Source organism: Clostridioides sp. GD02367, assembly GCF_045900275.1.
In the GTDB taxonomy this organism is placed as follows: Bacteria; Bacillota; Clostridia; order Peptostreptococcales; family Peptostreptococcaceae; genus Clostridioides; species Clostridioides difficile_A.
In genome coordinates this window covers 173,014-387,762 of the sequence record NZ_JBJODK010000004.1, presented here as the reverse complement: position 1 = coordinate 387,762, position 214,749 = coordinate 173,014, and the positions used below count along the sequence as shown (strand labels likewise).

Genomic DNA, 214,749 nt, shown 5'->3' with positions numbered 1-214,749 from the left:
TTTGAATGATATTTCTCTTATCTTCTCCCCTTCTTTTTTAATGTCAAATTCACCTAAATTCACTATATCAACAGTTTCAAATCTTTTTTCTTTTTTTATAGATAAAGAGTCTTGTGGGTTAACTGGAAAATGGAAATCTATTTTTTCTTTTTCATTTTTTAGGTATATGTCTATTACCAAGTTACCACTTCCTTTCTAAAGTATTTTTTAACATTACACCGTAGTTTTCTTACCATATATTCACCTTCTTTGATTTTTTGTATAAAAAAACACCTACTTTTTAAGTAAGTGTTATTTATAAGCATTTATTTTTAATTACTATAAGATTTTTTCAGATGTACATAGTCATTATAAAACTAGGAAATTTGATGATAATGCTTGGAGGAATAGGCAAGTTTACACACTACATAGTCATTATAAAACTTTCTTATAAAGTTTATAAGTAGATTATTTAGCTCGTGTTTACACACTACATAGTCATTATAAAACGGTCAAGGAATTGGTATATTGTTATCCGATAAGAGTGTTTACACACTACATAGTCATTATAAAACGCTGTTAGTGATAAGATGTCAAGAACTATTGACTTGCTTTACATACCACATAGTTAATATAAAACTTTGGGCGTATCTATGAAAGACCTTTCATTAGCTACCTTTACATACCACATAGTTAATATAAAACAAAGTGGCAATAGATTACCATATATAAATTTATACTTCTTTACATACCACATAGTTAATATAAAACTTTAATAAAGTTATGAAAAGTTTTACTTAATGCTGACTTTACATACCACATAGTTAATATAAAACCAAGTAGACTATTTAATTGTGTTGTTGCTTGTGCCGCTTTACATACCACATAGTTAATATAAAACTAATACAAAATTAATTGTATTTTTCAATACAAAAGGCTTTACATACCACATAGTTAATATAAAACCTGATAACTATAAGTCTATATTAGAAGTATTCAAAACTTTACATACCACATAGTTAATATAAAACTTTACTGGGGTAAGACCTCATGAAAATAATAATAAATCTTTACATACCACATAGTTAATATAAAACAAAAGAAATTTATGAGGGTGATATTGTTTCATATGACTTTACATACCACATAGTTAATATAAAACACTCACACTCAATACAGACTATATCAGTCCATTCTTGACTTTACATACCACATAGTTAATATAAAACTAAGCTTCCTCAATACATTCTAGCAGGTGCAGATTTCTTTACATACCACATAGTTAATATAAAACCTGGTATAATATTATCTCTTGTATAATTTCCACCTTTAGATATCTTTACATACCACATAGTTAATATAAAACCTGCAAATAAAAAATAGCAATGGTTCACATTCTATGCTTTACATACCACATAGTTAATATAAAACAATTGTTAGTTTAGAAAACTATATCGTAAATGGAAACTTTACATACCACATAGTTAATATAAAACAAGATAGGTATAAACATCCCTAGAGTATCAAGAGACCACTTTACATACCACATAGTTAATATAAAACGCGTTAAAACGAATATTAGAAAAACAAACACCAATGACCTTTACATACCACATAGTTAATATAAAACCCCAAAATAAACTTAGCATTTACAATACTTACACATATATAACTTTCTCAAATTTGCAGTGAACCATGAGTAGTGCAGTTGATAACGCTTATCACATTCCCTCAACACCTTACATTGCAACTGTTAAAGCCTACTTTATCACAAATATCGCTCACTGCAAAATTTATATATTTTTATTATATCATAAAATTCAAACTATAAAATTAAAATGGAATAATCTATCAATTTAAGAGCACCTACATATTTGTAAGTGCTTACTATATTATCTATTCTAATAATGCCTTTTTCTTTTTATTATATTCTTCTTGTGTAATTGCACCTGAGTCTAGCAACTCTTTTAGTTTCTTTATTCTATCTAGTGGGTCAATTCCACTGTTTCGAATATAATTATTATCATTGTTTTTTTCTTGTCGTAGCTTTTCTTCTTCTTTAGTTTCAACCTCTTCTTCTCGAAAATATATATTTTCAACTTCATCTACATTATTTCGAATTTTGCTAAAATCTTGAATCTTAAAATGATTCAATATACCACCATCATCTTTTGAATAAAAATCAAAATAGACTGTATCTATTTTAAATTTTTTCACCTCATTAACTATTTTTTTGATAAATTTTTTACACTCACCTAAATCTTTAAATTTTTCGTTTTGCAAACTTAAATCAACAAGCATCCTCCCTCTACCTTTACTGACTTCTAACTCATAACGAGAACCTTTATATTCTTGAGGTATTAATGGTTCTAACTTGGCTTTCAAATCTTCTTCACTTATTTCTATACCATATTTTTCTTCTTTTTCTTTTTTCCTTCTTTCATCCTCTTCTCTATTTGCTCTTTGCCATTCTTCTTCTTTAGCTTTTTCCTCTTTCACTCTTTGCTCTTCTCTAATAGCCATCTTCTCTTCTGTATATGGGCTTATATCTTCCCAAACTGCATATAAATATATTGTAAAAATAAGAAACATATAAGATATAATACACATAACTCTTTGTTTTTTTTTAACAAAATAAATAATTATTAATGATGCCAAAAGTACTAAACTTCCTGGAATAAACCCTATAAAAATAACTATTCCTAATAACATTAATATTATTGCTACTATTATCATTGCCATAATAAAATCCCCCACAAATTACTCATCTAAAACAATATTATAGCATAATTTGGTAAAATAAAAGCACCTACATGTTTGTAAGTGCTTTCTGCCCTAATATTTTAATTTCTAGTAGTACATATAATATTATAGTTAATCCTAATCAATTTCTAAATTAAATACAGATTCTTTCCCTGTTTGTATATCTCTAAATTCATTATAAAAACTTATATAATGACACAAGTCATCGGTTTTGTCTGAATAAAAAGCAAATGATGGCTCAAAAATTTCGTAGTCCTTCAATTCTGTTGCTATTTTTCTTATAAATTTTTTGCACTCCTTTTCATCTTTAAATATTTCATTTTGTACACTTATATTAAATGTAGTATACATATCTCTAATAGAGTATACCTCTAACTTGTAATTAGCACCTCTATATTCTTGAGGTATTAATGGTTCTAATTTATTTTCTAAATCTTCTGCACTTATTTCTATACCATATTTTTCTTCTTTTTCCTTTTTCCTTCTCGCATCATCTTCTTCATTTGCTCTTTGCCATTCTTCTTTTTTAGTCTCTTCTTCCTGCATTCTTTGCTCTTTTCTAATAACTAGTTTTTCTTCTGTATATGAGATTATATCATCCCAAACTGACCATAGATATATTGTGAAAATAAGAAAAATACAAGATAAAATTCCCATAAATTTTTGTTTTTCTCCAATGAAATAAAGAAGTACAAGTAAAGCCAGTAACATTATACTCACTGGCATAAAATATATAAATATACTTATACCTAATAACATTAATATTATTGCTACTATTATCGCTGACATAATAAAATCCCCCACAAATTACTCATCTCACTCAATATTATAGCATAATTTGGTAAAACAAAAGCACCTACCATTTAAGTAAGTGCTTTCTTATTTACAGTTTTTACAATTAGATTTATTCATTAATTTAGATTCATTATCATTGTTTATAATAATTAATGTTAAAATTTTTTTATTGTGGTATAATAAAAGCAAGAAGAACTACAATCTATTTGCGGTAGAGTGAAGTTCTATAACTGAAAGTTATTTTTTACGATGATATTTAAAATTTATATCAATCTTTAAGTCACTCTTTGCGGTAGAGTGGCTTTTTACTTTTTTGATTAACTTGCTAATCAAGTAAACTATGTAACTAGCTGTTACACTAGCTAACACATTAAATAAAAAATTATCCATACATACTCACCTCCCCTATCAATGTTGGGAGGATAATCTTTTGTATGAACTCCACTCTATAAATTGTAGATTACATCTTCTTACTAAAAATATTATAACATATATATTTACATATTTTTCCCATATATTACTTTTTTCATTATAATCACATCCTTTCAATAAAAAAACACCTACTATTTAAGTAAGTGTTTTTAGTATTTTTAATTTTAAGCCCATATAGTTAATATAAAACTGCATCTTTTTATCTAAGTGATTTATTAAAACATTTCTTTACATACCACATAGTTAATATAAAACGAAGATGATTTGTTTCAAGAGGGTGCAATAGGGATGCTTTACATACCACATAGTTAATATAAAACCTGAAACAATTAATTGTTTTTCAAATTAATTTGTTGACTTTACATACCACATAGTTAATATAAAACTATCCAATCTGCTAATTGTCTGCTCATACCTGCATCTCTTTACATACCACATAGTTAATATAAAACAAGACAATCTTGTTGAAGGTGTTCATTATCGAAAAAGCTTTACATACCACATAGTTAATATAAAACGTGAAACAAAAACTGAATTGCATGTTTATGTTATTAACTTTACATACCACATAGTTAATATAAAACCGCGAAAACTTTATCTAGTTTTCTAAGAGGTATAGGCTTTACATACCACATAGTTAATATAAAACTCGAAACTAATATTAAGTTAATATTCTGCCACAATACTTTACATACCACATAGTTAATATAAAACTAAAATATTTCCTAATTGGTGTACTTTGTAAAAAGGCTTTACATACCACATAGTTAATATAAAACTCCTGCAAACCAATCAACCATACTTTTTAATATTTCCTTTACATACCACATAGTTAATATAAAACTCGTGTTGTTCAGAGTGAGTCTTCTGAATATCGTATCTTTACATACCACATAGTTAATATAAAACGATAGAACTTAATAGTTCTATCTCTTTTTTGTTTATCTCTTTACATACCACATAGTTAATATAAAACAATCAGAAGGAATACAAGCTTTAAAAGATAAAAATAACTTTACATACCACATAGTTAATATAAAACCCCAAAATAAACTTAGCATTTTCAATACTTACACATATACAACTCTCTTAAATTTGCAGTGAGCGGCTAGTAGTGCAATTGATAACACTTATCAAACCTTCTCGATGCCTTATATTTCAACTGTTAAAGCATACTTAAACAGAAAAATCGCACGCTGCAAAACTCTTATATTTTTATTATATCATAAATAGATTATTTTTGAATATTTGTAACAATTTATAATTTAATAAAAATAAATATTTTTTAATAAACTCTGAAAAATTTTTTCACTTGTTATAAAATATAATTAAGTAATTAATTCAAATTAACTCAAAGGGTGGTGCTCTTATGAATATTAAATCAGCCTTCATAAGAAAAAGAAATTAAAAATTTCATGTATATGTGGAGTATGTGGAAGAAGAAACTGGGAAAAAGAAACAAAAAAGTTATGGAAGTTATGAAAAGAAAAAGGATGCTGAAAAACATTTAATTGAAATAAAATCGACTATAAACAATAATAGGTTTGTTGCTCCAAGTGATGCAACACTTGTAGAAAGATGTTACAAATATATAAAAGATAGAGAATGTAGTTTTTCTCCTAATACTATTAGAAATAGAAAAAACATGATTAAAAATCAAATTGACGTTTTCTTTAAAGATATGAAATTAATAGATATAACTCCTTCTATTTTACAGTCTTATATAAATAGCATATATAATGAACACATGTTAAATTCAGCAAAAAACCAAGTCGGTTTTATAAAATCGGTATTGAAAGAATCTTATAGATTAAAAGAAATATCAGAAAATATTTGTGATTTTGTTACAACTCCAAGCAAAAAAAATAATTCAACTTCTAATTTTTATACAAAACAGGAAGCTCAATTATTATTAGAAAAATCAAAAAACACTCCTATAGGGATACCGATTTTTTTGATGCTAACTCTTGGATTACGTTTTGGTGAAGCTGTATCACTTAGATGGTCAGATGTAGACCTTGATAAAAAAATCATACATATAAATCAAACATTAGTTTATGTAGACAATAAAATAATCTTCAAAGACCCTAAAACCCCTAAATCAAAAAGAAAATTATTTGCTCCTGATGAACTTATAAGTTTACTTAAAGAGGAAAAATTAAAACAAAATAAGTTAAAATTACAAGGTATATTGAAAAATGAATTCGATTTGATATGCTTAAATAAAAGATTCAACCCATGGGTTCAACCAACTTTTGTTGCTCCTTTTAAAAAACTATTAATAGATAATAATCTTAGAGATATAAAAGTACATGAATTAAGACATACAAATGCAACTTTAATGTTACTCTCAGGTACTAACATAAAAGCTATTTCTGAAAGATTAGGACATGCAGATATAAAAATAACTATGAATAGATATTCTCACCTATTAGATGAAATGGAAAAAGAAGCATCTGAAAATATAAGCAAAATACTATTCAAATAATGGTCAGTTTTATGTCAGTTAAATGTCAGTTAAAGTACTTTTGTTCCTATTTGTCAGTTAAATGTCAGTAATATATATAATAGAATATACTTATAAAACGCTTAAAATCACTATCATTTAATAAAATCTATAATTATTTACTATTTGCTGTTGACATTAGTACTATACCATAGTTTATCATTTATACTAGAAATAAAATTATTAATTAATAGTTTAATATTTTTATAATAGATTTACAAGGAGTGGTAATAAATGGATACTAAAATATCTATAAACGAAAATATGAGCCTAGGTAAGAGGTTTTTTAAATACCTAGCACCATCTGTAGTTGCAATGTGGGTTTTCTCATTATATACAATGGTTGATGGAATATTTGTAAGTAAAGGAGTTGGTGAATTAGCTTTAGCCGCTGTAAACATATCAATGCCATTTATTAATTTTATATTTGCAGTTTCTCTGTTATTTTCAACTGGTGCATCTACTATAATTGCAATTTATCTTGGCAAGAAAGATATTAAGTCTGCAAATGAAGTCTTTTCATTCAACTTAGTATCAATAATTATATTATCTATAATTATTTTAGCTATAACTTTTTTTAATTTAGACAGATTAGCATTATTTTTAGGAGCCACAGAATCTACAATTGGTATGGTTAAAGATTATCTAGGAATAATAATATTTTTTAATGGCTTCTTTATAGTATCTTACTCTCTAGAAGTTATAATAAAAACTGATGGATTCCCAATATTAGCTACTGTTGGTGTAATAATATCTGCTCTTACAAACATCGTACTTGATTACTTATTTGTAATTGAATTTGGATGGGGTGTAAAAGGTGCTGGCATCGCAACAGGTCTATCTCAAGTCTTTTCTACTGTTTTTTTCTTGATACATTTTTTAAGAAAAAACTCAACTTTGAATTTTTCAAAATTTAAAGTCGATTTCAAAACACTTAGAAAAATTATATTTATAGGCTTCCCAGATTCGACTACTGAATTAAGTTGTGGTATAGTTGTCTTACTTTTTAACTTGAGTCTTACTAAATATATTGGTGAAAGTGCTCTTATCTATTACAGTGTTATAAATTATATAAATACATTGGTACTTATGACTATGATGGGTATAACTCAGGGTATGCAACCTCTTACTAGTTTTTATTACGGTGCAGGGAATATAGATAACGTAAAAAAATTATTAAAGATGGGGATAAAAGCCACAATAATAGCATCAATTGCTGTATTTGCAACTTGTATGGCTTTTTCAGGACCAATAGTTTCTTTATTCATACACCCAGAGGAAACCGTACTATTCAATGAAGGAATTCGTGTATTTAAAATATTCTCTATATCTTTCTTACTTGTAGGAATTAACGTAATAATTTCTGGATTCTTTGTTTCAGTAGAAAAACCATCAATTTCTACTGTTATATCCCTTGGTAGAGGACTTGTAATAGTTGTTCTAAGTCTAATTTCAATGATACTAATATTTGGCGGTCAAGGAATATGGATGACTACTATTGTTTCAGAATTTATATGCCTTATTTTATCAATAGTTTTCCTAAAAAAGAATTATTCTACATTAGACTCTAATCTAAATAAGGTTGCTTAAAGAATATTATGTAAAATATATAAAATAAAAAATACCTATTATACAATCTTGCAAAAACTAGGATTATATAATAGGTATTTTATTTATGTAATTATTTTATTTCTAAATATCCATAACCATCTTTTGTTGAAGTTCCTTTCACTTCATACTCTACAGGCTTTTTGAATATTGGACCATCCACTACAAATGTATGGTATTCACCATGTTCTCCACATGGATCAGCACCTGCATCTTTTATCTTTTTCACAAGCTCTCTAGTCAATTTTTCTCCTAAGAATTCCTCTCCTAGATACTTTAAGTTTACTTTTGTTACAACACTGCAAAATCCACTTTCTATAAATTCATATACTAAATTTTCTCTACTCTCTTGCCACAATGGTAAACTTACTTTCATACCAACTGCATCACATCTATCAGAATCCCATTTTCTATGACTTTCTATGTCTATATCTCCATATGCACATATTGTTGCTCCCATATTTTTAGCTTTTATTAAAGCTCTCTCAAAACTCTCTTCATATCCTTCTACTCCACACTCAGCAACTAATAAAGGTAATCCTATATTGCTACTTACCTGTTTAAGCATATTATATTCTAAATTATGTGTCCATGATTTCCCATGTTCTTCACTTATAGTTGTCAAGAGTGCTACAGGCTTATATCCTTTTTTCAACATTCGATTTAATGCTAATATACTATCTTTACCACCACTAAATGACATTACAAATTTTTCATCAGCCAATTCTAACACCTCTTTCATCTAACTTTGTTTTGTTACCATAATTATACCAAATATCTGAGTTGTATAGCAAATTATATAGTACTTTAAATTACTAATTTACTATAAAAAATGTTCCCAATATTAAAAGTATAACACCTATGTACTTGTATAAATGCATTGTTTCTTGTCCTAAAATCACGCTATCAATAAAAAAACCAACTAGAACTTGAGATACAAGAGTTAATATAAGTGTATTTGATACGCCTAAATTTGGAATTGCTTTTACTGTAAAATATATTATTAGCCCACCAAATACTCCCCCTAGTAATAACTTATAGTTAAAACCATTTATAGACACCAAACACTTTAAATCACCTGTAACTATTATACTTGCCAAAAAAAATATTGCCCCCACAGTTAAGCTTATAAATGTTGCAACTAACGCTGTTGTACTTTTACCTAGTTCTCCATTTATAAAGGCTTCAAGAGCAGTAGACCCACCTGCTAATAATGCAAATATTATTGCCCATAATTTTGTCATGGACAAACCTCCTCCTATATAATTCTATTAATAAAAGTTTATGATACAACCTATCAATTAATTACTAAGTACAGTTTAATTTTTATACTTGGTGACTTTATTTGAATATAAATTTCTGTTATAATTGTTCTATTGATTTTGGAGGTGATTTTATGTACACAAATTTTAATATCGATTTTAATAACTTTAATAAAAAAGAAAATGCTACTAAGTTTATGTTAATGGGAGTATTACTCATCGTATTAGGAGTATTATGCCTTACATTTAAGACATTAGGGATAAAACTAATTTCTTGGACTTTTGGTATTGCTCTTTTATTCTTTGCATATTTAAATCTAAAAAATATCAATGAATTAAAAAGATATGCTACTAAAGAAGAAATTAAGCCATCTACTAATGTTCAATGGATTCTAATAATTGCATGTATATTACTTTTTATATTTCCGCAAAAAATACAAAGTATATTTTCATTATTTTTAGGATTTTATTTAATATTTAATCAATTAGTAGCACTTGTAAATAGTAAAAACAATCCATATTCTAAATTTACAACTTGGAATATAATTAAGACTCTATTTGGCATATGTCTTATACTGTCTCCACTTTTTCTATCTAGATTTATAGTATCAATAATGTCCTTTTTCATAATATTATTTGGACTAATTCTATTCTTTTCTGGAAATAATGCAAGAAAATATTAAATATTTTCTTGCATTATTTTCATATAATTTAAAATAGAATTTGTTTAAGTTATATATTTATGGTAATATGTTTTTTGTACAAGTCCAGTGTACAATTTTATTAGAAATAGGTGATTACTTTGGATAAATTTAAATATGCTTTTGATAATAAAAGGTATCATACTTGGAATTATTATCTTAGAAATACTTTTGGTGAAAAAGTTTTTAAGGTATCAATAAATGCAGGATTTACTTGCCCAAACATTGATGGAAGTATTGGCTATGGTGGATGTACCTATTGTAGCAAGGAAGGTTCTGGTGACTTTGCTGGTAACCCTAAAGATAATCTTATTAGTCAATTTTATAATATAAGAGAAATGATGTTAAAAAAATGGCCTCATGCAAAATATATTGGTTACTTTCAAGCCTATACAAATACGTATGCTCCTCTTGAAATTTTAAAAGAAAAGTATGAAACCATATTAGAACTAGATGATGTCATAGGTCTTTCAATATCAACAAGACCTGACTGTTTGCCAGATGATGTTGTAGAATACTTATCTGAACTAAATAAAAGAACTAACTTATGGGTTGAGCTTGGCCTTCAAACGATTCATGATTCCACATCTAAAATTATAAATAGAGGTCATGATTATAAATCGTTTGTAGAAGGTGTTGAAAAACTAAAGGCTAAAAATATAAAGGTTGTTGTACACATTATAAATGGTCTTCCTGGCGAAGATTATAATATGATGATGGAAACTGCAAAAGCTGTTGGTAAAATGGGTGTAGATGGCATAAAAATCCATCTATTACATGTTATAAAAGACACTCCTATGGAAAAAATGCTACAAAATGGCATGCTAACTCTTATGGAACAAGATGAATATATAAATCTAGTATGTGACCAATTAGAAATACTTCCCGAAACTATGATAATCCATAGACTTACTGGTGATGGCAAAAGAGATGAACTAGTTGGCCCTTTATGGAGTCTAAAGAAATGGGAAATTTTAAATCAAATTGATGATACCTTGAAAGCTCGAAATTCTTATCAAGGTTGCAAGTTTTTTTAATTATGTATATGTATTGCACATAAAACAGTATCAAAATAATAATAACTATAGAAAGAGTTATGTAAACATGATTCTCTCTATAGTTATTTAGTATTTATAAAACAAGATATTAATTTGTATATTTTATAGTATATAATAAAAAATTTAATTTATATTTCTAAATTAACTACAATTACCTATAATTTTATGTAACATTATTAATTTCAATGTTTTTAAATCTCAATACCTTTAAACCTCTAATTCTAAATACTTTCTGTTTTTTCAATCTGCTTTAACTTGTTGGATTTACAAAACATTTTTATTCCATCATAAGAAAGATTAAGTGCTACTACTGCTGATATTAGCATCAGCATCACTCCAAATAACTTCCATAAAGAAAAATTTTCTCCTAATATAGTACAACCGATTATTACAGAACCAACTAGCTCTACTGATGCCACAACACCTGCAACAGATAACTCTACTCCCTTAGATATACCTGCTGCATAAAAAATATATGCCAGTGCAGCTGGCACAACACCTAACATTAACATACAAGATAAAATATTTAAATCTTTAGCATAATACAATATCTCCCAAGGTCTAGCAGATGGAATCATAAAGATAGCTCCAAATAAGAAACTGTATACTAATATTGTCGAACTTGAGAATTCTTTCAAGGCATTTTTACTAATAGTTGGCATAAGTGCATATGCTATTGCTGATAATATACCAAGTAAAAGTCCAAAAGCACTTAAATTTTGAAAATCTAAACTTCCACCAGTCACTGCCATAACTGCACCCATAAAGCAAAAAATAAGTGAAAGTACTTTACTTCTAGTAATGCTCTCTTTATAACAGATTTTTGAAAATACTGCTAAAAATAATGGTGAAGTATATAATAAAACTGCTGCTACTGATACACCTACAGTTTCAATTGCTTTAAAATAACATAAGTTAAACATAGCTTGACATATAATACCTATTATTATTGAATATATGATTCCCTTTTTACTTATTTTTAAAATATGTGGTGTTCTTATAGAAGAATATACTCCCAAAGCTATAAACCCAAAAAACAACCTTGTAAATGCTACCTGTTCTGATGTCAATCCATTTCCCATTAAAAACTTTCCAAATAAACCAAGTGTAGCCCATAATATTCCTGCTATCGCTATAAATACATACCCTTTACTTTTTTCTCCCATTTTAAAATCCCCTCTAATTTTATTTAAGTCAATGCACATCGTTTTTGTTAAGCAAAAATTATGCCACTTTAATCCAATATGTATCGACACCAAAAACCTAGTATTTTCAATAATACTGATAAATTTTCAATTTTTTCATATTTGTTTCATATACATTTTAAGTTGATTTAGACTTGTTTTAATTGTAAAATAAGTTATATATAACTTATTTAAAGTTAAAATAGACTGAAACTTATATATTATATAAATATTAAATTTTAATTATATTTAACAAATTAAACCTATTTTAATATATCATTAAAATTTTAGGAGGACAACGGAAAAATGAATTTTGAATTAGATTTGGAATTTTACCAAAAGATATTGGAGGCTTCTCATGACGAAATATGTGCCTCTGATAATAAAGGAATAATAATATATTGTAATAAAGCATTTGAGGAAAATTACGGTCTAAAAAAAGAAGCTATTTTAGGAAAAAACGTTTCTTTTTTAGAAGAATCTGGATATTCAACAAAAAGCCCCATACCAGTTGTATTAAAAACAAAGTCTAAATTTTCACTAGAACAAGATACTCAAACAGGAAAAAAACTCATTATAACTGCTACCCCTGTATTTGATGAAAATGGAAACTTAGAATTTACTGTTGAGAATTGTAGAGACATAACTGAACTTAATAATATAAAGAATAAACTTGAAGATACAAGAAAACAAGTAAAAAAATATAAGTCTGAAGTAGAAACATTATATAGAACTGCTCTTAGAATTGAAGATACTGTAATTATGGATGGTCTAGTTATGAGACCTATCATAAATACAGTAAATCATGTTTCTAAAACAGACGTAAGTGTTCTTCTCTTGGGAGAGTCAGGAACAGGAAAAAGTTCACTTGCTAGATATATACATCACAATAGCAATAGAGCTAATGGTCCATTTATAACCATAAATTGTGCTACTATATCTCCACAACTCCTTGAATCTGAACTTTTTGGATATACTTCAGGTGCTTTTACAGGTGCAAGTACCAGGGGTAAGGTTGGACTTGTAGAATTAGCTGATGGAGGTACTCTTTTCCTAGATGAAATAGGAGATATACCACAAAATTTACAAGCAAAATTTTTACAATTAATACAAGATAAAACTTTTACCCCAGTTGGAAGTTTAAAAAACAAAAAAGTTGATATAAGGATTATATCTGCTACAAATGCTGATTTAATTTCAAAAGTAAAGGAAAAAAAGTTTAGAGAAGATTTATATTATAGATTAAACGTTATAGAAATAAAATTACCCCCTCTTAGAGAAAGAAAAGATAATCTCGTAGAAATTATAAAATATTATTTTAATAGGTATTCAAGTGACTTTAATTTAAATAAAACTATTTCTAAGGAGGCTATAAATATTATTGCAAACTATAGATTCCCAGGTAATATAAGAGAATTACAAAATATAATTCAAAAAATCTTACTTACCTGCACAAATAATCATATAACAGTAAATGATTTACCAAATATACTTACAAAAAATGTAACTATTGACAATAATGAAAATAAATTGAATATATCTCAAATTAACGAAGATATAGTATCTGATTTAACATCCATTAATTGTAAGAATAAAAATCTTGACACACTAATTATGGAATATGAAAAAAATATAATTTTGGATAGTTATGAAAAATTTGGCAGCTCTTATAAAGTAGCCAAACACCTTGAAATTTCTCAATCTAAAGCTAGTAGGTTAATTAGAAAGTATACTAATACTTAATTTTAAATTTGATAAACAAAAACTTAACACTATTTACATATTGTAAATTTGGCCATTTACTGGTATTATGAATATGGTTGAAATTATTTAAATAAATATGATTGACTTAGTTTCATATATTTACCATTAAACTTTTATCATAAATATCATATCATAATAATATATTTAATAAGTCTAACAAACTATACGAGGTGTAAATATGTTAATGAATACTCATTTTATTATGGCAAAATCAATACTTGATAATATAGATGAAAATAAAACATTCTTTATAAGTGAAAAAAACTTTATATATGGTAATATAAAGCCAGATGCTTTTTCTAAATATAAATTAAAAAAACATTATTTAGATGAATCATTTAATATGGTTGTTTCCAAAATAAACTATTTGTGTAGTCTTACTATAGATAGTCTTTCTAAATATTTCTCAGTAAGCAGACTTAGCCAAGAGCTAGGAGTTATATGTCACTTTCTATGCGATTTTTTCTGTGTAGCTCATAGTGAACGTTGGGAATTTAAACATAGTCTAAATAAACATGTTACTTATGAAAGAGAACTTGGAGCATTTGCAAAAGATGTTGATTTGTCTAAAATTAAAGGTACTAGTATAAATAACGGTTTTGAAAAATTTTTTACTAAGCTTTACAATGAATATAAAAAGAAAACTGATTATATGAATGATTTAAAGTTTTCAGCTTATACTTGTAATAGTGTTATAAATTATATATTGGATGCTATTTTATCTAATACAATAAAATCATATCATATAGCAAATTGTGGTTAATTTAAGAACTTTTGAACTTATAATTAAGTATAATCAAAATGACTGCTCTATAGAATATAAAAGATAATTTTATAATTCTTTAGAACAGTCATTTTTTATATTAAGTAAACAAAATCTCTAAAATTAATTACTTAATATATTTGTAGGAAAATATATTCCATTAAATTTTTATTAACTATATAAATCTTGTATCTAACTATTTATCGCCATTATAACATCAATAGCATTTTTCACACTATCCACTATATAATTTGCACTTTGTTTTACTTCTTCCCTCGCTTTGGACATTGCAAAACTGTATTTAAATCCTTCCAACATGCAAATATCATTTGGAGAATCTCCAATAGTAGCAACCTCATCTGGACTTACATTTAAAGTTTTTATTACATGTTCTATACTTCCTCTTTTTGATACACTTTTAGGTACTATATTTAAAGTATAAGTTCCAGAAAAATATATTTCTAATACATCACTGAACTCACTTTTTAGATACAATTCTATTCTAGATAACTCTTCTAAATTTTCAGAGCATACCCCTATATTTCCTATAAGGTTATCAAAACTACTTCTTTTCTCAAAGTCAGGGTCAACTATGAAATCACTAGAATAGTGTCTAAAAGCAGTTGTATCACTACCCACGATTACATCACCCTTATACTTAAAGTACAATTGTGCATCACTTGACTCAAATCTATCAATAACTTTTCTCACTAAATTATCGTCTATAGTTCTTTTAAAAATTACATTATAATCTTTATCATATATAAATGAGCCATTTTCACATATATAATATCCATTCATATCTAAATTGTCTTTAATAATATTACGAGCCTGTTTAAATATTCTACCTGTAGCAACATTAAACTGCACACCCTTTTTTTCTACTTCTTCAATTGCTGATATATCCTCTTCTGTTATAGTTCCATTTTCGTATAGAGTTCCATCTAAATCACAAAATATATGTTTTATCATAAATTAAAAGCCTCCAAAAATGATTTTATATTATACCAATGCTTTAAATATATCCAATATAATAATAATTTAAAGCTTTTCTAATTGTATTCTCAATTCATTAAGCAAATCTCTAGTAGCTCTTAATCTTATCTTTCTTCTATCTCCATTAAATATATTTTTTTTCACTACTGTTTTCCCATTTATATATATTGCAGTATAAACTAATCCTACAGGCTTCTCTTCAGTTCCTCCGCCAGGTCCAGCTACTCCAGTTGTAGATATGCCTATATTAGCTCCTAGCCCTTTAGCAACGCCCTCAGCCATTTCTATTGCTGTTTGCTCGCTTACTGCTCCAAATTCTTCTAAAGTTTCTCTTTTTACTCCTAATCTTTTCATTTTAGCCTCATTAGAATATGTTACACACCCTTCAAGAAACACAGAAGATATTCCTGAATAATTTATAAGAGATGAAGAAACTAAACCTCCAGTACAAGATTCAGCTACTGCTATTGTTAAGTTTTTTTCTACAAGAAGTTTAGCAACAGCATCTTCTAATGCAGTCTCTCCTTCAGACACTGAAATATCACCTTCAGTATATATATATTTACCAACTCTATTTTTTATTTCTTCTTCCACTGGTTTTATTAATTCAAAAGCATCCTTTTCATTTTTAGCTTTTGCAGTTATTCTTATTGTAACTTCTAACTCCTTTGCATACAAAGCAACTGTTGGATTGGTTTGTTCATTGATTATATCGAGAATTTCTAATTCCAGATTTGACTCCCCTATTCCATATAGTCTTAAAGTCTTAGATACTAGCATTTCATTTGTGAATTGTTGTAAGTAAGGTTTGACACTCTCATTAAACATAGCTTTCATTTCTCTTGGTGGTCCAGGTAATACTATTATACTTTTATCATTTTTCTTTAGAATTGCTCCTGGAGCTGTACCATTATTATTTTTTAATACTATAGCATCTTTTGGAAAGTATACTTGTTTCATATTGTTTTCAGCCATTTTTCTTCCTGTTTTAACGAAGAAAGATTCCAAAACTTCTAATGATGGTTTATGTAATTCTAGTTCCTGACCAAAGTATTCTGCTGCAGTTTCTTTTGTCATATCATCACCAGTTGGTCCAAGACCACCTGTAGTAATTACTAAATCACTTCTCTTTAAACTTTCATCAAAACATTCTAAAAGTCTTTGCTTATTGTCTCCAACTGTACTCTGATGGTATACTTCTATTCCCAATGATGCAAGTTCTTTAGCCAAAAATTGAGAATTTGTATTTACTATATCACCTAATAATATTTCTGTTCCTACACTTATTATTTCAGCTTTCAAAATTTATCACTCCTTGATTTTATAGCCATTAAGACTAGTCTTAAGTTCATAACAATAATTTTAGCAAAAATAATAACATAAATAAAGTTAAAAAATCATTTAAATATATCTTTAAATTAGATTATTACTCCAAAACCACACATGATACAAACTTCATATATAGTGGTACTTTCATCATCAACTCTTAATTCATATAATTAAGTAAGTAAATAAAAAATTTAATTTAAAATAATAAAAATCAAAATAGGAGTGTATAATATGAAAATAGCAGTTATAATGGGTGGAATATCATCAGAGAGAGAAGTTTCTTTAAACTCAGGAAAAGAGATATATAATAATCTTGATAAAAATAAATATGATGTTGTAAAAGTAATAATAGATGATAAAAAAGATATATTTACAAAAATACCAGAAGATGTAGATTTTGCAATACTTGCCCTACATGGTAAGTTTGGAGAAGATGGATGTATTCAATCAATACTTGAAACTATGGATATACCATATTCTGGATGTGGACCTCTTTGCAGTGGAATGTGTATGGATAAAAATATAACTAAAAAAATGCTTAGAGATTCAAATCTTCCTACTGCTCCATGGGCTTTAGTAAAATCAGTTGATGAAATAGACTATGATGAAATAGATAAGATAGGTTATCCAGTATTTATAAAACCAAATTCAGGAGGTTCAAGTGTAGCCACATTCTTTATTCATTCTAAAGATGAAGTTGAGGATGCAGTTCGCAAAGGACTAGAAGTTGATGAATTTGTAATGATTGAAAAATATATACCAGGTGGAGAATATACTTCATTTATACTAAATGGAGAAGTATTCCCTACAATATCTATAAAATCCGATTCAGGTTTCTTTGATTATGAAGCTAAATATTCAGTTGAAAAAGGAGCAAAAGAAGAAGTTGTTTATTTAGAAGATGAACTTCAAAAAAGAGTAAATGAAATTTCTGAGACTTGTTGGAAAATTTTTAATTGCAAAGCATATGTAAGAGTTGATATGATTATAAGTGAAGGTATTCCATATGTTCTTGAGCTAAATACTCTTCCTGGCATGACTCAAACTAGTTTAATTCCTAGAAGTGCATCTGCTAGAGGTATTAAGTATAGTGAGCTATTAGATAAACTTATAGAATACTCTTTAAATTAGATAAAATAATTTGAGGTGGTAATTTGATATTTTCAAATCTAAAATTAAATGATAATGAACCAATTTATATACAAATTAAAAATTATATAAGTGATATGATATCAAAAGGATTAATTCCAGACAATAGTAAGCTCCCTTCTACAAGGGAGCTTAGTCAGCTTTTACAAGTTAGTCGAAATTCTATAGTCTTAACCTATGAAGAATTAAAATCTGAAGGACTAATCTACTCTATTTCTGGAAAAGGTACATTTGTTAAATCAAAGAATAAATCTTCAAATACTACATGGTCTTTGAACTGGGACTGTTTAGAGAATACATACTCCAAAAAAGCTAATGAATTGGATATTATAAAAAGTGAGATTCCTTGGAGCTCTGACTTAATCTCATTTAAAAGTATCTCTCCAGATGGAGATTTATTTGATATGGAAGAATTCAAAAAATCTTTTCTAAATAGAATATCGTTAGAAGGTCACAAATTGCTCAATTATGGATATGCACAGGGTTACAAACCCCTTATTGATTATTTACTAAAATACATGACAAACAAGGGTGTTGATATTAATAACAAAGACATACTAATAACAAATGGATTTACAGAAGGCTTTGACATTATTATGTCATCTTTTACTCAAGAAAAAGATTACATAATATGTGAAAATCCTACTCATAATACTGCTATAAAAATTATGAAATCGCATAATCTTAATATCTTAGGTGTAGACATACATGAAGATGGTTTGGATTTTAATATGCTAGAAAAACGCTTAATTGAGTACAAAAATAAAATAAAATTTGCATATATTACACCTTCTTATCACAATCCTACAGGGATTGTAATGACTCCTGAAAATAGATACAAATTCTATAATCTTATGAAAAAGTATAACATAGCAATTATAGAAGATGGTTTTAATGAAGAATTGCTCTACAATAGTTCTCATATATTTCCTATCTGCTCTCTTGACAATATGAATAATGGAGTTGTATATATTGGCAGTTTCTCAAAAATTTTATTTCCTGGAATGAGAATTGGATGGATATTTGCAGATAAAAAAGTAATCGATAAGTTAGAAAGTGTTAAAAGATGCAGAAATATACATGTATCATTTTTGGACCAAGGAATTTTATTTGATTATTTGAGCAATGGTGCTTTTGAAAAATATGTTAAAAAAATACGTAAATTCTATGGAGATAAATTTAACTTTGCATATGAATGTATAAAAAAATATATAAACACAGAATACATCTTAGGTGATGGTGGTTTGCATATATTTATAAAATTAAAAAACATAGATACTAGAAAACTATTGGAAAAATGTTATGAAAAAAATGTTATATTTATGCCTGGAGATTTATTCTTTACAGACGATTCTGGTTATGACACTCTAAGACTTGGATTTTCTAGGTTATCTTTCAAAGACATTGAAATTGGAATAAAAGTAATTGGAGAAACTATAGATGAAATGTCCTAGGTTAACTAAATATTGTTAGCCTAGTTTATTTTTATGATGTATAATATATATAGTTTATATGAATCTAACACTGGGGGATAATATGAGTAAAAAGTCAAAACGAAAAAAGATTAATAAATTAAAACTAACAATTGTAATAACTGTATTATTTCTTGCCTTATTATCTATATATGAGATACTTTTCTCTAATCCTAACAAAAAAGATAACATAAACAGCCAAGAAACTATGCAAAATAAAAACAATACAACAGATGATTCTAAAAATAATCAAAGCTCTAGTAAAAAGCAGGAAGACAACAATATCAAACCTACTTTTTCATATTCTTCAATACCAGATAATATAAAAAACAAGATGATTGGTAAATCTATGCCTTCTGATGAACCTATAAGCTTTGATAACCTATCTTATTTAAAACTTACATACTATGGATTTGATGAAAAGACTCATCAAGGAGAAATGATAGTAAATAGTGAACTAGCTCCAGAAATTGTGGATATTTTTAAGGAATTATACGAAAAAAAATATCCAATTGAAAAAATCAAACTAATAGATGATTATGATGCTGTAGATGAAAAATCTATGTCTGATAATAATACCTCATCATTTTGTTATAGAACTGTAGCTGGTACAAGTGTCGTTTCAAACCATGGTAAAGGACGTGCTATAGATATAAATCCATTACAGAATCCTCAAGTTTCTGGAGATAATGTTAGTCCTAAAGTAAGCACAGTCTATGCTGATAGGTCTACTTCGAAATTTGGAATGATAAAAAAAGGTGATGATTGTTATAATGCTTTTGTAAGCAGAGGTTGGAGTTGGGGTGGATATTGGAAAAACCCAGACTATCAACATTTTGAAAAATAATAGATTAGAAATAAAGGTGAATTATATGAATTTAATGACATTGGAAAACATAAGTAAAAGTTATTCCGAAAAAAAATTACTTGAAAGTATATCTCTTGGAATCAATGATGGTGAAAAAATAGGACTCATTGGTGTAAATGGAACTGGTAAATCTACTTTACTTAAGATTATTGCAGGAGTTGAAGAAAGCGAAACTGGTAATATAACAAAAACTAATGGTATTAGAATAGAGTATCTACCTCAAAACCCAACTTATAATGAAAATTCAACTGTACTTGAACAAGTATTTAATGGGACTTCAGAGGAATTAAAACTACTTGGTGAATATCAAGAAATTTTGGAAAGACTTAATTCGAACTTTACAGATGAATTGAATAAAAAATTATTATCAATACACGAAAAAATAGATGCTTTAAATCTTTGGGATTTGGAAAGTGAAGCCAAGTCAGTGCTTACGAAACTTGGTATAAATGATTTTAATCAAAAAATAGCAGAACTTTCTGGAGGTCAAAGAAAGAGAGTTTCTTTAGCATCAGCCCTTATTACTCCTTGTGAGCTTTTGATACTGGATGAGCCTACTAATCATCTAGATAATGATACTATAGATTGGCTTGAAGAATATCTCAATTCAAGAAAAGGTTCACTACTTATGATAACTCATGATAGATACTTTTTGGACCGTGTTACGAATAGAATCATTGAACTAGATAAAGGTAGATTATTTAGTTATGATGGTAATTATTCAATATTTCTAGAAAAGAAAATGGAAAGACTTGCACTAGAAGCAAGTATTGAAGATAAAAGACAAAATTTAATTAGAACAGAACTTGCTTGGGTTAGACGAGGAGCTCAAGCTCGTAGTACAAAACAAAAAGCTCGTTTACAAAGATTCGATGAACTTACAAACAGGGAAACTTTCAAGCTTGATGAAAATCTTGATATATCAGTTGCATCAAGTAGGCTTGGAAATAAAATAATAGAAATACACAATATATCCAAAGCTTTTGAAGGTAATACAGTTATAGATAACTTAGAATATACTTTAGCTCGTACTGATAGAATTGGTATAATAGGAAAAAATGGTATGGGTAAATCAACCCTTATAAACATACTTAATGGAGAAATAGAACCTGATAGTGGATATATTTCAATTGGAGAGACAGTTAAAATAGGTTGTTTTTCTCAAGATGACTCTCATATGAACATTGATATGAGAGCTATAGACTATGTAAAAGAAGCTAGTGATTATATAGAGACTTCAGATGGTACTAGAATTACAGCTTCTCAGATGTGTGAAAGATTCCTTTTTAATGGTACCATGCAGTATACTTTGATAGGTAAATTATCTGGTGGTGAAAGAAGAAGACTCCACCTTCTTAGAATCCTTATGACGGCTCCTAATGTCCTTCTGTTGGATGAGCCTACAAATGACTTAGATATTGAGACACTTAAAATCTTAGAAGAATATCTTGATGAATTTAGAGGTGTAGTAATTACAGTATCACATGATAGATATTTCTTAGATAGAATTTGTAATAAAATCTTTGCATATGAAGGAAATGGAAAAATCCATGTATATACAGGTAATTACAGTGATTATCTTATATATAGAGAGATTCAAGGAATTGAGTTTGAAGAGTCTAAAAAGGAGTCAATAAAAAAAGACGATTCTACTACTTCAAAAAAAGAAAAACCTAAAAATGATAAAAAACTCAAATTCTCATATAATGAACAAAGAGAATTTGAAAATATTGAATCTGATATAGAAAAACTTGAATCTAAAATTTCAACACTTGATGAAAGTACTTCAAAATTTTCAACTGACTTTACTAAGCTTCAAGAAATTTTAGATGAAAAGTCAAAACTAGAAAAGGAACTTGAACATAAATATGAGAGATGGGAATATTTAAATAATCTAGCTGATGAAATAGCTAATAATAAATAATTATATGTTAATATTAAGTTTAATAATTTCTAATTTAAATTTACAGGTTTTAAATATATTTTCATAATTTTAACACTAAAAAAGAGGCTTATCTCCACTTTGAGATAGCCTCTTTTATAATTATCTTCTAACTTTTACATTCCGATATATCCTATAATAAGCTTCCTTATATTTATATATCCAGTCTTTCAACATAGTGACAATTAACTTCAATATGATTTAAAAAAACTAACAATCTTTCATAAAGTGGATAAGATTCTTCTCCATATTTAGCTTCTAGGTTCTCGCCTATCGCTCTAACAGTCCTTTGACCATCAATCTGTAAAAATACGAAACTAGAATATTCATCTAGTTCTATTTTTTTATATTTAGGTATCCTAGCTTTTAACTTTCTAAAAAACTTTTGGATTTTATGGTCCTGTTTTTCAAGTATCGTTACAATACTATTTTCATCTACTTCATATTCAAGTCCACTAGTAATTTTAAATACAATATCTAAAACATCATTACTCTTGCTCATTATTTTTTACTTTAGATAAAACAATAGGTAATGCTGTAAGTACAACTAAAACTACCAATAAAGCAATTGCCATTGAATTTGTTGCGGCAAATCCACTTGGTACTTTTGGAGTTATAACTCCAGTTACTTGTAATATTATACCTATTAAACCAATGATAGAACCACCAGCAACAAGACCAGAAGATAAACTTATACCATTAGAAACTTTAACTTCTTTTTCTTTTTCAGTTTTAGATACCAATTCAACAAATAAACGGATTAATGCTCCAACTAATATTATAGAAGTAGTTGCTATTGGTAAATAGAATCCTATAGCTATAGTCATTATTGGTAAATTTAATGCATATAACACAATTGCCATAAATACTCCAACAATAATCATAACCCAAGGTAAACTACCTGACATAATACCAGAAGTTAATGTTGACATTAAGTTAGCTTGTGGTAATGCAAATTGAACATTATCACCAGTTGCTTTAAGTTGGTCAGAAAGTAATAAAATTACTCCAACAACAACTATAACACCAACTATACTTGCAATTGTAAAGTAACGTTGCATTTCATTTTTGCTACCACCAATGATATAAGTTACTTTTTGAGATTGAGTATAACCTCCAGCTATAGCAATAGCAACAACTATAAATGAACCAAATAAAAGTAATGATTTATTAGCTTCTAAATCAGTCCAGCCCATTACAACAAATACTAATGTTACAATAACTAGAGAAGCAATAGTCATACCAGAAACTGGAAGGTTTGATGTTCCTATTGTTCCTGTTAAACGTCCTGCTACTATAACAAATAATAAAGATAATAAAAGAGATATGATAGCTCCAATAATTGCCATAGCAATATTACCAGAAATTAAGAACGCTGCTAGGAATCCAACAACTACTCCACCTAATAAAAGTATCATTTGTATAGATGAACCTTCTTCTCCTTCTCCAGTACTTGATTTAGCTTTAAGTGTTTCTTTTATAGAAGCGATTATAGTTGGTATAAGTTTTATTGCACCAATAATACCACCACAAAGCATCATACCAGCACCTATATATTTTACATAACTACTAGATATAGCTCCAACATCCATTTGGTTAAGAGGCATTGCAGGATTATTCCATACCATAGCTCCATCTCTAGCCATATCTGTAAAGTATCCTATTAAAGGTGCGATACCAAAGTTTGATAATATACTTCCTGCAAACATTGTTAAAGAAACTTCAAGTCCTACTATAAATCCTATTCCTAAAAGTAGAGGATTTACTTCGATATCAAATTTCCATTTGTAGAACTTACTTCCTACAAGACTCATTACATTGTTTGCTACATTTAAGAATGAACCAGTTAATACAGTAATAAATCCACTTATTACAAATCCTATTCCCATGTACTTAATTGAATCTCCACCAGCTTCTGAAGCAACAAGTGTCTCAGATATAGCCATTGATTCTGGGTACATAAGTTTACCATGTTCTTCAACTATTAGATAGTTGTGAACTATAGCAGCAACTCCTATACCAAATAAAACTCCACCAACTCCAACAGCTAAGCCTTCTAAAAATGTAATTTGGCTTCCAATTAATATAACTGCTGGTAATACGAAAATGAATCCACTTGCAACAGATTCTCCACCACTTGACATACCTTGGATTAAGTTCTTACCAAGAATACCCTTTTGACGAGCAAATGCTCCAACAAAAGCAGAACCTATTATAGCTCCTGGAATACCAGCTGCAACAGTAAGACCAGCCTTCATTCCAGAATAAGTTGTAGATGCGGCAAAAATGGCAGCTAAAATGATACCGATAATCAGTACAGCTACATTTCCACCGGTTCTGGACTTATCTGTGATGTAAGGAACGTAATCTTTTCCACTAACCTCACCATAAGCACCCTTAGGTAATTTTTTGTTCATAAAATTTTCACCCCTTTTCAGTTTGTATATATTATAACATATATACATATAAAACTTAACTTTTTATTATTTTACAAATAGCGAGTTAAAGTTACTAAAATTTAACCCCATATTATTATTTTCTATTTTTAGATATTTTTATGCTAATATTCTTTTTATTTTTCAATTATACTAAAAAGCATTAAGATAAAAAATAAAAAAAATTTTTAATATAAAATTAAATTTGTTAAAAAAACACTTTAAAACACGCAAAAGTATAAAAAATACAATAATCATTCCCATAAACAAATTTTCATCACAGTAAAAATGTACAGAAAATTCTTTCTTTTGTGTAAATTGATCCATTCTAAAAAACAGGTGTCATAAAGAAATTTCTGCAATAACTTTACAACACCTGTCATAATAAAAAATCACTCTGGTAGTGCTTTTTTATTTACTTTTCCGATTGGTGTAACTGGTATTTTATCTATCCTCATTATTATTGTTGGAATCATATATGGAGGTAGATGCTCATTTAAATATTCTCTAACTGCTCTTTCATTTACCTTATCACTATCTTTATCATCAATAACATAATAGGCACATATATACATATCTCCATCATCATTTGTCCTTGATATACAAACAACACTTTTAATTTCTGCAATATTGTTTATTATATTTTCAATCTCATATAGCTCTATCCTAAACTCATCAATTTTTACTTGATTATCCATTCTTCCAATATAATCTAAATTTCCATCATCTAGCCATCTTACTAAGTCACCAGTCCTATACATTAACTTATTATATTCACAAGTTTTATAAGGATTTTCTACAAATACTTGCTCTGTTAACCCTTTTTTATTTAAATAACCTCTTGATATTTGAATCCCTGATAGACATAACTCTCCTGGAACTCCAATTGGACATAGTTTATTCTTTTTATCCAATACATACGCATAAGTATTAAATATAGGTTTACCTATTGGTATTTTTCCGTATTCCTTATCTACATGGAAAGAAGTTGATACAACAGTAAATTCTGTTGGCCCATATTCATTATACAACTCATAGTTACGTTTTCTATACCCTTTTAGTCTTTCTCCCCCAGTCTGTACAACTCTAAGTGAACTATTATTACAATTTTGTATAAACAATTTTGCAAATGCTGTTGGTAATGCTAAAATAGTTATATCATTTTCCTCACAATATTCATTTACTGTATATTCATCAAACTTAGCTTCTTCAGGCATAATATTTATTGATGCACCTATAAGCAAATATGGAAATAACTGTTTCATTACAGCATCAAAGCTAAAGCTTAAGTATATGCCACATATATCATCTTCTGTAGCATTTATTACTTTTACACTATAATAGCACATATTTACTAGACTTTTATGCTCTATGGCTATAGTCTTTGGTCTACCAGTTGAACCTGATGTAGATATCGTATATGCACAGTTTGATGGTGTTATTTCTGCAGTCAATTCATATCCTATTTTGAATATATTTTCATTATTTATATCAAGTACTATAGTATTTTCATTTACAACTTTGCATCTAAGTTCATCTGTAGTTATCACTACTTTTGCATTACTATCTTCAAGAAGATAATTTAATCTTTCCTCTGGATTGCTTGTATCTATTGGAAAAAAAGCTCCACCTGATTTCATAATCCCTATTGCTGTAATAATTATATTAATATCTCTTGGTAACATTACAGCTACTATATCTTCACTTTTTACTCCGATATGATTTAAATAACCTGCAAGTTTATCAGTTAACTCATCTAATTCTCTATATGTTAAATTTCTATTTTCATCTCTAACTGCTATATTATCAGGTGTTATTTTAGCTTGTTCTCTAAATAAATCAATGTAGTTTTTATCATATGGAACTTTATATTGATTATTATTGAAGTCTTCTAATAATACTTTTTCTTCTTTCTTACAGACAAATTCTAAATCCTCTATTAAAATATCGTTATCTTTTATTATTTGTTCTATTATATAATCAAATTGATTCAGTATTCTTCTAATAGTTTCTCTTTTGTATATAGATGGCTTATATTTTATTTTTATTTTAAGTGCCCTCTTTGTATATACTATTACAGATAAATCATATCCTTTTTTTTCTATGTCATAGTCATATGATAAGTCAAAACTTTTAGCTACAAATATGGTATTTATAAGTTTAGTATTTAGATGATTTTTATTCTCTATATCTGATAATAAATAATATCCATATTCTAAAGACCTACTCCATTGTCTTTTTAACTTTCGTACAACATCTATAAATTTCTCACTTTGTCTTACCTTAACTCTTATTGGAATTATATTTATTGTTTTTCCAAAGACTACATCATCTTCATATATATATTTTTGAAGTATAAGACCATATATAGTTTCTATGATAGAACTTATGCTGATATTATTATTTTTAGAATACCGAATTAATCTTTCATGTTTCTCAATATTCATCTTAAAAACTTCATCTACTACTTCATCAGAACAGTCTTTATAAAAAAAATCATTTGGAATTTTTGCTATATTTGTATAATCATCTAACAAATCCATCCAATAATTCATAGCTCGTTCTAAATTAACTTCATACATATCAAAATTCCCCCTTACTACTAAATCTATAGAAAAATTCTTTTGGAATTTTATTTTCGCGATACAGAAATATATCAATAATACATATGCAAGCTCTAAACACATGAGCTTGCATAAAATTATACTTATTATAACTGCTAAATTCTTAATATTTTCAATGTTTAAAATATATTATAACACATATATGATTTTATTTTTCTACATTTATATAATATATAAATTATAAATAGTTATTTAATTAATATATAACAATACCTTTTAGAATATGATATATTATATTAATTAAAATTTTTTAAGATAAGTTATATTTATTGGAAGGAGCTATATAAATGAATATTTACGCTCATAGAGGTTTTAGTGGAAAATATCCAGAAAATACTATTTTAGCTTTTAAAAAATGTTTGGATATGGACATATATGGAATAGAACTTGATGTTCATAAGACTAAAGATGGAAAAATTGTAGTTATTCATGATGAAAAAGTTGATAGAACTTTTAATGGACATGGATTTGTAAAAGACCTTACTTTAAAAAAACTAAAGACTCTAAATTCATCTTTTGAAGGATATCAATACAACAAAGAATGTAAAATTCCAACTTTAGAAGAAGTATTAATTTTAATTTCACCTACAGACCTTATTTTAAATATAGAACTAAAAACTGACAAGGTGAACTATCCTAATATAGAAAAAGATGTTTTGGGACTTATTTTAAAATACAATATGAAAAATCGAGTTCTTATATCTAGTTTTAATGGCAATAGCTTGAAAAACTTTCATAAATTAGACCCTAGTGTAAAAACGGCATTATTGTGTTATTTACCTATAAACAATGTAGTCAATTTTGCTAAATTTCTAGGTAATAGTTACCTTCATGCACCTTTAATTTTAGTAAATGAATCTCTTGTTGAACTTTGCCATACAAACTTACTTGGTATCAATGTATATACTGTAAATGAAGAGGATGATATGCTACATTGTCTAAAGCTCAATGTAGATGGCATTTTTACTAACTATCCAAATATAGCTTCAAATCTTTTAAGTTCAAAACAATATAGTTAACCTTACAATGTTTGTACTCCTTGACTTTTATATAATTAATATGTACAATTTTATTAAATTTATCTTGGAGGTATAGCTATGGATAACTTATTAAATGAACTTGAAGCTTTAAAAAGTAATTTAGATAATCTACCAATAGAAAAAATAGAAAATTATGATTTGAGTAAAACTGCTTTATTTATAATTGATGTCAATAATGGTTTTGCAAAACAAGGAGCTTTATACTCTCCTAGAGTAGAGTCTTTAATAAAACCAATTGAAGCATTTACAAAAAAAATAGCAAATAAATTAAATCGAATAATAGCATTTACTGACTCCCATACTTCTAAGTCTATAGAGCTTTTGAGTTATCCTGTTCACTGTTTGGAAAATGATATAGAAAGTGAATTGGTTGATGAGCTTAAGTCAATAAATAATCTACTAATTCTTCCTAAAAATTCTACTAATGGATTTTTTGCATTAGAACGTTTAGATTTTGATGATATAGACAACATAATTATAGTTGGTGATTGTACAGATATATGTATATATCAATTTGCAATAACTCTAAAAGCCTATTTTAATCAATATAATATTGAAAAAAATATAGTTGTACCTATGAATTTGGTAGATACTTATGATATCCCAAATGTTCACTCTGCAGAACTTTTAAACTTAGTATTCTTTAATAGTATGATTCAAAATGGTATCAAAGTATTAAAAGAAATACATTAATAATCCAATATTTTATACAGTATATTATGTAATTAATAAATGAGATATTTTCAATAAAAACTTTAATATAAGAATACAGTTTTAACAAAGACATCATTACTTATAAATATTATTTGCTACAACTAGCTTATACAATATAAAAAAATCGCAATTTACATATTCCTTACATGTTTTTGTAAAAAATATAAATTGCGATTTTTATTTTTAAGTTATATAACTAAATAATATTGCTTCAATAGTTAAATTTACTTTTTAATAATCATACTTGTTTGTAGTCTCACACATAACTACTTTTATCTTTTTGTTGAACATATTCTTATATTCTAATAAAAACTCATTTAATTCTGAGTCCATAAGATTTATTTTTTTATCACTACAAAGCATTATTTTTTCTTGGTCTATTATTACATTAATATCATTCAAGTCATTTTTTATGAATGTTGTTATACAACTTTTTGGCTGAATTTTTTCACCATATTTCTCATAAAAACCTGCACTCTTCTTAAACGATTCTAAATCTTCTGTAGATACTTTACTTGAAGTATTATCACTCATAAAACCTGCTGTAGAAGGGTCGATTCCAAAGTTTCTAAGTTGTTTTTCTACTTCTTCAGTGTCCATACCATATCTCTCCATAAATTGCTTTTGTATCTTCATAAACTTTTCTTGAGATATGTTGTTATCTCTCATATAATCAAATATTTTTCTTGAAAACTCAGCCATAGACATTTTTCCATCCATAACAGAAAAATATAAGTTATATATATATTGCTCAAATTTATCTACATCAGAATCTTTAACTTTGTTCTTCAGTTCGTTAAAGTCTATTATTCTATCATCAGACATTCTTCATCCTCCTAGCTAAATTTTTACTTGTATAAGATTATACCATATTTCCATTATATTTATATACACACTATTTTTTTAATTTAATCATTTTTTCTGTAGCATTTAATTCACACATTCTACCTAAAGGAATAGTTACCATTGGGATGCAATGTCCAGACTGAAGATTATATACAGCTGGCTTATTTACCTTCCTTGCAAATTCTTCTAATAATTCTATCAAATCCTTTTCTTCAATACAATCTTTGAAATCTCCAAAAATTATACCATTACATTCCTCAAGTTTTCCTGAAGAATATAGTTGGGTTAACATTCTATCTAGTTTATATTGAGATTCTCCAATCTCCTCAATAAATAAAATTTTATCCTTTGCATCTATTTCATACTTAGTTCCCATTGTAGCAATTATTAAGGATAAATTTCCTCCCATTATTATTCCCTCTGCTTTACCTTCACATACTGTGTAAATCTTTTCTTCTTTTGGGTTTTCTAAATAGAGTTCATCTTTAAATTCTAAAGCATTTATTAGAGATTTATAGGTAAACTCATCCCATTTGGCTACATTTGCTGCCATTATGCCATGATATGGTAAGAGACCACAATTTTTATAGAAAGCTAAGCTTAAACCTGTTATATCAGAAAAACCTATAAATGGTTTTGGATTTTGCTTTATTATATCATAATTTATTTTGTCCAATATCCTTGTTGTTCCATAACCTCCTCTTAAACACATAATAATATCTACATTTTTGTCTAAAAACATATCTTCTATATCTCTAGCTCTGACATCATCATTACCAGCTAAATACCCTTTATAATTTAAACTACAACTTTCGGAAAATTTAACTTCATAACCATACTTCTCTAAATTAGACTTTATTTCTTCTAAACTTGTATTTCTCAATGGCCCAGATGGCGCAATTATTCCTAACATTTAAACACCTCTTATTCTAAAATGATATATTTTTCCTCATGCTAAATCTATCTACTATAATTATAAGATATTTTATTTGTACTTGATACAGAATAATGATTTACATTAAATAATATAATTAATGAAGAAAAATAAATTTTTAATATAGTTAGGATGTGTTTTATGCTTAATATAAAAGCTCTTTGTAATGAAATAAATGATTGGGTTATAAATATCAGGAGAGATTTACATAAAACTCCAGAACTTGGATTAGAAGAGTTTCAAACTAAGAAAAAAATCATTAAATATTTAAATGAAATAGGTATAAATTACATTGAGTATAAAAATCATACTGGGATAACTGCATATATAAATATAAATCCAAATTTTGAAACAGTTGCAATAAGAGCCGATATAGATGCATTACCTATAATAGAAGAACTCAATTATTCTTATAAATCCATCAATCTTGGTAAAATGCATGCATGTGGTCATGATGCACATACTGCTATTTTACTTGGCACTTGTAATATACTATTTAAATTAAAGGATTATCTAAATGTAAATGTAAAATTCTTTTTTCAACCTGCTGAAGAAACTATTGGTGGTGCTAAACTTATGATAGAAGATGGTTGTCTGAAAAATCCAGATGTTAAATATATATTTGGCCTTCATGTAAATCCCAATATCGATAAAAATTTAATTGAATTAAAATATAACACTTTGAATGCCTCCACTGATACACTTCGATTGACTGTACATGGTTCAAAGTGCCATGGGGCTTATCCACACCAGGGTATTGATGCTATAGTTATATCTGCTCATATCATAACTGCTCTACAAACAATAGTCAGTCGAAATACAAATCCTACCGATTCTGTGGTTATTTCTCTAGGAAAAATTGAAGGCGGAATCAAAGAAAATATAGTTTGTGATAAAGTTATTATAAAAGGAACTTTAAGAACTTTAACTCAAGAAACTAGAAACTTTTCGAAAAAACGAATTAAAGAAATTTGTGATTTTACTTGTAAAACATTTGGAGGAAGTATTTCTGTTGAAATTGAGGAGGGTTATCCAGCACTTATAAATTCAAATCATCTGGTAGATTATGTTAAACAAAATGCTATAGATTTGTTTGGAAAAGAAAATATTATCATTAAAGATACACCCACTCTTGGAGCTGAAGACTTTTCATATTTTTTAAGGCACTGTGAAGGAGCTTTTTACCATCTTGGTTGTGCAAATAGCAAAAAAAATATTACCTCTCCTCTACATACATCTACCTTTGACATTGATGAAGATTGCCTTGTTACTGGTGTCATGCTTCATGTAAAAAATATATTAGCTTTTTAATTATTAATATTTATATCTAATAATTTTTTATATTGACTCTCACATGGTGTTAGGTACTATTCTAAAATTACAAATGACAAACCAAATAATTGGAGGTAATATTATGAAACAAATATCAGTAAATCCTATAGGAAAAATACGTGTTCAAGGTGAAGAAATCTTTATTGAATTGGATAAAAAATATATACCCGCACTAAAAGAACTTGATGACTTTGCTCACTTAAATGTACTTTGGTGGGCAGATGGATTTGATAATACCGAATTAAGAAATATTTTAGAAACTCCAAAACCATATAAAAATGCGCCAGATATTATGGGAATATTTGCAACAAGGTCACCTATTAGACCTAATCCAATAGCATTAACTACTGTACAAATTATTAATATAGACCATGAAAATGGTATAATAAAAATCCCATATATTGATGCTAATGACAATAGCCCTGTTATTGACTTAAAACCATATACTCCAAGTGTTGATAGAATTGAAAATCCATCAGTTCCTAAATGGTGCAATCATTGGCCTAAAAGCGTAGAAAAGTCAGGAGAATTTGATTGGGAAAATGAATTTGAATTTTAAAACTATATAATTCTTCCTTTTATTTGCTTTAATATTAGTAAATTATCTTGTATACTTAAATATAAATAAATATAAAGGAGAAAATACATGACAATATTTAGTCTACAAGCAGCAAATTTATTTGGATGGATAGCTATGGTTCTTGGTGTTATCATGTCAATTAATGATAACAAAAAACAACTTCCAAAATTCAAAAATTTAAACTACTTTTTCTTTGCTTTCATAGGCTTATTTTACGCATTTACTTTATTTGCACTTGCTCAAAATTTTATACCACATATATTTAGAATATTAAATTGTATCATTTATATAATAATCCTAATAGCATGTAATAAAATTTCTACAAAGAAAAACCTTAATAGTAGTTTCTGGACATTATTTGGATTTTCAATAAATCCTATTTTATCAATAATTATTGTTTTCTTTATTAAAAATAAAAAATACAATTAAAATAATACATTTCTTTTTGAGAGTTATTTAGCAACTATAAAGTACACTTTTGTACATTAATTATCAGCTTATTTCTTATAACTCTCTATTTTTTTACTTTTATTTCTTATAACTTTCTACTTTTTGCCTTCTCTAACTAATTAATTACAAATCTATATAATAGTTTCTATAAACAATTTAACTTAAAAATGATACTTAACTATGTTAAACTAGTAAATGTAACCACTTATATGTTACAATCTTATATAAATATTATACATAAAAAAATTATACAAATAGATGTACTTAGTATTATATTTTTAATACTAGTTCAGTAATTTTCCAGTTACAGATTTAATAATAATTAATAGTAAGACATAATATTTTTATGACCTTTATTGATTATATTTTTCTGTTATCTGTTATTATCATTAATAATAAATATAAGGGGGTCTATATTATGAAATTATATTTAAGTGCTGATATAGAAGGTACTTGTGGTATTGTAAATTGGGATGAGACAAAACTTGAATGCGAATTTTCACATCACTACAGAACACAAATGAGCAAAGAAATAGCAGCTGCATGTAATGGAGCTACTCAATCTGGCATGTATGAAATACTTGTTAAAGATGCACATGATAGTGGTAGAAATATTAATCCAGACATTTTACCTGAAAATGTAAAAATACTTAGAGGATGGACTAAAGACCCACTAGTTATGATGGCTGGAATTGATGAAAGCTTTGATGCATGTATATTTACTGGTTATCATTCTGGAGCTACTTGTAATGGTAATCCACTTTCTCATACCATGGATATTGATTACGACTATTTTAAAATAAATGATGAAATAGCGTCTGAATTTACTATAAATGCTTATATTGCTGCATATTATAATGTTCCTGTAGCATTTTTAAGTGGAGATGAAATGCTTTGTGAGAGTGCAAAAAAACTAAACCCAAATATAGTTACTATACCTGTATCAAAAGGAATTGGAAATGGTTCAATTTCAATACATCCAAATCTAGCACTAAAAGAAATAGAAAAAGGTGTTAAAAAAGCTTTATCTGGAGATTTATCTAGACACTTAATAAAATTACCTGATAAATTCAAGATAGAAATAAAGTTTAGAGAACATTACAAGGCTTTTAAAGCTTCTTTTTATCCAAATATGAAAAAAATAGATTCTCAAACAATATTATTTGAAACAGAAGACTATTATGAATTTTTAAGAATGTTATTATTTATATAAATTAAGGAGTTGATTAAGATAAGTAATAAAAGAAGAATTCCTTTAGGCGAATTTATTTCTGTATTTTTATTTTTTGCTGTTTTTTTTGGTATAACTTTTTGTATTTTCACGGTTATAGGAATTGGCTTCTTATCATTCTTAGGTTTTGAATATAAATCTCTTGGGTCTGTACTAATTTTCTTTTTAATATATTTTTGTATAACTACCCCAATTGATTTTTTATGCACTACTATTTTAGATATATTTAGATATGTAAACAAATTACCTTACTCATTATATAAATTTTGCGAATTTATAATTGATTTTATACTAACTTTTCTAGCTATGAACATAATTGATACATTTATGGATTCAATAACGATTCCTTTAAGTACAGAAATCTTATTCGCTTTACTCTCTTATCTTTTATCCGAATGTATGGATTTTTTTGATAGAGATAAGAAAAAGTCCTAATAAAAAAGATAGATTTTTTGATAGAACACATACATTAGTGTATCTATTATATAATCTATCTTTATTTTATTTAACAAGTTTTCTTAATTAAAATATAGTTTCTTCTATCTCTCTAGTCATTTGTTTCGCATTATCAAAAAAATCTTCTATATATACTACTTCATCACTCATTCTTGAATATTCAGCTGCAAATGCCATTACATGACTTTGTATAGCCTCTTTCGCTGCTACTCTACTCTTTTCTAATTCTTTATTTAAAACTAATTTAACAAACTCAGAAATAAGATTTCTGTCATATTCCTCTACCATATTCTGTTTATTTGATGGTTTTATAACTATTTCTTCATTTTTTCCAAATTCTTTAATTCTTATCTCATTTTTATTTAAGTCTCCGCCAACTTCACCATGGCTAAACATTAGCTTTATAGTTCTTCCGCTTTCTTTAGTAAATGCACATAAATTAAAAGTAGCTGTCACTCCATTTTCAAACTGCAATATATTTACCATATTATCTACAACATTATTATCACATCTATAGACACATCTTCCATATGGGCTAGTCTCAAGTATTTTTAAAATATTTTCTTCTGTCGGATTTATATGAACAGCTCTGTTTATGCTTCTATCTTTTTCTAGATAAATTTTCTTGGCTGAATATGGACATTTTTTTTCAACTAAACATTGAAGACAGTTCTGTGCCATTTCTCCACTAGCATGTTGGTTGTTAAGATGCTTCAAACTTCCAAATGCAGATATTTTTTTACATCTACTACCTACTAAATATAATAAGATGTCCATATCATGACAACTCTTAGCTAAAATTAAAGGACTTGTTTCATTACTATTTCTCCAATTTCCTCTAGTAAAACTATGTGCAAAATGCCAATATCCTATATTTTCATTGTACTGTATACTAACCAGTTCTCCTAATTTCTTACTTTCTGCAATTTCTTTTAATTTATTATAAAATGGAGAATATCTAAGTACATGACAAATCATAAAAATCTTATCTTTGTACTTATCACATAAATCATTTATATGCACCAAACCATCTAGACTGTTAGACATTGGCTTTTCTAATAATATGTGATAGCCTTTTTCAAAAGCTAGTTTTGCTACATCATAATGTCTATCATCATTTGTAGCTATTATGACTGCATCTGCCATTTTATCTTGTTCAAAAAAATCTTCTAAAGTTTCAAATACGTTTTTGCTATCTAAATTATATTTTTGTGTAAATAATTCTCTTCTTCCTTTTTTAGGTTCAGCTACAGCAACTATTTCACATACATCAGAATTTTCATAAATATATGGAGCATATGCATATGTTCCTCTATTACCTGCTCCAATTACAGCAATTTTCACCTTTTCCATACTTTAATTTATCCCCTTTATATTATTTATACTACTCTATTATAGTCTATTTTTACATACATTTGGATATTTTTAATAAAAGAAACAGCAGTTATAACTTTTCAATTTTAACTGCTGTTTTATACCAGTATATTAAATATTTTCAATCTATATATTATTTAACGTCAATACAAAATCTTAAGTATTAAATACAGACTCTAAACACAATTTTTATTTATCTTATTGCTTTATTATCTTCTATTTTCTTTGTCTAATTTATCTAACTTCTTATTATATAAAAACATATAAAATGCTGCTGAAAATACTATTAAATATCCAACAACACTTAGCATATCTGGATAAACATTGAACAAGAAGATACTTAAAATTGCTGAAAAAATTATATTACTATAGTCAAATATAGAAATTTCCTTAGCAGGTGCATACTTATATGCTAGAGTTATCCCAAATTGACCTAAACTTGCAAATACGCCTCCTAGTAATAAATATATAAGTTGCATAGGAGTCATTGGTTCATATACTGCAAAAGCAATTGGCCCTACAGTAATCAACGAAAATACTGAAAAGAAAAATACAATTGTATAATAATCTTCTCTATCTCCAAGAACCCTTAAACATGTATATGCCATTGCTGCAAATATAGCTCCAGCAATTCCTCCTAGATATGGAATCACTTCTACACTAAATGTTGGTTTTATTATGAATAAAGCCCCTATAAATGCAATTATAATAGCTCCTATCTGTTTTACATTTATTTTCTCTTTTAGAGCAATTGCACAAAATATAACTACAAGAAATGGACTCATTTTATTTAACATGTTAGCATCTGAAAGCATCAATCTGTCAATTGCATAGTAGTTAAATATAACTCCTAAAGTTCCAAATATTGACCTATATAAAAGCACTTTTAAATTTTCCTTTTTACCAGTTAGACTACCTCTATGTTTTATGATAAGCCAAAATGCTATTATGGCTGATACCAAGTTTCTAAAGAACACTTTTTGAAAACTTGGTAAATCCCCTGCTAGTTTTACAAATGCAGACATCATTGCAAAACCAAGAGCTGATAATATTATGAACATTATGCCCTTTATTCGATTTGATTTGATTGTACTACTCATACTTACCTCTTTTCTATATAAATATATAAAGTCATATTAATTAAAGACTTCTACTAATAGATTAAATAATAATTATCTAAATATTCCAATTTATACTATAATTAAAAGTATAAATTATGTCAAGCAACTAATAAAGCTTTTCAATTAATAACAATAATAATTATAATTAAAAAGTTGTATGTTTTTATAGATTATTATTACAATATATAATATAATTTTATATAGTATAGACTTTTTTTAATTTATTATTTAGATTTTTAATAGATTTTTTAATTATGGAGGTATTTAAAACATGGAAATAAAAAGATATGAAGGAACTGGAAGAATGAGTAGAGCTGTAGTTCATAACAACACAGTTTACTTATGTGGACAAACTCATGCTGAAGGTGGAGTAATTGAACAAACTACTGAAGTTTTAGCTAAAATAGAAGATTTATTAAACAAATATGACTCAGATAAACAACATTTATTATCTGTTACTATTTATTTAAGAGATATGAAAGACTTTGAAGCTATGAACTCTGTTTGGGATGCTTGGGTTGAAAAAGGATTTGAACCTGCTAGAGCTTGTGTTGAAGCTAGACTTGCTAGAGAGCATTTATTAGTTGAAATGAGCGTTGTAGCAGCTACAAAATAATTAATTTAACTAACAAGGAGATATAATATTGATATTATATCTCCTTACTATTTTATCCATATCAATTTAATTATTTTCTACAGGCAATATCAATCTGGATGGATATTTACCTCCATGATAAATGACATTTTTTGCTTCTATATACTCAATACTATTATAACCTTCTACAGTGTTGCTATTTTGAAAAATAAAGTTTTTAGCACTAGATGTTATATCTAGTCTAATTTTATGACCAACTTTAAATGTGTTTGATATTTTTGAAGTTATAATTGAGAACTTGTAAATCTCTCCTTCTTCCATAAACTCCGACTTATAAAAACCATTTCTAAATCTAGCACTAAGTATACCATCAGCTAATTTAATTGAATTCCCATCTAAATCTACATCCATGATTTTTATAACCCAGTCAGTATCTTTGGCAGAACTTGATGCAAAGAACTCTAACTTTATATCACCTGTTATAGTAAATTCTTCACTAAAAGCATCTGATGTATAACACAACATGTCACTTCTTTTTTCTAAATCCCTATAGTTATTTGGAACACCAACTTCATTTTCTGACATATCAATTAGTTGTATTGATGGGTCTTTAGGATTATATATATACTTATCACACTTTTCTTCTAAAGCACTATCAAATACTAATCTTCCATTTCCCAAAGATGTGTTAGCATTCCCATCACTTATTAGATATAAAGGCTTATCTATTTTGTTTCTTATTGGCCAATTTGTTTCTGTCTTCCACCTATTAGAACCAACAGAATAATACTCTACTGGAGCAGTCTTATCTATATTGTTTTCTATACCTTTTAAGTATTTATCGAACCATAGCAGATAATTATAATCCAAATCATATCTCAATGAATTATTTCCTAAAGAAATACCATTTATATCTCTTAAAGTATTTGAGTTATGCATCCATGGACCTAAGATAGCCTTTCTCTTTCCTTTTTCATAACCTTTTATTACATCTAAAGCTTCTGTAGTACCCATACCATTATCATCATACCATCCAGATACAACCAATGCTGGTACATTTATTTTACCTTTTTGTGAATGCCAATCCATCATATCCCAATACTCATCTTTTTCTACTCTTTTTAGCCATTCTTCTAGGAACTTAATCCTATACCCAAGAGCTTCAACAGGTATATTCTGTATTGGTCGTATGTTTAAAACATCATCCCAATCATCTCTTACCATTTTACTTCTATCAACTTTATTTCTTGATACCATAAATGCCCATGCAAGCATACCAGATACGAAGGCTCCTCCTTTTCTTGGTATGTCAATAAAAGGACTTCCTGATGTTACTATACTAACTAAAGCTTTAAGATGTTTATTACTTGAAGATGCAGCTGCCCACTGAACATAACCAAGATAAGATGCCCCTAACATGCCAACCATGCCATTTGACCATTTCTGTGATACTATCCAGTTTATAGTACTATCTCCATCTTCCCTTTCATGAATCATCGGCTCCCAATCACCTTCTGATTCATTTCTTCCTCTAACATCTTGTATGACAACAACATATCCTCTTTGTACATATTTATAATATATTTCTTTATCATTTTCTTTTCCATATGGAGTTCTCATAAGAATTGTTGGTGCTTTTTTAGTAGAATCTATAAAGTTAGGAAGATACACATCTGTAGAAAGTTTTATTCCATCTTTCATATCAACCATATAATTTCCACCAAATTTTATAGAATATATCTTTTCATTTTTATGAGTTTTATTCCATTCTTTTAATACAGTATAATCTTCATATCCATCCATAACTAATATAGTACAAGTTTCCCTAGATAAGCATATGAAACCAACTATTTTATTATCCACAATAATTATATCTAATGGAAATTTTTTATTTCTTTGAACCCATATGTATTCATTAAGCCTAGAATATGTCTCTCCTAACTTATTTATAATGACGCTTTTATTTGTATTTATTAAACTACTAGTGTATACATCAAAGTTATAAAATAAAGAGTTTAAATCCATTTTTGTAAGATTTAAATAGTATGCATTTTCTTCTTTACTTATTATTTTTAAACTTTCGATTTTATTTGTAAAAGGATTTAACTTTTCAATTAATAACTCATTATCAAAAACTACATTTCCACTATATAATCCAGATATATATAGCCTAAATTTTAGCAATTAAATCACCTCCTATAATCCCAAAGACATTTTTATAGCATATGCCACTGATATACCTGCATAATTTCCTAATACTCCACCAATTACTCCCATGACCACTGCCACACTTACAAGTGAATTCCATTTTGCAGATGCAGCTACTAAAGCTGAAGTTGGTCCATCAGCAATTGCTCCTACTATAGAAAGTATTACATATTGATACTTTATTTTTAAAAGTCTAGTTATACATAGATGGAAAACAAATGAAGCAAAAATTATGCTAAAACAGTAAAGTGTTATGGTGAAAGTTGAACCTAAAAACTCTTTTATATCTACTGAAAAACCTATAGTACATAAAAAGAATAATGCAACAAATAATCCTAAATCTAAATTCCCTTTTAGCTTTTTTACTGGCTTTAACTGAGCAATTATAATTGAAATAGTTGTAACTAAAAGAATTCTTGCTGCACTACTAAAACTTGAATTGAAATATCCAGAAAGAATTGTTGCAACCTCTGTAACCACAAAACCTATGGCTAACATCCAAGCAATATCTTTAATACTCCACTCTTTTGACTCCATAAATTCTTCATTCTGCTCATCCTCTAATTCTGATTCTTCTACATGATATGGCCAAAGTTTTTTAAACTTCTTTGAATTCTTTAGTATAGCTGGTAGAGCAAACATGAATATTAATGTTGGTACTCCAATTACATAATCTGCTGCATTTGCTGCTGCAAGAGTTTGTCGACTTACATTAAGACCTGTACCAATGGCTGTAAGATTAGCACTTCCTCCAGTATATGTACCTACAAACATTCCAGCAACTTTCCAACCTTCTGATATTTTTTCTGCAAATACAAGTCCAAATAAAAATGCCATTATGCTTACAGTTAATACAGCTACAAAGATTGCAATCAAAGGCTCTTTTGATAACTTTGTCATTTCTTTTAAATCAACACTCATCAACATTATAGTCATAGAGACTGGAATGGCATATGTAGAAATAGTTCCATATAACTCAGTACTTATTGGAACTACTTTTAAGTTTGAAAGTATTATTCCCATTATGATTATTGTAAGTGCTGGTCCTAAACTCTTAATAGCTTTATATCTTTGTAAGTAAAAACCCAATGCAATCATTGATGTCATTATAGCAAGTATACTTCCTGTACTTGAAAAAAGTGTATTCATATTTAACCTCCAATTTTATCATAAGTTTACTTCTATTCCTAAGCCTGGTTTATTGACAAGATTCATAATATCTCCATCCATCACAAATCCTCCAGAGATACCATTTAATTCTTCACAAAACATGAAACTATCAAGGTCAGCTTCTGTTATATTTTTTTTAGATGCAATTAAATTTGCTGCTGCTGTTATACCAATTCTCGTTTCAAGCATGCATCCTAACATACAATTTACCCCACTTGACTCGGCTATGTTATTAATTTTTATAGCAGGGTATATTCCTCCTGATTTCATCAACTTAATATTAAAGGTATCAACTGCATCCTTTTTTATAGCTTTAATAGCATCTATTGGTGAATGTAGTGATTCATCCATCATAATTTTTATATTACTCTTACTTCTTATGTAAGCAGTTCCATCCAAATCCCAATATGGAAGTGCTTGTTCAATTGCATCAACACCAAATTCTTCTAATTTTTTGATAGTATTTATACTACTATTTACGTTCCACCCCTGATTTGCATCAATTCTAATTCTTATGCTTTCTCCAACAGCTTCTCTAATTAATCTCACAGCTTCAATATCATCTTCAGGGTTTATCCCTGCTTTAAGCTTCAATATCCTAAAGCCTTCTTTAACTTTTTCTAAAGCTTCTTTTGCCATTTTTTCTGGTTTATCTATACTTATAGTAATATCTGTTTGAACTTTATTATCAAACCCTCCAAGAACTTTATGAAGAGGTGCATTCATGAGTTTTCCTTTGATATCATATAAAGCTATATCAATGGCTGCTTTTGCAGAAGTATTACCTATTATAATTCCATCCATGATTGTATGTATCATTTCAATATCCAGTGGGTCTTTTCCTATCAGCTCTTTTTTAAACATAAGTAATATTGAAAGTACATTATCCAAAACTTCACCTGTTACTGCTGCAAGAGGAGCTGCTTCACCAAATCCATAATATCCTTCATCAGTTTCAATTTTTAAAATTATACTTTCCCCATATTCAATTACTCCAAATGAAACTACCACAGGTTTTTTTAATCTAATTCTTAGTTTTTCAAATTTTATATCTGTTATCTTCATATTACCCTCCTTTTTGAAGTTATAATTTAATTTTTTAAATTTTATACTTCAAATTATATTATTACTTCAATACATATGTCAAGATAATTTACTGAAAATTTACTATTTTCTAAAATATTCTTCAATAATCTTCTTTTAATTAATATTTCTATGCTAAATTCTTTTTTATTATATTAATTCAACAATAATTGATTTTTATAAATTTTTATTTACATTTAATTGAATTCTAATTATCAAAATATTCTATTTATTCTTATTGCCACTAATTCTATGTTATGCTATAATTACTTTGTTTTTATCGAATATTTATATTAATTTTATTAATTGGAGGTTCTTATGTTAGGTGAAAAGATGAGAAATATAAGAAAAAGCAAGAAAAAAACATTAAGTGATGTTTCCAAATTGACAGATTTATCTATAAGTTATATCTCTCAGATAGAAAGAGATGCTATTGAACCATCATTGTCTTCATTGAGAAAAATTGCTGAAGTTTTAGATACTCCTTTATATATGTTTATGGATGATAATAATACTGATGATTTAGTCATTAGAAAAGAAGATAGAGTTATGATGAAATTTCCAAGAAGTGAAATGTTTTATGAGATAGTATCTCCAATGCCAACATCTGAATTTACTCCTTCAAGTTTACTTGTAGAATTTGAACTTAAACCAGAAAGTGAAGATGCTAAAGATTGTATATATCACGCATCAGAAGAAATCATGGTAGTAACAAGTGGTATGGTTGATATTTGTATGGGGGAAAAAATAATAAGATTGAATACAGGAGATTCAACATTTATAAAAGCCAACATACCTCATAAAATCATCAATCCTAGTAAAGATACAATAGCTCGTGGATATGGTGTTATTTCTCCTCCAATTTGGCCAATAAAATCTAAATAAACACTATATAAAATACATACTTTTTATATATGCTACAAAATAAAAACATTTAAATACTACTTTTACTTTCAAATTGAAGTATTTATTTAAATCTATAATATTTATTTAAACCAAAAAATAGCTATTTGACTAACTAAACCATCTTAATTATGGTAAATAGTAAATAGCTATTTGTAAATTACATTTTAATTTATAATAAGAGTTATGTTTATTAAGGTTAAATTAAACTGCTATATCATTTAACACTTTTGCTTTGACAACTCTTATATTTTTCATACTCTTGTAAATATCTTGAATCTTTTCTTCTTGTTCCCTCAGCAATCTATGTGCTTCATATATATCTACAAATTCAAATTTTACTACATCATTTGGCTTTGCTTGTGCCAACTTATACAAATCTACACTTATTACATTTCCTATTTTAGTATATCCACCACTAGTCTGTCTATCAGATAGCATTATAATAGGTTTTCCATGTCCTGGTACTTGTATGGCTCCATAAGAAATACCATCAGATATAATATCTGCTCCATTAAGGTGTTTTATACTCTCTCCATCCAGTCTACAACCCATTCTATCTATTTCATTTGTAACTTTGTATTCATTTGATAAAAACTTTTCTACTTCATCTTTAGAAAAAGCATCAAATTGAGGTCCTTTTACAATTCTTAAGACTATTTCTGAACTATAGTTTGGAATATATTTTGAATTTAATTTTTTATTTATTGTAAAATCTTTTTCCTGAATGAAAGTATTTATATAATCACCTTTTTTAAGTGCCCTACCTTCAAAACCACCAATCTTAGCTCTTGTATAAGTCGATTTACTACCCATTGCAAGTGGGACATCTATTCCACCAGCTATTGATACATATGCTCTAGCTCCTGATTTTACACCTCTAAATGATAATACATCGCCAGGGTTTATTTGATATGACCTCCAGTTTTGAATTTCTTTTCCATTTATTCTAGCTCCTAAATCTCCCCCAGTTACTGCTATTTGTGTATATTCATCAAATGTAATTGTAGGGCCCAACATTAAAACTTCTAAAGAAGCTTCATCTTCAGAATTTCCAACTAATATATTTCCCACTCTATGTGCATACTCATCCATTGCCCCACAACCAGATACACCATATTGTCCATATCCAACTCTACCTCTGTCTTGTATTAATGTTTGGAAACCTCCTAATTCAACTTTGAATCCCATATATACCACTCCCTGTACTATAACGATATTTAAATACTCAAATTATTTTTTTCAATTTCTATAAATTCATCTAATGTTATTGGAACAAATTTTATAAAATCTCCAGCTCTAAGTAAAATTTGTTCTTCTCTATTTTCATCATATAATTTTAAAGGTGTCCTACCAATTATTTGCCATCCTCCAGGACTATCGATAGGATATACACCTGTCTGAGAACCTGCTATACCAACACTTCCACCATAAATTTTAGTTCTTGGCACCTCTAGTCTAGGTGTAGCTATTCTTTCATCCATACCTCCTAGATACGGAAAACCAGGAGTAAATCCCAACATATATATCAAGTAATCTCTACTTGTGTGTATTTTTATAACATCATCCACAGTAAGATTATTATGACTTGCAACATTTTCAATATCTATACCAAAAACCTTATCATAACATACTGGAATCTCATGTATTTTAGGTTTTGGTAATTCTATACTTTCTAAATTATTTTCTATTTTTTTTAAACGCTCAATTAAACTATCAAAATCTATTTTTAGAGGATTATAACTTATCATAAGTGACCTATATGTTGGCACCATTTCTGTGACAATCCCTTTAAGATTTGATATCTCTATTGCCCTCATAAATGAAATTACTTTTTTATTTATATCTTCTGATATCTCATTTCCAAACTCAGCAACTACTGCTTTATCTCCTGATAGCAAGTATCTAGTTTTCATAAATGTCACCTCTTCTAAATTAAGCAAATAAAGTACCTAGACTACTAAGAGAAGTTATTCCTGTATAGGCAGATATTAATACTACTATTACTCCAAATATTAAAAGCCATGTAGGATGTTTGTAATCTCCAACAATATCTTTTCTTTTAGATGCTATAAGCATTATTCCTAATGTGATTGGAAGTATTAATCCGTTTAAAGAACCTGCTAAAATTAATAAGGTTGCTGGCTTTCCTATAAATGCCATTATAAGTGTTGATATTGCTATAAATCCTATTATGAAATACTTTTCATTCTTATCTATAAAAGGGTTTAATGTTTTTAAGAAAGAGACTGATGTATAAGCAGCTCCTATAACTGATGTAATTGCAGCAGACCATAATACAAGCCCAAAGAATTTGTATCCTATTGCTCCTGCACTAAATTTAAAAGCTGAAGCAGCTGGATTTTCTGGGTCAAGTTGAAGACCTTTTGAAACTACTGCTAATATTGCTAAAAATAGAAGAACCCTCATCATTGTTGCAACTAATATTCCTAAAAGAGAAGATTTAGTTATTTCTTTTATATTTTCTTCTCCTGTTATTCCACCATCTATCAGTCTATGTCCTCCAGCAAAAGTTATATAACCTCCAACACTTCCTCCAAGTAGAGTTATTATTGGGAATATAAGCCCTTTTGGATTCTCTGGTTTTACCATTTTAAAAACTGCCTCTCCAACAGGAGGATGATTAGATATTGCTACATATCCAACTATAATTATCATACCTAATGCTAAAAACTTAGTTATCTTATCTACTAGAGAATTTGAATTTTTTGACATAAATACAAATATTGCTATCAATCCACTTAATATAGTTCCAAGTGTCATATTCATATTAAACATTACATTCATACCAAGTGCAGCTCCACCAACATTTCCTATGTTAAAAGCTAATCCTCCAAGCGCTACTAAAAAAGCAACTAGATAACCTAATCCAGGCACTATTTTATTTGCTATATCTTGACCTCTAAGACCTGATACACCAATTACTCTCCATACATTTACTTGAGCTCCTATAAAAAGAATTGTTGTAATTAAGATTACAAACGAAAAACTCGGCCCAAAATCTTGAGTAAATTGTGCTGTCTGAGTTAAAAAACCAGGTCCAATTGCTGATGTTGCCATTATAAAAGCAGCTCCTATAAGTGCCCCAACATCTTTTTTATTTTTCGTTTTATCAGTAATATTTTTTGTACTCATATTTTATCTCCCCCTCATATTATCAGTCTTAAACCATGTTTTCTGATGAACAAGCTTCCATATCTTCTAATGGACAAACTTCTATATTTTCTAATTCAAAGCGTTTTCTTATCTCTTTAACAAACTCTATTGCCTTTGGATTATCCCCATGAACACATATAGAGTCAGCTTTGATATGTATAACTTCACCTGTTAAAGTTTCTACAGTTCCTTCTTTTACCATCTTGACAACTCTATCTATTGCACATTTTGTATCATGTATAACTGCACCCTCTACACTTCTTGGAACTAAAAATCCATTATTATCATAAGCTCTATCTGCAAATACTTCATTTGCATACCTAAGCCCAATCTCTTTAGCAGAATTTATCATTTCACTATTGTATAATCCTAAAAGTATGATATCTTTGTTTACTTCATATATAGCCTCACAAATACCCATAGCTAAATCTTTATCTTTAGCTGCCATATTGTATAAGGCTCCATGCGGTTTTACATGTTGTATGTTACATCCATTTGAGCTTGCAAAAGCCATTAAAGCTCCTAATTGGTATTTTGTATAATCTTTAGCTTCTTGCCTAGTTATTTTCATCTCACGTCTTCCAAATCCCATTAAATCTAGAAAACCTGGGTGCGCCCCTATTTTCACGCCATTTTCTTTAGCTAACTTTACTGTTTTGTCCATATGATTAGGGTCACCTGCATGAAACCCACAAGCTATATTAGCTGATGAAATATATTTTAAAACTTCTTCATCTAAACCAACCTTATATGCTCCAAAACTTTCACCTAAATCACTATTTAAATCTACTTTATACAATTTATGACCCCCCTCACTAGCATTTTGATAGAATAAGTAGTTTTAATTTTTAAATTTTGTTTATTTTATATATTGCATGAAATATTTTATTACTTTTATTCAATTTTAGTTTTGCAACTATTTCGTTGCATTTTATAATATAATTTTACCATTTGAGGAATATTTTTGCAATTATTTTAATTTCGCATTCATTTGTATTTCTTTTTCAAAAAATGTTTTTGCCATTTTTTAGTTAATAATTAATCATTTCTACCTAAAAAAAGGCATTTGACTTTCATTTTTAAAGTATTTTTCAATTTTAATCACTTTGTATGCAAGACAGAAGTATTTTTCTTCATTCATTTGTTTGTTTCATCTATATAATTATTGTTTTTTGTAAATAAAATATCTTTATATTCTCTTAAGTAAATCTTTATAGAGTTTTACGTATAATAAAATCATGTATACTAAATACATGTTAAAATATTATTTTAAAACAAAGACAATATTTGTACATATTGTAGACATACAAACCTATAAATTATACAATAGTATTATTAAGATTATATATTTTTTAACATAAATTTTGTATTGGGGGAAAAACAATGGATAAAAATTATACGATGCCAATATACCAAAAAATAGCTTTGGATATTGCAAATAAAATATATACAGGTGAAATACAAGAGGATTCAGTATTATTTGGACGTTCTGTTTTGGCTGGTAAATACAATGTATCTCCAGAAACTATAAGAAGAGCTGTTAAAATTTTAGAAGATATTGGTGTTGTTAAAAGCATAAAGGGTAAAGGTGTTATTGTATTATCTCCAGACAAAGCTTCTTCTTTTATAAAAAAATACAGGGATATTACAAATATATCATCATATAAATCAACTCTTTATAATTTAATAGATACTAAATCTAATTTAGAGAATGAAATATTGGATACTATAAATAAAATTTTAGATTATTCTAACAGACTTGAAATAATAAATCCTTTAGTGCCCGTTCAGTTCACAATAAATTCTAAATGTAAGTATGTTGGACAAACAGCTGCTCAAACTAAATTTTGGCAAAACACAGGTGCTACAATAGTTGCAATTAAAAGAGGTGAGGAACTTATAATATCTCCTGGCCCGTATATCGAGTTTTTAGATGGAGATATTCTCTTAGTTGTTGGAGACAAACATATTTACAACTCTATACCAATGTTCTTATATGAAAGTGAAAAATAAATCATACAATTTAGTATGATTGTATAAAAAGTGTAAGTAAACAATAAAAAAAGAGCTTCATATTTTACATAAAGCTCTTTTTAAGTTCAAATAAATTTTGTTTTTGACTACTTTTTAAATATCTACTTCATCTTCTTTTTCCCAACTTAAAGCTCTTGATACAGCCTTCTTCCAACCTTTATATAATTTATTTCTCTTATCTTCATTCATATTTGGATTAAATTCTTTTTCTACTGACCATTTTGATGGGATTTCATTACTTCCAATATAGAAACCAACAGATAATCCTGCCAAATATGCTGCCCCTAAAGCTGTTGTTTCTACTATTTTAGGTCTATCTATATCTACATTTAATATGTCTGACTGAAATTGCATTAAAAAATTATTATTACTTGCTCCACCATCAACTTTTAGTGACTTTAATTTCAATTTTGAATCATTTTGCATCGCTTCTAAGACATCTTTTGTTTGATAAGCAATCGATTCCAATGTAGCTCTTATTATATGTTCTTTTTTTGCACCTCTTGTAAGACCTAAGATTGACCCTCTAGCATACATATCCCAATATGGAGCTCCAAGACCTGTAAATGCTGGTACTACATATACACCATTAGTATCCTCTACTCTATTTGCATACATTTCACTATCTTTCGCAGATTCAATTATCTTTAATTCATCTCTAAGCCATTGAATAGATGCACCTCCTATGAATATACTTCCTTCTAATGCATATGTCACTTTTCCATCAACACCCCAAGCAATTGTTGTAAGCAGTCCATGTTTAGATTTTACTATCTTACTACCTGTATTCATAAGTAGGAAGCAACCTGTTCCATAAGTATTTTTTGCAGTACCTTCTTCAACACAGTTTTGACCAAATAATGCTGCTTGTTGGTCTCCTGCACATCCAGCAATAGGTATTTTAGCTCCTGATAGCATACGTTCATCTGTATGGCCATAGACATAACTAGAGGGTTTTACTGATGGTAACATGCTTATTGGTATATCTAACTCTCTTAGTATATCTTTATCCCATTCTAAACTATTTATATTGTACATCATCGTTCTAGATGCATTTGAGTAATCTGTTACATGTACTTTTCCACGTGTCAAATTCCATATTAACCATGTGTCTATAGTCCCAAATAACAACTCTCCTTGTTCTGCTTTTTCTCTAGCACCTTCTACATTATCTAATATCCACTTTACTTTTGTTGCTGAAAAGTATGCATCTATTAAAAGACCAGTTTTTTCTTTTATTAGTTCTTCTAACCCTTTATGTTTAAGCTCATCACATATTTCTGATGTTCTCCTACACTGCCATACTATCGCATTATAAATCGGTTTCCCAGTATACCTACTCCAAACAATTGTAGTCTCTCTTTGATTAGTTATTCCTATTGAAGCAATTTCTTCTGGCCTTATTCCTGCTGTTTCTATAACTTCTCTCATTACTCCACTTTGTGAACCCCATATTTCCATAGGGTCATGTTCTACCCACCCAGCTTTTGGGTAAATTTGTTTGAATTCTTTTTGTGCGATTTTTACTATTTCACCCTTTTTATTAAATAGTATAGCTCTTGAACTAGTTGTTCCTTGGTCTAGTGCCATTACATACTTCTTTTCCATCACAGTATTCTCCTTATCACATAATAATATTTAATTTATTAAAAAGAAAAATCTAATATTACATATTTAAGTAAATAATCATACTTAAGTATAAATTTAATAAATTAGATACTTCTAATAAGACACTTATTTTATATCATATCTATATAATAATATTATACATTATAGCTTACATATTGATTAATAAATTTTAAAGGTTTATAATAAACAGTGTTCATAATAATTTTAATAAAAGAGGTGGTAATATGCCAAAGATTTTAGAAAATGTAAAAGAAGATATACTAAAAGTGGCTCGAGACATGATTCTAGAAGAAGACTACTCCAATATTAGTATAAGGAAAATAGCTCAAAGATGTGGTATAAGTGCAGGCACAGTATATAATTATTTTGATTCAAAACAAGAAATAATAGAATACATAACAAAATCGGAATGGGATTTATTGATAAGGCGAATTGAATACTCCAACAAAAATACTGAAGATTATATTAAAAAATTAGATATTATTTTTACAGAAATAAGAAATTTTATAAACAAGGTTCATAATATTCAATACAATGATTTTTTAAACACTTTTGAGACTAAAAGATTTTTTGAAATGAAAAAACATAAAGATGATTTTCATGAGCAGCTTTCAAATAAAGTATATGAGGCTTTAGAAAAAGAAAAGTTTTTTAATAATGACACATTAGTATGCAATATAATTATTAAAATGTTTTTTTCATACTCAACATATACTCATATAGAATTTAAAGATTTAAAACCCTATATTGAAAAATTAATACATTAAGGTGGTGTTTGCCTTGAATTCTAATACTAGTATTCAGAACAAGGATAGTAATCCAAAAATATTTTTAGTACTTATACTTTATCTCTTAGGTATATTTATGGGAGCTATTGATACAGGAATAGTATCACCAGCAAGAACAATTATACAAAATAGTCTTGGAGTAAATGAAAAGACAGGAATTTGGATGATTACCATATATACATTAACATATGCATCTGTAATCCCTATTTCTGGAAAATTAGCAGATAAAATAGGAAGAAAATATGTGTATTTAGTTAGCATATTTCTATTTGGTAGTGGTTCATTAATATGTGGATTATCATCACTATTTTCCAATTTCAATATTTTACTAATTGGTCGTGTTATTCAGGCAATTGGTGGTGGCGGAATTATGCCTATTGCTACAGCAGAGTTTGGAACTACCTTCCCAGAGAATAAAAGAGGTATGGCTTTAGGTTTAGTTGGAGCAACGTATGGTATTGCCAATATTTTAGGTTCAAGTATTGGTAGCACAATTCTAAGTATATTTGGAACTCAAAATTGGAAATGGCTATTTTTTGTAAATCTTCCGATTTGCTTAATCATACTTATTGGTGGAATTTTGTGTATTAAAAATAATAAGTCTACATCTACAGAAAAAATAGATAAACTTGGTACATTAATGTTGATATGTATAATTGTATCATTATTGTATGGTCTTATGAATATAGACTTTTTTAACTTTACAAATTCTATGCAAGATATATCAGTTTATCCTTACTTATTGGCATTTATTATACTTATACCTATTTTTATATTTATTGAAAATAAGGCTAAAGACCCTATTTTAAATTTTGAATATTTTTTAAATCCAAGAATACTGATAGTTCTTATTTTATCTTTAATTGTTGGTATTGGAATGATGGGTATGGTATTTGTTCCACAATATGCTGAAAATGCATTAAAAATAAATGCTGGTTCTGGTGGATATTTTGTTGCTATATTAGGATTATTTGCAGGTGTTGCTGCTCCTTTAAGCGGTAGACTTATTGATAAGTTTGGTGCAAAGAAAATACTATTATTAGGTTTTTCTGTATCCATGATAGGGTCTCTTTATCTGGTATTAATTGCACTAAAAACAAATACAGTATTTAGTGTATGTATAAGTCTAATGTTTATGGGCTTAGGTATGGGATTTACTATGGGAACTCCTCTAAACTATATGATGTTATCAAATACAAGATTAGAAGAATCTAATTCAGCACTTGCTACATTGTCTCTGATACGCTCAATTGGAACTTCAATTTCTCCAGCTATAATGATTGGCTTTATAGCACATGCAGGGTTATCTGTACAAGATAATATTATGGACTTAGTTGGAAAACCATCAACACCTAAAATAGTTCAACTTGAAGAACTTGAAAATATGATAGATGATTTAAAGTCAGACCCTGAAATGGCAAAGAATTTAAAAAATGTTTCTATACCAAATATGGATGATACATCAAATATCAACATGGATATGACAGGTGGTAAACTACCAAAATACTTGTTGGATAAGGTTCAGTCAGCAGATACAACCAACATTACCAATATCACAAAGGAAATATCAACAACCATGTTTGATGAAAAAGTTCCATCTGTAATTAATAAAATCCAGACAAATGTACAAAAAGGAATAGATGGAACACAAAGTGGAATAAATGGTATCGAAGAAGGCGAAAATAAACTAAATAGTGGTATTAAAGGAATTCAAATAGGTATTGACAATATGATAAAAGCTAGGGCTGGCATTAATCAAGGAATAGATGGTATAAAAAAAGGCATTGATGGTGTTAATAAAGGTATTAAAGGTATGGAACAAGGTCTTGTAAAGCAAGATAAAGCCATAAATGAATTGACAATTGCTTACAATAAAATACCTACTATACCACAAGAAAATACTCCTACTAATAACGAAAATAACTCAAATGACCAAGAACAAAATAATACTAGTAATTCTAATCCTGACAACAATAAAAATAATTCTACAGAAAATAAAAATAATAATTCGGGTGAAAATAAACCAGATTTAAACGAAAAAAAGGAAAGTTTAAATGCTCAAATACAACAATTAAAAAAAGCAAGAGCTGAATTAAACACAAAGCTACAGAAAAGTAAAACTCAAAAGAAACAATTGAATAAAAAACTCAAAACAATGGAAAGTCAAAAAAAGGAACTTCAAAGTAAGCTAAATGATTCTATAAATAAAAAGAAAGACATGGAAAAAGGCCTTGGCACTATGGAGCAACAAAAAAAATCACTTCAATCAGTTTTAGCAAAGACACAAGAAGTAAAAACTGAAATACCAAAGGCTTTTGATAAATCAAAATTAGATTATATAAATTCTATAGAAAACAATAGAACAAAAATAGAGAATACACTTCAATCTACTCTAAACTCAGGGTTTAAACAGATGTATATAACAGTATTCTGTATAAATTTACTTGCATTCGTAATATTGTTATTCTATAAAGAAAATAAAACTAGATAAAAGAATGTTATAGTATTATATTGTAGATTTATCTTATGTCTTAAATGTTAAATTCATAAATTTTTTTATAATTGATTAACATAAACTACAATATAATACTATTTCTCTTTTACTGTTTGTCATTTTTATAATCAGTTAAAAAATAACATTAGTTTATCAAACCAAATTTATAGATTAATTTACAAACCCTATTCTTAACCCTTTCACCTTTCATACCTAATTACGTCTATCAAAAAATATATACAAATCAAAATAAACCACATCTTTTCAACTATAATATGTTAAAATCATAGTATGAGCATATTAATTTAAGCAAAATGTCAACTAGACTTTATTTTGTTAGTTTTTTACATATAAATTTTGATATCTTTATTTTAAATGTCATTTTGACCTTGACAATAAAAAGAAAGGAGTGTATTTTGTGGATACTTTAGGAAAAAGAATTGCTTATTTAAGAAATTCCAAAAAACTTACTCAGCGTAAACTTATGAATATTTTAAAGTTTGAAAATTTAGGTAAGTATGAAACTGGAGATAGAAAACCTAATTGTGATATATTAATGTCAATAGCTGATTATTTTGATGTTACTACTGACTGGCTTCTATATGGCAAAGAAAAAGTAAACTCTAACAATAGTGTAAAAGAAAATAAGGAAGATTACCTACATGTTACTGATGATGAGATAAAGATATTAAATCTATACAGACAATTAAATGAGCGTGATAAAATAAAAATAGAAGGAATACTTGAACTTAAGATATCTGAATATAAAGACTTAAAAAAGCATTCCTCTAATACTAATGAAGATAAAATGGTTTAAACATACATAATTTGATACGATTTTACATCATCTATTAACTTTCTTTTTTTGTAACAGACTACTAAAATATGGATATTAAGTTATTTAAAAATAAGCATAATCTAATTTCAATAATATTTAGATTACCTATCCATATTTTAGTTTATGTATTTTGAACAGTGTTGTACATTCCTATATATTATTTAGGTTCCCAAGAAATGTATTATTCATGTTTTCAACTCTTCCAGCATCTTTTTATATACAATTGTGCATCCTTTGTAATTACCCTCTTTAAGAAGGCTTGAGCATGTACTAGAGTATATAGTTAAGATATCTAATCTTTCCATATTTAAACTTTTTATACCATTAAGAGCCATAATAAAATCGTCAATCGCTCTACAGCACTCTATTACTCCATCCAAATCTGATTTACACATAAGAATACTCACCTACTTCACATACTATTTGCTAATCATCTTCTGAATATTCTATATTAAGCAATTGATAAATTGATGATTTATACTTTTTACCTGTCCTTCTGCCATTTAGAATGGCTGACAAATAGTTTTCATTAACACCTATTTTCTTTGCTAATTCTCTTTGAGTCATATTTAATTCAATAAGTCTTTGTTTAACTTGTACTCCTAAAAAAGGTATCCATTTTTTTCGAGCATCCATTTATCAAGTTCCTTTCTAAGTGATTTATACTTCCTTTTGTTTTTTAGTTTACACACCTTCCTATATTTAGTATATTTTTTTGATATATACAAATATTAAGTACATAAATTTATTTGATACTAAATAAGATTTTTTGATTACTTTATGCTAAAATTAGGATGTAATTTCGTATCATTAAATTAATTATAAAGTCATTTTGACCTTAAGTCAATGTTTTTCATGTCATTTTGACCTTTATTTTGCAGCTATTTACATTTTAGAAAGTCTTTTTGACATTAATTGAATGGAGAGTGTTTATGAATACTTTAGGAGAAAGAATTGTTTATTTAAGAAAAACAAAAAATCTTAAACAATATGAATTAGAAGAAATGTTAGACTGTGATAATTTAAGTAAATTTGAGAGAAATATTAGAAAGCCAAATTATGAAATATTAAAATCTATAGCTGAGATATTTAATGTTTCAGTGGACTGGCTATTAAATGGAACTTCTTCACAAGAGCCAGATTTAATTTGTGATTTATCCTCAAATTATCCACTTAATAGTATAAACTCTAATGAAATAAATCTTTTAAATAATTTTAGAAAGTTAAGTGATTATGATAAGGCCAAAATAGAAGGTATGATTGAATTAAAACTTCATGAATATGAAAAAGAGAAAGATTTGAAAGAAACTGAATATAATAAAAATAAGGATGAGAAAATAGATAAATAATTTTTATGTTGCTTTTGATACGATTTTACATCATTTCTTAGTTCTAATATTTTTATTTCATTTATTTTCTTTTTTATAGTTTTATGATAAAATAATTAGTATATTTTGCTTTACTTGAATGTAATTATTTATACAAAAGTCAAACATAATATAAATGTGGTAAATTTTTAGTTTCAAGTAATATCTCGTTATTATAACTAAATATTTATTAAAATTAGGAGGATAAAATGGGCTTAAGAGACAAATTCGCGCAATCATTTGCTAGATCAAAAACTATGAGTGGCCCTGAGAAAAAGGCTAATGAAATAATGGGTAAATTGCTTCTTAAGAAAGCTATATTACCTATCGTTTTAATGTTCGTGATAATAATCGCTGGAGCTATGCTTAAAATTAATTCTTGGGTTACACTTGGCATAAATTTAGTTATTGCTGTTGGTGCTTTCTTCTACATAAGAAATTCTAGTAAAAAGTATCAGAACTTCAAACCTTATGTTGGCAATTTGATTAGTTTAGAGAAAAAAGGTAAAAAAGAGTATGTTGCTATTATAAAACAAGGTAAGTTACCAGTTAAGTTACAAATAGCTTATGGTGGTGAGGACCTTGAACATATTAAGAAAAATCAAATGGTTCAAATAAGTTATAATCCAGATGCTAAAATAGCTATTTTGGTTAATAGACAATAAGTTAATAAAAAAAGAGGTAGCATTATGCTACCTCTTTATGTTTTGTTTATTTTTTTACTTTTAGTATTCTATTATCTCCAATACCCTATTTAGTTTTAATTTGTTCAATTCTAATTTGTACAGCTTTATTTAGTTTTTTATTGATTTGATTGATTATATCTTAGTTGCTATCTTATTTTTATAGTCTTTTATATCAATTAATGTACTCTTATTTATATTGGTAACATATCTTTTATATCATTAATCAAACTGACTCTAGCTGTATTTACGCTAGTACATAACTCGTCTATAGCTCCTTGAACATTTGTGGCAGCAAGTTTACTTACCGTATTATCATAACTTGTTTTCTCTGCTGTTGTTTCTATGCTATCAAGACCTTCTTTTACCTCGTTAATTGCATTTACAAGACTTATTTTATTTGTTGTATTAAGTAGAGTTGTATCTCCTATTTTACTAGTAAGTTCTGTCTTAGTATTATTAATTTTAGTATTTAGCTCTGTTTTAACTATTTCTATATCACTTGTTAAGCCTACTTTAGTCGCTTCTATTTTTTTATCTAATTCTTGTATATCTCTTAAAGTTGCTAAAATAACAGTTGGATCAACTTTCAAATTTACACTTGAAGTATTAGAAACTACCAAGATTATTCTTATAATTAAATCTTTTACACTTCCAGAATCAGCAGTTGGTTTATACGTTTCTGGATACTTAGATATAGCTATAAGCTTATCCTCTGAATCAAATATACCAACTTCTCTTATCATAAACCCACCAATACTGCCTGGTATTACAGTTTCTATCACTATCCAATTAGAGTTTTCATCGTCTATTTTTACATTGCTTATATTTCCTTCCCAAACAACTTTTTTAAGAGATGTTTGTTCTTCTGTTGGATTATACTCACTTCCTCCACCATCTCCAAGTTGTAATTTCACTAAATCTACTTTTTTACCAAGAGCAGTTGCATTTGCAATAGATGCTTTACCTGCTTTGGTCAAAAGTGTATAGTATTTTTGTTCTGCCAATTTATATCGCCTCCTGTTTAGGATATAAGATTACTTTTTCCATACTTCTATCATTTCCTGTAGTAATAGTTATCTCTCCAAATATTTCTATATTTGATGGTGTCCATGGATATACAGTAACCGTTTCTCCTGTATTTATAGCAGTGCCACAAAATAATTCATTCTTATTCAACAAAATCATTTTAAACCTATGTTCTAAATGGCATGGCTTTACATTTTCTAGTACTTTATCCAACTCTACAATAGAATTATAACTACAATTATTAACTATAAATTCTAGTATAAATATAAATTCATTGCTGAGTACTTTTACTTCAACATTAGTCTTTGTATATGCTTCACAAATATTTTTTATAACCTTTACTTTAGTGGTTCCTAAACTTCTCATTTTAGCTTTTATATTACTTCTTCTAGTCTCATAATTTAAGTCTTCATTATTTTGAATACAGAGTATATTCTCCCACATATCAAGACCCCATGTGGATGTATCTACAAACATTTGATTTATAGTATCATCTATATTTTCTTTTAATGAAGATAATTCATTATCATAAGAATCTTGTATTGCTTCAACTGTATAATTTTTATAAAATGATGGCAGTTTATCAATTAATTTCATTAAACCTCCACCTCACTAAAATTTAAAGTTGTAACACTAGGAATTTTATCATCTTCAATAACTATATTATCTGTTGAATTGTTTACAAGTAAATTACTTAAATCATGTACTCCAGAAGTGCTTATTAGAATACCCATAATTTTTGTATATACAATTTCTCTTGTTACATTTCTAAAATATTGATTTATGCTTTCTATAAAACTATTTTTTACCATATCCAAAGTATATCCATTTTCCAATTCCATAGATGCACTTATACTTATATCAAGTGGTACTGGAGTAGTTACTGTTAGCGTAGCCCCTATTGGCATTTCTTCCTCAATATGTTCTCTACACTTAGTTATTATTTCTTCTTCAACAGCTTGATTATTTTGACCAAATAATAAAACCTTAACAGTACCTGCTCCATCCCATCTTGGATATACTTTTGCATTATATACACCATCAACCTCTAAAGCCCATTCTTCATAATGTGCTTTATTTCCACTTGTAGCTTGATTTTTTTGTACTCTAAAAAATCTTTCTCTCAGCTCTTCATCAGTTTCAATTTCTGTACCACCCGAAAATTTATTTATATTTGTTATCTTTTCAATTCCAAATATGGTCTCATTTAACTTAAATTCACAATCAGATGGTATATTATATCTAGTTCCAATTTCTAGTGCTTGAACTGGACTTATATTTCCCTCTTCACCACCAATTACAACATCCTTTATTACAACAAATAGTAAATCTTTATATGATATAATTGTTCCATTTGATATTTCTACACCATTTTCACCTGTAAACTCTACTTCTCCAGTAGCTTCAGTTCCTAATTTTCTATACACACCAAATTCATTCACTCTTTTATCTAATAATTGGTCATAAGTATCTTCAATAAAAGCTATTTTATGTATATTAGAAAGTTCAACATACATTTTAGAAAGTTCAAGTGTATTTCCAGAAACCATATCATTTAGAAAAGAACCTTCTCCTTTATATACATCTAAATTTATATTTTTAAGGGTTCTATTTTTTATTGTATCGTAAGTTTGATCACTATACATTCATTTCCACCTCCCCATAGATAGTGGATATTTTTATATATGCACTCAATATATCTTTTTTAAAATTAGTACTTACTACATCTACTTGTAAGATATATGGATTCATTAATAAGGCTTCTTTTATATACCTAGATGCTTCACTTTCTGTGAGACCCTTACTATATTTTTGTCCTATTAAATCAGTCAATTCTGTTCCATAATCATTTGAGTAAATTTCATGTTCATTTTTATTTGTTTTTATACACTTATACACCCAGACTTTTATGGCCTCATTTTCTTCAATAATTTTAAAATCTCCATTTTCAACTATTGGTTCATCTTTTTCAAAATCCCATGCTACTTCATGAAATAATCCTAATTCCTCTTTTTTAGGAATTTCATAGTCTTCTGGAACACCTATAAAAGGAAATATTGTGCTAGACATTATAAACTCACCAACTTACTTAGTACTGCAAATTTTTCTCCTACTTTAAACATGATAACTGTATCGCCTTTATCTAGTTTATTAGTAAGAGATTCCTTCAATTCATGAGTATGCTTATCATATTGTGTCGTTGTAAAACTTTTTGTAGCTCTATCAAACAACCAATTATCTATAAGTAAATTATCTTTATCTAAGGTTATATTGTTCATTGATACTTTTAAATCAGGTAATTTATTTATTATTACACCAATAAAAAAAGAAGGTTCATTGTGAAATTTACCTTCTTCTCTCATTATTCCAATAAATTCATTGATTGGATTTGCCACTATATCACTCCTTCCTACAAAACACGTTTTGCATTATGAAAATCTTTTCTCTTACTTAGTTTACTTATCTTTACTACATCTCCAGTACTTGGTGCATGTATAAATTCTCCATTTCCTATATACATACCAACATGATGCACTTCTTCACCAAAAAATACCAAATCTGATGGTTTTAAACTATTTTTACTTACATCTTTTCCATGTCTAGATTGTTCTTTAGAGGTTCTCGGCAATTTAACTCCTACTTTATTAAAACAGTATACCATAAGTCCAGAACAATCAAATCTATTTGGTCCTGTAGCTCCCCATTTATAAGCTTTTCCTTTATGCTTCATGGCTTCATCTATAACTGCTTTAGCTTTTCCTGATGCATTAATGGAATAAGTCCCATCTCCTATAACCGCTTTACCATTTTTTTTACCCCAAGAATTGCATTCTTTACTACTAGCCATCAATATATCAAAATGATACACTCCATCTTTTATATTTATAGCTCCTCCTCTATCTGTAACAGTATATACTTTTCCATCTCTGGATGTACCTGTTCCTTTTACTTGTATCTTTGTTCCAAATTTTATGCTCTTTGGTGCTGCACAAGTATTTTTTTTAGGGTCGAGCCTATTTCCTTGTGCATCATAAAGTCCACCTTCCATAGAATTATTTGCAGGATAATATGCAGTAAATAAAGCTTTAACCTCATTACCGTTCATAAGACCATCTCCACTTTCATCAATAGTCTCTTTTTGTTCATCTTGTCCTACAGATTTTTCGTCCATTATATTTTGAAAATTAAGCTCTAGTTCAATCTGATAATCTCCATTTTGCCATGTATGTTTATCTGTATCTATATAAAATAATCCTACTAATTTTGTGTATGAATCTTTTACCTTTACACCTCTACCAGTTATACAACTTGTATCTCCATATCCCTTTAGAGAACAAGTTCTTTCAATCTCTTTAAATTCACTTTCTATATCTGTTGTACTATTTTCTTGTTGTTGTATTACTTTTTGCATTATCACATTTACTTCTTTAAATAACGAATCATTAACTTTCTCACTAACTTTGTTACCATATTGGTCAACTACCAATACTTTATTCTTTACATTTTCCATACTTTCAGAAAAAGTCGTATTAATGAGATTAAATCCTTCTTCAAAAGTAATATTTAATGTAACAGTACCTTTCTCAATAACATTAAATTTGTCAAGATTAGCCTCTATCATATACTTTTTCTTTGTAGCCTTACTTGCTTCTGTGTAAGCACTCATTATAGTATCATATCCATTTACTGATATAAACATTTTAGTATATTTTACATTAGTCTTTGGTATATTTCCAATTGCAAGTTTATTGTCTATAAATACTTGCTTTGCAATATCTTCTACTAACTTATCTTTAAAATTGTATGACACTTCACTTTGTAAGAGTAAAAAACCCATATCTTTAGCAGTAAAATTAATATTGACGCTACTTGAATCTTTAGACCTATTAATTATCATACCTCTAAAAAGTTCTTTTTCATCCACATAAAAGCAAACTGTACTAGCTATTGGAATATCGATTTGTTGAAAGTTAATATCAGAGGCTGATTGTACTATAGAAAATTCTAATGTTCTTGATGGAGATTTATAATCCCCAGACCAAGAGACAGAATTTACTATATTACTTATATCGTATATATTTCCATTTTTTATGTGAACCCAAATCTTTATAATAAAAAATCACCCACCTTTTTATTTGATTATTTAGTAATTTTTTATAACAATCATATTATTTTTTTGGATTTGCTCTAGGTATTTGTAATCTTTTATACTCTTTTAAATCTAATGAAAAGTATACATCTCTTGTTCCATCTTTTTCTTCATAACTAAAGCCCTCTATTATTACTTCCATATTTATATTTGTTTCTGTAACTGTAAACCTCAATATTAAACCTTCATTCATCCATCTTTGAATTTTGTTTACACAATCATAAGGAGAAGGAAATCCTTTGTAATTACAAAAAGAATATTCTTTATTTGGAAAAAAGCTAGCTATATTGATACTTCGAAGAGCTACGCCTCCAAATGTTGCTATTTCTCCAACTTTAAGTATATTTGATGAGTTTATAGTTGCTTTTCCATTTATGCTTATTGATGATGGTATAACTGGAAATCTAAATCTATCTTCAGCTTGTCTAAGCCACATTTCCATTATAAAACACCCCCTAATTGTGCCATTTGTATACTTGCAACTAATTTTGATGTTACTTTTTCAATATCAGCTTCTTCCCTAATTACTATTGTATCAGCTAATTTGGCTATACTTATGTTTCCACCATTTTGTCCACTTCTGTATTGATTTGCTTCTTGTTTAGTTAGAACCATTTCTCCTTCATGAAGTCTAGTTTGATAATCATTATAAGGAACATAGTTTAATCCAAATGCGTTATTTTTTTTCTTCTTGTTGAATAAATTATTAAATTTATTTGCCCATTTTGTAAGAGTTGGATTTGTCCCAGAATCATGTGCTAAACCACTATCCATACCATTCTTCTCATAATTCTCTCTTCTTTTCTCAACAAAATCTCCTATATTAGCTGTAACTGGATTTTCTTTTATAAATTTCACCATCTTTTTCCATAAATCACAGATATTATTTATAAGATCGCATAAATTTTCAAGAGCATCAATAAAACTATCTAAAAGTGGTTCTAGAAACTTCCATACTTCATCTAAAATTGGTCCTAAAGTCTCCCAAACAGTTTTCCATACATTGCCTAATGTCTCTATAAAATAATTTATTTGTGGAGCATGTTCTCCCAAAAAAGTGAAAATTCTCGTAATTATTGGGCTAACGGCCTCAACTACAGGCCCAATTAATTGAAATGCTGTAGTTACTATTGTACCAAAAATACTCATTAATCCTTGTGCAATTGGTGATTTATTATTTATACTGTCTAATAAATTATTAACAGTTGTCACTACTGGAAATAGTGAGTTTAATATTGATGAAAAATCAATATTCTCCGTAAACATTTGTCCTGCACTAAGTATTGCTCTTGGCGCATTTCCAATCATTCTAGCAGATTCATTCTCAAAAGAAGTTGGACCAATATTTTTATTCCCATTCATCACATTAGCTACTTTTCCAGAAAAATTACCCAGTTTATTTGATGCAGCTAATATAAAATCATTAATTTTATTTAGCCCAGCTCTTAAAATTGGTTCGAAGGGTTTTATCATATTTTTCAAAGCTGTGTCTATGTTAGTTTGTGCACTAGATATTAAACCAGGTATTGTTTGACTCATTTTTTTAGCTAATCCCTCTTGTTTCTTACTTATACCTTTCAATGCTTCATCAAAATTTTTATAATTTTCTCCTACCAAAGTATTAAGTGATTCCATATTTCCCTTTGCTGCACTTAAGAAAGCTGCTGATACATCTTGTTCACTGCTTGTATCCATATTTAGAGCTCTAACATTTACCATAGCCTTAGTTATATCTTCCGCTTTTTTTCCATCAATAATATTACTAATCATTTTAGCTTTAGTTCCCATTGAAACAACATCTTTAGGGTCGAAAGGTGTGTCCTTTGCTATTCCTAATAAACTATCATAGTAAGTATCAACATCTTTTTTACTCGTTTTTCCAGTATTTCTTTTCATTACACTTTCTAGAATAACCTTCTGATTTTGCTCTTGACCAACTAAATCAATGCCTTTTTTCACAGCAACACCTATGGTAGCTCCATTTGTCAAATCTGATATCTTCCCTTTTATTGAACCAAGTATACTACTTGCCATATCCTTTACAGCTATTGCTCCTGTCCATACCTTACCTGCAAATAATCTTAATTTAGGAAATACTTTACTTATAATGCCACTTGCCATATCTTTTGCCGCTATTACACCTCTCCAAAGAGAACTTTTAAATAACATTAATTTAGGTAAAATTGCACCTATAACACTGCTTACCTTATCTTTTGCTCCTATTATAATATTCCATAATTTTCCACCTTTAAGTTTTTTCAAATGTTTAATGGCTTTATCTATGCCTTTTTTTACACCAGAATTTTCTATCCTTAACCTTATGGTAGAAGCATATTTCTTTAAAAAATTTATTTTTGAATTAGTTTGTTCTATTTCATTATTTTTAACTTTAAATATTAATATAATTATAGGGTTTGAATTAAATTCATTTTTCTTTTGAATCAACTTACTAAAATAATTAATAATCATAGCTATAGTTACTGCTAATCTCATAATACTTCCATTTAAACTCCCCATAGCTCCTGAAACAGCATTTATACTAGAACTTAATTTTGTAATACTGGAACTTACTCTACTAGCGGTAGCTTGAACTTTTCTTAAAGAAGAATTTAAACTGTTTACTCTACTACTTGCACTTCCAACAGAATTATTTATACTGTTAGCCATTACATTAGTTGAAAGGGAAACAGACACAGTTGCTCTCCTAAAATTATCAGTTACCGATATAATTTGATTCATTTTTGGTGTGTAATTGTCTGTAAGATACATATTTATACCTTCTTCTCTTACATTCCCCACTATATATCACCTCCTGTCAAAGGACAAACTCCATATCCATGTTTCATTTTTTCAACTTCTTCCTCAATTTCCAAGGCGAAAAAAGCTTCAATAAGCTTTAATTCGCCTTTATCCATTGTATAAAAAAGGGACGGTCTAATACCTTTTTTCTTCCAATAATAATACATTATTGTAGTTTTGGCATCCGTCCCTATTAGTTTTTTACCTCTTCTATTACTGCGTTTTTACCATAACCCATAACATCTTGAAGTATTCTATATAAGTTAGTAATTTCACCTGGTAGCAGTAATTTTCTTGCCAATTCTTTTGGAGTTGGAGCCTTAAATTTCTCCATTAACTCCTTATTTTTAAATAGAAGTTTTCCATCCAAATCACAAATACCTTCTATTACCGTAAGCATTTGCATCTCTGGTAAATCTATATCTGTTTTCATATTTTCATCAATTTTAAGACAAGTATTTTGTATTTCCTCATCCTTACTTATTGTTAAAGCTCTACACATTACCTTAAATTCTTGACCAAAAACATTAGATAATCTCTTAAGTTCAACTATTGTACTTGGTCTTTCTAAACTTTCTGTATCCGCATTTAAAAGTAAGTCTACTATATTTACATTCTTTTGTAATCCATTTTCACTCATTATTATTTACTCCTTTATCAATCAATTTTTATTAACTAAATACATGTACCTATTAATTGTATATTTGCCACTTATCTTTACTTAGTAATTATCAATTTAAAACTAAATCATATCAAGAAAATCATATTCAGTAAATGTAAAAGGAGCTTCTATCTCTCCTTTTACTCCAACTTCCCAATCAGCTAAAGTTAAATCATCAAATGCTATATTCTTTACTGCTATTCTTTCTGCCCCATAAGAATCTGGATCATTTAATTTAGATATAGCAACAAATCTAGGTTCAGAACCTCTCTTTATCTTTTCTCCAATTAATTTGTGCATTCTTGAGCTAACATGATATAAAGTTATTGAACCTTTTCCTTTGTATCCCATATACTTTGTATCAGTACCCATTTGACCTGCTATTATAATGTCTTCCTTTGTAAATTCCATCTTTGCTTGAAACTTCTTTACTTCTGCTACTTTATCTCCATCAAGCCAAAGTTCTCCCCAAGTACCACTCATTACATTTCTAGCTTCCATATTTACCATAATAATAATCCTCCTATATCTCTATTGATAGATCTATATCTTCCATAGCATCTAACATCTTTATTTTTGCTGTTAAGAACACTTTTGAACCTGTATTTGCCTCTCTTATTTCTTGTTCTTTCATATTAGATATATCTATATTTTTAGATTTCAAATACTGTTTTTGTGATTCTATGTCTATATCTACAAGTGAACCAACTTCTATTAATTCTTCCTTTTCCAATTCTTCTAGGTATTCTTTTATTGCCACTATTAGTATGCATTTATTATCATAACTATTAGGAACTCTACCTATATAATCATCTATTATTACTTTCTTAATATCATTATTTATAATATCTAAAGTATCAACTATTTTTATCTTTTGGAACAATTCTCCTTTTTCTTCTGTTAACTCAGTTAAAGAATTTACTCCTCTAGCAATTCTTATAGCCCCTGCTTCCTTAATAAGTATAAGCTCTCCTTTATTAACCTTTGATTCTGCATCAATTTTAGTCATCTTAGGTATATCAACTACATCGCTAAGCTTAGTATAAGTTACTGATTGACTTAAAGGTGTCCCTGCTATAATACCTGCCACTCTACTTGTAAACTCATCAACACTATATTTCTTGTCTCCAACTAGTACATCTTCTGTAGTAAAATTAATTATACCTTCATGATTTCCTACAACTTTTCCTAATATAGCCTTAACTTTAACCTTATCTGTATCTCTAAGTTTAATTATCCAATTTTTTATAGCAGTCTTATCAACTTCTACTGCTTTAGGCATACATAGATAATTAAATTCCTTAGTCTCTAAAAAATCTAATGCAGTTTGAATATCTGCCTCTCCATCTATTACATAAGCTAATAACTTATTTGGAGTATTAACATTTCCCATCAAAGCCAAATTTATATATTCTTTATTTTCAGCAGATAAATCAGCTGGTATATCCTCTTTTTCATGTATCTCATTAAAACCTAGTGCTTTAGTGTCTTTAAGCACCATTGCAATTATTCCTCTAGCTGAACGTTCTTTAACAGTTGTAGCTAACTCCTTAAATGATATATTGATACTTGGTAATCCTATAGCCATACTATCACTCTCCTAAATTCAAATTGATTTCTTCCATATTTTCATATACTACTTCTTCTTCATATACACTATCAAGATAGTTTAATGTGATTGAAAAGTTCAATGTATATATTGACTCCTCTTTTTTGATACTTTGTTCTAGTTTTGTTATATTTAATTTTCTATCTGTTATCTTTATATTTCTGTTGAATAGCTTATTTAATTCGTCTGAGACTTCATACATTCTAACACCGTTTGATTGTGGTTTTGGCAAGTATTTTATAGAGATAACAATATCTTTGTTATTTGTATTTAACATTATAGGTGTACAAATAACTGACAATATACTTACAAAAAAACAAGACCCTTCTGAGCCTTGCACACTTTCATCATCAATAAAAACATTTTCAGTAAAGTTTTTTTTGAGAGTCTCAATAATTGTTTCTATTATTTCTTTGTATTTAAGCAAACAATCACCACTCTATCACTAAATATTTTTGCTTAATCTGATAATCTTACTATAAATGATATAAGTCATTTTTAAATACACATCTCATTTATTCTTATCAAGTATCTTCTATATTTTTAGGTAATATCATTCTTTTCAACTCATCACCTCCTTCAATATGGATTTCTTTCACAATAACATTATCTCACATATTTTATAGTCTATTGTTGTAATGGTGTATATAAAGTGTTGAAGATTTGTCCTATTTTTTTATAATATCTCGTTCAATTTAAATATCATCTTTTTCTTTAAGTTATAGCAAGAGGTTCTATCTAAATGTAATTTCATAGAAATATACGTCATATTATTTTTTGTCTTACTATTGTAAAAAAGATTAAAAAATTCCGTTTCCATATCATTTAGGCATGTTAGAGCATTTTCTATCTTTTCTTTTTCTATTTCTATATCTTCTTTTTCCATCTTTAACTTTCTTAATCTCTCTTCTTTTTTTACAACTTCATTTTCAACAGAAGAACTTATATTATACGTAGCACTAGTTTTTTCTTTATACACCATTGCTCCACATCCAGAGTATTCATTCTCACATCTTTTTATATCCAAATTAATGTTCTTTATCTTTATATCCAAATATTTATAATTATGTAATCTTTCATCTGTTTCTTTAAATAATATCTCTTTTTTGTTTTCCATAGTATTTCTCCTTTTTATAAGCTTATTATTAACTTCTAATTTGCAATAATCCCTTTACTGTATATCTTTTTTACTAATCTTATAACATTCAAGAACATTTTGTTCTATAACTATATAAAAAAAACTTCATCTATATTTTGTTCTAAAATATTAGAAATTTTCTTAGCCATAAGAAGTCCAGGATTTTTTATACCTCTTTCTATTTGAGATATATAGTCATTTGTAATTCCTGCCTTTTTAGCAAGTTGAATTTGTGTCATACCTTTACATTTTCTATAATATTTCAAATTGTTTTTAAACATAATCTTCATACCTCCATCACTATTAAGAATATTTTGTTCTTCTATATTCACATTATATAGAATTATTTGTTCTTTATCAATAGATTTTAGAAAAAAACATTCTTTTTATGCTTTCATAGTTTTATTTTTTAGAACAATTTGTTATAATCTATACATAAGGTGGTGTTATAATGTTTGCCAAAAGATTACGAGAACTTAGAAAGGAATTTGGATTGACTCAAAGAGAACTTGGCGAAAAAGTAGGAGTTTCTCAGAGAGTCTTAGGATACTATGAAACAGAAAACAGATTTCCTGATGAACATATTTTAAATAAATTAGCTGATGTGTTTAATGTGTCAGTTGATTACCTTCTTGGAAGAACCTTAGTTAAGGAAAATATTGATACAGTAGCTGCACATAGAAAAAATCCACATGAAGAATTACCTGAAGAAGCACAAGAACAACTTAATGAGTATATAGAATTTTTACTAAATAAATATAAAAAAAAATAAACCACATGATGAGCAGTCTATTTTTCTGCTCTTTTAATATAATTTCAAAGCAAACATACATTCTATTTTAGGGGGATTTTTATGAATAATTTGGATAAGCTCTTTGAATTAGCGTCTCAAGAAGAGATAATAATTCATTATACCACTTATATTGCAGGTGATTTAGAAGGGCTCTATATAAATAAACATGGTATGAAAATTATATCATTACTCAGTAATTTAAAACAAAATACAAAAAAACTTACATCTATCTTAGCTGAAGAGCTTGGTCATCATTTCACTAGCTTTGGATACTATGTATCTTCTTATAACGATTATTATACAAAAATCGTTATAGATAAATGTGAAAATAAGGCCTTAAAATGGGCCTGTGAATTCTTAATTACTGAGGAAGATATAATAAACATAATTAATTCTGGCATCACTTGCGTTTACGAAATGGCAGATATACTTAATGTAGATATTAATTTTTTTCAAAAAAGATTGGAATTCCTATCATTAAAAAAACAGTCTTTATCACTTGGAAGCAATAAATATCTAATATTAACCAACTTGCCATATTTCTACATATTTGATCCAATTTCATAATAAAAATAATAGCAATTTCAATTAATCTAACAGTAAAATCTATATATTTATTTTAACAAATTTTGGTTTCTATAAATTCAATATTAATATATAATAATGGTATTACATTATTTAAAATTCTAAAAACAAATATATGCTTTTGTTAAGAAAGGTTGTTTGATGAATGTATAAAGAAAAGTTGTTTGATAATTATTTTAAGTTCTTAGCATTATTTTTTTGGCCAATTATGTGGTATAAGTGGATAGTAATTTCAAATGGAACTATTGAAAACATATTATTTACCGTATATGCAATTGTCGCAATTGGTTTCATCATTTTATATTCAGTGTTTATGATAAAATATAAAGACATTACACAAATAGATTTCTTTTACAGGATAAGTACTCTACTTGCTTTTATATTTACTCTTTTTAGCTTTTTAATATATCCAAAGAGTTTATCTTTCCTATATTTAAAGATAATTTTTACTGGGATATATTTTTATTACTCAATGGTAAAAACACTTAAATTTAAACATGAAGAGGGTGTGGTAGGTATTATGAGCTCACTTTTATTGATTGTAATAACTTTGTTCTACTAAATTTAATTCTATTTGACTTAATATGACTTTAAATATTAGACATCTACATTGTTTTCTGATATTATTTAAGATGGTAGTTTTTATATTAATAATGAAATACACTATAAAGGAGTTAACTATTATGGAAAAAAAAGTTTTAGCAACAGTTGGAGAAAAAGAAATAACTAATATTGATATTGAAAATGCATTAAAATCATTAGACCCTTATCAAGCTATGCAGTTTAAAACTGAAGAAGGTAAAAAGCACTTATTAAATGATTTAGTAAACCAAGAATTATTCTTATTAGATGCTAAAGACGAAAAATTAAATGAAGAAGAAATATTCAAGTCAGAAATGAAAAAGATAGAAGAAAATGTATTAAAGCAATTTGCTATAAATAAAGTTTTATCTAGTGTTAATGTGACAGAAGATGAAAAAGTAGAATTTTTCGAAGCTAACAAGAGTTCTTTCTCTAAGCCAGAAAGTGCAACTGCTAAACATATATTAGTAGATAGTGATGAAAAAGCTAAAGAAATACTTGCTCAAATAAAATCAGAAGAAATATCTTTTGAAGATGCAGCTGTTAAACATTCTTCTTGTCCATCTAAAGACATGGGTGGTGATTTAGGAACATTCGGTAGAGGACAAATGGTTCCTGAATTTGAAGAAGCTGTATTCTCTATGGCTAAAGGTGAAGTAAGTGAGCCAGTTAAGACTCAATTTGGATATCACATAATAAAATTAGAAGACCTTCAAGAAAGCACAGAATCTTCATTTGATGAAGCTAAAGCTGAAGTTGAAAAAAGTTTATTATACCAAAAGCAAAATGAGGTTTATGGAAATAAAATAAATGCTCTTAATGCTAAATATGGAAACCTTGTAAAATACAACGATTAATCGTAAAACGGCGTATAAAAAAAGCTGTCTTTTCACAATTTTTATTGTAAAAGACAGCTTCTTATATTAAAATTTTAATTTTTAATTTCAGATTTTTATTCTTTTATTATAAAGAACTTAGCTTAAAAAATTTCAATAAGATTTTTAATTATCATTAGCTAGATTTTTATATCCTCGTATTATCTCATAACAATAACCTATAACATCTCTTCTTTTTATTATCCCAATAAATGTATCTTGGTCATCTATAACAGGAATAAAATTTTGATTTAAAGATTTTATAACTAAATCTTCTATATCTGCATTGATGGAAACAGGAGAATTATCCATTTTTCTATTAATATCTGTCACAGGAACATCTTCCAATCCTTTTAAGTCCAGATTTAAGTCGTTTTTTAATGTCCATAAAAAATCACCTTCTGTTATAGTCCCAATGTATTTACCATCCTTACTTATTATTGGAATTGCAGAGTATTTGTGATATTCCATTTTTTCTAGGGCTTGCCTTATAGTGTAGTCTTCATATATATATGCCACTTCACTTTTTGGTGTTAGAAAGAATAATATGTTCATTACACTACCCACCGTTACTGAAAACTTATAAATATTATTGAATATTTATAATGTTACTTTTTTGCAGTAACTTTCTCCTTTCTTATTTTCTAAGTATTCTTAAATACTATACGCTGTAACAAGCGTTTTTCCTTTGGTCATTTTAATCTTGTTTATGCTTTATTAATATTTTTATATGGTCTATCAGTATCACTTATTCTCTTTTTAGCAAAATTAACTAAAAATCAATTGACTTAAACTTAGCCATAATAAATTTACTCTACAATATCAATTTTAACATATTTATCTTATTATTAATGCTTTTATTTTAATAAATTTAATTTATTTTGCAATTTATTTTATTTACAAAAAATGAAAAAACCGCTAAATGATTAGCGGCTTATCTCTCATATTACTAGAACACTAATATATATGAATTTTTAATTATAATCTAACTACGTTAGCAGCTTGAGGACCTTTAGCTCCATCTACTACTTCGAATTCAACACTTTGTCCTTCTTCTAATGTTTTGTATCCATCTCCAGTTATAGCTGAGAAATGTACGAAAACATCTCCTTCACCTTCTACAGATATAAATCCAAATCCTTTTTCATTGTTAAACCATTTAACTACACCAGTTTTCATTAATAAATCCTCCTAAAAAAACACAATTATTTAGCTACTCTTTTCTGTAACCTTAGTACTACTCTATCATATATAGCTATGTTTGTCAATTATTATTATTTTTATACATTAATAATCATTTTTTTTACTTTATAATATTAAGCCATTATTCTCTTTTATACTTTATTTTTCTTTATAGATTTTTAATAATTTATTTTTATTATATGGAATCTTATGGACTTATCACTCCAACCTAAATCCCATGGAACCAGCATTCTATCAGTATTATGGCATGTTACCAAAGGATATCCTCTTGAATCTAATCCTGTTACTGTTGAAACATGTGTTATTCTGCCTTTTTTCTCATATCCGACAAAATCCCCTGGACGTAGATTATAAGCCTGTTTATAAACTTCTTCATAGGAGCCTTTTGCTATTAATGAACCTCTTCCACTATAAAGAGAATAATTTTTAAAGGCTTGTGCATTTACCCATGCTTTTGTACCTGCTCTTTCACTATAATTCCAAATTGAGTTCTTCTTAAACCTTCCACTTTCAAACATTATCTGTGATGCAAAATTTGCGCAATCTCCACCTTCTGGATTATAATCTCTATAGTTTGGATTAAATTTCATACCATGTTCCTCATCAGCTGCTGCTCCACAGTATTTGTGTGCATAATCTATAGCCTTTTTTTGCTCATCTGTAAGTTGTAACTCTACACCATTTTGTTGACCAATATAGTTTCTTATATCATCAGATTTTATGTTTTCTAAATTTAAAGAATCTGCAAAAGGATCTGTATACCACTCTTTAGTTATGACATACTGATTATCCATAATTTTTACATTTAGATAATGATATGTACCTATTCTAAAGACATTTTCTTTGTCCTTTTGATTTTCATATGAATATTTATACTCAGTCGATACAGAGCAGATTATACCATATAGGTCTTTTTCTTTTTCCTTTATCTTTTTAACCTTAACCCTTGTTTTTATGTCCTTAAATTTTACACCTTGTTTACTGGACCAATTCTCTAAATACTTCATCTTCTTTACTTCATTTTCATAAGCCCAAAGACCAAACTTTTTATCTGTCTCATAAAGACCTTTTAAAATATTTTCATTTTTCTCTAATATTGCCTTATTTCTGTAATCAAATAAGTTTTCAAGCAATAGTTTATATTGGTCTTTTACATCATCACCTTCAACAGTTGCAGATTCTATGACTTTTTCTTCCATATTTTTAATACTTAAATCATTAACTAGAAATACACCTGCTGTAGTAGCTAAAGACAAAAATACAAATGCCATTATACCTTTGATGTACTTATTCTTATTTTTCAGTATTTTCAAAGCTACACCTCCCAAATAGTACACCTTACAAATGAAATTACAAAGAATATTCTGTCACATATAATAATTTTCATATTTAATAATTCTCTATTCTATTATGTCCAATATTAAAAATTAATTGTATCGATACACTGTTTTTTTTACAATTTTTTATTTTATAATCAACTTTTTTCTTTTTTTTATAGTAATATATATGTATATAAATATTTTGGCATCATTATAATTAATACATACTAATGGAGGGTTTTTTATGCAAAAAAAAGTCGCAGCAATTAATGACTTATCTGGAATAGGAAAATGTTCATTATCAGTTGCTATACCTATACTTTCAGCATTAAAGGTTCAATGTTGTCCATTTCCAACAGCTATACTTTCAAGTCAAACTGGTTATCCTGAATTTACTTTTTTAGATTGTACTGATGAAATGGTAAGATATTCAAATGTTTGGAAAAATTTAAAAGTCAACTTTGACAGTATATATAGTGGTTTTTTAGGTTCAAAACACCAAATCGAAATAGTGGCTAATTTTATAAATGATTATCCTAATGCTTTTATCGTAGTTGACCCTGTTATGGGTGATAATGGAGTAATGTATCCAATCTTTACAGAAGAAATGAGACAAGAAATCAAAGAATTAGTTAAACATTCAGATTTAACTACGCCTAATTTAACAGAAGCTTGTTTTTTAACTGGAAATGACTATACAAAAAGTGACTATAATAGAGAAGAACTTATACATATTGCAAAAGCTGTATCTGGTTTAGGACCTAGCAAGGTTGTTATTACTGGTATATTAGAAGATGATAATATATTAAATTTAGCCTATGATAGAAATAATGACCATGTATTTTTTACATCAGTTAAATACAATAACTGCTCTTATAGTGGAACAGGAGACATATTCACATCTATCCTTTGTGGTATGTTAGTAAATAAACACGACTTAGGAGTGGCTGTTAATACAGCAACAGATTTCATATATAAAACTATAAATTATACATCTCAATTTGACACTGATAGAAATGATGGAGTTATGTTTGAAAACTTTTTATCAGATTTAACTAGTATATAAATTTCAAAAAAATTATCCATTTTATAAATACCTATAGACCACAAAATCTAGGTATTTACAAAATGGATATTATTTATTAAATCATTGGTATTTCAATTGTTACCATAGCGCCTCCAGTTTTTATAGAGTTTTCAATATTTAAAATCCCATTATGTTTTTGTACAATATTATTTACAATATAAAGACCCATGCCATAATGAGATTTAGAGTTTCTACTTAAATCTCCTGTATAAAATTGTTCTGTAGCTTTTGACAAATCTGCTTTAGAAAAACCACTTCCACAATCTGTAACCACAAATTTTAAGTATTTATTACTTAGTGATACACTTATGTATAGTTTGCTCTGGCTTGGTGAATAATCTATAGCATTTGAAATTATATTCATAATGGCTCTAAATAATAATTCTTTATCTATAGTTATACTTTCAGGCAAATTATCTTGTTTAGAAAACTCAACATCTAAGTTTTGTGTACGAGCTAATGCTTCTATTTGAATCAAGACATCTTCTATAAATTCACTTACATTAATTACTTCTTTATTTAATACATAACCAGCCTCTGTTTTTGATATGTCTATTAGTGTATTAATATATTTTTCTATTTGGGTGACACCTTTTGCTATGTATTCCATGTACTCTGATAACTCTGGATTTTCATTTATTTCAATTAATAAATCAGTATTTCCATGTATAATAGTCAATGGTGTTTTTATATCATGTGCTAATGCAGATATCTGTTCCTTACGATTCTCTTCTAACATCCACTGTTTTTCTAAAGAATCTTTTAAAGCTGACTTCATTTTATCCATAGAAAAAAGAACATTATTGATTTCACAAATTTTACTAGATTCTACAACAAAATTTAAATCCTGCTGTTCTATTTTTTCTGTAGTATTTTTTAAAAGTTCCATTTCAGCATTTAATTTTTTGCCAAATAATTTTGATAGTATAATAATTTCAATAAGAAATATTATACTAAAAATAATCATTCCTAATAGTTCTGGCTTTGGTAAATATGTCCTTAAAGTTGGAGAAACAAATTCTACTACTATACTATAACGTATTATGCAAACTTCATTTTCTCTGGACAATTTGATATAGTTTTTTGATGACTTGATAGTCCTTCTTTCAAAACCTTGCATTAAATCCCATACTTCTTTTGACTCATCTTTATTGAAAGTTCCTGAAATTACTTTGCCATTTAAAGTATACACTCCATACTCACATGAATCTGGAATTAAATCTTTAGTTACTTGTTTACTTGAAATAATTTTATCTTTATTTTCATAGATTTGTTTTTCCGTATAATTAGCAGGTAATATTATATTTAATGATAATAATATAGGAAATGATAATATCAATATAGATACTAAGACAACGGTTATAGCAAAGAATAAAGATAAATATCTTACAAAAACGGTTCTAAGTGTTACAACCTTTTTATTATTAGACTTTTTACCTACAAGTATCCTCACCACCTCCTCCAAACTTTAATTAGTTTATAGTTAATTACAAACTAGCTTTTGATTTGATTATTTTTATCACTAGGCTATATTCTAACATAATAATATGAGTAAATAGTAACTTTTTTATTTTTATTCTTCAGACTTTTTACCCTCCCATTTAGAAAACCATATACATAAAATTATAAATGCTAAAATGGTTACAAATCCACATACTAATCCTATTGATTGATATTCTTTAAATGATTCAACTTTAATATATTCAATTGTCTTAGAACTTGAAAAAGATGACCAAATACTTATAAATCTAACACCCCATACACAAGGAATATAAGGCCAGATTCTAGCACCTAATCCAGTTAATAACACTGCTGAAAGTAAAGTTTCTACTATACCCACTCCAATTGAGGCTCCTTTTCCGAATCTTAAACTTAAGAATAAATGTAATATATATACAAATAAATTACTCCCAACTAAAATTAAAATTGAAATCACATAAAAATCTAATGTAAAATAAACCTCATTAGAAATACTAGATACACCAAATTTAAAACCTAATACAGATACTAGTGTTGCTCCAAAACCAAGGCATATTAATATTATATACTTACTTATAAGTGTAAGATATTTTGGATTAGATGATGTTAACATATGTTTATAACTTCCTGAATAATATTCTTGTTCAATACATAATGAACACATAATACTTGATAATAAAGGAAAAGCTATTGCTATAACTTGTAAATATGCAGCTATCTTTGATATATCATCAGCACTTGAATACTTATAATATCCTAAACACAATCCCATACCTATCAAAGCAATGCAAAAGTGCATTAGTATTATAAAAGTTCGCTTTAATTTTATTAAATCAGAAAAAAAAATTCTTACTAGTTGTTCCATATTACTTCACCTCTCTATTATTAAACCAGGCATTTGTAACTAAAGAAAGCACTATAAATAAAACAATAGATATTAACACTCCTGGCAAAATTACATTACTATTTAAAAACTCACTTCCTTCTGGTACAGGAAGTCCATTTGGTAGAATATGCAATACAGGAGCCATTAATCGTGTAGTAATTGAATACGGAAATATGTACCATATTTCTGTAGTCGAAAAAACTGCAACCCCAATAATAGTAAAAAACATGTTTATTATAATTGTAATAAACAAACCAAATTTTGAAGCTAAAAACATACAAAGAGGAATCTGCCACATAAATAATAAAACTAATAATATGGTTCCAATAATATTTTGACTTATTGAAATAACTTCCTTATATACTATCCCAACAAGAACTATACCTATCATAAAAATAATTGATGTTATAAAACAGCATATAATGCAATAAAGTATTTTTCCAGTCCAAACATCTTTTTTTTCAATTGGTAATGATAAAATACCACGATACTTCTTTTTTTCATCTTTTTGTACTATTAGGGAAGAAATCAATGTTAATGCCCCTGGAAGAAACATAGTATACCACCAATTGTAAACACCATTTTGTCCTCCACCAAATAAAAATACAATAATTATAGAAAATACTGGGGCTATCCATATCAATCTAATTCCAAAAGTTCTTTTCATTTTTTGAAATTCTGCTCTAACTAATTTTTCCATATTAATTTCCTCTCTTTCTATTTTCAGCTACTACTTTCATAAAAAGCTCTTCTAAGTTTTCTTCTTTTGATATCTTTCCTTGATAACCTATTACTCCATTAGAAATTATCCCTATTTCATCTACAATTTGCTCAACTTCAGATAAAATATGGCTTGATAAAATAACTGTAATTCCTTCCTTTGGAAAAGAACGAATCAATTCTCTAAGCTCTTCAATACCAATAGGGTCAAGACCATTTGTAGGCTCATCTAAGATTAAAAGTTTTGGGTGATTTAATAATGCAATAGCAATGCCAAGACGTTGCTTCATCCCTAGAGAAAATTGACCTGAACGCTTTTTAAAAGTATCTCTTAAATCAACAATTTTTAAGACTTCTTCAATACGAGAATCTGGTAGGCCTAATAAAGTAGTATGAACTTTTAAATTTTCTCTTGCTGTTAAATTTTCATATATAGCAGGAGACTCAATAAGAGAACCAATATATGCTAGGTCTTTTCTAGTCCATTTATGTCCCTCAAACATTATTTTTCCTGAAGTCGCATTTAAAATCCCAGTTATCATTTTTAATAAAGTAGACTTTCCAGCTCCATTTGGCCCTAATAATCCGTAAATAGAATTAGGTCTAATTTTTATTGAAATATTATCAACTGCAACCTCATTCTTAAACTTTTTAGTAACTCCCCTTAACTCTAAAATATAATTACTCATAATTTTCATCCTTTCTTTTATCGAACTTGTTTACAAGAATCATTCTAAATCATAAATATAAGGATTTTATAAGGATTAAAAATTAATAAAAAAAATGATGTGTTTTTTTAAACACATCATTTTTTATATTAACTCTATTAATTTTCCATTATAGTATATTTCTACTTCTTCAATCCAGATACTATCATCATCTTCTTGGATGACATTTTTGATAATATTGTTTATAGTATATTTTATATTTTGTTCATTTAAATAATCGTCTTTCCAAGAAACCCTACTTTTTTTATCTGGTTCTATTAAACTTATTCTAACGAGTCTGTCTTTTTCCTTAACTTCTACTTCCATATCTAAACCATTAAAATATTCATTTGATAATGTATCTAAGATTAATTGTAACTTATCTTTAAGTGTACTTTCTACATCAATTTGTAAGTATTTTACTATTTTATCATCTTTTGAAATTATCTCTATGGGTATTTTAGTAGTAGTCTTAGGATTAATTATTTTACTAGTTGCTTCTTCTTCGACACTCTCATCCTTCTTTACAACTGCTGACTCATTAGAATCAACCAATTCAACTGTGCTGATGCTATAATCCATACATGCTGTACTCGATAAAGTAGTAGCAATTATTAAAAAACTTACTGCTATTTTATTCATAAGTATCCCTCTCCTAATTCTCTTTCGATACTTATTATACCATAGTATAGATTATATTTTTATACTTTTAAGCCAATTTATCAATTATTGTAGTAAATTTTTTACAGTTCTAATCGATTTGAATTTATTTTTATAGTATATTCTTGTTCTAAATTCGACATATTTTTATTCAAAAGCCCTTTTATTTCTCTAATATTTTTATACTTATTACTATGTTCATAGTCAGACGAATCATTACTATATTCTTCATCGCTACTATACTCTTCATCATTATTAAATTCTTCTATTACTTCTTTTGCCTTTATATCACAATTAAATTTATACTTATCTACTGGTAAATTAAGACTTACCTTAGAATTTGGAACTTCTATATTCAGATGCTTAGCAATTGGCAAATTAGAATCTAAATTAAATTCATTATCATAATGTGAATTTCTACTTATTTTTTCATTTATATTTACATTTTCAGGTATATAATCTTCTACATTATTTATAAACACATCTTCATATTCTGAAGATATATCTAATGATTCTGATTCTATATTTACATTTTTAACACCTAAAATTGACTTTGTTGATAAGTCAATATTACTATTAGATATTAAATTCAAAGTCTCTAATTTATTTACATTATTTTCTGTTATAACTCTTCCAAAGCTTCCATAAGAAGTCTTATATGTTATATTATTTGAAGCTACATTATCATATACCAATAAATATGAACTTACACTTGATACATTTACGTCTACATTATTTGGTACATATATTACAAGTTCTCTATAATCATGTGAAAACATATTATCTATAGATGTATTTAGTAATTGGTCGAAATTTTTAATCCTTTTAAGCTGATTTTCATATTTTCTTTCACCTTTTACCACTAACGTTTTATCTTTTAAAGTAACATTATACTTGTAAAACTCATTATTTCCTTTTGTTGTTACACGCACATCTTCACTTGCATGTTTCTTTATCGTAATATTTATATTGTCAACAGATACATCTAACTTGTCAATATTTACTTTTTCTTGATAAAGTTTATTTTCTTTTTTAAATTCAGCTTCCTTTTCTAGCCCAAAGTTTATTAAGCTTGGCATAACTAAAATACCTGACCATGTCGTTCCAATTATGCCTATTACCAATAATACTGCAGCAAATATGGCAAGTTTCTTATTCATGTTTATCTTCTCCTTTCTTATCATCTAAATCTTCAAAATCCTTATACATTGCCTCAAAGTTTATACTATCATCATAATCATCAGTTTTTTTAATACTTTCTTCTTTTGTATTATAATAGTCATTACTATATAAATCTTCATTAATATCTTTATTCAAGTCTTTATCTCTTAAAATATCTTTATTTCTTTTTTCCATTTTTTCATTTGCATTTATATAAATATTTTTTCTCTTTATCCAATTTATATAGCTACCTAGCAACTGTTTCCCTAATTTTATAACAAACAGTAAAATTTGCCATGCAAGTATTTCAAGTCCTACAAATGCTATAATCGCAAATATACAAAACATCGTAATATCTGGAACCATTGTTATAAACTTAATCACAAATGGAATTGATATAACAAAAGCAATCAATGTACATATTAATCCAATAGCGACAGATACAATTGCACATACGAATGCGAATGCTGGAATAATTAAGAATAAAGATAATGCTACTAATAATACCTTTATAACTTGCCTAGATAAACCTCCAACACCTTCTTCTATACTTGGTGTAAGCTTATCATTTATATTTTCCTTTGATTTGTTGTATTTTTCTTTAGCCTCATCTTTTAAGATAGAATAACCCTTTTTCATATCTGACTTAAATTTACTAAATTTATCGTTTAAAACATCTGTATTTATTATTTTTTCTTCTTCAGTATCTTTTTCTTTAGTCTGTAAGATAAGTTCTCTTGCTATAGATTTTGGTGAACCAAGTGATGCTATTATCTCCATATCACTCTTTCCTTCTATAAGACCATCTACAAAATACTCTTCATAATCTCTCAATATATCATTAACTTCGCTCTCAGAAAAATCTTTTTTTAGATAATCCTTTAAAATTTCAAGAAACTCAGTTTTATTCAAGTTCATTACCTCCCTCATCTTCACTTATTAAAATCTCAACAGCCTTTACAAATTCTCTCCACTCTTCCATTAGATTGGATAAATTTTCTTTTCCTAGTGAAGTTATTCTATAGTATTTTCTAGCAGGACCTTCATTAGATTCTAGTATATATGTTTCGAAATACAAATCTTTTGTAAGTCTTCTTAGAATAGGATATATTGTTCCTTCATTTACATCTATTACTTTAGAGATATTATGTACTATTTCATATCCATACATATCCTTTTTAGATATTAGTGCAAGTACACAAATTTCTAAAACACCCTTTCTAAATTGTGTGTTCATATACTCCATCCTTTCTTTAAATACACAGTATTGTGTTTTACAAGGTACTATGTTAAAACTTCTTATATTTTCATAATAACACAGTACTATGTCTTACACAATAGTTATTTTTAAATATTATTGTTGATTAAATTCTTCTATAAATGTATAATACTCTAATCAGATATATTTTATGAAAGTGGTGATAAATTGGCTAAAACGAAAGAAGATAAAACAATATTAATCTTAACTGCTCAATTTGGTGCTGGCCATATAAGTGCTGCAAAAGCAGTAAAAGAATGCATTATTGAAAAATATAGTAACTACAATGTTGTTATACAAAATTTTATAAATGCAAGTATACCTATGATGAATAAGCCTATGGTAAAACTTTATGAGAACAATACAAAATATACTCCAGGATTATATAATTACTATTATTATTTTAAGAAATCGTTTGATTCAAGACATGATTTCTCTCATAAATTATATACACCTAAACTTTCTGAGTATATTTCTGATATAAATCCAGATTTAATTATCTCTACATTTCCACTAGCAGCTGCTTGTGTAAATAATTTTAAGATAAAAAATCCTGATATAAATATACCAACACTTACAGTTATAACAGATGTTGTAGATAGTATGGAGTGGGTTTTTGAGCATACAGATTTGTATTTTGTTCCATCTCCTGAAATAAAAAATAGATTTTTTCAAAAGGGGATAAATCCAGACTCTATAAAGGTTACTGGTGTTCCTGTAGATAAGAGATTCCAAATTGAAAGTAAAGAACTCCGTCATGATAAATACAGATTACTACTTCTTGGAGGAGGACGAGGTCTGTTCGATATAGATGAGGATTTTATGCATTGGATAGACGAATTTATTGAAGAACATATTGATTCTATAGAAATTACAATAGTTACAGGCAAAAACAAAAAATTATATGACACATTAACTTATAAAAAACCTTTAAAAAATATAAAAGTACTTGGATTTGTAAATGATATGTATAATCTAATAAGAGAATGTGACTTAATGTTAACTAAACCTGGAGGAGCAACTATATTTGAAGCTATCCAGTCACAAACTCCAGTACTTGTAAAAATGCCAAAGGTCGGACAAGAGATTGAAAATGCTAAGTTTATAATAGATAAAGGACTTGGGATGATTTATAGTGATGACTTAGACCTTAAGAATATATTTTATAAATTAGTATCAAATGAATTTGATTCTATAATAAACTTTATGAAGAAAAATTTAGAAGAGTTTAAAACAGTCATTCACCCAGATGAAATTGCTGATTATATCTCAGAATTAATAGATACTCATTACAATTAGTATGTTATTATAAAACTTAAAATAATAAAACCAAAGGCAATCAAGTATGCTTTCATATTTGAGATTTTACTCAAAATGACCTAAGCATACTCGATTGCCTTTATAATATTAGAATCAAGTTACTAATTTATCTTAGTATATATTTTTCTTGTATTGCATATACAGTTGTTGTATTTCTTCCATACTTCTTTTTAATTCTATTTGTAAATCTGAAGCAGTCTGATAATCTTTATTTTCCACAGCTTCTCTTACTCTAGTAAATAGAGATTCTCTAGTTAAAGTGTCCTTCATAATGTTGAACTTCAAATCTGATATTGAATTCCAAACCACTTCATCAAGTGCATCCATATTTTCTTTTGTGTGTATTTTGACAATACTTCTTATCTTTTGTATTCCAGCCTCTATTATTCTAGTTTTTAATTTTTTTTGCCACTTATCTATTGCTCCAACCTTAAATGATTCTATTATACTATCAGTAAATACATCACCTTGTTTTAAAGATTTTAATTTTGAAGCATATATTTCTAAATTTTTCATATTTTCATAAACTGTAGCTGGAGGAGTTCCAAATCTTGCATTTCTTTCTTCTAAGCTATAATGCTCAAATACATCATTTTCATCTCTATATGCTCTATCTTTTTCTAAATAGAATCCTTCTTCACCTACATTTTTAGACAATTCTTTTTCAAGTTCTTTTGTACTAAGACCACTCTTAGCTGCTGCTTTTATACCATCTAACATTGTCTGATAACACCCTGCTATTACTAGGTATGTATTAGATAAAGGACTTGGTGATCTTAATTCAAATCTTACAGTCTTTGGATTTTTCATGTCTCTTATTAATCCAACAAGTACTGACCTATTTCTTGATGGAATCTCATAACTATGACCTAAAGATGTAACTATGCATACAGGTGCCTCAAATCCAGGAACTAATCTATTAAATCCATCATTAGAAGCTGTTACAATTGGATTTAATACTTCATAATTGTAAAGAAGTCCCATAAGGGCCCCATATCCTAGTTCACTTAGATAATCTTCTTTTAAATCTTTTGGGGCAAATAGATTTCTGATACTTCCATCTTTTAGTCTTGCACTTACTCCTACATGTGTATGTCCACCACTTCCTGCAACTCCATGAATTGGTTTTGCTTTAAACGTAACTTCTAGTCCATGTGATGTAAATACATCTTCTATAACGTCTCTTACTAATAATTCATTATCTGCTGCTTGTAATGGTGTAGAAAACTTCCAAGAAACCTCTAGTTGCTCCATAGCATGATTTGTTCTTCCATCTATACTAATAGAACTTTGTATCCCTCCAACCTCTTTATGAGCCATTTCAGGGCTTACACCTAGTTTTTGAAGTATTATCAAACTTTGCTCTAAGCAAGTTCTTATAATACCATGAGTTCTTTTCCAGTATTGCTCTTTTAGGCTTTGTGATACATATAATTTCTCTAAGTCAGCTTTATCTTCAGGAGTATTAACCCAAAACTCAAGTTCTGTAGCTGCTGTTAACATTATTTCTTCTATATCATCTACTGAATCTATTCCTATATTATTTAATACATGTGGGTATTCTCTAAATATCTCAAACATAGATTTTTTGAAATACTTGTCTGCTTTTTGAAGCACTCCTCTTGAACATACTTTTTTGTTATCATGTATTAAAAATGCAGGTATCTTTAATGTTCCAACAGGTAAACCTACTTCTTCGTCTATATATTCCATATTGTAATCTACATACCAATGACAACTTTTATCTGGCATTAAATCAACTTTTGCATTATTTAATGTCGCTATGTTATAAAGTTCAACACTCGAACCATCAGTCTGTATAGCTGATTCTAAAAATTTATCTATATCTTCTAAAAATATTTCTACAGGAATCTTTTCATCTGTTGCATTTCCCCCTAAGTCAACACCCATTAAGGAAACAAATCTTATATTTTTATTGTTTTTTAGGATTTCTCTTATTTCTTCATTAGTATGTTTATCTTTCTCTATTACATATAATAGACTATCCATGTTTTCACTCTCCCATAATTTTTATGTAAATTTTATTTTGTTAAATACAAGATAAAATTCATTTTTACTTACATTTATGAATTTTTCTTGCAAAATATTCGTATTTTATTCGTGTTTTTATTTATATTATTATATATCAAGTACAAAAAGTTCGCAATATTTTTTATTGGAAAAAATATTCTACATACAATAGTTTAACATTTTTATAAATATAGGGTATACTAAAATAAAAGTATTTTTGTTTAAAAATTTAATTTGACTTATAATATAATCTATAGTAGCAATAATAAAAAAATTTAGGAGATAAACTTTATGGAATACATAATTTTCGATTTGGAATTTAATCAAGGATTTGATAAAAAATTTAACAAGACTGTATCCAATGAAAAGTGTCCTTTTGAAATCATACAAATAGGAGCAATTAAATTGGATTCTAAATTCAATATAATAGATACATTTAATAGCTATGTGAAGCCTACAATATACAAAGAAATACACCCTTTTATTAGTCGCATGACTAATATTAAAGATTCTGATTTTAATGGTTCACCTACTTTTCCTGAAGTTTACAACAAGTTCATAAAATTTATATCATCACAAGACCCTATATTATGTGTATGGGGAGCTGGAGATTTAAAGGAATTGTACAGGAACATTAATTACCATAAGCTAGCATCAAATACCTTACCTAAGTCTTATATTAATATTCAACAGCATGCATCTAAATATTTCAATAACCCAGCAGGAAAAAGTATTGGGTTACAAAATGCTATTTCCTTATTGCAACTCGATGAAAAAATGTCTTATCACAACGCTTTAAACGATGCATACTATACTGCTAAGGTCTTTATTAATATATACAATCCAAGTATAGTGCCAGATATATATGTGTATACAAGCATTAGACCTAAAACTATAAAATATTCTAATAAAAAGAAAGTTGATTATGATAAGTTATTTGATGAATTTAGGAAGATTTTAAATCGTGAATTGAGTAAAGATGAGAAAAGAATTATTAACTTAGCTTATAACATGGGAAAAACAAATCAATTTGCATTAGAAAATGCTACTCAAAGAAAAAACAAATAGAATTTACTTAGGTTAAAAATAGGCATGTAGATTAAAACATAATCATCTTTAAATGTATATCTACAGCCCAATTTTTATCCTTATTAATCTTTATTTTATCTCTAATTCAACTGGACAATGGTCTGAACCTAGTACTTCAGTGTGAATATTTGCACCTATCAATCTATCTTCTAATTTCTTAGATGCACAAAAATAATCTATTCTCCATCCTGCATTGTTTTTTCTTGCATTAAATCTATATGACCACCAACTATAGACACCTTCTTTATCAGGATTAAAGTATCTATATGTATCTATGAACCCACTATCTAATAGTTTAGAAAATTTTTCTCTTTCTTCCTTAGTAAAACCTGCATTTTTCATATTATTTTTAGGATTTTTTAAATCTATCTCTGTATGTGCAACATTCATATCCCCACATACAATTACAGGCTTCTGATTATCTAATTTAACTAAATAGTCTATAAAATCATCTTCCCATCTAGTTCTATATTCTAATCTCTTCAACTCAGATTGAGAATTTGGTGTATATACAGTGACAAAATAAAAATCTTCAAATTCTAGAGTTATGACTCTACCTTCCTTATCATGTTCTTCTATATTTATTCCATACATTACTTTTAAAGGCTCTTTTTTTGTAAATATAGCAGTGCCTGAATAACCTTTTCTCTCAGCATAATTCCAGTATTGAAAATATCCTGGTAAATCTAATTCTATTTGTCCTTCTTGTAATTTAGTTTCTTGTAAGCAAAATATATCTGCATCAACCTCTTTGAAAAAGTCTAAAAATCCTTTCCCAACACAAGCTCTTATTCCATTAACATTCCATGATATAAATTTCATATTATACTCCTCATCTAAACAGTAAATTTCTTTTAATTTTTTCATTTGTTTTTATTTTAACAACACGACACTATAATTTTATCTAAAAATTACTATTTACTTAATACCTTAAAAATATATATTTTAATCAATTTTTAATTTTTTTGTTAACTCTTCAGGGATTATTGAGGAAACATACATATTTGTTCCAAGCTCGAATCCTCCAAAATTATATTTTCTTGGGATTATATGCATATGAACATTAAAATATGATTTTGTTTCAATATTTGTTGGATGAGTGTGAATACATAAGTTAAATGGCATATATCCATTGACATTGTACAGTTTCTTAAATAACTTCTCAAATATTATGGAAAGTTCTTTTACATTATTATCATTTAACTCATCAAATTTTATTTTATCTTTAAATATTACTCTTACTTCTCCACTATATTTAGTTGCATATGGAACAAGCACTATAAAAGCTTCTCCATTATAAACAACTCTTGTATTTAAATTTATTTCATTTTCTATTAAATCATCATACAAAGAGCTATTATTACTATCATAATACTCTTTTGAAACTAGTAATTCATTAGTAATTTCAGGAGGAATAAAAGACATAGACAGTATCTGAGCATGTGGATGCATTAAAGATGCCCCAGCTTTTCTCAAGAAGTTTTTAAAGATACTAACATACTCTACTTTGTCATTTTTCGACATTTCTCTAAATCTGTCTCTATACATAAAAAAAACATCTTCAAATTCTTTTTGATTCATGTTATAAAAATTACTATTATGTTTATCGCTCTCTATCATCACTTCATGAATACCATATACATCTCTTGCCATATCATCAATTATAGGAAATTTATTATAAATAGACTTCACAAGCCACCCTTCTTCACCCTCTATTTCAAATAGTGTATCAGTTGCATAAGCCTCATTTCCCTTACAAAATGGGCATCCTTCTTCATATTCCTTAGTCTCTTCATCTTCATTTGGTATATCTGCTGTGTCCAAAGGTCTTTTCAATCTATCAGTAGCAAATATAACAACATCATTAGTAATTGGATCTATTCTTAATTCTTTCATAATTAACACCTCTTAGTTAATAGCCTTTAATATAATTATATGATATTTATCGTATCTGTTAAATAAATTTATAATATTTTTTATAAATTTGCGTATTTACCCTTATATATTTTTATCTATAAATAGAGGATTATAACAAAAAATTACTATCTATACACCAAAACATTATCTTATCATAAATTAATTTACCGATGTATAATTTATTGGCATGGACACAGGTATTTCACTGTAATTTGTTAAAAGTTTATTTTAGAGCTATATTAATTTTTTTTGATGATTTTTACCTATAAGTATGTTATTATTATCTTGTAAAGATGTCTTGTATTCAAACATACAATTTACATAATACAATATACGTATTTAAATTAAATAGGGGGTATTAAAATGAATTATTCAAACAGAGTTAGTGCAATGCAGGCCTCTCCAATCAGAAAACTTGTTCCATTTGCACAAGCAGCAAAAGATAGAGGAATCAAAGTATATCACTTAAACATAGGACAACCAGATATAAAAACTCCTAAAGGGTTTTTTGATGCTGTTAAAAACTTTGATAGTGAAGTCTTAGAATATGCTACATCAGAAGGTATTCCAGAATTATTAGAGGCACTTCAAAACTATTATAAAACTTATGATATGCATTTTGAAAAAGATGAATTACTAGTAACTAATGGTGGTAGTGAAGCTTTACTTTTCACTATGATGGCAGTTTGTGACCCAGGGGATAATCTATTAGTTCCAGAACCATTCTACACTAACTACAATGGATTTGGTCAATGTGTAAATGTAGAAGTTAATGCTGTTACAACAAAAGCAGAAAACGGTTTCCACCTTCCATCTAAAGAAGAAATAATGTCTAAAGTGGATGATAAAACTAAAGCTATAATTCTTTCTAATCCAGGAAATCCAACTGGTGCAATCTATACAAAAGAAGAACTTAATATCCTAGCTGAAATAGCTAAAGAAAAAGATTTATGGATAATAGCAGATGAAGTTTATAGAGAATTTGTTTATGATGGACTTGAGTACACAAGCTGTGGTAACTTAGAAGGTGTACAAGATAGAGTTATCATAATAGACAGTGTTTCTAAAAGATACAGTGCTTGTGGTGCTAGAATTGGTTCTATCGCTTGTAAAAATAAAGGTCTTATCGCTCAAATACTTAAATTATGTCAAGGAAGACTTTGTGTTCCTACATTAGAGCAAATAGGAGCTGTTGAATTATACAAAACTCCAGTTTCTTATTTCAAAGAAGTTAATGAAGAATACAAAAAAAGAAGAGATGTATTATACAATGAATTAATGAAAGTTGATGGTGTTATATGTAAGAAACCAACTGGTGCTTTCTATATAGTTGCTAAATTACCAGTTGAAAATGCAGAAGATTTCACAATCTGGATGTTAAAAGAATTCAACAAAAACAATGAAACAGTTATGGTTTGCCCTGCTGAAGGATTCTATGCTACTCCAGGTTTAGGACGTGACGAAATAAGATTGGCTTACATCCTAAATGAAACTGACCTTCATAGAGCTGCTACATTATTAAAAGAAGGTTTAGAGCAATATGTAGCTTTACACAAATAAATTCTTGAAATATTAATTTATATAAATTTAATGATATAAAAATATCCCCTTTTCAGATGTTATTTGAAGAGGGGATATTTTTTCTATTTAAATTCTTCTTTATTTAATATATATTGAAGAGTATTTATTGCCTCTAAATACTTTCTTCTATCTTCTTCAGTCAATTTAGAAAGCTTTTCTCCTAGACCATCACTTAATTTATCCATAAAATCAGAAGCTATATTGCCCCCTTCTTCAGTAATATCAATTAAATACTTTCTTCTATCAACTAAGTCTCTTTCTCTTGTTACATATTTCTTTTCAGTTAAATCATCAACCATACTAGTTAAACTGCCTTTTTCTATATTTAATTTAGAGCATAAATCAGTCATACTTATTACTCCATAATTTTTTATAAATACTAATGCTCTTAATTGTGTTTTATTTACATTATAGTCTGGTGCAAATTTTTTTAGGTCCTCTAAGTATAGGCTAGAATAAATCTTAGGAAATGTTTTTACTAGAAAACTTATGGTATCTTTTACTACGTAGTTCATACAATCACCTCGGTTGTTTTTAAATTTATTAAATTATCTAAATAACTTTATTTCAGTTTACATTAAAAATATTGCAAGCACAATAGTTTTTACTGAATGTTTAAATTTAATTAGTAATCTTATTATTTTATTTAATTTTATTTATATTATTCTTATTAAACACTATTTATATAGCTATTTTCTTTAATTCATGGTATAGTAAATAAGGAAGAACTCTTCATAGCGATGAAGAGCAGACGCTAGCCCATTAAAATGGCTATCTTATTTATAAATAAGATAGCCATTTTTGATTATATTTTATCTGTATACTTCTATACTCTTAAATCCACATCTACTTTTCCTAAATCTTCTTTATAATCTTTTATAGCTGGTTCTACAACTTCATTTGCAAACTCCACAACTTGTTCTGGTGCTCTACCTATAAAGTTTTTTGGGTCCATTATAGATAATATTTCTTCTTTGCTCATTTTAAATGAATCATCATTCATTATAAGCTCAATTAGATTATTATCCTTACCTTCATGTTTAACTCTATATGCAGCTTTCATAGAGTATTCTCTTATTATCTCATGTAACTCTTGTCTATCTCCACCTCTTTTTACAGCTTCCATAAGTATTGTTTCTGTAGCCATAAAAGGAAGTTCCTCATTTACACGTTTATTTATCATATTCTCGTATACTACTAAACCATCAGTTACATTTATGCCTATTTCAAGTATTGCATCTGCTGCCATAAAAGCTTGAGGTATAGCTAATCTCTTATTAGCTGAATCATCTAATGTTCTCTCTAACCATTGAGTAGCTTGTACCATTGCAGGACTTAAAGATTCAGAGATTATATACTTAGATAAAGATGCTATTCTCTCACTTCTCATTGGATTTCTCTTATAAGCCATTGCTGATGAACCTATTTGATTCTTTTCAAATGGCTCTTCTAATTCTTTTAAACTTTGTAAAAGTCTTATATCATTAGTCATTTTATGCATACTTTGAGCTATCCCTGATAATATACTTATCACTTGATAGTCTAATTTTCTAGTATATGTTTGTCCACTTACTGCATAAGAAGAATTATATCCCATCTTTTTGCAGATTTTTTTATCTAACTCTTTCACTTTTTCATGGTCTCCCTCAAATAAGCTTAAAAAACTTGCTTGAGTACCAGTAGTTCCTTTAACTCCTCTTAATTTCATATTATCTATTCTGTAATTCAAATCTTCCAAATCAAGTATTAAATCTTGAGCCCATAAACAAGCTCTTTTACCTACTGTTGTAAGTTGTGCTGCTTGAAAATGTGTAAACCCAAGAGCTGGCATATCCTTATACTTAAGTGCAAATTCTTTTAAATTATTTATTAAGTTTACAAGCTTTACTCTTAGAAGTTTTAAAGCTTCATTCATTTGTATAACATCTGTATTATCTCCAACATATGCAGATGTTGCCCCTAAATGTATTATTCCTTTGGCTTTTTCACACTGTAAACCATATGCTTTTACATGAGACATTACATCATGTCTCACTTCTTTCTCTATTTTTCTAGCTTCGTCAAAATTTATATTATCTATATTAGCTCTTAGCTCATCTAATTGTTCTTCAGTTATATTTATTCCTAACTCATGTTCACCTTCTGCAAGAGCAACCCATAGTCTTCTCCATGTAGAAAATTTAAATTGTGGAGAAAATATATAGCTCATATCTTTGCTACAGTATCTATCTGTAAGTGGATTTGAGTACGTAGTATATTTATTATCTATCATTATTTAGCACCTTCCTTAAATCTTTTGTCATGTGATTAGTGTGTACAAATTAGTACATAAATAATTATATATAATTTCACGAACTATAACAAGGCTTTTTTATTTTTTGTTCACATTTATATATAGTATTTTTTATTTATTACTATTTTTTATTTATATCTAAATTATCTTTTTCAATAAGATAATCCACTATTTCGCTATCGACAAAATTTAATACATATTTATATCTAATTGCATAGTATTTGTCACTCCAACCAAGTTGATTTTTTACATCACTTTCATCTGCTCCAAGTCTTAAACTTATTGCTGCAAATGAATGTCTAAAGTCTCTTGCTGAATATTGAGAAAGCCCTGCTAAATCTAAAGCTTTTTTGACTATAAGTCTGACATTTCTATCTGTTATAGAATTACTTTTTTGAGTAGTAAAAATAAAGTCATCATTAGGTATTATTACCTCAGGAAGCCCAGAATAATTCCTATAATCTTCTAATAGTTTAAAGAAGTATGGATGTAACTTAACTACCCTCTCTTTTCTTCCTTTTCCCAGTCTCACGTACGAGTTATCGTTTTCATCTACCATAAGGTCTTTCCACTTCAAGCTAACCAATTCATTTAATAAACACCCAGTAGTAACTAGACAGACTATTATTACTCTATCTCTTATATTTAATTTTGGTAAAATACCTATAAGTTTATTTATTTCTTGTATACTTAGGACATCATCTTTTGTTTTTATTCTTGTTACTGTTGGTTTCTCTACATACCTAAATGGATTTATATCTATGTATCCTTCTTTCTTTAAGAAGTTATAAAAACTATGTAAATAACTATATATCTTTTCACAAGTTGATTTTGCATATTTGGTCTGTATATAGTCTACAAAATTTTTACAATCTTCTTTTGTCGCATAAATCAATTCTTTCCCTTTTAAGAACTCTTTAAACAGTATAACCTTTGATAAATAATCGTGTTTTGTATTTGGGTTTAATTTTGTAGAAAAAACATTAAAGGTTTCGTACTCATAATCATCTAGTATTTTTGTACTATACATAATAACTCCTTTCCTTCCCATAAAATAAAATCGTTATACTTTTACTATACCATATATTTCCCCTTCAAATATACCCCTTATTCAATAGATAAGCTCTAACTTTACTTTGTTAAATTATGAAGGTTTTATGAAAATATCAATCTTCCATTGTGCACTACACAGTACTATGGTATTATAAGTTAGTAAAAGGTGGCATTTTTTTGTTAATATATGAATAAAATATGCTACTATAAATTTGTATTGGAGGTATTTTGGTTTGGAAACATTTAGTTTGCTTGAAGTTTTTAAGGCAGTCATTTTAGGAATAGTTCAAGGAATCACAGAATGGCTACCAGTAAGTAGTACAGGGCATATGATATTAGTTGATGAGTTTATAAAATTGAATTTTTCAGATACATTTATAAGTACATTTTTGGTTGTAATTCAATTTGGTTCAATATTAGCAGTACTTGTTATATTCTTTAAAAAGTTAAATCCTTTTGATAGCTCAAAGAATATTAAACAAAAAAAAGAAACAGTTCGCTTATGGCTTAAGGTTATAATTGCAGTTATACCATCTGGAGTTATTGGAATACTTTTTGAAGATGATATAGATAGATTATTCTTCAATTCAACAGTAGTTGCTATTGCTCTTATTGTATATGGTATAATAATGATAGGACTTGAAAAGAGAAATAAAAGACCTAAGTATAAGGATTTTTCTCAAGTTACATATAAGTTAGCTCTTTGTATAGGATTATTCCAATGTTTAGCTCTTATACCAGGTACATCTAGGTCTGGTTCAACTATAATAGGTGCAGTGTTACTTGGTGCTTCTAGATATGTAGCTGCAGAATTTTCATTCTTCTTGGCTATCCCTACAATGCTTGGAGCTAGTGCATTAAAGCTTCTAAAAGCTGGATTTGGATTTAGTGGATTTGAATGGCTTATTTTAGGTGTTGGTTCTATAGTAGCATTTATTGTTTCAATTGTAGTTATTAAATTCTTTATGGACTATATCAAAAAACATGACTTCAAAGTCTTTGGTTATTATAGAATAGTCTTGGGTATAATTGTTCTTGCTTATTTCTTTCTATTCTAATTTAATAACAAATGATAAGGAGAAAAATTATGAGTGTTAAAAAAGAAATATTTGATTGGGCTAAGTCAATAGCTATGGCTATTGTACTTGCATTTGTAATCCTACAATTTATAAGACCTTCTATTGTCAGTGGAGAATCAATGTATCCTACTTTAGACGATAAAGACTATCTAATTTTAAATAGAATATCATACAGAGTTGGTAAACCTGAGAAAGGCGATATTGTCGTTTTTAAAACCAATTTAGTTGATGGCGATACAGGAAAGAAAAAAGACTTAATAAAAAGAGTTATAGCTACTGAAGGTGACAGTATAAAAATATCAGATTCCAAAGTATATGTAAATGGAAAGTTGTTAAATGAACCATATATACACAATAATTACACTTCTGGAGATATAGATACAGTTGTTCCAAAAGGTAAACTATTTACGATGGGAGATAATAGAGAAAACAGTAATGATAGTAGATTTCCTGATGTAGGTATGGTTGATGAGGATGAAATTCTTGGTAAGGTTATGGTAAGACTTTTACCTCTTAATAATATTGGAAAAGTGGATTAAGAAAATAAGAGACTGAATTGGTAAAATTTATTTTACACATCTCAGTCTCTTTTAATTTACTTATAGAAGTTTTTTCTAGTTCTCTTTTGATTCTGTGATAATTCTTATTATATCACTTGCATCTTCATTAAAAGTTGTTACTATACTTAAATAATCAGTTGCTCTACTCATAGCCAAATAAACCTTATTTAAATCTCCCACAAAGTCATTTACTTGGTAATCTTGCTCTGTATCATTTATAGTTTGATTGTATAACATTTCTAGCTCACATATTATCACTGCTTTGTATTCCAAGTTCTTTATAGAATATATATTTGCTATTGTAGTTCCTACCTTCTTACTTATATTTGTCAGATTGTCTTCTGCACATATATAAGGAATTTTTGCTTCTTCTAAAGCTTTTTTTAGCATGTATTGAAAATAAATAGTTTTTCCACTTTTTAACTTTTTCTTATTGTAAGGATATACAATAGCAACTTCAGAATAATCAAGCCCCTTTTTACCTATCAGGTACTCAATTTCCCATATTACAGAACTTATCTGGTCATCAAGGTCACTTACCTTTATTATATCAACAGATTTATTACCACTTCTAAGTGCTTCAGTATTAAAAAAAGTATTAAACTTTGTATTTGGTCTTAATTCATTAATATATGAGTTAGAATTATTTGAAAATTTATTTGAAAAATCTACAATTTCTTTAGCTTGTCTATAATTTCTGCTTAAGATAAGCTTATCATCAAACTCTATATTGCTATATAACGTTTTAAATATATTTAATCTATTAGAGATATTCAAAGAATTACAAGAACACACATTAAATATAAATTTGGTTTTATATAAAAACTCTCTTATAAAATCTATCTCATAATCTAAAAAACTTTCTGCTTCATCTACGAAAATAGCTTTAAACATATTTTTATTTTTTATAATGTTCTGTGCTTGTTTTACTAGATTATTAAAAGTTTTTTCATAATCATTTTTTAACATATTGTAGTCTACAATTAAGTTGTATTTTTTAGCGAGTTTAAATATAAAAGAACTAAATGTATGGACTTCTAAATTATTATTATCTTTATACAATAGCTCTATCCTCTCTCGAAGCTCATTGCATAATTGCTTTGTATGTGTAAATATGATTAATTTATGATGTGGATATACTTTTGCTAGCTTTATAGCTCTTGAAAGCATAATTGCTGTCTTTCCTATACCAGAACCACCTTCAATAAGTGTATTTCCATATTTAATAGAAACAGCATCTTTAATTTGAACTTCTTCCATCATAGTTGCTGTATACTTATAGTCATCATTATAGAAAGAAATCTTTTTAAATTTTTCATTTAAATGAAGTTTATCATTTATTATATAGTACTCTGAGCATATATCTAATAAAAATAAATTTAAATTTATTTCATCGTTTTTTTCACTAAGAAATTCATCTAGTGAACCTTTATTCATTATATCTTGAAGCTTATTTTTATCTATTATATTATTATTAACAAATTCTCCAAACTCATATGCTTCTTCTACTTCAACATATGGCATAATGTAAACGTAATTATAGCTTATATTTCTATTCTTTTGTCCCATTTTTAGTTTCAAAAGCTCATATTCCTCATTCATAACTTCAAGTAACTCTTCTTCCAAAATAAAAAATATATCTTCTGTTGTATCCATAAATTTTATAAATAAAATTTTTCCATCTTTAACATACAACAAATCAGTATTTATTCCTTTAAAAGGAGTAACTTTTGGCACTACTTTAACGTCCTCATTGATATCTCCGTAAAATAATTTCTCGAATTCTTTCAATTTTAGGGCGTCTAACTGAGAGTTTATATTTATGTATTGGCTCACTTACATTACCTCCTTCTGTTATACTTAATTATACCATTTTGAACTATATTTTTATATATACTTTTTATAGGCAAATTTAGTAAATAAATTCAAAATAAATACAAATAAATACAAAACTTTTGAAGAAAAGTTGCAATAAGTATAGATACTTATTCTTATAAAATGTTTTATGTAAATAATAAATTTCATAATTAATTTTTAAAATGATAAGTAATGTCTTTAAAATGCCAAACTTTATCGTCTAAAAACATAAAAATTTATTATTAAAAAATTTAAAAACCTGCCAAAAAACTATCTATTTTTATTAGCAGGTTTTATTTATAATCTTTACATGTTGATACTATTATATTAATTTTTTTATTTTACTATAATGTTTAATTTTTATCTTCTGATATAAGATTAAGGTTTGATATATCTGTATAAATCGCATAAAAAACAGGATAACGATTTTGATATAATTCGTTTACAAACTTACCTTGCATTCTTACAGGAAAAACATGACCATCTGTATGGCAGAAGCGGAAAACTACTTCAAAAGTTTCTCTTTTAGAAATTGCTTTTTCCAATGTATCAGTCACTATTTGCAAGTCATCTTGTAATACTGGTGAAAGAACATCAAAATCTTCAGATGAAACAGATTGTGCAGAATATCCAGTGAATTCAAGCATTTTTTGATTAAAATAAAGTAATTTCAAATTCTCCATGCAAGCAAATTTGACAACACCATCAGTAGCCATTTCTAATAATACCTTTATATCTCTAGGGTCTATGTGAAATGACATGCTATCAGCAGAATCATCTGAAAATACATGATAAGAATTTTTTCCATGACTTTTTGCATAATAAAGTGCTTGGTCTGCTTTTTCATATAACTCAGAATATACATAACCATGTTCAGGATACATCGCTACCCCAATACTACATGTAATAGAAAACTCCATATGTCCAGCAAATCTTTTTTGGTTAATTTTAGAACAAAAACGCTCTAATTTATCTACAAGTACATAGTTATTGGTGTTAAAGTTTTTTATTAATACCACAAACTCATCTCCACCAATACGCCCTACAATATCATCCTCACGAAATTGAGATTTCAACTCCAATGCAAACTCACTTATAATAAAATCTCCAAATGCATGACCATACTTATCATTTACATTTTTAAAATCATCAATATCAAATATTAGAAAAACATGTTCTGAATCTTGATTATTTTTATTTTCTAAAAATGAACTAATAAATTCCTCTGTTACCCCCTTATTGTAAAGACCAGTAAGAGAATCACGTTGAGAACGTTCAAGGAGTAACAATTCTCTATTTTTCTCTTCATCTATATTTTTACGATAAGATATCATACGAACAGATTCATCTGATGTCCAAAAGAAAATTCGTGCATTAATTCTAATCCAGTGATAATTTTCCTCGTCTGTTTTAATTAAAAAATCATAGCTAATATTATTAATTCCACTATTATAACACTTAAGAACATTTTCTGGTAAGAATGTATCTAAATACCCCTGTGCATACTCTTCTTTTATTTGTTCTTTAGCAATTGTATGTAGTGCTTCATCATATGGTGTATTAATATCTAACCCAAAATCATGAAAATATCTATTTAAATCTTCACAACCAGCTCTATTATTAGTGACATCAATCTCAAAAATATTTTCATAAAGTTCTTCAGTAGATTGACTCAGCAACTTTTGATATTCTAATTTCTGGGATACACTAAGCTTCATTATTTGGTTCTTATACTTCTTAAGCACACGTGTAATTGTAAAAAGTACAAATATTATAATCAAAATTATAATTGCAATTCCTTTTAGAAATTGTGTTTGAAATTGCTTACTCATTATAGTCAAATCATTTTCTAAAACAAGATGCCATTTTAAACTAGATATATATTGACATACAACATAACTTTTCGATTTTTCAGATGAATTCCAAAAACTTTTTTGTTCTTTTTTATTATTTAATATTAACTCTTTTGAATCAGATAAGTCACTACTAGAATTTTCAAAAAAATTTATATGCTCATAACCAGTTTTATCTGATGTTAATTGTACAAATCCTTTATCATCAATTAAACGTGCTACGACATCAAATTTATCATCATATTCTTTAAGCAACTTTTGTAATGAATTAACCTTTAATCCAACTCCTATAATTCCCATAGTTGAACCATCATTATCTTTTATCTTACAGTTTACAAACACTGTAATACTATTATTACTTGCTTCATCATTATCAACATTTAATGAATATTCCTCATTATTCTTTAGGAAATCATAATACCATTGATTCTCAGAATTCTTATCACTAAGATTTCTATCAAGACCATTAAAATGATAATAATTATTCGTTTTGGTCGATACTAGAAAAACAGAATCATATGAGTACTTATTCCTGTATGCATTCAAGTAATCTTGTAGTTTATGAATAAACTCTTCATCATTTAAATGTTCTTTCTCTCCATTTAAAAAGTTTTTTAATAAACTATCATTTGCCATGGTAAGAGACACATTTATAGGCTCTGAAAGGATTTTATCTATCTGATAATAAATACCTTCAGCAGCTAATGTAGATACATGCTCAATATCATTTTTAAAAATATTAGTATTAGATTGATATCCAATTACAGAAGTAGCTACAAAACCAAGAGTAATAATAATACAAACAACAATATTTGTATGTAAAAGTGTATTTTTTTTCATAATCTGTCCCCTCTTTAACCCTCACTTTGGCTTCATTGTATTTTCACCTTCTTTAAATATAATTATTTCAAGTATTAAACTTTTTAAAACTTTAAATTTTTTATATTAATCTATTACTTTTTATAAAACAACAGAAATATACAAATATATCATACAAAATTATTTGTTAAAATACTAAAATCATTCTACTAATATAAATGAATTATATTAGTTTTATTATTAATATATATTAATATAATAGACAAAGCACATCTAAAGCACATCATCAAAATTAAAAGTCTAAAAAAATTTATATTTTTTTAGAATATATTATTTATTTTTCACAATAACATTGATTAAAAGTTTTTTGATATAACATTCCTGTAGTCAGTTCTGCCCAACTATAATTTGTCATATATTCTCCAGAATATGTATTCACTGCCATCATATCCCATGTAAGCATATTATAATAATCACAATCAAATTTTGTAATATCTACTGCAATACTATTCCATTTTTTAACTATTATATGTTCGATATTTGCATCTTTCATAGTTTTCATCATATTCGATATTACTGTTTGTGTTTGATTTTGTAAAGAACGATTATATTCTCTATCTTCCCAAAGTACTGCTGCTATTTCAGCAATAGTTACACTTGTTCCTTTTCTATCCACTAAATAAGCAAGTAATTCTTTTGATTTTGCTCTAGAAAAGATTAATGGTTTTTTATCTACAAATACTTCAAAATTACCAAATGTATGAATAAAGATACGATTTTTCGGCTTCAAAGTAATGGGTATACGTAAATTTTCGATTTCTTTCTTTATTCTTTCTACTGTCACAGGCTTAAGAAGATAACCACTAGCATGTATCGAAAAAGCATCTACTGCATATTCTGAGTAACCAGTTACAAAGATTATATTTATGTTGGGTAAAATATTTTTTGCTAAGAGTGCAAACTCTAATCCGCTCATATCATACATCTCAATATCAAGAAATGCAATATCTACAGAGTGTTCTTTTAAATAATTTAATGCAGACTGAGGTTCATCAAAAAGAGTAATTTCTTCAATCTCAGAAATATATAATAACTTTTCATTCATATTTTTAAGAGCAATTGGCTCATCATCTACAACAATTATATTCATAATTTGACTCCTTTCTAATAGGTATGATTATTGTTACTATTGTCCCTTTTCCTATAAAACTTTCTATGGTTAAACTTCCTTTACACTGTGTCTTTAATCGCCTTTTTACATTTTTAATCCCAACATGATTTTTTCCATCATTCATTTTTTCAAGTTCTTTAAATCCTACTCCATCATCTTTTATAACAATATAAATATTTTCTTTATCTCTTGAAGTTGATATTACAATTGTTCCTCCTTCTTTTTTCTTTGTAATTCCATGCCGTATTGCATTTTCAACAATCGGTTGTATGGTAAGAACAGGAATATAAAAATCAGTAGTTAGAAGTTCATACTTAATTTTTACACGTTCTCCAAAACGCAATAACTCTATACACAGATAATTTTTTAGATGTGATAATTCTTTATTAAAAGGAATCAATTTTTTTTGTGTAAGAGAATCCATATTTCCACGAAGATAAGAAGAAAATTTTTCTACTGCTTCACATGCCATATTAGAATCATGCTTACACAAATACTGAATAGTATTAAGTGCATTATACAAAAAATGGGGTTGTATTTGACTAAGCATTATAGAAATTCGATTTTCCATCAATTCATTTTCCAATTTCTTTTGAAGCTTCTCTTTTCTTTTTATGGATAGCATAATATGTCCAATTTGAAATACAATAGTAGTTAAAAAACCCACACAAAAAAAGGATAATTCTCTAATATATATAGTATAGTAATTTGCTATTTCCAGAATACCGCCAATCACTACTGGCAAGTATGTAAACAGTGCTATTTTAGCATCAATTGCTCTATATAATATAATTTCTATAACTAGACATCCCATACCAAGTAGTACAATTAAGATACACATAATATTTTGTACTATAAGGAATTCATGTAAATCATATATTCGCAATATTTGAAGAATAACACAAAGTAATATACTAGTCATTATTACGTACACACCTATGTTTATAGTTTTCGACCTCCACCCAGTTAAATAAGTAGCTAGATAGAGCGTACCAAAAGTAGGAAGAAAAAATTGTGTAAGTAACTCTAAAATACCAACTAGAGTTGGAGATTGAATTATAAAAGTAAGTACATTAAAATCTGCTAGACACCAAATTCCTCCAGCTATAGCAAACCATGACAATAAAAAAATCTGACGTGTTAGCTCACTTTTCAAACAAAATAAAATAATACTTGCAATTAGACCAAATAGTCCAAAAGATATTGTTAACATTGTGAACATAAGACCAATCTTATTTTCATGAAGCACACTAACAATTAAATCGCCTTTAGAGCCAATCTGCATTTCATCAAAAAAACATACTAATTGTAACGCTCTACCACTAGAGTACACTCGTTGTATGGTTATTTCTACTAAGTCATTGGCTGATATGCCACTTGATTTAAATCCTGTCCACATATGTCCTGTAGATTTAGTCAGTGTATTATTTGCATTTATACTATTAGTAGAAAACACTTCCTTATTAGATACTCTAATATTAACCTTCAAATGACTGATATGTAGCAAAAGAGTTTGTCCTACTGGAATATCTTTATTAAAATGACCACGTAAATAAATAGTTTCTTTTCTTATATTCTTAAGTGAATCTACATCCATAAAAGGTTTGAATTTTCCAGACTTAGGTACTTGATATTCTCCAATAAATGAAACTGTAATAAGATTATTTTTAAAATTTGGATGATAATCCGCTTTTGAAGCACAAATAAGTAGCAATATCACCGACAAAGTTAGTATTATTGGCAAATAAAATGTATTCCACCTAGATGTTTTCTTTCCCACAATAATTTCCTCCATAAAATAAATGCTAATTTTCTTATATATTTAAATATATAAGAAAATTATATGACTTAAAAACATTTATTTAAACATAATATATTATTTTATCATTTTATTATATCAAACAAATTTAAATAATTATATAAACAATACATATATAAACATTTATTTTATCAATGCTTTATAATTAATATATTTATCTATTATATTAATTCCATATACTGGTAAATATATTTTTTTATAATTAAAAAGCCACAAGATATATTATTTATATCTTGTGGCAAATCTAAAATTCTAAAAATATTTTTTATTATTATTTAGATATTATTTCTTTTATTTGGCGTACTCTATAGCTCTTGTTTCTCTTATTATACTTACTTTTATTTGTCCAGGATACTCAAGTTCATCTTCTATTTTCTTAGTCATATCTCTAGCTAATAAGTGTATCTCTTCATCATTTATAGCCTCTGGTTTTACCATTATTCTGATTTCTCTACCAGCTTGTATAGCAAATGATTTTTCTACACCTTCATATGAATTAGCTATTTCTTCTAGCTTTTCAAGTCTCTTGATATAAGCTTCTAAAGTTTCTCTTCTAGCACCAGGTCTAGCAGCTGATATTGCATCTGCTGCTGTAACTAATACAGCTTCTACAGTTTGAGGTTCGTAATCTCCATGATGAGTGCTCATTGCATGTATAACTTCTTTAGATTCTTTATAACGTCTAAGTAAATCCATACCTATTTCAACATGTGTACCTTCCATCTCATGGTCTACAGCCTTACCTATATCATGTAGTAAACCTGCTCTTTTTGCTAATCTAATATCTGCTCCTATTTCAGCAGCCATTATACCAGCTATATGAGCAACTTCTATAGAGTGTTTAAGGACATTTTGTCCATAACTAGTTCTATAGTTAAGTCTACCTAATAATCTTATTAGTTCTGGATGAATTCCATGTACACTAGTTTCAAATGCAGCTTGTTCACCATATTCTTTTATAATATTGTCAACTTCTTTTCTTGCCTTTTCAACCATTTCTTCAATTCTAGCTGGATGTATTCTTCCATCTGCTATTAGTTTTTCTAGAGCAATTCTTGCAATTTCTCTTCTTATTGGATCAAATCCTGATAAAATTACAGCTTCTGGAGTGTCATCTATTATAAGGTCTATACCTGTTAAAGTTTCTAAAGTCCTTATATTTCTACCTTCTCTACCGATTATTCTACCTTTCATTTCATCATTAGGTAAGTTTACTACTGTTACAGTAGTTTCTGCTACGTGATCTGCTGCACATTTTTGAATTGCATATCCTATAATTTCTCTTGATTTCTTATCAGCTTCTTCTTTAGCTTGACTTTCTATCTCTTTTATCATTATAGACATTTCACGTCTTACATCTCTCTCTGCATTTGTTAAAATTATTTCTTTAGCTTTATCAGAAGTAATTCCTGATATACTTTCTAATTTTTCCAATTGCTGAGATTTAATTACTTCAACTTCTTCTTCTTTCTTTTCAACTACCTTTAGTTTTTCGCTTAGATTTAATTCTTTAGATTCTAAATTTTGTAATTTTCTATCTAAGACTTCTTCTTTTTGTACTACTCTTTTTTCATATTTTTGTACTTCTGTTCTTCTTTCTCTGTTTTCTCTTTCAGCTTCTGTTCTCCACTTATGGATCTCTTCTTTAGCTTCTAATAATTTTTCTTTTTGTACTGTTTCTGAGTCGTGGTGTGCTTTATCTATTATTTCTTTGGCCAAGTTTTCAGCTTGTCCAAGTTTTGCTTCAGATATATTTTTTCTAACAAAATATCCAGCTATAATACCAACAGCTGCACCTATTACAATCATTACTACACTATCTATGACATCCACCTCCTTCGTTAATAATCCCAAAATGTCATCACTATGATTAAAAAATATTCCTAATAATTAAAATTAAATTTAGATATTTTATCCTCACTTAATTTTATAATTTTTTCAACATTGTGTCAAGCTAATAGGGAGCGTGGCATGTCTTTAATTACTAGTTATTTTTTTGTATTTTTACTTCTTCTTCTACAATTTCTTTTGATACTGGGTTACTTGATTCTTCACTTTCTCCAGTTAAGTTGTAAAATGCTCTAACTTTCTCGTCTATTTCATTAGTTAAATCCAAATTATCTTCCAAGAATTTTTTAACATTTTCTCTTCCTTGTCCAAGTTTAGTATCATTGTAACTATACCATGAACCTGATTTTTTAACTATATCTACGTCAGCAGCTATATCTAAAAGGTCTCCAATTTTTGAAATACCCTCTCCATACATTATATCAAATTCAGCTTGTTTAAATGGTGGTGCTACTTTGTTCTTAACAACTTTAACTCTCGTTCTACTTCCTATGACTTTATCACCTTGTTTTATTGTATCTATTTTTCTAACATCCAGTCTAACTGATGAATAAAACTTTAGTGCACGTCCTCCAGTAGTAGTTTCTGGATTTCCAAACATTATTCCTACTTTCTCTCTTAACTGGTTTATAAATATAGCAACACAATTTGATTTTTTAATTGAACCAGTTAATTTTCTAAGTGCTTGAGACATAAGTCTTGCTTGTAAACCTACATGAGAATCACCCATATCTCCATCTATTTCAGCTTTTGGAACTAATGCCGCTACTGAGTCTATTACTATTATATCTATCGCTCCACTTCTTATTAATGCCTCTGCTATTTCTAAAGCTTGTTCACCTGTATCTGGTTGAGATATTATTAGGTTATCAACATCCACGCCCAATGCTTTTGCATATACTGGGTCAAGTGCATGTTCTGCATCTATAAATGCAGCTATTCCTCCCTCTTTTTGAGCTGATGCTACACAACTAAGCGCAACAGTAGTTTTACCAGAAGATTCTGGTCCATATACTTCAACTATTCTCCCTCTAGGTAGACCTCCTATACCAATTGCTATATCTAAACCAATTGCTCCTGTTGATATAACATCTATAGACATAGACGTTGCTTCTCCTAATTTCATTACTGAACCTTTACCAAAATCTTTTTCAATTTTACCTAAAGCTTCATTCAACGCTTTTAACTTTTCTTGATCTACACTCATCTCTATACCATCCCTTCATTTATCTACAAACATTTGTTCTCTTGTTATATATTAATTATATAACATAAATCAAACCTAGTCAATTTAAAAACGCTACTAATGATTATATTTTTATTCATTACTTTTTATTTATAAACCATTATTAATAATTATATACACAAAAGAAAATATTCTTAAAATGAAAAGAGGTATACTATAATAGTATACCCTTTTTTACATTTTTAAAATTTTTAGTTGTTATTTTTTATTAATTAATCAATTATTTTTTCTTTATAAGTCATTTTTACTTAGAAGACATAAAAAGCTCTTTATTTTTATATAGGTATTCCCACCCTGAATATAAAGTAAGTAATGTCGCTATAAGTATAAGAATTCCACCCACATTTAAGATTAATCCACTCTCAAACTGAGCTCCTATCAATAAAAATACTATTGATACCATCTGAGTTATAGTTTTAAGTTTTCCACTGTTACCAGCTGCTATTACTTTACCATCTGCAGCTGCTATAGCTCTTAATATACTTACTGTAAGCTCTCTAGCTACTATTATAATTACCATCCAACTACTTACAAGATGGTCTTCTATCATACATGTAAGTGCAGAAATTACTAATAGCTTATCTGCTAATGGGTCCATAAACTTTCCAAAGTCAGTAACCAAGTTGTATTTTCTAGCTATTTTTCCGTCTAATGCGTCAGTAATTGAAGCTATTATAAAAATAATACAAGCTATTAAAAACTTATTTGGTACATTGAGTAACATAATTAAAACAAATACTGGTATTAAAAAGATTCTAAACAAAGTTAATTTGTTAGGCAAGTTCATATAATACATCTCCCATTAAATCGTATTCCATTGCATCATTTATTTGAACACTTACGAATTCTCCTACTTCAAGATTGTCCACACTTTTTACATATACTATACTGTCAATTTCTTCCGCATCACCTTGTGTTCTTCCTGTATATACATTATCTTCTATCTGCTCTTCTATTAAAACATCATATATCTTTCCTATTTTTTTATCATTAAGTTCTTCAGATATTTTTTGTTGAATCATCATTAAAGTATCTCTTCTTTGTATTTTTATTTCCTCATCTATATGATTAGGTAATCTATCTGCTGGTGTATCTTCTTCTCTTGAATATGCAAATGCACCAAGTCTATCAAACTTAACTTCTTTTACAAAATCCACAAGTTGTTTAAAATCATCTTCTGTTTCACCAGGAAATCCTACTATTATTGTAGTTCTAAGTATTGCATCTGGTATATTACTTCTTATAAGATTTATTTTATTTAATATATCTTCTTTACTAGTTTTTCTATTCATTAATTTTAAAATATTATTACTTGCATGTTGAATTGGCATATCAAAGTAACTACATATATTATCGTGTTTTTTTATAACTTGTACCAATTCTTCTGTTATAGATTCTGGATATGAATACATAACTCTTATCCACTTAAATCCATCTATCTTTGCAAGTTCTTCTAAAAGTTCTGGCAATTTTTCTTTTCCATACAAATCAAAACCATATTTGGTTGTATCTTGTGCTATAACTACAAGTTCTTTTACTCCAGATTCAGCTAGTTTATTGGCTTCTTTAATTATATCTTCAAATTTTCTACTTCTATATTTACCTCTTAATTTTGGTATTATACAATAAGTACAATTATTAGAACATCCTTCTCCGATTTTTAAATATGCCATATAACTAGGTGTAGATAGGTATCTTGGTAAATCTTCATTAAACACAAACTCTATATCATCAAGACTTACAATTTGATGTTTTTCACTTAATTCTTTAAGTATCTCATCTATGTTTTGATAGCTCCCTGTACCTACTATAGCATCTATTTCTGGAATTTCAGCTTTTAATTCTTCAGAATATCTTTGTGCCAAACACCCTGTTACTATCAACAACTTTAAGTTGCCAGTTTGTTTTAATTCTGCAAATTCTATTATTGTATCTATTGATTCTTGTTTAGCCGATTCTATAAATCCACATGTGTTTACTATAATTACATCAGCTTCTTCAAAATCTCCAATTAATTTATAGCCTTTTTTATTTAAAATTCCCATCATTATTTCCGCATCCACTAAATTTTTTGAGCATCCTAATGATTCCAATGCTATTTTTAACATTCCTTCTCTCCTTCCAATATGCTCTCATATAGGTCCATAACATCTTCTAAAGCTTTTTGTGTATCATTAAAGTTTATAACTTTATCGTACTTATACTTCTCTACTGAATGCATATAAAGTGGGTCGTAGTATTCTAAAAGATATCTTTCTACAAGCTCTTTATATTTACCTGATTCTAATAACTCAATATAGCCATCTACTACTTTATTACCCAATCTTTTTCTAAATTTATTTATACATTCTTTTAAGACATCTATATTATCTTTATCATAAATATAGTCTCTACAAAGTCTATTAACTCTATTTTCAATATTACATTCTAATAGTATATGATGTCCTTCTCGTATCATAGCATCAAAAATCTCATTTGGAACTGTAACGCTTCCAACTCGTTTACTTTCACTTTCAACAAATATATAGTCCTCCTTTGAGAAAAATATACTTTCAAATAACTTAGTTTCAAAATTCTTTTGAGATGGTGGTTTTTTATCAAATGTTATAAAACCAAAAGTAGAACCACTATTTTTAGCTATACCTTCCAAATCCAATACATCTATTCCTTTTTCCACTAATAGATGTAATAAGTCAGTCTTTCCTACTCCAGTCAATCCATGAACAGATACGAAGTTTTTTGTATCCATTACATTTCTTAAATATTCTAAAACAAAGTTTCTATATGACTTATATCCACCTTCAAGTTGATATACATTTACACCTAATGATGATAATACATTTACTATACTTCCACTTCTCATTCCACCTCTTGCACAATATATAACAATATTATCATAATTTGTTGCAAGATTTGCTGCTTGTAGATACATATCTTTTAACTTATACGAGACATAGTCAAAACCCTTTTGTATTGCTTCATGTTTTCCTTGCATTTTGTAGATTGTTCCAACTTCATTATGCTCATTATTTTTAAAAATAGGCATATTAATCGCATTTAATATATGGTCTTCTTCATATTCACCTTCTGTTCTTACATCTACAAATATTACTTTCTCTAGCTTAAGTGCTTCTTCTATTTTTATAACTGACAATTCTATTCACCTTCTAAATTCTGCAAATCTTGTTTGCTTATTAATACCTTTCTCGGTTTACTTCCTTCACTAGCTCCAATTATGCCTCTTTCCTCCATAGAATCTATAAGTCTAGCTGCTCTATTAAATCCTATTTTAAATCTTCTTTGTAACATAGAAGCAGATGCTTGACCACTCTCCACTACAAATTCTATTGCTTCACTCAAGAATTCATCTTCATCACTACTCTTTGAAGTATTAACCTTAGATATAGTTTCAATTATATCTTCTTCGTATTTTATTCCATCTTTAACCTGACTCTTTACAAAATCAATTACTTTTTCTGACTCGCTCTCTGATATGAATGCACCTTGAAGTCTAACTGGCTTTGCTGCACCAAGTGGGTAAAATAACATATCTCCCTTACCTAGAAGCTTTTCTGCACCACCCATATCAAGTATTGTTCTCGAATCAGTTTGAGATGATACTGCAAATGCTATTCTAGATGGTATATTAGCTTTTATAACCCCTGTTATAACATCAACAGAAGGTCTTTGAGTTGCTACAATCAAGTGCATTCCAGCAGCTCTTGCCATTTGAGCTAGTCTACAAATATAGTCCTCTACATCATTTGCACTTGCCATCATTAAGTCTGCCAGCTCGTCTATTATTATTACTATTTTAGGTAATTTTTCTTCAGATTTCTCATTATAACTTGTTACGTCTTTTACTTGAGCATCTGCAAAGAGTTTATATCTTCTATTCATCTCAGTAACTGCCCAGTTCAAGGCATTAGCAGCTTTTTTAGGGTCAGTAACTACTGGTATTAATAGATGTGGTATCCCATTATAATTTGCAAGCTCAACTACTTTTGGGTCTATTAATAGTAGCTTTACTTCATCAGGATTTGCCTTATATAATATACTACTTATTAATGTGTTTACACATACACTCTTTCCTGAACCTGTAGAACCAGCTATTAGTAAGTGTGGCATCTTACCTATATCTCCAATTATAATTTTACCTGCAACATCTTTTCCAAGCCCCATTGCAAGAGGAGAATTAAAATTATTAAATTCTTCGCTTTCTAGAACTTCTCTTACTCCAACCATTTGAGCTTCTTCATTTGGAACTTCTATTCCAATTGCACTTTTCCCAGGAATTGGTGCTTCAATTCTTATACTTTTAGCTGCTAAGCTTAGAGCTATGTCATCTGTTAAATTTACAATTTTACTTACTTTGACTCCTGGACTTGGCTGTATCTCATATCTAGTTATAGTAGGTCCAACTGTAACTTGATTAATTTTCGCTTCTACTCCAAAATCTGATAATGTTTTTTCTAAAAGAGAAGCATTTTTTAACACTTTCTTTTTACCATTTTCATCAGATTTCTTATTTACTTTATTTAAGAGTTCAATGCTAGGCTTCTTATAGTTTGAATAATCTTCATTAACTGATTCTGCTATGATACTCATAGGTTGAGTTTTTTCTATATTTAAGTTAGGTTTGTTTATATCAACTTTTTTTTCTGGTTTAATATCTACAACTGAATTTTCATTTGTAGCTTTTTGTAATTCCTTTAAAACATCTAACTCTGGCATACTCTGAGTTCCTTCTAATATTTCTAAATACTCATCTTCTGCTTTATTAAATCCAACTATTTTAATAGTCTTATCATCTACACCATCACCATTTTCTTCTTCAAAATATTCCTCTTCTTCATCCTCATCATTACGACCTTTTGACATTAACCCTTTAAAGAAACCTGGTTTCTTGTTTATAGTGGTTTCATCTACTTCATCAGTCATCATATCTATTGCAGATTTCTTCATATTTGCAATTTTATCTTTAAACGTTAAATTACTGTCTTTTGATGCTTTAGATTTTGATTTTGCATTTGATACCAAATCTTTTATAGAAATATTAAATATAAACATGATAGAAAGTATAAGAGCAAATACACTTATTAACCATCCACCTGCTATACCAAATATTTTACTCATATAATATGCAATAGTAGTTGCTATCAAACCACTACCTTGTCCACTCACACCCATTTTCATAACATCATCAAACATGTTACCTTTTAGTGGACTATCTACAGGAAGAGTTCCTGCATTTAATAATCCATAAAATACAAAGATAAATAAAATAATTATGTAGTATAATTTAGTCTTTCTTAGCCTATATATATATTCATTTCCATCAAAAAATCCTAAAAGTCCTGTTATAATTACTATAAATGGTATTGCTATGGAAAGCCCCCCAAATAGTCCTTTAAAAAGATTCTGCATTAACACAGGTACCCATCCCATAGAGTTAGAATTTAAACTATATAATAAAAATACACCTATAAATATCGTTATTAAATTATGATATTCTGCGTTAAAACTTAAGGTATTTACCTTCTTTTTTTTCTTCTTTTTCGTGGCCATTAATATCACTCCTTATTTTTAGCAAGTTTTACCCCTTCACAGCAAAAAGTGCTAATGCCTTAACACTAACACTCCTACTTTATTACATCATTATATCATAAATTTTATTATTTAAACAAATTTTAATCATTATTTTTTTCTTCATCAGATTCTTTTATAAGCTCTTTTAGTTTTTTAAGAGCTTCCTTTAGTCCTCCAACTTCATCTATAAGCCCATAATCTACAGCTTCTTTTCCTATCAATACACTACCAACATCACTTACAAGCTCATCTTTTTCATGCATAAGTTTCTCAAGTACATCTTTTTTGATATTTGATGTTCTTATTATAAACTGAATTATTCTATCTTGCATCTTTTTAAAATACTCAAAAGTTTCATTTATACCAATCACAAGACCAGTAGTTCTCACAGGATGTATAATCATAGTTGCTGTTGGTGCTATAAATGAGTAATCTCCTGCTGTAGCAAGAGGAACTCCTATACTATGACTTCCTCCTAAAACAAGAGTAACCACTTTCTTAGATGTACTGTTTAAGAGTTCTGCAATAGCTAGACCTGCCTCAATATCTCCTCCAACAGTGTTTAAAACAACTAACACACCTTTAACCTCATTACTCTCCTCAATTGAATATAACATTGGAATTATATGTTCATATTTTGTGGCTTTTTTTTGAGGATTTCCTATAAAATGACCTTCAATTTCTCCAATTATTGTCAGACACTGAGTATCCTTAGGAGGCTGAGGTGGCATTTCATTAGTACCAAATTGCTTTATACACTCTCTTTCTTCACAACTAGATTCTCTTCTACAACTATCTTTATCAAATGGTTCATTGTCTTCTCTATAATCTTTCATAAAAAAACTCCTATCAAAATCATATTTAACTTAGTTTTACCAAATAAATCAAATATATTAAGATATACGTAAAATTATTAAAATTTGAATAAAAATAGTTGTATTATAGTGTTTATTTTACATAAAATTGTTGGTGTATTGCATGTACTGCTGTGTGCATATCTTCTTCACTAACTAAACAAGATATAGTCATGTTTGAGTCTGATGTTTGTAAAAGAGATACTCCTGCCTTTGATAATCCTCTAACTACCTTTGACATGATACCAGACATTTCATCTGCAATTCTTGAACATATCAATGTTACTTTGGCACAATCTCTATTTACTTCATAATCCAATTCAAATTTATCTAGTATTTCCTTTAAAGCTTTTATATCAGCATCTTCAATAACAAATGCTTTTTCTGATATAAAGAAGTTTATCATATCTATAGTTATAAGTTTATCTTCTATCTCATTTAATACTTCTGTAAACACTTCTTCTGCTGATTTAATCTTAACTTGGGCTACACTATCTTTGTTTGCAACAGCAACATTAAAGTCTTTTTCTTGTTCATATTCTATATTTTCTTCTAAGTGTCTACATAAAGAACCTATTTTTGTACCTTCAAAAGTTGGGTTCATTGTATTTTTTATAGCTAAAGTTATATTGCCACTTTTAGCTAATTGTACTGCTCTTGGGTGTATTACCTTTGCACCTTTATCAGCCATTTGGAATACTTCTTCATAATCTATAAAACTTAATACTTTAGCATTTGGTTCTACTCTAGGGTCTGCTGTCATTATACCATCTACATCAGTGTAAATTTCAACTGTTTCACATTCTAAAGCTTTCCCAATAGCAACTGCTGATGTATCACTTCCTCCTCTTCCAAGGGTAGTTATTTCTCCATCATCTGTTACACCTTGGAATCCAGCTATAACTACAACTTTGCCATTGTCTAAAGCTCTTTTTACCTTTTTAGGATTTATATACTTTATTTTTGCATTAGAATATTCATCACTTGTAATTATACCTGCTTGTTGACCAGTAAAGAAAACAGATTCTATACCTTGTGCATTCAATAAGTTAGCAAGAATTGTTCCTGATATTATTTCACCACAAGACATTATTAAATCAAGTTCTCTCTTATTTGGTTCGTCATTTACTGCACTACACAAATTTATAAGTGTATCTGTTGCATATGGAGCTCCTTTTCTACCCATTGCTGAAACTACTAGTACTAATTGTAATTCTTCATCATTCTCTTTGTATGCTTTTACTATCTTACATACTTCATTCATTTTTTCATATGATTCTACTGATGTCCCACCAAACTTTTGCACTAAAATACTCATTTTTTCCTCCTAAATATATCCCTCATATTCTATAATTATCATGTCATTACCTATTTTTTTCACATTTCTCCATGGTACTTCTAAAAATGACTTATCTTTTCTTCTGGCAAAAAAACCTTTTTCTTTTGGAATTAAAAGCGCTAATATACCGCCTGTAGTTTCATCTAATATAAGGTCACATTCTCCAATGACCCCCAATCTTTCTCCTGTGACCAAGTTAACTATTTCCTTACCTGCTATTTCAGATAAATTCATATTTTTATACCTCCAGAGATTTACTTTTTAAGATATTAATCCAGATGTAGAATCTTTTCTACATCTCTTCCAACTATACATGTACCAATATTTTCGATATTGAATACCTTATCAACAACTTTTTTTACTGAATTAATATCAACATTATTTATACATTCAAGTATTTCATCTGTAGTTTTTACTTTTTTGCTAAGTAACATAGATTTACCAGTAGACATCATTCTACTGCTAGTACTTTCTAAATCCAATATATAATTGCCTTTTAATTGTTCCTTACTTTCAAATATTTCTTTTTCTGTAAGATAGTTTTTCCTTATATTTTCAATTTCTTTCTTTATTAAATTATAAACATCTGGCAAGTTTTCTGTACTCATACTTGCAAATATGCCTAATTCACCACACTTTCTGTACAATGTCTGTGATGAGTATATAGAATATACTAAACCTTTTTCCTCCCTTATTTTCTGAAAAAGTCTTGAGCTTATACTTCCACCAAAAATATTATTCACTACTGCCATTGAATACACTTCATCATCATTTTCAAATGGAATACCTTTTAGGCACATAGCTAAGTTTACCTGTTCAGTATCTTTGTTTTTTGATATAAAGCAAGGATTAAATTTAGCCTCACTTATTTCTATATTCAACCTTTTCTTTTCCCAGTGTCCAAATTTCGATTTGATTTTTTCTACCATATCATCAAAATTAAAGTTTCCAGCTATAGAAATAACAGCATTATTTGGAATATAATACTTGTTTAGGTATTCTAACATAGACTCCCTAGTTATATTATATAGAGAATCTTTTGTACCAATTATATTCATTCCTAAACCATCATTAGCATATATATTTTCTACTAACAAATCATAAGATAAGTCATCTGGAGAATCTTCATACATCTTAAGTTCCTCCAATATTATAAGTCTTTCCTTATCTATATCATTTTTATCAAATCTAGAGTTTAGTATCATATCACTTAATACATCGATTCCTGTATCTATATGCTCATCTATTAATTTTACATAATAACATGTACATTCTTTACTTGTAAATGCATTTATTTGCCCACCTAAATTGTCTATTGAGTTAGCAATCTCCTTTGATGTTCTATTTTTGGTTCCTTTAAACATCATATGCTCTATAAAATGAGAAGTTCCACTCACCTGTTCTTCCTCTATTCTAGAACCTGCATTTATCCAAATACCTAATGTTATTGACTTTAGATATGGTATTTCTTCACCAATTATTGTAAGCCCATTTTCCAGTATTTTTGTCTTATACATTACATTCTCCTAAAAATTTATTCTTTGTTTTATATTGGATTATTGAAAACACTATGTTTTAATTATATTTATTTTTATATGTATTACATTATAAGTCAGTCTTTTAATTAATTCAACTACAACTTATACAATCTTAATCAAATATTTATACTTTGTCTACTTAAACACATCACTGAGTTTACCTGGTTTTAGTCCTTTTTCCCTTACAATTGCTATAATATCATCTATACATTTTGTTGTTGCATCTGTTGGGTGCATTAATATTATACTATTATCTTTAATATCTTTTTTCTTCATTCTATCAATTATTACTTCTGGCTGGTCTTTATATTTCCAGTCTATAGTGTCAGCATCCCATTTTATTGATGTATATCCTAATGCTTTAGCTGCTTTTACTGTCTCTGGACCGAAAGAACCTGCTGGTGCTTGAAAAAATTTAGTTTTTTCATTTATTATTTCTTCAATTATTTTTTTAGATGTCTCTATTTGTTCATAATTGTCTTCGTATGATAGTGTTGAATAGTCTAAATGTTTGTATCCATGATTGCCTATTTCATGTCCCTGTTTTTTTATCTTCAATAATTCATCCTTATTCTTTTCTGCCCACTTACCAGTCACATTAAAAGTAATTTTTACATTTTCCTTTTTAAGTGTCTCTAAAATGGATTCTACATACTCTGTTTCCCATCCAAGGTCTATGTTACAAGTTAATGCAACATATCCACTTTTATCTTTTGTACCTCTTTCATATGGTAAGTCTACCCCATTAAAGAAGTTGAATACTGGTTTATTATTGAACACTTTTAATACCATTACTCCTCCTGATAACCCCAATAATAAAACTAAAATCAGTATTATTATTTTCTTGAGTTTACTCTTGTTAAGTACCATCATTATCATTAAAACTCCCCCTAATTATGTACAAATTGTTTCTTATTTAATACTATTAAAAGAAAGCTTTATTTATGCACTAAATATAATGTAAATACTTTTTTACATGTCAATATAATTTGTATCATTTAAGAAGATATATATTTACAATAAAAAAAGCAAAATCATAAGATTTTGCCTTTAATTATTTATTATATTATTTATTTTTATGTTCTGGTTTTGGTAAAAGAACTTTTCTTGATAAATTAACTCTTCCTTTTTCATCTATTTCTGTAACTTTAACTTCAACTTCATCTCCTATATTTAACACATCTTCAACTTTAGCAACTCTTTCATGAGCTATATGAGATATATGAAGTAATCCTTCTTTTCCTGGAAGTATTTCAATAAATGCTCCAAAGTTCATTATTCTACTTACTTTACCTTTATAAGTCTTTCCTACTTCTGGTTCGATTACTATGTTATTTATAAGCTCTTGAGCTTTCTTAATCATATCAATCTCAATACCTGATATAAATACTTCTCCAGTTTGTTCGATATCTATTTTAACTCCAGTTTCATCTATTATCTTAGTTATAATCTTTCCACCAGGTCCTATTACATCCTTTATTTTATCAGGATTTATTTGCATCTTAACAATCTTAGGTGCATATGGTGAAAGTTCTGGTTTTGGCTGAGATATAGTTTTTCTCATTTCTCCTAATATATGGATTCTACCTTCTTTAGCTTGTTTTAAAGCTCTTTGTAGAATTTCCTTATCTATACCATCTATTTTTATGTCCATTTGTATTGCTGTTATACCATATTCTGTACCAGCCACTTTAAAGTCCATATCTCCTAAATGGTCTTCCATACCTTGTATATCTGAAAGTACTGCAACTTTACCATCATGTTTTATAAGTCCCATAGCTATACCTGCAACCATATCTTTTATAGGTACACCTGCATCAAGTAAAGATAATGTTGAACCACATACACTTGCTTGAGATGTAGAACCATTTGAACTTAATACCTCAGAAACTAATCTAATAGCATAAGGGAAGTCTTCTTGAGATGGTATAACTGGTAATAAAGCTCTTTCTGCTAAAGCACCATGTCCTATTTCTCTTCTTCCTGGTCCTCTTGATGGTCTAGCTTCCCCAACACTATATGCAGGGAAATTATAATGATGCATATATCTCTTATTTTCTTCTTCATCTAATCCATCTAGCTTTTGAACATCTCCTAAAGCACCTAAAGTAGCCACATTAAGTACTTGAGTTTGCCCTCTAGTAAATATAGCTGAACCATGAGCTCTAGGTATCATACCAGTTTCACACCATATAGGTCTTATTTCCTCTAGTTTTCTATTATCTGGTCTTACATTTTCATGTACTATAAGTTTTCTTACTTCTTCTTTTATTATATCTTGTAATACTTCTTCTATATCTCCAATGTAATCTTCAAAATCTTCAAGAGTTTCTTCAAAATGAGCTAAAGTTTCTCCCTTAACTCTATCCATATTTTCCATTCTCTCTAATTTTTCAAAAGTTTGAACTGCTTCTTTCATTTTATCAGTTGCAAATTCACGAACCAATTGAGTTATTTCTTCCCCTGCATGGTACAATTCCACTTCTAATTTTTCTTTCCCAACTTCTGCAACTATACCTTCTATAAACTCAACCACTTTTTTTATTTCTTGATGAGCAAATAAGATAGCTTCTAGCATCACATCATCAGGAACTTCATCTGCTCCAGCTTCAACCATCATTATAGCTTCTTTTGTACCTGAAACAACTAAGTGCATTGAACTTTTTTCTCTTTGTTCTGCATTTGGATTTACAACAAAGGCACCATCTACAAGACCAATACATACTGAACCAGTTGGTCCATTAAATGGTATGTCTGATATAGAAAGGGCTATAGAAGAACCTATCATTGCTACTATGTCTGGTGTGCAATCTTGGTCCACTGATAAAACAGTTGCAACTACCTGAACGTCATTTCTAAATCCTTTTGGGAATAATGGTCTTATTGGTCTGTCTATCAATCTTGATGTAAGTATCGCTTTTTCTGAAGGCTTACCTTCTCTTTTTAAAAATCCTCCTGGTATCTTACCTACAGAGTATAATTTTTCTTCATAATCTACACTTAAAGGAAAAAAGTCTATTCCGTCTCTAGGTTTAGCCGATTTAGTTGTATTTACCATTACCATACTATCACTGTATCTAACTATGCAACTACCACTAGTCATTTCGCAAATTTTTCCTATTTCTACAGAAAGTTCTCTTCCTGCAAAATCCATTTTAAATATTTTATGTTCAAACATTAATGCTTGTCCTCCTCTTATTAAAAACACGTATATCACTCTATTTACTATATTATCAAAAATACTATAAATTAACAATATAAAATTATCTTTGCACATATATGCAAAAAGCTTATATTACTGCTAATTAGAACAACTTATAGCTAATATATCTGGTCCTGTATGAGAGCAAATAGAAACTCCTCCTCGAGTAAATAATACTCTTCTTGCTTTTATTCTTTTGTTTACTTCTTCTTTTAATATTTCACAATCATGTAGATTGTCTCCACAACCGATTGTAACAATTTTTCCTTCTAAAGAACCTTCATTCATTTCTAAAATTATATCAACCAATTTGCTTGCTATATTCTTTACTCCTCTAACCTTATTTACCAACTTAGCTTCCCCATTATCAAAGAAAAATATAGGCTTTATATTTAACATATTTCCTATCAAAGCAGTTGCAACTGGAACTCTTCCACTCTGTTTTAAAAAATCAAGTGTATATGGTGCAAAAAGTAATCTCACACTACTACGAGTATTTTCTAACTCATCTATGATTTCCTCAAATGCTAATCCTTCTTCAAGAAGTTCACATGCTTTTATAATATATTGCCCACTACCAAGAGATAAGTTTCGAGTATCAAATATATGTATTTTTTCATTTCCAGCTACATCATTTTTAGCTATCATAGCACTTTGAAAAGTTCCTGAGGCATTTGATGCTCCTGTCATACAGATTATGTGATAACCCTCTTCTATAAACTTATCAAACACTTCTTTAAATTCCATATATGTAGCTTGCGATGTTTTAGGTATTTGCTTGATTTCTTTTACCTTTTTATAAAACTCTTCTTTATTTATATCTACTCCTTCTATATATTCTCTATCATTAAAAATAACTGTAAGTGGAACTATTTCTATATAATCTTTTTCTGATATTTCATCTGGAATATCACATAAACTATCACATACTAACTTTATTTTCAAAATAATATCCTCCTTATTCCAACTAATTATACTGTTATAAAGTTTCTATATTTATCTTGTCTTTCCTCTTAAATTGATTATGTATTTATATACTTCTCTAATATTCTTACCCAATATTATTCATTTTATAATTTTTTATAATATATAAACTACTTTTATTATTAACTATTTTACTTTATAATGAATTAACTATAAAAAAGCAGGTATACACTATACCTGCTTTTTTATAAAGAATGAAATTACTTTCTTAATCCTAACTTAGCTATTAATGCTCTATATCCTTCAAGATCTTTTTCTTTTAAGTAAGCTAATAAGTTTCTTCTTCTACCAACCATTTTTAATAGTCCTCTTCTTGAATGGTGGTCTTTTTTATGAGTTTTTAAATGTCCATTTAACTCGTTTATTCTAGCTGTTAATAAAGCTATTTGTACTTCTGGAGAACCAGTATCTCCTTCAACTCTTCCAAATTCTTTGATTATTTCTGATTTGTTTATCATTTAGATTACCTCCGTATTTTTTTAGAAACGCCTATTACTAAGCATTGATTGGAGTATTCAAATGCCGAGTAACGGTTATTTTCCTTAATCATTTTATCATACATTACTTGTTTTTGCAAACATAGTTTTCGTATACGTAATTTGTGTCATTAAACAATTGATTTTTTAAGTCATCTATTGAATTAAACTTTCTTTCATCCCTTATTCTTTCCAAAAATTCAACAATTATATTTTTACCATAAATATCTCTGTCAAACTCTAAAATATTGGTTTCAATAGATAAAGATTTTCCATTGACTGTTGGATTATAACCTACATTTGTAGCGCCAAAATAAGTCTCATCTCCAATATGTACAATAGAAGCATAAATACCTCTTTTAGGAACGAGCATGTTATTCTTAAGGTCAATATTTGCTGTTGGGAATCCCATAGTTCTTCCAAGGTGTTTAGAATGTATAACACAACCTTCTAACTCGTAATTACGACCTAAATACTCTTTGACATTAGTCATATCACCTTGGGATACTAAACTTCTAATATAAGTACTACTCACTCTTACATCATTTATTTTGATTGGCTTTATTACTTCCACCTCAAAACCATATTCATCTTCTAAGCTTTTTAATAGATTCACATTGCCTTCTTTTGCTCTTGCAAACGTAAAGTCATGTCCAATTACTATTTTTTTGGCTTTTAATTTTTTTACTAGTATCTCATCTACGAAATCCTTTGCAGGTATTTTAGTCATATACTCATCAAATGGTATGATTACAACTATATCTATTCCCAAGTCTTCTAATAATTTTATCTTATCATTGTTACTTATGATATTTTTTGTTGAGTTTGGTCTAAAGTAATTTACAGGATGATTTGCAAATGTAAATACAATACTCTGTATATTTTCTTTTTTTGCATATTCAACTGTTTTTTTTATAAGAACTTGATGTCCTTTGTGCACACCATCAAAGTTTCCTATGGTAATGACACTTTCTTTTATGTTTGCTATTTCTGCTATAGATTTTATAATCACCATAATAAATGTTCCCCGCTAAAATTATAATTTACTCTTAACTTATTCACAAACTATTATAGCATAAGTAAAAGAGATAGACTATAGAAGTTATTATAGTACTATCTCTTTTGGCATTCTTTTAAATACATTAATTATATAAACATCTTATCACTTTTAACACTTATCGTATTATTGTGTTTTGATAATTTTCCTAATCCTAAGAAGTTATCTGTACTATATACTCTTACAAATTCATCATTCTTATTGAGATTATTTTTCAAAAATCTTTTATCATCTATTGAACCACCATTGCTATAATATTTTATGGCATTAGGATTTAGTACAATATAATTAAACGAATCTAGTACGTAGTCTATATCGTATAAGTATTTATCTAAAGTTTTATTTTCATAAAATAGTTCTAGTTCTTCTAGTGTTATCGAGTTATCTAAATCAAATTTACCAGAAGATGTCCTATTCAAAAATGACATATGTGCTCCACAACCTAGGTATTCTCCTATATCATGACAAATACTTCTTACATAAGTCCCTTTAGAACATTCAACATAAAACATTACCTTGTTACCTTTTATACTGAGTATTTTTATGTCTTTTATATTCACTCTTCTAGTTTTTAAAGTAATTTCAGATTGTCTACCACTTCTTACTAAATCACACATTCTCTTTCCATTTACTTTTAAAGCTGAGTAGATTGGAGGAAGTTGACTTATTTCTCCTCTTTGTGTATCAAAAGCTTTTTCTATATCTTCATTACTCAATTTGAAATTATCAACTTTTTTTAAAATTTCACCTGATGCATCATAAGTATCTGTACTAATACCTAAAGTAAGCTCACATATATATGATTTATCCTTATTTAAAATAACTTCACATACTTTTGTAGCTTTTCCTATACAGATTGGTAAAACACCTGAAGCATCTGGGTCAAGAGTACCTGTATGACCTACTTTTTTTATATTTAAAATTTTTCTCACTCTACTTACAACATCATGAGATGTCATGCCTGTAGGTTTCAATATACTTATAATCTTATTCATTTTTCTGTCACCTTAAATTGATTTTAACACTGCCTCTAATACCATTTTTTTTGCATTATCAATACTATCTTTAATAGTACATCCAGCAGCTCTTACATGACCACCACCACCAAATAACTTGGCTATTTCACTTACATCAACATAATTTTTTGACCTAAAACTTACTTTAATTTCATTTTGTTTTTTCTCTTTAAATAAAATTCCAACCTCAACATCTTTTATGTCTCTTGTATATGTTGTTATTCCATCAACATCGTTGAAACTTGTATTATTTCTATTCATCATATCCTGAGTCAAAACTATACTAGATACTTTTGATTCAAATATTTCCAAAGATTTCAAGGCTTCTCCTAATAATTTATAATAATCAGAAGAATTACTTTGATATATATTTTGTATTATAGTATTTTTTTGTGCACCTAAAACAAGTAAATTCTTTGCCATTTCAAAGCTACTTGCATGGACATTTGAATATGAGAAGTTTCCAGTATCAGTTACAAGACCTGTATATAAACATGTCGCTATATCTTTATTTATAATCTTAATATCTTTTATTTGCTGGAATCTAATCAATAAATTATAAACTAGTTCACATGTAGAAGATGCATCCTTATCTACATAATTTAAATCTCCATATGAATCATTACTTGCATGATGGTCTATACAGATTAATTTTGATGCATTATTTTTGATTTCATCACTTACACATATTCTTGGTTCATCTCCACAATCAAGTGCTATTAGGGAATACTGATTCATATCAAGTTCATTAGACTTATAAATTTTTACATCTTCAACCAAAAACTTTAAATTTAATGGAGCTTCATCATCAAGTACATAATATACTTTTTTTCCTAAGTTTTTTAGTGTATAATACATCGAAAGTGTAGAACCAATATTATCTCCATCTGGGCTAATATGAGAGGTAACTATAAAATAGTCACCCTCATAAATATAGTTTATAATACTATCAATATTATTCATCATAATTTTCATCCTCATTTTTTTGAGTATTTTTTTCATTAACTCTTTTTATAAGGCTATCCATATACATTCCTTTTTCTATTGAATCATCAATTTTAAACATTATTTCAGGAATATATCTAAGTTTTATATTTTTTCCTACTTCTCTTCTTATATACCCTCCAGCACTTTTAAGTCCTGTTAGTGTAGATTCTTCATCTCCACCTAAAATACTTACATATACATAAGCATATCTTAGGTCATTTGTAACTTCTACATCAGTTACACTCACCATAGATGTTATTCTAGGGTCTTTTACTCCATTTATAAGCATAGTACTTACTACTTTTCTTATTTCTTCTGCTATTCTTCTTGTTCTATTATATGATGCCATACCATCGACCTTCTTTACTAACTGATTTTCTTTGATACGAATTTATAATTTTCTTTCTACTTCTTTAGTTATATAAGCTTCTACTACATCGCCTTCTTTTATATCGTTGTAATTTACAAAACTCATACCACATTCGTATCCAGAATTAACTTCTTTTACATCATCTTTAAATCTCTTAAGTGCTGCAAGCTCACCTTCATGTATTATTATACTATCTCTAACTAATCTTACTTTACAATTTCTAAATATCTTACCATTAGTTACATAACATCCAGCTACTGTTCCAACACCAGATATTTTATATATTTCTCTTATTTCAGCTTTTCCTGTTTCTTCATCAACATATTCAGGGTCTAACATACCAGTCATAGCAGCTTGTATATCTTCTATAGCCTTGTATATTATAGTATATGTTCTTATATCAACATTTTCTTTTTCGCCTAGAGATTCTGCACCTGGAACTGGTCTTACATTGAATCCTATTATTATTGCGTTAGAAGCTGCTGCAAGTAATATATCTGATTCTGTTACAGCTCCAACACCTCCATGTATTACTTTAACTTGAACTTCTTCATTTGATAATTTTTCTAAAGATTGTTTAACTGCCTGTACTGAACCTTGTACATCTGCTTTTATAACTATATTAAGGTCTTTTATAGAACCTTCACTCATTTGACTAAATAAATCATCCAGTGATAATCTTTGAGTTGATTTTAACATTTCATCTCTAACTATTTGCTGTCTTCTTGCTGCTACACTTCTAGCAATCTTGTCAGTTGGAACCTCAACAAATTGGTCTCCACCTTGTGGAACTTCTGATAAACCTAATATCTCAACTGCTGTAGATGGTCCTGCTGTCTTTACTCTTTTACCTTTTGCATTTATCATTGCTCTAACTTTACCACATGCAACACCTGCAACTATTGGGTCACCTACTGTTAAAGTACCACCTTGAACAAGTACTGTTGCAACTGGACCTCTTCCTTTATCAAGCTCAGCTTCTATAACAGTTCCTACTGCTCTTTTATTTGGATTTGCTCTTAATTCTTCCATTTCAGCAACCAATAATACCATTTCTAAAAGTGTATCTATTCCTTCTTTTTTCTTAGCTGATACTGGAACTGCTATTACTTCTCCACCCCAGTCTTCAACTAATAGACCTTGGTCTGCTAATTCTTGTTTTACTTTATCTGGATTTGCACCTGGTTTATCTATTTTATTGATAGCAACTATTAAAGGTACTTCTGCTGCTTTAGCATGGTTTATAGCTTCTACTGTTTGAGGCATTATACCATCGTCTGCTGCAACAACTAATATTGCTATATCTGTAACTTGTGCTCCTCTTGCTCTCATTGATGTGAAAGCCTCATGTCCTGGAGTATCTAAAAATACTATTTTTTGTCCATTAATTTTAACTTCTGAAGCACCTATATGTTGAGTTATTCCTCCTGCTTCACCTGAAATCACATCAGTTTTTCTTATTGCATCTAGTAGAGATGTCTTACCATGGTCAACATGTCCCATAACTGTAACAACTGGTGGTCTAGCCTTTAAATCTTCCTCTTTATCTTCTTCAATTTCCATTAAAGCTTCTATTTCTAAAGCTTCTGTATCATCACTTTCAGCTACTGTTAGTTCAAATCCATAGTCTTGAGCAACTAAAGCGGCAATTTCAAAACTTATCTCTTGATTTATTGTTGCCATAGTTCCCATTTTCATAAGCTTCATAATTACTTCTGATGGAGATTTATCTAACTGTGTTGCTAATGCTTGAACTGTTAGCTTTCCATCTATCTCTATAACATTTTCATTTTCTTTAGATGAAGCTTCTAATAATTCCAATACTAAATCTAATTCTTCACCTTCTAATACTGAATCTTTATCAGCTACATTTATATCTAATTCAGCTAACTTATTCATAAGCTCTTCATTTGATATATTTAATTCTTCTGCTATTTGGTATACTCTTGTTTTTGACACAAGATCACCCCCTATTTTATTTTAAATTTCTATTAGTTCAATTATCTTTTTAGAAAAGTTTTCATCTTTTATTCCTATAACTGCTCTTGGAGATTTTCCTATTGCAAATCCTATTTCCTCTTTTGTTGAAAAAAATAGATATGGAATATTTCTAAAAGTTGATTTATCCTTAAAAAGTTTTTTAGTATTATTTGATGCATCTTCTGCTATTAAAACCAACTTTACTTTTCCTTTTTTTAAATCAAGCAAAGTGGAGTCATCACCAGACACTATTTTCCCTGCACGAGTTGCTAGCCCTAAGAATGAAAGTATTTTTTCTTTATTATTTTTCATATTCTTCTAACTCCATAAGTAGATTATCATAGACTTCATCAGGAACATCTATTTTAAAAGCTTTATTTAATGCTTTGCTTTTGATGGCTTTTTTAAGACATTCAGAGCTTTTACACACATATGCTCCTCTTCCATTAGCTCTTCCTGTTGGGTCTAAAAATATTTTTCCTTCTTTATTTTTAACTATTCTTATAAGCTCTTTTTTAGAGTCTCTATCTTGACATGCTATGCATTTTCTTTGAGGCACTTTTTTTACTTTTTTCAAAATCATCCCTCCTTACTCTTCTTCACTAAAATTATCATCTGAAGTATCTAACTCTTCTTGGTTGATAAATTCAGCTTTAACATCCTCATCTTCTATTTCTTTGGAATTTTCAAGATTTAACATTTCTTGTTCTGCTTGAGATTCGCTTTTAATATCTATTTTCCAGTTAGTCAATTTTGCTGCAAGTCTTGCATTTTGACCTTCTTTACCTATAGCAAGCGATAATTGATAATCTGGAACAATTACTAAGGCAGACTTTTCTTCTTCATTTATATCTACTCTAACAACTTTTGATGGGCTAAGTGCAGCTGATATAAACTCTGCTGGGTCTTCACTATATTTTATTATATCTATTTTTTCATCACCAAGTTCATCCACTATATTTTTTACTCTAAGTCCTTTTGGTCCAACACAAGCTCCAATTGGGTCTATTTTTTCATCTATAGATCTTACTGCCATTTTAGTTCTTGACCCTGCTTCTCTTGCTACAGATTTTATTTGAACTATTCCTTCATATATTTCAGGAACTTCTTCTTCAAACAATCTCTTTACTAGACCTGGATGACTTCTTGATACAACTATTTGAGGTCCTTTGTTAGTCTTTTTAACTTCAAGTATATAGAATTTTATTTTTTGACCTGCTTTATAATTTTCAAACGGTATCTGCTCACTTTGAGTCATTATACCTTCTATTCTTCCAAGGTTAACATAAACAATGTTTTTATTTGCTCTAGCAACCTCTCCTGTAACTATTTCATTTTCTTTTTCTATAAATTCATTATACACTATTTCTCTCTCAGCTTCTCTTATTCTTTGAACAACTACCTGTTTTGCTGTCTGAGCTGCAATTCTTCCAAAGTTTTTAGGAGTAACTTCATGCTCTATGATATCGCCTAATTCATAATTAGGATTTATCTCTCTAGCATCTGCTAACTCTATTTCTAAGAAAGTATCATATAAATCTGATTCATCAACAACGACTCTTTGAGAGAATACTTTTATGTCTCCCTTATCTCTATCAAACTCAACTCTAACGTTTTGTGCTGAACCAAAGTTTTTCTTATATGCAGTTAAAAGAGCTTGTTCTATAGTATCTATAAGTATCTCTTTATCTATACCTCTATCAACTACTAATTCATCTAGTGCTTCCATAAATTCATGATTCATTTTTTTATTTCCTCCCTATTTAATATACCACTAAAACTTTATTGCTAATCTGACAATAGCAACATCTTTTCTATTAAATTCCATTTCTTCACTATTTACAATGATTTTTATATTATTATCTTCTGTTAGTCCCACAAGTTCACCTTCAAATTGTTTACACCCATTTAATGCTTTATATAATTTTAAATCTACATCTCTACCTTTGTATCTTACAAAATCTCTATCTTTTTTTAATGCTCTATCAAGTCCTGGAGAAGATACTTCTAAAAAATAATTCTCCTTTATAGGGTCTTTTTCATCTAATATTGGGCTTAATTCTCTACTAACTAATTCACATTCATTTAAAGATATTCCTTCTTCTTTATCTATGTATACTCTTAAGTAGTATTCTCCCGCTTCTTTTACATATTCAACATCAACCATTTCAAATCCATGTTCATCTGTTATTTTAGTTACAATCTCTTCAATTGTAGCTTCTAAATTTTTTTTCATTAAATTTCCTCCTATTCAATTGTAAATGACCAGTTCCTATAATCCCAAATAAAATATATTTAAAAAATTAAACTGGTTCTTAATAATATATTTAAAATAAAAGAGTGAGAACAGCTGTCTCACTCTTAGTTTCTGCAAAGTATACTATTTTCTATACCATGATATCATAAAATTCTTTTATTTGCAACTTTTTGGACTAACTTAAAATAGTGATAATTGATTTCTCTCGCTCATATTCTCAAGTGAACCATGATTGGTAAGAGTTTCTATTACTGTTTTTGATATTTTCGTTCTCTTTCTCAAATCTTCTTTTGATATAAATTCACCATTTTTTCTTTCATTTTGAATATTTATGGCCGCATTTCCTCCAAGACCTTGTATTGCTGCCATTGGTGGAAGTAATGTCTTTTCTCCCACAACTATAAAATCAGTTGCATCTGATTTATATATATCAACTGGCAATAATTTTATTCCTCTAGCATACATTTCAAGAGCAACTTCTAACACTGTTAACATACCTTTTTCTTTTGTAGTTGCATCGTTTCCTAATGCTTCAATTTCATTTATTTTTGATTTTATAGAATCTAAACCTTTAACAATTAAATCTGCATCAAAATCTTCAACTTTTGTAGTAAAGTAAGTTGCATAAAATGCTTCTGGATAGTGTACTTTACAATATGCAATTCTGAATGATGTCATAACATAAGCAACTGCATGTGCTTTTGGGAACATGTATTTAATCTTTTTACATGAACCTATATACCATTCTGGGACATTATTTTTCTTCATTTCTTCAATATGTTCTGGTTTTAGACCTTTACCTTTTCTTACACTCTCCATTATTGTAAAACTCATTTTTGGAGGTAATCCTTTAAATATTAAATAGTTCATTATGTCATCTCGTGTTGATATAACATCTTTCAGCCCAACTATATCTTCTCTAACTAAATCCTGTGCATTGTTTACCCAAACGTCTGTACCATGAGAAAGACCAGATATACGTACAAGTTCTGCAAATGTAGTAGGCTTTGTGTCAAGTAGCATCTGACGTACAAATTTAGTACCAAACTCAGGTACAGCAAGACAACCTATTGGGCAATTTATCTCTTCTGGAGTAACTCCTAATGCTTCTGTGGATGTAAACAAAGACATCGTTTCTTCATCATCTAATGGTATTTCTGTTATGTTTATTCCAGTAATATCTTCAAGCATTCTTATTATGGTAGGACCGTCGTGTCCAAGTATATCTAATTTAAGTATTCTACCACTTATTGAATGATAATCAAAATGAGTAGTTATTACACCACAAGAAGTATCATTTGCTGGATATTGAATAGGGGTAAAGTCATACACATCTTTATAATCTGGTATAACCATAACTCCTCCTGGATGCTGTCCTGATGTTCTTTTTACTCCAGTACAACCATTTGAAAGTCTCAGTACTTCTGCATTTGGGACACTTATATTATTTTCCTCTATATATTTTCTTGCATATCCAAACGCTGTTTTTTCTGCTACAGTACCTATAGTTCCTGCTCTATATACATACCCCTCCCCAAATAATTCTTCTGTATACTTATGAATTATTGGCTGATAATTTCCTGAGAAATTTAGGTCTATATCTGGCTCTTTATCACCTTCAAAACCTAAAAATACTTCAAATGGGATATCATGGCCATTCTTAGCAAGCTTTCTTCCACACTTTGGGCAGTCCTTATCTGGTAAATCAACCCCTGAACCCCACTCACCTATTTCATAAAAAAATGAGTATTTACAGTCTTCATTTTCACAAATATAGTGTGCTGGGAGAGGATTAACTTCTGTTATATCACTCATTGTAGCCGCAAAAGATGACCCAACTGAACCTCTTGAACCAACTAGATAACCATCTGAAAGCGATTTTGCAACTAGTTTCTGAGCTATAATATACATAACCGCATACCCATTGCTTATTATCGAATTTAGCTCCCTATCTAGCCTTTTTTGAACTATTTCTGGTATTGGATCTCCATAGATTCGCCTAGCTTTTTCATAACACATCTCTCTTAATTCCACGTCTGAACCTTCTATAATCGGTGGATAAGTATCATCTGGTATAGGTTTTATATCTTCAACCATATCAGCAATTAAATTGCTATTTTCCACTACAACTTCATATGCCAATTCTTCACCAAGATAACTAAACTCTTCCAACATTTCATCTGTTGTTCTAAAATGTAAATAAGTTTCTTCTTCATCTACTTTAAAACCTTGAGAATATTTAAGAACTTTTCTTAAAACAGCTTCATGTTTATCTAAAAAATGAACATCTCCAGTAGCTACTGGAATTTTATTAAATTTTTTAGCTGTATCAATTAGCTTTCTATTAAGTTCTCTTAACTCTTCTTCATCCTTAACTTCTCCTTTGTCAATCATAAATCTATTATTATCTATAGGCATTACCTCAATATAATCATATAAATCTATTATTTTTTTCATTTCATCATCAGAAACATTCTTCTTTACAGCTTGAAAGACCACTCCTGCTTCACATGCCGAACCAATTATCAGACCTTCCTTATATTCATTTAATACACTTCTAAGTATTCTTGGAGCTCTAAAAAAATGATTTACATGTGCATCTGAAATTATTTTATATAAGTTTTTTATGCCTACAGAATTTTTTGCTATTAAGGTTATATGATTTGTGCTAAGTTTTGTATAATCAATTTTTCCAAGCACATTATTTACATCACTTAAAGTCTTTGCTCCTTTTTCTGTAAGTATTTGTAAGAATTTATTAAATATGAGTGCTGTAGCCTCAGCATCATCTACTGCTCTATGGTGATTTAAAAGAGGTATACCAAGTTCTTTAGCAACAAGATTCAATCTATGTCTTTTTAATTTTGGCAACATTACTCTTGCAAGCATAAGTGTATCTACTTTTTTGTTATTATATAATAAACCTTGTTCTCTGCACTTTTGTGATATAAATCCCGTATCAAACTCTGCATTATGTGCTACTAATACACTATCTCCAACAAATTCCATAAACCTAGGAAGAACCTCTTCAATGGTTGGCTTGTCTTTGATTAGCTCATTAGTTATTCCTGTTAATTCCTGTATCTTATAAGAAATATCTTTTTCTGGATTTATCAATTCGCTAAATCTGTCCACAATTTTAAAATTTTCTATCTTTACAGCACCAATTTCAGTTATTTTATCATTCGTGTTAGAAAATCCTGTTGTCTCTATATCAAATACAACAAATGTCTGTGAAAGTTCTTTGTCATTTGCATCTTCTATAATGAGAGAATCATCTTCAACCAAGTATCCCTCTACTCCATAAAGTACTTTAATATTATTTGCCTTACCTGCATTCATAGCATCAGGAAATCCTTGTACAACACCATGGTCTGTTATAGCAATAGCAGGATGCCCCCATTTAGCTGCACGTTCTACAAGCTTTTTAACAGAACAGATTGCATCCATAGAAGACATTTGTGTATGTGCATGTAGTTCTACCCTTTTTTCTTCTGATTTGTCTTCCCTCTCTGGTCTAACCTCTTTTCTTATTCCACTAATCATCATACTAATTTCTCTTTGATATGTATCATAAACTATGTCACCTTTGATTTTTAAATATGCACCCTTTTTAACATTTTCAAGTACTCCATCCTTATTTGTATCTGTTAAAAATAATTTACAGCTTATCGAACTAGTATAGTCTGTAATTGATGCTATCATAAGTATTTTTCCATTTTTAAGTTCTTTAGTTTCAACATCAAATATATCTCCAACAATTGCAACTGTTCCAGAAGATGCATTTAATTCAGCTATATTTTCAATCATAGCATTTGCATTATCTCCATAGACTAAATTTTCATCTACTTCAGACTTGATTACATAACTTTCTTCTTCACGCTCTTCACAATTATTAATTTTTCCAATTTCTAAAGCTCTAATTTTTTCTTCCATTTCTCTATCATTAATTCTTATAAGTCTTTCTTTATTCACTTTTTCATCAACAGCTTTTTCAATCGTTATATTTAAATCCAATCCTAATTCTTCACTAAGCACAGTTCTAAGTACATAAATTACATTTTTTTTCATTAATCGCTCATAAAATATACCTTTTGGAAGTTTTATTTTTAATTCTTCATCTAAACAAAGAAATTCTACTTGTTTATACCAACCTGCTATAGATGGACAAAGATACTTTAATATATACAATATATTATTCCAATATTTTTTTATAACATCTTTATTAGATTTTCTTTCAAATCCAGTGAATCTTATCTTCATTCTCATATCTTTAAAATAATCGAGTTTATACATCAATTCTTCTTTAAATTTATCTAAGAGCTCATGAGAAACAATCTCCTTAGAAGTTAGATAAAAATAAACTATCTTGTCTTCTTTAAAATAAACTACTCTATTTATGTAAACTTCTTTAAGTTGCTTTCCAAGGCCACTATTATTAATTTCCAATTTATCTAAATATTCCTTAACACTTTCCATCTATATCCTCCTTTCTCAAAATTATCTTTATATATATTATTACCACTTTTTATCTATTTCTATCTGTTATTCACTTATATTTACTTAGAATTAATATTATAACATAAAAATTTTGTTAATATTAATTTTAGACCTTGTAAATTATATACAAAAAGACTATAGATAATTTAAATAAATGAAAACTACCCATAGTCTGTATTTTTTATTTATGTATTACTTGTATTGAGGAACCTCAAAAACTAAACTACTTCCTCCTCCATAAAGACCAATTAGATTTTCCATAATTCCAGAAATTCCATTAGCCCAATTAACATCAGTTGCATATTGATGCCATGTATAATCATAATTCCACTTCATCTTATAGATAGTGTTTTGATTATATTTAGAGCTGTTTATATAATTTTGAGATATCCACTTTGCAGAACCATCTATAGTAGCTTCTACACTAGTCCATCCATTAGAATATGCTGCTTCTGCCCCTGAAACATTAGCGCTTTTATCTATTGCTCCTATTCCAAAAAAATTGTATACTTTAACTGGTTTACTAAGGGGTTGACCCTTATAAGATGTTATTGTCTGACCTTGAGCAAGCGTAGATTTACCATATGCAGTTTCCCACATAGCATGTGATACCAAATATACAACGTCTATATTGTACTTCTTAGCGGCATTTATAAATGCTGCTCCTTGATTTTTAAAGATACTAGAAGATAAACCATTAAGATATGAATTTAAACTCGATTCTGAAATACCTCCCTTATAGCTATTAATCTTCAAAAACTGCATCATACCTTTAGTGGTACTTGTAAAGTTTTTAGGATTTAAATAATATTCTATATCACTTGAACTTGCATTTACAAATGAACTTGTTCTTTGAGCTGAAAAAGTACTAAATTCAGGACTTGGAGTACTTTTTCTATTCCCTGGTGCTATTACATTTCCCCCTGCTGCCGCTTTCTCAACTTGTTTACTTATGTGAGATTCCAAAGTATAATTCAAAGATTTGTAATCAATTTTAGCTCCACTTATACCAGACATACCATTTACTTGACCTGATGATGAAGAATTATTTCCATTACTATTTGAATTATTATTAGAATTACTATTTGAGTTATTATTGGATGCATCTGTTGAAGTAGATAAATAATTACCTACTACAAAAGCTTCTTTATTATTAAAGCTAATTTTAGCCCATCCACTACTCTCTGACAATACAGTTACTTTACTTCCTTTATATACCTTCCCTAACTTACTATATGTAGAACCTGGCCCACTTCTTACATTTAATGAAGCTGTATTTACAACCTTATCAGTATTTTTTTTGTCATTACTTTGACTAGAGTCATCTGAGCTACTTTGACCTACCTCTGATAAATACATACTTGATACATACGCATCTTTTCCATTATACTTTATTTTAGACCATCCATTACTTTCTGATATTACTTCCACTTTGCTTCCTTTTGGCAACTTACCTAATAAACCATAACTTGTATTTGGACCACTTCTTACATTTAATGAAGTTGTATTTACTTGTTTAGTTTTTGAGCTATTGGTTGAGTTTGAGATATCTCCTAAGTAAGAACTAGATACATATCCTAATCTTCCATCATATTTTATTTTAGACCATCCATTACTCTCTGATACTACCTCTACTTTTTGCCCTTTTTTTAGTACAGTTATGATTCTATAACTTGTGCCTGCTCCATTTCTCATATTTAAACTATTTGAAGTAACTTGTTTTTCTTTATTTGTAGATGTTCTTAAAGAATCACCATTTGATTTTGCTATATATTTTGACGAAGCCCAACCTTCTTGTCCAGACTCAGCTTTTATTTTATACCATCCATCAGAAGAGTCTTTAATCAAAACCTTGTCATCTTTCTTAGCAACAAAGGCTATGCTACTTTCGGCAGTTGGCTCATTTCTTACATTTAAATAATTTATAGTCACTATACCTACATCCCCATCAGCATGTGCATTTATCATACTTAAGGGTAATACAGCTAATGTTGCTAACGCTGCTTTTTTCTTCACGTACTTCCCCCGCCCTTCTTATACACTAAAACAATTTTAATATAATTATACGACAACTTGTGATTTTAGTAAATATTGTCTATTTACATTTTGTATACATTCTATTTATAAATTCTTTATTCGTCTTATTAAACTATAGGTTTTTTTAATATGAAAATAGATTTTTTTTATAATACTTATAATGTTACATGTGATTACCACATAAATTTATTTTAAAAACACAGGGCTCTAATAAAGTAACATAAATATCCTAATATGTAGTACAATTTATATATAATAATTTGGAGGTGTAACTATGGATGCAAATAACTTAAAAGAATTGATAGCTAATCATAACAATATATTATTTTTTGGTGGAGCAGGTGTGTCAACTGAATCTAATATACCAGACTTTAGAAGTTCTACTGGACTGTTTAGCCAGAAACTCAATAAACAATTTACTGCTGAACAATTAGTTTCACATACTTTTTTTGTTAGATACCCAGAAGATTTTTTTGAATTTTATAAAGATAAATTAATATATCCTAATGCAAAGCCAAACAATGCTCATATAGCCTTGGCAAAACTTGAAGAGATGGGCAAACTTAAAGCTATTATAACTCAAAATATTGATGGGCTTCACCAAATGGCTGGAAGCAAAAATGTCTTAGAACTACATGGTTCTGTACACAGAAATTATTGTACTAAGTGTGGTAAGTTTTTTGATTTAGAAGCTATGTTAAACCTAGGTGGTAATATTCCTTATTGTGACAAGTGTGGTTCTATAGTAAAACCTGATGTAGTACTTTATGAAGAAGCTCTTGACAATGATGTTATTACTAAAACAATTTCTGCTATAAGTAATGCTGATTTATTAATTATAGGAGGTACATCACTAGCTGTATATCCTGCTGCAAGTTTTATAGATTATTATAAAGGTAAATACATTGCTCTTATTAATAAAGCAAACACAGTTTATGATAAGTCAGCTTCTCTTGTAATAAATAAACCTATTGGAGAAGTCTTATATGATGCTGTATTAAGACAAATGTAGATTTATTTCACTATTTTTATTCTATATATGAGTTTTTATGTTGAATTTAAAGTTTATTTTTAGTATTATCTTTGTTATGATGTTTTAGTATAAATATGAATAATTTGAAAGGAGCTTTTTATGAAACTAAAAACTATATCTTTACCAGAACTTAATAATTTAGACCCAACACTAGAATCTACATTTATCAAAATGGGCGAAGAACAAGGTGAGTTGGCTGAATGTATAGGTAAATTCAGAAATCTAAGTGGAGAAAATAATGACTTGGATGAAGTTGATATTATAAAGAAAACTGCTAAGGAGCTAATGGATGTAGCTCAGACATGTGTTACTATGATGTTTAAACTAGAAGAACAATATGGTATTAATCTTGATGAAATACGCAAAGAACATATAAAAAAATTAGAAAAAAGAGGCTACATAAAAAATATAGATAAGTAAGATTTATTACTCATACATTATTAAAATAAATATTAAAGATGGTATCACAAAATGATTTTTAATTACATTTGAAGTACCATCTTTTTTATTTATCTTATTTTTAATAGTTTATAAAAAGTCTAAATTCTTTAAGTAAAGCTACTTTTTTATAATAAAGTTTTATTAATCTATTCATTTCTTCTTTCTTCATAAAGTTTACTGTATTCTTCTACAGCTTCATCCCATGCTTCTATATCAGTTATCCCCTTTTCAACAGCTAATAAATGAACCATTTCAGCTAATTTTGATGCTGACTCTATTATTCCCATTTGTTACACCCTCTCTATTGTCAAATACTTACAAAAAATGTTAATTAATTCTAATATCTGTTATTATTATTTCCAAAAACTCTAGTAAATAAAGATTTTTTTATTTTTTGACATAATTAGAATATATACACAAAACAATAGGATATTTTTAGTTGCAAAAATTCCCATATAAAATCTAACTATTATTAAATTTTTTATATATTAAATTGAGAGATAATGAATATATTTATATAGATACATATTAAATTTATTATAGGAGAGAATATTATATGTTTAAAATTTTCCTTTTTTCTAGTGAACAATTTGTAAGCCTCTTTATATTTGGATTATTTCTATACTATTGTCCAAAACTAACAAAAAATATTTTGCCTTATAGTTACACAGTCGAGAAGATAATTTGTACATTAATGGTAATAGTTATGTCTTTAGAGCAATTCTTAATTATTTCTTCTGGTAATTATAGTACTCTAAATTCTTTGCCAATTGGAATTAATTATATCTGTATATACCTGTGTATAGCCATACTTGTTTTTAAACAGTATCATCTTTTTAATATCTTTTTTTCATGGAGTTTGGTTTGTTCAGTTGGAGAACTCATTTTTTCTAAAAACTTGGGTTATGAATTTCCTAGCTTGATATATTTTATATTTGTCTTCTCTAAATGTCTTATAATTTATGCAAATATTTATATGGTCGATGTTAGAAAATTTAAAGTTAACAGATATGCGCTTAGAGATAATTTAGCTATTTGCTTTATTTATTTTTCATTCATATTTTTACTAAACACATTTACCAATTCTCAATACTATTATGGTTTTTTAAGCCATAGCACAACTGCTATTTTTACATTTATTTTTGTTACTAGTATTATGTACATACCTGCTCTTTTGTCTAATAGAGATACTTTTATACTTGAAAAAAAGAAAAAGAGTAAATAATTTATTTAAATTTAAAAATAAAGCCACATGGATAATCTTAAATCTAAGTAATTATCCATGTGGCTTTATAGGTTATATATTTTATGATTGTTATTTTATATCTCTGCTAAATAGTACAATGTTCTAACAGGTTCTCCTGTTGCACCCTTTGCTTTGTATCCAATTGATTTTGATGATGTACTTGTGCCAGCTATATCCATATGTATCCATGGAGTAGCACCAACAAATTCACCAATAAAAGCTCCTGCTGTTATACATCCAGCATTTTTACCTCCTGTATTTTTAAGGTCTGCTTCTTCACCTTTTATCATATCTCTAAATTCATCATAAATTGGCATCTTCCATACCCTTTCACCTGATAAAGCAGATGCTTTTTCTAGTTTACAATAAAATTCATCATTATTTGTCACTACAGGAGTTGCGACGTTACCCAATAATGTTAAAGCAGCACCAGTTAATGTAGCTACATCAACCACCTTTGTTACCTTTTCATTATTTATGATGTAATATATTGCATCAGCTAATGTAAGTCTACCTTCTGCATCTGTATTTAAAACTTCAATAGTTTTCTTTGCCATAGAATTAATTATATCTCCAGGTTTATATGAGCCTCCTGATAAAGCATTTTCACATGCAGCGACTACTGCTATAACATTTCTCTTTAATTTATTTTGAGATATAGCACACATAGCGCCTATGACACTTGCAGCACCAGCCATATCTGTTTTCATATCTAACATAGAAGCATTTGATTTTAAAGAATATCCACCTGTATCATAAGTCAATCCTTTACCTACTAGACCAAGTATATCTTTACTTTCTTTGTCTCCAAAATATCGCATAACTATGAATCTTGGTTTATTAATAGAACCTCTTGAAACAGCAAAAAAAGCTTCCATTCCTAATGCTCTTATTTTTTCTTCTTCATATACTTCAACATTAAACCCAAACTCTGCTCCAAGTCTAACTGTTTCTATTGCTAACGTCTCTGGATAGATTATATTTGATGGTTCATTTACTAGATTTCTAGCTATTATATTTGAATTAGCTAATATCTTAGCTTTTTCAATTTGGCACTCCACTTCCTTTTCAGTAAATATAATTATATTATCTATTTCCTTTTTTTCAAAATCATTGTTTTTTGACTTATACTTATTAAATTTATAATCTCCAAGTAATATCCCTTCTGTAAAAGCGCCTATTTCATGACTACTTAAGTCGAGATTCAGTATATTAATGTCATTACTCTTATATTCTTTATTTTTCAATATATTTTTTAACTTCTTACATAAGTTTCCACCTATTATTCTAATCTTTTCTGTATTTAATAACTCTCTCTTACCAAAACCAACAAAGCAAACATTCACTAAACTATCATTTTTAAACAATGTTACAGTGTCTATATTATTTTCTTTAGCTTTAAAATCTCTACTTACTAAATTTAATTCATCAAAAGGTGTAGAAACATCTTCACCATCAAACATAGCTATTACTGTTATAGTATTTTCCAAACTTTTTAATATTTCTTTAGAACATTTTATCTTCATAATAAAGCCTCCTTTTTAAAACAACTGTTCTATTATAGTTTTAGTTTCTTCTAAAGAAGCAAATAATTTATCTTTATTATCTATATCTAAACAATCCATTTTATCACTTATTATAGATACAAATTTTAATATTTCATCATCTAGTATCTTTTCTCCATTTTTAGTTATTCCATAAAATGTATTTCGTCTATCTCTACTATCTTCTTCCCTATATACATACTCTTGCTCAACTAATTTATTAAGTAATATACACAAACTAGAAGTGGATACATGTAAATCCCTACTTAAATTTTTAAGCTCTATTTTATCATGTTTCCTTATCTTTACTAAAGCAAAAAATTGTCTTTCTGTAAGAATCTTACTTTTTTTATATCTTTCATTATTAATAATTTTTATTAAATTATGAAAGTTATTCATACTTTCTAACAACAAAATAGATAACTCTTTATCACTCATAACACTCACCTCAAAACTAATGATTTATAACTCCCTCTTATATCTCAAATACGTTTATATATCTATAACATAATACTACTTTTCTTTTTATAATTATACTATATATCAACTTTATTATCTATTTAAATTGTTTTAAGCTAAAATCTTACTATATATAAACATTTAAATCACATAACAAAATAGTGGGATTTAAACTAATCCCACTACCTTATTTAAAACTACAACCATATTTGTAAATATTTTATCTTATTCTTGCATATTATTTTTGTCTTGATTTTTATTACTTTGAGATATGTTTTGAATTTTCTCCAATACTCTAGGAGTTATAGATAATATATTATCTACAAGATTAATATTGCTATCTAAACTCATTATTCTAGTCTCTCCACTTTCAACAACTACAAATGCTACTGGTTGCACAGATATAGCACCTGCGCTACCTCCAGCAAAGTTCGTATCTGCTTTTTCATTTTTTGATTCAATTTCTTTATCTTTCTCATCATATCCTTTTGAGTATTCTCCTCCTCCTATACCAAATCCAATCGTAACTTTTGATATAGGTACAACTACTGTAGTATCTGTTTTTATAGGGTCTCCTATAATAGTATTTGCATCTATAGAACCTTTAATTGTTTCAAGAGTTGTTTCCATAAGACTTTGTATCGAACCTGTTGCTCTCATTACTATCACCTTCCTTATAATTTCCTTTATTCTTATTCATAATCTTATTAATCATTATTATAGTACGAAATAAATCTTTTATTCTTGACCTTATATGTATCCTTATATTTCCCAAAACATAATTTTTTGTAAAATCTGGATTTACATTTAAATACATTTTTTCTGCATCAATTATATTAAATAAATTTCCATATAGAGTATTTATTAATACATACACAGAAGATGTTAAGCCGATATTTTCAGTTCCAAAATTAATATTTGAATAAAGTTCATGTATTTTTATTTTTTTTAATAGTCTATAAACGCTTAAAAGGTCATCAGCTAATAATATACTTGAATCTATATTATTCTTCATCCCTTCTTTTTTATCATTATTTTTACTATTTTCAGCTGGATAAAGTTGTCTATTTATATTTATTAAATTAAACATGTATTTTATATTAATTGTTAGAATAATATCGTTGTTATTTATATCAGCTACTAATAAGATGTTTATATGAGATATTAAAATCAATATAAGTATACTTATTATAAAAATTATAGCTATTATTAAATACTTAAAATTAAATAATTCATTAAACTCCATGTTTATATTATCATCAAAAAATTACTATTTATACTTAATTATCCATATTTATTTCGATATAATTTTAATTTTATATTTACACAAAAAAACACAATAACTTAGAGCATTTTAAATCCTTAAAAATTTAAAATCGCAAACTAAATTATTGTGTTTTTAATTTTAATGCTATCACTATACATGTACAACATTTTATTCATTTGTAGCTACTTCTTGATAATTTTCTATAGGAGGCAACTCTTCAAGGGTTTCTATATTTAACAATTTTAAAAATTCATCCGTTGTTCTATAAATTATAGGTTTACCTATCTTGTTAAGTCTACCAGCCTCTTTTATAAGTTCATTTTCAAATAAGGTCTGTAGTACCTTATCACACTTTACTCCTCTTATATCTTCTATCTCAACTTTTGTTATTGGTTGCTTATAAGCAATGATAGTAAGAGTTTCTAATGTGGCCTGACTCAGACTTTTCTTTTTCTTTGGTTCAATAATCTTCTTTATATATTCCGCATAATCTTTATTTGTGCACATTTGATACTTGTTTTCTAATTTGATTATCTGGATACCTCTATTTTTTTCTCTATATTCCTCAATAAGTGAATTTAACATAATCTCTATCTCTTTTGATGAAAGTTCTTTATTTATTATATAGTTTAATTCTTTTATACTTATTGGTTCTCCATATGCAAACATAACAGACTCTATAATATACTTTATATCTTCTCTTTTCATTTTAACACTCCGAACTTTTTCTTATTAGAATATCATCAAAAAATATATCTTGTACTACTACTATTTCTTTTTCTTTTATAAGTTCTAATATAGATAAAAAAGTAGCAATTATTTCATCATTTTCATATGATTTTATGATATTTGTGAAAGTAACTTCAAGCCTCTCTTTTATAATATCTCTTATATATAAGATTTTTTCTTCTACAGATATTATCTTCTTCCTTACTATTTTATCTAGTTTCTCATCATTAGAATTTTCAATTTGTGATGTTTTAACTTTAAATATGTATGGAAGTATATTTTTTATTGCTTCTATTGATATATCTTCTAAATCTACATTATCATCAATAATTATTTCTTCTTTATTTCTATAAAATCTCTCATTGATATAAGTTATATTTTCTTTTATATCTTGTGATGCCATCTTGAACTTTCTATATTCTTCTAACTTTTCCATAAGTTCTATTCTTGGGTCTTCCTCTTCATCCTTTTGCTTATAAAGCAGATATTTGGATTTTATCTCTAGGAGTTTTGATGCCATAGTTATAAATTCGCTAGTTATTTCTAAATCCATTTTATCTAACACTTTCAGATAATTTAGATACTGCTTGGTTATATCTATTATAGATATATCTTTTATGTCTATTTTATGTTTTGTTATTAAATCATACAGTAAATCTAATGGCCCCTCATAGACTTGCAATTGTATATTATACTTCATACCAATCCCTCTTTAATCTATTTATTGTATTAAACGAATAAATATACTATTTTTAGTAGTACAGCATATATTGGAGTTAATATTATTCTATATATACCAGTAAATAAAGCAATTAATAAAATTATATAACTCATACTTTCAAATTTGTACACATATTCATTCCATTTATATGGTACAAATGTAGATATAACTCCCCATCCATCAAGTGGTGGTATTGGAAGCAAATTAAACGCTGCAAATCCAATACTATATAAAAACACATATTCAGCTATTGTGTTTATCGCATACATATGCACATACTTATTTATAATTACACAAAGTATGGCAGTCAAAAGATTACAAAAAACACCTGCAAGTGAAACTATCAGATTTCCTATTTTGTAGTTTTTAAAGTTATTTGGATTTACTGGTACTGGCTTTGCCCATCCTATTCTAAGAATAAACATAGCCAAAAGACCAATTGGGTCAACATGTCTTACAGGATTTAATGTCATTCTACCATAAGATTTAGCTGTATCATCTCCCAATAAGTGAGCTGAATAGGCATGGCCAAACTCATGTATTGATATTGCCATAGCTATACCAACTAAACTTGCTACTATTTCTCCTATATTCATACTTAACATTAATGTACATCTCCTAAATTAAATTTTTAATACTATTATAACAATTAAATAACTTATAATCAAAATTATTTTATATTATAATAATTTTAACATATCAGCATAAAATTAAAATTCACTTTTTATTTTATAACTTTTATTATTATATCATATTCATTGTGAAAATATAATAATTACGCCTACTGTAAATAGAATATTATGTTGACATGAATTGACATTATTGTTATTTTATTTGTGTATTACAAATGAAAGGAGTAATAAAATGAACAATCTTGCAGAAAAAAATGAGCTTAAATTTAGATATGCAGTTGAATCAGATACACCTCTTATATTAAACTTCATAAAAGAACTTGCTTCTTATGAGAATCTATTAGATGAAGTTATCGCTACAGAAGAGATACTCAATGAATGGATATTTGTAAAGAAAAAGGCTGAGGTTCTGATTGGTGAATATGAAAATGAAGCTATAGGCTTTGCTTTATTTTTTCATAATTTTTCGACTTTTCTTGGTCGTGCAGGAATTTATCTGGAAGACTTATATATCAAACCAGAATTTCGTGGCAAAGGCTATGGCAAAACATTTCTAAAAAAACTAGCAAATATTGCTATAGAGCGTGGCTGTGGTCGTTTGGAATGGTGGTGTTTAGACTCAAATAAACCAAGTATAGATTTCTACCTATCAATGGGTGCAGAACCAATGGAGGATTGGACAGTATATCGAATTGCTGGAGATACACTTAATAATTTAGCAAAATAAATTACATATAAATAAAAATAGCAACTGAGATAGATAAAGTTGCTATTTTTTTATTCATATTTAGATTTTAGTCAATATCATACAAGAAGTACAAAAAAATATGTGTTACACTTTATATAATGTGAAGGGAGGTTACTTAAGTGAAGCAAGAAGAACGCACAGTATGTTTTGATAAGGAATTGAAAATCGAAGCATATAGATTTAAAGGTATAATGCAAAAGTTCCCAAACCATTTTCATGAACATTATGTAATTGGTTTTATAGAAAAAGGTCAAAGATATTTATCTTGTAAAAACAAAGAATATACCACAAGTACTGGAGATTTGTTACTTTTTAACCCTTTTGATAGCCATACTTGTGAACAGATAGATAATAAAGTACTTGATTACAGATGTATAAATATTAAACCAGAAATAATGAAAAAAACTGTATTTGAAATTACAGGAGAAAACTATTTACCTAAGTTTAATCAATCTGTGATATTTCGTAGTGAGCTAGTACCTCTACTACAAGAATTACATCATATAATCATGGAAGAAGAGTTAGATTTTAAAAAGGAAGAACTTTTTTTCTTTCTCATTGAACAATTAATTGAAGAATATACTGAACCAAATTTGCAATTTAACTTAGAAAAAACAAGTATAGAAATTCAAGCAGTATGTGATTATCTAGAAGACAATTATGCTGAACGTATATTGCTTGATGAATTAAGTGCTATAGCAGGAATGAACAAGTACTCATTACTTCGCAACTTTACAAAATTAAAAGGTATTACACCATATAGGTACTTAGAAAATATACGAGTAAATAAGGCTAAGAGACTTTTAGAAAACGGTGTAGAACCTATAGATGCTGCCATACAGACAGGGTTTGTAGACCAAAGTCACTTTACAAATTTCTTTAAGAATTTTATTGGTCTTACTCCAAAGCAATATCAAAACATATTTACAAACAATGACAAAAACAACTTTAAATAAAAAGGAGAAATAAAAATGGAAACTAAAAATTCAAAATGTGTTATGGTAATAGATGAAACTTTACCAATGGGAATCATATCAAATACTGCTGCTATAATGGGAATTACACTAGGAAAATTTGCACCAGAGACTGTTGGTTCAGATGTGCTTGATAAAACAGGAAACATACACCTAGGAATAGTTGAGCTTCCTGTTCCTATTTTAAAAGGGAACAAAGAACTTATAAAAGATTTACGAAAAAAATTATATAGTACTGAATTTGAAGAATTAACTGTTGTAGATTTTTCAGATGTTGCACAAGGTTGTAATGTTTATGATGAATTTGTTCAAAGAATTGCTAATGTACCAGAAGATGATTTACAGTATTTTGGTATAGCAATCTATGGAAACAAAAAGAAAGTGAATAAACTTACTGGTAGTATGCCTTTGCTTAGATAAATATTAAATAGACCTAAATATAAAATAATATTCTAAGTTTTATATATTTATCAAGTTCTCTATAAAAAACATAAAATTAGACAATCCTTCTATAAAAACAAATAAAAATACCCCTATAGTAAATAATTCTATATGGGTATTTTTTATGTGGATTGTAATTATATATCATTTGGCAATTATTTATATCATATTATCAATTATTCTTTGAAGCATTTGTAGATAACTTGCTTTATTTATATCTTTAGTATTTATCAATTCCACTTCACCTATTACTTTTTTATCTTTACATATCTTTATCTTTCCTAAAACAGTTCCTTTTTTAATTGGCATTTTAGGATTTTTTACTATTTCAATTTTCTTATCAAACTCTTTAGAGCTTCCTTTTTTAATAAGAGCATTTAAATCTTCCTTAGCAACTAATTTAACTTTGTTTTCATCTGCCTTATCCAATGTAAGTGTTGCTACATTATCACCTTTACTACATAACTTAACACTTTCATAGTTAGCAAATCCATAGTTTAAAAGACTAGACGCATCGTTAAATCTTTCTGGAGAAGTCTCTGCTCCTAAAGTTGCTGCAACTAGATGAGTATTACCTCTCTTTGCTGCTGCTGATAAACAGTATTTTGCTTCTTGAGTAAATCCAGTTTTAACACCAGTTGCTCCTTGGTAATGCTTTATAAGTTTATTAGTATTTGCAAGACCTACTGTAACTTGTTTCTTACCTACCACAACTTTATCCATCCATGTAGTTAAGTATTTACTTATCATTTCGTGTTTTAACAGTTCTCTAGACATTAAAGCTATATCATGAGCAGATGTATAGTGGTTTGCAACTGGAAGTCCATTTGTATTTGCAAAATGAGTATCATTCATATTTAACTCTTTTGCTTTAGCATTCATTCTGTCAACAAATCCTTCAACACTTCCAGCTAAATGTTCAGCCATAGCGACACAAGCATCATTTGCAGAAGCAACAGCTATACCTTTTAATAATGTATCAACCTTTTGAGTTTCTCCTGGCTCTAGGAATATTTGACTACCACCCATACTAGATGCAGTTTCACTTACTTGAACTTCGTCATCAAGCTTAATCTTACCTGAATCCAAAGCTTCTACTATAAGTAGCATTGTCATTACCTTCGTTACACTAGCAGGAGGAAGCTTTTTATGAGCATCCTTTTCGTATAAAATTTGTCCACTGCCAACATCCATCAAAATTGCTGATTTTGAAGATATATTTAGTTGGTTGGCATCAGCATTTTCCTTATTATTTGCAAAAGAAAAGCTTAAAGGAGTAAGCGCAAGTAATATAGCCAAAGCAGTACTAGCTAATTTTTTCATCGATGTCACCTCTTAAAGTTTATTTAAACTTATTTTCTCACATTTAACTTTTTTTATTCTAAATGCCTAGATATACCTTGACCTAAATTTTTTTTCTTCTCAAGCTTTTTAAAATAACCTTCTAAAACACCTTTATTAGATGCATTTTCTATTATTTCAAAAGCATCTTCATAATTCATGCCATATTCTCCTGCTATTTCCATCTTGGTTTGTTTTAAGGCTTTTATAGCATTTTGTCTTGAAATATTATCCATAAGAATCCTCCTCTTAGTAAAATTTATATATAATTAGTTTTTACTAATAAAAGATTGTTATAATTGGTATTTTATGTAATATATGTTTTTCAATATCACAAATTAAAAAGACCTCCTGCAATTCTTAAGATAATATCAACTAGATTTTTGATATTATCTTAAAAATTACAAGAGGTCTAATTTTCAATTTTATAGTTTTTTATATACTACACTTCCATTATTATAGGAAGTATCATTGGATTTCGTTTAGTTTTTTGATATAAATATTCTTTTAGGTTTTCTTTAATGTTATTCTTTAAATAAGCCCACTCTTTAATATTTTTCTCTTCACATTCATTTAGGACATTCTTAATTATATCTTTTGCCCCATCCATTAAATCTTCTGACTCTCTTACATATACAAATCCTCTAGAAATTATGTCTGGACCTGCTAAAACTTTACCTTCATCCTTAGAAATAGTTACTACAACTATCATAAGACCATCTTCTGATAAATGCTTTCTATCTCTTAAGACTATGTTACCTACATCGCCTACACCTAATCCATCGACTAATATGTTTCCTGTTTGTATACGATTTGCTACTTTAGCAGAATTCTTATCTAATTCCAAAACATCTCCTGTTTGCATGACAAAAATATTTTCTTTGTCCATACCAAGTTGTTCAGCTATCTCAGCATGTTTTTTTAACATTCTATATTCACCATGAGCTGGCATAAAAAACTTAGGTCTAACTAATGCATGTATAAGTTTTAATTCTTCTTGACAGGCATGTCCAGAAACGTGTATATCAGCTATGTCGCTATAAACTACTTCTGCTCCCTTTTCAAATAAGAAATTGATTACTCTTGATATTAATTTTTCATTTCCTGGTATTGGATGAGCAGATATTATAACTAAATCGCCACTCTTTATCTCTACTTTTTTGTGCTCTGAAAAAGCCATTCTAGCAAGAGCTGACATAGGTTCACCTTGTGAACCAGTTGTTATTATCACTAACTCACTATCTTCATATTTGCATATATCATTTAAATCTATAAGCATATCATCAGAAATATCTAGATATCCTAATTCTTTTGCAACTCCAACTACATTGACCATTGAGCGACCTGATATAGCAACTTTCCTATTGAACTTTTCAGCTGTGTTTATTATTTGTTGTAATCTGTGTATGTTGGATGCAAACGTAGCAACTATGATTCTTCTGCCATTTCCCTTTGCAAATAATTCATCAAGACCTACTCCAACAGTCTTTTCAGACATAGTAAATCCTGGTTTTTCTGCATTAGTACTATCAGCCAGCATTAAAAGTACTCCTTTTTTGCTTAACTCACAGAGTCTATGCATATCCATAACATCACCATCAATAGGAGTCAAATCAATCTTAAAGTCTCCTGTGTGGTATATTATACCTTGGTCTGTGTGTACTGCAATAGAGTAAGCATCTGGTATACTATGATTATTTTTCAAAAACTCTACTTCCATGTTATCAAGTTTTATAACTTGTCTTGGAGTTATGACATTTAACTTAACATTATTCATCTTATGCTCTTTAAGTTTCACTTGTATAAGACCTATACTAAGTCTTGCTCCATACACAGGTACATTTATCTTCTTTAATATATATGGAAGAGCCCCTATATGGTCTTCATGTCCATGTGTAATAAATATACCCTTTATTTTATCCCTATTTTTGACTAAATAAGTTATATCTGGTATAACTATATCTACCCCTAACATTTCATCTTCTGGAAAACTAAGTCCAGCATCTATAACAATTATTTCATCTTTATACTCAACAACAGTCATATTTTTTCCAACTTCGTTAAGTCCACCTAAGGCCATTACCTTTATCTTATTGGTGTTCTTTTTGAACAATTGCATCATCTCCTTCTGTCTATTTAATTTTTTAACACGTTCTACAATCCTAAATAATATCAAATCACGCACTCGCTACCAGTTATTCTTATTGTACCATAATTCGTATCATATTTTAAGCTATATTTAAAATACATTTAACGTATTATTTTGACAAACCTATTTTATTTTGATATCCTCTAAATATTATATGATTTAATATCGGATATTTTAGGAGGATTTATGCGTGGTAAAACTCATTGTGCAATAGGAATCTTAACAGCTATCCAAACGTCTTTAATATTTAAAATTCCTATATCTTTAGTTGACATTTTAGTTTCAGCTACTTTTGCCGTACTGCCCGATTTGGATAAATCTAATTCTATGGTCTCAAATTTCATTCTAAAAAACAATATATCCAAATACATATATAGAATTTTTATATATGCTGTTAATATTATTATTTTCTTTATTTCAATAAATATAAATGATAATTTTTATTTAAGTGCAATAATTACATTTATTGCAATTATAATTATTGAAGCAAAATTAACACATACGTTTCTTAGAAAAGTTTTTCTATCATTAATATTTATACTATTAGCTATATGCTTATACATCATAGAAGTTGAAATATATTTTATAATTTTTTGTCTAATGTTGTCAATTTTTCCCTGGCTGAAGCACAGAAGTTTTTCTCATAGCATATTTGCAACTATAATAATATATTTTTTACTAAAACAGATAGAATTAATCACTAGTATTAATAATTTATCTTTTTATGGGACTCTTGGTTATGCAAGCCATATGTTTTTAGGAGATTTATTTACAAAACAAGGAATACCAATTTTTTATCCATTAAGTGAGAAAAAAATTTCTTTAGGCTTTTTAACTGTTGGAGGTCCATTCAGTAATTTTATAGAAAAATCATTTATTTTTATCCTTATAGGATTAATTATATTTTCAGTATTAAAATTATAAATACTTTGAAAACTATATATTTGTATATCATAACCAACTCATAATAAAAAATGGAAGAATAGCATAGAATATAAAAGTTCTATACTATTCTTCCATTGACATTAAGCAATAGAAGGTTATTCTTCTGAGTCGCTTATTCCATTACACTCATCACATAATCCATAAAATTTAACATCATGATCAAGTATTTTAAATTTGTACAATGATTGTATCTCTTTTTCTATATTGTCTAAAAGGTCTTCTTTAGCTTCCATTATCTTTCCACAATTTTTACAAATAAGATGATGATGATTATGACAGTCTTCTTTATGTAGACTAATCTCATATCTTATACATCCATCGTCTAAGTTTAGTTTTGATATTAACCCTATTTCATCCAACAACTGCATTGTTCTATATACAGTAGCTAAACCTATTTCAGGACAGTCAACCCTAACCAAATCATAGATTTCTTCACTACTTAGATGTGAATGGTCATGTTTAAGCAATATTTCAACTATTGCTCTTCTTTGTGGCGTAATCTTAAAACCAGTTTCTTTTAACTTGTCTTTTAATAAATCCATTGTGTTTGCCATAACATCACCCTTACTATTTTCAATTGATAATCTTTATTAAATAATATTGTAATTGATAATTCATTTTTTGTCAAGACATTTGAAAAAATTTAATTTATTCTCACAATATAAATATATACCCATAAAAGATATATTATTCACCAAAATCCATAAATTTTTTAATATTTTTAATAAAAATAAAAAAAACAGATATATACTATAAATGCTTTTTACAATTAATAAATCTTAATTAAAGCAAAAATAATAAATACCTGAATTTTTATATACAAACTTAACTTTCTATCTAGTTAAGTCCATTTGAATCATCTTCGTCATAATTTAAACCTTCTTCTTCCATTATAGCTGTGTATACAGCTACAACAGTTTCATACTCTTCATCACTTTCTAAAGGTATTAATATTTCACCTTCTTCGTCCTCATCAATTCTAAAGATTAAAGCTTCTTCAGCCTCTTCATCATCTAAAGGCATTAATATTGCATACTCTTTTCCTTCTGCTTCTAATGTTAATATTATTTCAAATTGGCTTTCAACGCCATTTTCGTCTATTAAATTTATTATATTTTCTTCCATAATGTCATTCACCTCAAATTTATTTTTATTTTTATTATTTATATTATATATCATAAGTATTCAATTTTATAGCTCTTTTATGAATTTATTTTAAAATCTAAATATCCTTGCAAAATTATTACTGCTGCTAACATATCTATAACCTTTTTTCTCTTTTGTCTACTTACATCTGCCTCTAATAGAGATCTCTCCGCTGCTACTGTAGAAAGTCTCTCATCCCAGAAATCTACATCAAGACCTGTTTCTTCTTTTATTAATTCACAAAACTTGATTACTTTTTCTCCTTGTGGACCCAAAGTTCCATTCATATTTTTTGGCAATCCTGATACAATTTTATTTACTTGCTTTTCTTTTATTATTGCTTTTATTTCTTCAATATCTTTTTTCTTTCCAACTCTTCTTATCGTTTTTACACCTTGTGCTGTTAATCCCATTAAATCACTCACAGCAACTCCAATAGTTTTATCACCAACATCAAGCCCCATTATTCTTCCGTCTAACATAATTCCTCCTTTGTTTATTTATATTCTACAAGTTAAATACATATTATCAATCATAAAAATTGCAATATGATTTTTTGATGTAAGCTATTCAGTTTACATTAGTAATCATATTGCATTTTTTATTTAAATAATATATAAACAGTAAAAAATTCTTTAGTTATTTTTTTCAAATATTATCATATTTATACTTATTATTATAAGTGGTATAAGTATATATATAGATGCTGTAGATGCAGCAACTATACCAGAATCGTTAACTAAAAGAGTAATTATACAACCAACCATAGATGCAATAAAACCTTTAAATAATATTGGGAAGTTGTTCATTATCTTCCTAAAGTGTCTAGATGGTTTGAATATAAGTACTGCAATTACTCCAATTCCTACAAGTAAAATATTTACCCATACACTTGTCTGTGCTAATTGCATATTCATTTGAATTTTTCTTCCAAATGTCTGTAATATCTCTCCTGGCCCATTTAAGAAAATTCGTTGTACAAACATACCTAAGTGAGATTCACTACCTGAAACTATATCTAAAGCTGCAAATGCACAAACCACAACCACAGTTGAAATAACCAGTAATATAACTTTCTTAAAATCTATTTTAATATCATATATAAGCATTATAAACAATAAATACGCTACACATTCTGATATAGCTCCACCAACATTTGCACCCATTGAAGGATATGCACTAGTTATAAGTATTATTAATGAAAAAATTACAACAAGTAACTTAGATACCTTCTTGTAATGTAATAATACTGCTAAACCAAATACTGCACTTGCAATAGTTACACCTTCATATTCATTCCCTACACCATAGTATCTAGCTCCAATAACAGCATCATAACTCATTATATTATTTTGCATTAAATATGTTCCAAATACGGAATCTATAACTATGACTAAAATAGTAAGGGCCGCAAAAAATCCCATGTGTTTTATATCATTGTCTTTAAATAATTTTCTACCCAGTAAGTACAATATTAATGTAGTAGCAAATATCCCTAAAGATATTGAAAGTGGAGTTTTAAAATTCATCAAAGGAGCTAACATAAATGATAGTGGCATTATTATACCTAATTTTATAAACTCTTTAAGTACTTTGAATACACGCTCTTTATGTGGCATATAATTTCTAAAGAAAACTGCAAACATTGCAATTACCCAAGAAGCAGATATTACTCCTACAAATCCATTTATAATACTTGACCTTATTGAAGATATAGATACTATCCTTTCATAAAGTGATTTCAGATAACTAGCATTGTCTTCTTTGTTTACCAAAGAGTAACTTCTACCTACCATCTCTTTATTCTCAAGACCAAATTCATTTAATATATCTACTCCAACATCTAGATTCGCAACAATTCCAGCTTTTCTTGTTGTTGCAGATTCCAATAGACCTTTCCCTTCTCCACTAAATTTTATTATTGGAGAAAGTCTTCTTTTATTTTTATAATCTAAATCGCTTGGAAACGCACTTGATATATAAACAGTGTCATTTTCTCCAACCATAGAAAATACTTGTTCAAGATACTTATTTATATTTTTTACAATGTTTTTCTTCATTGTAGAATAAGTATTATCATTTAGATTCAATCTATACATATCTAATCTATATGTATCTCCAAGTTCCACAAATATAGCATCACTATTATTATAAGATTTTTTAGTCTCATCTAATAACTTATTGTAGTCTGTAGACATTCCAAATGGCATTTTAGAATCTTTTTTATTAATATCATCAATATTTCCTGAATCAATTCTTCCGTATTGGTCCATAGCAACTAAGCATAGATTTCTATTTTTAATTACTTGATTATTTTCAATGATATCAGAGTTTCCAATCACAGATGTCTTTAGGCCATTTTCTGACAAAGTTTTTCCTAATGACCCTAAGTTTGCTCCATATTCTCCAGACTCAAGATTTTCGTTTATTGATTTATTAATACTTAAATCATTTATTTCTTTAGCTTTTTGACCTGTTGCAACTTCAAAAACTTTAGCAGTATCTTGGTCTACTTTTTGAAAATTGATATAGTCTTCAGTAGTCACATTAGCTCTTGTTCCTGCACCCATACTTGCATAAGACCTTCTATCGTCAGTACCTTGATCCCCTCTTATATTCATGAGAGCTATATAACCTCTCTTTTCTAACTCGTTTTTTAAGATTGGAATATTCATCATACTTCCAAGATTAGTCCTATTCATATCAATAAATATAACCTTGCCTTTTTTTTCAGCAAAACTATAGCTGGCAGTCGATACAAAAATCATAATGACTACTGCAAACAATGACATAATCTTTTTTCTCATTTATTTGACCTACTTTCTATTCAGATAGTGCGTGATTACTTCTTCAAGTATCTCATCTCTTTCAAATTTTTTAATTATAGCTCTTGCATTTTTGTGACTAGTTATATAGCTAGAATCACCAGAAAGGAGATACCCTATAATTTGATTTATAGGGTTATATCCTTTTTCAACTAGTGCTTTATATACAAAATCAATAGTGTCTCCTACACTCATTCTATCCTCTGGTATCCCTTCAAATTTCATAGTGTAGTCTAAATCTTTTTCCAAATTAAAAACCTCCTTAAGTGAATGTTATTTAACTTGTGTCTTAATAACCTCACTTGCATAGCTTAAAGCTTGGTCAACCTTAGATACATCACTAGCTCCTGCTTGTGCCATATTAGGTCTTCCACCACCTTTTCCTCCAGCTATTTTTGCAACTTCTCTGACAATATTACCTGAATGTATTCCCTTGTCTAATACATCTTTAGTGGCAGTAACTACAAAGTTAACTTTATCATCTACTACATTTGCTAGTACTACTACACCAGAACCAAGCTTATCTCTTAAATTATCTGCTGTTTCTCTTAGTGTATCCATGTCCATACCTTCAAATTTATTAGTTATTAAATTAACTCCATTTACTTCAACTTTAGAATCAAAAATAGAATCAGCTGATTGTAAACTCATCTTAGCTTTCATATCATGTAATTCTTTAGATAAATTTTTATTCTCTTCCAATAAAGAGCTTATTCTTTGAATTAAATTATCTTCCTTAGATTTTAAGTTTACACAAACTTCAGAGATAATTCCATCTCTTTCTTTTAGATATTCATAAACAGCTTTTCCTGTTATCGCTTCTATCCTTCTTACACCTGCTGCTACCCCACCTTCAGATAATATCTTGAACATTCCTACTTGAGAAGTATTTGTCAAGTGAGTTCCTCCACAAAGTTCTGTAGAATAATCTCCCATAGAAACTACTCTTACCTCATCACCATATTTTTCACCAAATAGTGCTGTAGCTCCTTTTTCTTTAGCTTCCTTTATATTCATAATATCACATTTTATGTCTAAAGATGATAAAATAACATTATTTACTTTTTCTTCTATTACTTTTAATTCTTCATTTGATATAGCTTCAAAGTGAGTAATATCAAATCTAAGTCTTTCTGGAGTAACTAAAGAACCAGCCTGATTAACATGGTCTCCTAATACTTCTTTTAATGCCTTATGAAGTAAATGTGTAGCACTGTGATTTCTTGCAGCTGACATTCTAATTTCTCTGTCTACTAGTGTCTTCACTTTATCTCCATTGCTTATTTTTCCTGATTTTATTATACCTATGTGTTTTATACTATTATTAGCTCCTTTTTTAGTATTTAGTACTTCTACAACTAAATTTTCATTAGTTATTAATCCACAATCTCCAACTTGTCCTCCACCTTCAGGATAGAAAGTAGTATTGTCTAGTACTATAGATACCTTATCGCCTTCTTTTGCACTTTGAACTAACTCATCATCTTTAACTATAGCTTCAATAGTTCCTTCGCCATATATTTCACTATATCCATTAAATATACTGTCAACTGTAGTTTCTAATTTTGATAGAGGGTCTTCTTTCCAGCTTTCTCCATCCATATTTCCTCTAGCATTTCTAGCTCTTTCTTTTTGTTTTTCCATTTCTTCATTAAAAGCTTCTTCATCTACAGATAAATGTTCTTCTTCTAAGATTTCCTTAGTCAAGTCTATAGGGAAGCCATAAGTATCATATAATTTAAAAGCTTCTTGACCACTTAAAACAGTTTTTCCTTCACTTTTTAATACTTCTATATAAGAGTTTAATATTTCTGTTCCTTGGTCTATAGTTTCATTGAATTTTTCTTCTTCTATACCGACTACTTTTTTAATGTAGCTTTCTTTCTCAACTAAAACTGGATATGCTTTATCATTTACTTTTATAACTTCATCTATTAGCTTTTGTAAAAATAATTCTTTTACACCTAATAATTTACCATGACGAGCAGCACGTCTAAGAAGTCTTCTAAGGACATATCCTCTTCCTTCATTTGATGGAAGTACTCCATCACTAACTAAGAATGTTACAGCTCTTATATGGTCAGTTATTATTCTTAGTGAAATATCATTTTTTGGATTCTCTCCATACTTTACTCCAGTTAGTTTCTCAACAGCTTCTAATATAGACTTAATTGTATCTACTTCAAAGATAGTATCAACACCTTGCATGATACATCCCATTCTTTCAAGACCCATACCTGTATCTATATTTTTACTTTCTAATAAGCTATAGTTTCCTTCTTCATCTCTATCAAATTGAGTAAATACATGGTTCCAGAATTCCAAATAGCGGTCGCAGTCACACCCTGGTTTACAATCTGGATTATCACATCCATACTCTTCTCCTCTATCAAAATAAATTTCTGAACAAGGACCACAAGGACCTGTACCTATCTCCCAGAAGTTATCATCCTTACCAAGTCTAACCATTCTTTCTTCTGGGAAATTCATTTCTTTTGCCCATATATCATAAGAATCATCATCTTCTTCATATACAGTCACCCATATTTTATCTTCTGGTATATTTAACCATTCTGTAACAAATTCCCAGCCCCATTTGATTGACTCTCTTTTAAAGTAATCTCCAAATGAGAAGTTACCCATCATTTCAAAGAATGTAGCATGTCTTGCAGTTATCCCTACATTTTCTATATCTCCAGTTCTTATACATTTTTGAGATGTACACATTCTTACATTTGGAGGTACTTCTACACCTGAAAAATAGTTTTTCAAAGGTGCCATACCTGAATTTATAAGTAATAAACTCTTATCATTGTTTGGTACTAAAGAATAACTATTTGCTACATAATGACCTTTTGACTCAAAAAACTCTAAAAACTTACTTCTTATTTCATTTAATCCCATCTTTTCCATATTATGTTCCTCCTAATAAATTTTATTTTTTCGTTTAAATAAAAAACCTCGTCCCTATAAATAAATTTATAGGGGCGAGGACAATCGCGGTACCACCCTAATTATCATAAAAATTATGATATCTTCGGAAAACCTTAGCTATAACGTAACTACCGTCAATCTCTACTTATATCTTCTTTACATAAGATAAATTGTTCAAGATTGCTACTAAAAGGCTGCTTCAAATATTATATTCTAAGGGCTTCCAGCATTTTCCCTCTCTCTGTAAGACATCAAATATTTTACTATTCCTCATCACTGTATTTGCTTTTTAATTAATATACTAATTATATTACTAAATTTTACAAAATTAATCAATACTATATTTTCATATACAATAAATTTATTTTATAAACTTTATTCCACTTTAATATACTTTATTATTTATTTTTTAAATTTTTTAGATGTTTTTATAAACTTTTCTCGATTATTCCTCCACCTACTACAATATCTCCATCATACATTACCACAGATTGACCTTTAGTAATTGCTCTTTGAGCTTCATCAAAAACTATTTTAATAGTATCTTCTCCTATTTTATGAATAGTTGCTGGTGATGGTTTTGCTGAATATCTTATTTTTGCCTGAACTCTTAATGGTTCTTCTAATTTATCCATTGATATAAAGTTAACATCTTTTGCAATAAGTTCTTTTTTGAACAATTCTTCATTGTCTCCAAGAACTATAGTATTATTTATTGGATTTATATCTATTACAAACATTGGCTTTCCAAAAGTAATTCCAAGTCCTTTTCTTTGACCTATTGTATAATATAGTATACCTTTGTGTTTTCCAAGTATATTGCCTTTAGTATCTACAAAAAAACCTTCTTCAATACGTTTTTTAGAATGTTTTTTTACATAATTTGCATAGTCATTATCTTTTACAAAGCAAATTTCTTGACTGTCAGGCTTATTGTGAACTGCCATTCCCATTTCTTTAGCAATTTCTCTTACCCTATCTTTTTCATAATCACCTATTGGTAATAAAGTATGTTCTAGTTGTTCTTGTGTAAGATTATAAAGTGCATAAGTTTGGTCTTTTTTATCTGTAACAGATTTTTTTAGCAAATATCTTCCTGTACTTTCATCCTTTTCTATCTTTGCATAGTGACCTGTAGCTACATAATCACAACCTATTTGTCTGGCTTTTTTATAAAAATCATCAAATTTTATGTGCTTATTACAAGCTATACAAGGATTAGGAGTTTTTCCTTCTAAATATTCATCTATAAAATAATCTATTACTTTTTCTTTAAATACTTCTCTAAAATTTAGAACATAAAATGGTATACCTATTTTATTTGCTACTCTTCTAGCATCTTCAACTGCTGACAAAGAGCAACAACCACCTTCATTTTCAACATCGTCATCATCTTGCCACAATTTCATAGTAACACCAATGACATCATAACCTTGTTGTTTTAAAAGATATGCAGCTACAGAGCTATCCACTCCTCCACTCATACCTATCATTACTTTTTTATTCATAAACAAATTTCACCTCATCTTTTGCATTACTTATTATTATATCATATAGAGCAAGCATTGTACTTATTTAAAATATAGCTTGTTCTATTTTCTAAAAAAATAATCATCTTTATTATTTGAATCTTATGGATATATTTTGTTAACTAATTAACTTCTAAATCAATTTAAAACACTTAATTTAGGCAATAAAAAATAGCCATTTTACAAACAGCTATTTTTTATGTCCTAATTATATCATTAATACTTCTTTTAAATCATTTTAAACTTTCTCAAGATACAATCACTTATTTTTATTCTTCTTCCTCTACATCATGGTCATGAGCATCATCTATAACATATCCATCCAATTCTGGTATATGGATATTATTCTTTTGAGCATAATCTATAAGTGCTGCTTTTACAGCTTGTTCTGCTAGAACTGAACAGTGCATCTTTACTGGTGGTAAACCATCTAAAGCTTCAGCAACAGCCTTATTTGTAAGTTCTAATGCATCTTTTATAGTTCTACCTTTTATCATTTCAGTTGCCATAGAAGAACTTGCTATAGCTGAACCACAGCCGAATGTTTTAAACTTAACATCCTTTATTACATCTCCTTCTATATCTAAAAATATCTTCATTATATCTCCACAAGTAGGGTTTCCAACTTCACCTACACCACTTGCATTATCAATTTCTCCCATATTTCTTGGATTCATAAAATGTTCCATAACTTTATCACTATATTGCATTATTTTTTCCTCCTACTCAATTTATGTCTATTTTTTATGCTTTATCTCTCTGTCTATTTTACTAAGCCTTGTTTCTTTGCATCATCATAAAGTGGTGACATACTTCTAAGTCTCTCTATAACATTTGGTAAATTTTCTAATATATAATCTATATCATCATCTGTTGTAAAATCTCCAACTGTAAGTCTTAATGAACCATGTGCTATTTCATGTGGTAAACCTATTGCAAGAAGTACATGTGAAGGGTCTAATGAACCAGAAGTACAAGCAGAACCACTTGAACCAGCAATTCCTAGCATGTCTAATAATAAAAGTATTCCTTCACCTTCTATAAATTGGAACGCAAAGTTTGCATTTCCTGGAAGTCTATTTTCTAAACTACCATTTATTCTTGTATAAGGTATTCTTTCTAACACACCATCTATTAGCTTATTTCTAAGACGAGTTAAAGTCTCTACATGATTTTGCATATTTGCTTTAGCTAATTCTGCTGCTTTTCCATATCCAACTATTGCAGGTATGTTCTCTGTACCAGCTCTTTTACTTTTTTCTTGCGCTCCACCATGAACAAAGTTATGAAGTCTTACACCTTTTCTTATGTATAAAGCTCCTACTCCCTTTGGTCCATAGATTTTATGTGAAGACATGCTCATTAAATCGATTCCTAGTTCCTTAACATCTACTGGAATATTACCTGTAGCTTGTACTGCATCAGTGTGGAATAATATCTTATGTTTTTTAGCTATTTCAGATATTTCTTTAATAGGTTGTATAGTCCCTATTTCATTATTTGCAAACATTATACTTATAAGTATAGTAGTATCTTTTATTGAATCTTCTAATTGTTTTAAATCTACTTTTCCTTCGCTATCAACATCTAAATAAGTTATTTCAAATCCATGATGTTTTGCTAAGTATTCACATGTATGAAGTATTGCATGGTGCTCTATTTTTGAAGTTATTATATGATTACCTTTATTTTTATTAGCATAAGCTACACCTTCTAATGTCCAGTTATCACTTTCTGAACCACCAGCTGTAAAATACACTTCACTAGGTTCAGCATTTATAAGGTCTGCTACTTGCTCTCTTGCTTTATCTAAAGCATCTTTTGCTTCTCTTCCGAATGTGTGAAAACTAGATGCATTCCCAAAATAGTCTGTTAGGTATGGCATCATTGCATCTAATACTTCTTTTTTAACAGGTGTTGTTGCAGAATAATCCATATACAATCTTCTTTTTTCCATTACATTCATCTCCAAATCTATTTTTTAATATTTGTTATATCATTTTCTAATTTATTTTTGTTATAGTCATTTATCATATCTTTTAGAGTAATTGAATCTATAACATCTTCTATACCCTTTTTCATCTTTTCCCAAACTATTTTTGTTACACACATGTTTGAGTTTTCACATACATCTTCATCTAGTACACAGTCAGATAATGCAACTGGTCCTTCTAATACTACAAGTATGTCACCTACTGTTATGTCTTCAGCATTCTTTGAAAGTAAATAACCTCCTTGAGCACCTCTTACACTTTTTACTAGACCTGATTTTTTTAAAGATGAAAATATTTGTTCTAAGTACTGATCTGATATTTTCTGTTTCTTAGCAATAAATTTTAATGACACTGGTCCATTATCTTGATTTAATGCTAATTCAAACATTGCTTTTAATCCATATCTACCTTTAGTAGACAACTTCATATATTATCACCTCTATATAGAAATCTAATTCATACTGATTTAGTAGGAATTACTTTCAACATCATTTTATTATACCCTACTAATTTTGTCAAGATTAATTTGAAATTTTTTATTTTGAATAAATCCCCCATTTTCCAATGTTCTCAAATCCTAGTTTTTTATATATCTTTCCAGCTTCTTCATTATCATAAAACAAACAAGGTATTTTATTTTCTCTTAGGAGTTCTGAACACAGTTTAATAAGGCACTTTGTAGCAAGTCCTTTGGCTCTATACTTTGGATGCGTCCCTACTCCAATTATCATTGCATGAGTCTTATTTTCTGAAGTACTCTTTGCCATGGATACTACTTGTTTGTTAATCTCTATACAATATCCTCTACCTGTCCTCAATCCATTTTTTAAATTATCTAAAGTAGTGCTGTGAAATTCATCTATCAAATCATAAAGCCTTACTGTCTTTTTAAGATTACCAAGCCTAATTTTTTTAATCTTTTCATTACAGTTATTATTTACCAAGAATTTTCTAGTTTGAAGTTTACAAAAATCAACTATCTTTAGATTATTAAGTCCTAATCTTTTTGCTAATGCATCCACAGCACATATTTTCCCAGAAATTTCTTCATAATTGGTATTACAAAGTAGATTATAAAAACCTTCAACATCATATTCTCCATCAGAATAAAACATCATAAACTCAAAATATTTAAGTAATACTGCCCTTATTTCACCCTTTTCATCTATGTCTGCCCATATATTTAAAAAATTATGTCCATATCCATATCTTTCAATGTCACCTATTATAAACAAATTGTACTCAGGTTCTCTTTTTAAGTATTTCATAACTCTACTATGATAAGTTGAATTAAGCTTTATAATCATAATATCTACCCCCGATACATAAAGTCCAGTTTAAAAATCACTGTCTAGATATTCTAAATATTTCTTTATATTTTTTTCAGTTTTATTTTCTTGTGGTATGTAATAGATACTATCTTTTATGCTATCTGGTAAATACTGTTGCTTTACATAATGATTTTTAAAGTTATGAGGATATTTGTATCCACAACCCCTACCTATATCTTTAGAACCAGAATAATGAGCATCTTTTATACTATTTGGTATGTCCTTAACAAACTCTTTATCTAATTCCTCCATAGCTTTCATTATTGCCATACATGCAGAATTAGATTTTGGAGATGTAGCTAAAAGAATAGTAGCTTCTGCCAATGGTATTTTTGCTTCTGGAAATCCAAGTTGCATAGCCGAATCTACACATGCCTTTACAATCATAATAGCATTTGGATAAGCTAGACCTATATCTTCACTAGCTATTACTAAAAGTCTTCTACATATACTTATCAAATCTCCACCTTTTATAAGTCTTGCTAGATAATGTATAGACGCTTGTGGGTCACTTCCCCTTATAGATTTTTGGAATGCACTTAAAATGTCATAATGACTATCACCATTTTTATCATAATTTATAATCTTATTAAATGTAGATGACTTTATTACATCTGAATCTATGTGAGTTATATTATCTTTATTTGGTTTGGTTGAATAAACTACCATTTCCAAAATATTCAAAGCTCTTCTCATATCTCCATCAGAAAGAATAGCTATATCTTCAATCGCATCTTTATTACATTCAATATCCATATAACTATCTTCATTTAATACTTCAATAGCTCTTTCCAAACCTTTTTCTATATCAAACTTCTCTAAAGGTTTAAATTCAAACACAGTAGACCTGCTTAAAAGAGCTTTATACACATAATGATATGGATTTTCTGTGGTACTAGCAATTAAGGTTATACTTCCATTTTCCATAAATTCTAATATTGATTGTTGTTGTTTTTTATTAAAACTTTGTATTTCATCTATATATAACAAAACTCCATTTATATTATTTATACTCCCAAGTTCTGATATCACCTTTTTTATATCTTCTAGAGATGAATTCGTAGCATTTATTTTGTAGAAATTTTTATTGCTTTTTTCTGCTATTATTTCTGCTACTGTGGTTTTTCCAACACCTGGAGGACCAAAAAATATCATATTTGGTAAAAAATTAGATTGTAATATCTTAGACAATATTTTGCCATTACCTATTATATGACTTTGACCTATTACATCATTCATTGTTTTTGGTCTTATTCTATCTGCTAAAGGCATATCCTCACTCCTTTTTTGATTAAAATACTTACTCTATAATTATTTCAATAATTCGTCTAAAAAAGGTATCTATTTGAAATAGATACCTTTTCTAATCTCAATCTATAAAATATAGATTATTGATTGTTTTTTAATTTTTTCAATTCATCTGTAAGTTTATCATTAAGTATTCTTATATGAGTACCTTTCATACCTAATGATCTTGATTCTATCACACCTGCACTCTCAAATTTTCTAAGTGCATTTACTATTACTGATCTAGTTATACCAACTCTATCAGCTATCTTACTTGCAACAAGTAAACCTTCTTTACCATCTAATTCAGCAAAAATATGCTCAACTGCTTCAAGTTCGGAGTAGGACAGAGTGCCTATTGCCATTTGAACTACAGCTTTCTTTCTCATTTCTTCTTCTAATTCTTCGCCTATCGCTCTTAATATTTCTAGACCAACAACAGTTGCACTATATTCAGCTATTACTAAATCATCATCATTAAATGAAGCTGAATATCTCGAAAGTACTAATGTTCCTAGTCTTTGACCACTACCTAAAATTGGTACTACTGTAGTATATTTTTGTAATCTTCCATGTTCTTCTGGGAAAATTTCTAATATCTTTTCACCATTTAAATTTTCTAATGTCTCATCAATCTTTAATACATTTTGAGTATATTCATCTGAAAATTTCTTTTGTTTAGTATACTCATCTTCTATAACTGAACTGTCTTGAGCATCATTTAAATGAAGACCTAGTACTTTACCTTTTGCACTTACTACATAAACATTAGAATTTAAAACATCTCCTAATGCTCCGGCCAGTAAATCAAAAGAGACACTACTTCCACCACTTGTTTGTAATGTTTTATTTATTTTCCTTGTTTTTTGTAACACTTCACTTGCCATTTAATCATCTCCTCATGAAATTTAGGCCTTTTAATAACCTTTTATATTTTCTAATATTATTTTCATTTATAACGAAAATTTATTTTTTATATTAGTTGTTTACACTTGAAAGATTATCATAGATTGGAACCTTTTTCAAGAGAATTATGTGATTTTTTTCAATTTTCACTCTTTTCCGTCATTATGCTCTTTTGACTCTTTGTTACATTCTTTATTAGAACATACTGTTTTTGTTTCAGATTTAGTCACTTTTTCAACCATATATGAACCACACTTCTCACAGAACTCTCCTGTTGGCTTATTCCAAGCTACAAAGTCACAGTTTGGATAATTAGAACATCCATAAAAAGCTTTACCTCTTTTGGATTTTCTAAGTATAATATCTCCTTCTTCACATTTTGGACATTTAACACCAATTTTATTCATAATTGGTCTAGTTGTTTTACAATCAGGATAGTTTTTACAAGCCATAAACTTTCCAAATCTACCATATTTTATAACCATATTAGAACCACAATTTTCACATATTTCATCAGTTTCTTCATCCATATTTATTTTTTCTATATTTTCAAGTGCTTCTTCTATAGCTTCTTTAAGTGGAGCATACGATTCAGATACAATCTCTTTCCAATCTGTATTCCCTTCTTCTATAACATCAAGTTTACTTTCCATATCAGCAGTAAAATCTACATCTATAAATTTATGAAAATTATTTTCTAAAATATCAGTAACTATTATTCCAAGTTCTGTTGGACATAGGCTTGTTCCTTGCTTTTCAACATATTCTCTATTTAATATAGTAGCTATTGTTGGAGCATACGTACTTGGTCTACCTATACCTAGTTCCTCTAGTGTTTTTACTAGACTAGCCTCTGTATATCTTGCTGGTGGTTGTGTAAAGTGTTGGTCTGGTAATATATTTTCTATATTTAATATATCTCCCTTGTCTATACTTGGTAAAATTTTATCTTCTCTTTCTGAAAAATTGTATACTTTAGTATAACCATCAAACTTCATTTTTGAACCAGTTGCTTTAAACACAAGGTCTCCTATTTTACATTCTACATTTAATATATCGAATACTGAATCCTCCATTTGACTAGCTACAAATCTTCTCCAAATTAAATTATATAACTTGTACTGGTCTTTGCTCAGTGAAGCTTTTATACTATCTGGTGTTCTGTCAACAGAAGTTGGTCTTATTGCCTCATGTGCATCTTGGACTTTTTTAGTATCTTTTTTTTCTTTTTTATCACTATTATTTTTATAGTAATTTTCTCCTAAATTACTTACTATATAACCTTCAGCCTTTTCTCTTGCCTCATCAGATATTCTCTTAGAGTCAGTTCTTATATAAGATATAAGACCGACAGTACCTTCACCTTCTATGTCTATACCTTCATATAATTCTTGTGCTATCATCATTGTCTTTTTAGTAGTGAAAAATAGCTTATTTGCCCCTTCTTGTTGAAGCATACTTGTTGTAAATGGTTTTGGAGCTGATTTACGTCTTGATTTAGATTCTATCTTCTCAACTTTTAAATCTTTTCCTTCCATTTCTTTTAATATTTCATTTACAGCTTCTTCATTTTCTAATTCAATTTTTTCATCATTCTTACCATAAAATTTTAAAGTTATATCTTTGTCTTTTGCTGTCTTTGCTTCAACATCTATTGTCCAATATTCTTTTGGAATAAATGCTTTTATTTCTTTTTCTCTATCACAAATTAATTTTGTTGTAACAGATTGCACTCTACCTGCACTAAGACCTTTTCTAACCTTTTGCCACAATATAGGGCTTATCTGATAACCTAGAAGTCTGTCTAATACTCTTCTTGCTTGTTGTGCATCAACTAAATTTATATCAATATTTCTAGGATGCTTAATTGCTTTTTTAATTGCATCCTTAGTTATTTCATTAAACTCTATTCTACAATCTTCAGATTCATCTAAATTTAGTATATGAGCTAAATGCCATGATATAGCTTCACCCTCTCTATCAGGGTCAGTTGCTAGATAAACTTGTTTAGACTTCTTAGCTTCTTTTTTTAATTCTTTTATTACATCGCCTTTACCTCTTATGTTTATATATTGAGGTTCAAAATTATTTTCTATATCTACACCTAATTTACTTTTAGGCAAATCTCTGACATGACCAACTGATGCTTTCACTGTGTAATGACTTTTTCCTAAAAATTTTTCTATAGTCTTAGCTTTTGCAGGCGATTCTACGATGACTAATGTTTTGGCCATAAAACCACACACCCCCACTACCTAATCTTAATTTATACATTCAAACTGTACGTTTTATTATTCATTTCTACTACTAACTCATTTAGTAATAATTCATTGATTATTGAATTTACATACTTTATTTCTATACCAGTATAATCACAAATACTATCTATATGCAAGTTTCCTTCTCTTTTTATAGCCTCAATTATTTGCTTGGACTTGGCATTTAAACTTATATTATCATATTTTTGATTTATTTTTTTATCAATAATATTAAATATGTTATATTCATTCAAAATATCATCTATATTTTCAATTAATTTTGCACCTTCTTTTATAATTTTATGACAACCTCTACTCATTTGAGAATTTATATTACCAGGTATTGCGAAAACATTTTTTCCATGTTCAAGAGCAAAATCCACTGTGATTAATGCACCACTTCTCATTGCTGCCTCTACAACCACTACTCCATCACTTAATCCGCTAATAATTCTATTCCTATTAGAAAAATGATAAGGTGCTACTGCTGAGTTAATATTATACTCTGATAATAATAATCCCCCATTTTCTAATATTTTATTTGATAAATATAAATTTTGTTTTGGAAGAGGATTGTCTACTCCTGAGCCAAGCACTGCTATAGTTTTAGATTTTCCATTCATACAACCTATATGTGAGTATGCATCTATTCCTATAGCTAATCCACTTACTATATTAACCCCATACTGGGATAGTTGACAACTAATTGTTTTTGCACAACTAATTCCATAAGCTGTAGGTTTTCTTGAACCTACCATAGCTATATTAAAATTATCATTAACTAGACCTATATCACCTTTATAAAATAATAATTTTGGAGCATTGTATATATTTTTTAATTTCTCAGGATATTCTTTATCATATTGACAAATATATTTAATTGTTTTTTTATAAAGAAGTTCTTTTATATTTTCTAAATAAGCGTGACCTCTATATTTTACTATATTTTTTCTAATATTCAAGCTTATATTTTTTAAATTATATATTTCTTTTTCAGAAAAATCAAATATATCCTCAATATTTACTACTTCATTTTCTATTATTTCAATTGTTTTTGTTGTTATTCCACTAATTGATTTTAACCATAAATAGATATCTCTTTTTTCCATAAAATCCACCTCAAAAACTTATTTAAAATAACTATAATAAGCCTTTCTAAATGAAAAAGCTTCTATAATACATTGCGAATTTATTGTTTCCATCTCTTCCAAATCCGCTATTGTTCTTGCCATTTTTAAAAGTTTTGTATAACTTCTACTACTGAGATTATATTTATTAAATATTGTCTCAGCTGTTTTTGAAGCTTCTTTTTCCAATTTACAATATTTTAATAAATTAGAAGCTTTAATTTCACTATTATTTTTTATATTATCTTTCTTAAATCTATTTATTTGTATTTTTCTAGCATTTTCTACTCTTCTCTTTATTTTTTGAGAACTTTCTTCTTGTTTTGAAGAATTAAAATCAACATATTTTATAGAATTAACTTCTACGAAAATATCAAACCTATCTAATAATGGACCTGATATTTTATTTATGTATTTATCAATTTCATTGCTCCTACATCTACATTCTATGTCTGACATATAATAACCACAAGGACATGGATTCATAGCTGCAATTAATAATACCCTACAAGGATACTTTGTACTATATTTCACTCTAGATATATTTACATAGCCATCTTCCATGGGTTGCCTTAAAGTCTCAAGTATTTTTCTATCAAATTCAGCTATTTCGTCTAAAAATAATATCCCTCTATGTGCTAAAGCAACTTCTCCAGGCCTTGCATCTATTCCACCACCAATTAAGGATTGCTTTGTAGTTGTGTGATGAGGTGCCCTAAAAGGTCTATTATCAATTATTCCTTTAGTTTCATCTATCATTCCTAATATGCTATAGACTTTACTTACTTCTATCATTTCTTCTATACTTATATCTGGTAAGATTGTCCTTATCCTTTTTGCAATCATAGTTTTTCCTGAACCTGGAGGTCCAATCATAAATATATTATGATTACCAGCTGCTGCAATTTCTGCACTTCTCTTTACAAAGTAGTTTCCTCTTACATCTTTAAAATCTTCATCATATTTATTCTCTTTTATACTATGGAACTTTGCATGCTTATAATCTTTATAGGTGTTATATTTTTCTAATCCTTCATTATATCTTTCTAATTCCTCATTCAAAAAAGACATTATCCCTTCTTTATCGACTTTTATTTCTTCATTTAAAAATTCAATACATTCATTTAAACTTTTAACAGGTATTATATCAATTTCATCTATAAATAAACTTTCTCTTGTATTCTCAATTGGTATAAAGATACGTTTTATATTTTGATTTTTTGCCCCTATAATAATAGGCAATATACCTCTTACTTTTCTTATTTTTCCATCTAATGACAACTCTCCTATAAACATACTTTCTTTTATGTAATTTTCGTCTTTTTTTATTAATCCTCTTAAAAGACCTATACTTATAGATAAATCTAAAAAAGCTCCTTCTTTTTTTATATCTGCTGGAGATAAATTTACAACTATTCTTGTATTTGGAAATTTATATCCACTATTAAGAATTGCTGATTTTACTCTTTCTCTTGCCTCTTTAATTTCTTTACTTGGCAGACCAACAATATTAAAACTAGGTATACCATTACTTATATCAACTTCAACCTTTACCAAAAAACTATCTATTCCTACTAAATTACTTGAATTAATAATACTTAACATTTTTAATCCTTTCAAAAAACTTTATATTTTTTAAAAAGCATTCATTATATGATTTACTCTCTTTTCCAATAAATAGACCTCTATAATATCAAACCTTATTGGAGTATTATGTAAATTTTTTTTCATAATATAGTACTTTGCAACCTCAATTATCTTTTTTCTCTTTTTGAAACCTACAGATTCGCAAGGATATCCATACTTTATATTGGACCTTGATTTCACCTCCACAAATACAATCTCATTACCTATATTTGCAATTATATCGACCTCTCCTGTCTTCAATCTGTAGTTTTTTTCTAATATCTTTGCTCCTTTTGATAGCAAATAATTAACTGCTATTTCTTCTCCAAAATCACCTTTTTCTTTATTATTCATTATTCACTCCAACACATTAAATTTTTACTTTTAAATTATTGTCAGTATACAATTTAACTATTCAATCTTTCGAGATTGATTTTATTTCCATTAACATTAATAAATACTTCTATTGACTTTATTCTTTTATGATATTATGCTAGTTTTCATAAGGAAAGTTTATTTTTATGGAGGAATGTCTTTAATGAACAGAAAAAAATTATTTATTTTTATACGATATTTATCTCTATCTATATTACTTGTAAGTTGTTTGAGTAATTCTGAAAATACATTGTATCCAGTTATAACAATGATTATATTGTTTCTAATAATAAATAATCAAGTTAGATTTTTTTCTTTATCAAATGAGAATAAATTTATACTTATTTCTTATTTTTTAGAGCTTATTTTAATTTTTATATTATGTTCACATACAAATACTTTTAATTCACTTTACTTTGTTTCTTTAATTTTGGATGCCTCATTTTTAATAAAGAAAAAATATAAATACATATTATTCTCTTTAGTTATAATATCTTCTTTTATTATTGGTTTAGATAAAAATTTATATTTAGCACTAGAATCAAGTTCCATATTACTAATTATAACTCTACTTTCTATGTATCTAGAAAACGAGAATTTATCTAAATTATACAATCAAAGTCTTTATGATAAACTCAGAGTTTCTAAAGATGAACTAAAAAAAGCTAATGCTGATTTAGAGATTTATGCAAGTTCTATAGAAGAATTAGCAATTTTGAAAGAAAGAAACCGAATATCCAGAGAAATACATGATAGTGTTGGACATTCTCTTTCTACAACGATAATCCAATTAAATGCTATAGAAAAACTCTTAAAAGACAAACCTCTCATTTCTGATTTAGTACATGAACTTAGAGAATTTGTAACTGAAAGTTTTCAAGATGTAAGAAAAGCTATATCTGAACTAAAACCTGTTGAATATGAAAATTACCAAAATTTAATTAAAATCAAAGAACTGGTTGAAAGCTTTATTAAGCTTACAAATATCAATGTCAGATTAACTATATCAAAAAATACTTGGAACCTATCTAGAAATCAATCTATCACTTTATATAGACTTGTTCAGGAATCGCTTTCCAACGCATCAAGACATGGAAAAGCAACTGAAATCAGAATCTTTATAACATTTAATACTTCAAATCTTATAATTACTATAAGTGATAATGGTCTAGGGTGTAACAATATAAAAAAAGGAAATGGACTTAGCAGTATTAGTGAAAGAATATATGAATTAAATGGCAAAGTTGAATTTGATAATTCTAACACTGGGTTCACAATTAGAGCGTCTTTTCCTAAATTTTCAGGGGGTGATTTTTTTGAATAAAATCAAAGTTCTTATAGTAGATGATGAAAAATTAATTAGAAAAGGTCTTAAGATTATTTTATCATCTTATGACGATTTAGAAATTGTAGGAGATGCTTCAAATGGATATGAAGCATTAGAGTTTTGTAAAACAAATGATGTAGACATGGTTCTTATGGATATTCGAATGAAGGTTTGTGATGGAGTTCTAGGCACAAGACTTATAAAAGAATATGATAGCTCTATAGCATTATTAATTTTGACAACCTTTAATGATGATGAGTACATAAAAGATGCTATGAAATTTGGAGCTTCAGGATATCTTTTAAAGGATAGCTCGGATGAAGTATTACATGAAGGGATTCGTTCCTCGTTTTTTGGCAATATTGTACTTGATAAAAGTGTAGCTGAAAAAATTATGTCACCTGAAAAAACTATAGAACAAGAACATATTTCTGATATGTATAATTTAACACAAAAAGAAATATCCATAATTAGATTAATCGCAAATGGACTTAACAACAAAGAAATCAGCCAAGAATTATTCTTATCTGAAGGTACAATAAAGAATAATATTACTAATATCTTAGGTAAATTAGAACTTCGTGATAGGACTCAACTAGTTATATTTGCCTTCAAGAATAAAATTGTAATATAAATATATAGGTAAGAAATCTATACCCTAAAAAATTTCTTACTCACAAACTCATTTATAATAAATAAAAATATAAAGTGACTTAAGTCACTTTTTTTAGTGACTTATAGTAATAGAATTATGATTCATAATTCTTTATTATAGTATTATAGATTTTTAACTTATACAAAATTATTTTGGGAGGGATTATTATGGATATAGTCAGAGTAAATAATATAACAAAAAGATTTAATGATAAATTAGCACTTGATAATATCAGCTTTTCTGTTAAAGAAGGAGAGATATTTGGACTTATTGGACCAAATGGGGCTGGTAAATCTACACTTATAAATATAATTACAAATCTTATGTTACCAAATAGTGGCAACATCCAAATCAATGGTTTAGATTTGTCAAAAGATTATATAAAAGCAAAGTCTATAATAGGATTAGTTCCACAAGAATTAGCACTTATAGAAACCCTTACTCCTTTTGATAACTTAGAGTACTTTGGGGCTTACTATGGATTAAAGGGAAAATTGCTTCAAGAGAGAATAACTGAAGCCTTAGAAGTCACAGGACTTACTGATGTTAAAAAGAAAAAAGTCAAAAAATTATCTGGTGGTATGCAGAGGAGATTAAACATTGGAATAGCACTTTTAAATCATCCTAAAATATTAATATTGGATGAACCAACTGTAGGTGTTGACCCTCAATCGAGAAATCATATTTTCAATTTTATAAAAAATATATCTGAAAAACAAAAAACTACAGTAATATATACTTCTCATTACATGGAAGAAGTTGAGCATCTTTGTTCTAAGATTTTTATTATGGATGAAGGTAAAGAGATTGCTTTTGGAGATAATGATTATTTAAAATCATTAGTATCTACAAATACAAAATTAATTATGGAAATAAAAAATATAAATGCTCAACTTATATTTGATTTAAAAAATACTAACGGTGTTATATCTATCTTAGAAAATAATTCATTATTAGAATTAGATATAGACAAAAAATTACAGCTTACAGATGTGTTATCTGTTGTTGACAAAAACAATTCAAAAATAACAAGAATATCTTATGAAGAACCTAGTCTAGAAGACGTGTTTTTAAATCTAACAGGAAAAAATTTAAGGGATTAATGGAGGTGATTTTATGAAATTATACATTAGTGTAAAAACTATGCTAAAAGGTTTAAAAAGCTCCTTTATACTTAATTTAATATATTTCTTAGCATTACCTCTAGTTTTAGCTGGATTTCTTGGGATGGTGACAGAAAGTATGTTTCAAAATCCTATAAAAACAGATTTGACATCAATTGTTATATATGACAAAGATAATACAAAGCTATCAAGTAATTTGACAGGATATTTAAAAAATGATTTATCTTCTATATTAACAGTTCAAAAAGATGATTCTAAGGCAGACTTAAAACTTACTATACCTAAAGGATATGAGAATAATTTATTAAATGAAAAATCAAATACTCTAAGTATAGAAAAACTTAAATCTAGTGATAATATTGCAATATTACTTCAAGATATTTTAGATACTTATCATGAAAAATTATATTTGAATAATTCTCAAAAATTAAGTTCAGAAGATTTCTCAAAATTATTTAATAAGAATTCTATTGATGCTTCTATAATAAAAAACAATGTTAAACAAAATTCTTATGAGTACTTTGCTTTAGTTTCTCTTGGATTCCTTGTAATAATTTTTATAATGAATAATATTTTATCAAATTATATAAATGAGTCAAAAGGACTTTCAAAAAGACTCTACTCTATGCCTGTAACTAGGATACAATTCTTAATTTATGATTTTGTAGGTTTATGGATTTACTCATTTATATTCTTATTATTATATGTTTTATTTTTTAGAATACTTGGTATAACATTCAAAGGTAACTTTGCTATATTAACTTTACTTTGTGCTTTATCTTCTTGTTTTATGACTTCAATATCTACTTTTGTAACCGCCTTTTTTAGCAAGAAATATGGTACAGTTATAGTTTATGCATTACTCTTCTTGCAAACAGTTTTTGGAGGTATCTTCAGCATGGTAAATGATGTGTTTACTAAGTTTACAAGTTTATCTCCTACTTATTTAATAGGAACATTGTTCAGTAATTATGAAACGTTTAAAACTATAGACTCAATAGGAAGTTTAATTTCCATATGCCTAATTGCATCTACAATATTGATTGTACTTTCTATTATAAAAGAAAAATATAAGTGGAGGGAGGTTTAATAATGATTAGATTAATTATTGCAAACATAAAAAGATATATAAAAAATCATACTCTTTTAGTTAATATGGTCTTGTTTCCTGTTATATTAGTATTTTCTCTTAACTTTTTTACTGGCAGCTCAGAAAATCAATCAATGTACTTTTCTCCAGTAGCAATTGTATCTAATTCTTTGGGAAAATACGAACATAAGTTAATAGATAGTTCTAAATTAAAAGAAAACTCATTTGGACTTGACGAACAAGACAAAGCTATGAATCTATTAAAAAACAATAAAGTTTCTGCTGTCTTCATTTTAGATAAAAATTTTTCAAGCAATATAGATAAATTAAAACGACCTGTGGTTAAATGTTTTAAAACTGAAAATGGTGGAGGTAGTCTTTGGGCAGAATCACAAATAGAATCTTTTATTACTAATTCATTAAAATTAAAAATAGATGGAAATATAGATGATAAATTGACCAAGACAAATATAATTGATAACAGTCCAGATAAGAATAAAAATTCGTTTTTAATAGTTTTCTTAATATGTTATTTTATGTACATTAACGCAGCACATCTAGCTTCTGATTTATTTGCATTAAAAAAATCTAATACCTTAAAAAGACTTGTCTCTACAAAACATAATGATATAAAAATAATTTTCAGTATATTTTTAGGGTTATTTTTTACTCAAGCAATTGTATACACCTTAACTTTAGTATGTTTCACATTTACAAGAGATTTTAAGTTAACTCTAAATACATTGATGATTGTACTATCAAATAGTTTTGTTGCTACTGGATTCGTATTTTGGATAGCTAGAGTGTTTAAAAACGAGAGTTCTATAAGTCTTATATCTACATTTTATTCTTTAATAGGTTTAGCTATATCCATATCTAGCATGATACCATCACTTGATAAATTGTCCTTTATGGCTAATCTTTCAAAGCTTACACCATTTTATTGGACTATAGATGCTATTAATAATAATGGTAATATATTAATAAATATAATTGTTCTAATTCTTATTGGAATGGTATTTGTAACAGCTGGAAGTCTTAAATTAAGAGATTTTGCTAGAAATTAATACTTATTAAATCTAGTTAGTATGTTATTTTATACAATACTAACTAGATATCTTAATATATTAAATCATCTTATCTTATATTTTTATATCTAATTATATATATCTATTATTCTAAACTTTTTATTATATATCATTTAATTTGACCTGTCAAGTATTTTATGATATAATATTAATTATTAGATAATTAAAGCATTGTACCCAAATTGCAATATCTAAAATTCAGTTTGGAGGTATAACCATATGTATGAAATCGGTGAAAGTGTAATGTATCCAAAAGAAGGAGCCTGCTATATAAGTGGTCTTGTAACAAAGGATGTAAATCATCATATACAAAAATACTATGAATTGACTGTTATTTACAATAGTAATCTTAAAATTTTGATTCCTGTTTTAAATGCTGATAAGATTGGTATACGTCCAGTTATGGATGAAAATGAAGTTGATAACTTTATACAATCTCTTGATAAAGCAGATTGTTTATGGGTTCTTGATAGAAAAAAACGACTTAAACTATACCAGGATAAATTTCACTCAGGAGATGTTTTCGAGATTGTAAAATTAATTAAGATGCTTATGATACAAGATAATTCAAAGCAACTATGTAGCACAGATAAAGATTTTCTAAATAAGGCTCAAAGATTTGCTTTGTCAGAATTGGCTGCGGCACAATGCAAATCCTACACAATTGTATTAGAAGAAATGAAAAACCATATACTAAATTCAAAAAATAACAATTAAATTAGTTTTATATACTAGTTTAATTGTTTAGTTATTCATATAATTACTCTATTCTTCCAAATCTTTTAATCTAAAATTGATAAAGATAGATTAATTAGATAGACATCTTTATTTAAATAAAAAGTCTAGGGGTAAATCATATTCTTGATTTTCCTCTAGACTTAGTAGTAAAATTTACTCTTTCTCAAGTTCTTTTTTCTCTTCTAATAAAACACTTAACTCATTTGCTTCTAAAATTTGTGCCTCTGCAATATCAAGTAACTCTTGTTGCCATTCCACACATTTATCTTTGTAATCAAAAGGTAGCGTTCTGTCAACTATGTACTTATCAATACAGCTCTCCGCACTTTTAATTATTTCTTTTCTTTCATTAATAAATTTTTCTAATTCTACTAAGGCTTCTTCATAAGCTTTTTTACTCATATAAATTCCCCCTTTGTACAATTATTCTACATTAAAATGATTTTTCCTCTTTTTTGTATAAAATTTTATTTGTATATAACTTTTCCATCAATATCTTTTATAGTTTGACATCCAGTTAATATCATAGAGCTACTTAGTTCTGATTGAAGCTTATTTATGTAAGTTTCTACACCATCAGTTGCTCCACCAAATGAAGCTGTCACAAAAGGTCTTCCTATTAATACTGCATCTGCTCCTAGACCTATCATCTTTAATACATCTAATCCTGTTCTAACTCCACCATCTGCAAGTATTGTAACTTTACCTTTAACAGCATCAGCAATTCTTGGTAGAACTTCACATGCTCCTGGTGTACAATCTAGTACTCTTCCTCCATGATTTGATACAACTATAGCATCTACACCTGCTTCAACTGCCATTAATGCATCTTCAACAGTCATTATTCCTTTCAATATAAATGGTAGCTTAGTAGCATTTACCAATTCTTTTATTTGTTCAACATTTTTAGGAAGTACTGGTTTTCCATGTAGTGATAAAGTTACTAAACCACAAGCATCTATATCAACTCCAACTGCAAATGCACCAGCTTCTTCAGCTAATCTTATTTTTTTTATGATATTTTCATTATCCCAAGGCTTAATAAATACAATTCCAGCACCATTATACTTTTTAACTACATCCAAATTTTCCATTAAAAAAGTATCTACTGCTGTATCTCCAACCATTGCATAAATCCCACTATTAGCACATCCTGCAACTACTGGTTCTATGTAATCTCTTTCATTAATCTTTCCACCCATATTCAATGTAGTTCCTGTTACTGGAGCTGCAAATATAGGTGAACTCATTTTTTTTCCAAACATATCTATAGATGTATCAGGATTTGAGACATCATGTATTACTCTCATATTCACTTTTACTTTTTCTAAACTCTTACTATTTTCTATAAAAGAAGAACCACTTCCTTTACCTCCCATACCAGGAACTTCCCCTGCACAAACAACTCCATTACAAACTTTGCAAACTTTGCAACTTCCATTTAAATTTTCTCTAGCATTTTTTAATAATTCATTATACTCCATCTTTAATCCCCCATTTATTATAGTAATTTATATCATATACATTATATCATATTGTATTTACAGTATATTTTTCAAAAAACTTTTTCTATGCATAGGAGTTATTCCATGTTTTTCAATAGCTTCATAGTGTTCCTTAGTCCCATACCCTTTATGAGATTTAAAACCATATTCTGGATATACTCTATCATATTGATACATTATACTATCTCTAGTAACCTTAGCTAATATACTTGCTGCTGCTATTGATATAGATTTTGAATCTCCTTTTACAATTGGATTTTGAGCTATATCAATTCCTGGTATTGTCGCTGCATCAACCAATAGATAATCAGGTGCTTGTTTTAAACAATTTATAGCTTTTTTCATTGCCATATATGTAGCATTCAATATGTTAAATTCGTCTATTTCTTCATTATTTACGATACCTATTCCATAGTCTAATGCTTCTTTTTTTATTACTTCAAAAAGTTCATCTCTTTTTGCTTCACTTAGTTTTTTAGAATCATTTACACCTTCTATTTTTGTGTCTTTTTTAAATACTACTACAGAGGCTACAACAGGTCCAGCAAGTGGCCCTCTTCCCGCTTCATCAATTCCTCCAATATATAAATAACCTTTATTATAACCTTCATTTTCAAATATATTTATGGTTTCTAATCTTTCTTCTTCTCTTCTAATATTATCTAATTTTTTAGCTAGTTTTATAGCTAAACTTTGAACAGATTTTCTGTCATCGACTCTCAGTAGTTCTATATATTGCATATATTTTTCTACTTCTAAAGTCTCAATTATTTCTTTAATCTCCCTCACGCTTTTATTCTGCATACAATTCCCTCATCTTTCATTTGTAAAAATATAAGTTTTAATATATTAAATTTTTGCTAACGCAAAGTTTAATTGCATCCACTATATCCACATTTTAAGCATATACTACAACCACCTGTGTGTGCAATTCCTTCACTTCCACACTCTGGACACACAAATTTCTCATCTTCTTCAAAATTTTTATTTACTATTTTTTTGGATTCTTCATCTTTATTATCTTTTTCTTTTTTATTATTTTTATAACATTCTTTTTTATTATCTTCTTTTTTATTATTTTCTTTATTGTTTTCTTCCTTTTTTTCATTTATTAAAATTCCACTCCTTTTGCATCCATCTCTAAATATTGTCACACCTTTAAGACCAGCCTCCCATGCCTTAATATATATATTGAAAACATCTTCAATTGTAGTTTCAAAAGGTATATTTATTGTAGATGATATAGAAGCATCAATATACTTTTGCCATACTTTTTGCATGTTTATCCTTTCTTCATATCCTATATTCATAGCAGTTACAAAAAAATCTGGTAAACACTCTTCATCTGTAATACCTTTTTTATCCATATATTCTTTAACAATTGGAGTATATACTTTATAATATACATCTTCATCATGCAAACTCTCAGTTTTTCTTATATATGAAAGATTAAATATTGGCTCTATTCCCCCACTAATTCCTATCATTGTAGATATAGAACCTGTAGGAGGTATAGTTAATAGTTGTGAGTTTCTAAGCCCATATTTTTTAACCATTTCCTTAGTATCGTCATTTAAATTTTCTATAAAAAACTCCGATTTAGAGATATTTTCATATTTATATTCACTAAAAGTTCCATATTCCTTAGCAATTAATGCTGATTGCTTTACAGCTTCATTCAGCATAGTCTTACCAATCAAATCACACAATTCTAAAGATTTATCAGAACCATATCTTATTCCCATTTTTATAAGCATGTCAGCTATACCCATTACACCTAGACCTATCTGTCTATATTTATGTACACTATCCCTTTGCTCTTGTAATGGATGTAAGTTTAATCCTTCATCTAACACATCATTTAAAGCTACTACAGCTTCTCTAACGCAAGATTTTAGTTTATTAATATCAAAGGTAGCATGTTCACCAAATGGCTGTATTACAAACTCTGACAAGTTTATTGAACCAAGAAGACAACTTCCTCCACTTGGAAGTGGCTCTTCTGCACAAGGATTCACTCCTGAAAAGCAAAAACTTTTGTCTTCACTCATAAAATTATATGTTCTTATTTTGTCCCAAAATAAAATACCTGGTTCTGCATAATCCCAGTTATTTTTCACAAATTTAGTAAATAAATCATATGCATTTACTATCTTGACTATTTTTTCTCCAGTAGTTTCAACTTCAAAAGTACAGTTATAAAGTTTCTTTTCTTTTACAGCTTGCATAAATTCATCTGTTACTCTTACAGAAATATTTGCTTTAGTAACTTTCTCTAAGTCCGTTTTTATATCTATAAACTCTTCTATCTCTGGATGGTTTACATCCATAGAAATCATAAGAGCTCCTCTTCTTCCTCTTTGACCAATCAAACCAGTTGTCATGCTGTAAAGTTCCATAAATGAAACTGCTCCAGTTGTGTGTTTTGCAGCATTATTCACTTTTGCTCCTTTTGGTCTTAACTTTGAAATATCAATTCCAACTCCTCCACCATAGCTAAATGTTCTAGCAAGTTTTTTTGCAGTATCGAAAATATCTTCTATACTATCTTTTGGTGGCTCTATTACATAGCAATTAGAATATGTTACTTTTTTACCTTCTTTCTGCAGACCTCTATTTGCTAAAATTCTTCCAGCAAATAGAAATTTTTTTTGTCTTATTAATTTTGAGATTCGTGGACTGTTATTTGAGATTCTCTTTATCCATTCATCAAAACTCTCACCATTATTTCTATACTTGTTTTTCCATATTGATTTTTGTAATTCATCAAACTCCCACGCTTTAGTTCTTATTTCAGAACGTCTTTCTCTATATAATATGTAGTGTTTTGCTATATCTTTCCTATTTGATTCCATAAGCAATACTTCAACTATATCTTGTATTTCCTCTACAGATAAACACTTTTCCATAGAGTTATAGTCTTTATCTATTTTTCTTGATATATCATACGCTAAATCTCTATCCACTCCACCTTCACTATTTATACTAGCCTTATAGACAGCATCTTCAATTTTACTTTTACTAAAAAGTTCTTTTGTACCATCTCTTTTTATTATGTACTTCATCTTTAGACCTCCAATAAATTAGTATTAAATTAATACACCTATTAACTATAATTCTAAACAAACTTTTTTATATGTTTGTATTTTTTCAGATTAATTATCTAGCATAATATATATTATACTATTTTATATTCAATATAACACTCCTTATAGTTTTCTCAACTTGTAAAACACATTCTTGAAAAACTTTAAAATAATATAAAAAAGTATATAAAAGTCCAATTCTACTTTTATATACTTTATCTTTTTTATGTTTTTATCACTTTAACCTTCATTAATTAATAAATACTTAAATAGTAAATCCTTTATTTTTTCTTTACAAATATATGTGATGATATTTTACATTGACATTCCATATTTGTAGTAAATATAAAAAGGAATTGCCTATATAATTTAAAGGCAATTCCATAATTATCAATTATTATTTGTTACTATGCAGTTTTACTGCTTTTAGATGGAATAAAGTATCCTATTATTCCTGCTATTACAACTGGAACTATCCAGTTAAATCCTAATGAAGCAAATGGTAAGCTATTAACTAGAGGAATGTTTACTCCAAAGCTTGTTGCAACTGTTAATACACTTACTAATAATGCCATATATGCAGCACATTTGAATACATTGTCATTTTTAATTTTGTTACTAAATAATGCTAATATAACTAGAGTTATAGTTGCTGGATATACCATACTTAATATAGGAGCAGAGAATTGTATTATTGTACTTACTCCAAAGTTTGATATGATTGCACTAAACACACAAACTACTATAACTATATGCTCATATTTTAATTTTCCATCTGTAAGTGTTGAGAAATATTGACCAGCTGCTGAAGAAAGTCCTATAGCTGTTGTTAAACATGCTAACGCAACTATAATAGCTAATAAAATTTTACCTGTAGTTCCAAGTAAAGATGCTGTTATTGCAACTATTAAAGCTGTTTGTTGAACATCTTGTCCATATGCTTGAGATACAGTTGCTCCAAGATAACATAAACCACCATAAACTAGTGCCATACCTATTACTGCAATAACACCTGCACTTACTGTAGCTTTCATCTTCTCTTTTTCACCTGTGTATCCTTTAGCTATTACTGACATGATTATGATTGATGCAAATACACTAGCTGCTAGTGCATCCATTGTTTGATAACCTTGAGTGATACCTTCTGCAAATACATTTTGTATTAGAGAACTATCTCTTATTTCTCCTAATGGAGATACGATACCTTTAACTATTAATACTGCTAAAGCTATAAGTAAAGCTGGAGTTAATATTGACCCAACTATATCTACAACTTTTGATGGTCTTATTGTTAGAAGTAATACTATAGCAAAGAATACTATAGAGAATATTACTGGGCTTATTCCTGAACCTATTGTAGGTAATATACCCATCTCATAAGTTGTTGCTGCTGTTCTAGGTATTGCCAAAAGTGGCCCTATACAGATTACCATTGCACATCCTAATGCAACACTTAATCCTTTACCTGCTCTTGAGAACATCTTTGATGTATCTCCATTAAACTTAGTTGCTGCTATAACTGCTAATAATGCCAAACCACCATCTGCGAAAAGGAATCCTATGAAAGCTACTAACCAGCTACTTCCGGATAAAACTCCTAGATATGGAGGGAATATTAAGTTCCCAGCACCAAAAAACATTGCAAATAGTGCAAATCCAATTACAATTACATCTTTAAACTTGATTTGTTTCTCACCCATTTAAAGCACCCCCATTTTGAATTTTACTACTTTACTGCTTTTTTACTACATTTTACTAAAAAATAAGTCCAATCTCTTCTTAAATGAAAACCTTTTGACGAGATTTTATTTAATTATACATTTTTGACTTAAACTTGTCAATTATGTTTCATAATTTATAAAATCTTCGCAATATTTAATACAACTTTCTTAATTAAATAAAATCAACCTGTATACTTTAAACATGATTGGTTTTTTATTTTTTCTCTAAATTTTCTTGACAAAATTAAAAGTTCTCACTTTTTTGAATATTCTTAATTTTAACATCATTTGAACTATTCTTGATTTAACTTGTTTTGTATGGTAGTGTATATCCCTCCTTCTATATTACATATAATTTTTTTAATTCAATTTAAATAATTTAATTTAAATTTTAAATATTTTGTGTTTATTATATAATTCTAAAAAAAAGACGTCAATATGATTTTTAATTTTTTAAATTTTCAAAATTATGATATTCAGAAAATCGTTTTCCTTTTATCATAACTCTTATTTACGTTAATTCTTGTAGTATTTTGTATTTATTTTGCTAAATCGATTTCTAATTTTACTAAATTATCGTTCTACATTCATAGATTTTTCACTTCTTTTCCATCTCTGAAATCGTTTTTTCTGAAAATTCCTTATTATGATTTGCAAGCTTACTTTTCTTCATTGTAATTATTTTCTAACTCCCAACTTACTTAAACTTTGCAGTTGCTTGTATCCACGTCGACATACTTATATTTCAAAATTAACTAAAAATTCTTAATATATATCTATATAAAAACAATTTAGTACTTTGCTTAATTGATTTATATATGCAAACGCCTTAAATTTTATTTTATTATTTTATTATTGTTATAATTTTATTTATATAATATCTTTGTAAAAATCAGTTAATACTTATAACTAAACTTATAAAATTACTCCAAAGTTCTTTTTTTAACATCTAATATTGTTAAAAAGTAAACTATATATTTTTTCCAATATTTTCTCATATTTCTTATATTCTAAAAACAAATAATTAGTATAGAAACAAAAAATAAAAGGAGTTATCTATATAAATAATTTCATTTATTATAGATAACTCTTTTATTTAAAAGTAATTACATTTTAACTGAATAAAGTTTAATTTGTTCCAAGTGTATTAGATTGACTCTTTGATGGTATAAAGTTACCAATTATTCCAGCTATTATAACTGGAACCACCCAGTTAAATCCTAATGAAGCAAGTGGTAAAGAATTTACTATTGGAACATTTACTCCATAAGTAGATATAACTGTTAATATACTTACAAGCAGTGACATATATACTGCTCCTTTGTATACATTGTCATTCTTAATTTTTTCATTGAAGAATGCTAAAATTATTAAAACAATTGATGGTGGATAAACTATACTTAATATAGGTGATGCTATCTTTATTATAGTCCCAACACCAAAAGATGCTACTACTGCACTGAATACAGATACAGCTAAAACTATTTTTTCATAACTTAATTTTCCTTTTGTAAGTCTAGAGAAATATTGTCCTGTAGCAGATGTAAGACCTATAGATGTAGTTAAACATGCTAATGATACTACTATTGCTAAAATCGCTTTCCCAACATTACCAAGTAATCCTTGTGTTATATTTACTATTACTTGCGATTGCACTGCATCTGTTCCATACATTGTTGATACAGTTGCTCCAAGGAAACATAACCCTCCATAAACTAGAGCTAGACCTCCACAAGCAAGGACACCTGCTTTACCAATCATCTTTAACTTCTCACTAATAGAAGTATATCCTTTTTCATTTAGAGATACTATCAACACTGATGCAAGTGCTATTGCTGCAAAGGCATCCATCGTCTGATATCCTTGACCTATACCTTCTGCAAATACATTAGGTATCATAGGTTTATCGATTATCTCTCCAAGTGGAGATACAACACCTTTTATAATTATAAATGCTAAAGCTATTAGAAGAGCTGGAGTTAAAAATTGTCCAACTATATCTACGACCTTAGAAGGTCTTATTGTTAATACATATGATATCGCGAAATAAACTACACAGAATAATAACACTGGAATCGAAGTTCCAAATAGAGGCATCATACCCATTTCATAAGTTGTTGCACCTGTTCTTGGTATAGCTAGGAATGGTCCTATACATAAAATATCTGCACAACCTATAAGAATCCCTAATTTCATACCACATCTTTTAAACATCTCAATTACGTTTCCATCAAATTTAGCTGTAGCCATTACTGCTAGAAGTGCCAAACCAGCATCGGCAAATGTAAATCCTAAGAAGGCAATTAACCATTCTGGACCTGTAATTATTCCCAAATATGGTGGAAATATTAAGTTACCTGCTCCAAAGAACATTGCGAATAATGCAAATCCAAATACTATCATATCCTTGGTCTTACCCATTATAAAATCCCCCTTTTTAACCTTATTAAATTAATAAAATGCCTCAATTGTTTACGCTTGCATAAATAAATTAATTAAAACAATAAGAACTTATTATTAAATTAATAAAATTAAATAAATTAAATTTTTAATATATTGTATTGATTTGTGCTTATTATATATTATACGAAACAAGCAAGTCAATATACCAAAATTTGAAATAATCACATTCATTTTAATTTTCAAAAAATTAGGTATATTTGTCTTAAATTAATATTTTTAAAGGTTTTCTAATCTAATTTATACTTTCATATGACAATATTTGTCTATATTTAAAAAAAATAAAAAAAACCTTAAGGAAAAGGTTTTTTTTATTTTATAATGTTAAATTTTTTAACCTGGCTTTAAAATCTATCTTTTAACATTCTCTGGTATTTCTAATGTTATATTCCCTATTTTTCCATCTCTAAACTCATTTAAAACGGTTGTAGCTATACGTGCATAATCAAGCTCTTTTTTTCCTGTTATGAATCCTCTCTTATGACCAATCATATCCATAGTTTCAATTGGAGTTTCTCCTAGAGATTCCAATTTATATCTAGCTTTCAGATTCTCAGGTGCTATCTTCATAAGTTTCTCTATAAGTCTTAAAGCTAAAGTCTCAGTATCCAAAATTTCATCCTTTATAGCTCTACTAAAGGCTAAGTTTAGAGCGACTTCTTGGTCTTCAAACTTAGGCCAAAGTATTCCAGGTGTATCCAAAAGTTCAAGATTCCCTTTTAACCTAACCCATTGCTTCCCTTTAGTTACTCCTGGCTTGTCTCCTGTTTGAGTACTTTTTCTACCTGTTAATTTATTTATAAGAGATGATTTACCAACATTTGGGACCCCAACTATCATTATTCGTATAGCTCTTTCTTTTCTACCTTTATCTTTTAAATTGTCCATTTTTTCTCTAGTTACATTCTTACATTCTTCTATTATCTTATTTATACCAATTCCTTTTATTGTATCAACTGGTATAGCTTTTATGTTAATTTTTTTATAGTACTCTACCCATTGATTTAATTTATCTCTATCTGCCATGTCACTTTTATTAAGTACAACTACCCTTGGTTTATCTCCTACAAGCTTATCTATATCTGGATTTTTACTACTAAATGGTATTCTGGCATCTAATAGTTCAATAACTACATCAATCAATTTTAAATTGTTTTTTACTAACTCCTTAGTTTTTTTCATATGACCTGGATACCAGTTTATATGTAGATTGTCATCCATAAGATACTCTTCATATTCATTTGACATATATATCACTCCTTTAAAATATTATATTACTATTCCTTAATTATAATTAAAAAATAAATTTATTTAAATCACTGTATTGTCATGCTTTTAACATCATACTTTACATAATATTCTCTTCTTATTTTAATATTATTTCAAAATATAATTCAATATTTATCAATTTTATTTTTCATTTTAAAAGTTATAAATTCATAAATAAATAATGTATATTTCAACAAATAGTTCTATTTATTTCTGATATAATTATTGACTATAATTTTCATTAAAATAGAAAGAGGACTGATAAATCAGCCCCCCATTTATAAGTAAAGTTTTTAATTATCTATTTCTAGCTTCTTTTATCTTAGCAGCTTTACCTACTCTACCTCTTAAGTAGTTTAGTTTAGCTCTTCTTACTTTACCTTTTCTAGTAACTTCTATTTTTTCTATTTTTGGAGAGTGAACTGGGAAAGTTCTTTCTACACCAACATTGAAAGACATTTTTCTAACTGTGAAAGTTTCTCTTGCTCCTCCACCTTGTCTCTTTAATACTACACCTTCGAATACTTGTATTCTTTCTCTTTTTCCTTCTATAATTCTAACGTGTACTTTAACTGTGTCCCCAGGTCCAAAATTAGGAACTTCATTTTTTAATTGTTCTTGCTCAATTGCTCTTAGCATTTCATTCATCTTTCTTCCTCCTAAATATCATAGACGTTCTTAACTACCCGACCAGTGTAAACAGAGGAACGCCCGTATTTTCAACATTTTATATTATACTATACTTCAATAGTTATTACAAGCACTTTTACGTTTTTAATTCCATTTATAGGTACTTTATTGTATACATGTATATTGATTACTTCTTGTATTTTTATTTTTCTTTAGATTTTCTATATAAGTCTAATCGTCTTTCTTTAGTTATTCTTATAGATTCTTCTTTTCTCCACTCATCTATCTTTTTATGATTACCTGATAAAAGCACTTCTGGTACTTTTAATCCTTCAAAATCTCTAGGTCTAGTGTAATGAGGATACTCTAACAAATTATCTTTAAATGATTCTTCTTCAAAAGATTCATCTTGATTTAATACACCTGGTATTAGTCTTGATATAGAATCTATCATTATAAGTGCTGGAAGTTCCCCTCCAGTTAGTACATAATCTCCAATTGAAATTTCATCAGTTACAATTAAATCGATTATTCTTTCATCTATACCTTCATAATGACCACATAGCAGTATTATATCCTCTTTGATAGACATTTGCTTCACTATAGATTGGTTGTATACCTTTCCTTTTGGAGTTAGATAAATTACTCTTGGATTATTTATATTATGAGTTGTTATTATATGCTTATACGTGTCATATATCGGTTGAGGAGTCATTACCATACCAGCTCCTCCTCCAAATGGATAATCGTCTACTTTTTTATGTTTATTATCAGAAAAATCTCTTATATTATATATATGAACTTCAATTACACCTTTTTCAACTGCTCTTTTCATTATACTCTCATTCATATATGAATTAAATATTTCTGGAAAAAGCGTCATTATATGAAATCTCATATTGCCACCTAATCTATCATTCCCTTAATAGGGTCTATAATCATTTTTCTGTCATCAATGTCTATTGTAGGTACAAATTTTTTTATAGCTGGTATCATGAATTCTTTATCCTCTTCACCTTTTATTACATAAACATCATTTGCAGAGTATTGAAGTACATCTTCTAACACTCCTACATATTTTCCGTCTACAGTTAAAACTTCCATACCAATCATATCTGCTATAAAAAATTCGCCTTCTTCAAGTTCTCTACTATCTTCCCTAGACACGTACATAAATTTATTTTTTAGTTTTTCTGCTTTTTCTATACTATCTATATCCTTTATCTTCATTATAACCATAGAACCTTTGTATCTTACCTTTTCAACAATCCACTTATTATTTAAATCTTTTCCTAGATAAAAATCTTTCAATTCATCAAATCTATCTATATCATCAGTAAGTGGATAAACTCTTACCTCACCTTTTAGACCTTGTGTATTTACTATTTGACCTATCTTAAAATGAGTTACTTTTTCTTTCATGTTATCACCTTCTTAAAAAATTTAATCTTATATACTCATATCATCATAAATTCTTAAAACTACATATAATTATATAAAAAGGACTAGGTATTATACCTAATCCTCCTATTTACACTATCTCAAGAGAAACTTTTACATTTTCTCTATTTGCAACAGATCTTACGACAGTTCTTATAGCTTTAGCTATTCTTCCCTGCTTCCCAATAACCTTACCCATATCATCTTGAGCAACTGTAAGTTTTAAGACTATACCTCCATTATCTTCAAATTCCTCAACGACAACTGAATCAGGATTATCAACTAGAGCCTTAGCTATATCTACAACTAGCTCTTTCATATATTTCATCTCCTAAAGTAACCTCAGCAATGAGTATTTACTTAAACTAATTGCTAAGAAAAATTATTTTGCTTGTTTAGAAGCTTCGAATTTTTCTATTACTCCATTTTTCACAAGTAATTTTTTAACTACTTCTGTTGGTTGAGCACCAGTAGTTAACCATTTTATAGCTTTTTCATCATTTATTTTTACTTGTTTAGGTTCAGAAACTGGATTATAGTATCCTATTTCTTCTATAAATTTTCCATCTCTTGGAGCTCTTGAATCAGCTACTACTATTCTGTAGAAAGGTTTTTTATTAGCTCCCATTCTTTTTAATCTTATTTTAACTGCCATTACAGTCACCTCCGAATAATTTTTACTTTTTTATATTTTATTTAAAAAAAGGTAAACCGCCTAAGCCGCCCCTTTTCTTCATACTTTTTTGCGAACCAGCAAACATCTTCATCATTTTTTTCATTTCATTAAGTTGTTTTATAAGTCTATTTACATCTTGTACACTAGTTCCACTACCTCTAGCTATTCTTTTCTTTCTAGAAGCGTTTAATACTCCTGGGTTTCTTCTCTCATATGTAGTCATTGATTGAATTATGGCTTTAGTTCTATTCATTTCCTTGCCATTCAAATCTACATCTCCAAGTTGGTCTTTTACATTTCCCATACCAGGTATCATACCAATTATCTTGTCAAGAGGTCCCATATTTTGTATTTGTTCCATTTGTTGTAAGAAATCCTCAAAATCAAGTTCTTGTTTTTTTATTTTTTGTTCTAATTCTTTGGCTTTCTCTAAATCTATATTTTCTTGTGCTTTTTCTATTAAACTTAAGACATCTCCCATACCTAGTATTCTTGATGCCATTCTATCTGGGTGGAAAGGCTCTATATCATCTAGTTTTTCTCCCATACCCATAAATTTTATAGGTTTTTGTGTAACTGCTCTTATTGAAAGTGCAGCACCACCTCTAGTATCTCCATCCAATTTAGTTAAGACTACTCCATCAACACCAAGAGCTTCATTGAAACTTTCTGCAACATTTACAGCATCTTGTCCTGTCATAGAATCTACAACCAAAAGTATTTCATGTGGTTTAACTTCTGACTTAATTGATTTTAATTCATCCATAAGCACTTCATCTATGTGAAGTCTACCAGCTGTATCTATAATAACTAAATCATTAGCATTTTTAATTGCATGGCTTAAACCTGCCTTTGCAATATTTACAGGATTTTCTTTATCTCCCATATTAAATACAGGTATATCCAATTTTTCTCCAACAACTTGAAGTTGCTTTATTGCTGCTGGTCTATAAATATCACAAGCTACTAATAAAGGTTTCTTGCCTTGCTTTTTAAAATATCCTCCAAGCTTTCCTGCTGTAGTAGTTTTACCTGCTCCTTGCAGTCCAACCATCATCAAAATTGTAGGAGGTTTTGAGGAAATCATTACTTTACTTTGTACATCCCCCATTAAACTTGTAAGTTCTTCATTTACAATTTTAATTACATGCTGAGCTGGAGTTAAGCTTTGCATAACTTCTTGTCCAACACATCTTTCTTGAACTTTTTTTATGAAATCTTTAACTACTTTAAAGTTAACATCTGCTTCAAGAAGAGCAAGTTTAACTTCTCTCATAGCATTTTTTACATCTACTTCTGTAAGTTTTCCTTTTGATTTTAACTTACTAAATGCCCCTTGTAGTTTATCAGACAATCCTTCAAATATCATTTTATCATCTCCCTACATACATCTTCTATATTTTCTAGCTTAGGGATTAAATTAGCACAATCTCTATTGTGCAATAAATCTTCTTTAATGTCAATAATTTTATCTTTTATAATTTTAATATTTTTTTCCTGCTCCTGAATCTTAGATACTAAGTGTAATTTTTCTTCATAATCTCTTAGTATTTTTTCTGAACGCTTCAAAGTATCATACACACCTTGTCTTGATACATTCAGATTTTCACTAATTTCACCTAAAGAATAATCTTCTTCATAGTATAGAGCTACTATTTCTTTCTGCTTGTCAGTTAATAATTCTTTATATTGTTCAAATAACAATCCAATTTCGACCATTTTTTCTATATTCATATCTTACACTTCCTAGCAGTATACTGTAAAGGTTATCTACTTTACACTATTGTATTTTATATCATATAAACACTCTTGTCAACCATTATTTTTAAAAGAATACTAGTTACCAAATAATGCATCTGAAAATGATTTTGCATCAAAATCTTGCAGGTCTTCTACTCTTTCTCCAACTCCAATAAGTTTTACAGGTACATCTACTTCTGATTTTACTGCAAGTACTACTCCACCTTTTGCAGTCCCATCAAGTTTTGTAAGCACTATACCTGTTATGTCTGCAACTTCTTTAAATGTCTTTGCTTGAACGACTGCATTTTGACCTGTTGTTGCATCTACTACAAGAAGTACTTCACGTTTTGCCTCTGGAAATTCTCTATCTACTATTTTAAATACTTTTCCAAGCTCATTCATAAGATTAGCTTTATTGTGTAATCTTCCCGCTGTATCACATATTAATACATCTGTTTTTCTAGCCTTGGCTGCCTTTATAGCATCAAATACTACTGCTCCAGGGTCTGCTCCTTCTTGATGCTTTATTATATCTACATTCGTTCTATTTGCCCAAATTTCCAATTGCTCTGTAGCTGCTGCTCTAAATGTATCTGCTGCTGCTAATAAAACCTTTTTACCATCTTTTTTGTATTTATTTGCTAGTTTACCTATTGTAGTAGTTTTGCCAACTCCATTTACACCAACCATTAGAATTATACATGGTGCTGGTTCTATATCTAATATAGAGTTTTCATTTGTAAGAATCTCTTCTACTATAGATTTAAGCTCTTCTCTTACTTTCATAGGCTCTGTAATACCTTTTTGCTTTATTTTATCTCTTAGTTTTTCAATTATATCCATAGTTGTATTTACACCAACATCTGCTGTTATTAAAATTTCCTCTAAATCCTCAAGTAAATCTTCATCTACTTTTGTATATGATTTTAAAACCTCATCTATTCTATCAGTTATTCCTTGCTTTGCTTTTGTTAATCCTTGTTTTAACCTTTCAAACAAGTTAATCTTTTTTTCTTCTTTATCTTCCATCTCTTCAGATTCAGTTTCATCATTATGGCTTTCTAATTCTTCTATTTTATCTTCTTTAGAATCATCACTTAAAATAGTTTCTACATCTTGTTCATTAATTTTTAACTGGCCTTCTACTTTTTCATCTTGTTCAGTACTTTCATTAGTGGCATCTTCTTCAGTTTTTTCTTCAATATCTTCTATTTTATCTATAACTTCTTCTTCAAGGCCTGAAAAAATAGTTTCTTCTACATTTTCTAGGTTATCAATACTACTTTCTATTTCTTCTTCTGGCTCAGCATCCTTTTTTTCCAGTTCCTTTTCTTTGTCTTTTCCAAAACCAAATAATTTTTTTAACACTGTTCTTCCTCCTATGTCAATCTAAGTTATATAATATCTGTTATTTCTTGAGCTTCTTTTAATTTTAAGCTAATAACTTTTGAAATGGCTTTTTCTTGCATAGTAACTCCATAAATATAATCAGCAGCTTCCATAGTCCCTCTTCTATGTGTTACCGATATAAATTGTGTTTCTTTAGATAAATCCTTCAAAAACTCTCCAAATCTAAATATGTTTGCATCATCAAGTGGTGCTTCAATCTCATCTAATATACAAAAAGGTGTTGGTTTTGTAATTAATATAGCAAAGAGTATACTTATTGCTGTTAAAGCTTTTTCTCCACCAGACAATAGATTTAGATTTTTCATTTTTTTACCTGGTGGTTGGGCTGTTATTAGTATATCACTTTCTAATAAATTTTCTTTATCTAAAATAGTTAATTCTCCACAACCTCCACCAAATAATCTCTTATACACATACTTAAAGTTTTTACTTATTTCTTCAAATTTAATCTCAAATTCAGATTTCATATTTTCTTCTAATGTATGTATAAGTTTTTCTATCTCTTCCATAGATTCTTCTAAATCTTGTTTTTGTTCACTATAAAAATCGTATCTTTCTTTTATTTCTTCATATTCCTTTATAGAATCTATATTTATGTTTCCAAGACTTCTTATTTCTCTCTTTAAATTTTCTAAGAATTTTCTATCTATATCTAAATTTTCATCTTTTATTTCTAATGCTTGTACTAAAGTCAGCTCATATTGCTCAAATAACTTATTTACATATGTGTCTTGACTAGTCTTTAATCTTTCTAATCTTCCACCAACCTTAAATAAACTTTCTTTAAGTTCTATATGTTGTCTATCTATAGCTTTTAATTCTTTATTGATTTCATCAAAACTATTTTTCAAATCATCTTTAGCTATTTTTCTAGTTTCAAGATTTCTGTTACTATCTCCTAATTGTTTTGTTAGGTTTTCTTTTTCTTTTTCTTCAATAGATATAGAATCTTGCAATTTAATTATTTCTTGTTCTTCATAGTTCAATGATTTTTCTAATTGTTTATTTTTTTCTTCTAGCTCAGAATTTTCGCCAATTATTCTTTCTATATCTCTGACTATACTATTATAAACTTCTCTTTTCTTTACTAAGGTTAAGTTTAATTCATCAAATTGGGACTTTTCCTTATCATATAAATCATTATATTTTTTTATTTCATCATTTAAACTATCAATTTTTTCTTTATTTTGATTGTATATATTATCTAATTCTTCCATATCTTTTTCAACAATATCACTTTTTTCAAGTGTGTAATTTAAATTAGAGTTCAAATCATTCTTTTCATTATCTAATTTAGTAATACTGCCTTTTAAAGATTCAATTTCAGATTCAATGTTCTTTATACTTGTACTTTTTATTATTATACTTTTTTCTAAATCTTTTATTTTATTCTCATACGAATTAATTTCATTTTTTATATCTTTTATATCTTTGTCTAGAGACTCTCTTTTTGATTCTAAGTCTGAAATCTCAATTTTAATGTTATTTATCTTTTCTGTATATTCATTGATGTATCTTTTTCTAGATAGTATATTACCATTAGTTTTTAAACTTCCTCCAGTCAAAGAACCTCCTGGATTTAATATTTCACCATCTAAAGTCACTATTTTAAATCTATGACCAGTTTCTTTTGCAAATTTTATACCTTCATCTATATTATTTATAAGTATAGTTCTTCCAAGTATATTCTCAATTATATTTCTATACTTTTCATTAAATGTAATTAAATCACTTGCTATTCCTATAAATTTAGTATTTGCTTTTAAATTTCCTAAACTTATTTTGTTTGATTTAATTATATTTAATGGAAGAAAGGTTACTCTACCTAAATTATTCTGCTTTAAATAATTTATTGCAGATTTAGCACTAAATTCATCATCAGTTATTATATTCTGCATATATGCACCCAAAGCTGCTTCTATAGATTTCTCATATTGTTCAGGTACATTTATAATTTGACCTAGTGCTCCATGAATGCCTTTTAAACTTTTATTTTTTAGGACTTCTTTTACACCTCTATTAAATCCCTCATAATGATTTTCCATATCTACATAGACATTTAATTTTGAATTATATCCATTTAGATTATATTTACTTTTCTGTATTTCATCTTCTAGCTCGTTGTATTTACTAATTGTATCTTGTAAATTAGTTGCTAATTCCCTATTTCTATTATTTATATTCTTTAAATCATCATTTTGCATATTAAATTCTTCACTTATGTTGTCTAATTCAAGAGACTTTATTTCAATACTCTTATTTAATTCTGCTATTTCTGAGCTTATATTTTCATCTCTTATATTCATATTTTCTTTATTTGCATTTAAGGTAGACAACTTATTACTAAACTCTTGTTTCTTATTTAATATATCTATTATACTTTCTTTCAATAACTCTATATCATTATTTAAAGATTCCAATTTCATTTTTTGTTTATCTTTACTAGACTCCAACACTTTTATATTTTCTTGTAAAATAGATAGTTCTTCATTTCCTGATGATTTATTACTTTCTAAGTCTTTTATGTATTGCTTATTTTCATTTAGCTTTTCTTTTATATCATTTATTTCTGAACTTTTTCTATGAATTTCATTCGTGAAATTTCTTATTCTTTCTTTAATTAAATTTATTTGAGATTCTTTTTTTGATATAACCCCTTTAATCGAGTTTATATAATCTACAGACTTTTCAATTACATCTTGTAATACATCTATCTCTTTATTGATGTCTTCTTGTTTTTTCTCTACAATACTTTTTTGTTCTTCTTTTTCATTAAGTTCTTTTTCAATAACTTTTCTATGCTCATTAACCTCACTTAATTCTTTTTCTGTTCCTTCGATTTCTCTTATAAAGCTATTTACTTCTAATATCTTCAACTTCTCACTTATTTCCAAATACTTTTTTGCTTTTGTTTGTTGATTAAAAAGAGGTTTTAATTGATTTTCAATTTCTATATATACATCATCTATTCTTTCTAAGTTCTCTTTTGTATTACTTAAATTTCTTTCTGCTTCCTGCTTTTTATATCTATACTTTGATATACCACATGCTTCATCAAAAACTTTCCTTCTACTTAAAGGATTATTACTTAATATTTCGTCTACTTTTCCTTGTTCTATGATTGAATAACCATCTTTTCCAATACCAGTATCTAAAAAGACTTCTTTTATATCTTTTAATCTACAGCTCTTATTGTTCAGAAAAAACTCACTTTCACCATTTCTATAAGCTCTTCTTCTTATAGTTACTTCTGTAAAATCTAATTCCAATTGATTCTCAGAATTATCAATGGTAAGAGCAACTTCACAGTAATTCATAGGTTTTTTTGTATCTGTACCTGCAAATATCACGTCTTCAAGTTTATCCCCTCTAAGACTCTTAATACTCTGTTCTCCTAATACCCATCTTACAGCATCAGATATATTACTTTTTCCACTTCCATTTGGCCCTACTATAGCTGTTATTCCTTCTTTAAAAATAATATCTGTTTTCACTGGAAAGGATTTAAATCCCTTTAACTCTAGTCTCTTTAAATACAAATCGTTTCTCTCCCTTCATCGTTAAAACTAAAGGTCATAAATGTCATACAATTTTCTATGAATGTCTATCATATTAGCAATAATTAAACTTTTTCCATCTAACACAATTTCTAATTGATTTATATCTAAATCTGATTCTTGTGTTTTTAAAATCACACCAAATTTTTCTTTCATATACTTCACATTTGTTTTTTTATTTCCTATTATCTTAGAAATATTCTTTTTATTTGATTTCACCAACATTTGTTTTACATCTTTATTTTGTAAAATAATAAATTCCAAATAATCTTTTATCATATCAGCTTCTACTAATTCTCTAAATGCAGGGTGATATGGTCCTGCTAAAACAGCTTTCCCAATTTGTATATCATCAGTAGCTTGAAGTCCAACTCTTATTACATTTATATTATTAACATAAAACAATACAAGAACTTTCTTTACTACACTTATACTTTCATCAAGAGTAAATGGACTATACTCATTTTGCTCCATCAATTTTTCAAGCCCTGTATCTTTTACTACTAAAGTTGGATACACTCTAACACAATCTGGTTTTAGCTCTACAAATTTCTTTGCTGTAAATATACATTTTTCTTCTGTATCAGCTGGAAGACCAATCATCATCTGCAAACCAAGTTTAATTCCACTATTTTTTATCATTTTTGAACTCTTATATACAATTTCTGCTTGATGACCTCTTATACTATCTAATAATACTTTTTCATCTAAAGATTGTACTCCTAGTTCAATTATGCTCGTCTTATAGTCTTTTAACATACTTAGTATCTCTTCGTTGATACAGTCTGGTCTTGTAGACATTCTAATATCTTTCACAATTCCTTTTTCTACATATTCTTTGGCAACTGATAACAGACTTTTTTGTATATCAATATCTATCGCAGTAAAGCTACCACCAAAAAATGCTATTTCTACATCAGCATCTTTATCTATAGTCTCTAAACATTCTTCAATTATCTTTCTTGCATCTTCACTTGTAACATCAGTACTCACACCTGTTATTTTTTTTTGATTACAAAATATACAATCATGAGGACACCCTTTGTGAGGAACAAATATAGGTATAATTCTCTTTTTCATCTACAACATCCTTCTAATATAAATATTTCTTTTTATATTTTTACATATTACATTTATTTTTCCCATAATTTTTTCTTTAAAGCTACTTTAGCAGCTAATTGTTCAGCTTCTTTTTTACTCTTACCTTCTCCTATACCCAGAACATCTTCATTGATTCCAACTTCCATTACAAATCTTTTATTATGGTCTGGCCCTTTTTCTTCTATAAGCCTGTACCAAATATTATTTTCGCCATTCCCTTGTAACACTTCTTGAAGATGTGTTTTATAGTCTCTGAATATATTTCCTTTTCTTGAATCATAAATTATATTTTCCATATAATTCAGTATAAACTGTCTTGCACTTTCAAAGCCTCCATCAAGATATATCGCAGCTATTACAGCTTCAAATGCGTCTGCTAGTATTGAAGTTCTATGTCTTCCTCCAGTTGCCTCTTCTCCTCTGCCTAATAACATGTGAACACCTAAATTTATATCATTAGCTACTTCACTCAATGAATCTTCACAAACTATATTTGCTCTAAGTTTAGTTAGTTCCCCTTCGGGTAGATTAGTTTCTTCATTGAATAAATAATCACTTATCACTATACCTAAAACTGAATCCCCTAAAAACTCCAATCTTTCGTTAAAATTATATTTTTTATTTTCATTAGAATATGAACTATGAGTAAGAGCTTCTAGTATATATTCTTTATTTTTAAATTTATAATTTATAACATTTTCAAATCTTTGTATATTATCTAGTAATTTTTTACTTATTTTCATAACTACATCCCTCCAAAATCCTATTCTATAAATTCTAGTGTACTATTTTTGTCCAAGTATTGCAAAACCAAAATACACAATACCCTTCCTCATAAAAATAAAACTACCTATGAAACAAAATTATCTCATAGGCATCATAGGCAGTTTTATTTCTTATGAATTTTTACTCTCTATCATCACAACTTGAACAACCACCACATGCACAATCATCATCACAATCATCTTCTGATGATAATATTACAGCCTTACAATCAGGACAAACAACATCCACTTCATCATCATATAATAAATCTTCGTCTATTTCTACTAACTCTCCACAATTTGGGCATTCCATTTCTATATAGCTGAAGTCCTCATCGTCATCATCTTCATCATCTTCATAAAGATCATCTTCCATGTCAGCGATTTCTTCTTCTAAATCTGCTAAATCTTCATCTATAGATTCAACAAAATCTTGAAGTTCTTCTTGCTCTTCATCCAATGTTACAATAGCATCTGCAAATACTTCTAATGCATCAACTATTTTATGTATCATTTTCCCTTCTTTGCTTTCAGCACTTATTTCTAGTCCTTCTGCTAGGCCTTTTAAGTATGCAACTTCTTCATATAAATGTTTCATGTAACACCCCTCGCTTTCTTTTTTATATATAAACTAAAAGCTCATATATCTTATATTATTAAGACATATAAGCTTTTATATACATAAAGTTTTATACTCTTGATAAATATTCACCTGTTCTAGTATCTATCTTTACTTTATCTCCAGTATTTATAAATAATGGAACTTGAACAACTGCTCCAGTTTCAACTGTAGCTGCTTTAGTTACATTACTTGCTGTATCACCTTTTATACCAGGCTCTGTATCTATAACTTCTAACTCTGCAAAGTTTGGAGCTTCCACTTGGAATGGTTGCCCTTGATAAAATCTTATTGTAGCAACTTCATTCTCTTTTAAGAACTTAATTGCATCTTCAACTTGCTCATAGTTTAATGGTATTTGTTCAAAATTTTCTTGGTCCATAAAATAATATAACTCACCATCATTGTATAGATATTGCATTTGTCTTGTATCTATAACAGCTTTAGGGAATTTTTCACTTGGATTGAAACTTTCTTCTCTTATAGCTCCTGTTTTTAAGTTTCTGTATTTAGTTCTAACGAAAGCAGCTCCTTTACCTGGCTTAACGTGTTGAAAATCAACTACTAAACATGGTTGTCCATCTTTTTCAAATGTAACACCTTTTCTAAAATCACCTGCTGATACCATTTCTTGTTCCTCCATATTAAAATAAATTTCTTATTTTTTAGTAAATTTTACATTACTATGCCTTTAAAATTATATCTCTTACTTGAATTCTGTCAAGTCAGGATTACAAATTTTTACTAATATCATAATATCATAAGTTATACAATATAAACAAGTATTTGGCAAATTACTTATTCTATATTTTTATTATTCTCCTCTACAATCTTAGTCTATACATTTTATATATTGATATTATTTAATTATATAGTTCTCAATAATTACGCTTTATATGATTTATTGATGTTATTTCTTTTTCTCAAACTTATGTGTTTTCATATGCTTTCACTAAAATTCCATATTTTTATTTTGAATTTAGTTTCATAGTTTTGACTACGTTTTGATAATTTCAATTTTATATTAACATATTGGCCATTATTTGATATCGACACATACATTTCATCTACATAATCTCCAATTTCATAACCACCTGCTTGACTACTTTCACCATTTAAAGAATTTACAAATAGCTTATTTCTTCTTTCATTTAATATAATTTCTTTGTTACTTATATATTCCTCATTATCAGTTAAACCTTCATCCACATATCTGCATTTTATAGATGTTGTTCTTTTAAAACTTTCTTCATTATTAGATAGATTTATTATTCCCATAGAATTACTAATAATTCCTTCCATAGATTTTACAATTTCAAGACTTTGTTGTTGTAATTCTATGTTATCTTCTATTTTAAGTTTTAAATTTATTGTAATCACAAATACAGAATATAAAACCATTATCAATATTACAATTGAAGCTAATGATACTATACTTTCTAAAAGTAAGTAACCATGTTTACGTTTCATATTTTCCCTCTTTCAGAAGTACTCTTCCACTTACAGGTGTTATTGTTATAGTTTTTCTTAGTCTATGATTATATATCTCTATTGTAGATGCTTTTTGAGGTGAGCCATCAGATTTAAATTTTATTATATCTATACTTCTTGCTATCTTTACATTTTTAGGTAGTACTATAGATTTAACATTTTTACCATCTTTTCTCAATACATATCCTTCTTGTTTATCTTGATTTATATAATATATATATGTATCATAATCACTAAACATATTAATTCTTCTAACATATCTTATATCTGAGCAGAGTTGATGTGCAAATAAATTTATCTTTTGATTTTCAAGATTATCTTTTGGAAACGATAATGTAGCTATCAATAATATTATACTAATAGATACCACTAATTCTACTACAGTCACATTCCTTCTTTTTTCAAAGTTATACACCTCTATACTTATACACATGTACTAAATTTTTTTCATCAAAATTCTTTTTTATATTTTCAATTATATCTTGTTTAATTTCTTCGTCTGTAGACTCTTCACGTTCTTGATTATTCATATTTTCACTCGCATCTTCAAATTCATTTAAGATTTCATTTTCTTCAAGTAGCTTATATTCATTAAATACCCTACTATGAGACTCATCCATATAATCTTCAATATCAATCCCTACCCATGGATTTTTAATTTTCACCCTCACTTTTATGACTTTTAAAAAGTTTTTCTCTTTAACTGTACTTGTTATATCTAATTCAAAAAAATCTCCTCTATCATATATAGTATTATTCTCTACCTTTAAAGAAACTTTGTCTAAGTTGCTATAAGATGTATCTTTTATTTTTTTTATACAATTAATCATATTATTTCCTAAGAAATATGTTTTAAATTCGTCTTCATTATTTGATATATTAATAGCTTCCTTTACACAAGAATATACATTACTTATTGATAATTCTATTCCACTCAAAGAAGTTTCTTTTAATTGAATGTCCTTACATTCTAACTCATATATATTATTATGTGTATAAATTAATCCTATAGACATAATGCACACAGTGCTTATAATAGAAAATATTATCAATGTCATTATTAATATAGAACCTCTATTGTCTAGTGACATAACTAGTAAACCTCAATTTTTTAAAATTATTTTTTATTTCTATATTTATTTCATAACATTGATAATAATCTAAAATTTGTTTTACTGTACTGATAACTTCATATCCATTTATGTAATTTTTATTTGTTCCATTCTCAATCAACTCATATTTACTATTTTTTATTCTGTACTTTTCATCTTCCATATATTTTTTTACAGTGCTTAACATTTCTCTATCAGATGCATTTCTACATACAAAACTATAGCAACTATATAAAGATGTCGACACTAAATAAACAGTAACATATAATATAGCAATACTTATTATACATTCGATTGATATAAAACCATTCTTTTTTGTTTTCAATAATAAAAACCTCTCAATAATTTTTTGTATATAAAAAGTATATAAAAATTTAACTATAAATTTTCTTTATAAATATCTTATATAATTTTTTTCATTTTAGTACACCACCTTCATTTTTAATAATATTAACTACCCCTACTAATCTAGCTTTGTAATCAATATCATCCAAATAAACAATTATGCATGATTAGTGAAAAACTTTGTTTCACTGTTTATAATCCTTTCTCTTTTATATTTATTGACATTTAAATTTCAATTTATACTGAATAAGTTAATAATTCCTTCGTCTTGTTTCATATATATACAACAAAAATTTAAACTTAAGTTCTCATTTTTTATGTTATATTATGGTCAAAAGTTTGTAAATATATGTTTTAAATTCTAAAAGTATACATATTATTTTATTAGATAACAGTCAACTTGGATAAGTCTTCTTCATATAATTTAAAGTGACCGTTGAAAAGGGGGTGACCTATTGGCAGCTCTTAAATCTTTTGAAAAACCCTTAACCCCTGAAGAAGAGATTGAGTATTTAACTAAATTTAAAATAGAAAATGATAAAAGTGCAAAGGATACATTGATTGAAAGAAACATGAGATTAGTAGCTTATATAGCAAAAAAATATAATAATTCGACGGAAGACCAAGATGATTTAATATCCATAGGTACAATAGGATTAATAAAAGCTATAGAAACTTATAACATAGATAAAGGAACTCGATTAGCAACATATGCTTCTAGATGTATTGAAAATGAGATTTTAATGAATATTAGATCCAACAAAAAAAATAAAACTCAAGTATCTCTACAAGACCCTATCGGAACAGATAAAGAAGGTAATGAAATAAATACTACTCTTTATATGTATTACTCTGTTGTGTAAAATAAGCTCATATCAAAATTTTTTCTTAATTATATCAAACAAAAATACATATCAATTATATTGTTAAGTATAAGCATATATTTTTTAATCTTTTAAAAATCTAACTAAATCAGCTAATTTTTTTAGGTATTACCTTACCACTATATAATACCCAAATCATACTCTTAAATAAATTGTTATACATATAGCAAACAAGTATTTTATATTAAAACTAAAAATATTCTATTTTAATAGTTTTTTCATCTTTGTCATTTTATGGATATTAATGTATATTTTATTATTATAAAAAATAATAAAATTTTATAAAATATTCCATATTATACTTTTTTCTATAAATATTTTATATATAGCCTTTATTTTTTTATTAAAATGCATTATAATAAGAAAATAAAGGTCAAGTTGATAGAGTTTTAACAATTATTATTTTCAGAAAAATTACACTATTGAATATATTAAGAATAATCAGAGACGGAGGAATTAAAATATGAGCGTAATCGTATTATGTAGTTGTTGTGGAAAAGAAATAGATGAATATAGAAATAAATATATAACTTATTATGATAAAAGTACCAGTGCAGACATCAAGGTTTGTATTAATTGTGCTTTAGATTTATTAGAAAAGACAAAAGAAAATCAAGAATTAAATATCCAAAATTTTTAAGATATAATACTTCCATGATAATTTATGAAAATACCTATATATAGATATGACCCTATCAAGTAAATACTATAAAAAGCACATTAAATGGCATGAGTACGATATTCAACTGGACCCACGCCATTTAATGTGCTTTTATTTATAATTAAATTCTTATACAATTGTATTTTACTATTTATTATAAGTTTATTATTACTCCTTATTAATCACATCATCATTATTAATATACACTTTAATTGGCTTTATAAGTTTGTAATAATAAGCAATCCTAAAAATAATATCACAACAACTGTCACAATCAATGCTAGTATATTTATTATTTTTATTGCCTTGTCCTTAAATATTTTTGACAATAACACAAAAACTGCTATTCCTATTATTCCTCCTAATGTATTTCCTATCAAATCGGTTATATCACTTGCACCTATTGCGAATATATATTGAAGTGTTTCAAAAACTAAACTTGCTAAAAAAATAGGTACAACCTTTTTTATAAAACTCCACTCTTCTTTTAACATACATAAATATATCCCAAATGGTGCAAATACAACTACATTTAATATAATCTCTGATATGTCTACTCTATTATTAACTATAAGCGAACTAGCAAAAGGCACTAAGTTTATATTTCTAAGATTCATTGCTTCAAGTGATGAAATATCAAATTGCATCTTAAATAATATTATCCATGTCAAAATGATTATATATACTATAAACAATCCTTTTGTAATATTATATTTTCTAGCTTTCATTCATTGCCTCCTTATCATACTACTGTATTAAGTTCTTAATACAATAATATAGTAATACAATTTGTATGTCAACTCTTTATTTAGTCCTTATAAAATTACATGAATCATACTATTTACACATTGATAGATTTTCTTTAAAGTATGTTGACAGAAAAATATATACAGGATATACTCATTATAGTGACCACATGGTCACCACTTTAAAACTAATCAGTGACCATATGGTCATTTAAAAAGGAGAGTTATTATGCCTACTAATATATTTCTTGAACTAGGTGAAGAAAAACGTAACAAGATTACTAGGGTTAGTATTGATGAATTTGCTAAATATGGATATGAAAATAGTTCAACAAATAGAATTGTCCAAAATGCAGGTATTAGCAAGGGAAGTCTTTTCAAATACTTTAAAAATAAGGATGAATTGTACTTCTATATACTCGATTCTGTTACACAAGAGCTTATTGTGAGTTTAGCAAAGGAAATAGATTTTCTTCCAAAAGAGTTGTTCGAAAGAATCATTAAATATTCAGAATTGGAATTTGATTGGTATATTAAGCACCCTAATGAATATAAATTGATTGCTACTGCATTTACCAAAAGTAATACTGAAATCTATCAAAAAGTTGAAGCACAGTATGGCCTGGAAGGCCAAAGCATTTATTATAAGCTATTGTATGATGTAGACACATCAGTACTTAGATTTGATAAGAAAAAGAGTATTGATATTTTAAAATGGTTTTTAACTGGGTTTAATAAGGATTTTTTATCTCATATTCAGATACAAGACAATACAAATATTGATAATATACGACAGGAATATGTTAATAGCCTTACAGACCACATAACAATCTTAAAATGTGGACTTATTAGTGAAAAGAAAGAGGTGTAAAATATGTTTTATGGTTCTCGATTCCATCAAGTAGTAGTAGACAAGGAAACAGTGAATTATATTGAGTTTGGAAAAGGCCAAAAACCACTGATTATCTTGCCAGGTTTGGGGGATGGACTTTCCCCAATTCATGGGCAGATACAGGCAATCGCTTTTGCATTGAGTTATAAGCAATTTGCTCAAAAGTTTAAGGTGTATATGTTCAGCAGAAAAAACTGTTTGAAAGAAGGTTATTCTACAAGAGATATGGCTAGAGACCAAGCAAAAGTCATGAAAACTCTTGGGATTTTAAAGGCAGATATTATGGGAGTATCTCAAGGTGGAATGATAGCACAATATCTTGCTGCCGATTATCCAGATTTAGTTAATAAACTTATGCTGGTGGTTACCTCATCAAAACAAAATGAAACCATACAAGAAGTCGTTGGTAGTTGGATGAAGATGGCAGAGCAAAGTGATTATAAGAGTCTAATTATTGACATAGCAGAAAAATCATACTCAGAAAAATATTTAAAAAAATATCGTTTTTTCTATCCGCTTCTTGTAAATATTGGCAAACCAAAAGATTTTAGAAGATTTCTTATACAAGCCACTTCATGTATTGAGCATAATTCCTATTCTAAATTGGATAAAATATCATCTCCAACCTTAATTATTGGAGGCGACAATGATAGTATTGTAGGGACAAAGTCATCTTTAGAATTAGCAGAAGGAATCAAGAATAGTGAATTATTTCTATACAAAGGTCTTGGCCACGCCACCTATGAAGAGGCAAAAGACTTTAATAATCGAGTTTTAAACTTTCTAATGAAGTAAGACAAAGCCACATAGACCTAGTATTTATGTGGCTTTACGGCATTTTGTAAAACATACTTTATTGTTGAAGTTGATAGTATATTCTACAATTTTTTACAGTATCAATATGACCTTAGTAGAAACATCATAGTTAACTACTCAAACTCCTCAAATCTATACTCTTGTGCTGTATTAAGATACTTTTCTTTATCTACTTTAGACAGAAAAATATCTATTGGCCTTGCAAATGCTCCAGTTCCACTATATAAAGACTTATAAATCACTAGTTCTTCACAATCTATTTCTTTTTGATGATAGAAATTGCCATCTGAGTCTTTATATATAATCACAATATCATTAGTTTCAGTATGTACTGCATTAAATCCATTTTCTGCTACCAAATAATAACTATCAACTTCAAACAATGATTTATTAAGTTCAAAATAAGCAACAGGCTTACTAATTCCTATAGTTACATAAAAACCACCTTTAAAATGCTTATATATATATGGATATTTCACTTTTCTTTCCTTAGATACTTTCATGTCTAAAGCTTTAACCATTATATCTACAGTATCAAATACCTTAAAATTTTTAATATCTTTATATAAACAACTATTATTATTTAAATCATAGTTATTTATATAAAATTCACAATCACTACAGTTTAGATTATCTCCTTTTCTTGATTTTTTCATAAAATCATTGCAGTGTTTCTCTATTTTATATAAAACTTTATGTAACTCTAATAATAACTCATTTTTAGCCACTACTTAAATCCTCCTAATTCACCCATTTCATATTCATATTATTTTTTTAACTAGTATCTTTATAATTTCAATTATTTAATATATCTTATATAAAACTCCTTTAATATTTAAATAACACATTAACCTATTGATTATAATTTTATTTGTTACTACAAATATGATATATGTTTTCAGTAAAATTCTTCTCACAGTTAGAATATATATCCAATATTTATGGCAAATAATATACAAGCTCATTTTTTTTGCATATTACAATTGTCATGATTCAACTTCTATAATACATCTTACATAAGCTTTTTACACTTCAAGTTTTCTTCAAGTTTTATTGCTATCATTAAATCTTCTACATATTTCATAACCTAACATTAACTATGAATCATAAATTCTTTTATAATTATAGATTCAATTATTTTTATAAAATAAAAATTCCTTTTAAATTTCTTCGCTTTTATCTTATATCAACTAAGTAAATTAATATCCTAGTTGTTTAAAAATACTTGTCCAACTTTATGCCAAAGAAGCGCTAAATAGTAGCAACTTCTATACTTTATTAATATTCTACTGTCTCAGCTTTTTTCATTGATATATTAATGGCTACTTCTTTAGCTACAGCATCAAAGTCTTCCCATCTTCTTTTATTCTCTTCATTAGAAATACGCGGATATATTATATAGACTTCTGTACTTTGATTAGCTATAATCTTTTCATCATACTCTATATCTTTTTCTGTATCATATTTAAATGGTTTAAATTGTTGTAGTATTTTCACAATATCACCCCTTGTTATAAAATATGAGTTCATATACTTGTCTTATACTCAATATATATCTTGTTTTTAGAATTTTAATTTGACATGTATTTACTATCTTAATTTAGATTTTAAAATTAGAAATATAGTACTATGAACAATCACTACAATCATAGATACATTGTATTCAATTTATGTTGTAACCTTATTTTGCAGGAGTTGGTGGATATTGAGAAAGAAATGTTATTAAATTAAAACAGATAAATGTATTAAACAGAGCTTAATAATAACAAAATAATACATGAGTGAGAAATATTATGGAAAAATGAAAGGATACTTAATATTTATAGATATAGTCACTTTAATAGGTGAAGGAAAAGAACAAATTTCTAGGAGAACTAATGGTATAAAAACTATACTATATACTTTTACTATGTAGTAAAATTATTATTTTTGAATATTTATACCAATTTGTGATATAATAAAAGCAAGAAGAACTGCAATCTATGTGGTGTAGAGTGAAGTTCGTGATTAAAAAACTAGAAATTATTTAAACTTATGGAATTTGATTTTAAAGTCAAATTCCCAACCACTCTTAGTGCCAGCTTTGAGTGGTTTTTTACGTTTTCTAAATAACTTACTCATCAAGTAAACTATATAGCTAGCCATAATACTGGCTAATATACTTAGTAAAAAATTATCCATACATAATCACCTCCCTTCTTAAAATGGGGAGAATAATCCTTTGTTTGTATGAACTCCACTCTTAGATTGTAGGTTACAACTTCTTGCTAGAATTATTATAACATATTCTGGTAACTTATATAATTAAAAACACCTGTTTAAGGTAATAACTGACTAGAGCGGATAATGGCTTTACAGCAAATATTATAAGTAAACTTTAGACTATACCAACATATGCTATCAATTCATGCGATATTTTAATACTATTTTTACAATCTTAACTAATTTTGCTTAACATGAAATATCTCCTTATATAACTAATATACTATATTTAAGGAGTGTGATTACTTATATGAGTGTTGCTATATACTTAAGAAAATCTCGTGCTGATGAAGAGGCAGAAAAGCAAGGAGAATTTGAAACTCTAAGCAGACATAAATCAACTCTATTAAAACTAGCAAAAGACCAAAATCTAAATGTACTCGAAATAAAAGAAGAACTGGTATCTGGAGAAAGTATAATACATAGACCAAAAATGATTGAACTTCTAAAAGAAGTTGAAGAAAATAAATATGATTCAGTATTAGTAATGGATTTAGACAGACTTGGTCGTGGAGATATGAAAGACCAAGGTATAATCTTAGAAACTTTTAAAGAAAGTAAAACTAAAATTATAACACCTAGAAAAACGTATGACTTAACAGATGAATTTGATGAAGAATACTCAGAATTTGAAGCATTTATGGCAAGAAAAGAACTAAAACTTATATCAAGAAGAATGCAAAGAGGAAGAATAAAATCAGTTGAGGAAGGAAATTTTATAGGTACTTCTGCCCCATTTGGATATGACGCTGTAACTACAGGTAGAAAAGAAAGAATTCTTGTACCAAATAAAGATGCTGATGTAGTTAGAACTATCTTTGACCTATATATTAATGAAGATATGGGTTGTAGTAAAATATCTAAATATCTAAACAATCTAGGAATTAAAACTGCTACAGGTGCTAGTTGGTATAACTCTGCAATAACAAATATAATAAAAAACAAAGTTTATTGTGGTTATATACAATGGCGAAAGAAAGATTATAAAAAATCCAAAAATCCAAATAAAATGAAAACAGTTAAATTAAGACCTAAAGACGAATGGATTGAAGCGAAAGGTAAACATAAACCTCTAATAAGTGAATTGGTTTGGAAAAAAGCTCAGAATATACTTAATAAAAATGGTCATGTTAGTTATGGTAATCAAATAAAGAATCCACTTGCAGGCATAGTAATCTGTAAAAACTGTGGTAGACCTCTAGTATATAGACCATATACAGACCATGATTATATAATTTGTTATCATCCTGGTTGTAATAAGAGTTCTCGCTTTGAATTTGTTGAATCTGCTATTTTGAAGTCATTAGAAGATGCAGTAAAAAAATACCAGTTAAGAATATCTGATATAGATTTAAAGAAAAGTAATACTGATAATAATATAGAATTTCAAAAACGAGTATTGAAAGGCTTAGAAACTGAATTAAAAGAATTAGGAAAACAAAAAAATAAGTTGTATGATTTATTAGAACGTGGCATATATGATGAAGATACATTTATTGATAGGTCTAATAATATAGATTCAAGAACTGAAGAAATTAAAATTTCAATAGAAACACTAAAAAATAAATTAGATATAGTTAAAAAAGATACTTCAAAAATGATAGAAGATATTAAAACAGTTCTATCTCTTTATCATGATTCAGATTCTCTTGGAAAAAATAAACTTTTGAAATCTGTCATTGATAGAGCTGTTTATTACAAATCTAAAGAACAAAAACTAGATTCCTTTGAGTTAACAGTCCATCTGAAATTATATGAAAAGCAGTGATATCAATAACATATAAAGCGTAGTGTGTAATGAAATAAGTCTTTTAGATATACTTGGTACAGAAGCTAACCATGTTCTTGATGAGGTTGAGCTAAAAGTTCAAGTCGGAAAACTTTATGAGCAACTAAACAAAATTCTTACTCCTAGAGAAAGAGAAATTGTACAGTTAAGATATGGGTTAACTCCTTATGGGTATAAAACGCAAAGAGAAATTGCACAAAAACTCGATATATCGAGGTCATATGTATCTAGAATCGAAAAAAAAGCTCTTAAAAAACTAGAAAAAGAGCTTGTTCAAGAAAGTTAATATTATAATTTTTAAAAGGATATATCGTAATAGTATTAGACATAGTCTTTAATCTAAAAATTACGATATATCCTTAAACTTTATAATATATAATTTTATTGTATGCTTTCACATATTTCTTTAAATATAGGTATTGCAGATTTACTTCCTTTTTGAGTTCCTTCTACTAACACAGTTATTACATACTTAGGTCTTTCTTCAGGATAAAATCCAGTTATCCATCCATGGTCTATTGCTTTTTTATTTAAACTACTTTGAGCTGTACCAGTTTTAACTCCACATCCACCTTCTAAATCCTTTAAGTCTTTAGCTGTACCATCCTTAGACACAGACTTCATAATCTCTTTAACTTGTGTACACACATAAGGAGAAATCAGTTCTTCCTTTTTTGAAGACTTATAAGTTTTTATTGTATTCATATTATTATCCACAAGACTTTTGTATAAATATAATGGTTTGAATGTTCCATTATTAGCCATTATTTGAGTCATTTGATTTATTTGAAGTGGTGTAAATTCTATATTTTCTTGTCCTATAGCTAAATTTCGTATTGATATGTTTTTGGGAGCTTCTCTAACTTTTTCTTCATCAAGACCAATATCAACCTTTTCAAATAAATGCAGTCTTTCAGCAGATTTAAGTATCTTTTCTTTGCCAAGTTTCATAGCTATATCTAAAAATGCAGGATTACATGAATTAGAAAAAGTTTGTCTTAAATTTTGGAAACCATGACCATTTATTTTATTACATCGTAATATTTCATTAGTATTTCCAACTTTAGTCTTTCCTGTACAGTTATAAGTATAGTTCTCATCTACAACACCATTTTCAAGTGCAGAAAATAAAACTACCATCTTAAATACAGACCCTGGTGGATATGTAGCCTTTATAACTCTATTTTCAAATTCTCCATTTTTTCCTTTCAAACTTTTTGATATATCATTTTGGTCAAAATTAGGTCTAGAACACATTGCAAGAATTTCACCTGTAGAAGCTTCTGAAATTACCACTGCTGTAGGGTTTTCTTCTTTATCTAGTATCTGTTCTAATTTTTTCTGAATATCATAATCAATTGTAGTTTTTAGATGTCTATCTTTAGCCTTATCATCAATAGTTTTTACACTTCCCTTTAGTATGTTTAGAGATTTTTCATTTCCTGCATCTCCAGCTTTAAAAGCACTTATATACTTTTCATTTGAATTTCTAAGCACACTGTCCATACTTTTCTCGATTCCTGCTTGTCCTGACTTATCATCCTCTTTTATATATCCTATTGTATGTGACAATAAACCATCTTTTGAATATCGCATAGTTTTTTCTTCTATCATTATTCCATTTTTCTCAAGCTCTTTTTTCATTCTATTATCGATATCTTTAGCCTGAATCTGTATTATAGGATGTGTTAATTGTTCTTGTATAGCTTTATATATATCCAAATCTTTCATCTTAGTAGCCTTCTTAACCAGCTCTAAAATCTTATAGTTATTATTTAATTTTTCCTTTTCAACCACCAATACCTGAGTTTTACTTGTATCTGTAAGTTTTTTGTTATTTCTATCATAAATTATTCCTCTTCCACTATTTAACTCTACTTTCTCAACACTTTGCGATTCTACACTCTGTTTGTATTTATCACCTTTTAATACTTGTATATCAACTAGTCTATAAATTAAAGCACTATAAATTATCAAAATTATAGTAAATATATACCAGCTTCTCTTTCCCACTTTTTTCAAAAATGGAGTCTTCTTTTTTGACATGAAATCACCCCTTAGATAATTTCATTATTGACAATTTCTAAGGGGCTAATACTATCTTTATCAAATTTTTATTATTCTTCAACCTTCTCTTCTATAACTTTTCTAAGCATATAATCCTTACCAACTTTTACTGATAGTTTTAATTTAACTATTTGTCTAGGATGAGGAGCTGACTCTATAGCTTCTCCTTCTTCATTATACATTTCTTCAATTTTAGTGAACATAGTTTCTTTATATGGTCCCATGACCTCTATTTCATCACCAACACACATTTTATTTCTTTGCTCAACTACAACAAGACCATCTTCATCTTCTGTTTCTCTAACTATACCTATAAAATCATAGTTTCTAACATATGATGCTGACTGATAATTTTGGTCTTCTGTTGTTGGTTTATTCAAGTAAAAACCTGATGTAAAATGTCTATGGCTACCTTTTTTTAATTCTTCCATCCACATTGGATTGAATTTCCAGTTTTCTGGGTCTTTATAAAATTCATCTATTGCCATTCTGTATGCTCTTACAACAGTAGCTACATAGTATGAAGTCTTCATTCTACCTTCTATCTTTAAACTTGTTATACCAGATTTGATTAATTCTGGTATATACTCTATCATACATAAATCTTTTGAATTAAAGAAGAACGTTCCTCTTTCATCTTCATATATTGGGAAATACTCACCAGGTCTTTTTTCTTCTACTAAATGATATTGCCATCTACAAGACTGAGCACAAGAACCTTTATTTGCATCTCTTCCAGTCATATAATTACTTATTAGACATCTTCCAGAATAAGAGATACACATAGCTCCATGCATAAATGCTTCTATATCCATGTCTAAAGGTGTCTTTGCTCTTATCTCAGATATTTCATCAAAAGATAATTCTCTTGCCACCACAACTCTTTTTATTCCATGCTCATACCAAAATTTTGCACTTAAATAGTTAGTTGTATTTGCTTGTGTACTTAAATGTATTTCCATATTTGGAATTACTTTTTTGATAACACTAAGAACTCCTGGGTCAGCTATTATGACTGCATCTATTCCTATCTCTTCTAATTCCAATAAATAATCTTCTAATTGTAGAAAATCTTCATTATGAGGTATTATATTTACTGTTACAAATACTTTTTTACCTCTTTCATGTGCAAAAGCTACTCCTTCTGCCATATCTTCCTTACTAAAATTCTTTGCAGCAGACCTCATTCCAAAAATTTCTCCACCTATATAAACAGCATCTGCTCCATATGTTATAGCTATTTTTAATCTCTCCAAATCACCTGCTGGAGCTAAAAGTTCAACTTTATTTAATTCCATCTACGTCACCTCTTTTACTTTCTTTATAACTTAGTGCTACACCATCACCTATTGGTATTAATGATGTACTTAAATAGTCACAATTACATATATAATCTAAATAATTTCTCATTCTTTTTACTATGGTTTTCTTTCTTCTTATAACGAAATCATCATGTGCAACCATACCCTTATATAAAATATTATCAGATACTAAAAGTCCACCATCTTTTAATTTATCTATAACTAAATCAAAGAACAACTTATATTGACCTTTAGCTGCATCTATAAATATAAGGTCAAATTCACCTTGGACTTGACTAAGTTTTTCTTCTGCATCTCCTTCTAGTATAGTTATGTTATCGTCAAATCCAGCTAATTTTATATTTACTTTTGCTTTTTCTATCATTTTTTCATTTCTTTCAACAGTTATTATATCTGCATCTTTTCCTATAATAGTTGCAAAAAAAATAGAAGAATAACCAATTGCACATCCTACTTCTAAAACTCTCTTTGGCTTTTGAATCTTTAATAAGACTTTTAATAAATCTGAGACTTCTTTATGTATTATAGGAACGCTATTTTCCTCTGCATAAATTTCTAAGTCTTTTAAAAGTCCTTCTTTTTCTTTTAATGTCACTCTTATATAATCTTCAACTAAGTCATTAACTATATTACTCATAAAAACACTCCCTAAAATAATAAATATTAAAACATTGTCTTAATTTATTATTTTTTAAATTCATATTGTTATATATGTTTACACTTTCTTTATTATAAATCTAAGAATAACAATTTTCAATAAAAAAGCCCAACATTATTCTTACCCTGTTAGACTTTTTATAATCATTGTTTATTTTTTTGTATTTTCTTTATTTGTTGTTTTTGTATCTTTGTCCTGTTTATCTCTCGCTTCTTTATATTCTTTGACATATTTTAAATGGTCTTGGTAGTTTGTACTATAGTTATTCCCACCATCAATCTTAGCTACAAAATACAGATAATCAGTTTTATCTGGATATAGTGCAGCTTCAATAGATTTTATACCAGGATTTGATATTGGTGTAGGAGGTAAACCTTTATTTTTATAACTATTATATGGTGAATCAATTTTTAAATCATCATATGTTACAATTTTCTTTCTCTCTTCAAATATATATTGTATTGTCGCATCTGATTGAAGAGGCATACCTACTTTAAGTCTATTATAAAATACACTTGCTATTATTGGTCTATCTTTATCAAGTACTGCTTCTTTCTCGATTATTGAAGCCATTTCCATTACTTCTTGAAGAGTCATCTTTAATTCTTTTTGCTTATTTTTAAGCTTGTCCGTATATTTACTATCAAATACCTTTAACATTTCACTTAAAATGTCTTTTTCTGATTGTTTTTTCGAATTAAAATAATAAGTTTCTGGATATAAGAATCCTTCTAAAGAAGTTATTCCATCCTCCTTCAAGTACACAAATTTATCATAAAATTCTTGAGGTTTTTTTATTAAATTTTCAAAAGTAGCTTTATCTCCTAAATTTTTATTCACTAACATCGCTATAATTTCTTTGGATGTAGCACCCTCTGGAACAGTAATTTTTATACCATCCTGATATATTTTACCTGAAACCAAAAGAGTTATTATATCATTATTTGAGTACGATTGGTTAAGCAAATATGTTCCTGATTTTATGGATGGAGCTTTATTACTAACCTTTACCAGGAGTTTAAATAATAGTTCATTTTTTATTAATTTATTTTCATATAATATGTCAGATATTTTTCCGACAGATGCTCCACTTGGAATATCAATAATTACATCATTCTTGTTATTTTTATTATAAGGACCTATTTGCATGGATATAAACACCCCTGCTAAGATAATTAAAATAACAATTATTAATGCTGCTATTTTTAATCTATTTTCTTTAAAATTCATAATATAATCTACTCCTTATGTATATTTATCCATTTTCTATTATAAATCTAGATACTGTAATTTTCAATCATCTTGTAGAATAAACTTATTTATATATCAAAAAAATAAAAAACCTAACACTATTTTTGACATGTTAGGTCTTTTATAATCACTTTTCTAAAATTTTCTAAAACTTTTTAATTCCACACTGTGTTACGATACCATATATTAATTTATTTTTTTCTATTTTTTCATCTACAATTGAATATGAATTAACAAATCTGTCTTTTGCTAATAAAAACTTTTGTTCATCATCATAATACAAATATGCTAAAACTTCACCTTCATTTACATAATCTCCAACTTTCTTTTCTAAGACTATCCCTGCTGATAAATCCAAAATATCCGCCTTAGTCTCTCTACCTGCTCCAAGAATCATTGCTGATAAACCAACTTCTTCAGCCTTAATTTTACTTATATAACCTGATTTGTTTGATTTAACTGGATGTTTATACTTTGGTTTTTTGAATAAAGAATAATCATCTACTACATTTTTATTTCCGCCTTGATTTTCTATAAATTCTTTAAGTTTCTGTATAGCACTTCCAGATTTTATAGATTCTCTTATCTTTTCAATACCATCATCAAAATCATGTGCAACCTTTGATAAAACTAACATATATGCTCCTAATACTTCACATAGTTCAACAAGGTCTTTAGGGCCATTTCCTTTTAAAGTTTCAATTGCTTCTATAACTTCTAAAGAATTTCCTATTGCAAAACCTAAAGGTTCATCCATATCTGTTACAATCCCTATTGTATCTTTGTTCATACCAGTACCTATATCAACCATAGATTTAGCTAATTCAAAAGACTCTTCTAAAGTCTTCATAAATGCTCCATCTCCAGTTTTTACATCTAGCACAATTGCATCTGCTCCTGAGGACAATTTTTTGGACATTACACTAGATGCTATTAATGATATATTATCAACAGTTGCTGTAACATCTCTAAGTGCATATATTTTCTTATCTGCAATTGCTACCTTTGCACTTTGGCCACATACTGCTATTTTAGAGTTATTTACAGAATCAATAAACTTATTTATATCCATTTCTGTTGAAAAACCTGGTATAGACTCCAATTTATCAATAGTGCCACCAGTATGACCAAGACCTCTACCAGACATTTTTGCAACTGGTGCTCCACATGAAGCAACTAAAGGTATAAGAGCTATGGTAGTCTTATCTCCAACACCACCAGTACTATGCTTATCTACCTTTATACCCTCTATACCTGATAGATTTATAATGTCACCAGAGTGCATCATTGCTTCTGTAAGATACACGGTTTCTTGTTTATTCATCTTATTTAGATAAATAGACATTAATAGTGCAGAAGCCTGATAATCGGGTATATTCCCTTTTGAATAGTTTTCTATAAAATAATGTATTTCTTCTTTACTAAGTTCTAGTTTATCTCTCTTCTTTTTTATAATATCATACATTCTCATACTTGAAATCTCCATTCTAATCTGTAATAATTTGAATAAATATTAAACTTCAAAACACTTTCAAATATTATAGTATTATAAAAAAACTGTCTTTCATTAGAAATAACTTTCTATATCAAGACAGCTTCTTATTAATTCTTTTCAAATAATACATTAACTATTTCACTATAAATCCACTCAAAATATTTATAAATTTTTTACTGTACTCTTAACTAAATTCATAAATTCTGATTTAACTTTTTGAGTAGTTTGTATTACTTCCTCATGACTTAATGGCTGATTTAAGATACCAGCAGCCATATTAGTTATACAAGATATACCAATAACACTAATATTAGAATGTGCTGCTACTATTACTTCTGGAACAGTAGACATTCCTACAGCATCAGCGCCTAATATTTGAGCCATTCTTACTTCTGCTGGTGTTTCATAGTTTGGCCCACTAAAAAACATATAAACACCTTCTTTTACATCTATATTGTATTTCTTTGCACAATCTTTGACTATATCTATATATTTAGAAGAATAAGCATCTGACATATCTGGAAATCTAGCTCCAAGTCTATCATCATTTTTACCTACTAATGGATTGCTTCCACTAAAGTTTATATGGTCTCTTATAATCATCAAGTCTCCTGCTTTAAACTTTTTATTTACGCCTCCAGCAGCATTAGTTACTATAAGAGTCTCGACACCTAAAGCTTTCATAACTCTTACTGGAAAAGTAGCTTCTTTTTGAGAATATCCTTCATAGTAATGAAATCTCCCCTGCATAGCAACTACTTCTTTCCCTTCAAGCTTTCCAATAACAAGTTGTCCAGCATGTCCTTCTACTGTTGACACAGGGAAATTGGGAATTTCACTATATTTAATTGTAACAGAATCTTCTATATCATTTGCCAAATCTCCAAGTCCAGAACCTAATATCAGACCAATTTTAGGTTTTATACTAATTTTGGAATTTATAAATTTGTTACTTTGCTCTATATTTTCAAACATCCAATCCCTCCATTCTATTAAGCTAAATTTTTCAATTTGTTATTTACCTCTTAATTTAGAATAATTCTTTTTTAAAACTTGAGCCATGTTTAGGTAATTTTACATCTAGTATATCTGCAACAGTTGCTCCAATATCAGCAAAAGTATCTTTTATTCCTAAATTAAATCCTTTTTTAACTTTATTCCCATAAATCATAACTGGTATATATTCTCTTGTATGGTCTGTACCTTTATATGTTGGGTCATTTCCATGGTCTGCATTGATTATAAGAACGTCGTCTTCTCTCATATTATCCATTATTTCTGGAAGTCTACTGTCAAACTCTTCAAGGGCCTTCTTATATCCTTCTGGGTCTCTTCTATGACCATATTTAGAATCAAAATCGACAAGATTTGAATATATCAGACCTTTATTTTCTTGCTTCATATAATTTAAAGTTTCATCTACTCCATCCATATTACTCTTAGTATGGATAGCATCTGTAATCCCTTTTCCATTAAAAATATCTTCTATTTTTCCAACTGCCAAAACGTCAAGCCCTGACTCTTTTATATTATCAAGAACTGTTGGTTCAAATGGGTCTAATGAATAGTCTCTTCTGTTTGAAGTTCTAACAAATTCACCTGTTTTCTTCCCTATAAATGGTCTAGCAATTACTCTAGCAACTGCATTATCTCCCATCATTATCTCCCTAGCTATTTTACACATATTGTAAAGTTCTTCTAGTGGGATTATCTCTTCATTAGCAGCTATTTGAAATACACTATCAGCTGAAGTGTATACTATTACATCTCCAGTTTTTATTTGGTGTTCTCCATATTCATCAATTATTACAGTTCCTGAAGCTGGTTTATTTCCTATTACTTTTCTT

Annotated in this window: 201 protein-coding genes, 2 pseudogenes, 2 CRISPR repeat arrays and 1 other annotated feature (1 of these 206 only partly in view); of the genes and pseudogenes, 53 read left to right on the top strand and 150 right to left on the bottom strand. The window is 28.0% G+C overall.

Going from position 1 to position 214,749, the window contains the following annotated elements:
* The 4 genes and pseudogenes from Q3223_RS08140 to Q3223_RS08125 form a co-directional block, all read right to left on the bottom strand.
* Nucleotides 1-180: pseudogene (locus Q3223_RS08140) on the bottom strand (phage portal protein); the annotation flags it as partial.
* Nucleotides 181-394: 214 nt separating this feature from the next.
* Nucleotides 395-1,609: direct repeats of the CRISPR family, unit length 29 nt; unit sequence CTTTACATACCACATAGTTAATATAAAAC.
* A gap of 266 nt (nt 1,610-1,875) precedes the next feature.
* Nucleotides 1,876-2,721, bottom strand: a complete 846-nt coding sequence (locus tag Q3223_RS08135; protein WP_407811825.1) for an SHOCT domain-containing protein — start codon at nt 2,719-2,721, stop codon at nt 1,876-1,878.
* Nucleotides 2,722-2,859: 138 nt separating this feature from the next.
* A complete protein-coding gene (locus tag Q3223_RS08130) occupies nt 2,860-3,531 on the bottom strand; it encodes a hypothetical protein (RefSeq protein ID WP_284181807.1) in 672 nt (223 codons plus the stop codon).
* Nucleotides 3,532-3,774: 243 nt separating this feature from the next.
* On the bottom strand, nt 3,775-3,927 hold the full coding sequence (locus Q3223_RS08125) for a type I toxin-antitoxin system toxin (protein WP_004454589.1): 153 nt from the start codon (nt 3,925-3,927) through the stop codon (nt 3,775-3,777).
* 268 nt (nt 3,928-4,195) lie between these two features.
* Nucleotides 4,196-5,011: a CRISPR direct-repeat array (repeat unit 29 nt; unit sequence CTTTACATACCACATAGTTAATATAAAAC).
* Nucleotides 5,012-5,389: 378 nt separating this feature from the next.
* Between Q3223_RS08125 and Q3223_RS08120 the strand changes: the two are divergent.
* The 3 genes and pseudogenes from Q3223_RS08120 to Q3223_RS08110 form a co-directional block, all read left to right on the top strand.
* Nucleotides 5,390-5,692: pseudogene (locus Q3223_RS08120) on the top strand (Arm DNA-binding domain-containing protein); the annotation flags it as partial.
* Nucleotides 5,693-5,716: 24 nt separating this feature from the next.
* Nucleotides 5,717-6,457 (top strand): site-specific integrase, encoded by a 741-nt coding sequence (locus Q3223_RS08115; RefSeq protein ID WP_407811827.1) that lies wholly within the window; start codon nt 5,717-5,719, stop codon nt 6,455-6,457.
* 252 nt (nt 6,458-6,709) lie between these two features.
* Nucleotides 6,710-8,065: an MATE family efflux transporter gene (locus Q3223_RS08110; RefSeq protein WP_407811824.1), complete on the top strand. Its 1,356-nt coding sequence runs from the start codon at nt 6,710-6,712 to the stop codon at nt 8,063-8,065.
* 91 nt (nt 8,066-8,156) lie between these two features.
* On the opposite strand, the gene Q3223_RS08105 is transcribed toward Q3223_RS08110, so the two are convergent.
* Nucleotides 8,157-8,816 (bottom strand): diphthine--ammonia ligase, encoded by a 660-nt coding sequence (locus Q3223_RS08105; protein WP_407811823.1) that lies wholly within the window; start codon nt 8,814-8,816, stop codon nt 8,157-8,159.
* Nucleotides 8,817-8,898: 82 nt separating this feature from the next.
* A complete protein-coding gene (locus Q3223_RS08100) occupies nt 8,899-9,327 on the bottom strand; it encodes a DMT family transporter (protein ID WP_003429356.1) in 429 nt (142 codons plus the stop codon).
* Nucleotides 9,328-9,479: 152 nt separating this feature from the next.
* Here Q3223_RS08100 and Q3223_RS08095 point away from each other — a divergent pair, with 152 nt between their 5' ends.
* Together Q3223_RS08095 and Q3223_RS08090 are read left to right on the top strand one after the other, a co-directional pair.
* Nucleotides 9,480-10,028 (top strand): DUF308 domain-containing protein, encoded by a 549-nt coding sequence (locus Q3223_RS08095; RefSeq protein WP_054269896.1) that lies wholly within the window; start codon nt 9,480-9,482, stop codon nt 10,026-10,028.
* A 119-nt stretch (nt 10,029-10,147) separates the two neighbouring features.
* Nucleotides 10,148-11,083 carry a TIGR01212 family radical SAM protein gene (locus tag Q3223_RS08090; RefSeq protein WP_054269895.1) on the top strand — a complete coding sequence of 312 codons (936 nt, stop codon included), beginning with the start codon at nt 10,148-10,150 and terminating at the stop codon, nt 11,081-11,083.
* Nucleotides 11,084-11,325: 242 nt separating this feature from the next.
* Here Q3223_RS08090 and Q3223_RS08085 read toward each other — a convergent pair whose 3' ends face one another.
* A complete protein-coding gene (locus Q3223_RS08085) occupies nt 11,326-12,270 on the bottom strand; it encodes a DMT family transporter (protein ID WP_407811822.1) in 945 nt (314 codons plus the stop codon).
* Nucleotides 12,271-12,594: 324 nt separating this feature from the next.
* On the opposite strand from Q3223_RS08085, the gene Q3223_RS08080 reads away from it, so the two are divergent.
* The gene (locus tag Q3223_RS08080; protein ID WP_407811821.1) at nt 12,595-14,031 is read left to right on the top strand and encodes a sigma-54 interaction domain-containing protein; all 1,437 of its coding nucleotides are present in this window, start codon (nt 12,595-12,597) and stop codon (nt 14,029-14,031) included.
* Nucleotides 14,032-14,230: 199 nt separating this feature from the next.
* Nucleotides 14,231-14,815 (top strand): zinc dependent phospholipase C family protein, encoded by a 585-nt coding sequence (locus tag Q3223_RS08075; protein ID WP_054269892.1) that lies wholly within the window; start codon nt 14,231-14,233, stop codon nt 14,813-14,815.
* A gap of 192 nt (nt 14,816-15,007) precedes the next feature.
* Here the strand turns inward: Q3223_RS08075 and Q3223_RS08070 are convergent, their stop codons facing one another.
* Nucleotides 15,008-15,787: a Cof-type HAD-IIB family hydrolase gene (locus tag Q3223_RS08070; protein WP_054269891.1), complete on the bottom strand. Its 780-nt coding sequence runs from the start codon at nt 15,785-15,787 to the stop codon at nt 15,008-15,010.
* A 69-nt stretch (nt 15,788-15,856) separates the two neighbouring features.
* Nucleotides 15,857-17,113: a competence/damage-inducible protein A gene (locus tag Q3223_RS08065; RefSeq protein WP_407811820.1), complete on the bottom strand. Its 1,257-nt coding sequence runs from the start codon at nt 17,111-17,113 to the stop codon at nt 15,857-15,859.
* A gap of 258 nt (nt 17,114-17,371) precedes the next feature.
* On the opposite strand from Q3223_RS08065, the gene Q3223_RS08060 reads away from it, so the two are divergent.
* From Q3223_RS08060 to Q3223_RS08045, 4 genes are all read left to right on the top strand, one after another.
* On the top strand, nt 17,372-18,271 hold the full coding sequence (locus Q3223_RS08060; protein ID WP_054269889.1) for a D-alanine--D-alanine ligase: 900 nt from the start codon (nt 17,372-17,374) through the stop codon (nt 18,269-18,271).
* Between the two features lie 23 nt (nt 18,272-18,294).
* The gene (gene ddlR, locus Q3223_RS08055) at nt 18,295-19,743 is read left to right on the top strand and encodes a transcriptional regulator DdlR (RefSeq protein WP_407811819.1); all 1,449 of its coding nucleotides are present in this window, start codon (nt 18,295-18,297) and stop codon (nt 19,741-19,743) included.
* Nucleotides 19,744-19,825: 82 nt separating this feature from the next.
* Nucleotides 19,826-20,608, top strand: a complete 783-nt coding sequence (locus tag Q3223_RS08050; RefSeq protein ID WP_407811818.1) for a M15 family metallopeptidase — start codon at nt 19,826-19,828, stop codon at nt 20,606-20,608.
* Nucleotides 20,609-20,633: 25 nt separating this feature from the next.
* Nucleotides 20,634-22,553, top strand: coding sequence for an ATP-binding cassette domain-containing protein (locus Q3223_RS08045; protein ID WP_407811817.1), 1,920 nt, complete (start codon nt 20,634-20,636; stop codon nt 22,551-22,553).
* Between the two features lie 172 nt (nt 22,554-22,725).
* Here the strand turns inward: Q3223_RS08045 and Q3223_RS08040 are convergent, their stop codons facing one another.
* The 3 genes from Q3223_RS08040 to Q3223_RS08030 all read right to left on the bottom strand — a co-directional run bounded on the left by Q3223_RS08040 (nt 22,726) and on the right by Q3223_RS08030 (nt 27,588).
* Nucleotides 22,726-23,073 (bottom strand): PqqD family protein, encoded by a 348-nt coding sequence (locus tag Q3223_RS08040; protein WP_054269886.1) that lies wholly within the window; start codon nt 23,071-23,073, stop codon nt 22,726-22,728.
* Nucleotides 23,060-24,988 carry an OPT family oligopeptide transporter gene (locus tag Q3223_RS08035; RefSeq protein ID WP_054276369.1) on the bottom strand — a complete coding sequence of 643 codons (1,929 nt, stop codon included), beginning with the start codon at nt 24,986-24,988 and terminating at the stop codon, nt 23,060-23,062. The genes Q3223_RS08040 and Q3223_RS08035 overlap by 14 nt, the downstream gene beginning before the upstream one ends.
* A 410-nt stretch (nt 24,989-25,398) precedes the next feature.
* Entirely contained in the window at nt 25,399-27,588 is a 2,190-nt protein-coding gene (locus tag Q3223_RS08030; RefSeq protein WP_054269884.1) for an amino acid adenylation domain-containing protein, read from the bottom strand.
* A 329-nt stretch (nt 27,589-27,917) separates the two neighbouring features.
* Here Q3223_RS08030 and Q3223_RS08025 point away from each other — a divergent pair, with 329 nt between their 5' ends.
* Together Q3223_RS08025 and Q3223_RS08020 are read left to right on the top strand one after the other, a co-directional pair.
* A complete protein-coding gene (locus Q3223_RS08025) occupies nt 27,918-28,649 on the top strand; it encodes a glycerophosphodiester phosphodiesterase (RefSeq protein WP_074178934.1) in 732 nt (243 codons plus the stop codon).
* Nucleotides 28,650-28,727: 78 nt separating this feature from the next.
* The gene (locus Q3223_RS08020; RefSeq protein WP_054269882.1) at nt 28,728-29,363 is read left to right on the top strand and encodes an isochorismatase family protein; all 636 of its coding nucleotides are present in this window, start codon (nt 28,728-28,730) and stop codon (nt 29,361-29,363) included.
* A 252-nt stretch (nt 29,364-29,615) separates the two neighbouring features.
* On the opposite strand, the gene Q3223_RS08015 is transcribed toward Q3223_RS08020, so the two are convergent.
* On the bottom strand, nt 29,616-30,209 hold the full coding sequence (locus Q3223_RS08015) for a DUF3867 domain-containing protein (RefSeq protein ID WP_054269881.1): 594 nt from the start codon (nt 30,207-30,209) through the stop codon (nt 29,616-29,618).
* A gap of 70 nt (nt 30,210-30,279) precedes the next feature.
* Nucleotides 30,280-31,143 (bottom strand): LD-carboxypeptidase, encoded by an 864-nt coding sequence (locus Q3223_RS08010; RefSeq protein WP_407811815.1) that lies wholly within the window; start codon nt 31,141-31,143, stop codon nt 30,280-30,282.
* Nucleotides 31,144-31,305: 162 nt separating this feature from the next.
* On the opposite strand from Q3223_RS08010, the gene Q3223_RS08005 reads away from it, so the two are divergent.
* The 5 genes from Q3223_RS08005 to Q3223_RS07985 all read left to right on the top strand — a co-directional run bounded on the left by Q3223_RS08005 (nt 31,306) and on the right by Q3223_RS07985 (nt 35,192).
* Nucleotides 31,306-32,475 (top strand): M20 family metallopeptidase, encoded by a 1,170-nt coding sequence (locus Q3223_RS08005; protein WP_407811813.1) that lies wholly within the window; start codon nt 31,306-31,308, stop codon nt 32,473-32,475.
* A gap of 103 nt (nt 32,476-32,578) precedes the next feature.
* Nucleotides 32,579-33,055, top strand: coding sequence for an SAM-dependent methyltransferase (locus Q3223_RS08000; protein WP_054276363.1), 477 nt, complete (start codon nt 32,579-32,581; stop codon nt 33,053-33,055).
* A gap of 87 nt (nt 33,056-33,142) precedes the next feature.
* Complete coding sequence (locus tag Q3223_RS07995) at nt 33,143-33,505, top strand: hypothetical protein (protein ID WP_054276362.1); 363 nt, start codon at nt 33,143-33,145, stop codon at nt 33,503-33,505.
* Nucleotides 33,506-33,944: 439 nt separating this feature from the next.
* Nucleotides 33,945-34,739, top strand: coding sequence for a M55 family metallopeptidase (locus Q3223_RS07990; RefSeq protein ID WP_054269876.1), 795 nt, complete (start codon nt 33,945-33,947; stop codon nt 34,737-34,739).
* Between the two features lie 9 nt (nt 34,740-34,748).
* Nucleotides 34,749-35,192 (top strand): regulatory YrvL family protein, encoded by a 444-nt coding sequence (locus tag Q3223_RS07985; protein ID WP_074178930.1) that lies wholly within the window; start codon nt 34,749-34,751, stop codon nt 35,190-35,192.
* Nucleotides 35,193-35,279: 87 nt separating this feature from the next.
* Here the strand turns inward: Q3223_RS07985 and Q3223_RS07980 are convergent, their stop codons facing one another.
* Together Q3223_RS07980 and Q3223_RS07975 are read right to left on the bottom strand one after the other, a co-directional pair.
* Nucleotides 35,280-36,566: a Gfo/Idh/MocA family protein gene (locus Q3223_RS07980; protein WP_054269875.1), complete on the bottom strand. Its 1,287-nt coding sequence runs from the start codon at nt 36,564-36,566 to the stop codon at nt 35,280-35,282.
* A 230-nt stretch (nt 36,567-36,796) separates the two neighbouring features.
* Nucleotides 36,797-37,687 carry a DMT family transporter gene (locus Q3223_RS07975; protein WP_054269874.1) on the bottom strand — a complete coding sequence of 297 codons (891 nt, stop codon included), beginning with the start codon at nt 37,685-37,687 and terminating at the stop codon, nt 36,797-36,799.
* Between the two features lie 292 nt (nt 37,688-37,979).
* Here Q3223_RS07975 and Q3223_RS07970 point away from each other — a divergent pair, with 292 nt between their 5' ends.
* Entirely contained in the window at nt 37,980-38,324 is a 345-nt protein-coding gene (locus Q3223_RS07970; protein WP_054269873.1) for a RidA family protein, read from the top strand.
* A 66-nt stretch (nt 38,325-38,390) separates the two neighbouring features.
* Here the strand turns inward: Q3223_RS07970 and Q3223_RS07965 are convergent, their stop codons facing one another.
* From Q3223_RS07965 to Q3223_RS07955, 3 genes are read right to left on the bottom strand one after another with little or no spacing between them, the layout of a single operon-like run.
* The gene (locus Q3223_RS07965) at nt 38,391-40,487 is read right to left on the bottom strand and encodes a CocE/NonD family hydrolase (RefSeq protein WP_054269872.1); all 2,097 of its coding nucleotides are present in this window, start codon (nt 40,485-40,487) and stop codon (nt 38,391-38,393) included.
* Nucleotides 40,488-40,499: 12 nt separating this feature from the next.
* On the bottom strand, nt 40,500-41,660 hold the full coding sequence (locus tag Q3223_RS07960) for a DUF819 domain-containing protein (RefSeq protein WP_407811812.1): 1,161 nt from the start codon (nt 41,658-41,660) through the stop codon (nt 40,500-40,502).
* An 18-nt stretch (nt 41,661-41,678) separates the two neighbouring features.
* On the bottom strand, nt 41,679-42,746 hold the full coding sequence (locus Q3223_RS07955; RefSeq protein WP_054269870.1) for a mandelate racemase/muconate lactonizing enzyme family protein: 1,068 nt from the start codon (nt 42,744-42,746) through the stop codon (nt 41,679-41,681).
* A gap of 336 nt (nt 42,747-43,082) precedes the next feature.
* Here Q3223_RS07955 and Q3223_RS07950 point away from each other — a divergent pair, with 336 nt between their 5' ends.
* Entirely contained in the window at nt 43,083-43,649 is a 567-nt protein-coding gene (locus Q3223_RS07950) for a helix-turn-helix transcriptional regulator (RefSeq protein ID WP_054269869.1), read from the top strand.
* A 222-nt stretch (nt 43,650-43,871) separates the two neighbouring features.
* On the opposite strand, the gene Q3223_RS07945 is transcribed toward Q3223_RS07950, so the two are convergent.
* The 4 genes from Q3223_RS07945 to Q3223_RS07930 are packed head-to-tail and all read right to left on the bottom strand — an operon-like array spanning nt 43,872 to nt 47,643.
* Nucleotides 43,872-44,858, bottom strand: a complete 987-nt coding sequence (locus Q3223_RS07945; RefSeq protein WP_054269868.1) for a biotin-dependent carboxyltransferase family protein — start codon at nt 44,856-44,858, stop codon at nt 43,872-43,874.
* Nucleotides 44,859-44,887: 29 nt separating this feature from the next.
* The gene (pxpB, locus tag Q3223_RS07940) at nt 44,888-45,583 is read right to left on the bottom strand and encodes a 5-oxoprolinase subunit PxpB (protein ID WP_054269867.1); all 696 of its coding nucleotides are present in this window, start codon (nt 45,581-45,583) and stop codon (nt 44,888-44,890) included.
* A 19-nt stretch (nt 45,584-45,602) separates the two neighbouring features.
* Complete coding sequence (locus Q3223_RS07935) at nt 45,603-46,823, bottom strand: NRAMP family divalent metal transporter (protein WP_054269866.1); 1,221 nt, start codon at nt 46,821-46,823, stop codon at nt 45,603-45,605.
* A gap of 28 nt (nt 46,824-46,851) precedes the next feature.
* Entirely contained in the window at nt 46,852-47,643 is a 792-nt protein-coding gene (locus tag Q3223_RS07930; protein WP_167640049.1) for a 5-oxoprolinase subunit PxpA, read from the bottom strand.
* 584 nt (nt 47,644-48,227) lie between these two features.
* On the opposite strand from Q3223_RS07930, the gene Q3223_RS07925 reads away from it, so the two are divergent.
* Complete coding sequence (locus Q3223_RS07925) at nt 48,228-48,857, top strand: TrkA C-terminal domain-containing protein (RefSeq protein ID WP_021384134.1); 630 nt, start codon at nt 48,228-48,230, stop codon at nt 48,855-48,857.
* A gap of 114 nt (nt 48,858-48,971) precedes the next feature.
* Here Q3223_RS07925 and glpK read toward each other — a convergent pair whose 3' ends face one another.
* Nucleotides 48,972-50,486 (bottom strand): glycerol kinase GlpK, encoded by a 1,515-nt coding sequence (gene glpK, locus Q3223_RS07920; RefSeq protein WP_167640048.1) that lies wholly within the window; start codon nt 50,484-50,486, stop codon nt 48,972-48,974.
* A 245-nt stretch (nt 50,487-50,731) separates the two neighbouring features.
* On the opposite strand from glpK, the gene Q3223_RS07915 reads away from it, so the two are divergent.
* From Q3223_RS07915 to Q3223_RS07905, 3 genes are all read left to right on the top strand, one after another.
* Nucleotides 50,732-51,274: a TetR/AcrR family transcriptional regulator gene (locus Q3223_RS07915; RefSeq protein WP_219673637.1), complete on the top strand. Its 543-nt coding sequence runs from the start codon at nt 50,732-50,734 to the stop codon at nt 51,272-51,274.
* A gap of 4 nt (nt 51,275-51,278) precedes the next feature.
* The gene (locus Q3223_RS07910) at nt 51,279-53,786 is read left to right on the top strand and encodes an MFS transporter (protein ID WP_284181798.1); all 2,508 of its coding nucleotides are present in this window, start codon (nt 51,279-51,281) and stop codon (nt 53,784-53,786) included.
* A 421-nt stretch (nt 53,787-54,207) separates the two neighbouring features.
* Nucleotides 54,208-54,606, top strand: coding sequence for a helix-turn-helix domain-containing protein (locus tag Q3223_RS07905; protein ID WP_054269861.1), 399 nt, complete (start codon nt 54,208-54,210; stop codon nt 54,604-54,606).
* A gap of 206 nt (nt 54,607-54,812) precedes the next feature.
* On the opposite strand, the gene Q3223_RS07900 is transcribed toward Q3223_RS07905, so the two are convergent.
* Together Q3223_RS07900 and Q3223_RS07895 are read right to left on the bottom strand one after the other, a co-directional pair.
* Nucleotides 54,813-55,022 carry a hypothetical protein gene (locus Q3223_RS07900; protein WP_054269860.1) on the bottom strand — a complete coding sequence of 70 codons (210 nt, stop codon included), beginning with the start codon at nt 55,020-55,022 and terminating at the stop codon, nt 54,813-54,815.
* 31 nt (nt 55,023-55,053) lie between these two features.
* Nucleotides 55,054-55,263 carry a helix-turn-helix transcriptional regulator gene (locus tag Q3223_RS07895; RefSeq protein WP_003428146.1) on the bottom strand — a complete coding sequence of 70 codons (210 nt, stop codon included), beginning with the start codon at nt 55,261-55,263 and terminating at the stop codon, nt 55,054-55,056.
* 296 nt (nt 55,264-55,559) lie between these two features.
* Between Q3223_RS07895 and Q3223_RS07890 the strand changes: the two genes are divergently transcribed.
* Together Q3223_RS07890 and Q3223_RS07885 are read left to right on the top strand one after the other, a co-directional pair.
* Entirely contained in the window at nt 55,560-55,976 is a 417-nt protein-coding gene (locus Q3223_RS07890) for a helix-turn-helix domain-containing protein (RefSeq protein WP_054269859.1), read from the top strand.
* 227 nt (nt 55,977-56,203) lie between these two features.
* Nucleotides 56,204-56,659, top strand: coding sequence for a hypothetical protein (locus tag Q3223_RS07885; RefSeq protein WP_021384080.1), 456 nt, complete (start codon nt 56,204-56,206; stop codon nt 56,657-56,659).
* 212 nt (nt 56,660-56,871) lie between these two features.
* Here the strand turns inward: Q3223_RS07885 and Q3223_RS07880 are convergent, their stop codons facing one another.
* The 15 genes from Q3223_RS07880 to Q3223_RS07810 all read right to left on the bottom strand — a co-directional run bounded on the left by Q3223_RS07880 (nt 56,872) and on the right by Q3223_RS07810 (nt 68,344).
* A complete protein-coding gene (locus Q3223_RS07880; RefSeq protein WP_407811811.1) occupies nt 56,872-57,684 on the bottom strand; it encodes a phage tail protein in 813 nt (270 codons plus the stop codon).
* Nucleotide 57,685: 1 nt separating this feature from the next.
* On the bottom strand, nt 57,686-58,303 hold the full coding sequence (locus Q3223_RS07875) for a putative phage tail protein (protein WP_223152537.1): 618 nt from the start codon (nt 58,301-58,303) through the stop codon (nt 57,686-57,688).
* Nucleotides 58,303-59,352, bottom strand: a complete 1,050-nt coding sequence (locus Q3223_RS07870; protein ID WP_223152538.1) for a baseplate J/gp47 family protein — start codon at nt 59,350-59,352, stop codon at nt 58,303-58,305. Before Q3223_RS07870 ends, Q3223_RS07875 begins: the two co-directional genes overlap by 1 nt.
* Nucleotides 59,345-59,776, bottom strand: coding sequence for a DUF2634 domain-containing protein (locus Q3223_RS07865; RefSeq protein ID WP_407811810.1), 432 nt, complete (start codon nt 59,774-59,776; stop codon nt 59,345-59,347). Before Q3223_RS07865 ends, Q3223_RS07870 begins: the two co-directional genes overlap by 8 nt.
* Nucleotides 59,776-60,102, bottom strand: coding sequence for a DUF2577 family protein (locus Q3223_RS07860; RefSeq protein WP_407811809.1), 327 nt, complete (start codon nt 60,100-60,102; stop codon nt 59,776-59,778). Before Q3223_RS07860 ends, Q3223_RS07865 begins: the two co-directional genes overlap by 1 nt.
* Nucleotides 60,103-60,116: 14 nt before the next feature.
* Nucleotides 60,117-61,604: an NlpC/P60 family protein gene (locus Q3223_RS07855; RefSeq protein WP_235688112.1), complete on the bottom strand. Its 1,488-nt coding sequence runs from the start codon at nt 61,602-61,604 to the stop codon at nt 60,117-60,119.
* Between the two features lie 271 nt (nt 61,605-61,875).
* Nucleotides 61,876-62,298 (bottom strand): hypothetical protein, encoded by a 423-nt coding sequence (locus tag Q3223_RS07850; RefSeq protein WP_223152542.1) that lies wholly within the window; start codon nt 62,296-62,298, stop codon nt 61,876-61,878.
* Complete coding sequence (locus Q3223_RS07845; RefSeq protein ID WP_223152543.1) at nt 62,298-64,655, bottom strand: hypothetical protein; 2,358 nt, start codon at nt 64,653-64,655, stop codon at nt 62,298-62,300. Before Q3223_RS07845 ends, Q3223_RS07850 begins: the two co-directional genes overlap by 1 nt.
* Nucleotides 64,655-64,822 (bottom strand): hypothetical protein, encoded by a 168-nt coding sequence (locus tag Q3223_RS07840; RefSeq protein WP_223152544.1) that lies wholly within the window; start codon nt 64,820-64,822, stop codon nt 64,655-64,657. Before Q3223_RS07840 ends, Q3223_RS07845 begins: the two co-directional genes overlap by 1 nt.
* 26 nt (nt 64,823-64,848) lie before the next feature.
* A complete protein-coding gene (locus Q3223_RS07835; protein ID WP_223152545.1) occupies nt 64,849-65,295 on the bottom strand; it encodes a phage tail assembly chaperone in 447 nt (148 codons plus the stop codon).
* Nucleotides 65,296-65,397: 102 nt separating this feature from the next.
* Nucleotides 65,398-65,826, bottom strand: coding sequence for a phage tail tube protein (locus tag Q3223_RS07830; protein ID WP_407811808.1), 429 nt, complete (start codon nt 65,824-65,826; stop codon nt 65,398-65,400).
* Nucleotides 65,827-65,839: 13 nt separating this feature from the next.
* On the bottom strand, nt 65,840-66,904 hold the full coding sequence (locus Q3223_RS07825) for a phage tail sheath subtilisin-like domain-containing protein (RefSeq protein ID WP_407811807.1): 1,065 nt from the start codon (nt 66,902-66,904) through the stop codon (nt 65,840-65,842).
* Between the two features lie 4 nt (nt 66,905-66,908).
* Entirely contained in the window at nt 66,909-67,352 is a 444-nt protein-coding gene (locus tag Q3223_RS07820) for a DUF6838 family protein (RefSeq protein WP_407811806.1), read from the bottom strand.
* A 249-nt stretch (nt 67,353-67,601) separates the two neighbouring features.
* Nucleotides 67,602-68,042 (bottom strand): hypothetical protein, encoded by a 441-nt coding sequence (locus tag Q3223_RS07815; RefSeq protein WP_054276336.1) that lies wholly within the window; start codon nt 68,040-68,042, stop codon nt 67,602-67,604.
* A 110-nt stretch (nt 68,043-68,152) separates the two neighbouring features.
* Nucleotides 68,153-68,344, bottom strand: coding sequence for a helix-turn-helix transcriptional regulator (locus tag Q3223_RS07810; protein WP_054269841.1), 192 nt, complete (start codon nt 68,342-68,344; stop codon nt 68,153-68,155).
* Nucleotides 68,345-68,514: 170 nt separating this feature from the next.
* Here Q3223_RS07810 and Q3223_RS07805 point away from each other — a divergent pair, with 170 nt between their 5' ends.
* The 3 genes from Q3223_RS07805 to Q3223_RS07795 all read left to right on the top strand — a co-directional run bounded on the left by Q3223_RS07805 (nt 68,515) and on the right by Q3223_RS07795 (nt 70,880).
* Nucleotides 68,515-68,835, top strand: coding sequence for an XRE family transcriptional regulator (locus Q3223_RS07805; RefSeq protein WP_054269840.1), 321 nt, complete (start codon nt 68,515-68,517; stop codon nt 68,833-68,835).
* 81 nt (nt 68,836-68,916) lie between these two features.
* A complete protein-coding gene (locus Q3223_RS07800) occupies nt 68,917-69,423 on the top strand; it encodes an ImmA/IrrE family metallo-endopeptidase (protein ID WP_167640037.1) in 507 nt (168 codons plus the stop codon).
* A gap of 701 nt (nt 69,424-70,124) precedes the next feature.
* A complete protein-coding gene (locus Q3223_RS07795) occupies nt 70,125-70,880 on the top strand; it encodes a peptidylprolyl isomerase (RefSeq protein WP_054269837.1) in 756 nt (251 codons plus the stop codon).
* A 144-nt stretch (nt 70,881-71,024) separates the two neighbouring features.
* On the opposite strand, the gene Q3223_RS07790 is transcribed toward Q3223_RS07795, so the two are convergent.
* From Q3223_RS07790 to Q3223_RS07780, 3 genes are all read right to left on the bottom strand, one after another.
* Nucleotides 71,025-71,453 carry a CBS domain-containing protein gene (locus Q3223_RS07790; RefSeq protein ID WP_021384091.1) on the bottom strand — a complete coding sequence of 143 codons (429 nt, stop codon included), beginning with the start codon at nt 71,451-71,453 and terminating at the stop codon, nt 71,025-71,027.
* Between the two features lie 423 nt (nt 71,454-71,876).
* Nucleotides 71,877-72,077: a cold-shock protein gene (locus Q3223_RS07785; RefSeq protein ID WP_003419624.1), complete on the bottom strand. Its 201-nt coding sequence runs from the start codon at nt 72,075-72,077 to the stop codon at nt 71,877-71,879.
* A gap of 182 nt (nt 72,078-72,259) precedes the next feature.
* Nucleotides 72,260-73,414, bottom strand: coding sequence for an amidase domain-containing protein (locus Q3223_RS07780; RefSeq protein WP_054269836.1), 1,155 nt, complete (start codon nt 73,412-73,414; stop codon nt 72,260-72,262).
* A 250-nt stretch (nt 73,415-73,664) separates the two neighbouring features.
* Here Q3223_RS07780 and Q3223_RS07775 point away from each other — a divergent pair, with 250 nt between their 5' ends.
* Nucleotides 73,665-74,486 (top strand): pyridoxamine kinase, encoded by an 822-nt coding sequence (locus Q3223_RS07775; RefSeq protein WP_243192819.1) that lies wholly within the window; start codon nt 73,665-73,667, stop codon nt 74,484-74,486.
* A gap of 76 nt (nt 74,487-74,562) precedes the next feature.
* Here Q3223_RS07775 and Q3223_RS07770 read toward each other — a convergent pair whose 3' ends face one another.
* From Q3223_RS07770 to Q3223_RS07735, 8 genes are all read right to left on the bottom strand, one after another.
* The gene (locus Q3223_RS07770) at nt 74,563-75,954 is read right to left on the bottom strand and encodes a sensor histidine kinase (RefSeq protein WP_407811826.1); all 1,392 of its coding nucleotides are present in this window, start codon (nt 75,952-75,954) and stop codon (nt 74,563-74,565) included.
* Nucleotides 75,955-76,080: 126 nt separating this feature from the next.
* Entirely contained in the window at nt 76,081-76,851 is a 771-nt protein-coding gene (locus tag Q3223_RS07765) for a lantibiotic immunity ABC transporter MutG family permease subunit (RefSeq protein ID WP_167640035.1), read from the bottom strand.
* Nucleotide 76,852: 1 nt separating this feature from the next.
* Nucleotides 76,853-77,572, bottom strand: a complete 720-nt coding sequence (locus Q3223_RS07760; RefSeq protein WP_284181795.1) for a lantibiotic immunity ABC transporter MutE/EpiE family permease subunit — start codon at nt 77,570-77,572, stop codon at nt 76,853-76,855.
* Nucleotide 77,573: 1 nt separating this feature from the next.
* Nucleotides 77,574-78,281, bottom strand: coding sequence for a lantibiotic protection ABC transporter ATP-binding protein (locus tag Q3223_RS07755; protein WP_054269831.1), 708 nt, complete (start codon nt 78,279-78,281; stop codon nt 77,574-77,576).
* A 123-nt stretch (nt 78,282-78,404) separates the two neighbouring features.
* Entirely contained in the window at nt 78,405-78,941 is a 537-nt protein-coding gene (locus Q3223_RS07750; protein ID WP_054269830.1) for a hypothetical protein, read from the bottom strand.
* A gap of 101 nt (nt 78,942-79,042) precedes the next feature.
* On the bottom strand, nt 79,043-80,119 hold the full coding sequence (locus Q3223_RS07745; RefSeq protein ID WP_054276328.1) for a DUF4097 family beta strand repeat-containing protein: 1,077 nt from the start codon (nt 80,117-80,119) through the stop codon (nt 79,043-79,045).
* Nucleotides 80,112-81,038, bottom strand: a complete 927-nt coding sequence (locus Q3223_RS07740) for a DUF1700 domain-containing protein (RefSeq protein WP_407811805.1) — start codon at nt 81,036-81,038, stop codon at nt 80,112-80,114. The genes Q3223_RS07745 and Q3223_RS07740 overlap by 8 nt, the downstream gene beginning before the upstream one ends.
* On the bottom strand, nt 81,025-81,357 hold the full coding sequence (locus Q3223_RS07735; protein WP_009889116.1) for a PadR family transcriptional regulator: 333 nt from the start codon (nt 81,355-81,357) through the stop codon (nt 81,025-81,027). The genes Q3223_RS07740 and Q3223_RS07735 overlap by 14 nt, the downstream gene beginning before the upstream one ends.
* A 189-nt stretch (nt 81,358-81,546) precedes the next feature.
* On the opposite strand from Q3223_RS07735, the gene Q3223_RS07730 reads away from it, so the two are divergent.
* Nucleotides 81,547-82,677, top strand: coding sequence for an MGDG synthase family glycosyltransferase (locus Q3223_RS07730; RefSeq protein ID WP_219673621.1), 1,131 nt, complete (start codon nt 81,547-81,549; stop codon nt 82,675-82,677).
* A gap of 132 nt (nt 82,678-82,809) precedes the next feature.
* Here Q3223_RS07730 and Q3223_RS07725 read toward each other — a convergent pair whose 3' ends face one another.
* Nucleotides 82,810-84,708 (bottom strand): glutamine synthetase, encoded by a 1,899-nt coding sequence (locus tag Q3223_RS07725; protein ID WP_054269826.1) that lies wholly within the window; start codon nt 84,706-84,708, stop codon nt 82,810-82,812.
* A 312-nt stretch (nt 84,709-85,020) separates the two neighbouring features.
* On the opposite strand from Q3223_RS07725, the gene Q3223_RS07720 reads away from it, so the two are divergent.
* On the top strand, nt 85,021-85,797 hold the full coding sequence (locus Q3223_RS07720; protein ID WP_284181792.1) for a 3'-5' exonuclease: 777 nt from the start codon (nt 85,021-85,023) through the stop codon (nt 85,795-85,797).
* A 90-nt stretch (nt 85,798-85,887) separates the two neighbouring features.
* Here Q3223_RS07720 and Q3223_RS07715 read toward each other — a convergent pair whose 3' ends face one another.
* Together Q3223_RS07715 and galT are read right to left on the bottom strand one after the other, a co-directional pair.
* Nucleotides 85,888-86,640, bottom strand: coding sequence for an exodeoxyribonuclease III (locus Q3223_RS07715; protein ID WP_054269824.1), 753 nt, complete (start codon nt 86,638-86,640; stop codon nt 85,888-85,890).
* Nucleotides 86,641-86,763: 123 nt separating this feature from the next.
* Nucleotides 86,764-87,714 carry a galactose-1-phosphate uridylyltransferase gene (gene galT, locus Q3223_RS07710; protein ID WP_284181791.1) on the bottom strand — a complete coding sequence of 317 codons (951 nt, stop codon included), beginning with the start codon at nt 87,712-87,714 and terminating at the stop codon, nt 86,764-86,766.
* 384 nt (nt 87,715-88,098) lie between these two features.
* Between galT and Q3223_RS07705 the strand changes: the two genes are divergently transcribed.
* A complete protein-coding gene (locus Q3223_RS07705) occupies nt 88,099-89,295 on the top strand; it encodes a pyridoxal phosphate-dependent aminotransferase (RefSeq protein ID WP_054269822.1) in 1,197 nt (398 codons plus the stop codon).
* A gap of 83 nt (nt 89,296-89,378) precedes the next feature.
* On the opposite strand, the gene Q3223_RS07700 is transcribed toward Q3223_RS07705, so the two are convergent.
* From Q3223_RS07700 to Q3223_RS07690, 3 genes are all read right to left on the bottom strand, one after another.
* Nucleotides 89,379-89,831 carry a MarR family winged helix-turn-helix transcriptional regulator gene (locus Q3223_RS07700; protein WP_054269821.1) on the bottom strand — a complete coding sequence of 151 codons (453 nt, stop codon included), beginning with the start codon at nt 89,829-89,831 and terminating at the stop codon, nt 89,379-89,381.
* Nucleotides 89,832-90,142: 311 nt separating this feature from the next.
* Nucleotides 90,143-91,588, bottom strand: coding sequence for an adenylosuccinate lyase (gene purB, locus Q3223_RS07695; RefSeq protein WP_054269820.1), 1,446 nt, complete (start codon nt 91,586-91,588; stop codon nt 90,143-90,145).
* Between the two features lie 142 nt (nt 91,589-91,730).
* Entirely contained in the window at nt 91,731-92,639 is a 909-nt protein-coding gene (locus Q3223_RS07690; RefSeq protein WP_054269819.1) for a tyrosine-type recombinase/integrase, read from the bottom strand.
* A 256-nt stretch (nt 92,640-92,895) separates the two neighbouring features.
* On the opposite strand from Q3223_RS07690, the gene Q3223_RS07685 reads away from it, so the two are divergent.
* Together Q3223_RS07685 and lepB are read left to right on the top strand one after the other, a co-directional pair.
* Complete coding sequence (locus Q3223_RS07685; protein ID WP_054269818.1) at nt 92,896-93,720, top strand: undecaprenyl-diphosphate phosphatase; 825 nt, start codon at nt 92,896-92,898, stop codon at nt 93,718-93,720.
* Nucleotides 93,721-93,749: 29 nt separating this feature from the next.
* Nucleotides 93,750-94,280 carry a signal peptidase I gene (gene lepB, locus Q3223_RS07680; protein ID WP_054276324.1) on the top strand — a complete coding sequence of 177 codons (531 nt, stop codon included), beginning with the start codon at nt 93,750-93,752 and terminating at the stop codon, nt 94,278-94,280.
* A 75-nt stretch (nt 94,281-94,355) separates the two neighbouring features.
* Here lepB and Q3223_RS07675 read toward each other — a convergent pair whose 3' ends face one another.
* The 29 genes from Q3223_RS07675 to acd all read right to left on the bottom strand — a co-directional run bounded on the left by Q3223_RS07675 (nt 94,356) and on the right by acd (nt 133,079).
* The gene (locus tag Q3223_RS07675) at nt 94,356-96,137 is read right to left on the bottom strand and encodes a UvrD-helicase domain-containing protein (RefSeq protein WP_231300569.1); all 1,782 of its coding nucleotides are present in this window, start codon (nt 96,135-96,137) and stop codon (nt 94,356-94,358) included.
* Nucleotides 96,138-96,511: 374 nt separating this feature from the next.
* On the bottom strand, nt 96,512-98,851 hold the full coding sequence (locus Q3223_RS07670; RefSeq protein WP_054269815.1) for a diguanylate cyclase: 2,340 nt from the start codon (nt 98,849-98,851) through the stop codon (nt 96,512-96,514).
* Between the two features lie 313 nt (nt 98,852-99,164).
* Nucleotides 99,165-99,980: a response regulator gene (locus tag Q3223_RS07665; protein ID WP_054269814.1), complete on the bottom strand. Its 816-nt coding sequence runs from the start codon at nt 99,978-99,980 to the stop codon at nt 99,165-99,167.
* The gene (locus Q3223_RS07660) at nt 99,958-101,781 is read right to left on the bottom strand and encodes a sensor histidine kinase (RefSeq protein WP_407811804.1); all 1,824 of its coding nucleotides are present in this window, start codon (nt 101,779-101,781) and stop codon (nt 99,958-99,960) included. Before Q3223_RS07660 ends, Q3223_RS07665 begins: the two co-directional genes overlap by 23 nt.
* A 330-nt stretch (nt 101,782-102,111) precedes the next feature.
* The gene (gene rny, locus Q3223_RS07655; protein WP_054269964.1) at nt 102,112-103,653 is read right to left on the bottom strand and encodes a ribonuclease Y; all 1,542 of its coding nucleotides are present in this window, start codon (nt 103,651-103,653) and stop codon (nt 102,112-102,114) included.
* Between the two features lie 151 nt (nt 103,654-103,804).
* A complete protein-coding gene (gene recA / locus Q3223_RS07650) occupies nt 103,805-104,875 on the bottom strand; it encodes a recombinase RecA (RefSeq protein ID WP_054269812.1) in 1,071 nt (356 codons plus the stop codon).
* A 283-nt stretch (nt 104,876-105,158) separates the two neighbouring features.
* A complete protein-coding gene (gene pgsA, locus Q3223_RS07645) occupies nt 105,159-105,701 on the bottom strand; it encodes a CDP-diacylglycerol--glycerol-3-phosphate 3-phosphatidyltransferase (protein WP_054269811.1) in 543 nt (180 codons plus the stop codon).
* A complete protein-coding gene (gene rimO / locus Q3223_RS07640; RefSeq protein ID WP_074178905.1) occupies nt 105,688-107,022 on the bottom strand; it encodes a 30S ribosomal protein S12 methylthiotransferase RimO in 1,335 nt (444 codons plus the stop codon). Before rimO ends, pgsA begins: the two co-directional genes overlap by 14 nt.
* On the bottom strand, nt 107,016-108,068 hold the full coding sequence (gene mnmH / locus Q3223_RS07635) for a tRNA 2-selenouridine(34) synthase MnmH (protein ID WP_054269809.1): 1,053 nt from the start codon (nt 108,066-108,068) through the stop codon (nt 107,016-107,018). Before mnmH ends, rimO begins: the two co-directional genes overlap by 7 nt.
* A gap of 2 nt (nt 108,069-108,070) precedes the next feature.
* Nucleotides 108,071-110,482: a DNA translocase FtsK gene (locus Q3223_RS07630; RefSeq protein ID WP_074178904.1), complete on the bottom strand. Its 2,412-nt coding sequence runs from the start codon at nt 110,480-110,482 to the stop codon at nt 108,071-108,073.
* Nucleotides 110,483-110,604: 122 nt separating this feature from the next.
* On the bottom strand, nt 110,605-111,339 hold the full coding sequence (locus Q3223_RS07625; RefSeq protein WP_054269807.1) for a ClpP family protease: 735 nt from the start codon (nt 111,337-111,339) through the stop codon (nt 110,605-110,607).
* Nucleotides 111,340-111,451: 112 nt separating this feature from the next.
* A complete protein-coding gene (dapG, locus tag Q3223_RS07620) occupies nt 111,452-112,675 on the bottom strand; it encodes an aspartate kinase (protein ID WP_054269806.1) in 1,224 nt (407 codons plus the stop codon).
* A 9-nt stretch (nt 112,676-112,684) separates the two neighbouring features.
* Nucleotides 112,685-112,930, bottom strand: a complete 246-nt coding sequence (locus tag Q3223_RS07615; RefSeq protein WP_003419503.1) for a YlmC/YmxH family sporulation protein — start codon at nt 112,928-112,930, stop codon at nt 112,685-112,687.
* Between the two features lie 35 nt (nt 112,931-112,965).
* Nucleotides 112,966-114,213, bottom strand: coding sequence for a pitrilysin family protein (locus tag Q3223_RS07610; protein ID WP_074178903.1), 1,248 nt, complete (start codon nt 114,211-114,213; stop codon nt 112,966-112,968).
* Nucleotides 114,214-114,369: 156 nt separating this feature from the next.
* Nucleotides 114,370-115,113 carry a polysaccharide deacetylase family protein gene (locus Q3223_RS07605; RefSeq protein ID WP_284181788.1) on the bottom strand — a complete coding sequence of 248 codons (744 nt, stop codon included), beginning with the start codon at nt 115,111-115,113 and terminating at the stop codon, nt 114,370-114,372.
* Between the two features lie 187 nt (nt 115,114-115,300).
* A complete protein-coding gene (pnp, locus tag Q3223_RS07600; RefSeq protein WP_231300564.1) occupies nt 115,301-117,412 on the bottom strand; it encodes a polyribonucleotide nucleotidyltransferase in 2,112 nt (703 codons plus the stop codon).
* Between the two features lie 123 nt (nt 117,413-117,535).
* Nucleotides 117,536-118,381, bottom strand: coding sequence for a DegV family protein (locus Q3223_RS07595; RefSeq protein WP_074178901.1), 846 nt, complete (start codon nt 118,379-118,381; stop codon nt 117,536-117,538).
* A 239-nt stretch (nt 118,382-118,620) separates the two neighbouring features.
* A complete protein-coding gene (gene rpsO / locus Q3223_RS07590) occupies nt 118,621-118,878 on the bottom strand; it encodes a 30S ribosomal protein S15 (RefSeq protein ID WP_021384061.1) in 258 nt (85 codons plus the stop codon).
* A gap of 103 nt (nt 118,879-118,981) precedes the next feature.
* Nucleotides 118,982-119,911, bottom strand: coding sequence for a bifunctional riboflavin kinase/FAD synthetase (locus Q3223_RS07585; RefSeq protein WP_054269801.1), 930 nt, complete (start codon nt 119,909-119,911; stop codon nt 118,982-118,984).
* Nucleotides 119,912-120,042: 131 nt separating this feature from the next.
* Complete coding sequence (gene truB, locus Q3223_RS07580) at nt 120,043-120,948, bottom strand: tRNA pseudouridine(55) synthase TruB (RefSeq protein ID WP_054269800.1); 906 nt, start codon at nt 120,946-120,948, stop codon at nt 120,043-120,045.
* A 12-nt stretch (nt 120,949-120,960) separates the two neighbouring features.
* Complete coding sequence (locus tag Q3223_RS07575; RefSeq protein WP_147628925.1) at nt 120,961-121,944, bottom strand: bifunctional oligoribonuclease/PAP phosphatase NrnA; 984 nt, start codon at nt 121,942-121,944, stop codon at nt 120,961-120,963.
* Nucleotides 121,925-122,305 (bottom strand): 30S ribosome-binding factor RbfA, encoded by a 381-nt coding sequence (rbfA, locus tag Q3223_RS07570; protein WP_054269799.1) that lies wholly within the window; start codon nt 122,303-122,305, stop codon nt 121,925-121,927. Before rbfA ends, Q3223_RS07575 begins: the two co-directional genes overlap by 20 nt.
* A gap of 42 nt (nt 122,306-122,347) precedes the next feature.
* Nucleotides 122,348-124,285, bottom strand: coding sequence for a translation initiation factor IF-2 (gene infB / locus Q3223_RS07565; protein ID WP_054269798.1), 1,938 nt, complete (start codon nt 124,283-124,285; stop codon nt 122,348-122,350).
* A gap of 21 nt (nt 124,286-124,306) precedes the next feature.
* Nucleotides 124,307-124,618, bottom strand: a complete 312-nt coding sequence (locus Q3223_RS07560; RefSeq protein ID WP_054269797.1) for a ribosomal L7Ae/L30e/S12e/Gadd45 family protein — start codon at nt 124,616-124,618, stop codon at nt 124,307-124,309.
* Entirely contained in the window at nt 124,608-124,889 is a 282-nt protein-coding gene (gene rnpM / locus Q3223_RS07555; RefSeq protein WP_003419469.1) for an RNase P modulator RnpM, read from the bottom strand. The genes Q3223_RS07560 and rnpM overlap by 11 nt, the downstream gene beginning before the upstream one ends.
* Nucleotides 124,890-124,895: 6 nt before the next feature.
* Nucleotides 124,896-126,050, bottom strand: a complete 1,155-nt coding sequence (nusA, locus tag Q3223_RS07550; protein WP_074178899.1) for a transcription termination factor NusA — start codon at nt 126,048-126,050, stop codon at nt 124,896-124,898.
* 30 nt (nt 126,051-126,080) lie between these two features.
* On the bottom strand, nt 126,081-126,542 hold the full coding sequence (gene rimP / locus Q3223_RS07545; RefSeq protein ID WP_054269795.1) for a ribosome maturation factor RimP: 462 nt from the start codon (nt 126,540-126,542) through the stop codon (nt 126,081-126,083).
* A gap of 201 nt (nt 126,543-126,743) precedes the next feature.
* Complete coding sequence (locus Q3223_RS07540) at nt 126,744-131,042, bottom strand: PolC-type DNA polymerase III (RefSeq protein WP_284181787.1); 4,299 nt, start codon at nt 131,040-131,042, stop codon at nt 126,744-126,746.
* A gap of 213 nt (nt 131,043-131,255) precedes the next feature.
* Nucleotides 131,256-133,079, bottom strand: a complete 1,824-nt coding sequence (acd, locus tag Q3223_RS07535) for an N-acetylglucosaminidase (protein WP_054276310.1) — start codon at nt 133,077-133,079, stop codon at nt 131,256-131,258.
* A 295-nt stretch (nt 133,080-133,374) separates the two neighbouring features.
* On the opposite strand from acd, the gene Q3223_RS07530 reads away from it, so the two are divergent.
* Nucleotides 133,375-134,112, top strand: a complete 738-nt coding sequence (locus Q3223_RS07530) for an NAD-dependent protein deacylase (RefSeq protein WP_407811802.1) — start codon at nt 133,375-133,377, stop codon at nt 134,110-134,112.
* A 120-nt stretch (nt 134,113-134,232) separates the two neighbouring features.
* Nucleotides 134,233-134,553: a MazG-like family protein gene (locus Q3223_RS07525; protein ID WP_009905401.1), complete on the top strand. Its 321-nt coding sequence runs from the start codon at nt 134,233-134,235 to the stop codon at nt 134,551-134,553.
* Between the two features lie 167 nt (nt 134,554-134,720).
* On the opposite strand, the gene Q3223_RS07520 is transcribed toward Q3223_RS07525, so the two are convergent.
* From Q3223_RS07520 to Q3223_RS07485, 8 genes are all read right to left on the bottom strand, one after another.
* Nucleotides 134,721-134,861 carry a hypothetical protein gene (locus Q3223_RS07520; RefSeq protein WP_054276308.1) on the bottom strand — a complete coding sequence of 47 codons (141 nt, stop codon included), beginning with the start codon at nt 134,859-134,861 and terminating at the stop codon, nt 134,721-134,723.
* Between the two features lie 1,033 nt (nt 134,862-135,894).
* Nucleotides 135,895-137,346 (bottom strand): leucyl aminopeptidase, encoded by a 1,452-nt coding sequence (locus Q3223_RS07515; RefSeq protein WP_407811801.1) that lies wholly within the window; start codon nt 137,344-137,346, stop codon nt 135,895-135,897.
* Nucleotides 137,347-137,361: 15 nt separating this feature from the next.
* Nucleotides 137,362-137,802, bottom strand: coding sequence for a MarR family winged helix-turn-helix transcriptional regulator (locus Q3223_RS07510; RefSeq protein WP_054269788.1), 441 nt, complete (start codon nt 137,800-137,802; stop codon nt 137,362-137,364).
* 246 nt (nt 137,803-138,048) lie between these two features.
* Complete coding sequence (gene ytfJ / locus Q3223_RS07505) at nt 138,049-138,483, bottom strand: GerW family sporulation protein (protein ID WP_054269787.1); 435 nt, start codon at nt 138,481-138,483, stop codon at nt 138,049-138,051.
* Nucleotides 138,437-139,069: a DUF2953 domain-containing protein gene (locus tag Q3223_RS07500; protein WP_054269786.1), complete on the bottom strand. Its 633-nt coding sequence runs from the start codon at nt 139,067-139,069 to the stop codon at nt 138,437-138,439. Before Q3223_RS07500 ends, ytfJ begins: the two co-directional genes overlap by 47 nt.
* A gap of 189 nt (nt 139,070-139,258) precedes the next feature.
* Complete coding sequence (scpB, locus tag Q3223_RS07495; protein ID WP_054269785.1) at nt 139,259-139,798, bottom strand: SMC-Scp complex subunit ScpB; 540 nt, start codon at nt 139,796-139,798, stop codon at nt 139,259-139,261.
* Nucleotide 139,799: 1 nt separating this feature from the next.
* A complete protein-coding gene (locus Q3223_RS07490; protein WP_284181785.1) occupies nt 139,800-140,519 on the bottom strand; it encodes a segregation/condensation protein A in 720 nt (239 codons plus the stop codon).
* Nucleotides 140,520-140,548: 29 nt separating this feature from the next.
* Entirely contained in the window at nt 140,549-141,145 is a 597-nt protein-coding gene (locus tag Q3223_RS07485; RefSeq protein ID WP_021384047.1) for a site-2 protease family protein, read from the bottom strand.
* Between the two features lie 259 nt (nt 141,146-141,404).
* On the opposite strand from Q3223_RS07485, the gene Q3223_RS07480 reads away from it, so the two are divergent.
* The 3 genes from Q3223_RS07480 to Q3223_RS07470 all read left to right on the top strand — a co-directional run bounded on the left by Q3223_RS07480 (nt 141,405) and on the right by Q3223_RS07470 (nt 143,314).
* Nucleotides 141,405-141,899: a GNAT family N-acetyltransferase gene (locus tag Q3223_RS07480; RefSeq protein ID WP_284181784.1), complete on the top strand. Its 495-nt coding sequence runs from the start codon at nt 141,405-141,407 to the stop codon at nt 141,897-141,899.
* Between the two features lie 140 nt (nt 141,900-142,039).
* Nucleotides 142,040-142,876 carry an AraC family transcriptional regulator gene (locus Q3223_RS07475; protein ID WP_054269783.1) on the top strand — a complete coding sequence of 279 codons (837 nt, stop codon included), beginning with the start codon at nt 142,040-142,042 and terminating at the stop codon, nt 142,874-142,876.
* Between the two features lie 15 nt (nt 142,877-142,891).
* Entirely contained in the window at nt 142,892-143,314 is a 423-nt protein-coding gene (locus Q3223_RS07470) for a DUF2000 domain-containing protein (RefSeq protein WP_054269782.1), read from the top strand.
* A 180-nt stretch (nt 143,315-143,494) separates the two neighbouring features.
* Here Q3223_RS07470 and Q3223_RS07465 read toward each other — a convergent pair whose 3' ends face one another.
* From Q3223_RS07465 to Q3223_RS07455, 3 genes are all read right to left on the bottom strand, one after another.
* A complete protein-coding gene (locus Q3223_RS07465; RefSeq protein WP_054269781.1) occupies nt 143,495-144,658 on the bottom strand; it encodes a D-alanyl-D-alanine carboxypeptidase family protein in 1,164 nt (387 codons plus the stop codon).
* A gap of 53 nt (nt 144,659-144,711) precedes the next feature.
* Nucleotides 144,712-144,912, bottom strand: coding sequence for a CD1290 family small acid-soluble spore protein (locus Q3223_RS07460; protein WP_021384062.1), 201 nt, complete (start codon nt 144,910-144,912; stop codon nt 144,712-144,714).
* Between the two features lie 206 nt (nt 144,913-145,118).
* Nucleotides 145,119-146,795: a ribonuclease J gene (locus tag Q3223_RS07455; RefSeq protein WP_074178894.1), complete on the bottom strand. Its 1,677-nt coding sequence runs from the start codon at nt 146,793-146,795 to the stop codon at nt 145,119-145,121.
* A gap of 216 nt (nt 146,796-147,011) precedes the next feature.
* Here Q3223_RS07455 and Q3223_RS07450 point away from each other — a divergent pair, with 216 nt between their 5' ends.
* On the top strand, nt 147,012-147,749 hold the full coding sequence (locus tag Q3223_RS07450) for a metal-dependent hydrolase (protein WP_054269779.1): 738 nt from the start codon (nt 147,012-147,014) through the stop codon (nt 147,747-147,749).
* A gap of 116 nt (nt 147,750-147,865) precedes the next feature.
* Here the strand turns inward: Q3223_RS07450 and Q3223_RS07445 are convergent, their stop codons facing one another.
* From Q3223_RS07445 to Q3223_RS07365, 17 genes are all read right to left on the bottom strand, one after another.
* Nucleotides 147,866-148,324, bottom strand: a complete 459-nt coding sequence (locus tag Q3223_RS07445; protein WP_021384065.1) for a Fur family transcriptional regulator — start codon at nt 148,322-148,324, stop codon at nt 147,866-147,868.
* 283 nt (nt 148,325-148,607) lie between these two features.
* Nucleotides 148,608-148,895, bottom strand: coding sequence for a DUF1292 domain-containing protein (locus Q3223_RS07440; RefSeq protein ID WP_021384007.1), 288 nt, complete (start codon nt 148,893-148,895; stop codon nt 148,608-148,610).
* A 77-nt stretch (nt 148,896-148,972) separates the two neighbouring features.
* Complete coding sequence (gene ruvX, locus Q3223_RS07435) at nt 148,973-149,398, bottom strand: Holliday junction resolvase RuvX (protein ID WP_054269778.1); 426 nt, start codon at nt 149,396-149,398, stop codon at nt 148,973-148,975.
* Between the two features lie 153 nt (nt 149,399-149,551).
* Nucleotides 149,552-151,723, bottom strand: coding sequence for a hypothetical protein (locus Q3223_RS07430; RefSeq protein WP_074178893.1), 2,172 nt, complete (start codon nt 151,721-151,723; stop codon nt 149,552-149,554).
* 9 nt (nt 151,724-151,732) lie between these two features.
* Nucleotides 151,733-151,990, bottom strand: a complete 258-nt coding sequence (locus Q3223_RS07425) for an IreB family regulatory phosphoprotein (protein ID WP_003419418.1) — start codon at nt 151,988-151,990, stop codon at nt 151,733-151,735.
* Nucleotides 151,991-152,014: 24 nt separating this feature from the next.
* Complete coding sequence (gene alaS, locus Q3223_RS07420) at nt 152,015-154,654, bottom strand: alanine--tRNA ligase (RefSeq protein ID WP_219673607.1); 2,640 nt, start codon at nt 154,652-154,654, stop codon at nt 152,015-152,017.
* 67 nt (nt 154,655-154,721) lie between these two features.
* Nucleotides 154,722-154,961 (bottom strand) — a binding site (T-box leader).
* Between the two features lie 142 nt (nt 154,962-155,103).
* On the bottom strand, nt 155,104-156,183 hold the full coding sequence (gene mnmA, locus Q3223_RS07415; protein ID WP_176702473.1) for a tRNA 2-thiouridine(34) synthase MnmA: 1,080 nt from the start codon (nt 156,181-156,183) through the stop codon (nt 155,104-155,106).
* Between the two features lie 290 nt (nt 156,184-156,473).
* The gene (nifU, locus tag Q3223_RS07410; protein ID WP_054269774.1) at nt 156,474-156,914 is read right to left on the bottom strand and encodes a Fe-S cluster assembly scaffold protein NifU; all 441 of its coding nucleotides are present in this window, start codon (nt 156,912-156,914) and stop codon (nt 156,474-156,476) included.
* A 53-nt stretch (nt 156,915-156,967) separates the two neighbouring features.
* Nucleotides 156,968-158,161 carry a cysteine desulfurase NifS gene (nifS, locus tag Q3223_RS07405; protein WP_054269773.1) on the bottom strand — a complete coding sequence of 398 codons (1,194 nt, stop codon included), beginning with the start codon at nt 158,159-158,161 and terminating at the stop codon, nt 156,968-156,970.
* Nucleotides 158,162-158,178: 17 nt separating this feature from the next.
* Nucleotides 158,179-158,625 carry an Rrf2 family transcriptional regulator gene (locus Q3223_RS07400; protein ID WP_003419409.1) on the bottom strand — a complete coding sequence of 149 codons (447 nt, stop codon included), beginning with the start codon at nt 158,623-158,625 and terminating at the stop codon, nt 158,179-158,181.
* A 109-nt stretch (nt 158,626-158,734) separates the two neighbouring features.
* Nucleotides 158,735-159,505, bottom strand: coding sequence for a GNAT family N-acetyltransferase (locus Q3223_RS07395; protein ID WP_054269772.1), 771 nt, complete (start codon nt 159,503-159,505; stop codon nt 158,735-158,737).
* 30 nt (nt 159,506-159,535) lie between these two features.
* Nucleotides 159,536-160,801, bottom strand: a complete 1,266-nt coding sequence (locus Q3223_RS07390) for a replication-associated recombination protein A (protein ID WP_054269771.1) — start codon at nt 160,799-160,801, stop codon at nt 159,536-159,538.
* Between the two features lie 116 nt (nt 160,802-160,917).
* Nucleotides 160,918-161,703, bottom strand: coding sequence for a GTP-sensing pleiotropic transcriptional regulator CodY (gene codY, locus Q3223_RS07385; protein ID WP_021384027.1), 786 nt, complete (start codon nt 161,701-161,703; stop codon nt 160,918-160,920).
* A 165-nt stretch (nt 161,704-161,868) separates the two neighbouring features.
* Nucleotides 161,869-163,956, bottom strand: coding sequence for a type I DNA topoisomerase (topA, locus tag Q3223_RS07380; RefSeq protein WP_054269770.1), 2,088 nt, complete (start codon nt 163,954-163,956; stop codon nt 161,869-161,871).
* 32 nt (nt 163,957-163,988) lie between these two features.
* Nucleotides 163,989-165,089 (bottom strand): DNA-processing protein DprA, encoded by a 1,101-nt coding sequence (gene dprA / locus Q3223_RS07375; protein ID WP_054269769.1) that lies wholly within the window; start codon nt 165,087-165,089, stop codon nt 163,989-163,991.
* An 18-nt stretch (nt 165,090-165,107) separates the two neighbouring features.
* On the bottom strand, nt 165,108-166,712 hold the full coding sequence (locus tag Q3223_RS07370) for a YifB family Mg chelatase-like AAA ATPase (protein WP_223152559.1): 1,605 nt from the start codon (nt 166,710-166,712) through the stop codon (nt 165,108-165,110).
* Between the two features lie 30 nt (nt 166,713-166,742).
* Nucleotides 166,743-167,087: a YraN family protein gene (locus Q3223_RS07365; RefSeq protein ID WP_054269767.1), complete on the bottom strand. Its 345-nt coding sequence runs from the start codon at nt 167,085-167,087 to the stop codon at nt 166,743-166,745.
* Between the two features lie 184 nt (nt 167,088-167,271).
* On the opposite strand from Q3223_RS07365, the gene Q3223_RS07360 reads away from it, so the two are divergent.
* The 6 genes from Q3223_RS07360 (at nt 167,272) to Q3223_RS07335 (ending at nt 173,109) form a co-directional block, all read left to right on the top strand.
* Nucleotides 167,272-168,432: a sensor histidine kinase gene (locus Q3223_RS07360; protein WP_054269766.1), complete on the top strand. Its 1,161-nt coding sequence runs from the start codon at nt 167,272-167,274 to the stop codon at nt 168,430-168,432.
* Nucleotides 168,425-169,069, top strand: coding sequence for a response regulator transcription factor (locus tag Q3223_RS07355; protein WP_223152560.1), 645 nt, complete (start codon nt 168,425-168,427; stop codon nt 169,067-169,069). Before Q3223_RS07360 ends, Q3223_RS07355 begins: the two co-directional genes overlap by 8 nt.
* Nucleotides 169,070-169,257: 188 nt before the next feature.
* Nucleotides 169,258-170,193, top strand: a complete 936-nt coding sequence (locus Q3223_RS07350) for an ABC transporter ATP-binding protein (protein WP_284181782.1) — start codon at nt 169,258-169,260, stop codon at nt 170,191-170,193.
* A 13-nt stretch (nt 170,194-170,206) separates the two neighbouring features.
* The gene (locus Q3223_RS07345) at nt 170,207-171,304 is read left to right on the top strand and encodes an ABC transporter permease (protein WP_284181781.1); all 1,098 of its coding nucleotides are present in this window, start codon (nt 170,207-170,209) and stop codon (nt 171,302-171,304) included.
* 2 nt (nt 171,305-171,306) lie between these two features.
* Nucleotides 171,307-172,371, top strand: a complete 1,065-nt coding sequence (locus tag Q3223_RS07340) for an ABC transporter permease (RefSeq protein WP_284181779.1) — start codon at nt 171,307-171,309, stop codon at nt 172,369-172,371.
* A 240-nt stretch (nt 172,372-172,611) separates the two neighbouring features.
* Nucleotides 172,612-173,109: a CarD family transcriptional regulator gene (locus tag Q3223_RS07335; RefSeq protein WP_054269761.1), complete on the top strand. Its 498-nt coding sequence runs from the start codon at nt 172,612-172,614 to the stop codon at nt 173,107-173,109.
* A gap of 174 nt (nt 173,110-173,283) precedes the next feature.
* Here Q3223_RS07335 and Q3223_RS07330 read toward each other — a convergent pair whose 3' ends face one another.
* The 24 genes from Q3223_RS07330 to Q3223_RS07215 form a co-directional block, all read right to left on the bottom strand.
* Nucleotides 173,284-173,532 carry a hypothetical protein gene (locus tag Q3223_RS07330; protein WP_054269760.1) on the bottom strand — a complete coding sequence of 83 codons (249 nt, stop codon included), beginning with the start codon at nt 173,530-173,532 and terminating at the stop codon, nt 173,284-173,286.
* 65 nt (nt 173,533-173,597) lie between these two features.
* The gene (locus Q3223_RS07325) at nt 173,598-174,614 is read right to left on the bottom strand and encodes an alpha-hydroxy-acid oxidizing protein (RefSeq protein WP_407811800.1); all 1,017 of its coding nucleotides are present in this window, start codon (nt 174,612-174,614) and stop codon (nt 173,598-173,600) included.
* Between the two features lie 57 nt (nt 174,615-174,671).
* Entirely contained in the window at nt 174,672-175,439 is a 768-nt protein-coding gene (locus tag Q3223_RS07320; RefSeq protein WP_407811799.1) for a ribonuclease HII, read from the bottom strand.
* A gap of 68 nt (nt 175,440-175,507) precedes the next feature.
* The gene (locus tag Q3223_RS07315; RefSeq protein WP_054276285.1) at nt 175,508-177,700 is read right to left on the bottom strand and encodes an adenosylcobalamin-dependent ribonucleoside-diphosphate reductase; all 2,193 of its coding nucleotides are present in this window, start codon (nt 177,698-177,700) and stop codon (nt 175,508-175,510) included.
* Between the two features lie 428 nt (nt 177,701-178,128).
* Complete coding sequence (gene brnQ / locus Q3223_RS07310; RefSeq protein ID WP_074178888.1) at nt 178,129-179,421, bottom strand: branched-chain amino acid transport system II carrier protein; 1,293 nt, start codon at nt 179,419-179,421, stop codon at nt 178,129-178,131.
* 1,149 nt (nt 179,422-180,570) lie between these two features.
* Complete coding sequence (gene brnQ / locus Q3223_RS07305) at nt 180,571-181,863, bottom strand: branched-chain amino acid transport system II carrier protein (RefSeq protein WP_074178887.1); 1,293 nt, start codon at nt 181,861-181,863, stop codon at nt 180,571-180,573.
* A 390-nt stretch (nt 181,864-182,253) separates the two neighbouring features.
* Nucleotides 182,254-183,150 carry a ribosome biogenesis GTPase YlqF gene (gene ylqF / locus Q3223_RS07300; RefSeq protein ID WP_054269754.1) on the bottom strand — a complete coding sequence of 299 codons (897 nt, stop codon included), beginning with the start codon at nt 183,148-183,150 and terminating at the stop codon, nt 182,254-182,256.
* 318 nt (nt 183,151-183,468) lie between these two features.
* Nucleotides 183,469-183,819: a 50S ribosomal protein L19 gene (gene rplS, locus Q3223_RS07295; RefSeq protein WP_021383988.1), complete on the bottom strand. Its 351-nt coding sequence runs from the start codon at nt 183,817-183,819 to the stop codon at nt 183,469-183,471.
* Nucleotides 183,820-184,003: 184 nt separating this feature from the next.
* Nucleotides 184,004-184,699: a tRNA (guanosine(37)-N1)-methyltransferase TrmD gene (gene trmD / locus Q3223_RS07290; protein ID WP_054269753.1), complete on the bottom strand. Its 696-nt coding sequence runs from the start codon at nt 184,697-184,699 to the stop codon at nt 184,004-184,006.
* 8 nt (nt 184,700-184,707) lie between these two features.
* Entirely contained in the window at nt 184,708-185,223 is a 516-nt protein-coding gene (gene rimM / locus Q3223_RS07285) for a ribosome maturation factor RimM (protein WP_054269752.1), read from the bottom strand.
* A 109-nt stretch (nt 185,224-185,332) separates the two neighbouring features.
* Nucleotides 185,333-185,560 (bottom strand): KH domain-containing protein, encoded by a 228-nt coding sequence (locus Q3223_RS07280; protein ID WP_054269751.1) that lies wholly within the window; start codon nt 185,558-185,560, stop codon nt 185,333-185,335.
* A 63-nt stretch (nt 185,561-185,623) separates the two neighbouring features.
* Nucleotides 185,624-185,896, bottom strand: coding sequence for a 30S ribosomal protein S16 (gene rpsP, locus Q3223_RS07275; protein WP_054269750.1), 273 nt, complete (start codon nt 185,894-185,896; stop codon nt 185,624-185,626).
* A 37-nt stretch (nt 185,897-185,933) separates the two neighbouring features.
* Nucleotides 185,934-187,286 carry a signal recognition particle protein gene (gene ffh, locus Q3223_RS07270; protein ID WP_021383940.1) on the bottom strand — a complete coding sequence of 451 codons (1,353 nt, stop codon included), beginning with the start codon at nt 187,284-187,286 and terminating at the stop codon, nt 185,934-185,936.
* The gene (gene ylxM / locus Q3223_RS07265; RefSeq protein WP_003419333.1) at nt 187,283-187,651 is read right to left on the bottom strand and encodes a YlxM family DNA-binding protein; all 369 of its coding nucleotides are present in this window, start codon (nt 187,649-187,651) and stop codon (nt 187,283-187,285) included. The genes ffh and ylxM overlap by 4 nt, the downstream gene beginning before the upstream one ends.
* A gap of 102 nt (nt 187,652-187,753) precedes the next feature.
* A complete protein-coding gene (gene ftsY, locus Q3223_RS07260) occupies nt 187,754-189,028 on the bottom strand; it encodes a signal recognition particle-docking protein FtsY (RefSeq protein ID WP_074178886.1) in 1,275 nt (424 codons plus the stop codon).
* Between the two features lie 26 nt (nt 189,029-189,054).
* Nucleotides 189,055-192,609, bottom strand: coding sequence for a chromosome segregation protein SMC (smc, locus tag Q3223_RS07255; RefSeq protein WP_074178885.1), 3,555 nt, complete (start codon nt 192,607-192,609; stop codon nt 189,055-189,057).
* 27 nt (nt 192,610-192,636) lie between these two features.
* Nucleotides 192,637-193,707 carry an elongator complex protein 3 gene (locus Q3223_RS07250; protein WP_074178884.1) on the bottom strand — a complete coding sequence of 357 codons (1,071 nt, stop codon included), beginning with the start codon at nt 193,705-193,707 and terminating at the stop codon, nt 192,637-192,639.
* A gap of 53 nt (nt 193,708-193,760) precedes the next feature.
* The gene (rnc, locus tag Q3223_RS07245; protein WP_021383953.1) at nt 193,761-194,471 is read right to left on the bottom strand and encodes a ribonuclease III; all 711 of its coding nucleotides are present in this window, start codon (nt 194,469-194,471) and stop codon (nt 193,761-193,763) included.
* A gap of 163 nt (nt 194,472-194,634) precedes the next feature.
* Nucleotides 194,635-195,090 (bottom strand): CD1247 N-terminal domain-containing protein, encoded by a 456-nt coding sequence (locus tag Q3223_RS07240; protein ID WP_054276277.1) that lies wholly within the window; start codon nt 195,088-195,090, stop codon nt 194,635-194,637.
* Between the two features lie 91 nt (nt 195,091-195,181).
* Complete coding sequence (efp, locus tag Q3223_RS07235; protein ID WP_054269745.1) at nt 195,182-195,739, bottom strand: elongation factor P; 558 nt, start codon at nt 195,737-195,739, stop codon at nt 195,182-195,184.
* A gap of 311 nt (nt 195,740-196,050) precedes the next feature.
* The gene (locus Q3223_RS07230) at nt 196,051-196,581 is read right to left on the bottom strand and encodes a hypothetical protein (protein WP_074178883.1); all 531 of its coding nucleotides are present in this window, start codon (nt 196,579-196,581) and stop codon (nt 196,051-196,053) included.
* Nucleotides 196,571-196,990, bottom strand: a complete 420-nt coding sequence (locus Q3223_RS07225; protein ID WP_054269743.1) for a hypothetical protein — start codon at nt 196,988-196,990, stop codon at nt 196,571-196,573. Before Q3223_RS07225 ends, Q3223_RS07230 begins: the two co-directional genes overlap by 11 nt.
* Before the next feature lie 19 nt (nt 196,991-197,009).
* Complete coding sequence (locus Q3223_RS07220; protein ID WP_074178882.1) at nt 197,010-197,693, bottom strand: hypothetical protein; 684 nt, start codon at nt 197,691-197,693, stop codon at nt 197,010-197,012.
* Nucleotides 197,677-198,039: a hypothetical protein gene (locus Q3223_RS07215; protein WP_176702471.1), complete on the bottom strand. Its 363-nt coding sequence runs from the start codon at nt 198,037-198,039 to the stop codon at nt 197,677-197,679. The genes Q3223_RS07220 and Q3223_RS07215 overlap by 17 nt, the downstream gene beginning before the upstream one ends.
* A gap of 475 nt (nt 198,040-198,514) precedes the next feature.
* Here Q3223_RS07215 and Q3223_RS07210 point away from each other — a divergent pair, with 475 nt between their 5' ends.
* Together Q3223_RS07210 and Q3223_RS07205 are read left to right on the top strand one after the other, a co-directional pair.
* Nucleotides 198,515-198,922: a sigma-70 family RNA polymerase sigma factor gene (locus Q3223_RS07210; protein WP_074178880.1), complete on the top strand. Its 408-nt coding sequence runs from the start codon at nt 198,515-198,517 to the stop codon at nt 198,920-198,922.
* A gap of 484 nt (nt 198,923-199,406) precedes the next feature.
* Nucleotides 199,407-199,583: a hypothetical protein gene (locus Q3223_RS07205; RefSeq protein ID WP_054269740.1), complete on the top strand. Its 177-nt coding sequence runs from the start codon at nt 199,407-199,409 to the stop codon at nt 199,581-199,583.
* A gap of 239 nt (nt 199,584-199,822) precedes the next feature.
* Here Q3223_RS07205 and Q3223_RS07200 read toward each other — a convergent pair whose 3' ends face one another.
* Nucleotides 199,823-200,332: a VanZ family protein gene (locus Q3223_RS07200; RefSeq protein WP_074178879.1), complete on the bottom strand. Its 510-nt coding sequence runs from the start codon at nt 200,330-200,332 to the stop codon at nt 199,823-199,825.
* 247 nt (nt 200,333-200,579) lie between these two features.
* Here Q3223_RS07200 and Q3223_RS07195 point away from each other — a divergent pair, with 247 nt between their 5' ends.
* Complete coding sequence (locus Q3223_RS07195; RefSeq protein ID WP_074178878.1) at nt 200,580-201,221, top strand: TetR/AcrR family transcriptional regulator; 642 nt, start codon at nt 200,580-200,582, stop codon at nt 201,219-201,221.
* 3 nt (nt 201,222-201,224) lie between these two features.
* Nucleotides 201,225-202,037, top strand: a complete 813-nt coding sequence (locus tag Q3223_RS07190; protein ID WP_223152565.1) for an alpha/beta fold hydrolase — start codon at nt 201,225-201,227, stop codon at nt 202,035-202,037.
* A gap of 134 nt (nt 202,038-202,171) precedes the next feature.
* Here the strand turns inward: Q3223_RS07190 and Q3223_RS07185 are convergent, their stop codons facing one another.
* From Q3223_RS07185 to Q3223_RS07175, 3 genes are all read right to left on the bottom strand, one after another.
* Nucleotides 202,172-202,786 carry a DUF1653 domain-containing protein gene (locus Q3223_RS07185; protein WP_223152566.1) on the bottom strand — a complete coding sequence of 205 codons (615 nt, stop codon included), beginning with the start codon at nt 202,784-202,786 and terminating at the stop codon, nt 202,172-202,174.
* A gap of 550 nt (nt 202,787-203,336) precedes the next feature.
* A complete protein-coding gene (locus tag Q3223_RS07180) occupies nt 203,337-203,555 on the bottom strand; it encodes a hypothetical protein (protein ID WP_223152567.1) in 219 nt (72 codons plus the stop codon).
* 525 nt (nt 203,556-204,080) lie between these two features.
* Nucleotides 204,081-204,239: a type I toxin-antitoxin system toxin gene (locus Q3223_RS07175; RefSeq protein ID WP_054276265.1), complete on the bottom strand. Its 159-nt coding sequence runs from the start codon at nt 204,237-204,239 to the stop codon at nt 204,081-204,083.
* A 331-nt stretch (nt 204,240-204,570) separates the two neighbouring features.
* Here Q3223_RS07175 and Q3223_RS07170 point away from each other — a divergent pair, with 331 nt between their 5' ends.
* Together Q3223_RS07170 and Q3223_RS07165 are read left to right on the top strand one after the other, a co-directional pair.
* Nucleotides 204,571-206,088, top strand: a complete 1,518-nt coding sequence (locus tag Q3223_RS07170) for a recombinase family protein (protein ID WP_074178875.1) — start codon at nt 204,571-204,573, stop codon at nt 206,086-206,088.
* Nucleotides 206,089-206,110: 22 nt separating this feature from the next.
* A complete protein-coding gene (locus Q3223_RS07165; protein WP_021383999.1) occupies nt 206,111-206,395 on the top strand; it encodes a sigma-70 family RNA polymerase sigma factor in 285 nt (94 codons plus the stop codon).
* A gap of 95 nt (nt 206,396-206,490) precedes the next feature.
* Here Q3223_RS07165 and Q3223_RS07160 read toward each other — a convergent pair whose 3' ends face one another.
* From Q3223_RS07160 to Q3223_RS07130, 7 genes are all read right to left on the bottom strand, one after another.
* Nucleotides 206,491-208,155 carry a penicillin-binding protein 2 gene (locus Q3223_RS07160; RefSeq protein ID WP_074178874.1) on the bottom strand — a complete coding sequence of 555 codons (1,665 nt, stop codon included), beginning with the start codon at nt 208,153-208,155 and terminating at the stop codon, nt 206,491-206,493.
* Between the two features lie 71 nt (nt 208,156-208,226).
* A complete protein-coding gene (locus tag Q3223_RS07155) occupies nt 208,227-209,474 on the bottom strand; it encodes a U32 family peptidase (RefSeq protein ID WP_054269731.1) in 1,248 nt (415 codons plus the stop codon).
* Nucleotides 209,461-210,135: an O-methyltransferase gene (locus Q3223_RS07150; RefSeq protein ID WP_054269730.1), complete on the bottom strand. Its 675-nt coding sequence runs from the start codon at nt 210,133-210,135 to the stop codon at nt 209,461-209,463. The genes Q3223_RS07155 and Q3223_RS07150 overlap by 14 nt, the downstream gene beginning before the upstream one ends.
* 171 nt (nt 210,136-210,306) lie before the next feature.
* A complete protein-coding gene (gene mltG / locus Q3223_RS07145) occupies nt 210,307-211,386 on the bottom strand; it encodes an endolytic transglycosylase MltG (RefSeq protein ID WP_074178873.1) in 1,080 nt (359 codons plus the stop codon).
* A gap of 166 nt (nt 211,387-211,552) precedes the next feature.
* Nucleotides 211,553-212,878 carry a pyrimidine-nucleoside phosphorylase gene (locus tag Q3223_RS07140; RefSeq protein WP_176702470.1) on the bottom strand — a complete coding sequence of 442 codons (1,326 nt, stop codon included), beginning with the start codon at nt 212,876-212,878 and terminating at the stop codon, nt 211,553-211,555.
* 186 nt (nt 212,879-213,064) lie between these two features.
* A complete protein-coding gene (locus tag Q3223_RS07135; RefSeq protein WP_074178871.1) occupies nt 213,065-213,877 on the bottom strand; it encodes a purine-nucleoside phosphorylase in 813 nt (270 codons plus the stop codon).
* A 55-nt stretch (nt 213,878-213,932) separates the two neighbouring features.
* Nucleotides 213,933-214,749 carry the 3' portion of a phosphopentomutase gene (locus tag Q3223_RS07130; RefSeq protein WP_223152852.1) on the bottom strand. The gene runs 356 nt beyond the window's last position, so 817 of the gene's 1,173 nt are visible here — the last part of the coding sequence; its start codon lies off the right edge, out of view; the stop codon is at nt 213,933-213,935.

Excerpts from the sequence above, each read along its gene's own strand:
- Q3223_RS07855 (WP_235688112.1), bottom strand. The coding sequence starts at position 61,604 with ATGATAATTAATAGGTCTAAAGATTCAAGTAGCGTCAATATTAATTTT.
- Q3223_RS07735 (WP_009889116.1), bottom strand. The coding sequence starts at position 81,357 with ATGAACACACAATTTAGAAAGGGTGTTTTAGAAATTTGTGTACTTGCA.
- Q3223_RS07360 (WP_054269766.1), top strand. The coding sequence starts at position 167,272 with ATGAACAGAAAAAAATTATTTATTTTTATACGATATTTATCTCTATCT.
- Q3223_RS07670 (WP_054269815.1), bottom strand. The coding sequence starts at position 98,851 with ATGAAAAAAAATACACTTTTACATACAAATATTGTTGTTTGTATTATT.
- Q3223_RS07725 (WP_054269826.1), bottom strand. The coding sequence starts at position 84,708 with ATGGATAGTCTATTATATGTAATAGAGAAAGATAAACATACTAATGAA.
- Q3223_RS08085 (WP_407811822.1), bottom strand. The coding sequence starts at position 12,270 with ATGGGAGAAAAAAGTAAAGGGTATGTATTTATAGCGATAGCAGGAATA.
- Q3223_RS07750 (WP_054269830.1), bottom strand. The coding sequence starts at position 78,941 with ATGAATAAAATAGCAGTAAGTTTTTTAATAATTGCTACTACTTTATCG.
- recA (WP_054269812.1), bottom strand. The coding sequence starts at position 104,875 with ATGAGTGTAGATCAAGAAAAGTTAAAAGCGTTGAATGAAGCTTTAGGT.
- Q3223_RS07400 (WP_003419409.1), bottom strand. The coding sequence starts at position 158,625 with ATGAAGTTGTCTACTAAAGGTAGATATGGATTAAAAGCAATGTTTGAA.
- nifU (WP_054269774.1), bottom strand. The coding sequence starts at position 156,914 with ATGCAATATAGTGATAAAGTTATGGAACATTTTATGAATCCAAGAAAT.
- Q3223_RS07575 (WP_147628925.1), bottom strand. The coding sequence starts at position 121,944 with ATGAAAATTATGATGAATAATATTGATAGTATTATAAACTATATTTAT.
- Q3223_RS07445 (WP_021384065.1), bottom strand. The coding sequence starts at position 148,324 with ATGGCAAACACAATGGATTTATTAAAAGACAAGTTAAAAGAAACTGGT.
- Q3223_RS07135 (WP_074178871.1), bottom strand. The coding sequence starts at position 213,877 with ATGTTTGAAAATATAGAGCAAAGTAACAAATTTATAAATTCCAAAATT.
- Q3223_RS07970 (WP_054269873.1), top strand. The coding sequence starts at position 37,980 with ATGGAAATAAAAAGATATGAAGGAACTGGAAGAATGAGTAGAGCTGTA.
- Q3223_RS07630 (WP_074178904.1), bottom strand. The coding sequence starts at position 110,482 with ATGGCCACGAAAAAGAAGAAAAAAAAGAAGGTAAATACCTTAAGTTTT.
- Q3223_RS07140 (WP_176702470.1), bottom strand. The coding sequence starts at position 212,878 with ATGAGAATGTATGATATTATAAAAAAGAAGAGAGATAAACTAGAACTT.
- Q3223_RS07540 (WP_284181787.1), bottom strand. The coding sequence starts at position 131,042 with ATGGAAAGTGTTAAGGAATATTTAGATAAATTGGAAATTAATAATAGT.
- Q3223_RS07790 (WP_021384091.1), bottom strand. The coding sequence starts at position 71,453 with ATGAACATATTATTCTTTCTAACACCAAAAAGTGAAGTGGCATATATA.
- Q3223_RS08070 (WP_054269891.1), bottom strand. The coding sequence starts at position 15,787 with ATGATAAAACATATATTTTGTGATTTAGATGGAACTCTATACGAAAAT.
- Q3223_RS07875 (WP_223152537.1), bottom strand. The coding sequence starts at position 58,303 with ATGAAATTAATTGATAAACTGCCATCATTTTATAAAAATTATACAGTT.
- rimP (WP_054269795.1), bottom strand. The coding sequence starts at position 126,542 with ATGAAAAAAAATTTAGAAGCTACAATTGAAGAGATTGTAACTAAAATA.
- truB (WP_054269800.1), bottom strand. The coding sequence starts at position 120,948 with ATGAATAAGATTATAAGTATATTGAAACCTACAGGCATGACATCTCAT.
- scpB (WP_054269785.1), bottom strand. The coding sequence starts at position 139,798 with ATGAAAAGAGAAGATATAAAGTATATTATAGAGTCTGTTATGTTTGCA.
- Q3223_RS07720 (WP_284181792.1), top strand. The coding sequence starts at position 85,021 with ATGGAATACATAATTTTCGATTTGGAATTTAATCAAGGATTTGATAAA.
- efp (WP_054269745.1), bottom strand. The coding sequence starts at position 195,739 with ATGGTATCAGCAGGTGATTTTAGAAAAGGTGTTACATTTGAAAAAGAT.
- Q3223_RS07430 (WP_074178893.1), bottom strand. The coding sequence starts at position 151,723 with ATGAGAAAAAAGATTATGTCATTGTTTGCAGTAGTCATTATGATTTTT.
- Q3223_RS08100 (WP_003429356.1), bottom strand. The coding sequence starts at position 9,327 with ATGACAAAATTATGGGCAATAATATTTGCATTATTAGCAGGTGGGTCT.
- Q3223_RS07170 (WP_074178875.1), top strand. The coding sequence starts at position 204,571 with ATGAGTGTTGCTATATACTTAAGAAAATCTCGTGCTGATGAAGAGGCA.
- Q3223_RS07450 (WP_054269779.1), top strand. The coding sequence starts at position 147,012 with ATGCGTGGTAAAACTCATTGTGCAATAGGAATCTTAACAGCTATCCAA.
- Q3223_RS07830 (WP_407811808.1), bottom strand. The coding sequence starts at position 65,826 with ATGGTAAATATGGAAGCTAGAAATGTAATGAGTGGTACTTGGGGAGAA.
- Q3223_RS07340 (WP_284181779.1), top strand. The coding sequence starts at position 171,307 with ATGATTAGATTAATTATTGCAAACATAAAAAGATATATAAAAAATCAT.
- Q3223_RS07960 (WP_407811812.1), bottom strand. The coding sequence starts at position 41,660 with ATGAATACACTTTTTTCAAGTACAGGAAGTATACTTGCTATAATGACA.
- Q3223_RS07740 (WP_407811805.1), bottom strand. The coding sequence starts at position 81,038 with ATGAACTTGAATAAAACTGAGTTTCTTGAAATTTTAAAGGATTATCTA.
- Q3223_RS07200 (WP_074178879.1), bottom strand. The coding sequence starts at position 200,332 with ATGAAAGCTAGAAAATATAATATTACAAAAGGATTGTTTATAGTATAT.
- Q3223_RS08110 (WP_407811824.1), top strand. The coding sequence starts at position 6,710 with ATGGATACTAAAATATCTATAAACGAAAATATGAGCCTAGGTAAGAGG.
- Q3223_RS07610 (WP_074178903.1), bottom strand. The coding sequence starts at position 114,213 with ATGTATAAGACAAAAATACTGGAAAATGGGCTTACAATAATTGGTGAA.
- Q3223_RS07785 (WP_003419624.1), bottom strand. The coding sequence starts at position 72,077 with ATGAAAACTGGTGTAGTTAAATGGTTTAACAATGAAAAAGGATTTGGA.
- Q3223_RS07805 (WP_054269840.1), top strand. The coding sequence starts at position 68,515 with ATGTTTGCCAAAAGATTACGAGAACTTAGAAAGGAATTTGGATTGACT.
- Q3223_RS07320 (WP_407811799.1), bottom strand. The coding sequence starts at position 175,439 with ATGCAGAATAAAAGCGTGAGGGAGATTAAAGAAATAATTGAGACTTTA.
- Q3223_RS07335 (WP_054269761.1), top strand. The coding sequence starts at position 172,612 with ATGTATGAAATCGGTGAAAGTGTAATGTATCCAAAAGAAGGAGCCTGC.
- ruvX (WP_054269778.1), bottom strand. The coding sequence starts at position 149,398 with ATGTTAGACGGAAGAATAATGGGGCTTGATGTTGGTGATAAAACTATT.
- mnmA (WP_176702473.1), bottom strand. The coding sequence starts at position 156,183 with ATGAATAAAAAAGTAATGATAGGTATGAGTGGAGGAGTGGATAGCTCT.
- Q3223_RS07690 (WP_054269819.1), bottom strand. The coding sequence starts at position 92,639 with ATGTATAGTACAAAAATACTAGATGATTATGAGTACGAAACCTTTAAT.
- Q3223_RS07995 (WP_054276362.1), top strand. The coding sequence starts at position 33,143 with ATGACAATATTTAGTCTACAAGCAGCAAATTTATTTGGATGGATAGCT.
- Q3223_RS07925 (WP_021384134.1), top strand. The coding sequence starts at position 48,228 with ATGGATAAAAATTATACGATGCCAATATACCAAAAAATAGCTTTGGAT.
- rnc (WP_021383953.1), bottom strand. The coding sequence starts at position 194,471 with ATGAAAATAAGTAAAAAATTACTAGATAATATACAAAGATTTGAAAAT.
- Q3223_RS07205 (WP_054269740.1), top strand. The coding sequence starts at position 199,407 with ATGAGCGTAATCGTATTATGTAGTTGTTGTGGAAAAGAAATAGATGAA.
- Q3223_RS07325 (WP_407811800.1), bottom strand. The coding sequence starts at position 174,614 with ATGGAGTATAATGAATTATTAAAAAATGCTAGAGAAAATTTAAATGGA.
- Q3223_RS07520 (WP_054276308.1), bottom strand. The coding sequence starts at position 134,861 with ATGGGAATAATAGAGTCAGCATCAAAATTAGCTGAAATGGTTCATTTA.
- pxpB (WP_054269867.1), bottom strand. The coding sequence starts at position 45,583 with ATGAAAACTAGATACTTGCTATCAGGAGATAAAGCAGTAGTTGCTGAG.
- Q3223_RS07155 (WP_054269731.1), bottom strand. The coding sequence starts at position 209,474 with ATGGAATTAAATAAAGTTGAACTTTTAGCTCCAGCAGGTGATTTGGAG.
- Q3223_RS07815 (WP_054276336.1), bottom strand. The coding sequence starts at position 68,042 with ATGGAAAACAAAAAAGAGATATTATTTAAAGAAACAGATGAAAGATTA.
- ffh (WP_021383940.1), bottom strand. The coding sequence starts at position 187,286 with ATGATATTTGAAGGATTGTCTGATAAACTACAAGGGGCATTTAGTAAG.
- Q3223_RS07390 (WP_054269771.1), bottom strand. The coding sequence starts at position 160,801 with ATGCCTTTAGCAGATAGAATAAGACCAAAAACAATGAATGATGTAATA.
- Q3223_RS07775 (WP_243192819.1), top strand. The coding sequence starts at position 73,665 with ATGCAAAAAAAAGTCGCAGCAATTAATGACTTATCTGGAATAGGAAAA.
- Q3223_RS07900 (WP_054269860.1), bottom strand. The coding sequence starts at position 55,022 with ATGTGTAAATCAGATTTGGATGGAGTAATAGAGTGCTGTAGAGCGATT.
- Q3223_RS08015 (WP_054269881.1), bottom strand. The coding sequence starts at position 30,209 with ATGTCTGATGATAGAATAATAGACTTTAACGAACTGAAGAACAAAGTT.
- Q3223_RS07935 (WP_054269866.1), bottom strand. The coding sequence starts at position 46,823 with ATGAGTACAAAAAATATTACTGATAAAACGAAAAATAAAAAAGATGTT.
- Q3223_RS07700 (WP_054269821.1), bottom strand. The coding sequence starts at position 89,831 with ATGAACTACGTAGTAAAAGATACCATAAGTTTTCTAGTAAAAACATTT.
- Q3223_RS07950 (WP_054269869.1), top strand. The coding sequence starts at position 43,083 with ATGTTAGGTGAAAAGATGAGAAATATAAGAAAAAGCAAGAAAAAAACA.
- Q3223_RS08135 (WP_407811825.1), bottom strand. The coding sequence starts at position 2,721 with ATGGCAATGATAATAGTAGCAATAATATTAATGTTATTAGGAATAGTT.
- Q3223_RS07230 (WP_074178883.1), bottom strand. The coding sequence starts at position 196,581 with ATGAAACGTAAACATGGTTACTTACTTTTAGAAAGTATAGTATCATTA.
- Q3223_RS07945 (WP_054269868.1), bottom strand. The coding sequence starts at position 44,858 with ATGGGATTCAAAGTTGAATTAGGAGGTTTCCAAACATTAATACAAGAC.
- Q3223_RS07395 (WP_054269772.1), bottom strand. The coding sequence starts at position 159,505 with ATGATTATAAAGCTTAATTCAACTTATCATAGTAGAGTTATGAAATAC.
- Q3223_RS07955 (WP_054269870.1), bottom strand. The coding sequence starts at position 42,746 with ATGAAGATAACAGATATAAAATTTGAAAAACTAAGAATTAGATTAAAA.
- nusA (WP_074178899.1), bottom strand. The coding sequence starts at position 126,050 with ATGAATCATGAATTTATGGAAGCACTAGATGAATTAGTAGTTGATAGA.
- Q3223_RS07560 (WP_054269797.1), bottom strand. The coding sequence starts at position 124,618 with ATGAAAAATAATAAAGAAAAAATACTTTCATTCTTAGGGCTAGCAACT.
- Q3223_RS07850 (WP_223152542.1), bottom strand. The coding sequence starts at position 62,298 with ATGGAAATGTGGCTTAGACAAGCTGAAGATAGATTTAGATTTCCAGTT.
- rnpM (WP_003419469.1), bottom strand. The coding sequence starts at position 124,889 with ATGATTTTGAAAAAAGTAAAAAAAGTGCCTCAAAGAAAATGCATAGCA.
- Q3223_RS07485 (WP_021384047.1), bottom strand. The coding sequence starts at position 141,145 with ATGTTAAGTATGAATATAGGAGAAATAGTAGCAAGTTTAGTTGGTATA.
- Q3223_RS07460 (WP_021384062.1), bottom strand. The coding sequence starts at position 144,912 with ATGGATAATATTTCAAGACAAAATGCTATAAAAGCCTTAAAACAAACC.
- Q3223_RS07705 (WP_054269822.1), top strand. The coding sequence starts at position 88,099 with ATGAATTATTCAAACAGAGTTAGTGCAATGCAGGCCTCTCCAATCAGA.
- Q3223_RS08095 (WP_054269896.1), top strand. The coding sequence starts at position 9,480 with ATGTACACAAATTTTAATATCGATTTTAATAACTTTAATAAAAAAGAA.
- Q3223_RS07890 (WP_054269859.1), top strand. The coding sequence starts at position 55,560 with ATGAATACTTTAGGAGAAAGAATTGTTTATTTAAGAAAAACAAAAAAT.
- Q3223_RS07765 (WP_167640035.1), bottom strand. The coding sequence starts at position 76,851 with ATGGAACAACTAGTAAGAATTTTTTTTTCTGATTTAATAAAATTAAAG.
- Q3223_RS07825 (WP_407811807.1), bottom strand. The coding sequence starts at position 66,904 with ATGGCTATAGGATTACCAAGTATCAATATATCATTTAAGGAGTTAGCT.
- Q3223_RS07895 (WP_003428146.1), bottom strand. The coding sequence starts at position 55,263 with ATGGATGCTCGAAAAAAATGGATACCTTTTTTAGGAGTACAAGTTAAA.
- Q3223_RS08005 (WP_407811813.1), top strand. The coding sequence starts at position 31,306 with ATGCTTAATATAAAAGCTCTTTGTAATGAAATAAATGATTGGGTTATA.
- topA (WP_054269770.1), bottom strand. The coding sequence starts at position 163,956 with ATGGCCAAAACATTAGTCATCGTAGAATCGCCTGCAAAAGCTAAGACT.
- Q3223_RS07220 (WP_074178882.1), bottom strand. The coding sequence starts at position 197,693 with ATGTCACTAGACAATAGAGGTTCTATATTAATAATGACATTGATAATA.
- mltG (WP_074178873.1), bottom strand. The coding sequence starts at position 211,386 with ATGAATTTTAAAGAAAATAGATTAAAAATAGCAGCATTAATAATTGTT.
- Q3223_RS08020 (WP_054269882.1), top strand. The coding sequence starts at position 28,728 with ATGGATAACTTATTAAATGAACTTGAAGCTTTAAAAAGTAATTTAGAT.
- rimM (WP_054269752.1), bottom strand. The coding sequence starts at position 185,223 with ATGAAAGAAAAAGTAACTCATTTTAAGATAGGTCAAATAGTAAATACA.
- lepB (WP_054276324.1), top strand. The coding sequence starts at position 93,750 with ATGAGTGTTAAAAAAGAAATATTTGATTGGGCTAAGTCAATAGCTATG.
- Q3223_RS07585 (WP_054269801.1), bottom strand. The coding sequence starts at position 119,911 with ATGGTGATTATAAAATCTATAGCAGAAATAGCAAACATAAAAGAAAGT.
- Q3223_RS07800 (WP_167640037.1), top strand. The coding sequence starts at position 68,917 with ATGAATAATTTGGATAAGCTCTTTGAATTAGCGTCTCAAGAAGAGATA.
- Q3223_RS07190 (WP_223152565.1), top strand. The coding sequence starts at position 201,225 with ATGTTTTATGGTTCTCGATTCCATCAAGTAGTAGTAGACAAGGAAACA.
- Q3223_RS07915 (WP_219673637.1), top strand. The coding sequence starts at position 50,732 with ATGCCAAAGATTTTAGAAAATGTAAAAGAAGATATACTAAAAGTGGCT.
- Q3223_RS07885 (WP_021384080.1), top strand. The coding sequence starts at position 56,204 with ATGGGCTTAAGAGACAAATTCGCGCAATCATTTGCTAGATCAAAAACT.
- dapG (WP_054269806.1), bottom strand. The coding sequence starts at position 112,675 with ATGAGTATTTTAGTGCAAAAGTTTGGTGGGACATCAGTAGAATCATAT.
- rimO (WP_074178905.1), bottom strand. The coding sequence starts at position 107,022 with ATGTTAAAAATAGCATTGGAATCATTAGGATGCTCAAAAAATTTAGTG.
- Q3223_RS07840 (WP_223152544.1), bottom strand. The coding sequence starts at position 64,822 with ATGTATTATTATTGGAAGAAAAAAGGTATTAGACCGTCCCTTTTTTAT.
- Q3223_RS07755 (WP_054269831.1), bottom strand. The coding sequence starts at position 78,281 with ATGAGTAATTATATTTTAGAGTTAAGGGGAGTTACTAAAAAGTTTAAG.
- galT (WP_284181791.1), bottom strand. The coding sequence starts at position 87,714 with ATGAAAGAATTAAGAATAGATCCAATTACTAATGATGTTGTTATATTT.
- Q3223_RS07625 (WP_054269807.1), bottom strand. The coding sequence starts at position 111,339 with ATGAAAGATTATAGAGAAGACAATGAACCATTTGATAAAGATAGTTGT.
- rpsO (WP_021384061.1), bottom strand. The coding sequence starts at position 118,878 with ATGATAAACAAATCAGAAATAATCAAAGAATTTGGAAGAGTTGAAGGA.
- rplS (WP_021383988.1), bottom strand. The coding sequence starts at position 183,819 with ATGAATGAAATGCTAAGAGCAATTGAGCAAGAACAATTAAAAAATGAA.
- Q3223_RS07715 (WP_054269824.1), bottom strand. The coding sequence starts at position 86,640 with ATGAAATTTATATCATGGAATGTTAATGGAATAAGAGCTTGTGTTGGG.
- Q3223_RS07605 (WP_284181788.1), bottom strand. The coding sequence starts at position 115,113 with ATGATAATGATGGTACTTAACAAGAGTAAACTCAAGAAAATAATAATA.
- Q3223_RS08060 (WP_054269889.1), top strand. The coding sequence starts at position 17,372 with ATGAAAATAGCAGTTATAATGGGTGGAATATCATCAGAGAGAGAAGTT.
- Q3223_RS07500 (WP_054269786.1), bottom strand. The coding sequence starts at position 139,069 with ATGGAGTTTAATGAATTATTTAATTTTAAGTATTTAATAATAGCTATA.
- Q3223_RS08030 (WP_054269884.1), bottom strand. The coding sequence starts at position 27,588 with ATGTATGAAGTTAATTTAGAACGAGCTATGAATTATTGGATGGATTTG.
- Q3223_RS07760 (WP_284181795.1), bottom strand. The coding sequence starts at position 77,572 with ATGGAAAAATTAGTTAGAGCAGAATTTCAAAAAATGAAAAGAACTTTT.
- ytfJ (WP_054269787.1), bottom strand. The coding sequence starts at position 138,483 with ATGAGAGCAACAGGTTCGATACAAAGTCTTATGGAAACAACTCTTGAA.
- ylxM (WP_003419333.1), bottom strand. The coding sequence starts at position 187,651 with ATGAATATAGAAAAAATGGTCGAAATTGGATTGTTATTTGAACAATAT.
- Q3223_RS07365 (WP_054269767.1), bottom strand. The coding sequence starts at position 167,087 with ATGAATAATAAAGAAAAAGGTGATTTTGGAGAAGAAATAGCAGTTAAT.
- Q3223_RS07470 (WP_054269782.1), top strand. The coding sequence starts at position 142,892 with ATGGAAACTAAAAATTCAAAATGTGTTATGGTAATAGATGAAACTTTA.
- trmD (WP_054269753.1), bottom strand. The coding sequence starts at position 184,699 with ATGAGATTTCATATAATGACGCTTTTTCCAGAAATATTTAATTCATAT.
- Q3223_RS07990 (WP_054269876.1), top strand. The coding sequence starts at position 33,945 with ATGAAATTATATTTAAGTGCTGATATAGAAGGTACTTGTGGTATTGTA.
- Q3223_RS07455 (WP_074178894.1), bottom strand. The coding sequence starts at position 146,795 with ATGCAATTGTTCAAAAAGAACACCAATAAGATAAAGGTAATGGCCTTA.
- Q3223_RS08080 (WP_407811821.1), top strand. The coding sequence starts at position 12,595 with ATGAATTTTGAATTAGATTTGGAATTTTACCAAAAGATATTGGAGGCT.
- Q3223_RS07315 (WP_054276285.1), bottom strand. The coding sequence starts at position 177,700 with ATGAAGTACATAATAAAAAGAGATGGTACAAAAGAACTTTTTAGTAAA.
- Q3223_RS07530 (WP_407811802.1), top strand. The coding sequence starts at position 133,375 with ATGGATGCAAATAACTTAAAAGAATTGATAGCTAATCATAACAATATA.
- Q3223_RS08040 (WP_054269886.1), bottom strand. The coding sequence starts at position 23,073 with ATGAGCAAGAGTAATGATGTTTTAGATATTGTATTTAAAATTACTAGT.
- Q3223_RS08025 (WP_074178934.1), top strand. The coding sequence starts at position 27,918 with ATGAATATTTACGCTCATAGAGGTTTTAGTGGAAAATATCCAGAAAAT.
- Q3223_RS08125 (WP_004454589.1), bottom strand. The coding sequence starts at position 3,927 with ATGGATAATTTTTTATTTAATGTGTTAGCTAGTGTAACAGCTAGTTAC.
- dprA (WP_054269769.1), bottom strand. The coding sequence starts at position 165,089 with ATGGAAAAAAGAGATATCTATTTATGGTTAAAATCAATTAGTGGAATA.
- Q3223_RS07975 (WP_054269874.1), bottom strand. The coding sequence starts at position 37,687 with ATGAGTAGTACAATCAAATCAAATCGAATAAAGGGCATAATGTTCATA.
- Q3223_RS07350 (WP_284181782.1), top strand. The coding sequence starts at position 169,258 with ATGGATATAGTCAGAGTAAATAATATAACAAAAAGATTTAATGATAAA.
- Q3223_RS07865 (WP_407811810.1), bottom strand. The coding sequence starts at position 59,776 with ATGTCTAGCACAATATTTCCTTTTATAGGTGTTCCAGAAGACTATGAA.
- rpsP (WP_054269750.1), bottom strand. The coding sequence starts at position 185,896 with ATGGCAGTTAAAATAAGATTAAAAAGAATGGGAGCTAATAAAAAACCT.
- Q3223_RS07810 (WP_054269841.1), bottom strand. The coding sequence starts at position 68,344 with ATGTTTAAAAACAATTTGAAATATTATAGAAAATGTAAAGGTATGACA.
- glpK (WP_167640048.1), bottom strand. The coding sequence starts at position 50,486 with ATGGAAAAGAAGTATGTAATGGCACTAGACCAAGGAACAACTAGTTCA.
- Q3223_RS07345 (WP_284181781.1), top strand. The coding sequence starts at position 170,207 with ATGAAATTATACATTAGTGTAAAAACTATGCTAAAAGGTTTAAAAAGC.
- Q3223_RS08130 (WP_284181807.1), bottom strand. The coding sequence starts at position 3,531 with ATGTCAGCGATAATAGTAGCAATAATATTAATGTTATTAGGTATAAGT.
- Q3223_RS07835 (WP_223152545.1), bottom strand. The coding sequence starts at position 65,295 with ATGAGTGAAAATGGATTACAAAAGAATGTAAATATAGTAGACTTACTT.
- pnp (WP_231300564.1), bottom strand. The coding sequence starts at position 117,412 with ATGTTTGAACATAAAATATTTAAAATGGATTTTGCAGGAAGAGAACTT.
- Q3223_RS08000 (WP_054276363.1), top strand. The coding sequence starts at position 32,579 with ATGAAACAAATATCAGTAAATCCTATAGGAAAAATACGTGTTCAAGGT.
- Q3223_RS08115 (WP_407811827.1), top strand. The coding sequence starts at position 5,717 with ATGTTAAATTCAGCAAAAAACCAAGTCGGTTTTATAAAATCGGTATTG.
- purB (WP_054269820.1), bottom strand. The coding sequence starts at position 91,588 with ATGATAGATAATAAATATACTACGTACTCAAATCCACTTACAGATAGA.
- Q3223_RS08075 (WP_054269892.1), top strand. The coding sequence starts at position 14,231 with ATGTTAATGAATACTCATTTTATTATGGCAAAATCAATACTTGATAAT.
- Q3223_RS07240 (WP_054276277.1), bottom strand. The coding sequence starts at position 195,090 with ATGAAACATTTATATGAAGAAGTTGCATACTTAAAAGGCCTAGCAGAA.
- nifS (WP_054269773.1), bottom strand. The coding sequence starts at position 158,161 with ATGGAAAAAAGAAGATTGTATATGGATTATTCTGCAACAACACCTGTT.
- alaS (WP_219673607.1), bottom strand. The coding sequence starts at position 154,654 with ATGGAAAAGATGGGATTAAATGAAATAAGAAGTAAGTTTTTAGAGTTT.
- codY (WP_021384027.1), bottom strand. The coding sequence starts at position 161,703 with ATGGCAAGTGAAGTGTTACAAAAAACAAGGAAAATAAATAAAACATTA.
- ylqF (WP_054269754.1), bottom strand. The coding sequence starts at position 183,150 with ATGTCAAATGAATATGAAGAGTATCTTATGGATGACAATCTACATATA.
- Q3223_RS07980 (WP_054269875.1), bottom strand. The coding sequence starts at position 36,566 with ATGGAAAAGGTGAAAATTGCTGTAATTGGAGCAGGTAATAGAGGAACA.
- Q3223_RS08045 (WP_407811817.1), top strand. The coding sequence starts at position 20,634 with ATGAATTTAATGACATTGGAAAACATAAGTAAAAGTTATTCCGAAAAA.
- Q3223_RS07440 (WP_021384007.1), bottom strand. The coding sequence starts at position 148,895 with ATGGAAGAAAATATAATAAATTTAATAGACGAAAATGGCGTTGAAAGC.
- Q3223_RS07160 (WP_074178874.1), bottom strand. The coding sequence starts at position 208,155 with ATGTCAAAAAAGAAGACTCCATTTTTGAAAAAAGTGGGAAAGAGAAGC.
- Q3223_RS07330 (WP_054269760.1), bottom strand. The coding sequence starts at position 173,532 with ATGAGTAAAAAAGCTTATGAAGAAGCCTTAGTAGAATTAGAAAAATTT.
- Q3223_RS07795 (WP_054269837.1), top strand. The coding sequence starts at position 70,125 with ATGGAAAAAAAAGTTTTAGCAACAGTTGGAGAAAAAGAAATAACTAAT.
- Q3223_RS07490 (WP_284181785.1), bottom strand. The coding sequence starts at position 140,519 with ATGAAGTATAATATACAATTGCAAGTCTATGAGGGGCCATTAGATTTA.
- Q3223_RS07615 (WP_003419503.1), bottom strand. The coding sequence starts at position 112,930 with ATGAATTTATCTGAAATAGCAGGTAAGGAAATAGTTAACTTGGTCACA.
- Q3223_RS08010 (WP_407811815.1), bottom strand. The coding sequence starts at position 31,143 with ATGTTAGGAATAATTGCGCCATCTGGGCCATTGAGAAATACAAGTTTA.
- Q3223_RS07870 (WP_223152538.1), bottom strand. The coding sequence starts at position 59,352 with ATGTATAGTGATCAAACTTACGATACAATAAAAAATAGAACCCTTAAA.
- brnQ (WP_074178888.1), bottom strand. The coding sequence starts at position 179,421 with ATGGGTGAGAAACAAATCAAGTTTAAAGATGTAATTGTAATTGGATTT.
- Q3223_RS07745 (WP_054276328.1), bottom strand. The coding sequence starts at position 80,119 with ATGAATAAGAAACTTGCCATATTTGCTGCAGTATTATTGGTAATAGGC.
- Q3223_RS07250 (WP_074178884.1), bottom strand. The coding sequence starts at position 193,707 with ATGAAAAAGAGAATTATACCTATATTTGTTCCTCACAAAGGGTGTCCT.
- Q3223_RS07465 (WP_054269781.1), bottom strand. The coding sequence starts at position 144,658 with ATGAAAAAATTAGCTAGTACTGCTTTGGCTATATTACTTGCGCTTACT.
- Q3223_RS07370 (WP_223152559.1), bottom strand. The coding sequence starts at position 166,712 with ATGTTAAGTATTATTAATTCAAGTAATTTAGTAGGAATAGATAGTTTT.
- rbfA (WP_054269799.1), bottom strand. The coding sequence starts at position 122,305 with ATGGCATCATATAATAGAACAAGAAGAATAGCAGAAGAAATAAGAAAA.
- Q3223_RS08035 (WP_054276369.1), bottom strand. The coding sequence starts at position 24,988 with ATGAACAAAAAATTACCTAAGGGTGCTTATGGTGAGGTTAGTGGAAAA.
- Q3223_RS07480 (WP_284181784.1), top strand. The coding sequence starts at position 141,405 with ATGAACAATCTTGCAGAAAAAAATGAGCTTAAATTTAGATATGCAGTT.
- Q3223_RS07665 (WP_054269814.1), bottom strand. The coding sequence starts at position 99,980 with ATGAATATAATTGTTGTAGATGATGAGCCAATTGCTCTTAAAAATATG.
- Q3223_RS07525 (WP_009905401.1), top strand. The coding sequence starts at position 134,233 with ATGAAACTAAAAACTATATCTTTACCAGAACTTAATAATTTAGACCCA.
- Q3223_RS07195 (WP_074178878.1), top strand. The coding sequence starts at position 200,580 with ATGCCTACTAATATATTTCTTGAACTAGGTGAAGAAAAACGTAACAAG.
- pgsA (WP_054269811.1), bottom strand. The coding sequence starts at position 105,701 with ATGAACTTGCCTAACAAATTAACTTTGTTTAGAATCTTTTTAATACCA.
- Q3223_RS07280 (WP_054269751.1), bottom strand. The coding sequence starts at position 185,560 with ATGAAAGAGCTAGTTGTAGATATAGCTAAGGCTCTAGTTGATAATCCT.
- Q3223_RS07150 (WP_054269730.1), bottom strand. The coding sequence starts at position 210,135 with ATGAGTAATATAGTTAATGACTTAGTTGAAGATTATATAAGAGTGACA.
- Q3223_RS08050 (WP_407811818.1), top strand. The coding sequence starts at position 19,826 with ATGAGTAAAAAGTCAAAACGAAAAAAGATTAATAAATTAAAACTAACA.
- Q3223_RS07515 (WP_407811801.1), bottom strand. The coding sequence starts at position 137,346 with ATGAAGATAAAATGTTCTAAAGAAATATTAAAAAGTTTGGAAAATACT.
- brnQ (WP_074178887.1), bottom strand. The coding sequence starts at position 181,863 with ATGGGTAAGACCAAGGATATGATAGTATTTGGATTTGCATTATTCGCA.
- Q3223_RS07175 (WP_054276265.1), bottom strand. The coding sequence starts at position 204,239 with ATGGATAATTTTTTACTAAGTATATTAGCCAGTATTATGGCTAGCTAT.
- Q3223_RS07510 (WP_054269788.1), bottom strand. The coding sequence starts at position 137,802 with ATGAGTGATAAAGAGTTATCTATTTTGTTGTTAGAAAGTATGAATAAC.